Annotated in this window: 214 protein-coding genes, 4 tRNA genes and 1 riboswitch (2 of these 219 cut by a window edge); of the genes, 55 read left to right on the top strand and 163 right to left on the bottom strand. The window is 70.4% G+C overall.

What is annotated here, in order from left to right; translation table 11 throughout:
- Positions 1–493, bottom strand: partial view of a PLP-dependent aminotransferase family protein gene (locus ACI2L3_RS16240; protein ID WP_404753024.1) — the 5' portion only. It extends 914 nt beyond the left edge of the window; the window shows 493 of its 1,407 coding nt (coding positions 1–493); the start codon lies at positions 491–493; the stop codon falls past the left edge of the window.
- A 47-nt stretch (positions 494–540) separates the two neighbouring features.
- Between ACI2L3_RS16240 and ACI2L3_RS16245 the strand changes: the two genes are divergently transcribed.
- Genes ACI2L3_RS16245 through ACI2L3_RS16255 form a run of 3 tightly spaced genes read left to right on the top strand, consistent with a single transcriptional unit; the run spans position 541 to position 2,224 of the window.
- Positions 541–1,053, top strand: a complete 513-nt coding sequence (locus tag ACI2L3_RS16245) for a carboxymuconolactone decarboxylase family protein (protein ID WP_404753025.1) — start codon at positions 541–543, stop codon at positions 1,051–1,053.
- Positions 1,050–1,496 (top strand): carboxymuconolactone decarboxylase family protein, encoded by a 447-nt coding sequence (locus ACI2L3_RS16250; RefSeq protein ID WP_404753026.1) that lies wholly within the window; start codon positions 1,050–1,052, stop codon positions 1,494–1,496. The genes ACI2L3_RS16245 and ACI2L3_RS16250 overlap by 4 nt, the downstream gene beginning before the upstream one ends.
- Positions 1,490–2,224, top strand: a complete 735-nt coding sequence (locus ACI2L3_RS16255) for an isocitrate lyase/phosphoenolpyruvate mutase family protein (protein WP_404753027.1) — start codon at positions 1,490–1,492, stop codon at positions 2,222–2,224. Before ACI2L3_RS16250 ends, ACI2L3_RS16255 begins: the two co-directional genes overlap by 7 nt.
- A 68-nt stretch (positions 2,225–2,292) precedes the next feature.
- On the opposite strand, the gene ACI2L3_RS16260 is transcribed toward ACI2L3_RS16255, so the two are convergent.
- The 7 genes from ACI2L3_RS16260 to ACI2L3_RS16290 all read right to left on the bottom strand — a co-directional run bounded on the left by ACI2L3_RS16260 (position 2,293) and on the right by ACI2L3_RS16290 (position 10,451).
- On the bottom strand, positions 2,293–3,258 hold the full coding sequence (locus ACI2L3_RS16260; protein ID WP_362993301.1) for a glycine betaine ABC transporter substrate-binding protein: 966 nt from the start codon (positions 3,256–3,258) through the stop codon (positions 2,293–2,295).
- 25 nt (positions 3,259–3,283) lie between these two features.
- Positions 3,284–5,260, bottom strand: coding sequence for an ABC transporter permease (locus ACI2L3_RS16265; RefSeq protein WP_404753028.1), 1,977 nt, complete (start codon positions 5,258–5,260; stop codon positions 3,284–3,286).
- Positions 5,260–6,390, bottom strand: a complete 1,131-nt coding sequence (locus ACI2L3_RS16270) for a glycine betaine/L-proline ABC transporter ATP-binding protein (protein WP_404753029.1) — start codon at positions 6,388–6,390, stop codon at positions 5,260–5,262. The genes ACI2L3_RS16265 and ACI2L3_RS16270 overlap by 1 nt, the downstream gene beginning before the upstream one ends.
- Positions 6,387–7,922: a GMC family oxidoreductase gene (locus ACI2L3_RS16275; RefSeq protein WP_404753030.1), complete on the bottom strand. Its 1,536-nt coding sequence runs from the start codon at positions 7,920–7,922 to the stop codon at positions 6,387–6,389. The genes ACI2L3_RS16270 and ACI2L3_RS16275 overlap by 4 nt, the downstream gene beginning before the upstream one ends.
- Before the next feature lie 124 nt (positions 7,923–8,046).
- Entirely contained in the window at positions 8,047–9,576 is a 1,530-nt protein-coding gene (locus tag ACI2L3_RS16280; RefSeq protein ID WP_404753031.1) for an aldehyde dehydrogenase family protein, read from the bottom strand.
- Positions 9,577–9,660: 84 nt separating this feature from the next.
- Positions 9,661–10,206, bottom strand: a complete 546-nt coding sequence (locus ACI2L3_RS16285) for a hypothetical protein (protein WP_404753032.1) — start codon at positions 10,204–10,206, stop codon at positions 9,661–9,663.
- Positions 10,206–10,451, bottom strand: coding sequence for a helix-turn-helix transcriptional regulator (locus ACI2L3_RS16290; protein ID WP_404753033.1), 246 nt, complete (start codon positions 10,449–10,451; stop codon positions 10,206–10,208). The genes ACI2L3_RS16285 and ACI2L3_RS16290 overlap by 1 nt, the downstream gene beginning before the upstream one ends.
- Before the next feature lie 72 nt (positions 10,452–10,523).
- Here ACI2L3_RS16290 and ACI2L3_RS16295 point away from each other — a divergent pair, with 72 nt between their 5' ends.
- Positions 10,524–10,865: a hypothetical protein gene (locus ACI2L3_RS16295; protein WP_404753034.1), complete on the top strand. Its 342-nt coding sequence runs from the start codon at positions 10,524–10,526 to the stop codon at positions 10,863–10,865.
- A 52-nt stretch (positions 10,866–10,917) separates the two neighbouring features.
- Here ACI2L3_RS16295 and ACI2L3_RS16300 read toward each other — a convergent pair whose 3' ends face one another.
- The 5 genes from ACI2L3_RS16300 to ACI2L3_RS16320 form a co-directional block, all read right to left on the bottom strand.
- Positions 10,918–11,763 (bottom strand): hypothetical protein, encoded by an 846-nt coding sequence (locus tag ACI2L3_RS16300; RefSeq protein WP_404753035.1) that lies wholly within the window; start codon positions 11,761–11,763, stop codon positions 10,918–10,920.
- A 23-nt stretch (positions 11,764–11,786) separates the two neighbouring features.
- Entirely contained in the window at positions 11,787–12,158 is a 372-nt protein-coding gene (locus ACI2L3_RS16305; protein ID WP_404753036.1) for a hypothetical protein, read from the bottom strand.
- Entirely contained in the window at positions 12,145–13,812 is a 1,668-nt protein-coding gene (locus ACI2L3_RS16310) for a hypothetical protein (RefSeq protein ID WP_404753037.1), read from the bottom strand. Before ACI2L3_RS16310 ends, ACI2L3_RS16305 begins: the two co-directional genes overlap by 14 nt.
- A gap of 187 nt (positions 13,813–13,999) precedes the next feature.
- Positions 14,000–14,989, bottom strand: a complete 990-nt coding sequence (locus tag ACI2L3_RS16315) for a malate dehydrogenase (protein ID WP_404753038.1) — start codon at positions 14,987–14,989, stop codon at positions 14,000–14,002.
- 385 nt (positions 14,990–15,374) lie between these two features.
- Positions 15,375–16,556: a DUF2690 domain-containing protein gene (locus ACI2L3_RS16320; protein ID WP_404753039.1), complete on the bottom strand. Its 1,182-nt coding sequence runs from the start codon at positions 16,554–16,556 to the stop codon at positions 15,375–15,377.
- Between the two features lie 582 nt (positions 16,557–17,138).
- Here ACI2L3_RS16320 and ACI2L3_RS16325 point away from each other — a divergent pair.
- Positions 17,139–17,468 (top strand): hypothetical protein, encoded by a 330-nt coding sequence (locus tag ACI2L3_RS16325; RefSeq protein WP_404753040.1) that lies wholly within the window; start codon positions 17,139–17,141, stop codon positions 17,466–17,468.
- A gap of 35 nt (positions 17,469–17,503) precedes the next feature.
- Here the strand turns inward: ACI2L3_RS16325 and ACI2L3_RS16330 are convergent, their stop codons facing one another.
- From ACI2L3_RS16330 to ACI2L3_RS16345, 4 genes are all read right to left on the bottom strand, one after another.
- On the bottom strand, positions 17,504–18,205 hold the full coding sequence (locus ACI2L3_RS16330) for a response regulator (RefSeq protein WP_404753041.1): 702 nt from the start codon (positions 18,203–18,205) through the stop codon (positions 17,504–17,506).
- 21 nt (positions 18,206–18,226) lie between these two features.
- A complete protein-coding gene (locus tag ACI2L3_RS16335) occupies positions 18,227–19,414 on the bottom strand; it encodes a sensor histidine kinase (RefSeq protein WP_404753042.1) in 1,188 nt (395 codons plus the stop codon).
- A gap of 268 nt (positions 19,415–19,682) precedes the next feature.
- Positions 19,683–20,201, bottom strand: a complete 519-nt coding sequence (locus ACI2L3_RS16340; RefSeq protein WP_404753043.1) for a DUF3017 domain-containing protein — start codon at positions 20,199–20,201, stop codon at positions 19,683–19,685.
- Positions 20,202–20,220: 19 nt separating this feature from the next.
- Positions 20,221–21,075: a bifunctional methylenetetrahydrofolate dehydrogenase/methenyltetrahydrofolate cyclohydrolase gene (locus tag ACI2L3_RS16345; RefSeq protein ID WP_404753044.1), complete on the bottom strand. Its 855-nt coding sequence runs from the start codon at positions 21,073–21,075 to the stop codon at positions 20,221–20,223.
- Between the two features lie 255 nt (positions 21,076–21,330).
- Between ACI2L3_RS16345 and ACI2L3_RS16350 the strand changes: the two genes are divergently transcribed.
- The gene (locus tag ACI2L3_RS16350) at positions 21,331–21,957 is read left to right on the top strand and encodes a hypothetical protein (RefSeq protein ID WP_404753045.1); all 627 of its coding nucleotides are present in this window, start codon (positions 21,331–21,333) and stop codon (positions 21,955–21,957) included.
- 108 nt (positions 21,958–22,065) lie between these two features.
- On the opposite strand, the gene purH is transcribed toward ACI2L3_RS16350, so the two are convergent.
- Together purH and purN are read right to left on the bottom strand one after the other, a co-directional pair.
- On the bottom strand, positions 22,066–23,601 hold the full coding sequence (purH, locus tag ACI2L3_RS16355) for a bifunctional phosphoribosylaminoimidazolecarboxamide formyltransferase/IMP cyclohydrolase (protein ID WP_404753309.1): 1,536 nt from the start codon (positions 23,599–23,601) through the stop codon (positions 22,066–22,068).
- A 62-nt stretch (positions 23,602–23,663) separates the two neighbouring features.
- Positions 23,664–24,302: a phosphoribosylglycinamide formyltransferase gene (gene purN, locus ACI2L3_RS16360; protein WP_404753046.1), complete on the bottom strand. Its 639-nt coding sequence runs from the start codon at positions 24,300–24,302 to the stop codon at positions 23,664–23,666.
- Positions 24,303–24,596: 294 nt separating this feature from the next.
- Between purN and ACI2L3_RS16365 the strand changes: the two genes are divergently transcribed.
- A complete protein-coding gene (locus ACI2L3_RS16365) occupies positions 24,597–25,409 on the top strand; it encodes a hypothetical protein (protein WP_404753047.1) in 813 nt (270 codons plus the stop codon).
- Positions 25,410–25,423: 14 nt separating this feature from the next.
- Here ACI2L3_RS16365 and ACI2L3_RS16370 read toward each other — a convergent pair whose 3' ends face one another.
- On the bottom strand, positions 25,424–27,250 hold the full coding sequence (locus ACI2L3_RS16370) for a DUF6350 family protein (protein ID WP_404753048.1): 1,827 nt from the start codon (positions 27,248–27,250) through the stop codon (positions 25,424–25,426).
- Positions 27,251–27,410: 160 nt separating this feature from the next.
- Here ACI2L3_RS16370 and ACI2L3_RS16375 point away from each other — a divergent pair, with 160 nt between their 5' ends.
- Positions 27,411–28,592, top strand: a complete 1,182-nt coding sequence (locus tag ACI2L3_RS16375; RefSeq protein ID WP_404753049.1) for a helix-turn-helix domain-containing protein — start codon at positions 27,411–27,413, stop codon at positions 28,590–28,592.
- A 191-nt stretch (positions 28,593–28,783) separates the two neighbouring features.
- Here the strand turns inward: ACI2L3_RS16375 and sucD are convergent, their stop codons facing one another.
- From sucD to ACI2L3_RS16400, 5 genes are all read right to left on the bottom strand, one after another.
- The gene (gene sucD, locus ACI2L3_RS16380) at positions 28,784–29,668 is read right to left on the bottom strand and encodes a succinate--CoA ligase subunit alpha (protein WP_404753050.1); all 885 of its coding nucleotides are present in this window, start codon (positions 29,666–29,668) and stop codon (positions 28,784–28,786) included.
- Positions 29,669–29,689: 21 nt separating this feature from the next.
- Positions 29,690–30,868: an ADP-forming succinate--CoA ligase subunit beta gene (sucC, locus tag ACI2L3_RS16385; RefSeq protein WP_404753051.1), complete on the bottom strand. Its 1,179-nt coding sequence runs from the start codon at positions 30,866–30,868 to the stop codon at positions 29,690–29,692.
- A 311-nt stretch (positions 30,869–31,179) separates the two neighbouring features.
- Positions 31,180–32,499 carry a VWA domain-containing protein gene (locus tag ACI2L3_RS16390; protein WP_404753052.1) on the bottom strand — a complete coding sequence of 440 codons (1,320 nt, stop codon included), beginning with the start codon at positions 32,497–32,499 and terminating at the stop codon, positions 31,180–31,182.
- Positions 32,496–35,108, bottom strand: coding sequence for a DUF5682 family protein (locus ACI2L3_RS16395; RefSeq protein WP_404753053.1), 2,613 nt, complete (start codon positions 35,106–35,108; stop codon positions 32,496–32,498). Before ACI2L3_RS16395 ends, ACI2L3_RS16390 begins: the two co-directional genes overlap by 4 nt.
- Positions 35,105–36,238 (bottom strand): AAA family ATPase, encoded by a 1,134-nt coding sequence (locus tag ACI2L3_RS16400; protein WP_404753054.1) that lies wholly within the window; start codon positions 36,236–36,238, stop codon positions 35,105–35,107. The genes ACI2L3_RS16395 and ACI2L3_RS16400 overlap by 4 nt, the downstream gene beginning before the upstream one ends.
- A gap of 153 nt (positions 36,239–36,391) precedes the next feature.
- Between ACI2L3_RS16400 and ACI2L3_RS16405 the strand changes: the two genes are divergently transcribed.
- Both ACI2L3_RS16405 and ACI2L3_RS16410 read left to right on the top strand, forming a co-directional pair.
- A complete protein-coding gene (locus ACI2L3_RS16405; protein ID WP_404753055.1) occupies positions 36,392–37,744 on the top strand; it encodes an SWIM zinc finger domain-containing protein in 1,353 nt (450 codons plus the stop codon).
- A 23-nt stretch (positions 37,745–37,767) separates the two neighbouring features.
- A complete protein-coding gene (locus ACI2L3_RS16410; protein WP_404753056.1) occupies positions 37,768–39,435 on the top strand; it encodes a DUF5691 domain-containing protein in 1,668 nt (555 codons plus the stop codon).
- 8 nt (positions 39,436–39,443) lie between these two features.
- Here the strand turns inward: ACI2L3_RS16410 and ACI2L3_RS16415 are convergent, their stop codons facing one another.
- Complete coding sequence (locus ACI2L3_RS16415; protein WP_362993355.1) at positions 39,444–39,854, bottom strand: cobalamin B12-binding domain-containing protein; 411 nt, start codon at positions 39,852–39,854, stop codon at positions 39,444–39,446.
- Positions 39,855–40,277: 423 nt separating this feature from the next.
- Here ACI2L3_RS16415 and ACI2L3_RS16420 point away from each other — a divergent pair, with 423 nt between their 5' ends.
- Both ACI2L3_RS16420 and ACI2L3_RS16425 read left to right on the top strand, forming a co-directional pair.
- A complete protein-coding gene (locus ACI2L3_RS16420) occupies positions 40,278–41,216 on the top strand; it encodes a lipase family alpha/beta hydrolase (RefSeq protein WP_404753057.1) in 939 nt (312 codons plus the stop codon).
- Positions 41,217–41,411: 195 nt separating this feature from the next.
- Complete coding sequence (locus ACI2L3_RS16425) at positions 41,412–42,890, top strand: M23 family metallopeptidase (protein ID WP_404753058.1); 1,479 nt, start codon at positions 41,412–41,414, stop codon at positions 42,888–42,890.
- Between the two features lie 35 nt (positions 42,891–42,925).
- Here the strand turns inward: ACI2L3_RS16425 and pcrA are convergent, their stop codons facing one another.
- Complete coding sequence (gene pcrA, locus ACI2L3_RS16430) at positions 42,926–45,403, bottom strand: DNA helicase PcrA (RefSeq protein WP_404753059.1); 2,478 nt, start codon at positions 45,401–45,403, stop codon at positions 42,926–42,928.
- A gap of 255 nt (positions 45,404–45,658) precedes the next feature.
- Positions 45,659–45,815, top strand: a riboswitch (cyclic di-AMP (ydaO/yuaA leader).
- A 7-nt stretch (positions 45,816–45,822) separates the two neighbouring features.
- On the opposite strand from pcrA, the gene ACI2L3_RS16435 reads away from it, so the two are divergent.
- The gene (locus ACI2L3_RS16435) at positions 45,823–47,049 is read left to right on the top strand and encodes an NlpC/P60 family protein (protein WP_404753060.1); all 1,227 of its coding nucleotides are present in this window, start codon (positions 45,823–45,825) and stop codon (positions 47,047–47,049) included.
- A 94-nt stretch (positions 47,050–47,143) separates the two neighbouring features.
- Here the strand turns inward: ACI2L3_RS16435 and ACI2L3_RS16440 are convergent, their stop codons facing one another.
- The gene (locus tag ACI2L3_RS16440) at positions 47,144–47,497 is read right to left on the bottom strand and encodes a hypothetical protein (RefSeq protein WP_404753061.1); all 354 of its coding nucleotides are present in this window, start codon (positions 47,495–47,497) and stop codon (positions 47,144–47,146) included.
- Between the two features lie 345 nt (positions 47,498–47,842).
- On the opposite strand from ACI2L3_RS16440, the gene ACI2L3_RS16445 reads away from it, so the two are divergent.
- Both ACI2L3_RS16445 and ACI2L3_RS16450 read left to right on the top strand, forming a co-directional pair.
- Positions 47,843–48,910, top strand: coding sequence for an NlpC/P60 family protein (locus ACI2L3_RS16445; protein ID WP_404753062.1), 1,068 nt, complete (start codon positions 47,843–47,845; stop codon positions 48,908–48,910).
- 79 nt (positions 48,911–48,989) lie between these two features.
- On the top strand, positions 48,990–49,646 hold the full coding sequence (locus ACI2L3_RS16450) for a hypothetical protein (RefSeq protein WP_404753063.1): 657 nt from the start codon (positions 48,990–48,992) through the stop codon (positions 49,644–49,646).
- A gap of 29 nt (positions 49,647–49,675) precedes the next feature.
- On the opposite strand, the gene ACI2L3_RS16455 is transcribed toward ACI2L3_RS16450, so the two are convergent.
- On the bottom strand, positions 49,676–50,407 hold the full coding sequence (locus tag ACI2L3_RS16455) for a LuxR C-terminal-related transcriptional regulator (protein ID WP_404753064.1): 732 nt from the start codon (positions 50,405–50,407) through the stop codon (positions 49,676–49,678).
- Positions 50,404–51,693, bottom strand: a complete 1,290-nt coding sequence (locus ACI2L3_RS16460; RefSeq protein ID WP_404753065.1) for a PspC domain-containing protein — start codon at positions 51,691–51,693, stop codon at positions 50,404–50,406. The genes ACI2L3_RS16455 and ACI2L3_RS16460 overlap by 4 nt, the downstream gene beginning before the upstream one ends.
- A 184-nt stretch (positions 51,694–51,877) precedes the next feature.
- Here ACI2L3_RS16460 and ACI2L3_RS16465 point away from each other — a divergent pair, with 184 nt between their 5' ends.
- Together ACI2L3_RS16465 and ACI2L3_RS16470 are read left to right on the top strand one after the other, a co-directional pair.
- Positions 51,878–53,245 carry a PspC domain-containing protein gene (locus ACI2L3_RS16465; RefSeq protein WP_404753066.1) on the top strand — a complete coding sequence of 456 codons (1,368 nt, stop codon included), beginning with the start codon at positions 51,878–51,880 and terminating at the stop codon, positions 53,243–53,245.
- A complete protein-coding gene (locus ACI2L3_RS16470) occupies positions 53,232–53,489 on the top strand; it encodes a hypothetical protein (protein ID WP_404753067.1) in 258 nt (85 codons plus the stop codon). The genes ACI2L3_RS16465 and ACI2L3_RS16470 overlap by 14 nt, the downstream gene beginning before the upstream one ends.
- Before the next feature lie 39 nt (positions 53,490–53,528).
- Here the strand turns inward: ACI2L3_RS16470 and ACI2L3_RS16475 are convergent, their stop codons facing one another.
- From ACI2L3_RS16475 to ACI2L3_RS16485, 3 genes are all read right to left on the bottom strand, one after another.
- A complete protein-coding gene (locus ACI2L3_RS16475) occupies positions 53,529–54,044 on the bottom strand; it encodes a DoxX family protein (protein ID WP_404753068.1) in 516 nt (171 codons plus the stop codon).
- 134 nt (positions 54,045–54,178) lie between these two features.
- Positions 54,179–55,444 (bottom strand): hypothetical protein, encoded by a 1,266-nt coding sequence (locus tag ACI2L3_RS16480; RefSeq protein WP_404753069.1) that lies wholly within the window; start codon positions 55,442–55,444, stop codon positions 54,179–54,181.
- 151 nt (positions 55,445–55,595) lie between these two features.
- Positions 55,596–56,381: a class II aldolase/adducin family protein gene (locus ACI2L3_RS16485; protein ID WP_404753070.1), complete on the bottom strand. Its 786-nt coding sequence runs from the start codon at positions 56,379–56,381 to the stop codon at positions 55,596–55,598.
- 151 nt (positions 56,382–56,532) lie between these two features.
- Between ACI2L3_RS16485 and ACI2L3_RS16490 the strand changes: the two genes are divergently transcribed.
- The gene (locus ACI2L3_RS16490; RefSeq protein WP_404753071.1) at positions 56,533–57,012 is read left to right on the top strand and encodes a pyridoxamine 5'-phosphate oxidase family protein; all 480 of its coding nucleotides are present in this window, start codon (positions 56,533–56,535) and stop codon (positions 57,010–57,012) included.
- Positions 57,013–57,086: 74 nt separating this feature from the next.
- On the opposite strand, the gene guaA is transcribed toward ACI2L3_RS16490, so the two are convergent.
- Complete coding sequence (gene guaA / locus ACI2L3_RS16495; RefSeq protein WP_404753072.1) at positions 57,087–58,673, bottom strand: glutamine-hydrolyzing GMP synthase; 1,587 nt, start codon at positions 58,671–58,673, stop codon at positions 57,087–57,089.
- Between the two features lie 415 nt (positions 58,674–59,088).
- Between guaA and ACI2L3_RS16500 the strand changes: the two genes are divergently transcribed.
- Complete coding sequence (locus ACI2L3_RS16500; protein WP_404753073.1) at positions 59,089–59,400, top strand: chorismate mutase; 312 nt, start codon at positions 59,089–59,091, stop codon at positions 59,398–59,400.
- A gap of 637 nt (positions 59,401–60,037) precedes the next feature.
- Here the strand turns inward: ACI2L3_RS16500 and ACI2L3_RS16505 are convergent.
- The 3 genes from ACI2L3_RS16505 to ACI2L3_RS16515 all read right to left on the bottom strand — a co-directional run bounded on the left by ACI2L3_RS16505 (position 60,038) and on the right by ACI2L3_RS16515 (position 62,147).
- Positions 60,038–60,769, bottom strand: coding sequence for a hypothetical protein (locus ACI2L3_RS16505; protein WP_404753074.1), 732 nt, complete (start codon positions 60,767–60,769; stop codon positions 60,038–60,040).
- Between the two features lie 141 nt (positions 60,770–60,910).
- Positions 60,911–61,687 (bottom strand): hypothetical protein, encoded by a 777-nt coding sequence (locus tag ACI2L3_RS16510; RefSeq protein WP_404753075.1) that lies wholly within the window; start codon positions 61,685–61,687, stop codon positions 60,911–60,913.
- A 94-nt stretch (positions 61,688–61,781) separates the two neighbouring features.
- Entirely contained in the window at positions 61,782–62,147 is a 366-nt protein-coding gene (locus tag ACI2L3_RS16515) for a hypothetical protein (protein ID WP_404753076.1), read from the bottom strand.
- Positions 62,148–62,408: 261 nt separating this feature from the next.
- Here ACI2L3_RS16515 and ACI2L3_RS16520 point away from each other — a divergent pair, with 261 nt between their 5' ends.
- Positions 62,409–63,491, top strand: coding sequence for an LAETG motif-containing sortase-dependent surface protein (locus ACI2L3_RS16520; RefSeq protein WP_404753077.1), 1,083 nt, complete (start codon positions 62,409–62,411; stop codon positions 63,489–63,491).
- A 66-nt stretch (positions 63,492–63,557) separates the two neighbouring features.
- On the opposite strand, the gene ACI2L3_RS16525 is transcribed toward ACI2L3_RS16520, so the two are convergent.
- The 7 genes from ACI2L3_RS16525 to ACI2L3_RS16555 all read right to left on the bottom strand — a co-directional run bounded on the left by ACI2L3_RS16525 (position 63,558) and on the right by ACI2L3_RS16555 (position 77,265).
- The gene (locus tag ACI2L3_RS16525; RefSeq protein WP_404753078.1) at positions 63,558–65,381 is read right to left on the bottom strand and encodes a GMC oxidoreductase; all 1,824 of its coding nucleotides are present in this window, start codon (positions 65,379–65,381) and stop codon (positions 63,558–63,560) included.
- 40 nt (positions 65,382–65,421) lie between these two features.
- Positions 65,422–67,038: a succinic semialdehyde dehydrogenase gene (locus ACI2L3_RS16530; protein ID WP_404753079.1), complete on the bottom strand. Its 1,617-nt coding sequence runs from the start codon at positions 67,036–67,038 to the stop codon at positions 65,422–65,424.
- Positions 67,039–67,185: 147 nt separating this feature from the next.
- Entirely contained in the window at positions 67,186–68,865 is a 1,680-nt protein-coding gene (locus ACI2L3_RS16535; RefSeq protein ID WP_404753080.1) for a serine/threonine-protein kinase, read from the bottom strand.
- A gap of 81 nt (positions 68,866–68,946) precedes the next feature.
- Complete coding sequence (locus ACI2L3_RS16540) at positions 68,947–70,722, bottom strand: protein kinase (protein WP_404753081.1); 1,776 nt, start codon at positions 70,720–70,722, stop codon at positions 68,947–68,949.
- Positions 70,723–70,855: 133 nt separating this feature from the next.
- Positions 70,856–72,439: a serine/threonine-protein kinase gene (locus ACI2L3_RS16545; protein WP_404753082.1), complete on the bottom strand. Its 1,584-nt coding sequence runs from the start codon at positions 72,437–72,439 to the stop codon at positions 70,856–70,858.
- Positions 72,440–72,619: 180 nt separating this feature from the next.
- Positions 72,620–75,046: a protein kinase gene (locus ACI2L3_RS16550; RefSeq protein ID WP_404753083.1), complete on the bottom strand. Its 2,427-nt coding sequence runs from the start codon at positions 75,044–75,046 to the stop codon at positions 72,620–72,622.
- A 152-nt stretch (positions 75,047–75,198) separates the two neighbouring features.
- Complete coding sequence (locus ACI2L3_RS16555; RefSeq protein WP_404753084.1) at positions 75,199–77,265, bottom strand: serine/threonine-protein kinase; 2,067 nt, start codon at positions 77,263–77,265, stop codon at positions 75,199–75,201.
- A 147-nt stretch (positions 77,266–77,412) separates the two neighbouring features.
- On the opposite strand from ACI2L3_RS16555, the gene ACI2L3_RS16560 reads away from it, so the two are divergent.
- A complete protein-coding gene (locus tag ACI2L3_RS16560; protein ID WP_404753085.1) occupies positions 77,413–78,549 on the top strand; it encodes a serine hydrolase domain-containing protein in 1,137 nt (378 codons plus the stop codon).
- Between the two features lie 27 nt (positions 78,550–78,576).
- Here ACI2L3_RS16560 and ACI2L3_RS16565 read toward each other — a convergent pair whose 3' ends face one another.
- Positions 78,577–80,286 carry a glycerol-3-phosphate dehydrogenase/oxidase gene (locus ACI2L3_RS16565; RefSeq protein ID WP_404753086.1) on the bottom strand — a complete coding sequence of 570 codons (1,710 nt, stop codon included), beginning with the start codon at positions 80,284–80,286 and terminating at the stop codon, positions 78,577–78,579.
- Between the two features lie 227 nt (positions 80,287–80,513).
- Between ACI2L3_RS16565 and ACI2L3_RS16570 the strand changes: the two genes are divergently transcribed.
- Positions 80,514–81,767: a nucleotide sugar dehydrogenase gene (locus ACI2L3_RS16570; protein WP_362993409.1), complete on the top strand. Its 1,254-nt coding sequence runs from the start codon at positions 80,514–80,516 to the stop codon at positions 81,765–81,767.
- Positions 81,768–81,829: 62 nt separating this feature from the next.
- Here ACI2L3_RS16570 and ACI2L3_RS16575 read toward each other — a convergent pair whose 3' ends face one another.
- The 4 genes from ACI2L3_RS16575 to ACI2L3_RS16590 form a co-directional block, all read right to left on the bottom strand.
- Positions 81,830–82,954, bottom strand: coding sequence for a GuaB3 family IMP dehydrogenase-related protein (locus ACI2L3_RS16575; protein WP_362993411.1), 1,125 nt, complete (start codon positions 82,952–82,954; stop codon positions 81,830–81,832).
- A 114-nt stretch (positions 82,955–83,068) separates the two neighbouring features.
- A complete protein-coding gene (guaB, locus tag ACI2L3_RS16580) occupies positions 83,069–84,586 on the bottom strand; it encodes an IMP dehydrogenase (protein ID WP_404753087.1) in 1,518 nt (505 codons plus the stop codon).
- A gap of 115 nt (positions 84,587–84,701) precedes the next feature.
- On the bottom strand, positions 84,702–85,277 hold the full coding sequence (locus tag ACI2L3_RS16585) for a sigma-70 family RNA polymerase sigma factor (RefSeq protein ID WP_055563244.1): 576 nt from the start codon (positions 85,275–85,277) through the stop codon (positions 84,702–84,704).
- 245 nt (positions 85,278–85,522) lie between these two features.
- Positions 85,523–86,134 (bottom strand): response regulator transcription factor, encoded by a 612-nt coding sequence (locus ACI2L3_RS16590; protein WP_003948568.1) that lies wholly within the window; start codon positions 86,132–86,134, stop codon positions 85,523–85,525.
- A 390-nt stretch (positions 86,135–86,524) separates the two neighbouring features.
- On the opposite strand from ACI2L3_RS16590, the gene ACI2L3_RS16595 reads away from it, so the two are divergent.
- Positions 86,525–86,854 (top strand): WhiB family transcriptional regulator, encoded by a 330-nt coding sequence (locus ACI2L3_RS16595; protein WP_404753088.1) that lies wholly within the window; start codon positions 86,525–86,527, stop codon positions 86,852–86,854.
- A gap of 65 nt (positions 86,855–86,919) precedes the next feature.
- Here ACI2L3_RS16595 and ACI2L3_RS16600 read toward each other — a convergent pair whose 3' ends face one another.
- Positions 86,920–87,816 (bottom strand): LysR family transcriptional regulator, encoded by an 897-nt coding sequence (locus tag ACI2L3_RS16600; protein WP_404753089.1) that lies wholly within the window; start codon positions 87,814–87,816, stop codon positions 86,920–86,922.
- 80 nt (positions 87,817–87,896) lie between these two features.
- Between ACI2L3_RS16600 and ACI2L3_RS16605 the strand changes: the two genes are divergently transcribed.
- Positions 87,897–88,568: an MOSC domain-containing protein gene (locus tag ACI2L3_RS16605; protein WP_404753090.1), complete on the top strand. Its 672-nt coding sequence runs from the start codon at positions 87,897–87,899 to the stop codon at positions 88,566–88,568.
- A gap of 9 nt (positions 88,569–88,577) precedes the next feature.
- The gene (locus tag ACI2L3_RS16610) at positions 88,578–89,351 is read left to right on the top strand and encodes an SDR family NAD(P)-dependent oxidoreductase (RefSeq protein ID WP_404753091.1); all 774 of its coding nucleotides are present in this window, start codon (positions 88,578–88,580) and stop codon (positions 89,349–89,351) included.
- A gap of 392 nt (positions 89,352–89,743) precedes the next feature.
- Here ACI2L3_RS16610 and groL read toward each other — a convergent pair whose 3' ends face one another.
- From groL to ACI2L3_RS16625, 3 genes are all read right to left on the bottom strand, one after another.
- Entirely contained in the window at positions 89,744–91,372 is a 1,629-nt protein-coding gene (groL, locus tag ACI2L3_RS16615) for a chaperonin GroEL (RefSeq protein WP_404753092.1), read from the bottom strand.
- A gap of 113 nt (positions 91,373–91,485) precedes the next feature.
- Positions 91,486–91,794, bottom strand: a complete 309-nt coding sequence (groES, locus tag ACI2L3_RS16620) for a co-chaperone GroES (protein ID WP_006347174.1) — start codon at positions 91,792–91,794, stop codon at positions 91,486–91,488.
- Between the two features lie 521 nt (positions 91,795–92,315).
- Positions 92,316–93,242 carry a polysaccharide deacetylase family protein gene (locus tag ACI2L3_RS16625; RefSeq protein ID WP_404753093.1) on the bottom strand — a complete coding sequence of 309 codons (927 nt, stop codon included), beginning with the start codon at positions 93,240–93,242 and terminating at the stop codon, positions 92,316–92,318.
- 82 nt (positions 93,243–93,324) lie between these two features.
- Between ACI2L3_RS16625 and ACI2L3_RS16630 the strand changes: the two genes are divergently transcribed.
- Complete coding sequence (locus tag ACI2L3_RS16630) at positions 93,325–94,569, top strand: methyltransferase domain-containing protein (RefSeq protein ID WP_404753094.1); 1,245 nt, start codon at positions 93,325–93,327, stop codon at positions 94,567–94,569.
- Between the two features lie 169 nt (positions 94,570–94,738).
- Here ACI2L3_RS16630 and ACI2L3_RS16635 read toward each other — a convergent pair whose 3' ends face one another.
- Both ACI2L3_RS16635 and ACI2L3_RS16640 read right to left on the bottom strand, forming a co-directional pair.
- The gene (locus ACI2L3_RS16635; protein WP_404753095.1) at positions 94,739–96,010 is read right to left on the bottom strand and encodes an RNA polymerase sigma factor; all 1,272 of its coding nucleotides are present in this window, start codon (positions 96,008–96,010) and stop codon (positions 94,739–94,741) included.
- Between the two features lie 80 nt (positions 96,011–96,090).
- Positions 96,091–96,444 carry a YciI family protein gene (locus tag ACI2L3_RS16640; protein WP_404753096.1) on the bottom strand — a complete coding sequence of 118 codons (354 nt, stop codon included), beginning with the start codon at positions 96,442–96,444 and terminating at the stop codon, positions 96,091–96,093.
- Between the two features lie 125 nt (positions 96,445–96,569).
- On the opposite strand from ACI2L3_RS16640, the gene ACI2L3_RS16645 reads away from it, so the two are divergent.
- A complete protein-coding gene (locus ACI2L3_RS16645; RefSeq protein WP_404753097.1) occupies positions 96,570–97,166 on the top strand; it encodes a class I SAM-dependent methyltransferase in 597 nt (198 codons plus the stop codon).
- 63 nt (positions 97,167–97,229) lie between these two features.
- The gene (locus ACI2L3_RS16650; RefSeq protein ID WP_404753098.1) at positions 97,230–98,246 is read left to right on the top strand and encodes a hypothetical protein; all 1,017 of its coding nucleotides are present in this window, start codon (positions 97,230–97,232) and stop codon (positions 98,244–98,246) included.
- Here ACI2L3_RS16650 and ACI2L3_RS16655 read toward each other — a convergent pair.
- Genes ACI2L3_RS16655 through tsaB form a run of 4 tightly spaced genes read right to left on the bottom strand, consistent with a single transcriptional unit; the run spans position 98,243 to position 100,782 of the window.
- A complete protein-coding gene (locus ACI2L3_RS16655) occupies positions 98,243–98,503 on the bottom strand; it encodes a hypothetical protein (protein ID WP_404753099.1) in 261 nt (86 codons plus the stop codon). The genes ACI2L3_RS16650 and ACI2L3_RS16655 overlap by 4 nt on opposite strands.
- Positions 98,500–99,606: a tRNA (adenosine(37)-N6)-threonylcarbamoyltransferase complex transferase subunit TsaD gene (tsaD, locus tag ACI2L3_RS16660; RefSeq protein WP_404753100.1), complete on the bottom strand. Its 1,107-nt coding sequence runs from the start codon at positions 99,604–99,606 to the stop codon at positions 98,500–98,502. The genes ACI2L3_RS16655 and tsaD overlap by 4 nt, the downstream gene beginning before the upstream one ends.
- Positions 99,599–100,081, bottom strand: coding sequence for a ribosomal protein S18-alanine N-acetyltransferase (gene rimI / locus ACI2L3_RS16665; RefSeq protein ID WP_404753310.1), 483 nt, complete (start codon positions 100,079–100,081; stop codon positions 99,599–99,601). Before rimI ends, tsaD begins: the two co-directional genes overlap by 8 nt.
- 44 nt (positions 100,082–100,125) lie before the next feature.
- On the bottom strand, positions 100,126–100,782 hold the full coding sequence (gene tsaB, locus ACI2L3_RS16670; RefSeq protein WP_404753101.1) for a tRNA (adenosine(37)-N6)-threonylcarbamoyltransferase complex dimerization subunit type 1 TsaB: 657 nt from the start codon (positions 100,780–100,782) through the stop codon (positions 100,126–100,128).
- A gap of 112 nt (positions 100,783–100,894) precedes the next feature.
- On the opposite strand from tsaB, the gene ACI2L3_RS16675 reads away from it, so the two are divergent.
- Entirely contained in the window at positions 100,895–101,446 is a 552-nt protein-coding gene (locus ACI2L3_RS16675; RefSeq protein ID WP_404753102.1) for a hypothetical protein, read from the top strand.
- Positions 101,447–101,864: 418 nt separating this feature from the next.
- Here ACI2L3_RS16675 and tsaE read toward each other — a convergent pair whose 3' ends face one another.
- The 4 genes from tsaE to ACI2L3_RS16695 form a co-directional block, all read right to left on the bottom strand.
- Positions 101,865–102,389, bottom strand: coding sequence for a tRNA (adenosine(37)-N6)-threonylcarbamoyltransferase complex ATPase subunit type 1 TsaE (gene tsaE, locus ACI2L3_RS16680; protein ID WP_404753103.1), 525 nt, complete (start codon positions 102,387–102,389; stop codon positions 101,865–101,867).
- Positions 102,390–102,419: 30 nt separating this feature from the next.
- Positions 102,420–103,637, bottom strand: coding sequence for an alpha/beta fold hydrolase (locus tag ACI2L3_RS16685; RefSeq protein ID WP_404753104.1), 1,218 nt, complete (start codon positions 103,635–103,637; stop codon positions 102,420–102,422).
- Positions 103,638–103,661: 24 nt separating this feature from the next.
- Positions 103,662–104,813, bottom strand: coding sequence for an alanine racemase (gene alr, locus ACI2L3_RS16690; protein ID WP_404753105.1), 1,152 nt, complete (start codon positions 104,811–104,813; stop codon positions 103,662–103,664).
- Positions 104,814–105,737: 924 nt separating this feature from the next.
- Positions 105,738–107,018, bottom strand: a complete 1,281-nt coding sequence (locus ACI2L3_RS16695; RefSeq protein ID WP_404753106.1) for a helix-turn-helix domain-containing protein — start codon at positions 107,016–107,018, stop codon at positions 105,738–105,740.
- A gap of 364 nt (positions 107,019–107,382) precedes the next feature.
- On the opposite strand from ACI2L3_RS16695, the gene ACI2L3_RS16700 reads away from it, so the two are divergent.
- Complete coding sequence (locus tag ACI2L3_RS16700; protein ID WP_404753107.1) at positions 107,383–107,595, top strand: hypothetical protein; 213 nt, start codon at positions 107,383–107,385, stop codon at positions 107,593–107,595.
- 312 nt (positions 107,596–107,907) lie between these two features.
- On the opposite strand, the gene ACI2L3_RS16705 is transcribed toward ACI2L3_RS16700, so the two are convergent.
- The 4 genes from ACI2L3_RS16705 to ACI2L3_RS16720 form a co-directional block, all read right to left on the bottom strand.
- Positions 107,908–108,723, bottom strand: coding sequence for a Crp/Fnr family transcriptional regulator (locus ACI2L3_RS16705; RefSeq protein ID WP_404753108.1), 816 nt, complete (start codon positions 108,721–108,723; stop codon positions 107,908–107,910).
- Positions 108,723–109,082, bottom strand: a complete 360-nt coding sequence (locus ACI2L3_RS16710) for a hypothetical protein (protein ID WP_404753109.1) — start codon at positions 109,080–109,082, stop codon at positions 108,723–108,725. The genes ACI2L3_RS16705 and ACI2L3_RS16710 overlap by 1 nt, the downstream gene beginning before the upstream one ends.
- An 861-nt stretch (positions 109,083–109,943) precedes the next feature.
- Positions 109,944–111,377: an NAD(P)H-hydrate dehydratase gene (locus tag ACI2L3_RS16715; RefSeq protein WP_404753110.1), complete on the bottom strand. Its 1,434-nt coding sequence runs from the start codon at positions 111,375–111,377 to the stop codon at positions 109,944–109,946.
- Between the two features lie 61 nt (positions 111,378–111,438).
- On the bottom strand, positions 111,439–111,807 hold the full coding sequence (locus tag ACI2L3_RS16720) for a holo-ACP synthase (RefSeq protein ID WP_398300225.1): 369 nt from the start codon (positions 111,805–111,807) through the stop codon (positions 111,439–111,441).
- Positions 111,808–111,922: 115 nt separating this feature from the next.
- Here ACI2L3_RS16720 and coaA point away from each other — a divergent pair, with 115 nt between their 5' ends.
- Together coaA and ACI2L3_RS16730 are read left to right on the top strand one after the other, a co-directional pair.
- A complete protein-coding gene (coaA, locus tag ACI2L3_RS16725) occupies positions 111,923–112,903 on the top strand; it encodes a type I pantothenate kinase (protein WP_404753311.1) in 981 nt (326 codons plus the stop codon).
- A gap of 28 nt (positions 112,904–112,931) precedes the next feature.
- Positions 112,932–113,879, top strand: coding sequence for a DUF389 domain-containing protein (locus ACI2L3_RS16730; RefSeq protein WP_404753111.1), 948 nt, complete (start codon positions 112,932–112,934; stop codon positions 113,877–113,879).
- 16 nt (positions 113,880–113,895) lie between these two features.
- On the opposite strand, the gene glmM is transcribed toward ACI2L3_RS16730, so the two are convergent.
- The 4 genes from glmM to ACI2L3_RS16750 form a co-directional block, all read right to left on the bottom strand.
- On the bottom strand, positions 113,896–115,263 hold the full coding sequence (glmM, locus tag ACI2L3_RS16735; RefSeq protein WP_404753112.1) for a phosphoglucosamine mutase: 1,368 nt from the start codon (positions 115,261–115,263) through the stop codon (positions 113,896–113,898).
- Between the two features lie 93 nt (positions 115,264–115,356).
- Positions 115,357–115,878, bottom strand: a complete 522-nt coding sequence (gene rpsI, locus ACI2L3_RS16740) for a 30S ribosomal protein S9 (protein ID WP_404753113.1) — start codon at positions 115,876–115,878, stop codon at positions 115,357–115,359.
- 42 nt (positions 115,879–115,920) lie between these two features.
- A complete protein-coding gene (gene rplM, locus ACI2L3_RS16745; protein ID WP_030782512.1) occupies positions 115,921–116,364 on the bottom strand; it encodes a 50S ribosomal protein L13 in 444 nt (147 codons plus the stop codon).
- Between the two features lie 315 nt (positions 116,365–116,679).
- The gene (locus ACI2L3_RS16750; protein WP_404753114.1) at positions 116,680–117,900 is read right to left on the bottom strand and encodes a glycosyltransferase family 87 protein; all 1,221 of its coding nucleotides are present in this window, start codon (positions 117,898–117,900) and stop codon (positions 116,680–116,682) included.
- A gap of 74 nt (positions 117,901–117,974) precedes the next feature.
- Between ACI2L3_RS16750 and ACI2L3_RS16755 the strand changes: the two genes are divergently transcribed.
- Positions 117,975–118,841, top strand: coding sequence for a hypothetical protein (locus tag ACI2L3_RS16755; RefSeq protein ID WP_404753115.1), 867 nt, complete (start codon positions 117,975–117,977; stop codon positions 118,839–118,841).
- Positions 118,842–118,882: 41 nt separating this feature from the next.
- Here ACI2L3_RS16755 and truA read toward each other — a convergent pair whose 3' ends face one another.
- The 31 genes from truA to rpsJ all read right to left on the bottom strand — a co-directional run bounded on the left by truA (position 118,883) and on the right by rpsJ (position 136,110).
- On the bottom strand, positions 118,883–119,737 hold the full coding sequence (truA, locus tag ACI2L3_RS16760; protein WP_404753116.1) for a tRNA pseudouridine(38-40) synthase TruA: 855 nt from the start codon (positions 119,735–119,737) through the stop codon (positions 118,883–118,885).
- 81 nt (positions 119,738–119,818) lie between these two features.
- Positions 119,819–120,316: a 50S ribosomal protein L17 gene (gene rplQ, locus ACI2L3_RS16765; protein WP_365362722.1), complete on the bottom strand. Its 498-nt coding sequence runs from the start codon at positions 120,314–120,316 to the stop codon at positions 119,819–119,821.
- Between the two features lie 119 nt (positions 120,317–120,435).
- Positions 120,436–121,458 carry a DNA-directed RNA polymerase subunit alpha gene (locus tag ACI2L3_RS16770; RefSeq protein ID WP_016645160.1) on the bottom strand — a complete coding sequence of 341 codons (1,023 nt, stop codon included), beginning with the start codon at positions 121,456–121,458 and terminating at the stop codon, positions 120,436–120,438.
- A gap of 120 nt (positions 121,459–121,578) precedes the next feature.
- On the bottom strand, positions 121,579–121,983 hold the full coding sequence (gene rpsK / locus ACI2L3_RS16775) for a 30S ribosomal protein S11 (protein WP_003948617.1): 405 nt from the start codon (positions 121,981–121,983) through the stop codon (positions 121,579–121,581).
- A 65-nt stretch (positions 121,984–122,048) separates the two neighbouring features.
- Positions 122,049–122,429, bottom strand: coding sequence for a 30S ribosomal protein S13 (gene rpsM, locus ACI2L3_RS16780; RefSeq protein ID WP_030782528.1), 381 nt, complete (start codon positions 122,427–122,429; stop codon positions 122,049–122,051).
- Between the two features lie 190 nt (positions 122,430–122,619).
- On the bottom strand, positions 122,620–122,733 hold the full coding sequence (gene rpmJ / locus ACI2L3_RS16785) for a 50S ribosomal protein L36 (RefSeq protein ID WP_003948619.1): 114 nt from the start codon (positions 122,731–122,733) through the stop codon (positions 122,620–122,622).
- Positions 122,734–122,791: 58 nt separating this feature from the next.
- Positions 122,792–123,013: a translation initiation factor IF-1 gene (gene infA / locus ACI2L3_RS16790; RefSeq protein WP_003948620.1), complete on the bottom strand. Its 222-nt coding sequence runs from the start codon at positions 123,011–123,013 to the stop codon at positions 122,792–122,794.
- A gap of 161 nt (positions 123,014–123,174) precedes the next feature.
- A complete protein-coding gene (map, locus tag ACI2L3_RS16795) occupies positions 123,175–124,011 on the bottom strand; it encodes a type I methionyl aminopeptidase (protein WP_404753117.1) in 837 nt (278 codons plus the stop codon).
- A gap of 134 nt (positions 124,012–124,145) precedes the next feature.
- Positions 124,146–124,799, bottom strand: coding sequence for an adenylate kinase (locus ACI2L3_RS16800; protein ID WP_404753118.1), 654 nt, complete (start codon positions 124,797–124,799; stop codon positions 124,146–124,148).
- Positions 124,799–126,112 (bottom strand): preprotein translocase subunit SecY, encoded by a 1,314-nt coding sequence (secY, locus tag ACI2L3_RS16805; protein ID WP_404753119.1) that lies wholly within the window; start codon positions 126,110–126,112, stop codon positions 124,799–124,801. The genes ACI2L3_RS16800 and secY overlap by 1 nt, the downstream gene beginning before the upstream one ends.
- Positions 126,113–126,338: 226 nt before the next feature.
- Entirely contained in the window at positions 126,339–126,794 is a 456-nt protein-coding gene (rplO, locus tag ACI2L3_RS16810; RefSeq protein ID WP_062775150.1) for a 50S ribosomal protein L15, read from the bottom strand.
- A 1-nt stretch (position 126,795) separates the two neighbouring features.
- Entirely contained in the window at positions 126,796–126,978 is a 183-nt protein-coding gene (gene rpmD / locus ACI2L3_RS16815) for a 50S ribosomal protein L30 (protein WP_005481207.1), read from the bottom strand.
- The gene (gene rpsE / locus ACI2L3_RS16820) at positions 126,978–127,583 is read right to left on the bottom strand and encodes a 30S ribosomal protein S5 (protein WP_055564834.1); all 606 of its coding nucleotides are present in this window, start codon (positions 127,581–127,583) and stop codon (positions 126,978–126,980) included. The genes rpmD and rpsE overlap by 1 nt, the downstream gene beginning before the upstream one ends.
- A 41-nt stretch (positions 127,584–127,624) precedes the next feature.
- Positions 127,625–128,008, bottom strand: coding sequence for a 50S ribosomal protein L18 (gene rplR / locus ACI2L3_RS16825; RefSeq protein WP_398300201.1), 384 nt, complete (start codon positions 128,006–128,008; stop codon positions 127,625–127,627).
- 3 nt (positions 128,009–128,011) lie between these two features.
- The gene (gene rplF / locus ACI2L3_RS16830; protein WP_055527119.1) at positions 128,012–128,551 is read right to left on the bottom strand and encodes a 50S ribosomal protein L6; all 540 of its coding nucleotides are present in this window, start codon (positions 128,549–128,551) and stop codon (positions 128,012–128,014) included.
- A gap of 21 nt (positions 128,552–128,572) precedes the next feature.
- Positions 128,573–128,971, bottom strand: coding sequence for a 30S ribosomal protein S8 (rpsH, locus tag ACI2L3_RS16835; protein WP_018528360.1), 399 nt, complete (start codon positions 128,969–128,971; stop codon positions 128,573–128,575).
- A 220-nt stretch (positions 128,972–129,191) separates the two neighbouring features.
- Positions 129,192–129,377: a type Z 30S ribosomal protein S14 gene (locus tag ACI2L3_RS16840; protein ID WP_003956452.1), complete on the bottom strand. Its 186-nt coding sequence runs from the start codon at positions 129,375–129,377 to the stop codon at positions 129,192–129,194.
- Between the two features lie 5 nt (positions 129,378–129,382).
- Complete coding sequence (rplE, locus tag ACI2L3_RS16845; protein ID WP_362994433.1) at positions 129,383–129,940, bottom strand: 50S ribosomal protein L5; 558 nt, start codon at positions 129,938–129,940, stop codon at positions 129,383–129,385.
- A complete protein-coding gene (gene rplX, locus ACI2L3_RS16850) occupies positions 129,940–130,263 on the bottom strand; it encodes a 50S ribosomal protein L24 (protein WP_030685463.1) in 324 nt (107 codons plus the stop codon). Before rplX ends, rplE begins: the two co-directional genes overlap by 1 nt.
- A 2-nt stretch (positions 130,264–130,265) precedes the next feature.
- Entirely contained in the window at positions 130,266–130,634 is a 369-nt protein-coding gene (rplN, locus tag ACI2L3_RS16855; RefSeq protein ID WP_003974257.1) for a 50S ribosomal protein L14, read from the bottom strand.
- A 99-nt stretch (positions 130,635–130,733) separates the two neighbouring features.
- Positions 130,734–131,021: a 30S ribosomal protein S17 gene (gene rpsQ, locus ACI2L3_RS16860; protein ID WP_164321735.1), complete on the bottom strand. Its 288-nt coding sequence runs from the start codon at positions 131,019–131,021 to the stop codon at positions 130,734–130,736.
- Positions 131,021–131,245, bottom strand: a complete 225-nt coding sequence (gene rpmC, locus ACI2L3_RS16865; protein WP_127912615.1) for a 50S ribosomal protein L29 — start codon at positions 131,243–131,245, stop codon at positions 131,021–131,023. The genes rpsQ and rpmC overlap by 1 nt, the downstream gene beginning before the upstream one ends.
- Positions 131,245–131,664 (bottom strand): 50S ribosomal protein L16, encoded by a 420-nt coding sequence (gene rplP / locus ACI2L3_RS16870; protein WP_055698227.1) that lies wholly within the window; start codon positions 131,662–131,664, stop codon positions 131,245–131,247. Before rplP ends, rpmC begins: the two co-directional genes overlap by 1 nt.
- Before the next feature lie 5 nt (positions 131,665–131,669).
- A complete protein-coding gene (gene rpsC / locus ACI2L3_RS16875; protein ID WP_055564829.1) occupies positions 131,670–132,503 on the bottom strand; it encodes a 30S ribosomal protein S3 in 834 nt (277 codons plus the stop codon).
- Positions 132,503–132,850 (bottom strand): 50S ribosomal protein L22, encoded by a 348-nt coding sequence (gene rplV, locus ACI2L3_RS16880; protein ID WP_004571827.1) that lies wholly within the window; start codon positions 132,848–132,850, stop codon positions 132,503–132,505. Before rplV ends, rpsC begins: the two co-directional genes overlap by 1 nt.
- A gap of 41 nt (positions 132,851–132,891) precedes the next feature.
- Positions 132,892–133,173 (bottom strand): 30S ribosomal protein S19, encoded by a 282-nt coding sequence (gene rpsS / locus ACI2L3_RS16885; protein WP_030782571.1) that lies wholly within the window; start codon positions 133,171–133,173, stop codon positions 132,892–132,894.
- Positions 133,174–133,185: 12 nt separating this feature from the next.
- Positions 133,186–134,022, bottom strand: coding sequence for a 50S ribosomal protein L2 (gene rplB, locus ACI2L3_RS16890; RefSeq protein WP_268772968.1), 837 nt, complete (start codon positions 134,020–134,022; stop codon positions 133,186–133,188).
- 39 nt (positions 134,023–134,061) lie between these two features.
- Positions 134,062–134,481, bottom strand: a complete 420-nt coding sequence (rplW, locus tag ACI2L3_RS16895; RefSeq protein ID WP_055564827.1) for a 50S ribosomal protein L23 — start codon at positions 134,479–134,481, stop codon at positions 134,062–134,064.
- The gene (gene rplD, locus ACI2L3_RS16900; protein ID WP_150171088.1) at positions 134,481–135,134 is read right to left on the bottom strand and encodes a 50S ribosomal protein L4; all 654 of its coding nucleotides are present in this window, start codon (positions 135,132–135,134) and stop codon (positions 134,481–134,483) included. Before rplD ends, rplW begins: the two co-directional genes overlap by 1 nt.
- Before the next feature lie 8 nt (positions 135,135–135,142).
- Positions 135,143–135,787, bottom strand: coding sequence for a 50S ribosomal protein L3 (rplC, locus tag ACI2L3_RS16905; RefSeq protein ID WP_030782583.1), 645 nt, complete (start codon positions 135,785–135,787; stop codon positions 135,143–135,145).
- A gap of 14 nt (positions 135,788–135,801) precedes the next feature.
- The gene (gene rpsJ, locus ACI2L3_RS16910; protein ID WP_003948644.1) at positions 135,802–136,110 is read right to left on the bottom strand and encodes a 30S ribosomal protein S10; all 309 of its coding nucleotides are present in this window, start codon (positions 136,108–136,110) and stop codon (positions 135,802–135,804) included.
- 478 nt (positions 136,111–136,588) lie between these two features.
- Here rpsJ and ACI2L3_RS16915 point away from each other — a divergent pair, with 478 nt between their 5' ends.
- Positions 136,589–138,100, top strand: a complete 1,512-nt coding sequence (locus ACI2L3_RS16915) for an ADP-ribosylglycohydrolase family protein (protein WP_404753120.1) — start codon at positions 136,589–136,591, stop codon at positions 138,098–138,100.
- 32 nt (positions 138,101–138,132) lie between these two features.
- Here ACI2L3_RS16915 and ACI2L3_RS16920 read toward each other — a convergent pair whose 3' ends face one another.
- The 16 genes from ACI2L3_RS16920 to ACI2L3_RS16995 form a co-directional block, all read right to left on the bottom strand.
- Positions 138,133–138,642: a hypothetical protein gene (locus ACI2L3_RS16920; RefSeq protein ID WP_404753121.1), complete on the bottom strand. Its 510-nt coding sequence runs from the start codon at positions 138,640–138,642 to the stop codon at positions 138,133–138,135.
- Positions 138,643–138,767: 125 nt separating this feature from the next.
- Positions 138,768–139,961, bottom strand: coding sequence for an elongation factor Tu (tuf, locus tag ACI2L3_RS16925; RefSeq protein ID WP_362994426.1), 1,194 nt, complete (start codon positions 139,959–139,961; stop codon positions 138,768–138,770).
- A 142-nt stretch (positions 139,962–140,103) separates the two neighbouring features.
- Complete coding sequence (fusA, locus tag ACI2L3_RS16930) at positions 140,104–142,230, bottom strand: elongation factor G (RefSeq protein ID WP_404753122.1); 2,127 nt, start codon at positions 142,228–142,230, stop codon at positions 140,104–140,106.
- 39 nt (positions 142,231–142,269) lie between these two features.
- Positions 142,270–142,740 (bottom strand): 30S ribosomal protein S7, encoded by a 471-nt coding sequence (gene rpsG, locus ACI2L3_RS16935; RefSeq protein WP_003974303.1) that lies wholly within the window; start codon positions 142,738–142,740, stop codon positions 142,270–142,272.
- 2 nt (positions 142,741–142,742) lie between these two features.
- Positions 142,743–143,114 carry a 30S ribosomal protein S12 gene (rpsL, locus tag ACI2L3_RS16940; protein WP_003948652.1) on the bottom strand — a complete coding sequence of 124 codons (372 nt, stop codon included), beginning with the start codon at positions 143,112–143,114 and terminating at the stop codon, positions 142,743–142,745.
- A 474-nt stretch (positions 143,115–143,588) separates the two neighbouring features.
- Positions 143,589–147,503 carry a DNA-directed RNA polymerase subunit beta' gene (locus ACI2L3_RS16945; RefSeq protein ID WP_362994410.1) on the bottom strand — a complete coding sequence of 1,305 codons (3,915 nt, stop codon included), beginning with the start codon at positions 147,501–147,503 and terminating at the stop codon, positions 143,589–143,591.
- 98 nt (positions 147,504–147,601) lie between these two features.
- Positions 147,602–151,087: a DNA-directed RNA polymerase subunit beta gene (gene rpoB / locus ACI2L3_RS16950; protein ID WP_404753123.1), complete on the bottom strand. Its 3,486-nt coding sequence runs from the start codon at positions 151,085–151,087 to the stop codon at positions 147,602–147,604.
- 593 nt (positions 151,088–151,680) lie between these two features.
- Positions 151,681–152,064, bottom strand: coding sequence for a 50S ribosomal protein L7/L12 (rplL, locus tag ACI2L3_RS16955; RefSeq protein ID WP_362994406.1), 384 nt, complete (start codon positions 152,062–152,064; stop codon positions 151,681–151,683).
- 108 nt (positions 152,065–152,172) lie between these two features.
- Positions 152,173–152,703 (bottom strand): 50S ribosomal protein L10, encoded by a 531-nt coding sequence (rplJ, locus tag ACI2L3_RS16960; RefSeq protein ID WP_150216777.1) that lies wholly within the window; start codon positions 152,701–152,703, stop codon positions 152,173–152,175.
- Between the two features lie 270 nt (positions 152,704–152,973).
- A complete protein-coding gene (locus tag ACI2L3_RS16965; RefSeq protein WP_404753124.1) occupies positions 152,974–153,828 on the bottom strand; it encodes an LppX_LprAFG lipoprotein in 855 nt (284 codons plus the stop codon).
- Positions 153,829–153,908: 80 nt separating this feature from the next.
- Entirely contained in the window at positions 153,909–154,823 is a 915-nt protein-coding gene (locus tag ACI2L3_RS16970) for a hypothetical protein (protein ID WP_404753125.1), read from the bottom strand.
- 131 nt (positions 154,824–154,954) lie between these two features.
- On the bottom strand, positions 154,955–155,677 hold the full coding sequence (rplA, locus tag ACI2L3_RS16975; RefSeq protein WP_404753126.1) for a 50S ribosomal protein L1: 723 nt from the start codon (positions 155,675–155,677) through the stop codon (positions 154,955–154,957).
- Between the two features lie 89 nt (positions 155,678–155,766).
- Positions 155,767–156,201: a 50S ribosomal protein L11 gene (gene rplK / locus ACI2L3_RS16980; protein WP_030782612.1), complete on the bottom strand. Its 435-nt coding sequence runs from the start codon at positions 156,199–156,201 to the stop codon at positions 155,767–155,769.
- A gap of 195 nt (positions 156,202–156,396) precedes the next feature.
- On the bottom strand, positions 156,397–157,293 hold the full coding sequence (gene nusG / locus ACI2L3_RS16985; RefSeq protein WP_404753127.1) for a transcription termination/antitermination protein NusG: 897 nt from the start codon (positions 157,291–157,293) through the stop codon (positions 156,397–156,399).
- 77 nt (positions 157,294–157,370) lie between these two features.
- Entirely contained in the window at positions 157,371–157,658 is a 288-nt protein-coding gene (gene secE / locus ACI2L3_RS16990; protein WP_055564537.1) for a preprotein translocase subunit SecE, read from the bottom strand.
- A gap of 107 nt (positions 157,659–157,765) precedes the next feature.
- Positions 157,766–157,838, bottom strand: a tRNA-Trp gene (locus tag ACI2L3_RS16995).
- Between the two features lie 181 nt (positions 157,839–158,019).
- On the opposite strand from ACI2L3_RS16995, the gene ACI2L3_RS17000 reads away from it, so the two are divergent.
- Both ACI2L3_RS17000 and ACI2L3_RS17005 read left to right on the top strand, forming a co-directional pair.
- Positions 158,020–159,246, top strand: coding sequence for a pyridoxal phosphate-dependent aminotransferase (locus tag ACI2L3_RS17000; protein ID WP_404753128.1), 1,227 nt, complete (start codon positions 158,020–158,022; stop codon positions 159,244–159,246).
- Positions 159,247–159,388: 142 nt separating this feature from the next.
- Positions 159,389–160,417, top strand: coding sequence for an adenosine deaminase (locus ACI2L3_RS17005; RefSeq protein WP_404753129.1), 1,029 nt, complete (start codon positions 159,389–159,391; stop codon positions 160,415–160,417).
- Here the strand turns inward: ACI2L3_RS17005 and ACI2L3_RS17010 are convergent.
- From ACI2L3_RS17010 to ACI2L3_RS17045, 8 genes are all read right to left on the bottom strand, one after another.
- A complete protein-coding gene (locus ACI2L3_RS17010; protein ID WP_404753130.1) occupies positions 160,407–161,462 on the bottom strand; it encodes a UDP-N-acetylmuramate dehydrogenase in 1,056 nt (351 codons plus the stop codon). The two genes, ACI2L3_RS17005 and ACI2L3_RS17010, sit on opposite strands and share 11 nt — an antisense overlap.
- A gap of 70 nt (positions 161,463–161,532) precedes the next feature.
- The gene (locus tag ACI2L3_RS17015) at positions 161,533–162,972 is read right to left on the bottom strand and encodes an MFS transporter (RefSeq protein ID WP_404753131.1); all 1,440 of its coding nucleotides are present in this window, start codon (positions 162,970–162,972) and stop codon (positions 161,533–161,535) included.
- A 77-nt stretch (positions 162,973–163,049) separates the two neighbouring features.
- Positions 163,050–163,607: a TetR/AcrR family transcriptional regulator gene (locus ACI2L3_RS17020; protein ID WP_404753132.1), complete on the bottom strand. Its 558-nt coding sequence runs from the start codon at positions 163,605–163,607 to the stop codon at positions 163,050–163,052.
- Positions 163,608–163,757: 150 nt separating this feature from the next.
- Positions 163,758–164,186 carry a MaoC family dehydratase gene (locus ACI2L3_RS17025; protein ID WP_362994382.1) on the bottom strand — a complete coding sequence of 143 codons (429 nt, stop codon included), beginning with the start codon at positions 164,184–164,186 and terminating at the stop codon, positions 163,758–163,760.
- Positions 164,187–164,190: 4 nt separating this feature from the next.
- Positions 164,191–164,655 (bottom strand): MaoC family dehydratase N-terminal domain-containing protein, encoded by a 465-nt coding sequence (locus ACI2L3_RS17030; RefSeq protein ID WP_404753133.1) that lies wholly within the window; start codon positions 164,653–164,655, stop codon positions 164,191–164,193.
- An 86-nt stretch (positions 164,656–164,741) separates the two neighbouring features.
- Positions 164,742–164,906 (bottom strand): 50S ribosomal protein L33, encoded by a 165-nt coding sequence (rpmG, locus tag ACI2L3_RS17035; RefSeq protein WP_004571794.1) that lies wholly within the window; start codon positions 164,904–164,906, stop codon positions 164,742–164,744.
- An 88-nt stretch (positions 164,907–164,994) separates the two neighbouring features.
- Positions 164,995–165,067, bottom strand: a tRNA-Met gene (locus ACI2L3_RS17040).
- A 48-nt stretch (positions 165,068–165,115) separates the two neighbouring features.
- Positions 165,116–165,188, bottom strand: a tRNA-Thr gene (locus tag ACI2L3_RS17045).
- A gap of 245 nt (positions 165,189–165,433) precedes the next feature.
- On the opposite strand from ACI2L3_RS17045, the gene ACI2L3_RS17050 reads away from it, so the two are divergent.
- Positions 165,434–166,714, top strand: a complete 1,281-nt coding sequence (locus ACI2L3_RS17050; RefSeq protein WP_404753134.1) for an amidohydrolase family protein — start codon at positions 165,434–165,436, stop codon at positions 166,712–166,714.
- Positions 166,715–166,832: 118 nt separating this feature from the next.
- On the top strand, positions 166,833–167,489 hold the full coding sequence (locus ACI2L3_RS17055) for an SDR family oxidoreductase (RefSeq protein WP_404753135.1): 657 nt from the start codon (positions 166,833–166,835) through the stop codon (positions 167,487–167,489).
- Positions 167,490–167,544: 55 nt separating this feature from the next.
- Here the strand turns inward: ACI2L3_RS17055 and ACI2L3_RS17060 are convergent, their stop codons facing one another.
- Positions 167,545–167,757: a hypothetical protein gene (locus tag ACI2L3_RS17060; RefSeq protein ID WP_404753136.1), complete on the bottom strand. Its 213-nt coding sequence runs from the start codon at positions 167,755–167,757 to the stop codon at positions 167,545–167,547.
- 128 nt (positions 167,758–167,885) lie between these two features.
- Positions 167,886–167,967, bottom strand: a tRNA-Tyr gene (locus ACI2L3_RS17065).
- 196 nt (positions 167,968–168,163) lie between these two features.
- Between ACI2L3_RS17065 and ACI2L3_RS17070 the strand changes: the two genes are divergently transcribed.
- On the top strand, positions 168,164–168,652 hold the full coding sequence (locus ACI2L3_RS17070; RefSeq protein ID WP_404753137.1) for a YajQ family cyclic di-GMP-binding protein: 489 nt from the start codon (positions 168,164–168,166) through the stop codon (positions 168,650–168,652).
- Between the two features lie 85 nt (positions 168,653–168,737).
- On the opposite strand, the gene ACI2L3_RS17075 is transcribed toward ACI2L3_RS17070, so the two are convergent.
- Positions 168,738–169,004, bottom strand: a complete 267-nt coding sequence (locus tag ACI2L3_RS17075) for a GlsB/YeaQ/YmgE family stress response membrane protein (RefSeq protein WP_404753138.1) — start codon at positions 169,002–169,004, stop codon at positions 168,738–168,740.
- Between the two features lie 103 nt (positions 169,005–169,107).
- Between ACI2L3_RS17075 and ACI2L3_RS17080 the strand changes: the two genes are divergently transcribed.
- Positions 169,108–170,361 (top strand): APC family permease, encoded by a 1,254-nt coding sequence (locus tag ACI2L3_RS17080; protein ID WP_404753139.1) that lies wholly within the window; start codon positions 169,108–169,110, stop codon positions 170,359–170,361.
- Between the two features lie 44 nt (positions 170,362–170,405).
- Here ACI2L3_RS17080 and ACI2L3_RS17085 read toward each other — a convergent pair whose 3' ends face one another.
- The 14 genes from ACI2L3_RS17085 to ACI2L3_RS17150 all read right to left on the bottom strand — a co-directional run bounded on the left by ACI2L3_RS17085 (position 170,406) and on the right by ACI2L3_RS17150 (position 182,950).
- A complete protein-coding gene (locus tag ACI2L3_RS17085; RefSeq protein WP_404753140.1) occupies positions 170,406–170,942 on the bottom strand; it encodes an SMI1/KNR4 family protein in 537 nt (178 codons plus the stop codon).
- A gap of 35 nt (positions 170,943–170,977) precedes the next feature.
- Positions 170,978–171,817 carry a hypothetical protein gene (locus ACI2L3_RS17090; protein WP_404753141.1) on the bottom strand — a complete coding sequence of 280 codons (840 nt, stop codon included), beginning with the start codon at positions 171,815–171,817 and terminating at the stop codon, positions 170,978–170,980.
- Between the two features lie 15 nt (positions 171,818–171,832).
- On the bottom strand, positions 171,833–172,228 hold the full coding sequence (locus tag ACI2L3_RS17095; protein ID WP_404753142.1) for a YccF domain-containing protein: 396 nt from the start codon (positions 172,226–172,228) through the stop codon (positions 171,833–171,835).
- Complete coding sequence (gene htpX, locus ACI2L3_RS17100) at positions 172,225–173,088, bottom strand: zinc metalloprotease HtpX (RefSeq protein WP_393473013.1); 864 nt, start codon at positions 173,086–173,088, stop codon at positions 172,225–172,227. The genes ACI2L3_RS17095 and htpX overlap by 4 nt, the downstream gene beginning before the upstream one ends.
- Before the next feature lie 162 nt (positions 173,089–173,250).
- Complete coding sequence (locus tag ACI2L3_RS17105; protein WP_404753143.1) at positions 173,251–174,783, bottom strand: NADH-quinone oxidoreductase subunit N; 1,533 nt, start codon at positions 174,781–174,783, stop codon at positions 173,251–173,253.
- Positions 174,780–176,375: an NADH-quinone oxidoreductase subunit M gene (locus ACI2L3_RS17110; protein ID WP_404753144.1), complete on the bottom strand. Its 1,596-nt coding sequence runs from the start codon at positions 176,373–176,375 to the stop codon at positions 174,780–174,782. The genes ACI2L3_RS17105 and ACI2L3_RS17110 overlap by 4 nt, the downstream gene beginning before the upstream one ends.
- Positions 176,376–176,381: 6 nt before the next feature.
- On the bottom strand, positions 176,382–178,391 hold the full coding sequence (locus tag ACI2L3_RS17115) for an NADH-quinone oxidoreductase subunit L (RefSeq protein WP_404753145.1): 2,010 nt from the start codon (positions 178,389–178,391) through the stop codon (positions 176,382–176,384).
- Positions 178,388–178,783: an NADH-quinone oxidoreductase subunit NuoK gene (gene nuoK / locus ACI2L3_RS17120; RefSeq protein ID WP_404753146.1), complete on the bottom strand. Its 396-nt coding sequence runs from the start codon at positions 178,781–178,783 to the stop codon at positions 178,388–178,390. Before nuoK (ACI2L3_RS17120) ends, ACI2L3_RS17115 begins: the two co-directional genes overlap by 4 nt.
- Positions 178,783–179,394 (bottom strand): NADH-quinone oxidoreductase subunit J, encoded by a 612-nt coding sequence (locus ACI2L3_RS17125; protein WP_404753147.1) that lies wholly within the window; start codon positions 179,392–179,394, stop codon positions 178,783–178,785. Before ACI2L3_RS17125 ends, nuoK (ACI2L3_RS17120) begins: the two co-directional genes overlap by 1 nt.
- A complete protein-coding gene (locus ACI2L3_RS17130; protein ID WP_404753148.1) occupies positions 179,391–179,960 on the bottom strand; it encodes a NuoI/complex I 23 kDa subunit family protein in 570 nt (189 codons plus the stop codon). Before ACI2L3_RS17130 ends, ACI2L3_RS17125 begins: the two co-directional genes overlap by 4 nt.
- Positions 179,960–180,928, bottom strand: a complete 969-nt coding sequence (locus ACI2L3_RS17135) for an NADH-quinone oxidoreductase subunit H (protein ID WP_404753149.1) — start codon at positions 180,926–180,928, stop codon at positions 179,960–179,962. The genes ACI2L3_RS17130 and ACI2L3_RS17135 overlap by 1 nt, the downstream gene beginning before the upstream one ends.
- Complete coding sequence (locus ACI2L3_RS17140; protein WP_404753150.1) at positions 180,925–181,956, bottom strand: NADH-quinone oxidoreductase subunit C; 1,032 nt, start codon at positions 181,954–181,956, stop codon at positions 180,925–180,927. Before ACI2L3_RS17140 ends, ACI2L3_RS17135 begins: the two co-directional genes overlap by 4 nt.
- Positions 181,953–182,570, bottom strand: coding sequence for an NADH-quinone oxidoreductase subunit B (locus ACI2L3_RS17145; RefSeq protein WP_404753151.1), 618 nt, complete (start codon positions 182,568–182,570; stop codon positions 181,953–181,955). Before ACI2L3_RS17145 ends, ACI2L3_RS17140 begins: the two co-directional genes overlap by 4 nt.
- Positions 182,561–182,950: an NADH-quinone oxidoreductase subunit A gene (locus tag ACI2L3_RS17150; protein ID WP_055547887.1), complete on the bottom strand. Its 390-nt coding sequence runs from the start codon at positions 182,948–182,950 to the stop codon at positions 182,561–182,563. The genes ACI2L3_RS17145 and ACI2L3_RS17150 overlap by 10 nt, the downstream gene beginning before the upstream one ends.
- Positions 182,951–183,186: 236 nt before the next feature.
- Here ACI2L3_RS17150 and ACI2L3_RS17155 point away from each other — a divergent pair, with 236 nt between their 5' ends.
- The 5 genes from ACI2L3_RS17155 to ACI2L3_RS17175 all read left to right on the top strand — a co-directional run bounded on the left by ACI2L3_RS17155 (position 183,187) and on the right by ACI2L3_RS17175 (position 190,200).
- Positions 183,187–184,356: a sensor histidine kinase gene (locus tag ACI2L3_RS17155; RefSeq protein WP_404753152.1), complete on the top strand. Its 1,170-nt coding sequence runs from the start codon at positions 183,187–183,189 to the stop codon at positions 184,354–184,356.
- 208 nt (positions 184,357–184,564) lie between these two features.
- Positions 184,565–185,926 carry a sensor histidine kinase gene (locus ACI2L3_RS17160; protein WP_404753153.1) on the top strand — a complete coding sequence of 454 codons (1,362 nt, stop codon included), beginning with the start codon at positions 184,565–184,567 and terminating at the stop codon, positions 185,924–185,926.
- Positions 185,927–186,189: 263 nt separating this feature from the next.
- A complete protein-coding gene (locus tag ACI2L3_RS17165; protein ID WP_404753154.1) occupies positions 186,190–186,861 on the top strand; it encodes a LuxR C-terminal-related transcriptional regulator in 672 nt (223 codons plus the stop codon).
- A gap of 323 nt (positions 186,862–187,184) precedes the next feature.
- Positions 187,185–189,116 carry a 2-oxoacid:acceptor oxidoreductase subunit alpha gene (locus ACI2L3_RS17170; RefSeq protein ID WP_404753155.1) on the top strand — a complete coding sequence of 644 codons (1,932 nt, stop codon included), beginning with the start codon at positions 187,185–187,187 and terminating at the stop codon, positions 189,114–189,116.
- Positions 189,109–190,200, top strand: coding sequence for a 2-oxoacid:ferredoxin oxidoreductase subunit beta (locus ACI2L3_RS17175; protein WP_404753156.1), 1,092 nt, complete (start codon positions 189,109–189,111; stop codon positions 190,198–190,200). The genes ACI2L3_RS17170 and ACI2L3_RS17175 overlap by 8 nt, the downstream gene beginning before the upstream one ends.
- 36 nt (positions 190,201–190,236) lie before the next feature.
- Here ACI2L3_RS17175 and ACI2L3_RS17180 read toward each other — a convergent pair whose 3' ends face one another.
- A complete protein-coding gene (locus ACI2L3_RS17180; RefSeq protein WP_404753157.1) occupies positions 190,237–190,608 on the bottom strand; it encodes a winged helix-turn-helix transcriptional regulator in 372 nt (123 codons plus the stop codon).
- Positions 190,609–190,709: 101 nt separating this feature from the next.
- On the opposite strand from ACI2L3_RS17180, the gene ACI2L3_RS17185 reads away from it, so the two are divergent.
- The 6 genes from ACI2L3_RS17185 to ACI2L3_RS17210 all read left to right on the top strand — a co-directional run bounded on the left by ACI2L3_RS17185 (position 190,710) and on the right by ACI2L3_RS17210 (position 196,769).
- Positions 190,710–191,570: an SDR family oxidoreductase gene (locus ACI2L3_RS17185; RefSeq protein WP_404753158.1), complete on the top strand. Its 861-nt coding sequence runs from the start codon at positions 190,710–190,712 to the stop codon at positions 191,568–191,570.
- A gap of 202 nt (positions 191,571–191,772) precedes the next feature.
- Positions 191,773–192,678, top strand: a complete 906-nt coding sequence (gene rarD, locus ACI2L3_RS17190; RefSeq protein WP_404753312.1) for an EamA family transporter RarD — start codon at positions 191,773–191,775, stop codon at positions 192,676–192,678.
- On the top strand, positions 192,675–193,127 hold the full coding sequence (locus ACI2L3_RS17195; protein ID WP_404753159.1) for a VOC family protein: 453 nt from the start codon (positions 192,675–192,677) through the stop codon (positions 193,125–193,127). Before rarD ends, ACI2L3_RS17195 begins: the two co-directional genes overlap by 4 nt.
- A 90-nt stretch (positions 193,128–193,217) precedes the next feature.
- A complete protein-coding gene (locus ACI2L3_RS17200; RefSeq protein ID WP_404753160.1) occupies positions 193,218–194,951 on the top strand; it encodes a hypothetical protein in 1,734 nt (577 codons plus the stop codon).
- Between the two features lie 180 nt (positions 194,952–195,131).
- A complete protein-coding gene (locus ACI2L3_RS17205) occupies positions 195,132–196,076 on the top strand; it encodes a M28 family metallopeptidase (RefSeq protein ID WP_404753161.1) in 945 nt (314 codons plus the stop codon).
- A gap of 96 nt (positions 196,077–196,172) precedes the next feature.
- Positions 196,173–196,769 carry a flavodoxin family protein gene (locus ACI2L3_RS17210; protein WP_404753162.1) on the top strand — a complete coding sequence of 199 codons (597 nt, stop codon included), beginning with the start codon at positions 196,173–196,175 and terminating at the stop codon, positions 196,767–196,769.
- A gap of 18 nt (positions 196,770–196,787) precedes the next feature.
- Here the strand turns inward: ACI2L3_RS17210 and ACI2L3_RS17215 are convergent, their stop codons facing one another.
- The 4 genes from ACI2L3_RS17215 to ACI2L3_RS17230 form a co-directional block, all read right to left on the bottom strand.
- On the bottom strand, positions 196,788–197,693 hold the full coding sequence (locus ACI2L3_RS17215) for an ABC transporter permease (RefSeq protein ID WP_404753163.1): 906 nt from the start codon (positions 197,691–197,693) through the stop codon (positions 196,788–196,790).
- The gene (locus tag ACI2L3_RS17220) at positions 197,680–198,681 is read right to left on the bottom strand and encodes an ABC transporter ATP-binding protein (protein ID WP_404753164.1); all 1,002 of its coding nucleotides are present in this window, start codon (positions 198,679–198,681) and stop codon (positions 197,680–197,682) included. Before ACI2L3_RS17220 ends, ACI2L3_RS17215 begins: the two co-directional genes overlap by 14 nt.
- Positions 198,682–198,763: 82 nt before the next feature.
- Positions 198,764–200,023, bottom strand: a complete 1,260-nt coding sequence (locus ACI2L3_RS17225; RefSeq protein ID WP_404753165.1) for an outer membrane lipoprotein carrier protein LolA — start codon at positions 200,021–200,023, stop codon at positions 198,764–198,766.
- A 255-nt stretch (positions 200,024–200,278) separates the two neighbouring features.
- Positions 200,279–201,289: a polyprenyl synthetase family protein gene (locus ACI2L3_RS17230; RefSeq protein WP_404753166.1), complete on the bottom strand. Its 1,011-nt coding sequence runs from the start codon at positions 201,287–201,289 to the stop codon at positions 200,279–200,281.
- Between the two features lie 315 nt (positions 201,290–201,604).
- Between ACI2L3_RS17230 and ACI2L3_RS17235 the strand changes: the two genes are divergently transcribed.
- Together ACI2L3_RS17235 and ACI2L3_RS17240 are read left to right on the top strand one after the other, a co-directional pair.
- Entirely contained in the window at positions 201,605–203,125 is a 1,521-nt protein-coding gene (locus ACI2L3_RS17235) for a peptide MFS transporter (protein ID WP_404753167.1), read from the top strand.
- Between the two features lie 10 nt (positions 203,126–203,135).
- Positions 203,136–205,127 carry a CocE/NonD family hydrolase gene (locus ACI2L3_RS17240; protein WP_404753168.1) on the top strand — a complete coding sequence of 664 codons (1,992 nt, stop codon included), beginning with the start codon at positions 203,136–203,138 and terminating at the stop codon, positions 205,125–205,127.
- Here ACI2L3_RS17240 and ACI2L3_RS17245 read toward each other — a convergent pair.
- Positions 205,124–205,939: an HAD family hydrolase gene (locus ACI2L3_RS17245; RefSeq protein WP_404753169.1), complete on the bottom strand. Its 816-nt coding sequence runs from the start codon at positions 205,937–205,939 to the stop codon at positions 205,124–205,126. The genes ACI2L3_RS17240 and ACI2L3_RS17245 overlap by 4 nt on opposite strands.
- A 237-nt stretch (positions 205,940–206,176) precedes the next feature.
- Here ACI2L3_RS17245 and fahA point away from each other — a divergent pair, with 237 nt between their 5' ends.
- Together fahA and ACI2L3_RS17255 are read left to right on the top strand one after the other, a co-directional pair.
- On the top strand, positions 206,177–207,508 hold the full coding sequence (gene fahA / locus ACI2L3_RS17250) for a fumarylacetoacetase (protein WP_404753170.1): 1,332 nt from the start codon (positions 206,177–206,179) through the stop codon (positions 207,506–207,508).
- Between the two features lie 223 nt (positions 207,509–207,731).
- Entirely contained in the window at positions 207,732–208,409 is a 678-nt protein-coding gene (locus ACI2L3_RS17255) for a DUF4232 domain-containing protein (protein ID WP_404753171.1), read from the top strand.
- 18 nt (positions 208,410–208,427) lie between these two features.
- Here ACI2L3_RS17255 and recQ read toward each other — a convergent pair whose 3' ends face one another.
- The 14 genes from recQ to ACI2L3_RS17325 all read right to left on the bottom strand — a co-directional run.
- On the bottom strand, positions 208,428–210,509 hold the full coding sequence (recQ, locus tag ACI2L3_RS17260) for a DNA helicase RecQ (RefSeq protein WP_404753172.1): 2,082 nt from the start codon (positions 210,507–210,509) through the stop codon (positions 208,428–208,430).
- A 176-nt stretch (positions 210,510–210,685) separates the two neighbouring features.
- Positions 210,686–212,335 carry an NADH-quinone oxidoreductase subunit NuoN gene (nuoN, locus tag ACI2L3_RS17265; protein WP_404753173.1) on the bottom strand — a complete coding sequence of 550 codons (1,650 nt, stop codon included), beginning with the start codon at positions 212,333–212,335 and terminating at the stop codon, positions 210,686–210,688.
- Positions 212,332–213,903, bottom strand: coding sequence for an NADH-quinone oxidoreductase subunit M (locus ACI2L3_RS17270; protein ID WP_404753174.1), 1,572 nt, complete (start codon positions 213,901–213,903; stop codon positions 212,332–212,334). The genes nuoN and ACI2L3_RS17270 overlap by 4 nt, the downstream gene beginning before the upstream one ends.
- 5 nt (positions 213,904–213,908) lie before the next feature.
- The gene (nuoL, locus tag ACI2L3_RS17275) at positions 213,909–215,855 is read right to left on the bottom strand and encodes an NADH-quinone oxidoreductase subunit L (protein WP_404753175.1); all 1,947 of its coding nucleotides are present in this window, start codon (positions 215,853–215,855) and stop codon (positions 213,909–213,911) included.
- 14 nt (positions 215,856–215,869) lie between these two features.
- Positions 215,870–216,169, bottom strand: coding sequence for an NADH-quinone oxidoreductase subunit NuoK (gene nuoK, locus ACI2L3_RS17280; protein ID WP_003974374.1), 300 nt, complete (start codon positions 216,167–216,169; stop codon positions 215,870–215,872).
- On the bottom strand, positions 216,166–217,005 hold the full coding sequence (locus ACI2L3_RS17285) for an NADH-quinone oxidoreductase subunit J (protein WP_404753176.1): 840 nt from the start codon (positions 217,003–217,005) through the stop codon (positions 216,166–216,168). Before ACI2L3_RS17285 ends, nuoK (ACI2L3_RS17280) begins: the two co-directional genes overlap by 4 nt.
- The gene (gene nuoI / locus ACI2L3_RS17290) at positions 217,002–217,661 is read right to left on the bottom strand and encodes an NADH-quinone oxidoreductase subunit NuoI (RefSeq protein WP_404753177.1); all 660 of its coding nucleotides are present in this window, start codon (positions 217,659–217,661) and stop codon (positions 217,002–217,004) included. Before nuoI ends, ACI2L3_RS17285 begins: the two co-directional genes overlap by 4 nt.
- Positions 217,654–218,994 (bottom strand): NADH-quinone oxidoreductase subunit NuoH, encoded by a 1,341-nt coding sequence (gene nuoH, locus ACI2L3_RS17295; protein ID WP_404753313.1) that lies wholly within the window; start codon positions 218,992–218,994, stop codon positions 217,654–217,656. Before nuoH ends, nuoI begins: the two co-directional genes overlap by 8 nt.
- Positions 218,995–219,032: 38 nt before the next feature.
- Positions 219,033–221,546 (bottom strand): NADH-quinone oxidoreductase subunit G, encoded by a 2,514-nt coding sequence (locus ACI2L3_RS17300; protein WP_404753178.1) that lies wholly within the window; start codon positions 221,544–221,546, stop codon positions 219,033–219,035.
- Positions 221,543–222,904, bottom strand: a complete 1,362-nt coding sequence (nuoF, locus tag ACI2L3_RS17305) for an NADH-quinone oxidoreductase subunit NuoF (RefSeq protein WP_404753179.1) — start codon at positions 222,902–222,904, stop codon at positions 221,543–221,545. Before nuoF ends, ACI2L3_RS17300 begins: the two co-directional genes overlap by 4 nt.
- Positions 222,904–223,755, bottom strand: coding sequence for an NADH-quinone oxidoreductase subunit NuoE (gene nuoE, locus ACI2L3_RS17310; protein ID WP_404753180.1), 852 nt, complete (start codon positions 223,753–223,755; stop codon positions 222,904–222,906). The genes nuoF and nuoE overlap by 1 nt, the downstream gene beginning before the upstream one ends.
- Positions 223,752–225,128, bottom strand: a complete 1,377-nt coding sequence (locus tag ACI2L3_RS17315) for an NADH-quinone oxidoreductase subunit D (RefSeq protein WP_404753181.1) — start codon at positions 225,126–225,128, stop codon at positions 223,752–223,754. Before ACI2L3_RS17315 ends, nuoE begins: the two co-directional genes overlap by 4 nt.
- Positions 225,128–225,877 carry an NADH-quinone oxidoreductase subunit C gene (locus ACI2L3_RS17320; protein ID WP_404753182.1) on the bottom strand — a complete coding sequence of 250 codons (750 nt, stop codon included), beginning with the start codon at positions 225,875–225,877 and terminating at the stop codon, positions 225,128–225,130. The genes ACI2L3_RS17315 and ACI2L3_RS17320 overlap by 1 nt, the downstream gene beginning before the upstream one ends.
- Positions 225,874–226,401, bottom strand: partial view of an NADH-quinone oxidoreductase subunit B family protein gene (locus ACI2L3_RS17325; protein ID WP_362994283.1) — the 3' portion only. Its footprint extends 27 nt past the window's final position; the window shows 528 of its 555 coding nt (coding positions 28–555); its start codon lies beyond the right edge, outside the window; its stop codon occupies positions 225,874–225,876. Before ACI2L3_RS17325 ends, ACI2L3_RS17320 begins: the two co-directional genes overlap by 4 nt.

The raw sequence follows: 226,401 nt of genomic DNA on the forward strand, positions 1-226,401 counted from the left end.
GCGCGAGGTAGCCGGCGAGGGCGCTGCGCAGTTCGACGCGGCCGCGCGGGTCCGCGTACCCGAACGCGTCGTTGGGCGCCGCGGCCATCGCGCGACGGGCCGCCTTGAGCCACTCCGCGCGCGGGAAGGACGCGAGGTCCGGCGAGCCGGGGGTGAGGTCGTAGGTGGGCGCCCCGCCCTTCCTGCGGGACGGCGCCGGCCGCACCGGCGGCGCGATCACGCGTTCGGCGACCCGCGTCCCGGAGCCCTGCCGTGCGGTGAGCCAGCCCTCGGCGACCAGATCGGCGTACGCGTCGGCGACCGTGTTCCGTGCGATGCCGAGGTCGACGGCGAGCGAGCGGGACGACGGCAGGCGGGTGCCGGGCGCCAGGCGGCCGCCGCGCACGGCCTCGCGGAGGGCGTCGGTGAGTCCCCTGCGGACGCCGTGGCGCGTGGCTTCCGCGCCCGTCTCCAGGTGCAGGTCCACGCCCAAAGTGGCCCACGTTTCTCCCATGGAAATGGACCATACCCGTGGGCTACTCCGACCGTACGGTCGACAGCATGACGACGAACGCGAGCACAAGCACAAGCGCCAAGGAATACGTCCACGAGCACACCCCCCGCCTCGCCTGGGCCCAGCACGCCCCCGAGGTCTTCAAGGCCATGATCAAGCTCGACGCCGCCGCCCGTAAGGGCGTCGATCCGGTGATCTACGAGCTGGTCAAGATCCGCGCCTCGCAGCTCAACCGCTGTGCGCTCTGCCTCGACATGCACACCAAGGACGCCCTCGCGGCGGGTGAGAGCGTCGAGCGGATCATCCAGCTCAGCGCGTGGGAGGAGTCGCGGCACTTCTACACGGCCAAGGAGGTCGCCGCGATCGAGCTGACCGAGGCGATCACTGTTCTCACCGACGGCTTCGTGCCGGACGACGTGTACGAGAGGGCCGCCGCGCACTTCGAGGAGGCGGAGCTCACCCAGCTCATCGCCGTGATCACCGTCATCAACGCGTGGAACCGCTTCGGCGTCAGCACCCGCCAGGTGCCGGGCCACTACAAGGCGGAAGGCGCCAAGTGACCGCGCGCACGACGCATTTGGACCCGGGCGTCGCGGGCGCCATGAGCGCGCTGAGCGCCGCCGCCAAGAAGGGGCTCGGCGACCCCGTGCTCGCCGAGCTGGTGATGATGCGGGCCTCGCAGCTCAACGCGTGCGCGTTCTGCCTCGACATGCACGTGGGGATCGCCCTCGACAACGGCGAGACGACGAAGCGCGTCGCGCTCCTCGACGCGTGGGAGGAGGCGGGTGACCTCTTCACCGAGCGCGAGCGCGCCGCCCTCGCGCTGACCGAGGCCGTCACCGTTCTCACCGACTCCTCCGTCCCCGACGAGACGTACGATGAAGCCGCCGGCCACTTCGACGAGCGTCAACTCGCCCATCTCATAAGCCTGATCACTGTCATCAACAGCTGGAACCGGCTGATGGTCAGCCGCCGTATCGCACCCGGAGGCCCCGCGTGGTAAACCCTGTCGACACTCTGCGCGCCCTGCACCACGACCGGGCGCCGGAGGACCCGCTGATCCTGCCCGGACCGTGGGACGCCGCGAGCGCCCGGGTGTTCGAGGAGGCGGGATACGAGGCGCTCGCCACGCCCAGCGCCGGGATCGCGCTCTCCCTCGGGTACGAGGACGGGCAGGTGCCGCCGGAGGAGATGTTCGCGGCGATCGGGCGGATCGTGCGGTCCGTCTCCGTGCCCGTGACCGCGGATGTCGAGGGCGGCTACGGCCTCGCCCCGAAGGAGCTGGTGGACCGGCTCCTGGAGACGGGAGCGGTCGGCTGCAACCTGGAGGACTCCTTCGCCGCCGAGGACGGGACGCACGCCCTCAGGGACCCCGCCGAGCAGGCCGCCTTCCTCGCGGCGGTGCGTGAGGCCGCGGGCGACCGGCTCTTCATCAACGCCCGCGTGGACACGTTCGTGAGGGGTGTCCCCGAACCGGTGGCGGCAGCGGTCGAGCGGGGCCGCCTGTACGTGGCCGCCGGAGCCGACTGCGTGTACCCGATCCTGGCGCCGGCCGAGTCGATCCCCGCGCTGCGGGAGGGAATCGAGGGTCCGCTCAACGCGGTGGCCGTGCCGGGTGGCCCCTCCCTGCGGGAGCTCGGCGCGCTGGGCGCCACGCGCATCACGTTCGGGCCGGGGCTGCTGCACCGCGCCATGTCGTCCCTGCGGGACATCGCCGAACAGCTGAGGTAGGCGCGGAGGTGCCGGGTGCCTCCTCAAAAGGCACCCGGCACCACACGCAGGCACGCACCGCGAAAGGGCTACTTCGGCAGCCAGCCCTTCCACTTCGACTCGTTCTTGTCGATCCACGCCTTCGCCGCGTCGTCCGGCGACATCTTCTTGTCGGCGATCATCAGGGAGACCTCGTTCTGGTCCTCCTCCGACCACTTGAAGTTCTTCAGGAACTCCGCGGCGTCGCCGCCGTTCTTCGCGAAGTCCGCGTTGAAGTACTTCTGCAGCGGCGTGTGCGGATAGGCGCACTTGATCTTCGCCGGGTCGGCATCGCAGCCCTCCTTGTACTCGGGCAGCTTCACCTCCGTCATCGGCACCTTCTCGAACAGCCACTGCGGCTTGTACCAGTAGGTGAGGAACGGCTTCTTCTGCTTGGCGAACTGTTCGATCTGGGTGATCTGCGCCGCCTCGGAACCCGCGAAGACGACCTGGTAGTCCAGGTCCAGGTTCTCCACGAGGGCCTTGTCGTTCGTCACGTACGACGGGGAGCCGTCCATGAGCTGGCCCTTGCTGCCGCTCTCGGACGTGCGGAACTGGTCGGCGTACTTGTTGAGGTTCTTCCAGTCGGTGACGTCCGGGTGCTTCTTGGCGAAGTACGTCGGGACGTACCAGCCGATGTGGCCCGTCACGCCGACGTCGCCGCCGGGGACGATCGTCTTCTTGTCCTTGACGTACCGCTGCTCCTGGTCCGGGTGGCCCCAGTCCTCCATGATCGCGTCGACGCGGCCCTGGCTGAGGGCGTCCCAGGCGGGCACCTCGTCGATCTGGACCTTGTCGACGCGGTAGCCGAGCTCGTTCTTGAGCAGGTACTCGGCGACGGCGACGTCCGCCTGCGCGCCGACCCAGGACTGGACCGAGAGGGTCACCGTCTTGGCTCCGGCGGCGTTCGCGTACGGCGACGCCTGCTTGCTCATGTCGGCGGCACCGCAGCCCGAGAGCGCGAGCAGCGCACCGGCGGCGGTGACGGCGCTCATGACACGCGTACGTACGCGCATGTCTCGCATGTTACGAACACGCATGTCAGGCTCCCTTCTTCGCGCGGCGGGGCCGGCGTTCCGTGGGCTGCGTGACCCGGTCGAGCATCAGGCCGAGGCAGACGATCGCGGCACCGGCCACCAGGCCCGTCGCCAGGTCGCCCTGCGCGATGCCGAACACCACGTCGTAGCCGAGCGCGCCACCGCCGACCAGACCGCCGATGACGACGACGGCGAGGACGAGGACGACGCCCTGGTTGAGGGCGAGCATGAGGGCCGGGCGGGCCAGCGGCAGCTGGACCTTGCGCAGCAGCTGCCAGCTCGTGGCGCCGAGCGAGCGCGAGGACTCCATCGCGGCGGCGTCGACCTGGCTGATGCCCTGGGTGGTGATGCGGACGACGGCGGGCAGCGCGTAGACGACGGCGGCGGCGACGGCGGGAGCGCGGCCGATGCCGAAGAGGGCGACGACCGGGATGAGGTAGACGAACTGCGGCATCGTCTGGAACACGTCGAGCACAGGGCGGAGCAGGCGTTCGAACCGCTTGCTGCGGGACGCCGCGATGCCGATCGCGAAGCCGAGGACCAGCGTCACGGCGACACCGGCGAGGACCTGTGCGAGCGTGTCGAGGGACTTGTCCCACACGCCGAGGACGCCGATCGCGGCCATCGCGGCGACGGCGGTGAGCGCCGTCTGCCAGGTGCCGATCAGCCAGGCGAGCGCGGCGACGACGAGCAGCACCGACCACCAGGGCAGACCCTGGAGGCCGTCCCTGACGGGGTTGAGGATCCAGGTGGTGAAGTGCGACGCCCAGTCGGCGGTGCCGCCGACGACGGGCACGCCGGTGTAGATGTGGTCGACCATCCACTCCTTGGCGGTGTTGACCGACGGGGCGATGTTGACGACCCAGTCGGTCGGCCAGTCCACCCGGTCCGCGAAGCGGGCGGCGAGCGCGGCGACGACCGTCAGGGCGCCCGCGACGGACCAGCCGCGCCAGCCGCGCAGCGGGGACGTGGACTCGGCGTGCGCGCCGGTGCGCTCCCCTGCCGCCCCTGTCACGCGGTCGAGGACCACGGCGAGCAGCACGATCGGGATGCCGGCGGCGAGCGCCTGGCCGACGTCGACGGTGGAGAGCGCCTGGTAGACGCGGTCGCCGAGGCCGCCCGCGCCGATCACCGAGGCGATGACGGCCATGGAGAGCGCCATCATGATCGTCTGGTTGAGGCCGAGCAGGAGTTCCTTGAGGGCGAGCGGCAGGCGCGCGGAGAACAGCCGCTGCCGGCCGGTCGCGCCGAGCGAGGTCACCGCCTCCATCACGCCGCCGTCGGCGCCGCGCAGGCCGAGCGCGGTGAGGCGGGCCATGGGCGGGGCGGCGTAGACGACGGTCGCGATGATGGCCGCGGGGACGCCCATGCCGAAGACGAGGGCGAACGGCAGCAGGTAGGCGTAGGCGGGCAGCACCTGCATGGTGTCGAGGACGGGCCGCAGGATGCGGAAGATCCGGTCGTTCAGGCCGCCCGCGAGGCCGAGCAGCAGGCCGATGACGACCGAGGCGAGGACCGCCACGACCATCAGGGCGAGGGTCTGCATGGTCGGCACCCACATGCCGAGCAGCCCGCACACGGCGAACGCGGACGACGCCAGGACGGCCAGCTTCACGCCCGCCACGCGCCAGGCGACGAGCCCGGCGCCGATGGTCACGCCGGCCCATCCCGCGGCGAGCAGCACGAGGTAGACGCCGCGCACGGAGAGCACGATGGCGTTGGAGACGTGCCCCAGGAAGTAGGTGAACAGCGGGTGGCTGTCGCGGTTGTCGATGATCCAGTCGGTCGTCTTCCCGAGCGGCTCGGTCAGGTCGACGGTGAGCGCGTCAGGCCAGGCGCCGGAGGCCCACTTGGCATTGACGATCGGCACGAGGACGGCCGCGGTGACGGCGAGCAGCAGGAGCTTGCCGACGGCACGGTGGCGCAGGAGCGCGCCGATCCCGGTGTCGCGGACGGGGCCCGAGGCGGTGGCGGTGGCCATCAGGCGATCGCCTCGCCCCGGCCGGGGACGGGGGACGGTGTCGCGGTGCCCGCGACCACGGCGAGCAGCCCGGCGTGGTCCACCACGCCGAGGCAGCGCTTGCCGTCCATGACGCGCACCGGGGAACCGGTGCGGGCGACGGCTTCGATGGCCTCGGTGACCTTGGCGTCGGGGGCGAGCGCCGCGCCGCCGGTCTCCTCGTCGCCCTCGGCGGGGCGCATGGCGCTGCGCACGCTCAGCACGTCGGCGCGGACCACGTCGCGCACGAAGTCGCGTACGTAGTCGTCGGCCGGGGAGCCGACGATCTCCTCGGGCGTGCCGAGCTGCACGACGCGGCCGTCGCGCATCAGGGCGATGCGGTCGCCCAGCTTCAGGGCCTCGCTGAGGTCGTGGGTGATGAAGACCATCGTGCGGCCCTCTTCGCGGTGCAGGCGGACGACTTCTTCCTGCATGTCGCGGCGGATCAGCGGGTCGAGAGCGCTGAACGGCTCGTCGAAGAGGAGGACTTCGGGGTCCACGGCGAGGGCGCGGGCCAGGCCCACGCGCTGCTGCTGGCCGCCGGAGAGCTGGCCGGGCTTGCGCTGTTCGAGCCCTTCGAGGCCGACCTTCTTGACGACTTCGAGGGCCTTGGCGCGGCGTTCGGCCTTGCCGACGCCCTGGATCTCCAGGCCGTACGCGACGTTGTCGAGGACCGTGCGGTGCGGAAGCAGGCCGAAGTGCTGGAAGACCATGGCGGCGCGGTGGCGGCGCAGTTCGCGCAGGCGGGCCTTGTCCATGGCGAGGACGTCCTCGCCGTCGATGGCGAGGGCGCCGGAGGTGGGCTCGATGAGCCGGGTCAGGCAGCGTACGAGGGTGGACTTGCCGGAGCCCGACAGGCCCATGACGACGAAGACCTCACCCTTCTTGACCTCGAAGGACACATCGCGCACGGCGGCCGTGCAGCCGGTCCGCTCGCGCAGTTCGGCGGGGCTCAGGCCGTGCAGCTCCGTGTCGCCGGGTATGCGCTCGGCGCGGGGGCCGAAGACCTTCCAGAGGTTCTTGACGGCGAAGACGGGCCCGTCACCGGGCGTCGCGTCCGTGCCGGCCGTCTCGGCCGTCTTGTCCGTGGTCGTCGCGCTGGCCTCGCTCATCGGCCGTCACCACCCAGCATCTCGGCACATTTCTCCCCGACCATGAGCACTCCGATCATCGGGTTCACGGCGGGCATCGTCGGGAAGACGGATGCGTCCGCGATACGGATTCCTGCCAGGCCCCGGATCTTCAACTCCGGGTCGACCACGGCGAGTTCATCAGTGGAAGCACCCATTCGGCAGGTGCCTGCCGGGTGGTAGACGGTGTGTGCGGCCTTGCGGACGAGTTCACCGATCTCGGCGTCGTCGGTGACGTCGGGTCCGGGGAAGACCTCGCGCTTGAGCCACTTCTTGAACGGTTCGGCCTGCGCGACCTTGCGGGCCAGCTTGATGCCGTCGACGAGGGTCTGCCCGTCGTAGTCACCCTCGTCCTCGAAGTACTTGAAGTCGAGGGCGGGCTTGACCTCCGGGTCCGCCGACGTCAGGTAGAGACGGCCGCGGGCACGGGACTTGGGGATGTTCGGGGTCATCGACACACCGTGCTCGGGGCGTTCGTAGCCGAGGCGCTCCGGGTTGTCGGTGAACGGGATCTGGTAGAAGTGGAACATCAGGTCCGGGCCCTTGTGGTCCGGGTCCCGCTTCACGAACAGACCGGCGTCCGAATCCATCGCGGAGTTGCCGGGGATCGGCCCGTTGGTCTCCCAGACGATGACCGACTCGGGGTGGTCGATGAGGTTCTCGCCGACGCCCGGCAGGTCGTGGACGACCGGGATGCCGAGGGCTTCGAGGTCCTTCTTCGGGCCGATGCCGGAGTGCATGAGCAGCCGCGGCGTGTCGATGGCGCCGGCGCAGACCAGCACCTCGCGGCGGGCGGTGAGCAGCGACTCCTGGCCGTCCTTCATCCGCACGTGGACGCCGCGGGCGGTCTTGCCGGCCAGCTCCAGCTTGGTGGCCCAGGTCTCCAGGAAGAGGTGGAGGTTCGGGCGGTCACCGGCCTCCATGTGCGGGTGCAGGTAGGCGACCGACGCGGAGGAGCGCTTGTTGTTCTCCGGGTGGTACGAGAGGTCGAAGAAGCCGACGCCCTCGTCGAACGGCTTGTCGTTGAAGCCGACGATCTCCGGGACGCCGAGCGCGGTCTTCGTCGCCTCGACCCAGTCGGTGGCGATCTGGTTCTGGTCCTTCTTGGCGACGCGCACGATGTTGTTGCGCAGCTTGCCGAAGTAGGGGTCCATGGCCTTGGCGTTCCAGCCGGCCGCGCCCGCCTCCTCCCACTCGTCCCAGTCGGACGGCAGCGGCTTGAAGGAGATCAGGGTGTTGTGCGACGAGCAGCCGCCGAGCACCTTGGCGCGGCTGTGCAGGATGTGCGAGTTGCCGCGCGGCTGCTCGGTGGTCGTGTACTCGTAGTCCAGCTCGCCGCCGAGCAGACCGAGCCACTTGCGCAGCGTGAGGACGTCCTCCCGGTCGATGTCGCTGGGGCCGCCCTCGATGACGGCGACGGTGACGTCCGGGTCCTCGGTGAGGCGGGAGGCGATCACCGATCCCGCGGTGCCGCCACCGACGATGACGTAGTCGAACTCGGTCTGGTCAGACATGCGTACGTGCTCCTCTTCCTGCGAGGTCGTGCCAAGGTGCTAACGCGTATTGAGCGGGGGGCGCTTGAACGTGTTGCGCGCGGGGCGGACCTCCCGCCCCGCGCGTACCTCTGCGTGCCGGGTGTCAGCCGGCGAACCAGCGGACCGGCTGCGGTGCCAGGTTCTGGTAGATGTGCTTGGACTCGCGGTACTCGGCGAGGCCCGCGGGCCCGAGCTCGCGCCCGACACCGCTCTTGCCGAAGCCGCCCCACTCCGCCTGCGGAAGGTAGGGGTGGAAGTCGTTGATCCAGATGGTGCCGTGGCGCATCCGGCGCGCCATGCGGGCGGCGCGGCCCTGGTCGCTGGTCCACACGGCGCCCGCGAGACCGTACTCGGTGTCGTTGGCGAGCGCGACGGCCTCGTCCTCGGTACGGAACGTCTCGACGGTCAGGACGGGTCCGAAGACCTCTTCCCGGACGACCTTCATCCCGCGGTGGCACTGGTCGAGCACGGTCGGCTCGTAGAAGTAGCCCTCGGTGGGCCGCACTTCGCTCGGCTCGGGCCGCTTGCCGCCGGACCGCAGCACCGCGCCCTCCTCCAGCGCGGAGGCCACGTACATCTCGGTCTTCTCGCGCTGCTGCTGCGAGACGAGCGGACCGCACTCGACGCCGTCCTCGGTGCCGCGGCCGAGCTTGATCTTCTCGGCGCGGCGGGCGAGTTCGGCGACGAAACGTTCCCGCACCGACTCCTCGATGATGAGGCGGCCGCCGGCGGAGCAGACCTGCCCGCTGTGGATGAAGGCGGCGTTCAGCGCCTGGTCGACGGCGGTGTCGAACCCTTCCTCCGTGGCACAGGCATCGGCGAACACCACGTTCGGGTTCTTGCCGCCGAGCTCCAGGGCGACCTTCTTCACGCCGAGCGCGGCGGCCTGGGCGACCTTGGTGCCGGAGACGAGGCCGCCGGTGAAGGAGACCAGGTCGACGTCGGGGTGGTCGGCGAGGCGGGCGCCGACCGTGTGGCCGGGACCGGTCACGATGTTGGCGACACCCGCGGGCAGCCCTGCCTCGACGAGCAGCTCGATGAGCGCGACGGTCGTCAGCGGCGTGATCTCGCTGGGCTTGATGACGAAGGTGTTGCCGGCCGCGAGGGCGGGCGCGATCTTCCAACTGGCCTGGAGCAGCGGGTAGTTCCAGGGCGTGATCATCGAGCAGACACCGACGGGCTCGTGCACGACGACGCTGTGGATGTCGTCGGACCCGGCGTCCACGACCCGCCCGGCACCCTCGCCGATCACCAGGTCGGCGAAGTAACGGAAGGCGTCGGCGACGCAGTCCACGTCGACGCGGCCCTCTTCGAGGGTCTTGCCCGCGTCGCGGCTCTCCAGGAGGCCGATCTCCTCGCGGTCGCGTACGAGGAGGTCGGCGACGCGGCGCAGCAGCGCGGCGCGCTCGGCGACCGGCGTGCTCGGCCAGGGGCCCTCGTCGAAGGCCTTGCGGGCGGCGGCGATGGCGGCGTCCGCGTCGTCCGCTCCGCCCTCGGCGATCACAGCGAACGGCTTGGCATCCGCCGGGTCGAGGATCTCGCGGGTGGCGCCGGAGGCGGCAGTCTGCCACTCTCCGCCCACATGGATGGTCTGTTGTGCGGACACGTCCCGTTTGCCTTCCGTTCCTGTCATGTGCACCGCCTGTCACTCGCGGCAGCCGGGTGCACCTTCCCTGACCGGAACAATGCATGCGCGTCTCTTACGTGCGCTGCGTCACTAGGGCCGGAGGGCGACGACGTCGTCGAGTTCGTCGTCATCCACCGGGTCGTCACCGACCGTGAGCCCCGCCAGCCACAAGGGCATGAGCCAGTGCACGACGAACACGCTGAACAGCACGGGGAAGACCAGCCCCTCGATCTCCACCCCCGCGAGCCCGGCGGCACCCACCCCGACGGTCGCGCCGAACAGAAGCCACGTCGTCACGTAGTGCGCGCGGGTCACCACACGGTTCTTCTCGGCGCGCTGCCGTTCGTCGAGGGCGCGCAGCCGCAGTTCCAGGAGGCCACGGGTCGCGCCGTTGATGACACCGGTCGCCACACACCACGGCAGCAGGACACCGAGCATCGCGAACGTCGCCCAGCGCTCGTCGCCGAGCACGGAGTAGAGCCAGCAGGCGATGCCCGCGGCGGTCAGCACGATGTGCGCGACGACCGCGGCGCGACGGCGGGCCGCGGTGGCGTAGAGCGGGGCGGCCTCGCGCCTGTTCATGATCGCGTACATCCGCCGGTCGTAGCCGGTCATGGGTCGCTCGTCGGTCCTCATCACTGCTTCCTCCCGTAGACCTGGTCCGTGAGCGGGCGAAACGGTTCGAGGGAGAACAGCGCCTCGACCGGCAGCCCGAAGAACTTCGCGATCTTCAGCGCGAGGTCGAGGCTCGGGTTGTACTGCCCGCGCTCGATGTAACCGATGGTCTGGTAGTGGGCCCCCACCGCCTCGGCCAAGCCCTGCCGCGACACCTTCCGCTCGGCGCGCACCATCGCCAACCTGTTGTGCACGTGCTCACTCATGTATAAGAAGTACTACATTCATGAGGACGACAGCAAGAGCCATGAGGGCGACGAGGACAGGGAGCGGAAGACATGTTCGGCACCAAGCGGGAACTGATGGTGATCGCCCTGCGCGACACGGACGCGGTCGCTGAGGAGCTGCGCGAGGCGCTCGCGACGGCCGACGAGAGGGACCGCCCCGGCCTCGAACGCGCGGCGGCGCTCCTCGCCCGCGCGGCCGCCGTCCCCGACTCCGAGATACGCGGCCGCTGGGCCCTGCGCCGGATCACCGCCGCCGGGCACACGGGCCCCGCCGACTCGGTCCACGCGGTCAAGGCCCTGCGCCAGGCCGAACCGGGCCTGAGCCTGGCGTCAGCGGTGCGGCTGTCCAAGGAGGCGGCGGCGCTGCAGGCGGCGGGCGCCTCTCACGCCTGAGCCGGGAGGCGCCTCACTCGCCTGACTCCCCCACCAGCAGGTCCCGCGGCGGTCAGCGGCCGGGCCTGGGCTGGAAGAAGTCCAGGGCGATCTTCGCCCTGCTTCGCTGCAGCGGCCACTCGTCGGCGGGTCCGTCGACGAGGAGGGCGTACTGAGGGCCCGCGTTCTCGGTCATGAACGCCCAGTCCACGGCTCTCCGACGCTCGAAGCCGTCCGGACCGTTGTACGTGAAGATCAGCAGGGACGTGATGTCGTTGAATTTGCGCAGCTGGTCCTGCCGGTAGCCGGGAAGGGCGTCGCTGCCCTCCCTGAGCGCCACGGACGTGCGACGCAGCGCCTCGTACGGAGTCATCTCCAGGCCCGAGGGAGTGGAGACCTGCAGCCACGAGCGCCCGTCCGGCGAGTCGTAGTAGACCTGCACTCCCTTGGTGCGGCGCTCCCAGCCGCGCGGCACGGCGGTCGCGAAGCCCTTCGGGTCCTTCCGCATCTCGTAGCCCTCCGGCACCGGACTCACCCGGTCTCCGGGCTCGGGCGTCGGGGCGGAGGCGCTCGGCCGCTCTTCCGGCTCAGGCGTCGGGGCCGATGTGCTCGGCCGCTCTTCGGGGCCGGGCGTCGACGCGGAGGCACTCACCGCGGGACGGCCGTCCGCCCGGCCGTTCCCGCCGTCGTCCCGGCCCCACGCCAGCCAGCCGCCGCCGAGGCCACCGGCCACCAGGGCGCCCACCACGACGACGGCCAGGTGCTTGCGGCGCGGCCGGCCGCTCGGCGGGCCGTAGCCGGGGAAGCGGTCCCCCTGGGGCGCCGGGAGCCCCGGCTCGCCAGGGCTCCGCGGCAGCACCGGCTCCGCGGAGGGGGCCAGGCCCGGCTCCCAGCGCTGGGTCGCGGCGTTCCAGTGCACGGGGTCACCGCGCCTGCCCACGGTCAGCCGCCCAGCAGCGCGCGTACCGACTCGGCGACCGCCGCACCCGACGCCAGGAGACCGATCCCGGCACCCGCGTCCGCCAGAGCGGTCCGCAGCCGGGCGAGCCTGCCGGGGCCGGCGCCGCCCGTCGACGCGATCTCGGTCTCGGCGGCGGCCAGTTCGGCGTCGAGGGCGGTGGTCCGGGCGTCGACGGCCGCACGCCTCAGGTCCTCGCGCAGCCTCCGTACGGCGGACAGCAGTTCCTCCTGGGCCCGGTCACGTCCCGCCCCTCCGGCCGCGTAGTACGTCACCTCGTTGCCGTCACCGATCGCGACGGGGCCCTCCACACTGCCGATATGGACGCCCGCGCGGCGTTCCTCAGGTGTTCCCACGGTCTCCCCCACTCCGGTGCGCCGCCGTCGTGGCGGTCGCTCCACCGGTGTTGCTGGTGACGATGTTGTGATCACCGATGGCCAAGGCGCCCAGGTGTTCCACGCTCAGGAAGACCTGCTGCTCGAACTCCTCGGTCTGCCAGCCCGCTTCGTGCAGCGCCCGCCGCACCCCGCCCGTCACCCGGTCCTGGATGGACTTGAGGTACCGGCTGACGTCCATCTCCTGGAAGAGCGAGGCCTCGTCGTCCGAGCCGAGCTCCCGCACGGACACCCACGGACCGTCGGCGAGGGCCTTCGCGTGGCCGCCGGAGGCGATCCGCCACAGCACCCCGGCCGCCCGCCGCATCGTCACCGCGGCGCGCCCGGCCGAGTCCGGCACATGGCCGAGCGCCCAGACGGCCTTGCCGAAGCGGTGGTTGTGCCGGTACTGGTAGGCGACCCGGTCGGCGTACTGGTACAGCTGCCGCACCGGGCGCAGCACATGAGGAGCGATCTCCAGCATCAGCATCCCGCCCTGGGTGTGGGCCCGGACGAACACCGTCGTGACGATCTCCTCGTCCCAGCCGCCGACCCTGACCCGCAAGAAGTGCCGCCGGGTCTCGCCGCCCTCCTCGACCGAACGGAACCGGTGCTCCTCGAACGCCTCCGGCCCGTACGGCGCCTGGGACCTGCGCGGCAGCCCTTCCACCGGCAGGAAGACCACCTCGTCGATCTCCAGCTCACGCAGCCGGTCGCGCACGGCGAGGGCGCGATAGGGCGCACCGTGCGGGGACGGCACGCGCAACGCCTCCAGGAGCGGCACGATGTGGCCGAGGATCTCCGTGTTGTCCAGGGGCTCGGGCTCGACGCCCTCACGCGGCCGCAACTCCACCGACAGGGACCACGGCGCGTACGGCGTGCCGGCCCCGCAGAAGGGGTCCGCCGCGCGGTACATGACCAGGCGCGCCCGCTGCTCGACGTGGATACGGCGGCGCAGCCGGTGGAAGCGCTCACCCTCCGCCTGCTCGGCCGGATCGGCGGCGAGATCGGGGAACCGGGCCCTGGACAGCTCACCGGTCAGCGCCCTGGCGAACTGGCCGCCCTGTGCGGCCACCACCCAGGCCATCAGGAGGGGCAGGGCGAGGGCGAACCACACCGGGACCGGGTTCACTGTGCCGATGCCGAGGCCGATGCCGAATAGATCGCCGCCGCCCCCGCCGGCGAGGACGAGGAACAGCAGGAGCACGAAGACGAGGAACCCCCTTCCGCCCCAGCGCAGCTGCCACGCCACGACGCGCCGGAACAGGGAGGGGCGCCTTGCGGTCCCCCGGATCCATCCCGCGAGGGCGAGCATCGCGAAGGACGGCAGATAGAAGAAGGCAAGGCCTCCGGTGAGGGGCAGGGCCGCAATCCACAGCAGCAGGATGACGAGCGCCCAGCCGAACTCGACGCGCCGGGCGCGCAGCGCGTGGGCGAGCACGCGGGTGGCGTCGATGCCGAGCGAGGGGGCGGCGATGCGCTCCTCATGCACGTACAGCTCGTCGATCACCGCCTCCCGGAAGCGGACGTCGACGTAGGAGGCGGCGCACAGGAGCCGGGTCGCCTCGCTCGTGCTCGGGTCACCAGCGGGGCCGGTGGGACTACCGGTCCGCCGAGGTGCTTGGGTATGGGTCACACGTACCCCCGAGGCGCCGGCCGCCCCGGCTCGCAGGTGAGCCGGGGACAGCAGTGGTTTCAGCGTACGGGCAAGTGCTCCTCCGTGTCGTACGCCAATAAGACCGCCCCCCGGCGGCCTTGACGGCTGCCGGGGGGCGGTCTTTCAGTCGCGCGCGTACGCGCGGACTTCAGTGCACTGAATGCACTCAGATGAGGCCGAGACCGCGGACGGCCTCGCGCTCCTCGGTGAGCTCCTGCACCGACGCGTCGATGCGCGCACGCGAGAACTCGTTGATGTCCAGGCCCTGGACGATCTCGTACTTGCCGTCCTTGGTGGTGACGGGGAAGGAGGAGATGAGGCCCTCGGGAACGCCGTACGAACCGTCCGACGGGACACCCATGGAGGTCCAGTCGCCCGCGGCGGTGCCGTTCACCCACGTGTGGACGTGGTCGATGGCGGCGTTGGCGGCGGAGGCGGCCGAGGACGCGCCACGGGCCTCGATGATCGCGGCGCCGCGCTTGGCGACGGTCGGAATGAAGTCGTCGGCGAGCCAGGCCTGGTCGTTCACGACCTCGGCGGCGTTCTTGCCGGCGATCTCCGCGTGGAAGATGTCGGGGTACTGGGTGGCCGAGTGGTTGCCCCAGATGGTCAGCCGCTTGATGTCGGCGACGGACGAGCCGGTCTTCTTCGCGAGCTGCGACAGCGCGCGGTTGTGGTCCAGGCGGGTCATCGCGGTGAAGCGCTCGGCCGGTACGTCCGGGGCGGCGGCCTGCGCGATGAGCGCGTTGGTGTTGGCCGGGTTGCCGACGACGAGGACCTTGATGTCGTCCGCGGCGTGGTCGTTGATGGCCTTGCCCTGCGGCTTGAAGATGCCGCCGTTGGCCTCCAGGAGGTCACCGCGCTCCATGCCCTTGGTGCGGGGGCGGGCGCCGACGAGGAGGGCGACGTTGGCGCCGTCGAAGGCGACGTTCGGGTCGTCGCTGATCTCGATGGAGTTCAGCAGCGGGAAGGCACAGTCGTCGAGCTCCATGGCGGTGCCCTCGGCGGCCTTCAGCGCCGGCGTGATCTCGAGAAGGCGCAGGTTGACCGGCACGTCCGCGCCGAGCAGGTGGCCGGAGGCGATGCGGAAGAGCAGCGCGTAGCCGATCTGGCCGGCCGCGCCGGTGACGGTGACATTCACGGGAGTGCGGGTCATGGCGATCTCCGTAAGACAGCTGGCGGTGGGGTCCCGTGTCCCTCTACTGGATCCCCTGATTCCTGGATCCCCGCCGACGCCTCTTCGAGCCTCGATCGCCTCTCGATGATCGATCTCTTGGCATCAAGAGAGATCCGCCGTCAGGCTATCGCGCCCCGTGCGCCCCTCGCGGCCGGGTCGGTGTGGCCCGGCCCACAGCGGGGGCGTTCGGCGTGTACGGAGCCGCCCGGGGGGGCGGCCGCCACGTGAGGGGGGAGCGTGGCGGCCGCCATGGGGGTGTGACCACTCCCGTGGGGGTACGGTTCGCCTGCCCTGCGCGATCCATGTCATGCCCCCTCCGGCCCGACTTTCTCGAGAGGCCGATGCGGGAGCGGTCCGTGCGGGGCTAGTCCGTGCAGCCGGTCCGGCCGGAGGTCAGGGTCGCGCACGCCTTCGCCGCGGTCCCCGACTTCGCCTCCACCATCGGCGTGTACGCGTCGAAGTCCTCGTTCACCGTGCCGTTCTGCTTCGCCGACGCGCCGCCCCCGGACCCCGTGATCGTGAGCTCGTCCCCCGGCGTGGCCTGCGTGATCCGCGCCCACGCGGCCCCGCACGTCTTGCTGTACCGCACCTCGACCAGCGTCCTGCCGATCGTCGCGCGCGACGTCGTCTTCGCCAGCTCGCCGCCGCAGCCCATGGTCTCGGGGTCCTTGCCCGCGCAGTCCTTGCCGCTGCACTTGACCCCGGCGGGCAGGTCCGTGTCCCTGGCGGACGGCGTCGCGGACGGCTTCGCCTTGTCGTCGCCCTTGTCGTCGTCGCCGAACCCGGTCAGGAAGACCGCGGCCGCTATGACGACGAGGGCGCCCACTATGCCCGCGAGGAACATCGTCAGCTTCCTGCGCCGCCGCTGCCCGTCGGGCGAGTCCGCGCGGCGCGGCGGCGCGCCCGGCCCGCCGCCTTCACCGAAGGCCGACGCGGAGACATCCCCGTACGAACTGGACGAAGCAGCCCCGTAAGAACCCGCCGAAGCGGAATGCCCGGGAACCCCGGCACCGGCGGCCTGCTGCGGCGGCACCGTCGGCGACACGCCGGCCGGCCCGGCCACGCCCGTGACGGGCCCGCCCCGGCGGGACTTCGCGGGCTTCGCGGGGGTGGGGGGCGGCGAGGCCGGCGCGGGCGAAGCCGTCTGCGCGGGTCCGCTCGGGTGCGCCGGGGCGGTGGGGTGCGCCGGTCCGGTCGGGTGCGCCCCCGTCTCGCCCAGCGCCGCCCGCGCCTGCGAGATGCGGATCGCCTGCATGGTCATGTCGTGCCGCATCTCGGACCGGCTCCACGCCCGCTCCGCCAGCTCCCACATGGTGATGAGGTGCACGGGCTGCGTGCCCGTCACCTCCGCCAGCGCGACGATCGCGCCCTTGGGCGCGAGCAGCCGCCCGTTCAGATAGCGCTCCCACGACGTCTTGCTGTAGCCGGTCCTGTCGGACACCGCCGCGATGCTCAGCCCGCTGCGGTCGACGAGCCTGCGCAGCTGTCCGGCGAACTCCCTGACCTCCGGGTCGAGCTCGTCCGGTAGCGCCTTCCAACGAGGCATTGCTCCCCCTGTTCCCCCCGTACGTTCCTGTTCTGCCCCCGCACCAACCCCCCGGGGCACCCCGTCCCGCACTACCCAGAGGGATGCCCGGAGCCAGGATCTCAGTTCCCGGAGCGGGGGCGTACGAGAGCTTTCGGGCCACCGGCGGGCGCTGTCACGCTCCCCGCACTTCCCGTACTCCCCGCACTCCCTGCGGTCCAGGGCCCAGTGTCCCACCGCGCGACCGGCCCCGTTGCACACCTCGAACACCGTTGCGGAATGGTCACCTCCGTGCCACAGGGGCCGGTCATCCCTTGTCCGCGGTCGGCGGGTCCATAACTCTGGATCACGAGCGGAACGCGCCGCTTATATCGGGAGGTTCCAGAAGGAACCACACTCTCCCGACCGACGGCGCCCGTCCTCCCACGGGGGTGGGGACGGGCGCCGTCTCCCTTTTCCGGAGCGTGCGGTGTCGCGTGCGGTGTCACGTGCGGTGTCCCCGAAAGGGCGACTTCGGCCATGTCTTGCGGCCCCGGGCCCGCGGACCTCGGCAGAGTCGGAGCGGCAACGCCACCCAGCACGACCCCCCGAAGGGACCCGCACATGAAGTACGGCAAGCGGCTCGCCGGCACCGCCATCACCGCGTCCGCCCTGCTCGGCACGGCCCTGGCGACGATCCCCGCGGCCACGGCCGCTCCGGCCGCCCCCGCCACCGCCGAGGCCTCGTTCCGCGGCACCGCCCCCTCCTGCGTCAAGCGGGACGTCATCAAGCACCGGAAGTACGTGAAGGTCACCAACCGCTGCGGCCGGGCCATGCACCTGAAGGTCGTCATCGACTGGGGCAACGACTCGCCGTGCCTGACGTACCAGCCCAACGAGCAGTGGGAGTGGAACTGGGGCCGCGGCTCCTACGGCAAGGTGGTCACCTGCTGAGCCCGCCCGGACTCAGCGACTGAGCCGGCCCCGGCTCATCCCGCCCCCGGCGTGACAAGACCCGTCTCGTACGCGACCACCACCGCCTGCGCCCTGCTGTCCAGGTCCAGCTTGCTCATCGTGCGGTTGAGGTGGGTCTTCACGGTGGCCTCGCTGATGTAGAGCCGCTCCGCGATGTCCGCGTTGGTCAGGCCGCGGGCGATCAGCTTGAGAACCTCGACCTCGCGCAGGGTCAGCGCCGCGAGATCGGGCGGCGGCCGGCCCTGCGCCCCTTCCGGCCCCGCCCCCTCGCCACCGGCCCCCTGCCGGGCGAACGCCTCGACGAGACGGCGCGTCACGCTGGGCGCGAAGAGCGCGTCGCCACCGCCGACCGCCGCCACCGCGGCGAGCAGCCGCTCCGGCCCCGAGTCCTTGAGCAGGAACCCGGAGGCGCCCGCGCGCAACGCCCCGTACACGTACTCGTCGAGGTCGAACGTCGTCAGGACCAGGATGCGCGGCGCCGGTTCGCTGGCCTGCTCCAGGATCTTCGCGGTGGCCGTGATGCCGTTCATGCCCGGCATCCGGATGTCCATGAGGACGACGTCGGGAGAGGTACGGGCGGCGAGCTCCACCGCCTCGTCGCCGTCGCCCGCCTCGCCGACGACCTCGATGCCCGGCGCGGCGCGCAGCAGACCCACCAACCCCGCACGGATGAGGAATTGGTCGTCGACGACGAGCACTCTGATGCATGCAGTCATCCGGTCACCCGGTCACCCGGCTCATTCCGTTGCGTCGTCCCCCCGCGCCGCGGCGCGCGCCGAGGTCGGCAGGGTGAGCCGCACGGCGAATCCCCCCTCGCTCAGCGGGCCGATACTGATCGCCCCGCCGTAGAGCTTGGCCCGCTCCCGCATCCCAATCAAGCCGTGCCCGCTCCCCGTCCGCACTCTGGCCTGATTCGCCCCCTCGTTCACCCCCTCTCCCGCACTCGCCGGGCCATTGATGACCGATACCTCGATGTGCTTGCGCTCGTAGGCGAGTTCGACGGTCGCCGCAGCTCCGTGGGCGTGCTTCAGTACGTTGGTGAGCGCCTCCTGCACCACGCGGTACGCGCAGAGTTCGACGCCGGGCGCCACCGGCCGCGGGGTTCCCGTGACGCGCAGTTCGACGGGGGCTCCCCCGGCGCGGACCCGTTCGACCATCTCGTCCAGGCGGGCGAGGCCCGGCATGGGCGCGGCGGGGACGTCACCGGTCTGTTCGCCGTCCTCGTCCCGGAGCACCCGCAGCATGCGGCGCAGCTCTTCGAGCGCCTCGCCGCTCGTCCCGGAGATGGTGCCGAGCGCGGCGCGCGCGGTGCCGGGGTCGGAGCCGAAGACGAACGTCGCGAGGCCGGCCTGCACGGATATCACCGACATGTGGTGGGCGACCACGTCGTGCAGTTCGCGCGCGATCCGGCCCCGCTCCTCGGCGACCTCGCGCCGGGCCCGTTCGTCCTGCTCCCGCTTCAACTGACGTGCCAGCTCGGCCGTCCGGCGCGCGACGTACCCGAAGCGCCAGAGGACGAGGGAGAAGCCGACGGCCTGGCCGATGACGGACGCCATCGAGGCGTCCTCGGTGATCGCGCCGGCGTAGATCCAGAGGGCGGCCATCAGCGCGGCGCAGGCGAGGGAGGTGCGCGGGGGACGCAGGGAGGCGACGGTGTAGACGGTGAGCATGGGGCCGAAGGTGCCGACCACGGGCCAGTAGCCCGCGGTGACGTACACGAACCACGCCAGGTGTACGACGAGAAGTACGGTGAGCGGCGCCCTGCTCCGGGCCGCGACCGGCACGCAGACCAGCGCCACCAGCGCGTATCCCAGGGGGTCGAGCGGGATCCAGCCCTGCTTCACGGACTCCTGCCCGAGCAGCACGGCCACCGTGGTCAGGGCGACCGCGATGAGTGCGTCCACGGCGAGGGGGCGAATCCGCATCGTCGCAGCGTAACGCGCGTATGGGCGCCGGAACGTCAACCAGCCGCGGTACCGCGGAAGTTGTAGGAACCGGCGGTGTACCGCGTCTGGAGGAGGGCGGGTTCAACCCAGCACGGGACGACGCGGCAGGCGTCCCGCCCGTAGCTTGTTGAACCAGGGATCGCGGCCGTCGGGGGGAACGTACGGGGGAAGGCCCGGTCCACATGGCGGTGGCCCGTCCCCTCGGGGGAGGACGGGCCACCGTCACGCGTACATGCGTGCCGTACGGCTAGATCGTGTAGTGCAGCGTGTCGTCCAGGAACGGGATCTCCAGCCACGGGTGGGGCTGCGCCATCATCGCGAGCAGCACGATGGCGAGGCCGAGCGCCCCGTACGTGACCATGTCGGTGAACCGGGAGCGCACCGCCAGCATCCCCACGTCGGGCAGCGCCCAGCGCAGCGCGGCGCCGCCGATGAGGGCGACGCCGATCAGCAGTGTGCCGACGCGGAACACGTCGAGCGCGGTGAGCAGCAGTCCGAGCCCGACCAGGGAGACGACGCTGAGCAGCGGCCACTGCCGGGCCGGCGCGGGCGCGTCACCGGCCGCGGCCCGGCCGCCGCCCTCGGGCCGCGCGGTGTCCCGGGTGAACAGCGGGAAGCGGCGCGACACCTTCCGCGGCCGTCCGTCCGGGCCCGGCGCGCTGACCGCGCCCTTGGCCTGCGGCACGTCCGCGCTGGCGCCCCCGTCGGCCTCGGAGGCGGCCGGGCCGCTGCCCGGGCCGGCCTCCGGCCTGCTGGCCTCGCTCATGTCCTCGCCTCTTTCCCGTTCAGCGCGCTGCGCGTTCCGCGGCCTCGACGACGTTGACCAGGAGCTGGGCGCGGGTCATCGGGCCGACGCCGCCCGGGTTCGGGGAGATCCATCCGGCGACCTCGGCGACGCCCGGGTGCACGTCGCCGACGATCTTGCCGTTCTCGTCGCGGGAGACGCCCACGTCCAGGACGGCGGCGCCCGGCTTCACGTCCTCGGGCTTGATCAGGTGCGGCACGCCCGCCGCGGCCACGATGATGTCGGCGCGCTTCAGGTGCGCGGCGAGGTCGCGGGTGCCGGTGTGGCACTGGGTGACCGTGGCGTTCTCGGACTTGCGGGTGAGAAGGAGCGGCATGGGCCGGCCGATGGTCACGCCGCGGCCGACGACGACGACCTCGGCGCCCTTGATCTCCACGTCGTGCTGCCGGAGCAGCCGGATGATTCCGTACGGCGTGCAGGGCAGCGGCGCCGGCTCGTTCAGGACGAGGCGGCCGAGGTTCGTCGGGTGCAGTCCGTCGGCGTCCTTGGACGGGTCCATCAGCTCCAGGATGCGGTTCTCGTCGATGCCCTTGGGGAGGGGGAGCTGGACGATGTAGCCGGTGCAGGCGGGGTCCTCGTTGAGCTCGCGGACGACCGCCTCGATCTCCTCCTGGGAGGCGGTGGCGGGCAGTTCGCGCTGGATGGAGGCGATGCCGACCTGCGCGCAGTCGCGGTGCTTGCCCGCGACGTACTTCTGGCTGCCCGGGTCGTCGCCGACCAGGACGGTACCGAGTCCGGGCGTGACGCCCTTCTCCTTCAGGGCCGCCACGCGGGCGGTCAGTTCGGACTTGATCGCGGCTGCGGTGGCCTTGCCATCGAGAATCTGGGCGGTCATGGCTCCATCTTCCCGGATGAGACCCGCCCGGTACCAATCAGGTCCTCCCCCTGGCCTGCCGGGGGTTCACCCGCTGATCAGCGAGGTTGCACTTGCACAACACATACCGAATGCGGCTGGACAAATAAGCCGAGCCTAAAGAACGATATGCGGCACAGTGCCGCGGGCAGTGTCGGGGGGACGGACCGCATCTGTAACACCTTCCTCCGTGATGTGCCGCGTCGTCCCCGCACCACCCGACGGAGGAAGACCGCCATGAGTTACGGCGACCCGAACAACCCATACGGGCAGCCGCCCCAACAGCCCCCGGCCGCGCCCGGGTACGGCTACCCCCAGCAGGGCCCGCCCGGCGTCCCGCCGCAGCAGCCCTACGGCTACCCGCAGCAGCCGGCCTACCCCGGCTACCCCGGCGGCAACATGATGCCGCAGACGATGCCGGGTCTCCTGGTCACCGCGCGCGTCTTCCTGTTCCTGATCTCGGCGGTGCAGATCCTCTTCGCGATCCTCTACCTGTACGTCGCCGCCGTCGCCAACGACGTCTCCGACAACGCCGACGACTTCGGCCTCGGCGGGGTGAGCGACGGCGGGGACGCCGTGGCGGGCATCGCGGTGATCGCCGCCCTGGTGGCGGCCGCTTTCGCGACGCTCTCGATCACGCTCGGCGTGAAGTTCGGGCGCGGCGGCCAGGGCGTCAGGATCACCACCGTCGTCTACGGCGCGCTCGGCGGCGTCGTCGGTCTGATCGCCCTCTTCGTCGGCCTCGACTCCGGCCTCGCCAGCGCGGTCATCGGCCCGCTGATCTGGGTCGTCTTCGCCATCATCATCACCATCGCGCCCGTCGTCCCCAGCGGCACCGCGTGGTTCAACCGCCCGCGGTACTGAGCGAGTTCTCCGCGCGCGCGTAAGCACACGTAAGCACACGTAAGGGCCGCACCACTCCTGGCAAGGAGGGTGCGGCCCTTGTGCGTACGGCTCACCTGTGCGTACGGCTCAGTGGAAGAAGTGCCGCGTCCCCGTGAAGTACATCGTCACGCCCGCCTTCTTCGCGGCCTCCACGACCAGCTCGTCGCGGACCGAACCGCCCGGCTGCACCACGGCCTTGACGCCCGCGGCGGTCAGGATCTCCAGGCCGTCGGGGAAGGGGAAGAACGCGTCGGAGGCGGCGTACGAGCCACGGGCCCGCTCCTCGCCCGCGCGCTCGACCGCTAGCTTCGCGGAGTCGACCCGGTTGACCTGGCCCATGCCGACGCCGACGGAGGCACCGTCCTTGGCGAGCAGGATCGCGTTGGACTTGACCGCGCGGCACGCCTTCCAGGCGAACGCCAGCTCGGCGAGCTCGCCCTCGTTGAGCGCGTCACCCGTGGCGAGCGTCCAGTTGGCGGGGTTGTCGCCGTCGGCCTGGAGGCGGTCGGTGACCTGGAGCAGCGCGCCGCCGTCGATCTGCTTGACCTCGACCGGGTTCGCCGGCGCCCGGTGGGCGCGCAGCACGCGGATGTTCTTCTTCTTGGTGAGGACTTCGAAAGCGCCGTCCTCGTACTCCGGCGCGACGATGACCTCGGTGAAGATGTCGGCGACCTGCTCGGCCATCTCCTTGGAGACCGGGCGGTTGACGGCGATCACGCCGCCGAACGCGGAGAGCGGGTCGCAGGCGTGCGCCTTGCGGTGCGCCTCGGCGACGTTCACGCCGATCGCGATGCCGCACGGGTTGGCGTGCTTGATGATCGCGACGCAGGGCTCGTCGTGGTCGTACGCGGCACGGCGCGCGGCGTCCGTGTCCGTGTAGTTGTTGTACGACATCTCCTTGCCGTGCAGCTGCTCGGCCTCGGCGAGGCCGCCCGTGCCGTCGACGTAGAGGGCCGCGCCCTGGTGCGGGTTCTCGCCGTAGCGGAGCACGTTCTTGCGCTCGTAGGTGGCGCCGAGGAAACCGGGGTGGCCGGAGTCGTCGGTCGCGGCGTAGTCATCCGCGAACCAGCCGGCCACCGCCACGTCGTACGCGGCCGTGTGCTGGAACGCTTCTCCCGCGAGCCGCTTGCGCGCGGCCAGGTCGAAACCGCCCGCCTTGACCGCCGCGAGCACGTCGGCGTACCGCTTCGGGTCGGTGACGACCGCGACCGACGGGTGGTTCTTGGCGGCGGCGCGGACCATCGAGGGGCCGCCGATGTCGATCTGCTCGACGCATTCGTCGGGCGTCGCGCCCGAGGCGACGGTCTCCTTGAAGGGGTACAGGTTCACGACGACGAGCTGGAAGGGCTCGACGCCCAGCTCGGCGAGCTGGTTGCGGTGGTCCTCCAGACGCAGGTCGGCGAGGATGCCCGCGTGCACCTTCGGGTGCAGGGTCTTGACCCGGCCGTCCAGGCACTCGGGGAAGCCGGTGAGCTCCTCGACCTTGGTGACGGGCACCCCGGCGGCGGCGATCCGCCCGGCGGTGGAGCCGGTGGAGACGAGCTCGACGCCCGCCTCGTGCAGCCCGCGCGCGAGCTCCTCGAGGCCGGTCTTGTCGTAGACGCTGACGAGCGCGCGCTTGATGGGGCGCTGCGCGGCGGTCGCGGCGGTCGCGTTCGCGTTCGCAGCGTTCGTAGCTTCGGCGGTCACGGGATAAGAACCTTTCGTCCCTCAATGCGGTAGCCGTGCCGGGCCAGACGCCCCACGACATCGACGAGCAGCGTGCGCTCGACTTCCTTGATGCGCTCGTGCAGAGCGCTCTCGTCGTCCTCGTCCCGGACCTCGACCACGCCCTGGGCGATGATCGGGCCGGTGTCGACGCCGTCGTCGACGAAGTGGACGGTGCAGCCGGTGACCTTCACGCCGTACGCGAGCGCGTCGCGCGCGCCGTGGGCCCCCGGAAAACTGGGCAGCAGCGCGGGGTGCGTGTTCACGAACCGCCCGCCGAAGCGCGCGAGGAACTCCTTCCCCACGATCTTCATGAACCCGGCGGAGACCACCAGGTCCGGCTCGTGCGCGGCCGTCGCCGCGGCGAGCGCCGCGTCCCACTCGTCGCGGGTCGCGTACTCCTTCACCCGGCAGACAAAGGTCGGGATCCCGGCGCGCCCGGCGCGCTCCAGGCCCGCGATGCCGTCGCGGTCGGCGCCGACGGCGACGATCTCGGCGCCGTAGTGCTCGGCCCCCTCGGCGGTGATGGTGTCGATCAGGGCCTGAAGGTTCGTGCCCGACCCGGACACCAGCACGACGAGGCGCTTCGGGCGCGCGACCACAGCGCTCTTGGCCACAGCGGGGCCTTTCTCGGAGGATGCGTCTCGGAAGGCGCGTCTTTGCGTCTCGTAAGGCGCGTCTTTGCGTCTTTGTACGGTCGTACGAAGGCTTCGGGCCCCTCGATACGGGGAACCCTACGAAGCGGCCGACCGCGAGCAACGATACCGGCACCCGGAACCGCCCCTCACGGGACGGGGGCGCGGGCGGAAGGTAGCGTCTGACAAGAAGGCGCCTGAATACCGAAGAACGCCGAGTTGCCGAGCCGCACAGCGGCTCCTCCACGGCCCTACCAAGGGGAAGACGCACACCTGATGCCGGACCGTAGCCGCCCTTCGTCTCCGCCGCAGGACCCGGACTCCCAGGGACCCGAGTCCCGGGGCCAGGGTGCCCAGGGAACGGGCAAGGACGACGACAACCCCTTCGCGCCACCGCCGGAGGGGACCCCGGACCGGCCCTGGCAGCCGCGCCGCCCCTCCGGTGACTCCGGGCCGGACGACCAGAACTCGGGCGGCGGCCACGGCTCCCCCTGGGGCAGCCAGTGGAGCGACCGGCAGCCCGGCCGCTCCCCGGGCGGCTTCGGCGAGCGCCCCGGACAGGGCCAGGGCCAGCAGGACGGCCCCGGCAAGGACGGCCCCTCGGGCTCCGGCGGTGGCGGCGGCATGCGCTGGGACCCGACGGACCCGGCCCAGCGCCGCGCGCGGTACGCCCTGCTCTCCGGCATGTGGGGCTTCTTCTTCGCCCTGTTCGGCTGGCGGTACGTCGCGCTGCTGCTCGGCGCGCTCTCGGTGATGTGGGCGGTCCAGTCGCTGCGCGCGAAGCCGAGGACGCCGGACCCGACGGCTCCGGCGCCCGCCTCGCCCGCCGCGACCGGCGAGACCGCCCCGGGCGGCCGGACCAAGACCGACCCGGCGACGTCCACGAGGCCGCAGACGACGGCCGCGATCAGCGGCCTGGTGACGGGCGGGCTCGCGCTGATCATGGTGGCGGCCACGTTCACCGCGCAGCTGGTGTACCGCGACTACTACACGTGCGTGGACGACGCGCTCACCAACACGTCGAAGCAGTCCTGCGAGGACCTGCTGCCGAAGCAGCTGCGGCCGCTTCTGGGGGAGCAGGACGACTAGGACTAGGACTACGACTAGGACCCCTTCGGGGGGCGCCGTTCCCAGTCCCAGAGGCGTTCCCCCTCCTCCTTCAGCGCTTGCCAGCGGGCTTCGCGGGCGGCGGCGTCGTCGTCGGGCCGGGAGGGGTGGGGCTTGAGGGGGAGCGATTGCGGCGTTGCCGGTCCTGGTTCGGGGGTTCCGGCGGGGTTCGGGGGCTCGGCTGGTTCTGAGAGATCTGAGGTCTGTAGGGGCTCTTGGAGTTGTCGGGGCTCTCGGGGCTCTTGAGGTGCGGCCGGGGTCGGGGGCAAGGGCGGGATCGGGGGCATGGCGACCATGGGCGCGGCGCCCGGAGGCTCGTCGTCCGTAGCCGTTCGGCGGGCCCACGGGAGCCGCAGCGAAGGGACCGCCGGCCGCGGCAGCCACGGCACCCGCTCCCTGCCCTGCTTCTGCTCCTGCTCCCGCGTCCGCCCCCGTTTCAGCTTCCCCTCGTACTCCCGCTCCCGCTCCCGCTCCCGCTCCCGCCGGACCTTCACGGTCGGCACCCGCAGCCGCCACGCCCGCAGGATCAGCGCCGCCGGCACGCCGACCCCCATCGTCCAGCCGAGCGCCGCCGCCCCCACCTGCCACCACACCGGTCCGAACTCGGCGAGCACCGCCACGCCCATCGGGCCGCCCGCGAGCGCCGCGAGCACCGCCATCACCGCCCCGCACAGCACCGCCGCCATCGCGGCACCCACGGCCGTCCGCCCCGGCGGCCACGCATCGTCACGTTCTCCGAAGGCGGGCGCCGCCGCCTGGACCGTGCACCACGCGACGGCGAAGCCGGCCGCCACGGGCACCACCGCGGCCAACCAGGTCAGGGGTGTTCCGGGCCCCGCCGACGGCACCGCCGCGAGCAGCGGGAAGGGGGGCAGCAGCGGCGCCGCGCCCGCGGCGAGAGGGCTGATGACGGTCCCCGCGCCGAGAGTGAAGCCGGGCCCGAGGCCGTAGGCCGCGCCCCACACCGAGGCGTTCGGCACGAGGACGAGGGCCAGCAGGAGCACCGCGAGCCGCCCCGACCACACGTCCGTGACCTGCGTGAACGACGTCTGCACCAGTCCGGGGCGCAGCGCGAGCGACACCGCGACGAGCAGCGCGCCGCCGCCGACGAGCGCCAGGGCTCCCGCCACCCCGGCCCGGGTGACGGCCACCGCGCGGCCGCGTACGAGGAACCCCCGTACGAGAGCGGCGCGGAGCGTGGCGCGCGTCTCGTCGGACAGCCCGGACAGCGGGCGGCGCAGGAACTCAGGCAGTGGCCCGAGCGGGCGGCCGCGCGCCGTCCACACCCCGAGCCCGGCCGCGCCCACCGCGAGCACCGGCACGTGCGCGGCCGCGCTGATCCAGTCGGGTCGCAGCGCACCGCCCGCCGCGTACAGCGCCGCGGCCACGCCGATCAGCAGATAGCCGCACACCACGCCGCACCACGCCGTCTGCGCGGGGTGCCCGCCCTCGTCGGGGGACGACACGTCGCGCGCCGACCGGTGCAGCAGCCAGACCGGCAGGACGACGATGAGCAGCGGCGTCACACCGATCGGCGCGGGCGTCCCCGAGAGCGTGTCCGCCCTGACCAGGTCGGTGCCGTGGGCCAGCAGCCAGAGCCCCGCCGCGACATGCAGGGCGCCGTCGGGTCCGCTGTCCGGGTACGGGGAGGTGGTCCACAGCACCATCACCAGCACGGCGAACGCGGCGAGCCCCAGTCCCGCGGCGACGGCCCCGCTCAGGACGCAGGCGGCCAGACCGGGCGAATGGAGGCGGACGCGGACCCGCGCGTATGGCGGCTCGGCAGGCGGCGACGAGGCGTGGGGATCGGTCGTCTGGGTCACGCGGCCATGCTGCCAACGACACGCGCTTTCTTCCCGTAACAGGCGAATATCGGATGTGTCGCCCAATATACGTTTATGTACTTTTTCGTACGGCGGGTCGGCTGCGCCCGGCCTCCCGCCGCACGTCGGCCCACTGTGCGGAGAGTCCGGAGAGTCCGACATGCCCCAGAGCCCTGCCACGCCTCTGCCGTCCCCCGAGGAACGCCGCAGGCTGCGCGAGGCGAAGTCGCTGAGCCAGGCCGACATCGCGGCGAAGATCGGCGTCAGCCGCGAAACGGTCCGTTCCTGGGAGGCGGGCCGCACCGCGCCACGGGGCCGCAAACGTGAGGCGTACGCGAGGCTTCTGAACGCGGGGACGACGCCGCCGAACACCAAGCGGGCGGCGAAGACCCGGACACCGGCGCGGACCGCGGCGCGAACCCCGGCACCGGCGACGGCCACCGCCCCCACGGCCAACAGCCCCGCCCGGCCGGGCCCTCACCCCTCATCACCATCCCCGCAACCGGTTCGGGTGATGACGACCGCCGCGCCCCCGCAACCGCGGGACGCCAGCCCCACCCAGGCCTTCGACGCCCTCTGCGCCTACTGCGCCCCCGGCCTCGTACGCCAGACGTACCTGCTCACCGGGCGGCGGGGCCTCGCCCAGGAGTCGGTGGAGCGGGCCTTCCAACTGGCGTGGCAGCGCTGGCCCGAGGTGGCGGTCGACCGCGACCCCGCGGGGTGGGTGCGCGCGGCGGCGTACGAGTACGCGATGGCTCCCTGGCACCGCTTCCGGCCCGGCCACCGGCACCCGGACATGCTGCCCTCGTCGGCGGCCGACCGCGCCTTCCTCGACGTACTCCTGAGCCTGCCGCCCGCGCAGCGCCGCACCCTGATGCTCTACGACGGCCTCGGCCTCGACCTGCCGGAGACCGCCGCCGAAACGGAGGCGAGCACGCCCGCCACCGCGAACCGCCTGCTGCACGCGCGCGAGACGATCGCCGAACAGATGCCCGAACTGGCGGACCCCGAAGTGCTGCACCGGCGCCTCAGGGAGGTCGGCGGCGCCGAGATGCTGCGGCTGCCCAAGGCGGAACGGGTCCGGACCGGCAGCGAGTACCGCGCCCGCTTCTGGACGCGCGCGGCCATCGCGTTCACCGCGATGATCGTCGGCGCGACGGCACTGACCCTGAAGAACGCGCCCACCGAGTACGAACCCCCACAGGCCCCCGGCACCGCCATCAACGGCGTCCCCCCACGCATGGGCCCGGGCCCCCTCTCCTACGAGGACACCACCCTCCGCGAAAAACTCCGCGCAGAACTGACAAACACCCACCACCGCCTGACCCCCGAAAGCGGCTGAGCGAGCGGGGAGGGTGCTCTTCAGGATCTTCAGGGGCGCGGGGAACTGCGCAACAAGCCCCACCGGCCGCGCTTTTCAGGGGCGCGGGGAACTGCGCGACAAGCCCCCACCGGACTCGCAGCCGAAAAGAGAAAGTGGGCCCGCACCAACCAGGTGCGGGCCCACTTTCAATCACTGCTCAACCGACGGAGTCAGCCCGCCAAGATCTCGCGCGCCAGCTTAGCCGTCTCGGTCGGCGTCTTGCCGACCTTGACGCCGGCGGCCTCGAGGGCCTCCTTCTTCGCGGCAGCCGTGCCGGAGGAGCCGGAGACGATGGCGCCCGCGTGGCCCATCGTCTTGCCCTCGGGCGCCGTGAAGCCCGCGACGTAACCGACGACCGGCTTCGTCACGTTCGCCTTGATGAACTCCGCCGCGCGCTCCTCCGCGTCGCCGCCGATCTCACCGATCATGACGATCAGGTCGGTGTCGGGGTCGGCCTCGAACGCCTCAAGGGCGTCGATGTGCGTCGTGCCGATGACCGGGTCGCCACCGATGCCGACGGCCGAGGAGAAGCCGATGTCACGGAGCTCGTACATCATCTGGTACGTCAGCGTGCCGGACTTCGAGACCAGGCCGATGCGGCCCGGCTTCGTGATGTCGCCCGGGATGATGCCGGCGTTCGACTGGCCCGGGGTGATGAGACCGGGGCAGTTCGGGCCGATGATGCGGGTCTTGTTGCCCTTCGACTTCGCGTACGCCCAGAAGGCGGCGGAGTCGTGGACGGCGATGCCCTCGGTGATGACGACGGCGAGGGGGATCTCGGCGTCGATCGCCTCGACGACGGCGGCCTTGGAGAAGGCCGGCGGCACGAAGAGGACGGAGACGTTGGCGCCCGTCTTCTCCATGGCCTCCTTGACGGAGCCGAAGACCGGGACCTCGGTGCCGTCGAAGTCGACGGACGTGCCGGCCTTGCGCGGGTTCACGCCGCCGACGATGTTCGTGCCGTCACCCAGCATGAGCTTGGTGTGCTTCATGCCCGTGGCACCGGTCATGCCCTGGACGATGACCTTGCTGTCCTTGTTGAGGAAGATAGCCATGGCTGTTCTTTCCCTCGTCCCTTACTTCGCGGCCGCGAGCTCGGCGGCCTTGTCGGCCGCGCCGTCCATGGTGTCCACACGCTGCACGAGCGGGTGGTTGGCGTCGCTCAGGATCTTGCGACCCAGCTCCGCGTTGTTGCCGTCGAGGCGCACGACCAGCGGCTTCTCGACCTTCTCGCCCTTGGAGGCGAGCAGCTCCAGGGCCTGCACGATGCCGTTGGCGACCTCGTCGCACGCGGTGATGCCACCGAACACGTTGACGAAGACGGACTTGACGTCCGAGTCGCCGAGGATGATCTCCAGGCCGTTCGCCATGACCTCGGCGGAGGCGCCGCCACCGATGTCGAGGAAGTTGGCAGGCTTCACGCCGCCGTGCTTCTCACCGGCGTACGCGACGACGTCCAGGGTCGACATGACCAGGCCGGCGCCGTTGCCGATGATGCCGACCTCGCCGTCGAGCTTGACGTAGTTGAGGCCCTTGGCCTTGGCGGCAGCCTCGAGCGGGTTGGCTGCGTCCTTGTCCTCGAGCGCCTCGTGGTCGGCCTGGCGGAAGTCGGCGTTCTCGTCGAGCGAGACCTTGCCGTCCAGGGCCAGGATGCGGCCGTCCTTGGTCTTCACCAGCGGGTTGACCTCGACGAGGAGCGCGTCCTCGGCGACGAAGGTCTTCCACAGGGTCACCATCGCCTCGGCGACACCCTCGGCCACGTCGGCCGGGAACTTCGCCTGGGCCACGATCTCGCGGGCCTTCTCGATGTCCACGCCCTCGACGGCGTTGACCGGAACCTTCGCGAGGGCCTCGGGGGTGTTCTCCGCGACCTCCTCGATGTCCATGCCGCCCTGCACCGAGGCCATGGCCAGGAAGGTGCGGTTGGTGCGGTCGAGGAGGTACGAGACGTAGTACTCGGCCTCGATCTCCGGAGACAGCTCGGCGATCATCACCTTGTGGACCGTGTGGCCCTTGATGTCCATGCCGAGGATGTCCGTCGCGCGAGCGACGGCCTCGTCCGGGTTCGCCGCCAGCTTCACGCCGCCGGCCTTGCCGCGGCCACCGACCTTCACCTGCGCCTTGACGACCGACTTGCCGCCCAGTCGCTCGGTGGCCTCGCGCGCCGCCTCAGGCGTGTCGATGACTTCACCGGCCAGCACCGGTACACCGTGCTTGGCGAAGAGGTCCCTCGCCTGGTACTCGAACAGGTCCACGCGCGTCCGTCCCTTATCCGTGATCTCGCTGCGATCTCGCTGCATTGGTGTCAGCTGTCTGCATGGGCGTGCCGCGGAGGGCAACGTGACTGCGCTGTCACAAGGGAGGCGTAGGACGGAGTCCAGTACGCGGCATGTCCGTCTCGCAGGTTATCGCCGCAGGACGTGGGTCCCTAAATCACAGATCACATTTGGGCGGTGATGACGGTCACAGATCGCGTGGTCACCGCGGCAAAACCCCCGGCCGCCGTGCCGCCCTGGCCACCTCTGCGGCCTCGGACACCCCTTGTTTGCTCTGGTTGCTCCCGCGATCAGCTCACCATGTCCGGTATGGGAAGAGGGCGCTTCTCGATCGCCGCGGCCATCACCTCCGGGAAAAGGTCCGGGGTGCAGGCGAAGGCCGGTGCGTCCAGCGCGGCGAGCGCCGCCGCGTGCTCGCGGTCGTACGCGGGCGCCCCTTCGTCGGAGAGCGCGAGCAGCGTCACGAACTGCACTCCGGACGCCTTCATCGCCGCGACCCGCTTCAGCATCTCGTTGCGTATGCCGCCTTCGTAGAGGTCGCTGATGAGGACGACGACCGTGTCGGCGGGCCGGGTGATCTGCGACTGGCAGTACGCGAGCGCCCGGTTGATGTCGGTCCCGCCCCCCAGCTGCGTACCGAACAGGACGTCCACCGGGTCGTCGAGCTGATCGGTCAGGTCGACGACGTTCGTGTCGAAGACGACGAGCCGCGTGTTCAGCGACCGCATGGATCCGAGCACGGCTCCGAACACGGAGGCGTAGACGACGGACGCGGCCATCGACCCCGACTGGTCGATGCAGAGGACGACCTCCTTCTTCACGGACCGGGACGCCCTCCCGTACCCGATGAGCCGCTCGGGGACGATCGTCCGGTACTCCGGCAGGTAGTTCTTGAGGTTGACCGCGATCGTGCGGTTCCAGTCGATGTCGTGGTGGCGCGGCCTGCTGACGCGGGCGCTGCGGTCGAGGGCGCCGGTGAGCGTGGAGCGGGTGCGCGTCGCGAGCCGCTTCTCCAGGTCCTGGACGACCTTGCGGACGACGGCACGCGCGGTCTCCTTGGTCGTCTCCGGCATGGCCTTGTTGAGGGAGAGCAGGGTGCCCACCAGGTGCACGTCGGCCTCGACCGCCTCCAGCATCTCCGGTTCGAGGAGGAGCGTGGAGAGCCCGAGCCGGTCGATGGCGTCACGCTGCATCACCTGGACGACCGACGAGGGGAAGTACGTCCGGATGTCCCCGAGCCAGCGCGCCACGGACGGCGCCGACGCCCCGAGCCCCGCCGACCGCTCCCTCCCCCGGCCGTCCTTCTCACTCCCACCCCCATACAACGCCGACAACGCACCATCCATCGCCGCATCCCGCCCCCCGAGCCCACACCCCGTCCCGTCACCCTCACCCCCACCCAACACAAGCCGCCACCGCCGCAACCGCTCATCGCCGGCCGTGTCAACCCCGGCCGTCCTGTCGACCCCGGCCGTCCTGTCGACCCCGGCCGTCCTGTCGACCCCGGCCGTCCTGTCGGCCCCGGTGGCCTTGTGGGTCCCGGCTGCCCTGGCCGCGCCAGCTGCCCTGATTCCCCCAGCCGCCCCAGCAGCCCCAATCCCCCGAGTCATCCCGCCACCCCCGCACGCTCACCGTCACCGTCGATCCCCACCGCGGCCCCCATTTCCGCCCGTACCCCTACGTCCCCCTGCGCCCCTGCGTCCCCCTGCACCCTCATGTCCCCCTGCGCCTCCACTTCCCCTTGTACCTCTACCTCCCCGTACACCTCATGCATCTCCACTCCCCCTTGCGCCCCCATCCGCACCCCCAGCAACAGCTCCACAACCGGCACCACGGCGTCCGCGCGCTCGGCATCGATCTCTTCGGCGAATCCGGGCAGGCCTCCCCCGCCCCCGGGCCCTGCCCCGCCCCCGCTCCCCACGGCCCCCGCCCCGGCACCCACCGGCCCGCGCCGCACCAGCTCGCCCAACGTCCGCCGGACCCCCGGTTCGTACGCCGAGAAGGTGCGCCGCAGCAGCGGCAGTACGTCGGTGAAGGCGGTGTCCGATACCCCGCACAACCAGTCGTCGACCAGGGCGAGCAGCCGTTCGTCGTGCACCAGCAGCATGCCGCCGCCGGACCCGCCCCCGACGAACCCCTCGATCCAGGCCGCCGCCTCGGCAGGACCGCTCCCCCGGGAGAGCGCGAGCCCCATGAGCCGGGCGACCTCCTCGTCCCCCAACTCCCCGCCGTCCAGGAGCAGCCGCACACTCCGCCCCCGTACGACCCCGGCGACGGTGTCCCGCCGCCCCAGCACCCGGAGCACGGAGTGCCAGCGCTGCCGCACGCCCCGTCCCGCCGCATCCGCCGCGGGCGGGCCGGCGGTGCCCTCCACGCCGGGTGTTGACGACCGGGACGGCGCCGACCCGTCGGCCGGGCCCACGCGGACGTCACCGAGCAGCCCCACCGCCTGGTGAACGGCATCGACGTGCCCCCGCATCTCCAGAGCCGCGTCCGCGTCCAGCCCCGCGCACGCGGGCGGCAACCCGACGAAGACGCGCTCGGCGAGCCCGAGGGCCACGCCGGTCAGCGCCTCGGTGCCGGTCCCCCGGACATCCCCGTACCGGAGGGACCGCACCAGCGCGGGCAACGCCTGCGCGAGGTGGCCGACATCCGCGTCCAGCGCCGCCCGGTCCGCCAGCACCCGCATCACCACGGGCAGGGCGTCCGGCAGCTCGGCCAGCAGGCACTGCTCGGCGAGCGCGGTGACATCGGCGAGGGCCCGCGCCTCGACCGCGTCGGACGAGGCCTTGCCCGTGGCCGCGGCGAGGACCGTCGTCCCCCACACCCCCGCCTCCGCGAGCCGCACGGAGAGCTCCGGCTCCCACCGCAGCCGCCACGTCTCCCGGAACGTCCCCGTGCTCCCCCGGGACGCCACCGGCTCCCCCCAGCGGACGCCGAGCAGCCGCAGCCGGTGGAGCAGTCTGCTGCGCGCGGCGTCCGTCTCCTTGCGAAGGTCCAGCTCCAGCTCCCGCTCCAGCGCCTCCGGTTTGAGCCGCAGCCTGCGCTGCAGCCGCGTGAGGTCCCGCTGCAGCGGCACCGCGGGCGCCGAATCGGGCACTTCACCCAGCACGTCGCCCACGACGAGCTTGTCGTGCACGAGCGCGAGCGGGACGTCGGAGCCCTCGCACAGCACCGCCCGCACGGCGTCGGTCGTCTCGGTGAGCCCGGCCAGCGGCCGCCCCCGCATCGCGGCCAGCGTGTCGGCGAGCCGCACCGCCTCGATGACGTGCGCGGACGAGACGAGCATGTCCTCGTCGCGCAACAGCCCCGCGACCTTCGTCATCCACCGCTCGACGGGCCGGTCGGGCGCGCTGAACAGATGCCCGTACCAGCCGGGGGAGGTGATCCCCGCGCCGTAACCGCTGGCGCGGGAGAGCCGACGGTGGGTCCAGGGAACCCACGTCATCTCCGCCTTCACCTTGGGCAGCCCCTTGAGCAGCGCCCGGTCGGCGGCCACGGTGACCTTCCGCAGCAGCGCGGGGACGTGCCACGCCCCGCACACCACGGCGACCCGGCCCGACCCGAACTCCTTCTGCGCGGCACGCACTTGGAGCCGCATGTACGCCTCGCGCACCAGGTCACGGTCGTGCCCGCCGTCCCCGTACGCCTCGCGCAGCGCCCCCATCGCGTCGCTCAGCGCCTCGAACGGCGCGAACGCGTCACCGCCCGCCCCCCGGTGCTCGACGACGTCCTCCCACCAGCGCTCCGGGTCGTCGTACCCCGCGGTCTCGGCGAGGACGCCGATGGGGTCGATCCGCACGTCCCCCTCGACCGCACCCTCACTCCCGTCGCCCTCCTTTCCGTCCTCTCCCTTTCCGTCCTCCCCCTCACCGTCGTCCCCGGCGCGCAGGGCGAGCGAGTGCGCCGCGGGCAGGTCGATGAAGCGGACCGTCGCCCCGTGCCGCAAGGCCCACTGAATGGCGACCCACTCCGGGGAGAACTCCGCGAGCGGCCAGAACACCGAGCGGCCCGGCTCGTCCACCACGTGCGCGAGCAGCGCCACCGGCGGCCGCATCCCCTCCTCGGCGGCGATCGGCACCAAGGCGTCGGCCTCGGGCGGGCCCTCCACCAGTACGACATCGGGCCGCCCCTCGTCGAGCGCCGCCCGCACCGCGCGCGCGGAGCCAGGCCCGTGGTGCCGCACCCCCAGCAGCAGCGGTTCCCGCACGCCCGTCATGCGCTCACCTCGCGGCACGCGCGGTAGAAGTCCTTCCAGCCGTCACGCTCCCGCACGACCGCCTCCAGATACTCCTGCCAGATCACTCGGTCCGCCGCCGGATCGCGCACGACGGCGCCGAGGATGCCGGCCGCGACATCACCGGGGCGCAGGACGCCGTCCCCGAAGTGGGCGGCGAGCGCGAGGCCGTTGGTGACGACGGAGATCGCCTCGGCCGTGGACAGCGTGCCGCTGGGCGACTTCAGTTTCGTACGCCCGTCAGCCGTCACACCGTCGCGCAGTTCACGGAAGACGGTGACGACACGGCGTATCTCGTCGATGCCTTCCGGGCCCGTGGGCAGGTCGAGGGAGCGGCCGATCTGGTCGACGCGGCGCGAGACGATGTCGACCTCGGCGTCGGCGCTCTCGGGGAGCGGCAGGACGACGGTGTTGAAGCGGCGGCGCAGGGCGCTCGACAGGTCGTTGACCCCGCGGTCGCGGTCGTTGGCCGTGGCGATGAGGTTGAAGCCGCGCACGGCCTGCTGCTCCTGCCCCAGCTCCGGGATGGGCAGCGTCTTTTCCGACAGGATCGTGATCAGCGTGTCCTGCACGTCGGCCGGGATGCGGGTCAGCTCCTCGACGCGTGCCGTCATGCCCTCCGCCATCGCCCGCATGACGGGGCTGGGCACGAGCGCGTCGCGGCTGGGGCCGTGCGCGAGCAGCTGGGCGTAGTTCCAGCCGTACCGGATGGCTTCCTCGGGGGTGCCCGCCGTGCCCTGGACGAGCAGTGTCGAGTCGCCGCTGACCGCGGCCGCGAGATGCTCGGACACCCAGGTCTTCGCGGTGCCGGGGACGCCGAGCAGAAGCAGGGCACGGTCGGTGGCGAGGGTCGTGACGGCGACCTCGACGATGCGTCGCGGCCCCACGTACTTCGGTGTGATCACCGTGCCGTCGGGCAGGGTGCCGCCGAGCAGATACGTGGCGACCGCCCACGGCGAGAGCTTCCACCGCTGCGGCCTCGGCCGGTCGTCCTGCGCGGCGAGCGCGGCCAGTTCGGCGGCGAAGGCGTGCTCGGCGTGCGGCCGCAGGACGCCCGACGGATTCGCGGTCGCGGACGTCGCGGACGTCGTCGGGTCGACGGAAACGGTCATGGAGCGATCCCCCTCCAGCTCGTCCGGACGCATCTGGCCCGGATATGTCTCCACGGTGCACCACGCCACTGACAATCGCCCTCCACACCCCTCTGACCTGCAACGACCCACACGCCAGGGCCGATTGTCAGTGGCTGCGCCTACCTTCGAGACATGACTCAGCAGGGGGTGCGCTGGACGGCGGATCAGGTGCTGGCACTGGCTCCTGACGCTCCGTCGCGCAAGGCGGGTAGCAAACTCGGCGTCGCCGGCCCATGGTCGGAGGCGGGCAGTTCTGGCGAGGGGACGGTGTGGGGGCTGTGCAAGGGCAGTGGCAGCAAGCCGTATCAGACGGTCGTCGACATCGCGGACACCGCGGGACCGGCGTACAAGTGCAGTTGTCCGAGCCGCAAGTTCCCGTGCAAGCACGCGTTGGGGCTGCTGCTGGTCTGGGCGGGCGCGGACGGCACCGTGCCGGAAGGCGGCGACCCGCCGGACTGGGCCGCGGAATGGCTCGCGTCACGTCGTAAAAGACCCAGTGAGGGCGGAAGTTCGGCTGCGGCGCCGACGGGTCCGGCCGATCCGGAGGCGGCGCGCAGAAGAGCGGAGAAGCGGGCCGACCGGATCACCGCGGGGGCGACGGAGCTGGAGCAGCGCCTGTCCGACCTGCTCCGCGGCGGCACCGCCTCGGCCGAGCAGGCGGGGTACGGCGCGTGGGATGAGACGGCGGCCCGCATGGTCGACGCCCAGGCGCCGGGACTGGCGTCGCGGGTGCGGGAGTTGGGGGCGATCCCATCCTCCGGACCCGGCTGGCCGGCGCGCCTCCTGGAGGAGTGCGCGCTGCTCCACCTCCTCGACCAGGGCTGGCTCCACCGCGACCGGCTGCCGGACAGCCTCGCGGCGGCGGTCCGCTCCCACGTCGGCCTGCCCGCGCACCCGGAGGGCCCGCCCCTGCGGGACCGCTGGCTGGTCCTGGCCCAGTACGACACGGCGGACAGCAGACTCACCACACGCCGCATATGGCTGTACGGCACGGAGTCCGGCCGTAACGCGCTCCTCCTCTCCTACGGCGCGGCGGGCCGCGCTCCCACGCTCGCTCTCCCTGTGGGTCTCGCGCTCGATGCCGAGGTGACCGCTTACCCGGGCGCGTCCCAACTCCGCGCGGACCTGGGCGAACAGTTCTCTGCGCCGACGCCCACCGCACACCGCCCTCCAGGCGTACGCACGGAAGAGGCCACCGCCCGCTACGGCGAGGCGCTGCGCGGCGACCCCTGGCTGGAGTCCTGGCCGGTGACGCTCTCCGAGGTGATACCGGCCCGCCACGAAGACTCCTGGCAGCTGGCCGACGCCGAGGGCACCACAGCCCTTCCGCTGACCCCGTCCGCCACGTCCAGGCCAGGCCTGTGGCGCCTGGTCTCCCTGTCCGGAGGCGCACCGCTGACGGTGTTCGGCGAGTGCGGCCATCAAGGCTTCACACCCCTCACGGCCTGGCAGCAGGACTCGCGAGAGCCGGTGTCGCTGTGCTGACAACCGCACACCAGGAGACACACATGACCACCCCGCACTCCGCCCCGCACCCCACCGGGCACCCCGTCCCCACCTGGGACGACCTGGTCACGGCGGCCTTGCTGGGCACCGACCGCCGCGCGCTGCCGCCCGCCCTCCACACCCCCGGCAAAGAGGCGCCGCTCGCCCTCCTGGACGCGGCGGCGGTGCAGACGGTGCGCCGCAGAGCAGGCCTCCGCCCTGCCCCGGCCGCCGCACCACCCGAGCCCGCGGCGGACGACCCCAGACCGCAGGTGCCGCCCGCCGCCAGGCGCAGGCTCGCCACGCTGCTCACCGACCAGCCCGGCTCCGGCAGCGGCGGCCGGCGCGGCGCCGCACCCGACCTGACGGAGCTCCTGCCCCAGTGGCTGGCCCTGGCCAACGCGCGGGGGTACGGCCCACCGCCCGAGCTCCTGCCCGCCCTCCTGAACGCGGCCCGCGGCCGCACGGACCTGCGCCCTCAGGCCCTCATCTTCGCCGGTCCGAGAGCCCTGTGGCTGGCCCGCCTGAACCCCGACTGGAAGTTCGCACTCCGCGCCACTCCGGGCGGTGGCGTGGCGCTCCCGTCCACCGACGACGTGCCCGGGGTCAGGCAGCTCTGGGAGGAAGGCCTCTTCGCCGAGCGCGTGGCCCTCCTGACCGCACTCCGCGCAGACACAGGTACAGGCACGGGGACGGGCACGGGCAACGCCCGCATGGCCCTGGACCTGCTCACCTCGACCTGGCCGACGGAGCGTGCGGAGGACCGCCTGATGTTCCTCGACTCGCTGCGCACCGGCCTGTCCCCCGAGGACGAACCGTTCCTGGAGCAGGCCCTCACCGACCGCAGTCGCAACGTCCGCTCCACGGCGGCGGAACTGCTCTCCGCGCTCCCCGAATCGGCCCTGGCGGGGCGGATGGCGGCGCGCGCGGCGTCCTGCGTGGCCGTCGACCACACATCGAACACCCCGACCCTCACCGTCGAGGCACCGCACGAGTGCGACGCGGGCATGGAGCGGGACGGCGTGGTCCCGAAGCCCCCCGCCGGCCGCGGCGAACGCTCCTGGTGGCTCGGCCAGCTCGTGGAATCGGCCCCGCTCGCCACCTGGCCGCCCCGGCTCGGCCACCGCACACCGACCGAGATCGTGGCCCTCCCCGTCGCCGACGACTGGCGGGGCGAACTGCACGCGGCATGGTGCCGCGCGGCAGTACGCCAACGGGACGTCGACTGGTCCAGAGCCCTCCTGGGCGCCCCCGCCTCGCCCGACGCGGCGGGCCCGGGCGCCGTGTCCCTCGCCGAGCGGGCCAAACTGCTCACCTCCCTGCCCTCCGCCGAACGCGCGGACTGGGTGGCGGGCTTCATAGCGGCGCACGGCCTGTCGGAGGCGTTCCAGCTGCTCGGCGTCTGCACAATCCCCTGGTCCGGGCCGCTGGGCCGGGCCGTGGTGGACTCCCTGAACATCGCGCGGGACGCGGGCAGTTACCCGTGGAGCTTCAGCGGGGTGATGGGTCTTGCGGAACGCTGCCTGGACCCGGCGGAGGCGGTCCGCCTGGAAGCGCTCACCGCTGTCCCCGACGAACCGGAGGACGCGTCACCCGGCGCGGGCAGCTACTGGTCGGAAGCCTTCCAACGCCTGGTCACCACCCTGCGGCTGCGCGCGGCGATACGCGACGAACTGCCTCCGCCGACATGACGGCGCCGTCAGGCAGCCTGCCGTACGTTGCCCCGCACCCACTCCACGATCGACGTGGTGGTGGCTCCCGGCGTGAAGATCTCCGCGACACCCTTCTCCTTGAGCGGTGCGATGTCCGCCTCCGGGATGATGCCGCCGCCGAACACCTTGATGTCCTCCGCGTCGCGCTCCTTCAAGAGCTCCAGCACGCGCGCGAACAGCGTGTTGTGCGCCCCGGAGAGGATGGAGAGGCCGATCGCGTCGGCGTCCTCCTGGATCGCGGTGTCCACCACCTGCTCGGGCGTCTGGTGCAGCCCGGTGTAGATGACCTCCATACCTGCGTCACGCAACGCCCGAGCAATCACCTTGGCCCCGCGATCGTGCCCGTCGAGCCCCGGCTTGGCGACCACCACGCGGATCGGCCCGGCTGCCACACCCATCACTGCCTCCATGTACCGATATCCGTACCGACAACAGTCTGTCCCGGCACAGATACCCCGCACCGCACCGGCCGGGGAAGTGAACGAACGTTATCCCCAGCATCGCGCAAGCGGCAGTTTCACGGTGGAGAGCGAGGGGGAAATCACACGTGGGACACGTTCGCTGCGCGCCCGTCCGTAACCCAGGGGTTCACGCTCCGCATCCGGACCAGGCGCGAGGGGAGCCGCAACGAGACGCCGGGCCACCGCGCCGGCAGCCGCACGGCGTGGTGATACCGCGCATCGGCGATGCAACGGGGGCACGGAGTCACCGCGGAGCGGTGGCCGGGATCGCCATCGCACAGCCGACTCCTCGAACACGACTCCCCCTAGGGCACACGGGGGACAGAGCCTCCCTTCCGTGCGCCAATCGGGAGGTCGACGATGCCGGTCACAGAGGCCCACGCGGGGGCCCGCCCCTTTCGTCCACTCGGCTCGCTGCTGCCGAAGATCCTCGGCCTGACCCCACTCCCGGCCCTTCCATCCCTCCCGTCCCTCCCATCCCTCCCCGCCCTGCCGGTCAAAGTGGCAGGCCTCTCCGTCGCCCTGCTGAAGGCGACCGCGCTGGAGCTGACGATCCTCGCGGGCCACCTGCTCCTCTATCCCTCGGGCATCACCCAGGAGCGCAGGCCGGCCCCGGTCCAGCCACCTCCGGGAGCTCCCCGTCTCCCGCCGGACGGCAGGCCGCCGGTTCTGCTCCTGCACGGCTTCATCGACAACCGCTCGGTCTTCGTACTGCTGCGCCGCGCGCTCTCCCAGCACGGCGGCCGCCGCGTGGAGACCCTCAACTACTCGCCGCTGACCTGCGACATCCGCGTCGCCGCCGAGCTGCTCGGCCGCCACATCGAGGAGATCTGCGAGCGCACGGGACACGCCCGGGTCGACATCGTCGGGCACAGCCTCGGCGGCCTGATCGCCCGCTACTACGCACAGCGGCTCGGCGGTGACGCACGCGTACGCACCCTGGTCACGCTCGGCACTCCGCACGCCGGCACCCGCGTCGTGCCGCTCGCGGACGCCCACCCGATCGTCCGGCAGATGCGGCCGGGCTCCGACGTGATCGAGGAGTTGAAGGAACCGGCGCCGGACTGCCGCACGCAGTTCGTGAGCTTCTGGAGCGATCTGGACCAGATCATGGACCCGCTGGAGACGGCCTGCGTCGACCACCCCGACCTGCTCGCGCAGAACATCCGCGTGACCGGAATCGGTCATCTCGCGCTGCCGGTGCACCCCGCGGTCGCGAACGGCATACGCCAGGCGCTCGACCTGGCGAATCCGGGAGCCGACGCCAAGAGCGCCCCGGGCGGACTCACCGTCGCCTGAAACAGGCCGACCGCACCGGCCCCTATCGAACGAACCTCGAACGCAGAGCCAAGGCTGTGCCCACAGTCCCCCGAAAGACGGCCGAATGCCCGTTTCCTGAAACCGTGAAACCTGCCGAAGATTGTCGCGCCCGTATACCGCCGGGTACAGTCGCCGCACTGCTCCGCCCCTGCTGCCGAGGCGAAAGAGAAGTTGGTGAACGACCGTCACCCGTCGGGGAGCTCGACTCCCCCGTCCTCGGCACCCGGCGCCGACCAACCGCACTACCCGACGTACGACCAACAGGGCGCCCAGCACGGCGGCTACGGCTACGACACCTACTCCACCGGCACCTTCGCCACGACCGGTCCCGACACCGGAAGCTTCGATACCGGCAGCTTCGCGACCGGCGGTTTCGACACCGGTACCTTCGCCACCGACCCGCTCTTCGGTGACATGCCGGGCGCCGCGCACGACACCGGCCAGTGGGCGACCACCACAGCCACCACGGCCCCGCCGCAGCAGACGACGCTCGTCCAGGATCCGTACGCCGCGCAGTACTACGCCGAGACGTACGACACCGGCAGCTACGACACCGGCTCGATGTGGTCGACCGGTGGCTACCAGCAGCTCGTCGACATCCCCTCGCAGCCGGGCCCCGACTCCACGGGCCAGTGGGACACCGCCGCCTGGAACCAGGCGCCGCAGACCGGCGAGTGGGACACGCAGACCTTCGACACGAGCGCGTACGAGCCGCACGACGCGGGCCCGCCGGACGACGCGCCCCAGTCGTACGAGGCGGAGCAGCCCGAACTCGACCAGTACGAGATCAGCGCCGACGCCGCGTACGGGGCCACGGACTCCGAGCCGGCCACCACGGATTCCCGGAGCGCCGCCCCCCGGCCGTCCCGCTCCTCCCGCGGAAAGAGCGGCGGCGCCGACGGCGGCGGCCGCTCCAGGACCCGCCGCAGGAGCCCGGCCAAACGATCCGCCCTGTTCACCGTCGCGGTGCCCTCGGCCTGCGTGATGGGGGTCGCCGGAGTGGCCGCCGCCTCCGTGGGCAACTTCGGCGGGGACGACGACAAGAAAGAGACGACGGCTTCGGCTCCGGACGTCACGTCCGTGCAGCCCTCCGCCGCCAACAGCAAGCTGGACACCCAGCTGGCGAACCTCTCCGCCGACGCAGGCGACTTCGCGGACCGCGCGAGCCGCACGCAGGAACGCATCGACCTCAAGGCCGAGAAGGCGGCCGCCGAGAAGAAGGCGGCGGCCGAGGCGGCGCGCAAGGAGCGGCTGCGCCCCAAGTTCGCCCTGCCGGTGAAGCAGCACGGCCTGAGCGCGCAGTACGGGCAGGCGGGCGTCAACTGGATGTCCGCGCACTCCGGCATCGACTTCCCGGTGTCGTACGGCTCGGAAGTCTTCGCCGCGACCGACGGCACCGTGTCGACGAAGTGGAACAGCGCCTACGGCAACATGGCGATCGTCACCGCCAAGGACGGCACGGAGACGTGGTACTGCCACCTCTCCACGCACAAGATCTCCAGCGGTCCCGTGAAGGCGGGCGAGACCATCGCCTTCTCCGGGAACTCCGGCAACTCCACGGGCCCGCACCTGCACTTCGAGGTGCGGCCGGCCGGCGGCTCGGCGATCGACCCGCTGCCGTGGCTGCGCAGCCACGGCCTCGACCCGACGTAACCCCGGCCGCCGCACCCGGCCTTACGGCCTCACCTCTACAGCTTCTCCACCGGCGCGTACCTCAGCAGCAGACGCTTCGGCTTGGGCTCTCCGAAGTCCACCGTCGCCTCGGCGTTCGCACCCGTGCCCTTCACTCCGACCACGGTCCCGAGGCCGAACTGGTCGTGCGTGACCCGGTCGCCGACGGCGAGCGACACCACCGGCTTCTCCGTCGCGCGGCGCGTGGCGAAGCCCTGCGCGCCACCGGAACGGGAGCGCGAGGAGGACAGCGACGAGGCGATTCCCGCGGCGGGGCCGGACGACGCGGGGGCGCCGACCGAGCCGGTCCGCTTCCAGTCCAGGTGGGTGTCCGGGATCTCTTCGAGGAAGCGCGACGGCGGGTTGTACGACGGCTGGCCCCAGGCGCTGCGCATGGAGGACCGGGTCAGATAGAGCCGTTCACGCGCGCGCGTGATGCCCACGTACGCGAGGCGGCGCTCCTCCTCCAGCTCCTTGACCTGCCCGAGGGAGCGCATGTGCGGGAAGACGCCGTCCTCCATGCCGGTCAGGAACACCACGGGGAATTCGAGGCCCTTGGCGGTGTGCAGGGTCATGAGCGTGATGACTCCGGAGCCGTCGTCCTCCTCGTCGGGGATCTGGTCGGAGTCTGCGACCAGGGCGACGCGCTCCAGGAAGTCGGAGAGCGTACCGGCCGGGGCGGCGCCCTCCTCGCCCTCGGCAGCCGCACTGTTGTCCTGCTCGAACTCCAGGGCCACGGCGGCGAGCTCCTGGAGGTTCTCGATGCGCGTCTCGTCCTGCGGGTCGGTGGAGGCCTGCAGCTCGGCGAGGTAACCGGTCCGCTCGAGCACGGCCTCCAGGACGACGGCCGGGCCCGCGCCGGACTCGACGACGGTCCGCAGCTCCTCCATGAGCGTGTTGAAACGCTTGACGGCGTTGGTGGAGCGGGCCGCCATTCCGTAGGCCTCGTCGACGCGGCGCAGGGCCTGCGGGAAGGAGATCTTCTCGCGCTGCGAGAGCGCGTCGATCATGGCTTCGGCGCGGTCGCCGATGCCCCTCTTCGGTACGTTCAGGATGCGGCGGAGCGGGACCGCGTCCTCGGGGTTGGCGAGAACGCGCAGGTAGGCCAGCACATCGCGGACCTCCTTGCGCTCGTAGAAGCGGACGCCGCCGACGACCTTGTAGGGCAGGCCGACGCGGATGAAGATCTCTTCGAAGACACGGGACTGGGCGTTCGTCCGGTAGAAGATCGCGACGTCGCCGGCCTTGGCCTCGCCCGCGTCGGTGAGGCGGTCGATCTCGTCGGCGACGAACTGGGCCTCGTCGTGCTCGGTGTCGGCGACGTATCCGGTGATGCGGGCGCCCGCGCCCTGGTTGGTCCACAGGTTCTTGGGGCGGCGGCTCTCGTTCCGCTCGATGACCGCGTTCGCGGCGGTCAGGATCGTCTGCGTGGAGCGGTAGTTCTGCTCCAGGAGGATCGTCGTCGCGTCGGTGTAGTCCTCCTCGAACTGGAGGATGTTGCGGATGGTGGCGCCGCGGAAGGCGTAGATGGACTGGTCCGCGTCACCCACCACGCACAGCTCGGCCGGGTCGTCCTCGTCGCCTCCGGAGGGGCCGACGAGCTCGCGCACCAGGGCGTACTGGGCGTGGTTGGTGTCCTGGTACTCGTCGACCATGACGTGCCGGAAACGGCGCCTGTAGTGCTCGGCGACGTCCGGGAAGGCGCGCAGCAGGTGGACCGTCGTCATGATCAGGTCGTCGAAGTCCAGCGCGTTCGCCTCGCGGAGGCGGGACTGGTACATCGCGTAGGCCTGGGCGAGGGTCTTCTCGAAACCGTCGGCCGCCTGACCGGCGAAGTCCTCCTCGTCGATCAGCTCGTTCTTCAGGTTCGAGATCTTGGCGCTGAAGGACTTCGGCGGGAACTTCTTCGGGTCGAGGTCCAGGTCGCGGCAGACCAGGGCCATGAGGCGCTTGGAGTCCGCGGCGTCGTAGATCGAGAAGGAGGAGGTGAAGCCCAGCTTCTTGTACTCGCGGCGCAGGATGCGGACGCAGGCGCTGTGGAAGGTCGAGACCCACATCGCGTTCGCCCGGGGGCCCACGAGCTGCTCGACGCGTTCCTTCATCTCGCCCGCGGCCTTGTTCGTGAAGGTGATCGCGAGAATCTGGCCGGGGTGCACGCCGCGCTCGGCGAGGAGGTACGCGATGCGGTGGGTCAGCACGCGGGTCTTGCCGGAACCGGCGCCGGCCACGATGAGCAGCGGGGAGCCGGCGTGCACGACGGCCGCGCGCTGGTTCTCGTTCAGCCCGTCGAGGAGCGACGCCGGGTCGATGACCGGGCGCGGGGCGCCGTCGCGGTAGTGCGACTCCCGGGTCATGGGCGCGTCGAACTTCCCGTCGAACAGGTCGTCCGGAATGGGCTCCGGAGCGCTGTCCTCGGGCGGCGGCGGGGGCGCTTCGTCCGCGGCCCGGGAAGGCTGCAGGTCCGCCAGGAAGCTGTCATCAAAGAGGCTGCTCATCGCCTCCCGAGTCTAGGCGGCCCCACTGACAACCCGCTGCGGGTTCCGGTCAGCCCGGGTCTTCCTACGCCCCGCCCACGGACGATCACGCTCCGCTACGCCTTTGACCGCCCGCGCCACGCCCGCGTCAGGGAACTCGTAAAGTCACGAAAATGTATCGGGCATATCGAACATCAACCTTCACAGGGACCACACGCGTTGGCTAGCGTGCCCGGCGGGCCACTCGTCCCCCCACCGGCGAACCCCGCCGGGAACGGGCGGCCTCCGCCGAGTCCGACCTGTTCGGAGCCGGGGACCCACCAGAACATTGGGGTGAATCGGTCCCGTACGAAGTACGGGACCGTAGGGCAGCCTTCCGGAACACCCGCCCGAACCCGACAGCTAACCCGGTAGGCGGTCCACGGAAGGAGTCGCCTCCCTTGGCGTCGCACCGCAAGCCGCGGACCCGTACAGCCGGCCTACGCACGGCCCCCGCCATCGGCATCACGACGGCGGCCCTCACCTCCGTCGCCCTCCTGGCACAGAGCGCGCAGGCGGCGCCCTCCGCGCCGGCCAGGCCCAGCCTCGAAGAGGTCCAGAAGAAGGTCGACGAGCTCTACCGGCAGGCCGGCGTGGCCACCCAGAAGTACAACTCGGCCAAGGAGCGCACCGACAAGCAGCGCAAGAAGGTCGACCGCCTCCTCGACGACGTGGCGAAACGCACGGACGAGCTGAACGACGCGCGCAAGGAGCTGGGCTCGTTCGCCGCCGCCCAGTACCGCACCGGCGCCGTCTCCGAGACCGCCACGATGATGCTCGCCAACGATCCGCAGGGCTACTTCGACCAGAACCACCTGGCGGACCGGCTGACCACGCGCCAGAAGAAGGCGGTCGACGACTACCAGGCGCAGCAGGCGTCGGCGACCAAGCAGCGCACGAAGGCCGCGAAGAGCCTCGAGACGCTGAGCGACTCGCGGGACGACCTCAGGACGAGCAAGCGGACCGTCCAGAAGAAGCTGGGTGACGCGCGTGAGCTGCTTTCGAAGCTGACAGCCGAGGAGAAGGCGCGGCTGGCGGAGATCGAGCGGAAGAAGAAGCTGGAGGCCAAGCGCAAGGCCGAGAAGCTGGCCCGTGAGCAGGCCGCCGAGGCGGAGCGGGAGCGCAGGGCCGAGGAGGCGGCGCAGCGGGAGAAGGAGCGGGAAGCCGGCCAGGGCTCCGGATCCGGCTCTGATTCCGGTTCCGGTTCCGACGCGGGCTCGGGTTCCGGTTCGGGCTCCGGCTCCGGATCCGGCTCGGGAAGTACTGACGGCAGCTACGCCACCAAGGCCGCGAAGGTCATCGACTTCGCGGAGGCCCAGATCGGCAAGCCGTACGTCTGGGGCGCCACCGGCCCCGACTCCTACGACTGCTCCGGACTCACCCAGGACGCCTGGAAGGCCGCGGGGATCTCCCTGCCGCGCACCACATGGGACCAGGTGAAGGTCGGCACCACCGTGAAGACCGCCGACGCCAAGCCGGGTGACCTGGTGTTCTTCTACGACGACATCAGCCACGTGGGGATCTACATCGGCAACGGCAAGATGATCCACGCCCCGAAGCCGGGCGCGAACGTCCGCGTCGAGTCGATCTACTACATGCCCATCCACAGCGTGGTGCGCCCCGCGTAAGGGCGAAGCACGCTCTTGAGGCCGACGCACCTCTACGCGCGCGTGGCCCGCATCCCCCCCGGATGCGGGCCACACGCGCGTAGAGGCGGAAAACTCAGGTCCACAGCACCGCGATGAAGATGTTCGCCGTGGTCAGCAGGCCGACCGCGCCGAACATGCCCTTGTCGACCTTCTCCTCGTCCCGCTTCACATAGACCAGCGCGAGGATCACGATCAGCACGGCCATCTTGATGCCGATCTTGAGGTTGTTGACCGCGTTGTCGTCCGCCTGGTTGAGGCCCACCAGGACAACACCGGTGACGAGCATGATCAACGCCCCGTGCAGCATCCCGGGGCTGAACCGTGCGGTGCCCTGGCCCATCTGCTTCATCTGGGTCAGGAAGCCACCCAGGAGCGAGGCGATGCCGATGATGTGCAGGCCGACGAAGAGATGGATGAGTAGGTCCATGAGGCCGGAGCCTAGCCGGGTCCCCGGGCGGCCGTGGCAGGTGCCCCCATATCACCACCCCCTGACCCGGCAAGTCGGAAACGAGCCATCGGTCACAGCCGCGCGCGAAGCAGCCGTCGGCCCGCGAGCCGCACGGTCGTAGTCGGTCACTGTCCGCCCTCTTCCGCCAGTTGCGCACAATCCCTCACCAACCCGTGACGGCCAGGTTTAGCGTCCTCCACCAGGTGGCCGGCTCCCCACCGCCGTCCGACCCGGGACGGCCGTCGGTCACCACCGCCGAGAAACCCGGCGGCGGCCCGTTCCCCCTGTGCGGGCCGCCGCCGGACACGTAAGGAGCCCCACTTCGTGGCAGCGCACCGCAAGCCCAAACAGCGCTCGCTCAGCGGCAGCACGGCCCGTACCGCCGCGACCCTCGCCCTCGTGGGAGCCGCGTCGGCGACCGTCTTCGACGGCACGGGACACGCGGACCCCCGGCTCAGCCCCGCCGAGGTGAAGTCCAAGGTCGACTCGCTCTACCGCGAGGCGGAGACAGCCACCGAGAAGTACAACGGCGCGAAGGAGAAGGCCGAGAAGGCGGAGAAGACCCTCCGCGAGCTGCGCGACACGGCGGCCCGCAAGGCGGAGAAGCTCAACTCCGCCCGCAACAGCCTCGGTTCGTACGCCGCGGCGCAGTACCGCGCGGGCGGCATCGACCCCTCAGTGCAGCTCGCCCTCTCCTCCGACCCCGAACAGTTCCTGGACCGCGCGGCCCGCGCCGACCGGGCCGGCAGCCGCCAGGCCCTGGCCGTCGGCGACGTGCGGAAGCAGGTCCAGGAGATGGACCGGCTGCGCGGCGCGGCCGACGAACGCCTGGCCGCCCTCCGCGCACGCCAGGCGGAGCTGAAGAAGCACAAGAAGACGATCACCGGGAAGCTCGGCGAGGCGAAGCGGCTGCTGTCCCGGCTCACCGCCGACCAGCGCGCGGAACTCGCCGGCGCGGAAGGCCGGGAAGGCCCGGGAGGCGACAGCCGCGCCTCCCGCTCGGACGCCCGCGCCGCCTCTCCGGGCGCCGCCAAGGCCCCCAACGCCCGCGCCGCGGCCGCCGTCTCCTACGCGTACAAGGCCATCGGCAGCCCTTACGTCTGGGGCGCCACCGGCCCGAACGCCTTCGACTGCTCAGGCCTCACCCAGGCCGCCTACCGCTCGGCCGGCGTCGCGCTGCCCCGCACCACCTACGCCCAGATCGCCGCGGGGGAACGCGTCTCCCGCTCCCAACTCCGCCCCGGCGACCTGGTGTTCTTCTACTCGGGCATCAGTCACGTCGGCCTCTACGTCGGCAATGGCCAGATGATCCACGCCCCGAACCCGAGCGCCCCCGTGCGGCTCGCGCCGATCGACCAAATGCCGTTCGCGGGCGCCACACGCGTGGCGTGAGCGGACACACCGGTGACCGAAGTGAAGGCTGCGGGGCGCGGCGAGCAGGCAGAGCGCGCCCACCAGTAATGTCACGTGCATGCCTAGCCGTACGCTGCCTCCGCCCCCGCCACCTGTGTATCTGCGCACCTGGCCGGACCGGCAGACGCTGCTCACCGATCGCGGCATGGCCCTGGAGGAGCTGCGCAGGCGACACCTCGGGGTGAGCCGGCTCCTGCTGCTGTGGCTGTGCGGCCTCGGCGGCGTCGTCGGCTGGGCGCTGCTGATCCAGCCGATCCGGTACATCGACGACGAGGACGCCAGCGCCTTCCTGCTGGGCCCGGTCCTGGTGGTCCTCGGCCTGGCCGCGCTGGTCCCCGCGGTGATCGGCGTCGTCCTCGGCATCCGCCACGACCGACGCGTCCGGCAACTCATGGACGCCTGGCTCGCTTTGGACAGCCACCCGCCGTCCGACGCCCGGCTGCGCTCCCCCGGCCTCAGCCTCCTCTGGCTCCTGTCCTCCCTCGCCGTGTGCACATTGGGCCTGTGGGCGTCCTTCACCTCGGCCGCCTACGCCGAACCGGGCCACGACACCTACACCGACGTCGCCCTCGGCATGGGCGTCGGCCTGATCCTGTGGCTGACCGGCCTCCTCGGCGCCGCGAAGGCCCTCGGCCACTACCGGTGGGCGCTACGGAAACTGGGCCCGGCGGCGAGGCCGACCACCACCGCCCCCGCCGACGCCACGCTCTCCTGACTGCACGACACCGCCCTGCCGTCGGTCGGTCAGACCAGCCGCCGTGCCGTCGCCCACCGCGTCAGCTCATGGCGGTTGGAGAGCTGGAGCTTCCGCAGGACCGCCGAGACGTGCGACTCGACCGTCTTCACGGAGATGAAGAGCTGCTTGGCGATCTCCTTGTACGCGTACCCGCGCGCGATGAGCCGCAGGACCTCCCGCTCGCGCTGCGTGAGCCGGTCCAGGTCCTCGTCGACCGGAGGCGCGTCGGTCGAGGCGAAGGCGTCCAGGACGAACCCGGCGAGGCGCGGTGAGAACACCGCGTCGCCGTCCTGCACGCGGAAGATCGAGTCCACCAGGTCGGTGCCGGTGATGGTCTTGGTGACGTAGCCGCGGGCGCCGCCCCGGATGACGCCGATGACATCTTCGGCGGCGTCCGAGACCGACAGCGCGAGGAAACGCACCGGACTCTCCGCGTCGGACATCAACGGCGAGCAGCGGCGCAGGACTTCCACACCACCCCCGCCCGGCAGGTGTACGTCCAGGAGGACGACCTCAGGCCGGGTGGCCGTGATGACCGTGACCGCCTGGTCGACGTCGGCGGCCTCACCGACGACCTCGACACCGGTGACGTCCGTCCGGCCGATCTCCGCCTGCACTCCGGTACGGAACATCCGGTGGTCGTCGACCAGGACGACCCGCACGCGACGCCCGCCCGCACCGCCGCCCTCGTCCGTCCCGGTCGGCTCCGTGGGCCCACTGGCCCCGGTCGCGTCGCTCATGTCGTCGCCGTCCTCTCCATCTCCAGCTCGACTTCCGTGCCGCCGCCGGGCACCGCGCGCAGCCGCGCCGTGCCGCCGTTGCGCTGCATGCGGCCGATGATCGATTCTCGTACGCCCATGCGGTCGTCCGGCACGGAATCCAGATCGAAGCCCGGACCGCGGTCCCGGACGGACACGAACACCGTCTCCCCCTCGACTTCGGCGAAGACCTGCACCGCGCCGCCCTCGCCACCGTACTTGGCGGCGTTCACCATCGCTTCCCTCGCGGCCTGCATCTGTGCGGTCAGCGGCTCGTCGAGCGGGCAGTCGCCGACCACGACGACCTCAATGGGGACGCCGTGCTTGTCCTCGACCTCAGCGGCGCTGCGGCGGACCGCCTCAGCGAGGGTGTCGGGCTCCTCGTCCTCGTCCTTGCCGCTGCCCTCGGGGTTGTAGAGCCAGGCCCGCAGGTCCCGCTCCTGGGCACGGGCGAGCCTGCGCACCTCTCCGGGGCTCTCCGCGTTGCGCTGGATCAGGGTCAGGGTGTGCAGCACGGAGTCGTGGACATGGGCGGCGACCTCGGCTCTCTCCTGGGCGCGGATGCGCATCAGCCGCTCCTCCGAGAGGTCCTGCATCATGCGCACGAGGTAGGGGCCGGCGAGCAGCGCGACACCGACGAGCACGGCGAGCGAGGCCTGCAGCACGGCGCCCAGGTGGGCGGCGGAGCCCTGCAGCACGAAGATGCCCGAGACCCCGGCACCGACCAGGAGCACTCCGGCCGCCGACCGGGCGATGGTCAGGGTGCGCCTGCGACGGCCGACGGCCATCCAGCGCGCCCGGCGGGCGTTGTCGGCCTGCCGCCAGACGAGGGCGACACCGGCGGCGACGAGCAGGGTCGGGACGACATAGGCCTTGGTCGAACCGTCCAGGTCCACATTGCCGACGAAGACCATGGCGACGACGACCATCGCGAGGAGCGCGACGAGCTGCCCCTTGTCGGGCTTGCGGGCCACGAGTCTTCGGCGGCCGTCCGGCGCCGTCTCGGCGGTGACGGCCGCGGGCGGCCGCTCGGAGTCGACCCCGCCCACGCCGAGCGGGACGAAGAACCAGAACGCCGCGTAGAGCAGCGCGCCGAGGCCGTCCGCCGTGAACAGGCCGACGAAGATCAGCCGGACCCAGATCACGGGCAGTCCGAGGTGGCCGGCCAGACCGCGGGCAACGCCGCCGAGCCAACGGCCGTCGCCGCTGCGGTACAGCTTGCGCAGCGGTCGGACGTCGTCGGTGGGCGGTGCAGCGGCTTCCGGCATGTCATCGATATTCACACGCGGGCGCGGGTGCGAGCATCAGGGTCGACCCCCGAGACTTCCCTGATCTCGGCCCCTGCCCCGGCCCTGTCAGGGTTGCGACCCGAGCCGTCTCAGGGGCGATATCAGGGTTCGGCCAGGGTCGTCCCGACTGCCGCGGCGGCCCCCTGGCAGTCACCATGGACGCATGAGAGATCAGCAGCCCGCCGAGACGGAGACCGAGGCCGCCATCCGCGACGCCCTGCGTGCCGCGCACGGCGAGCCGGACGGTTCCGCGGGCGGTCACGCGCCGGGCCTGCCCGCGGAGGAGCGGAAGTTCCGCCGCGACCGTCGGCAGAAGAAGCTCGGCGGCGTGTGCGCCGGGCTCGGCCGGCACTGCGACATGGATCCGGTGATCTTCCGCATCGGTCTCGCCGTGATCGCCATCACCAGCGGCCTCGGCCTGGTCTTCTACGGCTTCGCCTGGCTCTTCGTGCCCTTCGAGGACGAGGAGGAGAACGAGGCGCGCAGACTTCTCTCCGGCCGGGTCGACGGCCAGGCGCTGACCGCGGTGCTCTTCGCGCTGGTCGGCTGCGGCGTCTTCCTCACCCTTCTGAACAACGGCGGGGCGCTCACCTTCGCCGCCGTCCTCGCCCTGCTCCTCGCGGGCGCGGGGTACTGGTCGCAGCAGCGCGACACCCTCGACACCGATCCGGTGGCGGCGCAGGCCGCGGCGGACGCCCCGCCCGAGGCGAAGGCTCCGCCCGTCACCGTGTTCCCTTCGTGGTGGCGCGACCCGATAGTGAAGGACGGTACGTACGACGGCATCTCGGGCTACTTCTGGGGCCCCGAAGGCCTCGACGTCGGCTATCAGCCGACGGGCCACCGCGGTGTCCACCGCAAGGAGGCGACGGCGCCCGCCCCCGTGTCACCACAGCCCAGCGGGCCGCGCTGGATCGGTGGCTGGGTGTTCCTGTTCGCCCTGCTCGCGGGCGGCCTCGGCACCGGCCTGACGTGGGAGGAGCAGCCGCTCGGCACGACGTTGCAGACCGGTCTCGCGTGTGCGCTCGCGGTGTTCGGCCTCGGCATCGCGGTCAGCGCATTCCTCGGGCGCACCGGCGCGGGTTCGATCGTGCTGGCAGTGCTCACCGCCGGTCTCCTCGCGGCCTCGGCGGCCCTGCCGAAGAACATCACGACGCACTACGCCCGCACGGACTGGATACCCGCGGCCGTGGCGGACGTCCGGCCCCAGTACGAGGTGGGGCTCGGCCAGGGCACGCTCGACCTGAGCAAGGTCGAGGTCGGCAAGGGCAAGACACTCGAGACCGGCGCCGAGGTCGGCGCGGGCGACCTCCGGGTGATCGTGCCGAAGGACGCCACCGTGCGGCTCGACGTGGAAGTGGGCGTCGGCGACATCGTGTTGCCGGACGACAGCGGCAAGGACGTGGACATCGCTCCGGGCCGGGAGAAGAAGGTGACGCTGGAGCCGCCCGCGGGCAGTGTGGCCGGCGGCACGATAGATCTGCGCCTCGAAGTCGGCGTCGGACGAGCGAAGGTGACCCGTGCTACGTCATGAATTCCACCCCGGAAAGCTGGTGGCAGGCCTCTTCCTGCTGACGGTCGCCGTCGTGTACGCGGGCGACGCGGGCGGCATGTGGGACGCGCCCTGGTTCGTCGCGCTGCCGCTCGTGATGGCCGGCCTGTTCCTTGCGGGCGTGACGGCGGCGATCCACGGGATACGGCCGCACGGGATACGCGCGAGGGGCGCGGCCCGGCCGGGAGGCTGCGTCCAGAAGGCCACGGAGCGGGAGCAGGACTAGGGCCTGTCCGGCCGATCATGGCGATGGGCCCGGATGTTCCTACGGCGGTGGGCGGCGGCGGGTGGTGCGCAGGGCGTCGACGGAGAAGACGGAGGCTCCGGCGAGCACGAGCGGCAGCCACGCCATCAGGTACGCCAGGTCGTTGCCGTAGTAGTAAGGCGTCTCCTGCCAGCTGACGGTCAGCCAGAGGCTGAGCGAGATGAGCGCGCCGCCGAGCGCGGCGAGCCGGGCGAAGAGGCCGATCAGCGTGCCGATTCCGACGGCCAGTTCACCCACGGCGATGGCGTAGCCGAAGCCGACGGGGCTCTTGAGGGACAGGTCGACGAGAGGGGGGATCGCGGAGATGTCCCGGACGCCTTCCATCTGGGCGCCGATGGAGCCGGCGCCGCTCGCCTGCATGAAGGTGCTGTCGGTGAGCTTGTCCAGGCCGGCGTAGATGAAGGTGACGCCCAGGAAGATCCGCAGGGGGAGCAGGGCGTAGCGGGTGGCGGTCTCGCGCCAGTCGTCACGCCGGATGTGGTGGGTGTGGCTGTCCGTACGCATGCCGTGCGCCATGGCACTCCGCCGCCTCTCGCGTGGTCCCCGTCATCCGACGATACGTACGAAGAGGGGCCGCTGCTCACTGGCGTGCAGCGAATTCCATGACAACAAGAGGGGAGGTGGGTCCGGGTGGAGCAGGTGGGAGTGGGTCAGTCGGTGACGTCGATCGTGACGCGGTTCGTCTCGACGCCCGCGGCGGTGACGACCTGGACGTCGACGCGGCCGGGTTCGACGTCGACGGGGACGGGCACGGTCAGCGTCGCGTCGCTCGGATTGGTGAAGCCGCCCGGCACGGGCACGAGCGGCACGTGGACGTGCACGGCGCCGATGCGGACGACCGTGCGGGCGAGCCGGTCCGCGTCCCCGGCGCCGGGCGGGACGAAGCCCGCGCCGCGGATCTCGATGTCGTCGCCCGTGCGGATGGGGGCGTCGAGGTCACCGGCCTCGCGGGCGCGGACGACGGAGAGGATCACGGGACGGCCGCCTTCGGAGTACTTCCCCGCGAGATATGTCGCGGCCGACACCAGCACCAGCAGGGCGAGACCCCACGGCAGATCGGGAAGCTGCTCGGGCCGCCGCGCGAGGCGTACGGCGGCGAAGACCACGGCGACGGCGTTGACCATGACGTACTGCGCGTCGCTGAAGCTGCCGCGGCCCGCGTCGTCGGTGAGCGGGTCGGCGGCCCGCGGCCGGTCGGCGCGCACCTTCTGCAGGCGCTGGCCGAGCACGCGCAGGCCGACGACCCTGCGTACCAGGACGGCGACGGCGCACACCACGGCGAGGACGGTCACGGTTCCGGCGGCGCGGGCCAGTTCGAGACCGGCGATGAGTTCGTCGCGCTGTCTGTGGTCGGAGGCAGCGGCCAGTTCGCCCGCGAGGACGAGTACGGCGAAGACGACGAGGAGCACCCAGGAGGCGGCCACGGCGCGCGAGGTGGAGAGCCGGTTGTCCTCGCCGATCACCGGCGCGAGGACCCCGCCGCGCGCCCGGTGTGCGTACGCCGCCCCGGTCAGCAGCCCGCCCACGGCGAGGGCCGCGAGGAGCCCGGCCGTGCGCGCGTCCGACCAGCCGGCGCCGATCGCGGTGAGCGCCTGGACGAGGAGCAGCACGCCGAAGGAGACCCAGACGACGCCGAGCGTGCGCGTCCAGAGCCGTCGCAGCCAGGCCTCGCCCTCGGCCCTGCCGCGCTCGGCGACGGTGTGCGCGGACTGCGTCAGCTCGTCCGACACCCACTGCCGGGAGGCGCCCGCCGAGTGCGCGACGGCCGCCGGCAGCCCCTGCCCGGTCGCGAGTTCGTCCCGCTTGGCGAGGAATGCGGCCACGGCTTGCCGGTGCCCCTCGCGCGCCCCGTGCGGGCAGCCGCCGCATGTGCAGCCACCCCCGTGCGCGCCCTGCCCCGCCTCCTGCACTGCCACCGCGTATGCCGCCTTCCCCACCCTCGGGGCCCCTGGAGACCCGTGCGAACTTCGTTGCAGAGAAAGGGAATTGTGCCGTACTGAAGGGCGAACGAATCCCCGGGGTCAGGTCAGCGGGGGTGAACGGCCCGGCCCGGCGTTGACGTGCCGGTCAGGCCAGCAGGTCCGGTTCGCTGCGGCTGATGTCCTGCCACAGGGACTGGTAGTTGATCCACGCGACCAGATCGCTGCCGAGCTGCTCCCGGGTCTGCACCGCCTGCTTGTGGCCGATCAGTACCGGTCGGCCCGCGGCCCGCGCGCTCAGCTGTACCTGGCAGGAGCGTTCCATGGAGATGAACCACCAGGCGGCGGCGTCGACGGAGTCCCCGACGGTGAGCAGGCCGTGGTTGCGCAGGATGACCGCCTTGTGGTCGCCGAGCGCGGACGCGATCCTGCGGCCCTCCTCGGCGTCGACGACGACACCGGTGTAGCCGTCGTAGAGCGCGTGGTTCTCGTAGAAGGCACAGGCCTCCTGGGTGATCGGGTCCAGGAGTTCGCCGAGTGTGGAGAGCGCGCGGCCGTGCAGCGAGTGGCAGTGCGCGACGGCGACCACGTCGGGCCGCGCCAGATGGGCCTGGGCGTGGACGGTGAACGCGGCCTGGTTGACGTGGTGGCGCCCCTCGACCACCTGCCCCTCGGCGTTGACGAGGACGAGGTCGCCGACGGTGACGTGCTTGAAGGGCATGCCGAAGGGGTTCACCCAGAAGCAGTCGGTGTGTTCCGGGTCGCGTGCGGTGATGTGGCCGGAGACCCCGTCCTCGTACCCGAGCCGACCGAAGATCCGCAGCGCGCCGGCGAGCCTCTCCTTGCGGTGCCGTCGTTCGTCCGTCACGGACTCGTGGACGGGCGGCATCGCGAACTGCAACCGTTCGACGGGTATCGGTGTGGGCGCCTGCATGTGTCCTCCATCCCTGGCTGTACGGGGCGGAAGTTACCGGTGGGAAGCACAGGAGGACAGAGGCACGGCACGATGCGCGATCAGCGCCGCACGAGCAACGGCGCGCGAAATGGGGACAGGAGGTGTCGGGTATCGGCGGCAGACTCGGCGTATGCCGTTCAACTGGGAAGCCTTCGCCACAGCGGAACCGGATCTGGCCGCGATCGTCGAGAAGCGCTTCGGCGCGTTCACCCACCACACCCTCGCGACGCTCCGCAAGGACGGGTCGCCGCGCACCACCGGGCTCGAAGTCCGTTTCCTGAACGGGGAGTTGTGGCTCGGCATGATGCCGCACTCCCTGAAGGCGCTCGACCTGCGCCGCGATCCGCGCTTCGCGCTGCAGGCGAACCCGGGGCCGGGCACAGAGATGGCGGGCGGCGACGTCCGCATCGCGGGCCGCGCCGTCGAGGTGCGCGACCCGAAGGTCGTCGCGCGCTACGCGGACTCGGTGAATCCGCCGGACCCGGACACCTTCCACCTCTTCCGCACCGAGCTGACGGAGGTGGTCCGCACCTCCATCGAGGACGGGAAGTACCTGGCGGTGCAGTTGTGGAAGCCGGGCGTCCCGGTCCACACGACGCGGCGGACGTGAGAGCGCCGGTGCCGCCAACCCGTTCGGGAATGGCGGCACCGGCGCTCAGCGAACCTGGGGAAGGACCCTGGGGGTCACTCCCACTCGATGGTCCCCGGCGGCTTCGACGTCACGTCGAGGACGACGCGGTTCACGTCGGCGACCTCGTTCGTGATGCGCGTCGAGATCTTCGCGAGGACGTCGTACGGCATGCGGGTCCAGTCGGCCGTCATGGCGTCCTCGGACGAGACGGGGCGCAGGACGATCGGGTGGCCGTAGGTGCGGCCGTCGCCCTGGACGCCGACGCTGCGGACGTCCGCGAGCAGCACGACGGGGCACTGCCAGATCTCCCGGTCGAGGCCGGCCGCGGTCAGTTCCTCACGGGCGATGGCGTCGGCCTCGCGCAGCAGGTCGAGGCGGTCCTTGGTGACCTCGCCGACGATGCGGATGCCCAGGCCGGGGCCGGGGAACGGCTGGCGCTGGACGATCTCGTCCGGCAGTCCGAGCTCGGCGCCGACCATCCGGACCTCGTCCTTGAACAGCTTGCGCAGCGGCTCGATGAGCTGGAACTCGAGGTCTTCGGGGAGCCCGCCCACGTTGTGGTGGGACTTGATGTTGGCGGTGCCGCTGCCGCCGCCGGACTCGACCACGTCGGGGTAGAGGGTGCCCTGGACCAGGAATTCCACCGGCTGGTCGCCGGGGGCCTCGGCGACGATCTCCGCCTGGGCCTGCTCGAAGACGCGGATGAACTCGCGCCCGATGATCTTCCGCTTCTCCTCGGGGTCGCTGACCCCGGCGAGGGCGTTCAGGAACCGCTCCTGGGCGTCGACGACCTTCAGCTTGACGCCGGTCGCGGCGACGAAGTCCTTCTCGACCTGCTCGGTCTCACCCTTGCGCATCAGGCCGTGGTCGACGTACACGCAGGTCAGCTGCGAGCCGATGGCCTTCTGCACGAGCGCCGCGGCGACCGCGGAGTCCACGCCGCCGGAGAGGCCGCAGATGGCGCGCTTGGTGCCGACCTGCTCGCGGATGGCGGCGACCTGCTCGTCGATGACGTTGCCGGTCGTCCAGTTCGGCTTGAGGCCGGCGCCGCGGTAGAGGAAGTGCTCGAGGACCTGCTGGCCGTGCGTGGAGTGCATCACCTCGGGGTGGTACTGCACGCCGTACAGCTTCTTCTCGTCGTCCTCGAAGGCGGCGACCGGCACGACGTCCGTGGACGCAGTGACCGTGAAGCCCTCGGGCGCGGCGCTGCACGCGTCGCCGTGCGACATCCACACGGACTGCTCGGTGGGGGTGCCCTCGAAGAGGGTGGAGCCGGCCTTGGAGACGGCCAGCGGGGTGCGGCCGTACTCACGGGCGCCGGTGTTGTCGACCGTGCCGCCGAGGGTGGTGGCCATCAGCTGGAAGCCGTAGCACATGCCGAAGACGGGGACGCCGGCCTCGAAGAGCTGGCGGTCGACGGCCGGCGCGTTCTCCGCGTACACCGAAGAGGGGCCGCCGGACAGGATTATGGCGGCGGGCTTCTTGGCGAGCATCTCGGAGACGGGCATCGTGCTCGGCACGATCTCGCTGTAGACGCGGGCCTCACGGACGCGACGGGCGATGAGCTGGGCGTACTGCGCTCCGAAGTCGACGACCAGAACGGTGTCGGGAGCGGCGGCAGCGGGGGGCGCTGATGGCACGGCGGCGGCCTTCCGGCGTTGAGCTTGAGCGGTGCGTGAGCAGAGGCTCGTGCGTGAGCAGGGGGTCTGTGTTTGTCAATTCTAACGGGCCCGGCGCGGCCCCTTCGTCGTATCCGACGGGCCCCGCGCCGCGGGCACCCGGCCGTACGAACCTGGACCGGCGTCTCAGTATCCGAGCCGTGCGCCGGTCCCGATTGACCAGGCAGGCGCGCGTGGGGGCATACTGATCCCGTGACCAAGCACCTCAGCTTCCTCTTTACCTATGGCAACCGGCCTGCCGGCTGCCATGGTCGAGCTGCTTGATCCCACCGACAAGCGACTTACCGGGCGCCCCGGGCCGACAAGGCCCGGGGCGCTCTGTCGTACGCGGGTCCTGCCGCTCCGGGGCACCTCCTCTTCCGACAAGGAGCCCCACATGACCGCCACCGCAGCCACCGCCTCCACCCCCGCTGCCGCCGACAAGACCGGTGCCCGTACCCCCGAGGCCGTCGGCGTGATCGAGAACGCCCGGGAGCGGATCGACGCGCTCGACGACCGGATCATCGGTCTCGTACAGGAACGGATGGCCGTCTCGGCCGTCATTCAGGAAGCGCGCATCACCTCCGGCGGCCGCCGCGTGAACCTCTCCCGCGAGATGGAGATCCTCGGCCACTACAGGGACGCGCTCGGCAAGCCCGGCACGGCGCTCGCGATGACGCTCCTCGAGCTGTGCCGGGGCCGCGTCTGACCCCGCGCACGAGTTCGGGTCCGTTCTCACCCGTACGGCGCGTGACCGGTTCCGGGCGGGCTTCGTTGGTCCCGGTGTCCGTGTCAGCCAGGTGCGGGCCCGTAAGAACCACGCGTGGCTCCGCTGGAGCGATGAGGCGTGAGGATTGCGTCCTCGCGCCGTGGGACCTCACTCCAGTGATGTGACCGGACGGCAGGGGACAGCAGCCCGGTCACCCAAGAGAACGGTCGGTTCCGGGGACGCCCGGAGCCGGCCGGCCTCCGTCCCGGACTGCCGTTCCGCAGTCGTCCCGACCACCGTCCCGATTGCCGTCCCGGACCCGGACAGATCTTCGGCCCTTTCCCCTATAGAAGCGGTCGAAACGGTTGCGCAGCCGACAGCACATCCAGCACGATGCGTAGAAGGGCGGGCAGCGAGCCGCCCGTCCACAGTTTCATTGCCAATGGTCGATACCACGTGAGCGCCCTCTGTGCGCCGGGTCGGCCACCGGCACCTCGACCAAAACGGCGCACTCCCCCGGCGCCGCCCCAGGCACCGTCGCAGCCCTGACGTCGGTGCCGACGGCCAAGGGCCCCGCGGATCCGTCCCGCGGGGCCCTTCGCTCTGCGCCTGTCCGGGCCTACCTGCCCTGCTTGGCCTACTTGGGGGCCTTCTCCAACTTCTTCACCTGCGCCTCGACGATCTCCGTCGGCACGCCGAACTTCTTCGGCTTGAGCAGGTTGATCGAGTAGAAGGCCGCGACGGTCGAACCGCTGCGGACGACGGTGAAGCTCATCGGCGTCTTCTGGCCCTCGATCAGACCCACGACCTTGTACGAGACGGCGTCGTCGCCGGCCTTCGGCGCGGGCAGCGCCGCGACGTCGCGGTACTTGGAGTCCGCGTGCTCGTACGCGGTGCACTTCTTCGTGGCCGTGCGCAGGCCGGCCATGACCTTCTCCGCGCCGGCCTGCTCGTGTGCGAGCAGCGCGAAGGAGATGACGGTGGCGTCCAGCTCGTCGGGGCCGGTCATGGTCCGGCCGATGCGGGCCTCGGCCGCCGGCCGGCTGGCGAACATGAACATGTCGGCGAGCGGCTGGCACGCGGCCGGGTCCGCGGGCACGGTCTGCGAGGGCATGTCCGCCGCGGACATCTTCTCGACCTTGTAGCCCTTGAGGTCGCCCTCGGTGAGGGCCGCCTTCTCCAGGTCGGCGGTGGTCAGCACGGCCGGCTTCTTCGCGCCCGCGTTCTCCGCGGCGGGCTTCTGCGACGCCTTCGCGCCGCCGGCCCCGCTGTCGCCGCCGTCGCCCTTGTCGCTGCCACAGGCTGCGGTCAGGCCCAGCGCGACCGTGACGGACGCGGCCATGACGGCCCGAGACACAGATGACTTCACGTTTCCTACCTTCACTCTGACGGCGCGGGCGACGGCCCGCGCCGAGGCGACATGAAAGCGGTAAACGCACGCCTGTCACCAGCGTTTTCCGTAACGATCAGAAACCGCTGGAAAGGTTGTACGCGGCGCGTGTGAGTTAGCTCAGAGCTTGCCGAGCTGGGCGTCGACGATCGCGGGGGCCACCTTCGGGTCCTCGTCCGCGGTGGGCGTGCCGACGCCGCCCATGCCGTCCATGCCGTCCTTCGCGGCCTCCTTGTCGCGCTGGACGCCCTCGGGGTCGTACAGGTTCGACGCGTCGAACACCGCGATCGTGGAGCCACTGCGCACGACCGTGACGCTCTCCCGCGTCACGAACTCGCCCTTGCGATGAGCGATTTTGTACGAGACGGCCTCATCGCCCTTGCCCTCCGGGGCCGGCAGCGTCCGCACGCCGAGGTATCGCTGTTCGCCGACGTGGAAGCGGGAGCACTTCTTCGATTTCGACGCCGTGCGCAGGTCCGTCATCGTCTGCTTGGCGTCGGCCTCGGCGTAGCGGGACAGGCCTACGCCGGTGGTCGTGGAGCCCTTGCCGTCGGCGGGGGTGAGGATCCGGTCGACGTGCGCCTTCGCCTTCGCCGGGCCACCAGAGCCGGAACCGGAAGCGGAATCGAGCATCGCGGCCAGCGGGGCGCACTCCGCGGGCGACGGTGTCCCGGCGCCGGACCCCTTGGACTCCGCGGACGGCTTCGGCATCTCGACCTCGTAGCCCTTGACGTCCCCGGCGGTGAGAGCCGTCTTCTCCAGCGCGGCGGCGCCCGCGTCGGCGCGCGGCTTCGTCGGCTTCCCGGCGTCGTCACCACTGCCGCTGCAGGCGGCGCTCGCTCCAAGGGCCGCCACGACCGAGACGGCCACCACGACACGCGACACAGCTGACTTCACGTTCTGTTTCCCCCGAAGGCTTCCTGCTCATTGCTGCTTGCACTGGTACGACGGGGGAAGATCGATTCTGGTTCCCTGCGGTGACGCGCCGCCGTCACCAGCCCCAGATCCAGAAGCGGAACGGGCTGAGCAGAGCGATCGCGAGGGCCATGCCGCCGATGACGATCACCACGGACCACGCCCTGCGGCTGCGCTCGGACCGCCTGCCGCGGCGCGGCCCCGTCGGCGCCGCCCGCCACTCGTCCGGCCGCCATCGCTCGCTCGCGGCCTCGCGCTTCGCGCGCCTGCGACGGAACCGTCCCGCCTCCTCGATGCGTTGGCGCGCGGCCTCCTCGTCGAGGCGGCGCAGCCTTTCGGCCACCATGCGGGCCCGCGCGGACGGCTCCTTCGGCGCCGACGAGCGGATGTCCCGCTCGCTGTCTTTCTCGAACCTCTCCCACACCTCGTCGGGTATGGCCACGCTGTCCCCTCCCCTGGCTTTCCGCAGCTCCACGGGCATCCATGCGCCCCTGGAGCGGGGGAAGTTCTACGGCACCCGCTCGCGACAGCACAAGCGGTGTGAGCCACGCCACATAAGAATTCCGTCAGGTTGAGGACAACCATTCACAGGGATCGCAGGTCATGCATGCAGTAACAACGGCCACACCCGCGTCCCCAGCGCGGAGGCCTTCCCACCTCCGTGCTGCCGACCAGGCAGCGCACCGGACTTCCCGAGGTCTGCATGAAGCTTCGTCGTGCCATGGCTGCCGCGGCCGCTACGGCTGCCATAGCCCCGCTCGCGCTGCTCTCGGCGCCCGTCGCCTTCGCGACCGATGAGGCCGGATCCGCCACCTCGGCCACGCCGGCCGCGACGCCCACGGACACGGCCGCGCCCACTCCGTCCGCGACGCCCACGGACACGGAGGAACCGGAGAAGGAGCCGGGGGACGAGCCGGAGGACGAGACGACCGACACGCCGCCCGCGAAGCCGTCCAAGCCCACGAAGCCGTCCAAGTCCTCGAAGCCTCCGAAGAGCCACGAGGTGATCGACGACATCAAGGACGAGGCCCTCGACGACGCGGACGAGGAGACCGAGGAGCCGCTCGACTGCCCGGTCGACGACGACGGCGTGGACGTCGACTCCGTGCTGGAGGTCGACCTCGCCGGTCTGCCCAAGAAGATCGTCAAGGGCAGCGGCTGGCACCGGTTCGAGCTGTCCCTCACCAACCCCACCGACGAGGAGCTCGGTGAGGTCAAGTGGATCGCGGCCGTGAACGACAAGTCGTACGACAAGGACGACGAGGACCGGCTCGGCAACTACACCGACCTGGAGTACTTCGACACGAAGTCCGGTGACTGGGAGGCGATCGACGCCGACCTGAACGGCGGTCTCGCCTTCGACGTCACCGACCTCGGCGCCGAGGAGCAGGTCGACATCAAGCTGCGGGTGGCCATCGACTCCGAGGCCCCGACCGGCGACAGCTACGCGGTCGGCCTCGGCGGCTACCTCGACACCGAGCAGAACTGCACGCACACCACGGACGCGTACGAGCCGCTCACGGTCGTGAAGCCGGGCAGCAGCGGCGAGACCCCGGGCACGGCCGCGCCGACGCCGGACAAGACGCCGTCGGCCGAGGCCAAGAAGCCGCAGGGCTCGCCCGAGGCGCTCCCGTCGGCCGACAGCACCGGTGACACGGGCAGCCTCGCCGAGACCGGCTCCAGCTCGATGCTGCCGACCGTCGCCCTCGTGGGCGGGATCGCCGTGGTCGCCGGTGCGGGCGTGGTGTTCGCCGTACGTCGCCGCAAGGCCGACACCGCCGCGTAACAGCGGCACCTGATCACGCGGAAGGACCTGCGCTCGGAGGGGGGCGCAGGTCCTTACGTGTATCCGTTACTTCCCGGACCTGGGCGGCACCGCCGGCATCCCCAGGAACGGCAGCTTCAGCGCGCCGAAGGCGTCCGCCGGGACGGCCGGTGTCTTCGGTTCGACGGCCGCGAGCCGCACGTACCGCTCGCCCTGCGCCGGACGCGTCTCCTCGCCGCCCTTGTTGGGCCAGAACGACATCGCGCGCTCGGCCTGCGCGGTGATCGTCAGGGACGGGTTCACCCCCAGGTTCGCGGAGACCGCGGCGCCGTCGACGACGGAGATGCCGGGGTGGCCGTAGAGCCGGTGGTAGGGGTCGATGACGCCCGTGTCCGGCGAGTCGCCGATCGGGCAGCCGCCGAGGAAGTGCGCGGTCAGCGGGGTGCCCATGAGCTCGCCGATGTTGGAGCCCGCGAAGCCGTTGATCTCCTTGGCGAGGATGGTCGCCGCGCGGGTGGCCTCGGGGATCTGGTCGGGGTTGGGCGCGCCGTGGCCCTGGCGAGCGGTGAGCAGGCCCTTCCCGATGCCCTTCTCCTTGCGGTACGTGGTCAGGGAGTTGTCGAGCGACTGCATGACCAGGCCGATGATGGTCCGCTCCGACCAGCGGTGGTTGGAGAGCGAGCGGGCCAGGAGCGAGGGGTGGCGGACGACGTTGCCGAGCCATCCCGCGACCCGCGCCTTGCCGCCCTTCAGGCTGTACGGGACCTGGAGCACGGTCAGGCTGCCCATGGCGTTGGACTTCTTGCCGTAGCGGACGGGCTCGATGTGGGTGTTGGCGTCCGGGTGGATCGACGAGGTGATCGCGACGCCCTTGGTGAAGTCGGCCTTCTCGGCGCCGTGGCGCTTGCGGTAGCGGCGGTCGGTGGTCTGGGCGCCGACCAGCGCCTCGGAGTTGGTGCGGGTGAGGGTGCCGAGCCGCTTCGATATGTGCGGCAGCAGGCCGGTGTCCTTCATCCGGTGCAGGAGCGTCTGCGTACCGTACGTACCGGCGGCGATGACCACCTTGCGGGCGCGGAACGTCCGGCCGCGGCCCTTGCGCTTGTCGTCGGTGGGCAGGGTGGCGACGGCGAAACCGCCCTGCGAGTCCTCGGTGACGGCGACGACCGACGTCATCGGGTGGACGACCGCGCCAGCCTTCTCCGCCAGGTAGAGGTAGTTCTCGTTGAGGGTGTTCTTCGCGCCGTGCCGGCAGCCGGTCATGCACTCACCGCACTCGGTGCAGGCCTTGCGGGAGGGTCCCGCGCCACCGAAGTAGGGGTCGGGAACCTCCGCGCCGGGGCTGGTCGTTGTACGACCGTCCGCGTCGTTCCCGTCACCGAAGAACACGCCGACGGGCGCCATGTGGAAGGTGTCGCCGACCCCCATCTCCTGGGCGGCCGCCTTCAGATGGACGTCCGAGGGCGTCGTCGTCGGGTTGAGCCGCACCCCGAGCATGCGCTTGGCCTGCTCGTAGTAGGGGCGCAGCTCGTCCTGCCAGTCCGTGATGTCCTTCCACTGCGGGTCCTTGAAGAACGGCTCGGGCGGTACGTAGAGGGTGTTGGCGTAGTTCAGCGAGCCGCCGCCGACCCCGGCGCCCGCGAGGACCATCACGTTGCCGAGCAGGTGGATGCGCTGGATGCCGAAGAGGCCGAGCGCGGGGGCCCACAGGTAGTTCTTCAGGTCCCAGGAGTTCTTGGGCAGCGTCGCGCGCGTGAAGCGGCGGCCCGCTTCCAGGACGCCGACGCGGTAGCCCTTCTCCGTCAGCCGCAGCGCGGACACGGCGCCGCCGAAACCGCTGCCCACGATGACTACGTCGTAGTCGTACGCAGCGTCGTCGCCCCCCTGGTTCTGGGCAGAGCTCTCCTGTGACATCGACTCTCCTCGTCAAATTGCCCGCGGGCGTCTGTGGTTGCTAACGCAGTCGGAGCGCCTTCATGACCTTCAGGCTCGTGGTCATGAACGCCGCGTACTTCTCGTCGTCCAGGCCGAAGGAGGGCGCCAGCGGCATGAGCCGCTGGGTGGCGACGGTCTGCGCCTCGGTGAACTTGAGGATGCCCTCGGAGCCGTGCCTGCGGCCGAGGCCGGATTCCTTCATGCCGCCCATCGGGGACTGCGCGCTGCCGTAGGCGGGTGCGTAGCCCTCGTTGACGTTGACCGTGCCGGTGCGCAGGCGGGCGGCGAGCTTGCGGCCGCGGCCGCCGTCCTTCGTCCAGACCGAGGAGTTCAGGCCGTACGGCGTGGCGTTGGCGAGCTCGACCGCCTCGTTCTCGTCCGTGAAGCGGTAGATGGAGACGACCGGGCCGAAGGTCTCCTCGGTGCAGACCGCCATCGGGGCCTCGACGCCGTCCAGGATCGTCGGCTCGAAGAAGTACGGGCCGATGTCGGGGCGCGCGACGCCGCCCGCGACGAGCGTGGCGCCCTTGGCGACGGCCTCCTCGACGTGCCGGGTCACGGTCTCCAGCTGCCGCTCGCCGACGAGGGAGCCCATGTCGGCGCCGTACGTCAGGGACTTGCCGAGCCGCATCGCCTTCGTGCGCTCGGCGAAGCGCGCCACGAACTCGTCCGCGACGGACTCGTGGACGTACAGCCGCTCGATGGAGATGCACAGCTGGCCCGCGGAGGAGAAGCAGGCGCGCACCGCGCCGGACGCGGCCTTGTCGATGTCGGCGTCGTGCAGCACCAGCATGGCGTTCTTGCCGCCGAGTTCGAGCGAGACGCCGATCAGGCGGGCGGCGGCGCCCTGCGCGACCTCGCGGCCGGTGCGGGTGGAGCCGGTGAAGGAGACGTAGTCGGCGTGCTTGACGACCTCGGGGCCGATGACCGGGCCCTCGCCGAGGACGACCTGGAAGGCCTCGGAGGGCAGGCCCGCCTCGATGATGAGGTCGCGGGCCCACAGGGCGGTCAGGCAGGTCTCCGTGTCGGGCTTCATCACGAGGGCGTTGCCCGCGACGAGGGCGGGCAGCGCGTCGCCGATGGAGAGTTCGAGCGGGTAGTTCCAGGGGGCGATCTGGCCGACGACGCCGCGCGGCTGGCGGTTCTCGGTGACCTTGGTGAGGGTCGGGACGACGCCGGTGTGCCGCTTCGGGCTGAGGTAGGAGGGGGCCTTGCGGCCGTAGTGCCGGGCGGCGACCGCGACGGACTGGATCTCCTCGTGCGCGTGCAGCCGGGACTTGCCGGTCTCCAGCTGTATCAGGTCCAGGACCTCGGCCTGGCGCTGGAGCACCAGGTCGTGGAACCGCAGCAGGACGGCGGCGCGCTGCTTCACCGGGGTCCTGGACCAGGCGATCTGGGCGGTGCGGGCCCGCTCGAAGGCGGTGGCCACGTCCGCGGGGGTGGACTCGGGCAGGTCGGCCAGCTTCTCGCCGGTGAGCGGCGTGTGGTTAGCCGTCCGGCCCGACCCGATGACGTCGCGGGTGAGCTGGGCGATCAGCTCGGGCGTGACCACGTCGGCGGCGGTGCGCGCGCCTTCGGGGGCCGGGGCGGTCGGGTTCGTGCCGAGGGGCGCTGCGATGGCCTGCGAGTCCGTCATGCTCGTGAGAGTAGGCCCACGTCAGGGTTTTGGGTACCCATCGGTAACGGGCTTCACGGCTCACTCACACGACGCCAGTGATTGCTGGCGACAAAGCCGCTGATCAGCGCGTTGTCATCAGCGCGATGTCGCCAACAGGACGAATTCTCAGAGCTTTTCGAGCTCCAGGTTCGCGATCGCCGTCTCGGCCACCTCGCGGCCGCGGGCGGTGAAGTCGCCCTTGCCGGGATAGTCGATCCACAGCCGGTACATGTCACCGGACTTGGTCCGGTAGTAGAAGATCCTGGCTTCGTGCGGCAGCTCGGTCTGCGAGTCGGTGTACGTGACCGTGTTCTCGGCGGAGGGCCGCCCCTCGAACGTGGTCTCCTTCGTCCTGCCGTCCGGCGCGGGGTCGCTGTCCATGTGGCTGAACGACGACTCTCCGCTCTCCTTGAACGTCTCCATGTCGGCGTAGGCCTGGGCCGCCGAGGTCCCGGCGACGTCCTGGGAGGTGTCCTTCTTCTCGGCGAGGTCGAGCGTGATGAAGACGGCGCCGCTGGGATCGGTGTATCTGATCCACGTCTTGTTCGTGTCGGACGGCTCCGGCTTGCTCTCCACGTAGTGCTCCGGCGCGGAGACGGTCGCGGCGACCACCGCCGCCCTGTGCTTCTTCCAGCCCTCCGCGTCCGACGAACCCCCGAAGGGGTCCACCGCCACCAGCACGCCCGCCGCCACCGCGGCGACGACCACACCGGCGACGACGGCCAGCGCCTTGCGGCTCAGGAAGACGCCCTTGCCGCCGCGTCCGTCACCGCCGCCGCCGCCCGCGACCGTGACGACCTGCGTCGGCGCCGGCTGCGGCGGCCTGGCCGCCTCCTCCAGGAGGGCGCGGACCTGGGCGGCGTTCGGGCGCTGGGCCGGGTCCTTGGCCAGCAGCCGGTTGATCGCCTCGGCGAGCGGTCCGGAGGCCGAGGCGGGCGCGGCGGGCGTCGCGTTCAGGACGGACTGGAGCGTCGCAGGGGTGTTGTTGCGGCGGAAGGGCGAGACGCCCTCGGTCGCGGCGTACAGGACGACGCCGAGCGACCACAGGTCGGAGGCCGGCCCCGGCCGCTGGCCGAGGACCCGCTCCGGGGCGATGAACTCGGGCGAGCCGACGAAGCCGCCGGTGTCCGTCAGGTTGGTCTCGCCCTCGATCTGGGCGATGCCGAAGTCGGTGAGGACGACGCGGTCGTGCCGGCCGAGCATCACGTTGTCCGGCTTCACGTCGCGGTGCAGGATGCCCGCCTGGTGCGCGGCGTCCAGCGCGTTCAGTACTTCGAGGCCGATGCGCGCGGCGTCGCGGGCGCCGAGGGTGCCCTCCTGGAGCGCGGCGCCCAGGGAACGGCCCTGGACGAGCTCCATCACGATCCACGGCTGGCCGTCCTCGACCGCCACGTCGTGCACGTTGACGACGGCGGGGTGGTCGAGGCGGGCCGCGGCGCGTGCCTCGCGGCGCATCCGCTCGAAGGCGTTGGCGCGCTCGCGCTCCGGCAGGTGGTCGGGGAGGCGCGGCTCCTTCACGGCGACCTCGCGGTCCACCGTCTCGTCCTTGGCGCGCCACACGGTGCCCATGCCGCCGTGGCCGAGCTTGGCGAGCAGCCGGTAGCGGTTCACGATCAGCCGGCCGACGCCGGGCGGCTGCGCGTACGGGTTGTCGGGGTGAACGCCACCGGGTTGGCCGGATTGCCCCGGTACTCCAGGTACTTGCGGGACTCCGGGTTCTCCCGGTACTCCCGGTCGTTGTGGTGGCTGAAGGCCGAAGCTGGTGGGTTCGTACGGCCCGTAAGAGGCTCCCCCGTTGTTACTCATGCACACATCACTATCGTGTCGGGCCCCCTCGATTCCAGCCAGGCCGCCCATTGTGACCGGGGTGATGCACGCCGGGTGAGGTCACCGGCGTACGAACGTGTCCACCGCCGCGTCGAAGTACCGCCGTGCCTGCCCCGCGTCCGCGGCCGGCGCCGAGACCCACACGTCGAACCTCCGGCGGCCCTCCTCCCAGCACAGGTCGAGCGTGCGCCGGCCGCCCTTCTCCTCGCTGTAGCCGTCCCAGGTGTACTCCCAGAGGGCGGCGGGCCTGCCGTTGCGCGTGGTCTCCGTGACCCTGCTGTCGCGGTAGCCGGGGCTGTTGCGCGGGCCCTCGGCGTCGGCGCGGCGCTGCGCTGCGAGCGGGCCGCCGGGCTCGGAGGACGCCTCTTTTATGCCGATGCGGTAGGTCCCGTCGGGCGAGACGTAGAAGACGCGGGGGCCGTCCGCCTGGCGGCGGAAGCCTTCGGGGACGGCGAGCGCGAAGCCCCTGGGGTCCTTCGCGATGCGGTAGCCCTGGGGGGCCTCGGGCGACGACGGCCTGGGCGTGCGCGTCGTCACGGTGACCGTGGGGGTCGGCGAGGCGTGTGTGGCGGAGGAGGACGGCGTGGCCGGTGTGCCACCGCCGTCGCCGCCCCGGCCCAGCAGGAGCGCGGCGGAGACGCCCGCGCCCGTGAGGGCGGCCACCAGCGCGGCGGCGACCATGAACGCCCGGCCGTGCCGCTCCGGCTTCACGAGCCCCGCCGCGGCCTGGCTCGCGAGGAGCTCCCGCTCGGCGGGGGTCTGGACGCCGCGCCCCGGCCGCCGCCCCAACCTCCCCACCCCTGCCGGCCTCCCCGATAAGCCCGACCGCCCGGATCGCCCCTGAAGACTCGACAGCCCGGAACGCCCCGTCCGCCCCGCCCGCCCCGGAAGACCCGCCAGCCCTGACAGCCCCGCCCGCCCCGGAAGCCCCGGCAGCCCGGACCCGGGTCTCTCCCGCACCGCCGCCGGCATCCGCCCCGTCTCGACGTACGCCCGCAGCAGCCCCTCGACCTCGGCCGCGTCGAGCCGCCGGGCCGGATCGCGGTCGAGGAGGCCGAGCACCACCGGCAGCAGCGGCGCGGCGGCCGCGGGCGGGCGGATGTCGTCGTAGACGACCGCGTGCAGGACGCCGCCGATGGAGTCGCGGCGGAACGGCGACTCGCCGCTCACCGCGGTGACCAGCAGCGCGCCGAGCGACCACAGGTCCGACTCGGGCCCCGTCCGCTCCCCCGCCATCCGCTCCGGCGCGGTGTACTCGGGCGAACCCACGAACGACCCGACCTCCGTCAGCGTCGTCGCCCCGGTGAGCTGCGCGATCCCGAAGTCGGTGAGCACGACGCGGCCCGTCGCCCGCTCCAGGAGTACGTTGGCGGGCTTGAGGTCACGGTGCAGGATGCCCGCCTCGTGCGCGGTGCGCAGCGCCCCGACCAGGTCGATGCCCATGCGGGCGACGGCGTGCGCGTCCAGCGGCCCACCCCGCGCGATCCGCCCGGCCAGCGAACCGCCCTCGATCAACTCCATCACTATGTACGGCTGCTCGTCCTGCACGACGACGTCGTGGACGACGATGACGTGCGGGTGCCGCAGCTGCGCCACCGCCCGCGCCTCGCGCAGCGTCCGCTCGCGCTGCTGCTCCGCCTCGGCGTCGGACAGCGTCTCGTCGCGCGCCAGTTCCTTGACCGCGACCTGGCGTCCCAGGAGCAGATCGGTGGCACGCCACACGACCCCCATGCCGCCCCGGCCGAGCCGCGCCTCGAGGCGGTAACGGCCCGCGATCACACGGGCGTTGCCCTCACCGGTACCTGCCCCACCGGCGTGGTCTCCCAGGCTCCCCATGCGGCCATCATGCCCCACACGTGTGCGAACGGAATGGGGCGGAGCGAGCGCGGGGCCGGTTCCGGCCGCCGCCACGGCTCGACACGGCCTCACCAGGGCCCACCACGGGCTCACCAGTGGTGAGCGCGGGCGCTCAGCGCTCCCGCCACCCCCGGAGCATCGCGTCGAACTGCTCCCGCGTGGTGTCCCAGCCCGCTGCCGGGGCGGACATGTACAGCACGTACTCGACACCGTCACGGCTGAGATACGTCTGCGAGATGGCCCGGCGCGGCCCCGCGGTCGTGTCGTTCGCGCCGGCCTTCCAGCTGAACTCCCAGAGCGAGCCCGACTGATCCCTAAACGTGTTCGAGTTGAGCTCAAGGCGCCGGTACTGGGGAAGTTTGACCCGCAGGTTCTTCTCCAGGGACAACTGATGCGCGTACGAGCTCTCGTACTGCGGATTCTTCTCGACGGCGACGCGCAGGAACCGGCGGCCGCCGTCGGGCGTGTAGTCGATCTGGTTGCCGTTCACCTCGCGCTTCCACTCCTTGGGCAGCATGAGGCTGAAGCCCTCGGGGTCGTTCACCCGCCGCCAGTCGTCGGGGATGCCGCCCACCGCCGTGCCCTGGTCGCCGTTCGACTGCTTCTGCGTGCCGTCGGCGAAGTGCACGTACCCCAGGACGCCACCGCCGCCGAGCAGCGCGGCCACCACGACGAGGGCGACGATCGCGGGCCAGCGGCGGCGCTCGCGCGAGGGCTGCCCCTGCCCGCCGACGACGGTGAGGACGTCGTGGCCGGTGGGAGTGGGAGTGGGGGTGGGAGTAGGGGTGGGAGTGGAGGGAGGGGCGTAGGTAAGGGTGCCGGGGGTCTGGGAGTGCGTCTGCGTCGGCACGTACGCCTGCGCGTGCTGCGGGCGCCGCCCCTCCGCGGCCTCCGCCAGCATCTGTTCGGCCTCTTCGGCGGAGGGCCGGGTCTCCGGGTCCTTGCGCAGCAGCGCACTGATCACGGGTGCGAGGACTCCCGCGTGCCGGGGCGGCGCGGGCTCCTCCGTGACCACGGCCTGCATGGTGCCGAGCGGTGACGTGCGCCGGAAGGGCGAGAAGCCCTCGACCGCCGTGTACAGCGTGGCGCCGAGCGCCCACAGGTCGGAGGCCGGGCCGGGGTTGCCGCCGCTGACGCGCTCGGGCGCCAAGTAGTCGACCGAGCCGACGACTTCACCGGTCCGCGTGATCGTGGAGTCGCCCTCGATCGCGGCGATGCCGAAGTCGGTGAGCAGGATGCGCCGGTCGTCGGCGAGCAGGACGTTGCCGGGTTTGACGTCGCGGTGCAGGACGCCGGCGGCGTGCGCGGCGCGCAGGGCCTTCAGGGTCCACAGGCCGATTCGGGCGGCCTCGACGGGCTCGACGCGGTCGTCGTCCTTGACGGCGTCCGCCAGCGAACGGCCCTCGACCAGCTCCATCACGATCCAGGGCCGGTCGTCGTACTGGATGACGTCGTGCACGGTGACCACGGCGGGGTGGTTGATGCGGGCGGCGGCCCGCGCCTCGGTCTGCGTCCGCGCGAAGAGGACGGCGCGGTCGGCCTCCTGCACGAACTGCGCGGCCGTCAGTTCCTTGACGGCGACGGCACGGTGCAGCACCTCGTCCTGCGCGCGCCACACCCGTCCCATGCCACCGCGGCCGATGGACTCGGCGAGTCGGTAGCGGCCCGCGAGGAGCAGGCCCTGCGTCTGGTTCACGTTCCCCCGCAATGGTCTTGTCAGGGCCAGGTTAGGGAGCGGGAAGCGCGCAGGGAACCACAGGGGGCCTTGAGAGACCGCACTGTGACGCATGCCGTTCATGTCCGGAGTGCCGGAATCGGCCTCGATGGCTGCGCGCCGGCGTCCTCGGCCGGTCGCCTCGCGCCTCAGCCGGTGGCCTCAGCCCGTGACCCGGTAGGTGGCCGAAGCCTGCTCGTACAGCCGCGTCACCTCGTCCCGCTCCGCCTCCGGCCCGCGCACCTGCACCACGTGGTACTTCCCGCCGACGACCATCGCGAGATTGCGTACGAAGACCTCGCGGCCCGCCGAGTCCTGCCAGGTGAACTGCCCCTCCGCCATGGCCCGCCCGCCGACGTCGATGCGGCGCATGCCGCTGGAGGTCGCCCAGGAGGAGTCACGGAACGGCTGCAGCTCGCGCTCGTCCTCGCGCTGGTACTTCATGGGGTCGCTGCCGTAGCCGTCCGTGGTGTCGCGGCCCGGCACGACCAGCAGCTCGAAGCCCGCGTGGGTGTAACGGACCTGGCCGCGGCCGTTCTTCGGCTGCCGGTCCCAGCCGTTGGCGACGGCGACGTGGAAGCCCTCGGGGTCCTTGCGGAGGGTGAACCCCTGCGGCAGGTCGGGGTTGGTGGTCTGCGGCTCCTGCGAACCGGGGCTCTCGCCGTTCTCCTCTTTGTCCCTCTCCTCTTTGTCTCTCTCCTCTTTGTCCTTCTCCTCTTTGTCCTTCTCGTCTTGGTCCTTGCCGTCGCCGGGTCCGCCGGTCGCCTCCGGGGCCGAGCTGACCTCGCCCGCCGTCCCCGCCCGGTCGCCCGACGCCCCGTCATCCGCCTTGGGCATGAACACCATGGCGTACACGACGGCCGCGGCGAGCCCGACCAGGATGGCGATCAGCAGCAGCCGCCCGAGCGAACGGGGCCGCGCCGGACCACGGTCCTGCCGCGGCACGCGGGCGGCGGGCCCCTTGCCGCGCTTGTGCCGCCCGTGCCCCTGGCTGTCCCGCGTTTCGGTGGTGGCCGCGACGCCCCGCCGCTTGCGTACGACCTCGCCGCGGCGGCGTACGACGGGCAGCCGGCCCGCGTCGTACGGCGGCACCGGCACGACGTGCGCCCCGGCCTCCGGCTCCGGCGCGGACCGCACCAGCGAACGCAGCCAGCCGCTCAGCTCCTCGAAGTCGAGGCGTTCGGTGGGGTCCTGACGCAGCAGCGACTCGACCACGGGACGCAGCGGGCCGCACTCCTCGGCGAAGGCGGGCGGCTCGGCGCAGACGAGCTGGACGAGTTCGGCCGCGCTGTCCTCCGGGTACGGCGCGTGTCCCTGCACGGCGCGGAAGAGCAGCGCTCCCAGGGCCCACAGGTCGGTGGAGGGGCCTATCGGCGCGGCCAGCCGCCAGTTCTCGTGCACGGGCCCGGCCTGTTCGGGCGCCCACCGCTCGGTGACGGCCCCGACGACGACCATGCGGGCGTGCCGGGCGCGCTCGGCGGCCAGGGCGGTGGAAGGACCGCGCGACGGCGCTCCGTCAGCCGCGCCGTCGTCCCAGCCTCCGCGCACGCCGCCGCGCTCGTTCTCGTAGGTGTCCCGCCGCGGGCCCGCGCTCGGCTCCCCGCTCAGGTCCGCGTTCGGGTCCGCCTCGTCGCGTGCCGCCGGGATGCCCTTCCGCGGTACCGCGCCGTGCCAGGGGGGTTGCCTGCCCGCCACGCCGTACGGGTCCGGTATCTGCCCGGTCGGCCGGGGCCCGCGGCCCCCGGCGTCGTCTTCGGTCACCCGCGCCGCGGCCCTCGCTCCCGCGCGGTACGCCGCGACCGCGCCCGAGTGTCCGGTCCCCGCGCGCCCGGCGGACTCGGGCGCCGGGGCCAGTTCCGCGTCCCCGGTTCCGTACGCCCCCGCGCCCGGCGCGCCCCCGTGCTCCGCCACATTGCCGACCGATCCGGCCGACCCTGCCGCCTCGCCCGCCTCGACGGGCCGCGGGTCGTACCCGCAGAGCGCGTCCTCCGCCGCGCCCGCCGCCAGGCCCGTCAGCATCACCCGGCCGTCGTCGCAGATCAGCACGGTCCGCGCGGTGATGTTCCGGTGCACCCAGCCGTGCGCGTGCAGGACGCGCAGCGCCGCGAGGACGTCCGCCGCGACCTCGGCGGCCCGGTACGGGCTCAGCGGCCGGTCCGCGAGGAGCGCCGCCAGTGGCCGGGCCGCCACCAACTCGCTGACTATCCACAGCGAGCCGCCCTCCGCGAACACGTCGAAGACCTGGTCGAGCCGTGGGTGGTCCGGTATCTGCGCGGCGGTCTGCGCCGCCTCGATGGCGCGCCGCACCGCGGGCTCGGGCGGCCTGCGCGTCGTCCGCGCCCCGGCCCGCCGCACCCCGGCCCCGCCGACCGCACCGGCCCGGGCATGCGGCGTGAAGCCGTCGGGCAGGTCCGGCCGCTCGTCGAGCATCTCCGCGTCGACGATCTCGGGCAGCGGCACCTGCCGGACGAGGACTTCCTGCCCGCTGTACGTGTCGAAGGCGCGTGACTCGGCGAGTTCGTACTCGTCGGAGGGCGGCAGCGGCAGGCGGTAGCGGTCGGCGAGCACCCGACCCGCGTAGTCGTCCACGATGCCTTCCCCGTCCGCCCGGTGGTCAAATCCGTTCGTCTTGCGGCCCGTTGCGGCTGCGTACGGTCCGCAAGCACTCACGATACGTGCCGTGGGCGAACCGCAATGAGGGGATACGAGATATCAGCTCACGACTTCGGTCAGGACTTCGGTCAGGACTTCGGCTCGAACGTCCTTGTGAACGTCCGCCACGCGCCGCGCCGCTCCTCGCTGCCCCAGTCGTCGGCCTTGGCGGTGTACATGATCCCGTAGCCCAGCCCGCCGTTGACGACGAAGCCGCGGTCGATGGACCGGTACTTGGTCCCGCCCTCCACGTAGGTGAACTCCCAGTCGGCCGTGTTCCAGCCGCGGAAGCCGACCTTCTCGATCCGGATCCGGTCGTACTGCGGCCGGACCATGTAGTTCTCCTGGTTCTTCCAGTCGCTGACCGGGTTGTCCTTGGGAGTGGTGGTCCAGCCGATCAGGAGCTTCTGCCCGTTGGGCCCACCGAAGCGCGCGCCCGCCCGGCCCGTGGACTGGTACTTCCACCCCTTCGGAAGGCCGATCTCGAAGCCCTGGGCGTGCTTGTACGTCGACTCGGCGCCGTCCTCCGGCTTCTTGCCCTCGTCCGGGTCCTTGTCGGCCTTGTCGGACTCGTCCTTGCCGGGGTCGTTCCCCTTGCCCTCGTCCGGCTCCGGGCTCTTTTCCTTGCTCTGGTCGTCGCCGGTACCGGTGCCCTTGTCCGCTTCCTTGCCCGCGTCCTTGTCGGCCTCGCCCTGTCCGCCGCCACCGGCGGTCGCCCCGCTGGACGCGGCCTTGTCGCCGCCCTTGTTGTCCTTGCCGGAGCTGTCGTCGCCCGAGAACGCGAAGGCGAGCACCGTGCCGAGCACGGCGAGCACGGCCACCACGGACACGATGACCAGCGTCCGCCGCGGCACCACGTCGGTGATCGACGCCTTGGGCGGGACCCGCGGCGGCGCGCCCCGGCCGTTGGCCGGCGAGCCGACGGACGTGGGCGCCGAGTGGGAAGAGGCCGGCCCTTGGCCGCGCTCGGGGGCGGCCGGAGCCGTCGTGGTCGCCTTCCGCACCGACTGAAGGGCACCCTTCAGCCGGTCGGCGACCTCCTCGGCCTTACGCGCGGCTGCCCCGGTGGAACCACCGGCCCCGGCGGTCCCGTCGGCCCCGACAGGAGCGGCCGAACCGGCGGCACCACCCGAAACACCGGCCGCGCCCGCCGCACCGGCACCTGCGGCCGCACCGGTGGCCTTCGTGGCCCTCCCGGGCTTCGTGAGCCGCGTGGACCTGGGCGTCTTCGGTGCCTTCGGCGGCGCGGGCGGCAGCGGCACGACCTTGGTCGCCTCCACCGGCTCCGGCGCCACCTTGGCCTGCGGCGCGTGGATGACGTCCATGAGGAGCGCCCGCGCTCCCGCGTCGTCGAGCCGCTGCTCCGGGTCCTTGGCGAGCAGGCCGTAGATGACCTTCTCCAACGGACCGGCGTTCACCGGCTGTTCGACGTCCTCGGTCATCACCGCGGTGAGGGTCGCGATGGCCGACCCCTTGTCGTACGGGGGCACGCCCTCCACTGCCGCGTACAGCAGGCCGCCCAGCGACCACAGGTCGGCGGCGGGGCCCGGCTTGTGCCCGCGGGCGCGCTCCGGCGAGATGTACGACGGAGCGCCGACGAGCATGCCGGTGGAGGTGATCGACGGGTCGCCCTCGACCTGCGCGATGCCGAAGTCCGTCAGCACGACGCGGCCGTCCTCGGCGATCAGCACGTTCGACGGCTTCACGTCGCGGTGCAGGATGCCCTCGCGGTGCGCGGACCGCAGCACGTCGAGAACGGCGAGGCCGACCTCGGCCGCCCGTCGCGGCGTGAGCGTCCCGTCCTCGCGGATCGCCTCGGCGAGCGACTTGCCCTCGACCAGCTCCATCACGATCCACGGGCGGTCGTCCTCGTCGACCACGTCGTAGACGGTCACTGCGCTGGTGTTGCGGATCCGCGCGATCGCCTTCGCCTCACGCAACGTACGCGTGATGAGGCGGCGCTTCTCCTCCTCGTCGATGCTCGAGGGGAACCGCAGCTCCTTCACCGCGACCGTACGGCCAAGGGTCTCGTCCTTGGCGCGCCAGACGGTGCCCATGCCGCCGCGGCCGAGCACCTCTCCCAGCCGGTACCGGCCGGCGAGGAGACGTTGGCTCTTGTCCCGACGGGCGTCACCCGTCTGCTCCGCGTCCGACATGCGTCCCCTCTGCTGCTACCGCTGCTACCCGAGCAACCCGCCCTGACAGAGCCTTCATTGTCCCTTACCCGGGGACCGGCCGGCGCCCAGGGTCCACCGACCCCCGTCCCGTCCCCCATGATGGACCGCGCACGAGGAGGGACCGCCATGCCGACACAGCGTTCAATACCGGCCATCCTCCTGGCCGCAACGCTCATCAGCCTGGCGGCAGGCCGGCCGCAACCCGCGGCACCGGCCACGGACCTCACTCTTCCGCTGCTCACCACCCGGGGCAAGGCCCCGGCCGCCGCGCTCCTGAGCCGCGCACAACCCGAACCACCCCCAGGCGCACGCACCCTACGCCACCAGGCAACCTCCGCGTCAGTGCGTCAGTCCACGGCAAGGCGGGCAGAGCGCCCCGTACTGCCCCACATTCACTTCGCCCGCACCGGCCCCTCCCTCTCCCGCTCCGACCACTTCCGGGTGGGCAGCATCACGAAGACATTCATCGCGACCGTCGTCCTCCAACTCGCCGCGGAACACCGTCTGTCCCTGTCCGACCCGGTTGAGCTCCATCTGCCCGGACTCGTACGCGGACCGGGCGTCGACGGCCGTTCTCTCACCCTGCGCGCCCTGCTCACCCACACCAGCGGCCTCTACGACTTCACCGCCGACACCAAAGGCACCGCCCCCGTCACTCCGGCCCGAGCGGTCCGCACCGCCCTGGCCCACCCGGCGGCCCCCAACGGCCGCTGGGCGTACTCGAACACGAACTACGTCGTCCTCGGCATGGTCATCGAACGCGTCACCGGCAACTCGTACGCCACCGAAGCCGAACGCCGCATCCTCGCCCCCCTCCGCCTCACCGGCACCCTGTTCCCCGGCGCCCGCACCTCGCTTCCCCCGCCCCACGGCCGCGCGTACACGAGCGACGGCCGGGACGTCACCTCGCTCGATCCCCGGGTCGCCGGTGCGGCGGGTGAACTGATCTCCACCCTCGCCGACCTGAACCGCTTCTACGCCGCCCTGCTCTCCGGCCGGCTCCTGCCCCCTCCTCTCCTGCGCCACATGCTCAACACCCGCACCGCGCACGGCCACTACGGCATGGGCCTCTACCCGCAACGGCTCCCCTGCGGCACCACGGTCTGGGGTCACAGCGGCCGCATCACCGGCAGCTACGTCCGCACCGCGGCCACCCGCGACGGCCGACGGGTCGTCACTTTCCGCATCAACACGGACAAGCTGGCCGACCCGGGCCTGGAACGCGCTCTTCTGACCGCCGAGTTCTGCCCCCGCGCGCCCTGACCCTCAGATCCCCCCCAGCTCTCCGCCCTAGCCGAGCGGAACGATGTCCGGCGCGCCGAGCCGTGCCGCGTCCGCCGTCAGGTCGTCCGGCTGCCGCTGCGATTCACGCTCGGCCTCCACCCGCTTCTCGTAGTGCTGCACCTCCCGCTCGATCTGGTCCTTGTCCCAGCCGAGAACGGGTGCCATCAACTCGGCGCACTCCCTGGCACTGCGCGTGCCGCGGTCGAACGTCTCGATCGAGATACGGGTCCGGCGCGTCAGGACGTCGTCGAGGTGGCGTGCGCCTTCGTGCGAGGCGGCGTAGACCACCTCGGCGCGGAGGTAGTCGTCGGCCCCCGGCAGCGGCTTGCCCAGCTCCGGGTCCGCGGTGATGAGGTCGAGCACTTCCTCGGCCATCGAGCCGTACCGGTTCAACAGGTGCTCCACGCGCACCACATGAAGGCCCGTCCGGGCGGCGATCCTCGCGCGGGCGTTCCACAGCGCCTTGTACCCCTCGGCGCCGACGAGGGGGATGTCCTCCGTGACGCAGTCGGCGACGCGCTGGTCCAGGCCGTGCACCGCCTCGTCGACGGCGTCCTTGGCCATCACGCGGTACGTCGTGTACTTGCCGCCCGCGACGACCACCAGGCCCGGCGCCGGATGCGCGACCGTGTGCTCGCGGGACAGCTTGCTCGTGGCGTCCGACTCGCCGGCGAGCAGGGGCCGCAGCCCGGCGTACACCCCCTGGACGTCGTCGCGGGAGAGCGGCACCGCGAGCACCGAGTTCACATGCTCCAGGAGGTAGTCGATGTCGGCGCTGGAAGCGGCCGGGTGGGCCTTGTCGAGGTCCCAGTCCGTGTCGGTCGTGCCGACGATCCAGTGCCGTCCCCACGGGATGACGAAGAGGACGCTCTTCTCGGTGCGCAGGATCAGCCCGGTGGTCGCGTTGATCCGGTCCTTGGGCACGACCAGGTGGATGCCCTTGGACGCGCGGACGTGGAACTGGCCGCGCTCGCCCACCATCGCCTGGGTGTCGTCCGTCCACACACCGGTCGCGTTGACCACCTGCTTGGCGCGGATCTCGTACTCCCCGCCGCCCTCCACGTCCTGCACCTTGGCGCCGACGACACGCTCGCCCTCGCGCAGGAAGCCGGTGACCTTCGCGCGGTTGGCGACCTTCGCGCCGTACGCCGACGCGGTGCGGACCAGGGTGGCCACGTAGCGCGCGTCGTCCATCTGGGCGTCGTAGTACTGCATCGCGCCGACCAGCGCGTCCTTCTTCAGGCACGGGGCGACGCGCAGGGCGTGGCGGCGCGTCAGGTGACGGTGCATGGGGAGGCCGCGGCCGTGGCCGCGCGACATCGACATGGCGTCGTAGAGCGCGACGCCCGATCCCGCGTACAGCCTCTCCCAGCCCTTGTGCTGCAAGGGGTAGAGGAACGGCACGGGCTTCACGAGGTGCGGGGCGAGGCGCTCGAGGAGCAGGCCGCGCTCCTTCAAAGCCTCCCGCACGAGCGCGAAGTCGAGCATCTCCAGATAGCGGAGCCCGCCGTGGATCAGCTTGCTCGACCGGCTCGACGTGCCGGAGGCCCAGTCCCGCGCCTCGACGAGGCCGGTGGACAGTCCGCGGGTCACCGCGTCGAGTGCCGTCCCCGCGCCGACCACGCCCGCGCCGACGACCAGGACGTCCAGCTCCCGGTCGGCCATTCCCGCAAGTGACTCGGCACGCTGCGCCGGCCCAAGTGTCGCTGTCCTCACCGCTGCCTCCCGTTGAGATCGGGTGTGGTCGGACTCACATCATGCCCAGATTTCTCCGTCGCCCGCTGAACGCGACCCCAGCCTGTGGACAACACTCCGGAGCTCCACGCGGTGCAATACCGCAAATCGGTCATATTTACTCCTAGTCTGACATTGCGCTGGTCCGCCTTGTCCACAGGGCTTGCGCACTCGTCCCGGTCCGGCTATTGGGAGGACGGCCCACCGCCATGCCCGCAGATCTCGCTGTCATCGGCCTCGGCCACCTCGGCCTGCCCCTCGCCCAGGCCGCCGTTTCCGGCGGCATCGCCACCATCGGCTACGACCCCGTCCGCGCCGCCGACCTGGCCGGCGGCCGGCTGCCCTGCGACGGCGCCGAAGGCACCCTCACCGCCGCCGACGTCCGCCGGATGCTCTCGGGGGGCTTCCGGCCGACCGTCAACCCGGCCGAGCTCGGCCGGGTCCGCACCGCCGTCATCTGCGCCCCCACTCCACCCGCCGCGGACCGCTCGCTCGACCTCGGTCAGGTGGCCGAGGCGGCCCGTGCCCTCGCCGCACGGCTGCGCCCGCACACCACGGTGATCCTGGAGTCACCCGCGTACCCGGGGACCACGGAGGAATTCCTCCGTCCGATCCTCGAGTCGGGCTCCGGTCTGCGGGCGGGCCGCGACTTCCACCTCGCGTACTCCCCCGGCCGCCTCGACCCCGGCAACCGCACCCACGGCTACGCCGGCACCCCCAAGGTCATCGGCGGCCTCACCCCGGCCTGCACCGAATCGGCCGCCGCCTTCTACGGCCGCCTCACCGACAAGGTCGTCCGCGCCCGGGGCCCCCGCGAGGCCGAGACCGTGCACCTCCTGGAGACCAACTACCGGCACGTGAACATGGCCCTCGTCAACGAGATGGCGGTCCTCTGCCACGACCTCGGCATCGACCTGTGGGACGTCATCCGCTGCGCCGAGACCAAGCCCTTCGGCTTCCAGGCCTTCCGCCCCGGGCCCGGCGTCGGCGGCCACGGCGTCCCCCTGGACATCCCGAACCCGTCCCGCGGCGTCCGCCCCCTGCGCATGGTCGAACTGGCCCAGCAGGTCAACGACCGCATGCCGCAGTACGTCATCCAGCGCTCCGCGACCCTGCTCAACGAACACGGCAAGTCCGCGCGCGGCGCCCGCGTCCTGCTCCTCGGCGTCACCTACAAGCCCGACCTCGCCGACCAGCAGGGCGCGCCCGCACAGGAGGTGGCGACCCGCCTCATGGAGCTCGGCGCCGCCGTCAGCTACCACGACCCCTACGTGCCCAGCTGGAGCGTGCTCGGCCGCCCCGTCCCGCGCGCGGACTCCCTCTACGAGGCGGCGGCCGACGCCGACCTCACGATCCTGCTCCAGCACCACCGCACGTACGACCTCCAGGGACTCGCGGTGAAGGCACAGCTCCTGCTCGACACGAGGGGCGCCACTCCGGCGGGCGCGGCACACCGGCTGTGACGCTCCGGAACGACGGAAAGGGCCCCGGTACGTAGTACCGGGGCCCTTCCGTGTGCGTTGCGTCAGCGCTTGTGCTGCGAGTCCGCGACCGTCACCTCGACGCGCTGGAACTCCTTGAGCTCGCTGTAGCCCGTGGTGGCCATGGCGCGGCGCAGCGCTCCGAAGAAGTTCATCGAGCCGTCCGGGATGTGCGACGGTCCTGTGAGGATCTCCTCGGTGGTGCCGACCGTGCCCAGGTCGACCTTCTTGCCGCGCGGCACGTCCTCGTGGACGGCCTCCATGCCCCAGTGGTGGCCCTTGCCGGGCGCGTCCGTGGCGCGGGCCAGCGGGGAGCCCACCATCACGGAGTCGGCGCCGCACGCGATGGCCTTGGGCAGGTCGCCGGACCAGCCCACGCCGCCGTCGGCGATGACGTGCACGTACCGGCCGCCGGACTCGTCCATGTAGTCCCGGCGGGCGGCCGCGACGTCGGCGACGGCGGTGGCCATCGGGACCTGGATGCCCAGGACGTTGCGCGTGGTGTGCGCGGCGCCGCCGCCGAAGCCGACCAGGACGCCCGCGGCGCCGGTGCGCATCAGGTGCAGGGCGGCGGTGTACGTGGCGCAGCCGCCGACGATGACCGGGACGTCCAGCTCGTAGATGAACTGCTTCAGGTTCAGCGGCTCCGCGGCGCCGGAGACGTGCTCGGCGGAGACGGTGGTGCCGCGGATCACGAAGATGTCGACGCCGGCGTCCACGACGGCCTTGGAGAACTCCGCGGTGCGCTGCGGCGAGAGCGCGGCGGCGGTGACGACGCCCGCGTCGCGCACCTCCTTGATGCGCTGCCCGATGAGGTCGGCCTTGATCGGGGCCGCGTAGATCTCCTGGAGGCGCCGGGTGGCGGTCTCCGAGTCCAGCTCGGCGATCTCGTCGAGCAGCGGCTGCGGGTCCTCGTACCGCGTCCAGAGGCCCTCGAGGTTGAGGACGCCGAGGCCGCCCAGCTCACCGATGCGGATGGCGGTCTGCGGGGAGACCACGGAGTCCATCGGGGCCGCCAGGAAGGGCAGCTCGAAGCGGTAGGCGTCGATCTGCCACGCGATCGAGACCTCCTTCGGGTCGCGGGTGCGCCGGCTCGGTACGACGGCGATGTCGTCGAAGGCGTACGCGCGGCGGCCGCGCTTGCCGCGCCCGATCTCGATCTCAGTCACGTTGTGGGGCCTTTCCCTCTTGGTCTGCCTGTCCAGTATCCCCGACGCACACGGAAGGGGCGGCCCCGGTTGATTCCGGGACCGCCCCTCCACGCGCGCGTGGAGCGCAGGAGACTACTTCGTACGGCTGTAGTTCGGCGCCTCGACCGTCATCTGGATGTCGTGCGGGTGGCTCTCCTTGAGCCCCGCGGACGTGATGCGGACGAAGCGGCCGTTGGCCTGGAGCTCGGGGACGGTGCGTCCGCCCACGTAGAACATCGACTGGCGCAGTCCGCCCACCAGCTGGTGGACGACCGCCGAGAGCGGGCCGCGGTAGGGCACCTGGCCCTCGATGCCCTCGGGCACCAGCTTCTCGTCGGAGGCGACGCCCTCCTGGAAGTAGCGGTCCTTGGAGAAGGACTTGCGCTCGCCGCGGGTCTGCATCGCGCCCAGCGAACCCATGCCGCGGTACGACTTGAACTGCTTGCCGTTGATGAACATCAGCTCACCCGGGGACTCCTCGCAGCCGGCGAGGAGCGAGCCCAGCATGACCGTGTCCGCGCCGGCGACGAGCGCCTTGGCGATGTCTCCGGAGTACTGCAGGCCACCGTCGCCGATGACCGGGACACCGGCCTCCTTGGCGGCGAGCGACGCTTCGTAGATGGCCGTTACCTGCGGTACGCCGATACCGGCGACGACGCGCGTGGTGCAGATGGAGCCGGGGCCGACGCCGACCTTGATGCCGTCCACACCGGCGTCGATGAGCGCCTTGGCGCCCTCGCGGGTGGCGATGTTGCCGCCGATGACGTCCACGCGCGGGGCGTCCGACTTGATCTTGGCGACCATGTCGCCGACCAGCCGGGAGTGGCCGTGCGCGGTGTCGACGACGATGAAGTCGACGCCCGCGGCGACGAGGGCCTGGGCGCGCTCGAAGGCGTCGCCCGCGACACCCACGGCGGCGCCGACGAGGAGGCGGCCCTCGCCGTCCTTGGCGGCGTTCGGGTACTTCTCGGCCTTCACGAAGTCCTTGACCGTGATGAGGCCCTTGAGGATGCCCGCGTCGTCGACCAGCGGCAGCTTCTCGATCTTGTGGCGGCGCAGCAGCTCCATGGCGTCCACGCCGGAGATGCCGACCTTGCCGGTGACCAGCGGCATCGGCGTCATGACCTCGCGGACCTGCCGGCTGCGGTCGTTCTCGAAGGCCATGTCACGGTTGGTGACGATGCCGAGCAGCTTGCCGGCCGCGTCGGTGACCGGGACACCGCTGATGCGGAACTTCGCGCAGATCGCGTCGGCCTCGCCGAGCGTCGCGTCCGGGTGCACCGTGATCGGGTCGGTGACCATGCCGGACTCGGAGCGCTTCACCAGGTCGACCTGGTTGGCCTGGTCGGCGATGGAGAGGTTGCGGTGCAGCACGCCGACGCCGCCCTGGCGGGCCATGGCGATCGCCATGCGGGCCTCGGTGACCTTGTCCATGGCCGCGGAGAGCAGCGGGACGTTCACCCTGACGTTCTTGGAGACGAGCGAGGAAGTGTCGATCTGGTCGGGCGCCATGTCCGACGCGCCCGGCAGCAGCAGCACGTCGTCGTAGGTCAGCCCGAGTGTCGCGAATTTATCGGGCACCCCAGTCGAAGAACCGCCGTTTGCAGTCATGACACCTTCCCCAAATGGCCTTGATCGGTGCGGATGTCCATGCTAACGGGCTTCGCGGGTGTCTCATTCCACGATCAAGATCATCGAGCTTCTTTGTACGTTCGTACGTCAGTGCTCATTGCTCGGCGAGCGCCCGCAGACGGCTCAGCGCCCGGTGCTGCGCGACCCGCACCGCCCCGGGGGACATCCCCAGCATCTGACCGGTCTCCTCGGCCGTGAGGCCGACGGCGATGCGCAGGAGCAGCAGCTCGCGCTGGTTGTCCGGGAGGTTGGCGAGGAGCTTCTTGGCCCACTCCGCGTCGCTGCTGAGCAGCGCGCGCTCCTCGGGGCCGAGCGAGTCGTCGGGCCGCTCGGGCATCTCGTCGGAGGGCACGGCGGTGGAGCCGGGATGCCGCATCGCCGCGCGCTGCAGATCGGCCACCTTGTGGGCCGCGATCGCGAAGACGAAGGCTTCGAAGGGGCGCCCCGTGTCCTTGTAGCGCGGCAGCGCGAGGAGCACGGCGACACAGACTTCCTGCGCCAGGTCCTCCACGAAGTGCCGGGCGTCACCCGGCAGCCGGGACAGGCGGGTGCGGCAGTAGCGCAGCGCCAGGGGGTGCACGTGTGCCAGCAGGTCGTGCGTGGCCTGCTCGTCGCCCTCCACAGCGCGAAGAACGAGGGCACCGATCACCGTCGTCTTGTCATCGCGCATCGGTCCATGGTGCCTTGACGCCGACTGATCCGCGGCACCGCGTCCGTAGTTGTGCACTGAAGCGTTATGAGCAGGTGCGCCGGAACTCATCTCCTGCGCCCTCCCCTCCCGCTCGATCGACTCGTCCCCGAGGAACTCCACACCTCAAGGATGCGGCATCGGCGGCGAAACAAGCAGCCACGGGCGTCCGTCGCCCCGCCCACCAGGTGGCGGGCGGGGATCGCCGTCCCCCCGCGGCGGTGCACTCAGCGCACCAGACCCCAGCGGAAACCGAGCGCCACGGCGTGCGCGCGGTCCGAGGCGCCGAGCTTTTTGAAGAGGCGCCTGGCGTGCGTCTTCACCGTGTCTTCGGAGAGGAAGAGCTCACGCCCGATCTCCGCGTTCGACCGGCCGTGGCTCATGCCTTCGAGGACCTGGATCTCACGCGCGGTGAGGGTGGGCGCGGCGCCCATCTCGGCCGAGCGCAGTCTGCGCGGGGCGAGCCGCCACGTCGGGTCGGCGAGCGCCTGGGTGACGGTCGCGCGCAGCTCGGCGCGCGAGGCGTCCTTGTGCAGATAGCCGCGGGCACCGGCCGCGACCGCGAGTGCGACCCCGTCCAGGTCCTCGGCGACGGTGAGCATGATGATGCGCGCACCCGGGTCGGCGGACAGCAGCCGCCGGACGGTCTCCACACCCCCGAGACCGGGCATGCGTACGTCCATCAGAATCAGGTCCGAGCGGTCGGCGCCCCAGCGGCGGAGGACTTCCTCGCCGTTGGCCGCAGTCGTCACACGCTCCACGCCGGGCACGGTCGCGACCGCGCGGCGGAGCGCCTCTCGGGCAAGCGGGGAGTCGTCGCAGACGAGGACGGATGTCATGACTGTCCTCCGCGGCTCTCACAGCTGCTGCGCGTCACCTTGAGCCTCCAGGCTGGTACTTATTCGTCACCTGTGCGGTTGACGCTCTCGGACACCTGCCCGAGCGCTTGTTCTTTCAACCGCCTCCGCACTCTCAACGACGGTCACCCGAAAGAGTTACGGGGCAGTCAGCCACCTTCGGCACTCTACGTGAGGGCGCGGACACAGCGCAGAGCGCGCGGGAGACCCTCAACCTTTCATCACAAGCTATGCCCCATTTAGCGCCTTTTCTTCCCTTTTCCTGGTGTCTATGGCTAGATTCGCAATGAGTCATATTTTCATCTCCTTAGATAGTAGATGTACGGTCATCGGCACCGTATCCGCGTCAGAACGGCACCAAGGGGACCAGCAATGGCAGATTTCTCCCGCCTTCCCGGACCGAACGCAGATCTGTGGGACTGGCAGCTCCTCGCGGCCTGCCGCGGGGTCGACAGCTCGCTCTTCTTCCACCCGGAGGGCGAGCGGGGCGCGGCTCGCAGCGCACGCGAGAACTCCGCCAAGGAGGTCTGCATGCGGTGCCCGGTGCGGGCGGAGTGCGCCGCGCACGCGCTAGCGGTGCGCGAGCCGTACGGCGTGTGGGGCGGGCTGACCGAGGACGAGCGCGAAGAGCTCATGGGGCGGGCCCGCAACCGCCTGGTCACGGCGTCCGCGCCGACGGGCGGCACCGTGTCGCACGGCTGACGGAACAGCCGGCGGACCTACTGAAGGAACGTTTCTTCACAGAGGCGCCCCCGCAGGGGCGCCGATCAGCGGGACGCGGCCCGCGCGAGGTGGTCCAGCGTGGCGGCGACGGCCGGCACCTGCGCCAGATCCGGCAGCGTCAGCGCGACGATCTCCCGCTGCACGGCGGGCTCCACCGTCACTGTGCGTGCACCCTTGGGGCGCACCGACTCGATCGCGAGCTCGGGCAGCACCGCCACTCCCAGACCGGCGCCGACCAGACCGATCACCGCCGGATAGTCATCGGTCGCGAAGTCGATCCGGGGCACGAAGCCCGCGCTCTCGCAGACCTCCACCAGTTGCCTGCGGCAGCGGGGGCAGCCCGCGATCCACGACTCGTCCGCGAACTCCCCGATGGTGACCGATTCCGCGTCGGCGAGCCGGTGCCCCTCCGGCACGAGGCCGACGAGCCGGTCCGCGAGCAGCGGGCGCACGACGAGGTCGGCCCACTCCTCCGCCGCCGTCGCCCCTTCGTACCGGAACGCCAGCGCGACGTCGCAGTCGCCCTCGCGCAGCATCTCCACCGAGCGCGGCGGCTCGGCCTCCACGAGCGATACGCGCGTGCCGGGATGCGCGGCCCGCAGCGCCGCGAGGGCGCACGGGACGAGGGTGGAGCTGCCGCTGGGGAAGGAGACGAGCCGGACCCGGCCCGCGCGCAGCCCCGCGATCGCGGCGACCTCCTCCTCGGCGGCGGTGAGCCCGGCGAGGATGCCCGCCGCGTGCCGGACCAGGGCCTCGCCCGCCTGCGTCAGCCGCATCTCGCGGCCCGTACGGATCAGCAGTGGTGTGCCCGCCGAGGATTCGAGCGCCTTCATCTGCTGGCTGACGGCGGGCTGGGTGCAGCCGAGCTCGCGGGCCGCGGCCGAGAAGGAGCCGGTGGCGGCCACGGCGCGCAGGACACGGAGATGACGGGCCTCGATCATGCTTCGAGCATAAGCGACGCTTGGACATGTCGCGAAATATTCTGTCGCGCCTTTGAGGGCCGCTCACCTAGCCTGCTGTCATGGAGCTTCTCTCTGTCAACGTGGGCCGCCGCACGGCCGCCGAGTACACCAACGCGCCCTCCGGCCGCACCGGTATCGACAAGCGTCCGGTGCACGGCCCCGTGCGCGTGAGCGCGCCGGGCGCCAAGGGGGTCGGCGGGAGCGGCGTCGCCGGTGACGAGATCAGCGATCTGCGGCACCACGGCGGCAACGACCAGGCGGTGTACGCCTACGCCCGGGAGGACCTCGACCGGTGGGAGCGGACGCTGGGGCGGGTCCTGCCCGACGGCTCCTTCGGCGAGAACCTCACGACCTCCGGGGTCGACGTGAACGGCGCGAAGATCGGCGAGCGGTGGCGGATCGGCGCCGACCTGCTCCTCGAGGTGACGAGCGGACGCATTCCCTGCCGTACGTTCCAGGGCCACCTCGACGAGAAGGGCTGGGTCAAGCGGTTCACCGAGGGGGACGCTCCGGGCGCGTACCTGCGGGTGATCGAGCCGGGTGAGATCCGGGCCGGGGACCGCATCGAGATCGTGCACCGGCCGGAGCACGAGGTCACCGTCGGCCTCCAGTTCCGGGCCGTCACGACGGAGAAGGCGCTGCTGCCGCGGCTGCTCGCGGCGGGTGACGCGCTGCATCCCGAGACGGCCGAGCGCGCGCGCAGGTACCTGGCCGTTACGCGATCTCACTAGCCTTGGTCCATGACTACGGCTCTGATTACGGGATCTACCGCCGGCATCGGCGCCGCCTTCGCGCGGCGTCTCGCGGGTGACGGGCACAACCTCGTGCTGGTGGCTCGCGACACCAAGCGGCTGCGCGAACAGGCGACCGAGCTGCACGACCGGCACGGCATCGAGGCGGAGGTGCTCACGGCTGACCTGGCGACGGACGACGGCATCGAGGCCGTCGAGAAGCGGCTCTCCGACCGGCGGAACCCGGTCGACCTGCTGATCAACAACGCGGGGTTCGGCAACAAGGGCCGCTACCTGGAGGTGTCGCTCGAGGACGAGCTGACGATGCTCAAGGTGCACTGCGAGGCGGTGCTGCGGCTGACGTCGGCGGCGACGGCGTCGATGCGGGAGCGTGGCCGCGGCGGTGTCGTGAACGTCGCGTCCGTGGCGGCGTTCGTGCCGCGCGGGACGTACGGCGCGTCCAAGGCGTGGGTCGTGCAATTCACGCAGGGCGCGGCGAAGGATCTCGCCGGGTCCGGGGTGCGGCTCATGGCGCTGTGCCCCGGCTTCGTACGTACGGAGTTCCACCAGCGCGCCGGGATGGGCACGTCCAACATTCCCAACTGGATGTGGCTCGACGCGGACAAGCTGGTGGCTGTCGCCCTGGCCGACCTCGCCCGCGGCAAGACGCTGTCCGTGCCCGATCCGCGGTACAAGGCGCTGATGGGGGTGGTGAAGGTGACGCCGCGGAACCTGCTGGGTGGCGTCACGTCGCGGACGGGCCGCAAGTACGGGCCGCAGTAACTTCCCGTCGCCGGGTGCGGGTTGTCTCTGGCTGGTCGCGGGGGGGGGGGGGGGGGCGCGCGGGGGGGGGGGGGGGGGGGGGGGGGGGGGGGCCGCGCCCCCCCCCCCCCCCGGGGCCCCCCCCCCCCCCCCCCCCCCCCCCCCCGTACGNNNNGCGCCCGGCCCCAAAGTCCGGCCCGCAGAAACTACCCGCCGCGGGGGGGGGTTGGGCGCGGGGGGGGCCCCCCCCCCCCCCCCCCCACCGCGGGGCGCGGGGAACTGCGCGAGGACGGACCACGACCCGCAGTCGGCAACGGAGACCAGCCCGGCAGACGCGACCCCGAACAGGGCTGAGGCCCGGCTCTCCGTAAGGGAAGCCGGGCCTCAGTCACCGTTCAAGCCGAGCGCAGCGGTCAGTGGGAGTGACCGTGACCGTGGCCGTGGCCCGCGTCGGCCTCTTCCTCGGCCGGCTTCTCGACGACCAGGGTCTCGGTCGTGAGGAGCAGGGAGGCGATGGACGCGGCGTTCTCCAGGGCGGAGCGGGTGACCTTGACCGGGTCGATGACGCCGGCCTTGACCAGGTCGCCGTACTCACCGGTCGCGGCGTTGAAGCCGAAGCCCTTCTCGAGCTCGGCGACCTTCGAGGTGATGACGTAGCCCTCGAGGCCGGCGTTCTCGGCGATCCAGCGCAGCGGCTCGACGGCGGCGCGGCGGACGACGGCGACACCGGTGGCCTCGTCGCCCTCCTTGCCGAGGTTGCCCTCGAGGACCTTGACGGCGTGCACCAGAGCGGAGCCACCACCGGAGACGATGCCCTCCTCGACCGCGGCGCGGGTCGCGGAGATGGCGTCCTCCAGACGGTGCTTCTTCTCCTTCAGCTCCACCTCGGTGGCGGCGCCGACCTTGATGACGCACACGCCGCCGGCGAGCTTCGCGAGGCGCTCCTGGAGCTTCTCGCGGTCCCAGTCGGAGTCCGTGGCCTCGATCTCGGCCTTGATCTGGGCGACGCGGGCGTCGGCGTCGGCCTTGTTGCCGCCACCGTCGACGATCGTGGTGTCGTCCTTGGTGATGGTGACGCGGCGGGCGGTGCCGAGCACGTCAAGGCCGACCTGGTCGAGCTTGAGGCCGACCTCTTCGGCGATGACGGTGGCACCGGTGAGGGTGGCCATGTCGCCGAGCATCGCCTTGCGGCGGTCGCCGAAGCCGGGGGCCTTCACCGCGACGGCGTTGAAGGTGCCGCGGATCTTGTTCACGACCAGGGTCGACAGGGCCTCGCCCTCGACGTCCTCGGCGATGATCAGCAGCGGCTTCGAGGAGTTGGCCTGGATGACCTTCTCGAGCAGCGGCAGCAGGTCCTGGATCGACGAGATCTTGCCCTGGTGGATCAGGATGTACGGGTCGTCGAGGACGGCCTCCATACGCTCCTGGTCGGACACCATGTACGGCGACAGGTAGCCCTTGTCGAAGGCCATACCCTCGGTGAAGTCGAGCTCCAGGCCGAAGGTGTTGGACTCCTCGACGGTGATGACACCGTCCTTGCCGACCTTGTCCATCGCCTCGGCGATGAGCTCGCCGACCTGCGGGTCCTGGGCCGACAGACCGGCGACGGCCGCGATGTCGGCCTTGTCGTCGATCGGGCGGGCGGTGGCGAGGAGCTCCTCGGAGACGGCCGCGACGGCGGCGTCGATGCCCTTCTTCAGGGCGGCCGGGGAGGCGCCGGCGGCGACGTTGCGCAGGCCTTCCTTGACCAGGGCCTGGGCGAGCACGGTGGCGGTGGTGGTGCCGTCACCCGCGATGTCGTTGGTCTTGGTCGCCACCTCCTTCACCAGCTGGGCGCCGAGGTTCTCGTACGGGTCGTCGACCTCTACCTCGCGGGCGATGGTGACGCCGTCGTTGGTGATGGTCGGGGCGCCGAACTTCTTGTCGATGACGACGTTGCGGCCGCGGGGGCCGATCGTCACCTTGACCGTGTCGGCAAGCTTGTTGACGCCGCGCTCAAGGGCGCGACGGGCGTCCTCGTCGAACTTCAGGATCTTCGCCATGGGAGCGATTCAGCCCTCTCGAAAACTCGGTTGTAACGAACTACGCCCCTCGCCGCCCGGCAATCAGCGGGGTGACCAGGGGCGCAGCTCGGTAAGCAAATCTGCTGGGTGAATTACTTCTCGACGATCGCGAGCACGTCGCGGGCCGAGAGGACGAGGTACTCGTCGCCGTTGTACTTCACCTCGGTGCCGCCGTACTTGCTGTACAGCACGACATCGCCGACCTTCACGTCGAGCGGCAGGCGCTCGCCGTTCTCGAAGCGGCCCGGGCCCACGGCGAGGACAGCACCCTCCTGGGGCTTCTCCTTCGCGGTGTCCGGAATGACCAGGCCGGAGGCCGTGGTCTGCTCGGCGTCGAGCGGCTGGACCACAATGCGGTCCTCAAGCGGCTTGATGGCAACCTTGGAGCTGGCGGTCGTCACGATCCGGTCTCCCCCTTCGGAGATCTCACGGGGTTAAGAGTCTGAGGTGTGGCGACCAGGTGGATCCGTCGTCGCGGGTGCCGGACCTGCCCGTCGCTGTTGGCACTCTCCAGTGGGGAGTGCCAGAAGCGAGACTAGGACGCGGGTTAGCACTCGGTCAAGCGGAGTGCCAATCGGCTGCGCCGGGCTTTAGCGGATCGGGGGTTCGGGCACCCCTTCGGGGCAACGGGTTGCGGTCGTACGGGGTTCCCTGTCGGCGACAGGGGGACGCCTCGTTTGCTGTGGACCGGCACCGGGGGCTGTGCCCACCCGTTCCGCCCAGCGGAACGCCTGCCCACAGCGGTGGGCGTCCGGCCCTCCCGTGGCCGTGGGCTTGCGCGAGGGGAGCTTTTCCGCTGCCTTTCTGCCCAGTCTCTCGATCGGGTCCACCGATTCCGCGCAGCCCGTGAGGAGTGCGGGTGCGAGCGCTCCGTACAGGAGGGCCCCGGCGAGGAGGCGGTGGCGTGCTCGCGCCCGCGGGGTCACAGGTAGTCCTCCAGCCTGGCGACCGCGTACCCCTTGTTGGTGACGGTCTTCATGACGCGGCGGACCATGTCGGGCATGGTGCCCTTCCAGTCCTCGCGGCCCCGGAAATGCGTGAGGATGATGTCGCCGGGGTGCAGGTCCTTGTCCCACTCGCGCCACTCCATGTGGTCGGCGAAGGCCTCCGACGCCCAGAGGGGCACCGCCTTGATGCCGCAGGATTTGGCGGCGCGCAGGGTGTCCACGTTGTAGTTGCCGTACGGCGGGCGGAAGAGTTCGGGGCGTTTGCCGTAGCGCTTCTGGATGACGTCCTGCATGCCGCAGATCTCGCGGCGCTGCCCCTCGTACGAGAGTCCGGGCATGTAGTGGTGGTTGAGGGTGTGGTTGTTCAGGACGACGCCGCGGGACTGCATCTTCTTGAAGTAGGCGTAGTCCTCCTTGACGAGGTAGTCGCTGAGGAACGCGGTGTACGGGAGCCGCAGGTCGCTCATCATCCGCAGCAGCGCCGGGTCCTTCTCGGCGCCGTCGTCGATGGTCAGGAAGACGACCTTCTTCCGGGTGGGGATGGTCGTGAAGACCGGTGGCAGGCCCTCCTGGCCCTCGACCTCGAAGCCCTTGCGGGTGGTGATGCGGGGCTTGGTCCGGGGCGGCGGGGGCGCCGCCAGCGGGGTCTTGGCCAGACCCCAGCGCTTGGCGGCCGCGGCGCGCGCCAGCTGGGTGGTGGCGAGGTTGCGGGCGTAGGAGTCGAGGGCGCGGGCGGGCGGGGCCTTGAGCGGCTGCTGGCCGTGGGCCGGGTCCGCGCCGCCGAAGTCGCCTCCGGAGACGCATCCCGAGGCGATCGCCGTGACGGACAGGGCAGCCAGCAGGGCGCGCGCCTGATTCTTCCGTCTTCTGGCGGATTCTTCCTTTTGTCTTACTAGTTGCATGGCGCCGGATCCTCGCAGCTCACGGCCGTAGTGAGGGCCCGACACCGCCACCGGCCGCGCACCATCCACCGACTGGCCCACAATGGGGCGGGTGAACGACCCGAACACGCCGAGCGGCCACGAGACCGACCTCGGCGACCCCCTCGCCGCCTTCGCCGCCCTCCGCACCGGAGAGGGCCAGGACCTGCTCGACGAGGTGCGGGACGTCGAGCCGGCGCAGGAGCTCGCCGCCGCCACCCGGCTGCGCCGCACGCACCCGGCGCCCCTGGTCTCCGCCGCCCTCGCACAGGCACGGCTGCGCCGCCGGGCAGCGGCGAAGTTCGGTGACGAGGACGCGGCCCGGATGTTCTTCACGCCGAACGGCGTCGAGCAGTCCACGCGCGCCTCCGTCGCCGCCCACCGCGCCGCGAGCTTCCGGGCCCTCGGTGTACGTTCGCTCGCCGACCTCTGCTGCGGCATCGGCGGTGACGCCATCGCCCTCGCGCGTGCCGGGATCTCCGTGCTCGCCGTCGACCGCGACCCCCTGACCTGCGCGGTCGCCCGCGCCAACGCCGAGGCGCTCGGCCTCGCCGACCTCATCGAGGTCCGGGAGGCCGACGTCACCGAGGTGGACACCTCCGCGTACGACGCCGTCTTCGTGGACCCGGCACGGCGTGGCGGGCGCGGCCGCATCTTCGACCCCGAGGCCTACTCCCCGCCCCTCTCCTGGGCGATCGGCGCCGCGCTCAAGGCCCCGCTCGCCGCGCTGAAGATCGCGCCCGGCATCCCGCACGAGGCGATCCCCGCCGAGGCCGGCGCCGAGTGGATCTCGGACGGCGGCGACGTGAAGGAGGCCGTGCTGTGGTTCGGCACGGACACCCCCGCCTCGCACCGCGCGACGCTCCTGCCGGGCGGCGCCTCCCTGTGGACCTCGCTCGCCGAGATGCTCCCTGACCCCGACGTGCGTCCCGTCGGGCGCTACCTGTACGAGCCGGACGGCGCCGTCATCCGCGCCCATCTGGTCGCCGAGGTCGCCGCGCGGGTCGGGGGCGGGCTCATCGACGAGACCATCGCGTACGTCACCTCCGACGCCCGGCACGACACCCCGTACGCCGCCGCGTACGAGATCACCGACCGGCTGCCCTTCAACGTGAAGAAGCTGAAGGCGCTGCTGCGGGAGCGCGGGGTCGGCATCCTCACCGTCAAGAAGCGGGGCTCCGCCGTCGAGCCGGAGGAGCTGCGGCGCAAGGTGAAGCCGCAGGGGAAGAACGCGGCGACCGTCTTCCTGACGCGGGTCGCGGGCGCCCCGACCATGCTGATCGGGCACCCGGTCAGCAGGGAAAAGTAGCGCCGTCTAGGGCGTGTCTTTTGGATCGGTCCGGTCAGCCCGCGGCGTCTGGTGCGGTGGATCGCAAGGCGGAGCATCGCCCGCGGACCGGGGGTCCGTGGGCGATGCGACAGCGCCGCGAGGCGCCGTGCCAGGCGTCGCGGGCCCGGGCCGATCCGAAAGACACGCCCTAGCAGCCGGCCGCCCGCTCAAGGAGCAGCTCGCGCTCCCGCATGTTCCGGGCCAGGGACGCCGCCCGCTCGAACTCCGCGCGGGCCTCCTCCTTGCGGCCGAGCCGGGCGAGCAGGTCACCGCGCACGCTGGGCAGCAAGTGGTAGTCGCGCAGCGCGGATTCCGCGGCGAGCGCGTCGACCAGGACCAGGCCGGCCTCCGAGCCCTGCGCCATCGCGACCGCGACGGCCCGGTTCAGCTCGACCACCGGGGACGGGGCGCGGGCGGCCAGCAGGCCGTAGAGGACGGCGATCTGCTGCCAGTCGGTGTCCTCGTACGTGTGCGCGTGCGCGTGGCAGGCGGCGATCGCGGCCTGGAGGGCGTACGGGCCGAGGCCCCCGGCGGGCGAGGCCGCCATGCTCTGCGCCCGCGCGAGCGCGGCGAAACCGCGCCGGATCAGCATCTGGTCCCAGCGGGCCCGGTTCTGGTCCTTGAGCAGCACGGGCTCGCCGGCCGGGCCCGTGCGCGCCGCCGCGCGCGACGCCTGCAGCTCCAACAGCGCGGCGAGGCCGTGCACTTCGGACTCGTCGGGCATCAGGGCGGTGAGCACCCGGGCGAGGCGCAGCGCGTCCTCGCACAGGGCGGGGCGCAGCAGGTCGTCCCCGGCCGTGGCGGCGTACCCCTCGTTGAAGATCAGGTAGATGACTTCGAGGACCGAGCCGAGCCGGGCGTCGCGGTCCGGGCCGCAGGGGACCTCGAAGTCGATGCCGCCGGCGGCGAGGGCACGCTTGGCGCGCACGATCCGCTGCGCCACGGTCGACTCGGAGGCGAGCACGGCGCGGGCGATCTCCCCGGTGGTCAGGCCGCCGAGCAGGCGCAGCGTGAGCGCCACGCGGGACTCGGCGGAGAGCACCGGGTGGCAGGCCGTGAAGACGAGGCGCAGCAGGTCGTCGTCGATGTCGTCCGGGTCGGCGGGCTCGTCGACGTGCGGCGGCATGGTCTCCAGGTCGCGGCCGACCTCCGCCAGCTTGCGGGCGTACCGCTCGCGGCGGCGCACCAGGTCGACGGCGCGGCGTCTGGCGGTGGTCATGAGCCAGGCGCCCGGGTTGTCCGGGACGCCCTGCTCGGGCCACTGTTCGAGGGCCGCCACCAGGGCGTCCTGTGCCAGTTCCTCGGCGATGCCGACGTCCCGTACGATCCGCGCGACGCCGGCGATGAGGCGCGGCGACTCCATGCGGAAGACGGTCTCGATGACCTGGCGGGGGTGCTCCGGCGGATGGCTCACGGCCATCCATCAGAGCATCCCCGCACGGGACCCGCAAAGGCGCGCGCCGCTCCCGGCCGACGGCCGGGAGCCCCCGGACCCGGCTCTCAGCCCTCGATCTCGCGGACTTCCGCCGTGATCGTCCAGTAGTCCTCGTGGGTCTTGAGGAACCGCTTGGTCCATTCGACCGCCTCGGCCATGTCCTTGGCCTGGCAGACCAGGTAGCCGCCGATGACCTCCTTGGTCTCGGTGAAGGGGCCGTCGGTGGTGGACAGTTCGCCCTTGTCCCAGGTCACCCGGGTGCCTTCCGAGGTCGGCCGGAGGCCCGCGGTGTCGAGCATGACCCCGGCCTTGGTGATCTCTTCGAGCAGCGCGCCCATCCGCTCGTGCAGCTCGGGGCTCGGGCCGCCCTCGGGCACGTTGTTCTCGTCGATGCGGATCATCGTCAGGTAGCGCGGCATGGTGGTCTCCCATCGGGGTGGCGGCGGGGCTTCTCCCCGCCTCTCACCCCTGCGTCGAACGGGAGACGCCCGTTTCGACATCGTCGCCGGGATTCGTCGAAATTTCTTGTGCGAGGCTCCCCCGCATGCCCTTCGACCACAACGACCACTACCACCGTCTGCTCCTGCGGAACCTGCCGTCCCACGGCCGCACCGCCCTCGACGTCGGCTGCGGCACCGGCCGCTTCGCCCGCGCGCTCGCGGCCCGTGGCTACGAGGTCGACGCGCTCGATCCGTCGGCGGAGGTCATCGCCGAGGCCCGGACTCTCGGCGGCGGTCCCCGGTTCCGGCAGGCAGACGTGGTGCGGGAGGACCTTCCCGAGGGCCATTACGAGGCCGTCACCTGCCTGGCGAGCCTGCACCACATGCCGTTCGGCACGGTCACGCGCCTGCGCGACGCCCTCGCCCCGGGCGGCACCCTCCTCGTGCTCGGCTGCTACGCCGGGATGACGTGGTGGGACCCCGTGGCGTCGCCAGCCAACGCGGTGGCCCGGGTGACGGTGTACGCGGCCGAGCGGCTGCGCGGCACGTACGAGCCCCCGCTCAAGGCCCCCGTGCGCCCGCCGGACATGCGGCTCCCGGAGGTCCGCGCCGAGGCGGCCCGCCTCCTGCCCGGCAGCCACGTGCGCCAACTGCTGTTCTGGCGCTACCTCCTGACGTACCGGAAGCCCGCCGGGAACTGACCGGACCCACAGCGTGTCCCTGACACCAGAGGCTTCGGAAGCCTCAGGGGGCAGAGGACGCGCATGGCCAGGCTGGACCACGGCACACACGGGGACCTGAACCGCGCGGGGCCGGAGAGCTTCCCGGCGTACCGGCGGACCGGCCTGGCCGTCGGCCTGTACGCGGTCGCCGGGGCGGGCTGGATCGGCTACGAGGTGGAGGAGCGGGGCGCGGACGGCGGGGACTTCCTCACCGCCCTGTACGACCCGCGTGCGCCGTTCACGCCCTGGGCCCTGACCCCGCACGACTGGGCGCTGCTGACGGCCGCGCTCGTCTTCGGCGGGATCGCGTTCGCCGGCCGCCGGGTGGCGCGGGGCGCGCTGATGCTGCTGGCGGCGGTGCTGATCGGCCTCGCCCTGCGGGAGCTGGTGGGCCTCGCGGTGTCGTCGGACTACCGAGCCGTGCTGGAGCGCTCGCACTACGGGCAGCTGCTCATCGGCTTCCGGGTGACCGGGCTGCTGGTGGGTGTCGCGACGCTCATCGGGATGACGCGCGCGGGACGCCGGTCCGTCATCCCCAGGTCGTACGTCCCTTACGACGCCCCGCCTCCTCCGTACGGCCCGCCGACCGCCCCACGACCGGCGGCAGCGCGCCCGCGGCTCACCGCCGCCGGGGTGTGCCTGCTCCTGTCGGGGGCGGTCGCGGTCGCCTGGCTGGTGTACCGGCTGACGCGGGCGCAGGTCTACGTAGTGGGCGGTTCGCCCGACGCAGGGGTCGGCGGCTTCTTCCGGGACGCGGTCGACGCCTCGTACTCGACGTCGATCCCGTACACCTTCCACACCGTGGCCTTCGCGCTGGCGCCGCTGGCCGTCGGGGCGCTGCTGGTGGCGGGGCGGCCGGCGGGCCGGGGCGCGGGCCTGGCGCTGGCCTTCGTCCTGCTCTACCTGGACGGGCGCGGCCTGTACGCGTTCGTCGCCGACGACGCCCTCGACCTGTACTTCGACAGCACGCTCGGCACCCTGGCGGTGCTTTCCACGGCCTGCACGACGGTCCTGTCGCTGGTGACGGCCGCGGTGCTGCTGGGCACCGAGGAGGCCTAGGCCTCCGTGGAGACCGACTCGAAGCGCCACCGGTGCACCGCCCGCGTCGCCAGTCCCCCCTCGGGCTCCGGCAGTTCAGGCAGCTCGGCGTCGTACGCGGCGTCCCACCAGGTGATGACGAGCACCCGGTCCTGCGGCGCCCGGAAGGTCTCGCGGCGGAGCGGGACGCCGTCGAGCTCCTGGGCCCGCGCCCAGGCGAGCAGCTCGTCGCCGCGCCCCTCGGCGGCCCTGGCCTCCCACATCAGCGCGACGCTCACGAGTACAGGTTCTCCTTGCTGACCTCGTGCACGTGGTCGTGCGTGTGCGTGTGGCCCGGCACGTGCGGCTCGGTCACCGGGAGCGACGAGTCCGCCGAGAGGTCCCAGGCGGAGGCCGCCCGGTTGCGGGCCACCATCTCGGCGCCGAGGGCCGCGACCATCGCGCCGTTGTCCGTGCACAGCTTCGGGCGCGGCACGCGCAGCCGGATCCCGGCCTTCTCGCACCGCTCCTGCGCCAGCGCCCGCAGCCGCGAGTTGGCGGCCACGCCGCCGCCGATCATGAGGTGGTCGACGCCCTCGTCCTTGCAGGCCCGCACGGCCTTGCGGGTCAGCACGTCGACGACCGCCTCCTGGAAGGACGCCGACACGTCCCGCACCGGCACCTCCTCGCCCGCGGCCCGCTTCGCCTCGATCCAGCGCGCGACGGACGTCTTCAGGCCGGAGAAGGAGAAGTCGTAGGCCGGGTCACGGGGGCCGGTCAGGCCGCGCGGGAAGGCGATGGCGTCCGGGTCGCCCTCGCGCGCGTACCGGTCGATGACGGGGCCGCCGGGGAAGCCGAGGTTCAGCACCCGCGCGATCTTGTCGAAGGCCTCGCCCGCCGCGTCGTCGATGGTCGAGCCGAGCGGCCGCACGTCCGAGGTGATGTCCGCGGACAGCAGCAGCGACGAGTGGCCGCCGGACACCAGGAGCGCCATCGTCGGCTCGGGCAGCGGCCCGTGCTCCAGCTGGTCGACGCAGATGTGCGAGGCGAGGTGGTTCACCCCGTAGAGCGGCTTGCCCAGCGCGTACGCGTACGCCTTGGCGGCGGAGACGCCGACGAGCAGCGCGCCCGCGAGGCCGGGGCCCGCGGTCACCGCGATGCCGTCGAGGTCCTTCGCGGTCACCCCCGCTTCCTTCAGGGCGCGCTCGATGGTGGGCACCATCGCCTCGAGGTGGGCGCGGGATGCGACCTCGGGCACGACGCCGCCGAAGCGGGCGTGCTCGTCGACGCTGGAGGCGACGGCGTCCGCGAGCAGCGTGGTGCCGCGGACGATGCCGACGCCGGTCTCGTCGCAGGAGGTCTCGATGCCGAGGACGAGGGGTTCGTCGCGCGAGTCAGCCATGAATCTCGGTTCCTTGTACGCCTGATACGGGGGTGGAGGGATCGGTGCGGCGCATGACCAGGGCGTCCACGTTGCCCGGCTGGTAGTAGCCGCGCCGGAAGCCGATGGGCTCGAAGCCGAAGCGCTCGTACAGCTTCTGCGCCCGGGTGTTGTCGACACGCACTTCCAGCATCACTTCGGGGCACTCGAAGGCGGTCGCGGCCTGGAGCAGGTCGGTGAGGAGCCGGGCGCCGAGCCCGGTGCCCCAGTGGTCGCGGGCGACGGCGATGGTCTGGACGTCGGCGAGGTCGCCGGAGGCGGCGAGCCCCGCGTACCCGACGAGGCGGTCGCCGTCCATGGCGACCACGTAGCGACGGGTGGCGAGCGGCCCGCGCGAGTGGGCGAGCTCGGACCAGAACATGCCGCGCGACCAGGCGTCGTCCGGGAAGAGCTCCTTCTCCAGGACGAACACCGGGTCGATGTCCCACCAGCGCATCTCGCGCAGCACGGCGCCGCCGGCCGCCTGGGTCGCCTCGGTGGTCACTTGGGGGTGACCACCTTGTAGTTCTTGGGCACCTGCGCGTCCGGCCTGCGCAGGTACAGCGGCCGGGGCTCCATGAGCTCCTCGCCCGCCGCGAGCTTCTCGGCGGCCAGCGCCGCGAGGGCGCCCGCCGACACGTGCTCGGGGGCGCGGGCATCGGGGAACGTGTCGGGGTAGAGCAGCGCGCCGGCGCCGACGGCGGGCAGCCCCTCGACCTCGGCGGCGATGTCCGCGGGCCGGTCGACGGCGGCGTCACTCGCACGAGTGCGCACGTCGTCGTAGCGGGCCCAGTAGACCTCCTTGCGCCGGGCGTCGGTGGCCACCACGAAGGGGCCGGACTCGATGCCCGAGGCGTACGCGAGGCCGTCCAGCGTGCACACGCCGTGCACCGGGACGCCGAGCGCGAGGCCGAAGGTGTCGGCGGTCATCAGGCCGACGCGCAGGCCGGTGTAGGGGCCGGGGCCCACGCCGACGACGATGCCGGTGACGGCGTCGAGTCTCAGGCCGGCCTCGGCCAGTACCCGGTCGACGGCGGGAAGGAGCAGTTCTCCGTGGCGTCGGGCGTCGACCTGGCTCGACTCCGCGATGACGGAGGAGCCGTCGTGGAGGGCGACGGTGACGGCGGGCGTTGCGGTATCCAGAGCGAGCAAGAGCACGCGAACAGCCTACGGCTCCGGCGCCCGCCGCACGGCCGACCCGGGATGCGGGGCGCCTGCTGCTACCGTCACTCCGTAGCCGTACGCAGTACGAAGAGGTGGGTGGCGCAAGGTGTCAAGGAGCAGCTCGGGATTCGTGGCCGGGCTCACCGCCGCTGCGCTCGCCGCGGTCGGCTTCCTCGCCTACCAGGCCTCGGCCAACGCCCCGGACAGTCTGAGCAAGTCAGACAAGTCCTCCCCCTCCGCGTCGGCCTCGCGCTCCCCCAAGGACAAGAAGAACCCCACGGCGCTGCCCGCGCAGTCCGGCGCCGGCGAGCGGGTCATCTACTCCCTGGAGGACGACCGCGTCTGGCTCGTCGAGGCGTCCGGCAAGGTGAAGCTCACGTTCCAGGTGGCGCCGGGCACGGTCGACCCGGACCCGGGCACGTACAAGGTCAGCTCCCGGACGGGCCGCGTCATCGGTACGGACGGCGTGCCGATCGAGCACGTCGTGATCTTCACGAGCCGCGACGGGGCGGCGATCGGCTTCAGCGCGGCCGTCGACGGCACGATGCCGAAGCCGGACCCGTCGAAGAAGACCGGCGGCATCCGCGCGTCGCGCGCGCACGGCGACGCGATGTGGCAGTTCGCGCTGCACGGCAAGAAGGTCGTCGTCGTTCCCTGACCAGCGGGAGCAGCGAAACCAGCGGCATCAGCGGGACGGGCGGCGTCGTTCCGTAGGAGTACCGGGCACGCTCCCGGCGGGCGCCGGGTCGCGTGGAGGCGTGGAGACGGCGGTCGCGGCGGCGCACGACGCGAGCAGGTCGCGCATCGAGAAGTTCGAGGGATCCGCGGCGGCCGACGGACCCGGCAGCCTGTTCCCGCGCGGCTGAGCGCAAGCGTCACGTTCTGAAGCCGACATGGATGCCTCCTGGGGGCTCCGGGGGCAGACGAAGTTAGGTAGACCTAACCAGCACCGGTATCCATGTGACCACGCCCGGAGCACGCAACGCAACATTTTGCCGACGTCCTGTCGGAACCTTCGGTCGAACGTACGAGAAAAGCCCCGGGCGACGGGCCCGGGGCTGAGGGTTCAGGCGGTTTCAGGCGGCCAGCGACGCCAGGTCCGCGTCCGCCCACCGCTCGCCGAGGCCGGTGACCGTCACCTCGCGCACCTCGTCCGCCGTGTCGCCCGTCGCGCGGTCGATGACCACGTGCAGCCGGTCCTCCGACAGCTCCTCGACCTTGCCGTCGCCCCACTCCACGACGATCACCGATTCGGGCAGCGAGACGTCGAGGTCCAGGTCCTCCATCTCGTCGAGCCCGCCGCCCAGGCGGTACGCGTCGACGTGCACCAGCGCGGGACCCTCGCCGAGCGGGGGGTGCACACGGGCGATGACGAAGGTCGGCGAGGTGACGGCGCCGCGCACGCCGAGGCCCTCGCCGAGACCGCGGGTCAGGGTGGTCTTGCCGGCCCCGAGCTCACCGGTGAGCATGACGAGGTCGCCGGGGCGCAGGAGTTTGGCCAGCCGACGACCCAACTCGCCCATCTGTTCGGGCGAGTTGACGGTGATCCCGAGGGTGGCCTGGAGAGTGGCGGCGGGGGCCTGGTGGTGCGGTGCTTCCATACCGCCCACGGTAGCGGCTGGCGGCTGTGCTCAGCCGCCGTCGGCCCGTCCCGCCCGGCCGGTCCCCGGCACCGCACCCGCCCGCACCAGCAGATCCGCGAGGCGGTCCATGACCACCTCCGGGTGCTCCAGCATGACCAGGTGTCCGGCGTCCGGGACGAGGACCAGCTCGGCGTCCGGCAGCCGCTGGGCGATCGCCTCGCTGTGCTCGCTCGGCGTGACCAGGTCCTTGTCACCGGCCAGCACGAGCACCGGCAGCTCGGCGAAGTGCTTGAGCGCGTCCGCCTTGTCGTGCTCGCCGAACGCCGGGTAGAACTCCGCGACCACGTCGATCGGCGTCGACTCGATCATCCGCTCCGCGAACCGCGCGATGGCCGGGTCCACGTCCTTGCGCGAGAACGAGTAGCGCTTGATGACGCCGGCGAACAGGTCCGCGGTGGCCCGCCGCCCCCGCTCCACCAGCTCGGCCTGCGAACCCATCGCCCGCAGCAGACCGGGCAGCACCCGCCGCACCGCGTTCATCCCGGCCACCGGAAGCCCGAAGTTCACCTGACCGAGCTGCCCCGACGACGTACCGACCAGGGCGACGCCCACCACGCGCTCGCGGATCAGCTCCGGGAACTGGTCGGCGAGGGCCATGGTCGTCATGCCGCCCATGGAGTGCCCGACGAGGACGAGCGGCCCCTCGGGCGCGGCGGCGTCGATGACCGCCTTCAGGTCGCGCCCGAGCTGGTCGATGGAGACCGGCACGTCGTGCTCCAGCTGGTCGACACCGCGCCCCGACCTGGCGTGGCTGCGCTGGTCCCAGTAGACGGCGCGGACGACGCCGCGCAGGGCCGCCCGCTGGAAATGCCAGGAGTCCTGGTTCAGGCAGTAGCCGTGGCTGAAGACGACGGTGACGGGCGCGGGGGCCCGGCGGCCGAAGAGCCTGCGCCGCCGCGTGTCCTGGTCGCCGTCGTCCTCGACCTCCTCGACCTCGTACGAGAGCTCCGTGCCGTCGTCCGCGTACGCCGTGCCCGGCATGCCGCGCAGCGAGCCGTACGGCCCCGACGCGTCGAGGGCGAGGCGTGCCTTCTTGCGCATGCCCCGGCCGACGGTCAGCCGCTCTATGGCGACACCGGCGGCCGCGCCCGCGGCGATCACACCTATCGCGGCGCCCGCCACCCCGGCCCGGCGCCAGTTACCGGCAGCGGCGGCGGCCTCCGTCACCGCTTCCGCCGCGGCCGCCCCCGTGCTGCTCTCGCTCACGTGCCGCTCCTCGTCCGTTCCCGGTCAGTCGTCAGGCCGCTCGTTGACGTAGACGCGCGGGACGCGCGATCCGATGCGGGTGACGATCTCGTACGCGATGGTGCCCGCGGCCTGCGCCCAGTCCTCGGCGGTCGGCTCGCCCCGGTCGCCGGGTCCGAACAGCACCGCCTCCGTGCCCACTTCGGGCTCGTCCCCGCCGAGGTCCACCACGAACTGGTCCATCGCGATCCGGCCCGCGACCGTCCGCAGCTTGCCGCCGACGAGCACCGGGCCCGTGCCGGAGGCGTGCCGCGGGACCCCGTCGCCGTAACCCGCGGGGACGAGGCCGAGGGTCGTCTCGCCGGGGGTGACGTACTGGTGGCCGTAGCTCACGCCGTGGCCCGCCGGGGCGTGCTTCACATGGGCGAGCGAGGCGGTGAGCGTCATGACGGGCCGCAGCCCGAAGTCCTCGGGGGCGCCCACCTCGGGGCTCGGCGAGACGCCGTACATCGCGATGCCGGGCCGTACGAGGTCGAAGTGCGTCTCCGGAAGCGTCAGCGTGCCGGGCGAGTTGGCGATGTGCCGCACCTCGGGCCGTATCCCCATCTCCTCGGCCCGCGCCACCATCTCGCGGAAGACCGTGAGCTGGGCGGCGATCGACGGGTGGCCCGGTTCGTCGGCGCACGCGAAGTGCGACCAGAGGCCGGTGACCTTGACCAGCCCTTCGGCCTCGGCGCGCAGGGACCGGTCGACGAGCTCGGGCCAGTCGGCCGGCATGCAGCCGTTCCGCCCGAGGCCCGTGTCGGCCTTGAGCTGGATACGCGCGGTCCGCCCCGCCGCACGGGCGGCCGCCGTCACCTCGTCCAGCGCCCACAGGGCGCTCACCGACATGTCCAGATCGGCCTCGACGCCCTCGCGCCAGGGCCCGCCCGGCGTCCAGAGCCAGCACATGATCCGGCCGGGCACACCCGCGGCGCGCACGGCCAGCGCCTCCTCCGGGGTGGCGGTGCCGATCCAGGTTGCGCCGGCCTGCCGGGCCGCCCTGGCGCAGGCCACCATTCCGTGGCCGTACGCGTCGGCCTTCACCACGGCCATGAACGCGGCGTCCGGCGCGTGGGCGCGCAGCGAGCGCACGTTGGCGCGGAGGGCGCCGAGGTCGATCTCGGCGCGGACACGGAAAGGGGCTGTCTCGTTCATCGCGGACAAGTGTCTCAGAGCCCGCCGCCAGCCCCGCTCCCATTGGTTCGGAGCGCCTCCAGGGGCGGCCTTGCACCCCTCCCAGGTTCGTCGCGCCCTTGGGCACCAGGACAGCGGTCACGACCGAGGAGCCCGCGCGCCACTACGGGCCCCGTTCTCCCGACCACGGTGGGGTGTGCGTGACAGGTCCCGACATGGCGCGGCCCCCGGTCCGCACCCGGACGCTCCCCGTGCGCGGCTTCCCGCCGACCTCGGTGTGCGCGCGACAGCTGGGAGCGTGGCCGGGCCCTCCGCCCGTCGCTGTGCGCAGTGCCGGGCGGCGCTGTCCCGCGGGATGCGGGGCCCGACCGGGCTACTGCCGGTTGTGCAGGCCGATCTGCACACCGCCGATGGCAGTGACCGCAGTACCGATGCTGGCGAGGGTGGCTGCTCGCGCTGACCGACAACTCCGTGTCCATCATGATCTCCCTCCGAGGGAGCGTCATGCCGCTTCTTGCGTGCCTCGTTTGTCACATCTGGTTCCCGGCACCCGGCACAAACATCGACCACCGCGGCACACCCTTCACCACTGAACTGCTGAACCAGCAACTCACCGCCCTACACGACCCCGCCACCGGTAACCCCCGCGTCGGCCTCGCCCGGTTCAACGGGATGCGGTTCGAAGTGATGTCGCGCTTTGGGCCACTGGTCTGCGGCAGCCCTCCGCGCCGGCCGAACCCCTTCTCCTTGGCCTGGCCGTCCTCGCCGTCCGCAGCCGCGTCAAACGCTGAACACCACTCACACGGCAGGAAAGACAGGAACCACAGCCAGTCACCGGAAGTGATCAGCGTGTCCGCGCTGCCCCACGGCACCGCAAGCACCAATGATTTCAGTGGCCAGCTCAGCCCGACAGGCTCGACGAGCGGGGCACCGCCGGGCCGGTCTTCAGGCCTTCGGGTAGAGCAACTTGCCCACAGGACCGGGTACGGGCAGGCCGGCCTCCCGCAGTAGTCGCCTCTCGGCACGCTGCCGGTTGGCCGCGATGCGGAGGAGCCGCCCCCGCGGCTGATGCTCGCCCCGCTCCGCAAGGGCGTGCATCAGGCGGATGAACTGAGGTGCGGGTGTGCGCCACCCGATACTTCGTGTGAGGGCGTCGCCGCATGAGTTGTCCTCGTATGTGGAGTCCGGCACCGTGAAAGTGCTCTCGCCGGACCCGACGGTGACGCCGGGTGCCTCACGGAGCGTCTGCGTGCCGACGACAAGCTGCCGCAGCCGCAGACCATCGCAGTACTCGGCCGCCCTCCCAAGCAGGCGGTTGGCGTCCAACCGGCGCCCGTGGTCGATGAGCAAGCGGTAGAAGCGGCCGAAAGTCTCGGGAGGCGCCTCGTTGGCGATCTTGTGCAGAGCTTGATCAGCTGATTCGTCGTCCACATCCCGCAGCTCGGCGAGCGCCTCAACGGCGCTCTGGCACGTTATACCGGCCAGCTCGCTGGGCCACGGAACAAGCCCGTCCTGAAGCGGCGGCAACGAACCGACGCCGTCTTCCCACGCCTGCAGCTCGCCCTCGGTCGCCTGGGCCATCTCCTGCACGTGTCGGGCGTCATCTTGCTGGAGCCGCACCAGGGCGCCGGTCTGAGCGACCAGATCCTCCAGTTCGGCGACCCGGCGCAGCGCGTGGTCTCGCTCCGCCTCCACCCGCCGTAACTGCTCTTCGGAGCCGACGGTTCTGGTCTGTTGCAGTCGCTCGATTTCCCGCTCGGCGCGGTGCCGACGTTCGCGTTCGTCCTGCAGGTCGTTCTGCAGCGCCTCCAGGGAGCGGGCCGTCTCGTTCTGCTGCTCGTGCAGCTTCTCCCGCAGTTCCGCGATCTCGTAAGCACGGGTGGACAGCGGCCCTCTGGTCCGGGCGGCGGCATACAGCAGGGCTCGGCTCTTCCGCACCGCCTCCTCCGTCGAGGCATCCGGCTCCCCGTCGGTCAGCAGCCGGTGGAAGCGGGTGAGGAGCTGCGGTTCCGGCAGGCTCTGCCCGGACAGGAAACGTGAGAACCGGGTGGGGTCCACACAGAGTGCGGCGGCCAGATCCGTGGAGGTCTTACCGGCCCGCTCACGCAGGCCACGAAGGTGATCGGCGAAGGCTCTTTCCTTCGCCCCCAGGTCGGCGCCGAGCGGGGCCAGGGCCCTCGGCCGCACTGGGGGCTCGGCCCCGTGCGCGGGTGACTGCTCTGCCACGTGCCCCTCCCGCTTGCGGCTCCGCAAGATGCTCAAGACCTCGCAAGATGGCGTTGCTCTCTGCCGCAACAGAGGTGCGGCACCGTTGAGTTGACCTTAGCCGGAGCACGGGGTTGCGCCGCTAGCCCCCGCCTCCGTCACAGTGCCATCGAACCCACGGTCAAGCCCTCGCGAACAAAGCTCCACCCCTGGATCGGGACCCGCCGGAGAGCGCTTCGGCGAATTCTCGCCAGAACTCGACCGTGCCGACTCCGCCGCCGAATGGTGGCCCCCGTTCCTCCGCCCGGCCCAGGCGCCGGGCGCTCCGCAGCGCCGCCCATCGCCTAACCCGGCGTGGGCCCGAGACCAAAGGACCGATACGGACATGACCACCGACGCCGACACCCCGCGTACCGACGACCACCAAGACCTGCGGCTGTGCGTCCTGCTGCTGGCCCTCGCCGTGGGCTTGGTGATCGTGGCGCTTGCGGTGTACCTCAGCTACCAGCACCCGATGCTGGCCGCCGCGATGAATACGGGTGGGACCGTTGCGGCCGTCTTGGTCGCCGGCGCAGGCATCGTCTATAAGCGGGGGTGAACGCTGCGCCCCGGGCGGGACACCGCGGCCCCCTTGGGCCCGGTCGCCCGCCCGGCAGGGCGCGGCACCGGCCGCCCGCGCATCCCTTATCTGACTCACATACACGGCATTGCACTTTTCTTGCCGCACATGGGCATATACATCCCATAAACCCGTAAGGCGTGAGTTCGAGTTTCACTTCTAAATGTTTCAGAATCAAGGATCAATGCCTAATTCTGAAGCCGTCGAGAGAGTAATACGTCTAGACCACACATGAAAAGGCGCCGGTCAGGAGAGTTTTCTCCCGACCGACGCCTGGGGCCGTTCGGATATCTAGGGGTGCGAGGCTTCCCCGGTAACCCGCTGAACAGGAATACGCACCTTACCGAATTCTGCGAGCGCGGCCTCTGAAGGGAACGAGAACGTGCGGTATCCCGTGACCACCAGGTTCTCCTTGCGGAGCAGCCGCAGGGCGGACTCGACGGTGGCCCGGCTGAGGTTCAGGGCATCGGCCAGGTCGACCTGGGAGGGCCCCTCCAGCATCCGGCCGAAGCGCGGGCAGGGCACCGCGCATCTACCGAGCAGATGCGTGAAGAGGCCGGCCAGACGCTCCTCGGGGCGCAGGCCGACGCGGCCGTACACGCGCTCGGCGGTCACCAGGCGGTCGGCGATGCCGGCGCCGAGCGTCGCACTGAGGATGCTGTTGTGCTCGACCACCACGCGCATCCTGTCCATGGGCAGGGCCAGCGTCATCGTCGTGTTCAGGCAGCGGGTGGTGGGCGTGGTCAGCGTCTCATCGAAAATTTCCAGGTCCCCGAGGACGGCTCCGGTGCCCAGGATCCGCACCGTCGTGGTCTCCCCGTAGGAGGACTCCTCGGCCACGCAACCGCTGAGCACGACGTGCACCATCGCGCTGCCGGAGCCCCGCAGATGGGCCTTGCGCTCGTAGAAGCGGCGCTGAAAGCCCGCGGCGAAGTCGGCCCGGTGCGCGTACGGCAGACGCTGGAAGAACGGGTTGTGCTCCAGCACCGCGTCCATGCTGCGGGTGGCCGCGTACTGGACGCGGCCGGTCGTTTCGTCGACCTGGTACAGCGAGCTGCCGATGAGCAGGTCACGGCGGCGGTCATCGCGTCGGCGGTTACGAGCCATCACGACCACAGGACCCCGCCCCCGGCCCGGCCGGGGCCCTCTGCGTGGGCGCCGGGCACCACCTGCGGCGTGCCCGGGACGGACCCCTGCGTCCGTGACGGGGCCGGCGGGGTCGCGGGCGGGACGGTCGCCGTCGGCGCGGGCGGCATCGTGGCGGGCACCTGCACGCCCGGCTCAGCAACCGGGTCAGCGGGGCGCAAGGACTCGAAGAGCGCCGGGAGGGTCACGACCAGCGCCGTGATGGCGGTGATCACCGCGACGATCCGCAGCGGGGTAGAGGAGAGGTTCTTGATCGCATAGGCGACAAGAAAGGCCACGATCGCAACGATTGCCACCGAGGCCAAGAGGAACCCGGTCACGGGTACTCCTTGACGTTGATTTTTGTTTGTTTTGGAGGGCCTAGCGGAAGATCCACGGGAAGATCCACGGATTGGTGGTCCGTTAAAAGCAGGAGCTTCTCGATCGCAGCAGGATATAGCACGAGAGCGGGGGTGCAGAAACAGTCACTCCGGAGCCAGGATTCCACACCGCCGTGACACTCCCCTCCCACTTCGACAGGGAGCACGCACGCCCGGATGCGCCTCTTGACCGATCCTGCCGGAGGCAATTCCCATTACCACTGCGCAGAGGTTGACCGTGCTACGGAATACCCTGAGCACAAGGTAAGTTTCCCAATTCCCTAAAACCAGGGAATGCCTAGCGCGGGTGCACCGTTACATTCATCAGGCTGACGTTGAGCCTTGGAGGGCCTAGCGCAGCTGTCGTGTGGGGCCCCTTGGGGGTGGTGCCCCTGGGGCCCCCCGACTCTCTGAGCAGGGAGGACGACACCCGAATGACCGCACTCGCATCCTGAGGGGCGGCGCCGCCGGCGCCGTCCCTCAGTTCGTGCAGGACAGCGGCAGGCACCTACCGGATAGTCACTTCCGGGCTCCGGCAGGTCGGTTCAGCGCCATGGTGTGACGCACTTCACCTGCAGCCCTTCACGCTTTCAGTACGGCTGGACCGGCACCCCAGGGGTCCCCTCGGACACCGCTCACACGCTCCGCACCGACACGCTACGGCACAGCGCTGACAGTCGGTGCCCACTGCGCCCAGTCGGCCAACTGGACTGGTTGTGCTGTGCTGTCCTGTTGGCGGCCCAGCTCGTTCACGAGCGCCAGGACGGCGTCCAGATGCTCGGGAGGTCCGAGGAGCCCCCTCTCACCCGGCACCCACCGCGGCTACGCCTTCCGGACCTCCCGCCACACCGCGGGAATCGCCTCGGCGACGTCCTGGGCGCCCACGGGCGCGCCGTCCGCCGCGTGCCGCCCGGCGAGACCGTGCAGATACGCGCCGACGGACCCCGCGTCCCGCGCGTCGAGCCCCGCCGCCAGCAGGGACCCGGCGAGCCCGGACAGCACATCGCCGCTGCCCGCGGTGGCGAGCCAGGGCGTCCCGGTCGGATTGACGCGCACGGCCCCCGTGTCCGAGGCGATCAGGGTCGTGGACCCCTTCAACAGCACCGTCGCCCCGTACCGCCGCGCCAGCTCCCGTACGGCGGAGAGCCGCCCCGCCTCGACCTCCTCGCGGGCGACGCCGAGCAGGGCGGCGGCCTCCCCGGCATGCGGGGTCAGCAGCGTGGGAGCGCCGCGCTCCCGCACCGCGCGCTCCCCGGCGAGCCGCAGCCCGTCGGCGTCGATCAGCACCGGCACATCGGCGGCGAGGACCTCCCGCAGCCGCTCCTCGTCGTCCCCGAGCCCGGGCCCCACGGCCCACGCCTGCACGCGCCCCGCCTTCGACGGCGGTCCGGCGGACACGAGCACCTCGGGGAACCGGGCGATGACGGCGTCGGCGGCGGGCCCCACGTACCGCACGGCGCCCGCGCCGCCGCGCAACGCCCCCGCCACGGCGAGCACCGCGGCCCCCGGATACCGGGCGGACCCGGCGACGATCCCCACGACCCCGCGCCGGTACTTGTCGCTCTCCCCGCTCGGCTCGGGCAGCAGCCGCGCGACATCCGCGAACTGCAGGGCCTCCAACTCGACGTCGTCCGCAGCCAGTTCGAGTCCGATGTCGACGAGCCGCACGGCACCGGCGTACTCCCGGCCCGGGTCGACCAGCAGCCCCGGCTTGTACGCCCCGAACGTCACGGTCACATCGGCACGCACCGCTTCCCCGCGCACCTCACCGGTGTCGGCGTCGACCCCGCTGGGCACGTCGACGGCCACGACCCGCGCGTCCCGCACCGCGGCGACGAGGGCGGCGGCCCGCTCCCGCAGCCCGCCCCGCCCCCCGATGCCCACGATCCCGTCGACGACGAGCCGCGCCCCGCGCACCAGACCCTCGGCCCGGCCGTCCTCGGCGCCCACCACCGTGCCGCCGGCGCCCCGCAGAGCGGCCAGTCCACCGGCGTGGGCCCGCCCCGGGTCCAGAAGCACCGCACTGACCCCGGCACCGCGCCGCGCGAGCCGGGCCCCGGCGTACAGGGCGTCGCCCCCGTTGTCCCCGCTGCCCACCAGCAGCGTGACTCTCGCCCCGTACACCTTGCCGAGCAGCTGCGCGCACTCGGCGGCGAGACCCGCCGCCGCGCGCTGCATCAGCACACCTTCGGGTCCTCGCGCCATGATCTCGCGCTCGCCCGCCCGTACGCTCTCCACGCCATACGCAGTACGCATTCCCCCAGTCTCCCCGAGGGACCGCCCGAGCACCCACCCGTGCCGAGGGAGCCCGGCGCGCCTACCCCTCCGCCACCACCACCGCGGAAGCGACCCCCGCGTCATGGCTGAGCGACACGTGCCAGGACCGGACCCCCAGCGCGGAAGCCCGCTCGGCCACCGTCCCCCGCACCCGGACCCGCGGCTGCCCGCTCTCCTCCACGTACACCTCCGCGTCCGTCCACCGGAGCCCCGCCGGCGCCCCCAGCGCCTTCGCCAGGGCCTCCTTCGCCGCGAACCGTGCCGCCAGCGAGGCGATGCCGCGCCGCTCCCCGCCCGGCAGCAGCAACTCGCTCTCCACGAACAGCCGGTCCGCCATCCCGGGCGTGCGCTCCAGCGCCGCCCCGAACCGTTCGATCTCGGCCACGTCGATCCCAACCCCAATAATCACGAGAGCACCCTACGGAAGCCGCCCGAGCCCCGCAGGGTGACGCACCCCACCCCTCGCCCGACCCCCCATCCCGTTCAAGCAGCCGTAACAATGGACCGTGATCTCTTCGGTCTCTGTGCCCCCGACGGCACCGCGGAGCGCCCACCGGCCCAAGCCGGAGGCGACTCCCTACCTCGACCTCACCCGTGCCGAGTGGAGCGCGCTTCGCGAGAAGACGCCGCTCCCCCTGACCGCGGAGGAGGTGGAACGGCTGCGCGGTCTCGGCGACGTCATCGACCTGGACGAGGTCCGCGACATCTACCTGCCGCTCTCCCGCCTCCTGAACCTCTACGTGGGCGCGACGGACGGCCTGCGCGGAGCCCTCAACACGTTCCTGGGCGAGAAGGGGTCCCAGTCGGGCACGCCCTTCGTCATAGGAGTCGCCGGTTCCGTGGCGGTCGGCAAGTCCACCGTCGCCCGCCTCCTCCAGGCCCTGCTCTCCCGCTGGCCGGAGCACCCGCGCGTGGAGCGCGTCACGACCGACGGCTTCCTGCTGCCCACCAAGGAGCTGGAGGCCCGCGGCCTGATGTCCCGCAAGGGCTTCCCCGAGTCGTACGACCGCCGCGCCCTCACCCGTTTCGTCGCGGACATCAAGGCCGGCAAGGACGAGGTGACGGCCCCCGTCTACTCGCACCTGATCTACGACATCGTGCCGGACCGGCGCCTCACGGTCCGCCGCCCCGACATCCTCATCGTCGAGGGCCTGAACGTCCTGCAGCCCGCGCTCCCCGGCAAGGACGGCCGCACCCGTGTGGGCCTGGCGGACTACTTCGACTTCAGCGTGTACGTCGACGCCCGCGCCGACGACATCGAGCGCTGGTACCTGAACCGCTTCAAGAAGCTGCGCCAGACGGCGTTCCAGGACCCGTCCTCGTACTTCCGGAAGTACACCCAGGTGTCGGAGGAGGAGGCGCTCGAATACGCCCGCACGACCTGGCGCACCGTCAACAAGCTCAACCTCGTCGAGAACGTGGCCCCCACCCGCAGCCGCGCCACCCTCGTCGTCCGCAAGGGCCCTGACCACAAGGTGCAGCGCCTGAGCCTGCGCAAGCTCTGAAACCGCCGCGCCCCGCTACCCTGCGGACATGCTCCACCTGCGACTGATCACTCCCCCGGACAGAACCGACGACGTGGTCCACCTGATCGAGGGAACGGTCGGCACCACCCACCTCGCGGTGCTCCCCGGCGCCGCCCGCAACCCGGCGGGCGACGTCGTCATGTGCGACGTGGCCCGCGAGGCCGGCGACGAGCTGATCGGCGGTCTGCGCAAGCTCGGCATCGACGAGTCCGGGTCGATCGCGGTGGAGACCATCGACCTGTCACTCTCGCACCGCGCGGACCGGGCGGAGGACGCCGCCCCGGGCGAGGGCGCGGACGCGGTCCTCTGGGAGCAGCTGGCCGACGCGACCCACGAGGAGTCCACGCTCTCGGCCACGTACGTCACGTTCATCACGCTCGCCACGATGATCGCGGCCTGCGGCGTGGTCCTCGACAACGCGATCCTGATCGTGGGCGCGATGGCGGTGGGCCCGGAGTTCGGCCCGCTCGCGGGCTTCTGCACGGCCCTGGTGCGGCGCGCCCCGCGCCTCGCCCTGCGCTCGCTGACCGCCCTGCTGGTGGGCTTCGCGGTGGCGATGGTGGTGACGGCCGGATTCAGCTACTTCATGGACGCGGTGGATCTGTTCACCCACGACGCCCTCAAGTCGGAGCGCCCGAACACGAACTTCATCTACCGCCCGGACTGGTTCTCGTTCGTGGTGGCGGTCCTCGCGGGCGCCGCGGGCACGCTCTCGCTCACCTCGGCGAAGTCGGGCGCCCTGGTCGGCGTGGCGATCTCCGTGACGACGGTCCCCGCGGCGGCGAACGCGGCGGTCGCCTTCAGCTACAGCGAGTACAAGCAGGCGTGGGGCTCCACCGAACAGCTCTTCCTGAACCTGCTCGGCATCGTCCTCGCCGGCACGCTCACGCTGCTGACCCAGAAGGTCCTCTGGGCCAGGCAGCGCGAGCGCACCGCGAAGTCACAGCGCGCCTGAGCCGGCGTCAGCAGGACTAGCCCAGCGCCGACTTCACCACATCGGCGAGCCGACTCGCCACGGACCGCGCCTGCTCGATGTCGGCGGCCTCGACCATGACCCGCACCAGCGGCTCCGTCCCTGAGGGGCGAAGCAGCACGCGCCCGGTGGAGCCCAGCTCGCGCTCGGCCTCGGTGACGGCGGCGGACAGCTCCGCGGAGGTCTTCACCCGCGACTTGTCGACGTCGGGCACGTTGATCAGGACCTGCGGCAGCCGCTCCATGACGCTCGCCAGGTCCGCGAGCGTACGTCCCGTCTCGGCGACGCGGGCCGCGAGCAGGAGCCCGGTCAGCGTGCCGTCGCCGGTGGTGGCGTGGTCCAGGACGATGACGTGCCCGGACTGCTCGCCGCCGAGGGCGAAACCGTGCTCCTTCATCGACTCGAGCACGTACCGGTCGCCGACGGCGGTCTGGACGAGGGAGAGCCCCTGGCCCTCCATGGCGAGCTTGAAGCCGAGGTTGGACATGACCGTCGCGACAACGGTGTCGTGGCGCAGTGTGCCGTGCTCCCGCATGGCGAGGGCGAGCACGGCGAGGATCTGGTCGCCGTCGACCTCGGCGCCCGTGTGGTCCACGGCGAGGCAGCGGTCGGCGTCCCCGTCGTGCGCGACGCCGAAGTCGGCCTTGTGCTCGACGACGGCGGCCTTGAGCAGCTCCAGGTGCGTGGATCCGCACCCGTCGTTGATGTTCAGGCCGTCGGGCTGGGCACCGATCGTGATGACCTCGGCACCGGCGCGCGCGAAGGCCTCGGGCGAGACGCGGGCGGCGGCGCCGTGCGCCTCGTCGAGGACGATCTTCAGCCCGTCGAGGCGGTTCGGCAGCACCCCGATGAGGTGCGCGACGTACTGGTCGAGCCCCTGGTCGTACGACTTCACCCGGCCGACGGCCGCGCCGGTGGGCCGCTGCCAGGGGGTGCCGGTGCGGCTCACGAACTGCTCGTCGTACACGGCCTCGATGCGGTCCTCCAGCTCGTCGGCGAGCTTGTGGCCGCCGCGGGCGAAGAACTTGATGCCGTTGTCGGGCATGGCGTTGTGGCTGGCGGAGAGCATCACACCGAGGTCGGCGCCCAGCGCACCGGTGAGATGCGCCACCGCGGGGGTGGGCAGCACACCGACGCGCAGGACGTCCACACCCGCGCTCGCGAGGCCCGCGACCACCGCGGCCTCCAGGAACTCCCCGGACGCGCGCGGGTCACGCCCGACCACCGCCACCGGGCGATGGCCTTCAAAGGTGCCCGCCTCGGCCAGTACGTGCGCCGCCGCCACGGAGAGTCCGAGCGCGAGCTCGGCCGTCAGATCCGCGTTGGCGACACCGCGCACGCCGTCCGTGCCGAAGAGTCGTCCCACTGCTGTCCTCCGAACGTTCGTTCCTGATAGACGAACGCCCCGGCAGCACGGTGAGTGCCGCCGGGGCGAACGAGAAGTACGAGCAGGCAGCGATTAGCGCTTGCTGTACTGCGGAGCCTTGCGGGCCTTCTTGAGACCGGCCTTCTTGCGCTCGACCGCACGGTCGTCACGCGTCAGGTAACCGGCCTTCTTGAGGGCGCCACGGTTGTTGTCGACGTCGGCCTCGTTCAGCGCGCGGGCGACACCGAGACGGAGCGCACCGGCCTGACCGGAGACACCGCCACCCGCGATGCGGGCGATGACGTCGTAGCGGCCGTCGAGCTCGAGCACCTTGAAGGGCTCGTTGACTTCCTGCTGGTGGACCTTGTTCGGGAAGTAGTCCTCGAGCGTGCGCCCGTTGACCTTCCACTTGCCGGTGCCCGGGACGATCCGGACGCGGGCGATGGCGTTCTTGCGACGGCCCAGGCCGGCGGCCGGCTGGGGGTCGCCGAAGCGCGCGGCGTTCGACTCCGAGGTGTACTCGCCCTCGACGGGCGCCTCGGACTCGGTGGTGTACTGCTCTACGTCGACACCCTCGGTCTCTTCGACCGGCTGCTCAACGGTGGTCTCGGCCACGATTCTCCTCAGATTTCTTTACGTCTTTGGGGGTGGCCGGAACTACTGCGCGACCTGGGTGATCTCGAACGGGACCGGCTGCTGAGCGCCGTGCGGGTGCTGGTCGCCCGCGTAGACCTTCAGCTTCGAGAGCATCTGACGGCCCAGGGTGTTCTTGGGGAGCATGCCCTTGACGGCCTTCTCGACAGCCTTCTCGGGGCTCTTCTCAAGCAGCTCGTCGTAACGGACGGAACGCAGACCACCCGGGTAGCCGGAGTGGCGGTACGCCATCTTCTGGGTCTTCTTGTTGCCGGAGAGGTGCACCTTCTCCGCGTTGATGATGATGACGAAGTCACCGGTGTCAACGTGGGGGGCGTAGATCGGCTTGTGCTTGCCACGCAGGAGGGTGGCAGCGGTGGTCGCCAGACGACCGAGGACGATGTCCCGGGCGTCGATGACGTGCCACTGGCGGGTCACATCGCCGGGCTTGGGGCTGTACGTACGCACTTAGTAGCCTTCGCTTCTTCAGTGGATGGGGTCCAGACACACGGCACCCAGGAAGCGATCATGCAGCTGGGGCCCACAATGCCGGGGACGCTGCCCGTATGCGAGCCACTGGTAACTGCTCCAGGGAACCTACGTAAGGGCCCTTTCGCGTGAGATCGAGGACACCAATACGTATCAATCCCCGAGGGTACCCGCGCTGCCCCGTACGGGTCAAAACGCGGCTCCGGAGGCCTGCACCAGCGACTCCCCCACCACAGACGGGCTGCGCTTACCAGCGTAACGGCCCCCGCGGCACCACCCTGACCACACACCGCCTCACCTGCTCCGCGCCGCCTCCCCCACCACGGCCCGCGGCCCGCCCTGCCGCGCGGGCTCCCGGTGTTCTACCGGCTCACCGGCGCCCGCACCCCGCACGCACGCCCACCCGACCGACCCCGCGAGCAGGCACAACGTCACCGCGTCCTTGAAGGCCCGCCGCGTCCCCGGCTCCAGCCACGGCCAGGAGAAACCCGGCACCTGCGGCACCAGCGCCACCCAGAACCACGGACTGCGCGCCGCCGCCCCCGGCGTCAGGGCCCCCGCGAGCAGCAGCGGCAGCACGACGAGCAGATAGTGGTCGTACGAGGGACGGGAGACGAGAAAGGCCGAAAGCATCAGCATCACGGCGCATTCCACCGCCCTCGCAGGCCCCTCGTCCCCCCGCTGCCACCGCCGCCACGCACACCACAGCCCGGCCGCCGCCGCACACACGGCCAGCAGCGTGGCGCCGCCCTGCGGCACCCCGAGCCGCGCGAGCACCGCGGAGGGCGACGCCTCATAGAGCCGTACGAAACTGTCCTCACCCTTCAGCAGGAAGGGCAGCGTCCGCGTGAAGAACCCGCCGGGATCCGGCATGACGAGCGCCGCCCCCACCGAAACCGCCGCGGGCACGCCCACCGCCGCCCCCAGGGCGCCCCACCGGCGCGCCAGGACGAAGAGCAGCACCACGGGCGCGAGCAGCGGCTTCACGGCGACGGCGGCGCCGACGACGAGCCCGGCCGCGACCCACCGGCCCCGGCAGACGAGCAGCAGGGCCAGGGGCAGCGCGGCCGCGGAGCCCACCGTCCAGTTGCCGAGCTCGACGAGGTGCCCGAAGGGCGCGAACCCGAGCGCGAGCCCGAGCAGTCCGTACGCCGCGAACCGGCTGCGCCACGGCACCCCGTACATACGCAGGGCACACGCCCACCCGATGACGAGCCCGGCGGTCACCCCCGCGGGCACCAGGAACCGCACCACGTCCACGGGCAGCAGCGCCTGCGGCACCGCCGCGAGCACGGCGCCGGGCAGATAGAGGAAATGCCGGTCGGCGTAGGGCGACCGGCCGTCCAGCCACGCCTCGGCGGCCCGCACCACGATGTCGTTGTCCATCCCCCCGTCCGGCACCCGCAGCCCCACCCGGACGACGGCGGCCACCAGCACGACCCCGAGCACGCCCCGGACATACCACCCGGCCGACCGCAACAGCCATCCGCTAACCGCCGTTTTGCCCGTATTCATAGGGCACAGGCTAGGTGGCACACCCCACACAACCGCCGCTCAACATCCCCGACGGCCCGTCTAAGATGCGCCCCATGAGCTTTGGGCAAGGGGGACCTCAGTGGGGTCCGGGGGGAACGGGCGGAGCCGGTGGCGGACCCGCGCCCGACTGGGCGGCGCTCGCCGAGGCCGCCGAGGCACGCACCCGCCGCCGCAAGTGGCTGATGATCGGGGGCGGCGTGCTCGCCACGGTCGGCATCGCGGCCGCCGTGGCCATCACGGTCGTCTCCGCGAACAGCGACGACGCCTCCGCGTCGAACAAACCGGCGAGCGAGCTGCCGTCGGCCGCCGACATTCCCGGCGCGAGCAAGGACCCCGAGCCGTCGTTCGAGGCGACGACACCGCCGCCCCCGCCGGACCCCAAGGACTTCATCTCCAGCGCCAAGAAGGACAAGGCGCCGCTCACCCCGGAGGGCCTCTTCCCCGGCAAGACCCTGCGAGCGGGCGAGCGCGTCTACAAGAAGGGCCCGACCGACAGCACCAACACGTGCGCGTCCGTCACCCAGCCCGCCCTCGGCTCCCTCCTCACCAAGCACGACTGCACGCGCCTGATCCGCGCCAGCTACATCAGGAACGGCATCGCGGTCACGGTCGGCGTCGCCGTCTTCGACACCGCCTCCGACGCCAAGAAGGTCAAGGACCAGGTGAAGAGCGGCCTCGTCGACTCCCTGTCCGGCAAGAACGTGCCCGCCTTCTGCCGCACGGGCGTGTGCCGCGGCACCTACAACGCCTTCGGCCGCTACGCCTACTTCACCACCACGGGCTACACCAGCGGCAAGAACGTGACGACGTCCGACCGCAAGGCCTACGGCGTCGGCGACGACCTGGCCCGCTTCGCCTTCCACCGGATCAACCAGCGGGGCCAGGCCCAGGCCTCGGCCGCGGCCCAGGCCCCGCAGTAGAGCGACGCTCCATACCCCGCCCGGGGTTCAAGGACAGGCTCTCAGCAGCAGCCGGCCCCGGGCAGCGTCCGCTTGTTGCGCGCCTCCTTGTTGCGCGCGGCGAGCAGCTCGTCGGCGGGATAGCCGACCTCCTCCAGGGTGAGCCCGTGCGGCCGCACCACATGCACGGCGGAGTCCCGCACGCCGGCCGCGAGCACCTTCCCGGGCCACTCCACGGGCCGGTGCCCGTCGCCCACGAACAGCATGGCGCCCACCAGCGACCGCACCATGTTGTGGCAGAAGGCATCGGCCCGCACGGTCGCCTCGAGGATCCCGTCGGCCCGCCGCTCCCACCGCAGCTCCTGCAGCGTACGAATGGTCGTGGCGCCCTCGCGCCGCTTGCAGTAAGCGGCGAAGTCGTGCTCCCCGAGCAGCCGCTCGGCCGCGGCGTTCATGGCGTCGAGGTCCAGCTCCCAGTCGTGCCACAGCACATGGCCGCGCAGCAGCGGGTCGACGCCCCCGGGGTGGTCGGTCACGCGGTAGGCGTACCGCCGCCACACCGCGGAGAACCGCGCGTTGAACCCGGCGGGCGCCTCGGCGACCTTCCACACCCGCACGTCGTGCGGCAGCCGCCCGGCGAGCCTGCGCAGCAGCTTGTCACTGTGCTCGGCCCAGACGTCCTCCGGCAGGTCGACGTGGGCGACCTGCCCCCGCGCGTGCACCCCACTGTCGGTCCGGCCCGCGACCGTCAGCTCGTACGTCTCCTGCGACCGCGTCACGGTCCGCAGCGCGGTCTCGATCTCCCCCTGGACGGTGCGCTGCCCCTGCCGCTGCTTGGCCCAGCCGGAGAAGTCCTTCCCGTCGTACGAAAGGTCCAGCCGCACCCGCACGAAACCGGGCTCTACTTCATCACTCACAGAACAGATCCTCTCAGGAGGCCGACCACGCGAAAGCGGGCCCGCCCCGAAGGGCGGACCCGCTCACAGCAAGGCAGAGCCTCAGGCGTCCTTGGACTCCTCGGCAGCGTCCTCAGCCGGCTTCGCGTCCTCGACGGGCGCGTCGTCCTTCTTGAGGGCGTCTTCCTTGACGGCACGCTTGGTGGCCGCCTCGGCCTCACCGGTGGCCTCCTGGGCCACGGTCAGGGCCTCCACCAGCTCGATGATCGCCATGGGCGCGTTGTCGCCACGACGGTTACCGATCTTGGTGATACGGGTGTAGCCACCCGGGCGGTTCTCGTAGCGCGGGCCGATCTCCGTGAAGAGCGTGTGCACGATGCTCTTGTCGGTGATGACGGACAGCACCTGGCGGCGGTTGTGAAGGTCACCCTTCTTCGCCTTGGTGACCAGACGCTCCGCGTACGGACGCAGACGACGGGCCTTGGCCTCGGTCGTCGTGATCCGGCCGTGCTCGAAGAGCTGCTTGGCGAGGTTCGCCAGCAGAAGCTTCTCGTGCGCGGCGCTGCCGCCCAGACGGGCACCCTTGGTGGGCTTCGGCATGGTGTTTCTCCTTGATGTCTGCCCCGGCCGTATCAGGTACCGGGGTCAGTGGCCGCGCCCCGATAGGGGCGCGGGGAACTGCGCGACCAGCCACAACGGTCCCGCAGCCAAAATCAGACCTAGTACTGCTCGGTCTCGACGAACCCGGCATCGGCGTCGTCGTCGGCGCCGAACGCGTCAGCCGCAGCGGTCGGGTCGAAGCCGGGAGGCGAGTCCTTGAGCGCAAGACCCATGCCGTTCAGCTTCATCTTGACCTCGTCGATCGACTTCGCACCGAAGTTGCGGATGTCGAGCAGGTCCGCCTCGGAGCGGGCCACGAGCTCACCCACGGAGTGGATGCCCTCGCGCTTGAGGCAGTTGTACGACCGAACGGTGAGCTCAAGCTCCTCGATCGGCAGCGCCAGGTCGGCGGCAAGGGCGGCGTCCGTCGGGGACGGGCCCATGTCGATGCCCTCGGCGTCGATGTTGAGCTCGCGGGCGAGACCGAACAGCTCGACCAGCGTCTTGCCGGCGGACGCCATGGCGTCGCGCGGCCGCATCGCCTGCTTGGTCTCGACGTCGACGATCAGCTTGTCGAAGTCGGTGCGCTGCTCGACACGGGTCGCCTCGACCTTGTACGTGACCTTGAGCACCGGCGAGTAGATGGAGTCGACCGGGATACGGCCGATCTCCTGGCCGACCTGCTTGTTCTGGACGGCGGAGACGTAGCCGCGGCCGCGCTCGACGGTCAGCTCCATCTCCAGCTTGCCCTTGCCGTTGAGCGTGGCGAGGACGAGGTCGGGGTTGTGCACCTCGACACCGGCCGGGGGCGCGATGTCGGCGGCGGTGACCAGACCCGGACCCTGCTTGCGCAGGTACATCACGACGGGCTCGTCGTGCTCCGAGGAGACGACCAGCTGCTTGATGTTGAGGATGAGGTCGGTGACGTCTTCCTTGACACCCGGCACGGTGGTGAACTCGTGCAGGACACCGTCGATACGGATCGACGTGACCGCCGCACCCGGGATCGAGGAGAGAAGGGTCCGGCGAAGCGAGTTGCCGAGGGTGTAACCGAAGCCCGGCTCCAGCGGCTCGATGACGAACCGCGAGCGGAACTCGTCGACGACCTCTTCGGTCAGCGACGGGCGCTGTGCAATAAGCATGAAGGAATCCTTCAGTCAGGGGCACCCACTATTTGATGCCCTGATTCGTTACAAGGGTACGGGCGATACAGCTCCGAAGAGCCGTACCGCCCGAACCCTCAGATCAAGCAGCAGCCTGCGTCAGACGCGGCGGCGCTTGGGCGGACGGCAGCCGTTGTGCGGCGTGGGCGTCACGTCCTGGATCGAGCCGACCTCGAGGCCGGTCGCCTGGAGCGAACGGATGGCGGTCTCACGACCGGAACCCGGGCCCTTGACGAAGACGTCGACCTTGCGCATGCCGTGCTCCTGCGCGCGACGGGCAGCCGACTCGGCAGCCATCTGCGCGGCGAACGGCGTGGACTTGCGCGAGCCCTTGAAGCCGACGTGGCCGGCGGAGGCCCACGAGATCACGTTGCCGGTCGGGTCCGTGATGGACACGATCGTGTTGTTGAACGTGCTCTTGATGTGAGCGTGCCCGTGGGCAACGTTCTTCTTTTCCTTGCGGCGCACCTTCTTGGCAGCGCCCTGACGACCCTTGGGGGGCATCTATAACTCCTACGGGAGGTGGTCGGTCCTGCAGCGTCAGCTGTCGATAGACCGCTGAGCGAGGACTACTTCTTGCCCGGCTTCTTCTTACCGGCGATGGCGCGACGCGGGCCCTTGCGGGTGCGGGCGTTCGTGCTGGTGCGCTGACCGCGGACGGGCAGGCCACGGCGGTGGCGCAGACCCTGGTAGCAGCCGATCTCGACCTTGCGACGGATGTCGGCCTGGATCTCGCGACGCAGGTCACCCTCGGTCTTGATGTTGGCGTCCACGTACTCGCGGATCTTGACGAGGTCTTCCTCGGTCAGGTCGCGAACGCGGGTGTTGCGGTCCACCTCGGTGGCGTCCAGCGTCTGCTGGGCCAGCGTGCGGCCGATGCCGAACACGTAGGTGAGGGCGACCTCGATGCGCTTTTCGCGCGGGAGGTCAACGCCTTCAACGCGTGCCATTCATGGCTCCTGTTGATTCTTCGGAGGTCTTCAGCAGAACCACTCCCAGCGGCCGTATGAGGTACCTACTGGGTCCCCGGCCTCCGACCGGGGGTGTCGCCCTCCATTACCTGAATGGAACTGAAGAGGGACGGGTCCTGCGTATCTACTTACTTGCGTCGCGCGAAAATCTGCGAACTGCAGTCGTGCGTCAGCCCTGGCGCTGCTTGTGGCGCGGGTTGTCGCAGATGATCATGACCCGGCCGTGACGGCGGATCACCCTGCACTTGTCGCAGATCTTCTTGACGCTCGGCTTGACCTTCATTGGGTGAGGTTCTCCGGGTCAGTGCCACCACCCCGCGTGAGCGGGATGCGGGCAAGATCTACTTGTACCGGTAGACGATCCGGCCACGCGTCAGGTCGTACGGAGACAGCTCCACCACGACCCGGTCGTCAGGGAGGATGCGGATGTAGTGCATGCGCATCTTGCCACTGATGTGTGCCAGGACCTGGTGGCCGTTCTGGAGCTCCACCTTGAACATGGCGTTCGGAAGAGACTCGACGACAGTGCCTTCGATCTCGATGGCACCTTGCTTCTTGGCCACGCTTCGCCCTTCGAATCGACTACCTTGATCGACTTCATGCTCCGTATGCAGGCACACGGATGCACGAGAGCCGACGCGTCAGTCTACGTCAGTGCACTCGGAAAGACGAATCGAGAAAGTCTGCCCCATGACGTAGATCCTTAAGCAAGAGGGTGCAGCCCTCAGCCCAGCGGATCCGGCGCGACAGTGACCCCGTACTCCGCCAGCTTCGCCTTGCCGCAGTCCGGGGCCGTCAGGACCAGAGGACCCGCCTCCGTGAGAGCCACCGAGTGCTCCCAGTGGGACGACCAGGTGCCGTCGGTCGTGATGACGGTCCAGTCGTCCTCCAGGACCTCCGTGCGGGGGGTGCCGAGGGAGACCATGGGCTCGATGGCGAGACAGAAGCCGGGGACCAGCTTGGGACCCTTGCCGCGGCGGCGCTCGACGTAGTTCAGGAGGTGGGGGTCCATGTGCATCTCGGTGCCGATGCCGTGCCCGCCGTAGTCCTCGACGATCCCGTACTTGCCGCCGCCCGGCTTCGGCTGCCGGCGGATGTACGTCTCGATGGCGCGCGAGATGTCGACGAGCCGGTTGCCCTGCTTCATCGCCGCGATACCGGCCCACATCGATTCCTCGGTCACCCGGGAGAGCTCGACGAGCTCCGGGGCGTGACCGGTCCCGACGAAGGCGGTGTACGCCGCGTCACCGTGCCAGCCGTCGATGATCGCGCCGGCGTCGATGGAGATGATGTCGCCGTCCTTCAGGACGGTCTTGTCGTCCGGGATGCCGTGCACGACGACCTCGTTGACCGAGGTGCAGATCGTCGCGGGGAAGCCGCCGTACCCCAGGAAGTTGGACTTCGCGCCGTGCTCGTCGATCACCTTGCGCGCGACGTCGTCGAGATCCTTCGTGGTGGCGCCGGGCACCGCGGCCTCACGGGTCGCGGCGTGGATCGCGGCGACGACAAGGCCCGCCTCACGCATCTTCGCGATCTGCTCGGGGGTCTTGATCTGCACCATGGGGCTTCCGCTCTCCGTCATCCGTCCAACAACCGGCTACGTACACGAACCGACTACGTACACAACAGTACGGCCGCGGTCCCCCGAGGGGCACCGCGGCCGAAACAGCGTACTGGTTACTACTGGTCCACTGGCTACTTGTCGCCCTTGAGCGCGTCCATCGCCCGCTCGGTGACCTCGTCCACCTTGCCCAGCGCCGAGATCGTCACGACCAGACCCTGCCTTCGGTAGTAGTCGATGATCGGCTCGGTCTGCGTGTGGTAGACCTCGAGGCGCTTGCGGACGGTGTCCTCGCTGTCGTCCTCACGCTGGTAGAGCTCGCCGCCGCAGACGTCGCAGACGCCCTCCTGCTTCGGCTTGCTGTACGTCACGTGGAAGACGTGGCTGGAGTCCTTGCGGCAGATGCGCCGGCCCGCGATCCGCTTGACGACCTCGTCCTCCGGGACCTCCAGGTCCAGGACGGCGTCGAGCTTCACGTCATCGGCCTTGAGCGCCACGTCCAGCGCCTCCGCCTGCGACACGTTGCGCGGGAACCCGTCGAGCAGGAAGCCGTTCTCGGCGTCCGGCTTCGCCATGCGGTCCTTCGCCATGCCGATGGTCACCTCGTCGGGCACCAGGTTCCCGGCGTCCATGTACGCCTTCGCCTGCTTGCCAAGATCCGTGCCCTGGCTGATGTTGGCACGGAAGAGGTCGCCCGTGGAGATGTGCGGGATCGACAGGTTCTTGGCGAGGAACGCGGCCTGCGTTCCCTTGCCCGCACCGGGCGGCCCGACGAGGACGATACGCATCAGCGGAGGAACCCTTCGTAATTGCGCTGCTGGAGCTGGCTCTCGATCTGCTTCACGGTTTCCAGACCCACACCCACGATGATGAGGATGCTCGTCCCGCCGAACGGGAAGTTCTGGTTAGCCCCGAAGCCCACCAACGCCATCGTCGGCACAAGAGCGATCAGACCCAGATACAGCGAACCCGGCCAGGTGATCCGGTTGAGTACGTAGCTCAGATACTCAGCGGTCGGACGGCCAGCCCGGATGCCCGGGATGAAGCCACCATACTTCTTCATGTTGTCGGCGACTTCCTCGGGGTTGAAGGAGATCGCGACGTAGAAGAAGGCGAAGAAGACGATCAGGATGAAGTACGTGGCGATGTAAATCGGATGGTCACCCGTGGTCAGGTTTGCCTCGATCCACTGCTTCCATCCGGAATTGCCGCCCGCGAACTGGGCGACGAGAGCCGGGATGTACAGCAGCGAGGAGGCGAAGATCACAGGGATGATGCCCGCCTGGTTCACCTTCAGCGGGATGTACGTCGACGTCCCTCCGTAGGACCGGCGGCCGATCATGCGCTTCGCGTACTGGACCGGAATGCGCCGCTGCGCCTGCTCGACGAAGACCACCAGGCCGACCATGAAGAGACCGACGGCGATGACGGTGCCGAACTCGATCCAGCCGTCGGCCAGGTCGCCCTGCTCCTTGATGGCCCACAGGGCGCTCGGGAACGTGGCGGCGATCGAGATGAACATCAGGATCGACATGCCGTTGCCGATGCCGCGGTCGGTGATGAGCTCACCGAGCCACATGACACAGGCCGTACCCGCGGTCATCGTGATGACCATGGTCATGGTGACGAAGATCGACTGGTCGGGCACGATCTCGCTGGCGACCGGGCAGCCCTGGAAGAGGGTGCCGGTGCGGGCGGTGGCCACCAGGCCGGTGCCCTGGAGGATCGCGAGCGCGATGGTCAGATAGCGCGTGTACTGCGTGATCTTCGCTGTGCCGGCCTGGCCCTCCTTCTTGAGGGCCTCGAGTCGCGGGATCACCACGGTCAACAGCTGCAGAATGATGCTCGCCGTGATGTACGGCATGATGCCGAGCGCGAAGATCGTGATCTGCAGCAGCGCGCCGCCGCTGAACATGTTGACGAGACCGAACAGGCCCTGGTTCGCATTGGCGTTGTCAATGCAGGCCTGGACGTTCTTGTAGTTGACACCGGGGATCGGCACATGCGTACCCACCCGGTAGATCACGATGATGCCGAGCGTGAAGAGCAGCTTCTTGCGCAGGTCGGGCGTCTTGAACGCCCGGGCGAACGCGGTGAGCACGGTGCCTCCTGCGACCCCCGCGCGCGTGCGCCAGAGGTGGTGGTCTGAGGATCGACGAATACATATCAGTCAAGAAAACCGTGCGGGCAGACCGCACGGAGCTTAGACAGTGCACGCCACCTTACCGGCGACCGTGCCCCCCTTGGAACGACCAACCGGGGATGCCCCTTTTGTGGGGCATCCCCGGCTGGGAATCGCTCATGTCATCGACACGTCTGAGGGAAAATCAGACGAGCTCGGTGACGGTACCGCCCGCGGCGGTGATCTTCTCCTTGGCGGAGCCGGAGACGGCGTCGACCGTCACCTGCAGCGCCACGGTGAGCTCACCCTGGCCGAGCACCTTGACGAGGCTGTTCTTGCGAACGGCACCCTTGGCGACGAGACCCTCGACGGTGACCTCGCCACCCTCCGGGTACAGCGCGCTCAGCTTGTCGAGGTTCACGACCTGGAACTCGGTCTTGAACGGGTTCTTGAAGCCCTTGAGCTTCGGGAGACGCATGTGGAGGGGCATCTGGCCACCCTCGAAGCGCTCCGGAACCTGGTAACGGGCCTTGGTGCCCTTGGTACCACGACCAGCGGTCTTACCCTTGGACGCCTCACCACGACCCACACGGGTCTTGGCAGTCTTGGCGCCCGGGGCGGGCCGGAGGTTGTGGACCTTCAGCGGGTTCTGCTCCGCCATGTCAGTCGACCTCCTCAACCGTCACGAGGTGGCGGACGGTGTGCACCATGCCGCGGAACTCGGGACGGTCCTCCTTGACGACCTGCGTGTTGATGCCCTTGAGACCAAGGGAGCGCAGGGTGTCGCGGTGGTTCTGCTTGCTGCCGATGTACGACTTCGTCTGCGTGATCTTGAGCTGTGCCATTACGCACCCGCTCCCGCACGCGCACGAAGGAGAGCCGCGGGGGCGACGTCCTCGAGGGGCAGACCACGGCGAGCCGCGATCTCCTCGGGACGCTGCAGGCCCTTGAGGGCCGCCACGGTCGCGTGCACGATGTTGATCGCGTTGTCGGAGCCCAGGGACTTCGACAGGATGTCGTGAACGCCCGCGCACTCGAGCACGGCACGCACCGGGCCACCGGCGATAACACCGGTACCGGGGGAAGCAGGCTTGAGCAGGACGACGCCTGCGGCCTTCTCACCCTGGATGGGGTGCGGGATGGTGCCCTGGATACGGGGGACCTTGAAGAAGTGCTTCTTGGCCTCCTCAACACCCTTGGCGATGGCGGCCGGCACCTCCTTGGCCTTGCCGTAACCGACACCCACGGTGCCGTCACCGTCGCCCACTACGACGAGCGCAGTGAAGCTGAAGCGACGACCACCCTTCACAACCTTGGCGACGCGGTTGATCGCGACAACGCGCTCAACGTACGCGGTCTTCTCGGCGGCGGCGTTGCCACCGTCGCGACCCTTCCGGTCCCGCCGCTCGCCGCCACCGGCACCGCCACCGCGGCGCTGGGGTCCAGCCATTGGAATTACCTCTCTCTGTTTCCGCTAGCTACGGAACCGACTCAGAACTTGAGTCCGGCTTCGCGGGCGGCGTCCGCCAGGGCAGCAATGCGCCCGGCGTACTGGTTACCACCACGGTCGAACACGACAGTCTCGACACCGGCGGCCTTGGCGCGCTCGGCGACCAGGGCGCCGACCGACTTGGCCTGCGCGGACTTGTCGCCCTCGGCGCCGCGGATCGTGGTGTCCAGGGTCGAGGCCGACGCCAGGGTGTGACCCTTGATGTCGTCGATGACCTGGGCCACGATGTGGCGGTTGGAGCGCGTCACGACCAGGCGCGGACGCTCAGCCGTACCCGAGATGTGCTTACGGATGCGGATGTGACGACGCTTGATGGCAGCACGCTTGTAAGCGTCGCCCTTAGCAATCTTGACACCGTATGCCATGGCTTACTTACCCGCCTTTCCGACCTTGCGGCGGATGACTTCGCCTTCGTACTTGACGCCCTTGGCCTTGTACGGGTCGGGCTTGCGCAGCTTGCGGATGTTGGCCGCAACCTCGCCGACCTTCTGCTTGTCGATGCCCTCGACCGAGAACTTGGTCGCCGATTCGACCTTGAAGGAGATGCCCTCGGGCGCCTCGATCAGGATCGGGTGGCTGTAGCCGAGCGAGAACTCCAGGTTGGAGCCCTTCGCCAGGACGCGGTAACCGACACCGCTGATTTCGAGCTTCTTCACGTAACCCTGGGTCACGCCGGTGATCATGTTCGCCACCAGCGTGCGGGACAGGCCGTGGAGGGCCTTGTTCTGACGCTCGTCGTTCGGGCGGGTGACGTTCAGGACGCCGTCCTCACCCTTAGCGATCTCGATCGGCGCGACGATGGTGTGGCTCAGGGTGCCCTTGGGACCCTTGACCGCGACCGTCTGGCCGTCGATGGTGACGTCCACGCCGGCGGGAACCGTGATGGGGAGCTTGCCAATACGCGACATTAGCTATTCCTCCGTTCCCGACTACCAGACGTAGGCGAGGACTTCCCCACCTACGCCCTTCTTGCCTGCCTGCTGGCCGGTCAGGAGACCGTGCGACGTGGAGATGATCGCCACGCCGAGGCCGCCGAGGACCTTCGGCAGGTTGGTGGACTTCGCGTAAACCCGGAGACCGGGCTTGGAGATCCGCTTGATGCCCGCGATGGAGCGCTCACGGTTCGGGCCGAACTTCAGCTCGAGAACGAGGTTCTTGCCAACCTCGGCGTCCTCGACCTTCCAGCCCGTGATGAAGCCCTCCTGCTGGAGGATCTCCGCGATGTGAGACTTGATCTTGCTGTGCGGCATCGCCACGGTGTCGTGGTACGCCGAGTTCGCGTTACGCAGACGAGTCAGCATGTCCGCGATCGGATCAGTCATGGTCATGAATTGGCCTTCGGCCTCTCTCGCCGGGGTTTCCTATCTGCGCCATCCCTCTCCCCACTCAGAGGCAGGACGGGTGCGGCGCGGGGACCTACGGCGTAGTAAGTCGGTCAGGGCGGCAGACGCCCAACCCTCCTAGCCTAAGCCATCTGGAGGAGGGCGGCTGCCAGCCCTTTACTTACCGAGAGATCCAGGAGTCCTTTAACCCTTGAAAAAGGGGGGACTACCAGGAGCTCTTGGTCACGCCCGGGAGCTCGCCACGGTGAGCCATCTCACGAAGGCACACGCGGCAGAGGCCGAACTTGCGGTAGACGGAGTGCGGACGGCCGCAGCGCTGGCAGCGGGTGTACGCACGCACACCGAACTTGGGCTTACGAGCAGCCTTGGCAATCAGAGCCTTCTTCGCCATCTCGCTTACGCCTCCTTGAACGGGAAGCCGAGGTGACGAAGGAGCGCACGGCCCTCAGCGTCGTTGGTCGCCGTGGTCACCACGGTGATGTCCATACCCCGGACGCGGTCGATCTTGTCCTGGTCGATCTCGTGGAACATGACCTGCTCCGTGAGACCGAAGGTGTAGTTGCCACGGCCGTCGAACTGCTTGGGGGACAGACCACGGAAGTCGCGGATGCGCGGCAGCGCGAGCGACAGGGTGCGGTCCAGGAACTCCCACATGCGGTCGCCACGGAGCGTGACGTGGCAGCCGATCGGCTGGCCCTCGCGCAGCTTGAACTGCGCGATGGACTTCCGGGCCTTCGTCACGGCCGGCTTCTGGCCGGTGATCGTGGTGAGGTCGCGGATGGCGCCGTCGATCAGCTTCGAGTCACGGGCGGCGTCGCCGACACCCATGTTGACCACGATCTTGACCAGGCCGGGGATCTGCATGACGTTCTCGTAAGAGAACTCCTCACGCAGCTTGTCCTTGATCTCGTCGCGGTACTTCGTCTTGAGACGCGGAGTGGTGGTGGTCGTCATCAGATGTCCTCACCCGTCCGCTTGGCAACGCGGATCTTGTTGCCCTCGTCGTCGAAGCGGTAACCGACGCGCGTGACAACCTTGTTGCCGTCCTTCTCCACGACCAGCTGGACGTTGGAGACGTGGACGGGGGCCTCGGTCGTCACGATGCCACCGGCCTGCGAGCCGCTGGCGGTCGGGCCGGCCTTCGTGTGCTTCTTGACCCGGTTGACACCCTCGACCAGGACGCGCTCCTCGCGCGGGTAAGCGGCAATGACCTTGCCCTGCTTGCCCTTGTCCTTACCGGTGATGACCTGGACCAGGTCGCCCTTCTTGATCTTCATGCTTACAGCACCTCCGGCGCGAGCGAGATGATCTTCATGAACTTCTTCTCGCGCAGCTCACGGCCGACAGGGCCGAAGATACGGGTGCCGCGAGGGTCGCCGTCGTTCTTCAGAATGACGGCGGCGTTCTCGTCGAAGCGGATGTACGAGCCGTCCGGACGGCGGCGCTCCTTGACGGTGCGAACGATGACCGCCTTGACGACGTCACCCTTCTTCACGTTGCCACCGGGGATCGCGTCCTTGACGGTGGCGACGATGACGTCACCGATGCCCGCGTAGCGGCGACCCGAGCCACCGAGAACACGGATGGTGAGAATTTCCTTCGCACCCGTGTTGTCGGCGACGCGCAGTCGCGACTCCTGCTGGATCACGTCTATCTCCTGTTTGTCTGCCGGTTCCCCCGGGGCAGTTCAGCGAACTGCCCCGGGAGCCTGGCGGAACGAACTCCGAGGGGGGTGCCCCTCGGAGAATTACTTGGCCTTCTCGAGGATCTCGACGATGCGCCAGCGCTTGGTCGCCGACAGCGGACGCGTCTCCATCAGGAGGACGCGGTCGCCGACGCCGGCAGCGTTCTGCTCGTCGTGCGCCTTGAGCTTGTTGGTACGGCGGATGACCTTGCCGTACAGCGCGTGCTTGACGCGGTCCTCGACGGCGACGACGACGGTCTTGTCCATCTTGTCGCTGACGACAAGGCCCTCACGGGTCTTGCGGAAGCCGCGCGCGGCCTTCGTCTCTTCAGTCACGTTGCTCTCGCTCATCAGGCGCTCTCCACCGTCTCGATGCCCAGCTCGCGCTCACGCATCAGGGTGTAGATCCGCGCGATGTCCTTACGGACGGCCTTGAGCCGACCGTGGTTCTCGAGCTGGCCCGTCGCCGCCTGGAAGCGGAGGTTGAACAGCTCTTCCTTGGCTTCGCGAAGCTTGTTGACAAGCTCCTCGTCGCCCAGCTCGCGCAGCTCGGACGCCTTGGTACCGGCCGACATCACGACTCACCTGCCTCGCGCCGGACGATGCGGCACTTCATCGGAAGCTTGTGAGCAGCGCGGGTAAGCGCCTCACGAGCAATCTTCTCGTTGGGGTACGACAGCTCGAACATGACGCGTCCGGGCTTGACGTTGGCGACCCACCACTCCGGCGAACCCTTACCGGAACCCATGCGGGTCTCGGCAGGCTTCTTGGTGAGGGGGCGGTCCGGGTAGATGTTGATCCAGACCTTGCCGCCACGCTTGATGTGACGCGTCATCGCGATACGAGCTGCCTCGATCTGACGGTTCGTCACGTACGCCGGGGTCAGCGCCTGGATGCCGTACTCGCCGAACGCAACCTGCGTGCCACCCTTGGACATACCGCTGCGCTTCGGGTGGTGCTGCTTGCGGTGCTTGACCCTACGGGGGATCAGCATTTCGGTCAGGCCTCCGTTCCGGTGCTCTCAGCAGCCGGAGCAGCGGCGGGCGCCTCGGCCTTGGGGGCCTCGGCGGCCGGAGCCGACTGCTGCGGCTTGCGACCGCGGCCGCCACGCTCGCCACCACGGCCACCACGGGCCGGGCGGTCGTTGCCACCACGGGCCGGGCGGTTGCCGGCGCGGGCAGCGGCGTTCTCGGCGCGGACCTCGGCGATGTTCTTGACGTCGCCCTTGTAGATCCAGACCTTCACGCCGATACGGCCGAAGGTCGTCTTGGCCTCGAAGAAGCCGTAGTCGACGTTCGCACGGAGCGTGTGCAGGGGCACGCGGCCCTCGCGGTAGAACTCCGAGCGGGACATCTCGGCGCCGCCGAGACGGCCACCACACTGGATCTTGATGCCCTTGGCGCCCGCCTTCATCGCCGACTGCATGCTCTTGCGCATGGCACGACGGAAGGAGACGCGGGAGGACAGCTGCTCCGCCACGGCCTGGGCCACGAGCTGAGCGTCGACCTCGGGGTTCTTGACCTCGAGGATGTTCAGCTGGACCTGCTTGCCCGTGAGCTTCTCGAGGTCACCGCGGATGCGGTCGGCCTCGGCGCCACGGCGGCCGATGACGATGCCGGGACGGGCGGTGTGGATGTCCACACGCACGCGGTCACGGGTGCGCTCGATCTCAACCTTCGAGATGCCGGCGCGCTCCATGCCGGACGTCATCATCCGACGGATGGCGACGTCTTCCTTGACGTAGTCCTTGTACAGCTTGTCGGCGTACCAACGCGACTTGAAGTCGGTGGTGACACCGAGCCGGAACCCGTGCGGGTTTACCTTCTGGCCCATTACCGGGTTCCTTCCTTGCTGCTGACGACCACGGTGATGTGGCTGGTCCGCTTACGGATCCGGTAGGCACGGCCCTGAGCACGCGGACGGAACCGCTTCAGGGTCGGGCCCTCATCCACGTACGCCTCGCTGATGACCAGCGAAGAGGCGTCGGTGTGGTCGTAGTTGTGCGCGGCGTTGGCAATGGCGCTGTCCAGCACCTTGCCGACCGGCACGCTCGCGGCCTGCGGGGCGAAACGCAGGACCGCCTGAGCCTCCGTGGCATCCATGCCACGGATGAGGTCCACCACGCGGCGGGCCTTCATGGGCGTGACGCGGATGTACCGCGCCTGGGCCCTGGCTTCCATGGTTGTCCCTTCGGTGTTAGTCATAGTCGTTCCACCCCGCGTTAGCGGCGCTTCGACTTCCGGTCGTCCTTGACGTGGCCGCGGAAGGTGCGAGTCGGCGAGAACTCGCCGAGCTTGTGGCCGACCATCGACTCGGTGACGAACACCGGGATGTGGGTCTTGCCGTTGTGCACCGCGATCGTGTGACCCAGCATGCTGGGAATGATCATCGAGCGACGGGACCAGGTCTTGATGACGTTCTTGGTGCCGGCTTCGTTCTGGGCGTCCACCTTCTTTACGAGGTGGTCGTCGACGAAGGGCCCCTTCTTGAGACTGCGCGGCATCTAAACCCGCTCCTAGCGCTTCTTGTTCGACTTGCGGCGGCGGACGATGTACTTGTTGCTCGCCTTGTTGCGATCACGAGTACGACCCTCCTTCTTGCCCCACGGCGAGACCGGGTGACGACCACCGGAGGTCTTGCCTTCACCACCACCGTGCGGGTGGTCGACCGGGTTCATCACGACACCACGCACGGTCGGGCGGACGCCCTTCCAGCGCATGCGGCCGGCCTTGCCCCAGTTGATGTTCGACTGCTCGGCGTTGCCGACCTCGCCGATGGTGGCGCGGCAGCGGACGTCGACCAGACGGATCTCACCGGACGGCATGCGAAGGTGCGCCATGGCGCCTTCCTTCGCGAGCAGCTGCACGGAGGCACCCGCGGAGCGGGCGAACTTCGCGCCGCCGCCGGGCCGCAGCTCGATGGCGTGGATGGTCGTACCGACCGGGATGTTGCGCAGCGCCATGTTGTTGCCGGGCTTGATGTCGGCGCCGGCGCCACTCTCGATCCGGTCACCCTGCTGCGTGCCGCGCGGGGCGAGGATGTAGCGCTTCTCGCCGTCCGCGTAGTGCAGCAGCGCGATGCGCGCGGTGCGGTTGGGGTCGTACTCGATGTGCGCGACCTTGGCCGGCACGCCGTCCTTGTCGTGGCGACGGAAGTCGATCACGCGGTAGGCGCGCTTGTGGCCACCACCCTGGTGGCGAACGGTCACACGACCGGAATTGTTACGGCCGCCCTTGCTGTGCAGCGGGCGAACCAGCGACTTCTCCGGCGTGGACCGCGTTACCTCGACGAAGTCGGCTACGGAGGAGCCACGGCGGCCCGGCGTAGTCGGCTTGTACTTGCGGATTCCCATTTCTCAGTCCTCGTCCGATATTCGGACCAGGGCGCTCCGTTAGGAGGCCTGGCCGAAGATGTCGATACGGTCGCCCTCAGCAAGGGTCACGATGGCGCGCTTGGTGTCGGCACGCTTGCCGAAACCGGTGCGCGTACGCTTCCGCTTGCCCTGACGGTTGATCGTGTTGACGCCGGTGACCTTGACCGAGAAGACCGCCTCGACGGCCTGCTTGATCTGGGTCTTGTTGGCGCCCGGGGCCACGATGAACGTGTACTTGCCCTCGTCGAGCAGCGCGTACGACTTCTCGGAGACGACCGGCTTGACGAGGACGTCGCGCGGGTCCGAGAAGGACTTGCTCAGCGGGGTGGGCTCAACGGCGATCTTGCCCTCGGTCGCGATGCGCTTCGCCTTGGCGACGCGCGCGGCCTTGGCGGCCTTCGCGGCCTTGGACGCGATGCTCTGGTGACGGATGGCCATCAGGCTTCGCTCCCTTCGGTGTCAGTGGCCTTCGGGCCGGACACGAAGGACTCGAACGCGGCCTTGGTGAAGACCACGTCGTCCGAGACGAGCACGTCGTACGTGTTCAGCTGGCCCGGCTCCAGGATGTGGACCTGGGGCAGGTTGCGGGCGGAGAGCAGCGACAGCTCGTCCGAGCGCTCGATGACCAGGAGCACGTTCTTGCGCTCGCTGACCTTGCCGAGCAGGCTCTTCGCGGCCTTCGTCGAGATCTCGCCCTCGACCACGCCGGAGACGACGTGGATGCGGGAGTTGCGCGCCCGGTCGGTGAGGGCGTGACGCAGGGCGGCAGCCTTCATCTTCTTGGGGGTGCGCTGCGAGTAGTCACGCGGCACGGGGCCGTGGACGACGCCACCGCCGGCGAACTGCGGCGCACGGGTCGAACCCTGGCGCGCGCGGCCGGTGCCCTTCTGGCGGTAAGGCTTCTTGCCACCACCACGGACTTCGCCGCGGGTCTTGGTCTTGTGCGTGCCCTGACGGGCCGCGGCCAGCTGCGCGACGACGACCTGGTGGATCAGCGGGATGCTGATCTTCTCGACGTCGAAGATCTCCGCGGGGAGCTCGACCGTCCCGGTCTTGTCGCCTGCCGGCGAAAGGATGTCAATGGTGCTCATGGGTTACCTCAGGCCCCCTTGGCCGCGGTACGGACCAGGACGAGGCCGCCGTTCGGACCGGGGACCGCGCCCTTGATGAGCAGCAGACCCTTCTCCGCGTCAACGGCGTGGACGGTCAGGTTCTGGGTGGTGACCCGCTCGTTGCCCATGCGACCCGCCATGCGCATGCCCTTGAAGACACGGCCGGGGGTGGCACAGCCACCGATGGAACCGGGCTTGCGGTGCACGCGGTGGGCACCGTGGGAGGCCTTGCCGCCGTGGAAGTTGTGACGCTTCATCACACCGGCGAAGCCCTTGCCCTTGCTCTTGCCGGTGACGTCGACCTTGATACCGGCCTCGAACGTCTCGGCAGTCAGCTCCTGGCCGAGGGTGTACTCGCTGGCACCAGCGGTACGGATCTCGACGAGGTGGCGACGGGGGGTCACGTCGGCCTTGGCGAAGTGGCCCTTGAGGGGCTTGTTCACCTTGCGCGGGTCGATCTCGCCGAAGGCGATCTGGACCGACTCGTAGCCGTCGCTGTCATTCGTACGGACCTGGGTAACGACGCAGGGCCCGGCCTTGACCACGGTCACCGGGACGACACGGTTGTTCTCGTCCCAGACCTGGGTCATGCCGAGCTTCTCGCCCAGGATGCCCTTGATCTGCTTGGTCATCTTCTTCGCGCCCTTCAGAGCTTGATCTCGATGTCAACGCCGGCCGGAAGGTCCAGGCGCATCAGCGAGTCAACGGTCTTGGGGGTCGGGTCGAGGATGTCGATCAGGCGCTTGTGCGTGCGCATCTCGAAGTGCTCGCGCGAGTCCTTGTACTTGTGCGGCGACTTGATGACGCAGTACACGTTCTTCTCAGTGGGCAGCGGCACCGGGCCCGCGACCGACGCACCAGTGCGAGTCACCGTCTCGACGATCTTCTTCGCCGAAGAGTCGATGACCTCGTGGTCGTAGGCCTTGAGCCGGATGCGGATCTTCTGTCCCGCCATGGCTACTTAGTAGTCCTTTGTCTCGAACGCTCTGGCTCCCGCTAGGCCCTTTTTTCTACTTCCTCCGACCCACGCGGTCGGGCGTGTCGCAGTCCCGCTCACACAGTTCTCCCGAAGGAGAATCCCTGCTAGGGGCTGCGGCCCTGATGACCGCGGGTCCGGGGGAAGAAACCCACCGGGCGCCTGGCCGAACCACCGCGCTGCACTTCCCGAAAGATTCCCGTACGTCCGCCCCAGCGCTGCCTACAGGCCCTTTCGGGCCCCTCGACAGATGAGGGCGACGAGTACTGTGGGACTCGCTTCCGGTCCTCCCGGCGGGAGGCGCGCAGCATCGGCACTCAACCGAGCAACCAGGACAGTCTGCCATACGGGGCACGCCCGGTGCCAATCGAGCCGAAGAGCGTACCCGGTGAGTGACGGAGGTCAAACCCGGGGTGCGGTCGGCGCGCCGGAGCGGGGTTCGGGCAGGCTGGGCGGGATGAGTGCCGCAACCTCTCCCGGCCCGGGCTTCGTCCCGCGCTTCGTCCCGCGGAAGCACATCAACCCGCGCTTCGCGGACGACGTGGCGTTCTCGCAGGTGAGCGGCCCCGCGGAGTATGCGCGGGAGACCGCCCGGCCCGTCCGGTACGTCGCCGTGTCCGACGACCGCGGCACCGTCACCACGTACGTGTGGGCGTGCGACGAGGACGACGCGGCGGGATGGATCGTACGCGGGGACGCGGACCTCCGAGCGGTCAACGACAGCCGCTGGATGCGTCGGCTGCGCGAGGGCAAGGCCCGGGGCGTACCCCCCACGGCGGTTCTGGACGAGCTCCTGGAGTCGCCCTCCGTGGTCCCCGGCTCCCTCACCACCGCCCCGAGCCTCGCATCGCTGTACGACCTGGCGGACCTGCCCCCACGAGCTCCCAGGTGGCGGTCGGCCCGCGGAGCCCTCTTCGGCCTGGCGATCGGCGACGCGATGGGCCGCCCCCTCTCGACTCTCTCCATGGACCGCATCACGGCGACGTACGGCACCTGGGACTCCATGGAGCTCCCCCTGTCGGACGACGGCACGGTCCGCGTCTCCGACCAGACACAGCTGACGCTCGCGGTCGGCGAGGCGCTGGCTGAGGTCGCGGTGAAGGCGCCCCTCCCGGAGGCGGAGGCACGCCATGCCCTCACGACGCGGGGCGCCCTGCCGGCCCCGCCCTGGCTCACGCCCGCGGCCGTCACGACGGCCCTGCGCACCCACCTGGTCCGCTGGCGGCACTCCCCCGACAACGACCGCTCCCCCGGCCGTACGACCCTCGACGCCTGCACGGCGCTGGCGGCGCCCGCTCCCTGGCAAGAGGCGACCGCCACCGGATCAAAGGGCTGCGCCACGGTGGTCCGCGCGGCCGCCGTCGGCCTGACCCCGCACCTGTCCCCCGACCAGCGCTCGGCCATCGCCCAGCTCCAGGCGGCCCTCACCCACGGCCACCCCACGGCCTTGGCGGCGAGCGACCTGGCGGCCCACGCGGTCGACCTCCTCAGACACCGCGGCTGCGCCCCGGCCGACCTGCTCCCCCTCCTCCGCACCCACGCGGAGACGTCCCGGCACACCTACCGGGCCGACTGGCTCGGCGACCTGGCGCCCCGGGCCGGGGCCGGAAACCCCGCGACGTACATCGCGGCCGGCTGGGACGACTGCCTGCACGCCCTGAACAACGTCCAGGCCGCCCTGCGAGAGCCCGACCCGAACCGGGAGCCGGGCCACGCGACCGGCACGTCCTGGACGGCCGACGAGGTCCTGGCCGCCGCCCTGTACGCCTTCCTCATCACCGATGCCCACCCCCGCTACGCCCTCCGCCGGGCCGCACACACCTCGGGCGCCCCGTCGGCGACGGCAGCCTTGACCGGCGCCTTCGCCGGAGCCCACCACGGCCCGTCGAGGTGGCCACCGGAGTGGCTGGAAGCGGTGGAGTACGGAACCCGACTGGACGCCCTCAGCAAGGCGTGGGACCTGAAGTAACCCTCAACGCCACCGGAACCAGCGGCCCGGCCTCAGAACGCCTCCAGATAGACCCTCGCCCGGCCGCCCCCGAGCGACTGGACGTACACCTCGATCCACTGCACCCGCCCCCGGCGATCGTCGCCCACGCACGGCGGACATACGCCTGCCCACCGCGTCCCCGACAGGGTCTGCGGCTCCGCCAGCCCCAAGTACCCGAAGAGCTCGGCCTCCGGCGCGGCATCGTTCTTCCGCGCCTCAAGAGGCCCCTCGGAGCGCAGGGACTCCGCGATGCCCTCGGCGTCCCGCTCGCCGGTGACGAAGGACAGGACGTAGACGTCCTCCCGCGGATTGACCTGCACGGCACCCACCACCCCGGTCGCTCCCTCCGGGACGGTGACCTTCATGAAGGCGGCCGTGTCCGCCGCCCCCGCCTTCGCGTCCCAGTACCGGTCCCGCCCCTCGGTCACTTGCCTGTCGCCCGCGTCCGGGACGGCACACCCGGCGAGCAGGAGCCCGACGGACAGGGCCGCGACGGCGCCCGCGCCACGCTTGGTACGCACCGGTTCCTTTCGCCTCCCCCACGCAAAAGGGCCCGTACGACCGAAGTCGTACGGGCCCTTCCGCTACTGCGATGCGCTCAGTTCAGAGCAACCGGGTCTCCCCGATCAACGCGCAAGCGAAACGCTTACTTGTTGATCTTGGTGACCTGGCCGGCGCCGACGGTCCGGCCACCCTCACGGATGGCGAACTTCAGGCCCTCTTCCATGGCGACGGGCTGGATGAGCTCCACCGACATCTCGGTGTTGTCACCCGGCATGACCATCTCGGTGCCCTCGGGGAGGGTCACAACGCCGGTCACGTCCGTCGTGCGGAAGTAGAACTGCGGGCGGTAGTTGTTGAAGAACGGGGTGTGACGGCCACCCTCGTCCTTCGACAGGATGTAGGCCTGGGCCTCGAACTCGGTGTGCGGCGTGACCGAACCGGGCTTGATGATGACCTGGCCGCGCTCGACGTCCTCGCGCTTGATGCCACGGAGGAGCAGACCGACGTTCTCACCGGCCTGGCCCTCGTCGAGCAGCTTGCGGAACATCTCGATGCCGGTGACCGTGGTGGTGGTCTTCTCGGTCTTGATGCCGATGATGTCGACGGTCTCGTTGACCTTGAGGACACCACGCTCGATACGACCGGTGACGACGGTGCCACGACCGGTGATCGTGAAGACGTCCTCGATCGGCATCAGGAACGGCTTGTCGACGTCGCGCTCGGGCTCCGGGATCGACTCGTCGACGGCCTTCATCAGGTCGAGGACGGTCTGGCCCCACTCCTTGTCGCCCTCGAGGGCCTTCAGAGCGGAGACCTTGACGACCGGCAGGTCGTCGCCCGGGAACTCGTACTCGGAGAGGAGCTCACGGACCTCGAGCTCGACGAGCTCCAGGATCTCCTCGTCGTCCACCATGTCGGCCTTGTTCAGGGCGACGACGATGTACGGAACGCCGACCTGGCGGGCCAGGAGCACGTGCTCCTTGGTCTGCGGCATCGGGCCGTCGGTGGCGGCGACCACGAGGATGGCGCCGTCCATCTGCGCGGCACCCGTGATCATGTTCTTGATGTAGTCCGCGTGACCGGGGCAGTCGACGTGGGCGTAGTGACGCGCCTCGGTCTGGTACTCGACGTGCGCGATCGAGATCGTGATACCGCGCTGGCGCTCCTCGGGAGCCTTGTCGATCTGGTCGAAGGCCGAGGCCTCGTTCAGGTCGGGGTACGCGTCGTGCAGCACCTTGGTAATGGCGGCCGTGAGGGTCGTCTTACCGTGGTCAATGTGACCGATGGTGCCGATGTTGACGTGCGGCTTAGTCCGCTCGAACTTCGCCTTCGCCACTGGGTCCTCCTGGGAGTGGTTCTGTACGCCTTGCTTCATCGGCGCCAGGTGATCTTTGCTGGGAAGCCAGCCGCCGGGGTTCTTGCCTTTGGGGTCGAACCCCGGCGGATGGTGTCAAGCCTAAAGCGTGAACTCGGGTGAGTTACTCGCCCTTGGCCTTCGCGATGATCTCCTCGGCGACGTTCCGCGGAACCTCGGCGTAGGAGTCGAACTGCATTGAGTAGCTTGCGCGACCCGACGTCTTGCTGCGGAGGTCTCCGACGTAGCCGAACATCTCCGAGAGGGGCACGAGGCCCTTCACGACGCGAGCGCCGCTGCGCTCCTCCATGGCCTGGATCTGGCCACGGCGGGAGTTGATGTCACCGATGACATCGCCCATGTAGTCCTCGGGCGTGGTGACCTCGACGGCCATCATCGGCTCGAGCAGCACGGGGCTGGCCTTGCGCGCGGCCTCCTTGAAGGCCTGCGAACCGGCGATCTTGAAGGCGAGCTCGGAGGAGTCGACCTCGTGGTAGGCGCCGTCGATGAGCGTGACGCGGACGCCCGTCATCTCGTAGCCCGCCAGGATGCCGAACTGCATGGCCTCCTGAGCACCCGCGTCCACCGAGGGGATGTACTCCTTGGGGATGCGGCCACCCGTGACCTTGTTCACGAACTCGTACGACGCGTCGCCGCCCTCGATGGGCTCGATCGCGATCTGCACCTTCGCGAACTGACCGGTACCACCGGTCTGCTTCTTGTGGGTGAAGTCGACGCGCTCGACGGCCTTGCGGATCGTCTCGCGGTACGCCACCTGCGGCTTGCCGACGTTCGCCTCGACGCGGAATTCGCGCTTCATGCGGTCGACGAGCACCTCGAGGTGAAGCTCGCCCATACCACCGATGATGGTCTGGCCGGTCTCCTCGTCCGAGTGAACGCGGAAGGAGGGGTCCTCCTCCGAGAGACGCTGGATGGCGACACCCAGCTTCTCCTGGTCACCCTTGGACTTGGGCTCGATGGCGACCTCGATGACCGGCGCCGGGAAGTCCATGGACTCCAGGATGACCGGGTTCTTGTCGTCGCTCAGCGTCTCACCGGTGGTGGTCTGCTTCAGGCCCATGACGGCGACGATGTCACCGGCGCCCACCGACTCGATCTCCTCACGCTTGTTCGCGTGCATGCGGTAGATCTTGCCGATGCGCTCCTTCTTGCCCTTGACGGAGTTCAGCACCGCGGTGCCGGAGTCCAGGCGACCGGAGTAGATCCGGACGAAGGTGAGCTTGCCGAGGTGCGGGTCGCTCGCGATCTTGAACGCGAGGGCCGACAGCGGCTCGTCGTCGGACGGCTTGCGCTTGATGACCTTCTCCGGGTCCTTGACGTCGTGGCCCTCGATGGCCTCGACGTCCAGGGGGGACGGCAGGTAGCGCACGACCGCGTCGAGCAGGGGCTGGACGCCCTTGTTCTTGAACGCGGTACCGCAGAAGACGGGGGTGACGGTGGTGTCGCCGCCCTTGCCGGAGGCGATGGTGATGCGACGGATCGCCGCGTACAGCTGGTCCACCGAGGGCTCCTGGCCCTCGAGGTACAGCTCCATCATCTCTTCGTCGTTCTCCGCGACGGCCTCGAGCAGCTTGCCGCGGTACTCCTCGGCAGCCTCGGTGTGCGTGTCGGGGATGTCGACGATGTCGTAGGCCTCGCCCATCTTGGTCTCTGCGGACCAGACGAAGGCCTTCATGGTGACGAGGTCGACGACGCCCTTGAAGTCAGCCTCTGCGCCGATGGGCAGCTGCATGACGAGCGGGGTCGCACCGAGGCGGTCGACGATCATGTCGACGCAGCGGTGGAACTCGGCACCGGTGCGGTCGAGCTTGTTGACGAAGCAGATACGCGGGACGCCGTAGCGGTCCGCCTGACGCCACACGGTCTCGGACTGGGGCTCAACGCCGGCGACGCCGTCGAACACCGTCACGGCACCGTCGAGCACGCGGAGCGAACGCTCCACCTCGACGGTGAAGTCGACGTGGCCCGGGGTGTCGATGATGTTGATGGTGTGGTCGACGTCGTTCAGCGGCCAGTGACAGGTGGTGGCAGCAGAGGTGATCGTGATGCCACGCTCCTGCTCCTGCTCCATCCAGTCCATCGTGGCGGCGCCGTCGTGGACCTCACCGATCTTGTACGAGACACCGGTGTAGAACAGGATCCGCTCGGTGGTCGTCGTCTTGCCCGCGTCGATGTGAGCCATGATGCCGATGTTGCGCACCTTGGCCAGGTCAAGTGAAGTGGTAGCCATGTCGGCTCAGTCTTCTCTCGGTCTCGATGTGGGTAGCGACTACCAGCGGTAGTGCGCGAAGGCCTTGTTGGACTCGGCCATCTTGTGGGTGTCCTCGCGCTTCTTCACAGCGGCACCGAGGCCGTTGGAGGCGTCGAGGAGCTCGTTGAGCAGACGCTCGGTCATGGTCTTCTCGCGACGGGCGCGGGAGTAACCGACGAGCCAGCGCAGGGCGAGCGTGTTCGCACGGCCCGGCTTGACCTCGATCGGGACCTGGTAGGTCGCGCCACCGACACGGCGGGACTTGACCTCGAGGGTCGGCTTGATGTTCTCGAGCGCGCGCTTCAGCGTGATGACCGGGTCGTTACCGGTCTTCTCGCGCAGGCCCTCCATGGCGCCGTACACGATGCGCTCGGCGGTGGAGCGCTTGCCGTTCAGCAGCACCTTGTTGATGAGGGAGGTCACCAGAGGAGAACCGTAGACCGGGTCGATGATGACCGGGCGCTTCGGGGCGGGGCCCTTACGAGGCATTCTTACTTCTCCTTCTTGGCGCCGTAGCGGCTGCGGGCCTGCTTGCGGTTCTTGACACCCTGGGTGTCGAGGGAACCGCGGATGATCTTGTAGCGAACACCAGGCAGGTCCTTCACACGGCCACCACGCACGAGCACGATGGAGTGCTCCTGCAGGTTGTGTCCCTCACCCGGAATGTAGGCCGTAACCTCGATCCCGGAGGTCAGACGCACACGCGCGACCTTACGGAGGGCCGAGTTCGGCTTCTTCGGGGTGGTCGTGAACACACGCGTGCAGACGCCACGGCGCTGGGGCGAACCCTCGAGTGCGGGCGTCTTGTTCTTCTCGACCTTGTCCTGCCGGCCCTTACGGACCAGCTGCTGGATCGTAGGCACTACTTCTCCGGTTTCTGTGTGCCGAATAGTAAAGCTAACCCGGAACGTCGCCGACCCACGCGGTCGGGTGTGTCGAATGCTGCAGACTCCCGCCGCAAGGCGGAAAGGGGCGCAGATTACGGTGGCCGTTGACGGACTCGCGATGCGGTTGAAGACACGCGCACGAGCCCAGGCACACCCCAGGCACAAGGTCTGAGCGTACCTACCTCATCGAGTCTGGTCAAAACAAATGCGATGGGGCCCGACACGCCGGACATCCGGACGAATCAGGCGCACCGCGGAAGCAGGACGACGCACAGGGGCGGCAGGGCGCCGCGCAGAGCGCGAACCAGGGCTTGCCCTCACGCCGGCACGGGACGGCCGCGTACGCCCCGTAGACGGCCGTGAGCCGGGCCGTCCCGGCTCACGGCCGACACAACGCCGAAGGGCGCCCACCCCGCGTACGGGATGAGCGCCCTTCAACAGACTCAAGCCTTACTGGTTGTACGGCCCGTAGTCGTAGTCCTCCAGCGGCACGGCCTGACCCGAACCCGTCCCGAAGGGCGAGTAGTCGATGTCGTCGTAGCCGACGGCCGAGTACATCGCGGCCTTGGCCTCTTCGGTGGGCTCGACCCGGATGTTGCGGTAGCGGGAAAGACCCGTACCGGCCGGGATGAGCTTACCGATGATGACGTTCTCCTTGAGGCCGATGAGGCTGTCGGACTTGGCGTTGATCGCCGCGTCCGTCAGGACTCGGGTCGTCTCCTGGAAGGAGGCGGCCGACAGCCAGGATTCCGTCGCCAGCGAGGCCTTGGTGATACCCATCAGCTGCGGACGGCCGGAGGCGGGGTGACCGCCCTCGGTCACCACACGACGGTTCTCGGTCTCGAACTTCGAGCGCTCGACGAGCTCGCCCGGCAGCAGCTCCGCGTCGCCGGACTCGATGATCGTCACGCGGCGCAGCATCTGCCGGATGATGATCTCGATGTGCTTGTCGTGGATCGACACGCCCTGGCTGTTGTAGACCTTCTGGACTTCGCCGACCAGGTGGACCTGGACCGCGCGCTGACCGAGGATCCGCAGCACGTCGTGCGGGTTCGTCGCACCGAAGGTGAGCTTCTGGCCCACCTCGACGTGGTCGCCCTCGCGCACCAGGACCTTGGCACGCTTCGAGATCGGGAACGCCGTCTCGTCGCTGCCGTCGTCCGGGGTGACGACGATCTTCTTGGTCTTCTCGGTCTCCTCGATGCGGACGCGGCCCGCGGCCTCGGAGATCGGGGCGACACCCTTCGGCGTACGAGCCTCGAAGAGCTCGACGACACGGGGCAGACCCTGGGTGATGTCGTCACCGGCCACACCACCGGTGTGGAAGGTACGCATCGTCAGCTGCGTGCCGGGCTCACCGATGGACTGGGCGGCGATGATGCCGACCGCCTCACCGATGTCGACCAGCTTGCCGGTGGCGAGCGAACGGCCGTAGCAGAAGGCACAAGTGCCGACCGCCGACTCACAGGTCAGGACCGAGCGGGTCTTGACCTCCTCGACGCCGTTGGCGACCAGGGCGTCGATGAGGACGTCACCGAGGTCGACGTTGGCCGGCGCGATGACCTTGCCGTCGATGACGACGTCCTCGGCCAGCATGCGGGCGTACACCGAGGTCTCGACGTTCTCCGTCTTGCGGAGGACACCGTCCTCGCCCTTGACCGCGATCTTCAGCTTCAGACCGCGCTCGGTGCCACAGTCCTCCTCGCGAATGATGACGTCCTGGGAGACGTCGACCAGACGACGGGTGAGGTAACCGGAGTCGGCGGTACGGAGAGCCGTGTCCGCCAGACCCTTACGGGCACCGTGGGTGGAGATGAAGTACTCGAGAACGGTCAGGCCCTCACGGAACGAGGCCTTGATCGGACGCGGGATGGTCTCGTTCTTCGCGTTCGACACCAGACCACGCATACCGGCGATCTGACGCATCTGCATCATGTTTCCTCGGGCACCCGAGTCAACCATCATGAAGATGGGGTTCGTCTTCGGGAAGTTCGCGTTCATCGCCTCGGCAACCTCGTTGGTCGCCTTGGTCCAGATCGCGATGAGCTCCTGCGTGCGCTCGTCCTTGGTGATCAGACCGCGCTCGTACTGCTTCTGGACCTTCTCGTCCTGCGCCTCGTAGCCCGCGACGATCTCCTTCTTGGCCGCGGGGACCACGACGTCGGAGATGGCCACGGTGACGCCGGAACGAGTCGCCCAGTAGAAGCCCGCTGCCTTCAGGTTGTCGAGCGTCGCCGCCACGATGACCTTGGGGTAGCGCTCGGCGAGGTCGTTGACGATCTCGGAGAGCTGCTTCTTGCCGACCGAGTAGTCGACGAAGGGGTAGTCCTCGGGCAGCAGCTCGTTGAAGAGCGCGCGGCCCAGGGACGTACGCAGCCGGAAGCTGTCGCCCTGCTGGTAGGCACGCTCGCCCTCGAAGTCCTCGCCCTCGGCGCTGACCGGCGGGGTCCAGCCGCGCGGCGGGATGGTGCCCACCGGGAAGCGGATGTCGACGGTCGACTGCAGCGCGAGCTCACCGGCGTCGAACGCCATGATCGCCTCGGCCGTGGAGCCGAACGCGCGGCCCTCGCCCTTGGTGTCACGGAGCTCACCGTCGGTGGTCAGGAAGAACAGACCGAGGACCATGTCCTGGGTCGGCATCGTGACCGGACGACCGTCGGCCGGCTTCAGGATGTTGTTCGAGGACAGCATCAGGATGCGGGCCTCGGCCTGCGCCTCCGCGGAGAGCGGCAGGTGGACGGCCATCTGGTCACCGTCGAAGTCCGCGTTGAACGCGGTGCAGACGAGCGGGTGGATCTGGATGGCCTTGCCCTCGACCAGCTGCGGCTCGAAGGCCTGGATGCCGAGGCGGTGCAGCGTGGGCGCACGGTTCAGCAGAACCGGGTGCTCGGCGATGACCTCTTCGAGGACGTCGTACACGACCGTGCGGCCGCGCTCGACCATCCGCTTGGCGCTCTTGATGTTCTGCGCGTGGTTCAGGTCGACCAGGCGCTTCATCACGAACGGCTTGAAGAGCTCCAGCGCCATGGCCTTGGGCAGACCACACTGGTGCAGCTTCAGCTGCGGACCGACGACGATCACGGAACGCGCGGAGTAGTCCACACGCTTACCGAGCAGGTTCTGACGGAATCGACCCTGCTTGCCCTTCAGCATGTCGCTGAGGGACTTCAGCGGACGGTTGCCGGGGCCCGTCACCGGGCGACCACGACGGCCGTTGTCGAAGAGGGCGTCGACCGCCTCCTGGAGCATGCGCTTCTCGTTGTTCACGATGATCTCGGGCGCACCGAGGTCGAGAAGGCGCTTCAGGCGGTTGTTGCGGTTGATCACGCGGCGGTACAGGTCGTTCAGGTCGGAGGTCGCGAAGCGGCCACCGTCCAGCTGCACCATCGGACGCAGGTCCGGCGGGATGACCGGCACGCAGTCGAGCACCATGCCCTTGGGGCTGTTGCTGGTCTGCAGGAACGCGGAGACGACCTTGAGGCGCTTGAGCGCACGGGTCTTCTTCTGGCCCTTGCCGGTGCGGATGATCTCGCGGAGGCGCTCGGCCTCCTCGTCGAGGTCGAAGGACTCCAGGCGCTTCTGCAGGGCAGCGGCACCCATGGAGCCGTCGAAGTACGTGCCGAAGCGGTCACGCAGCTCGCGGTAGAGCAGCTCGTCGCCCTCGAGGTCCTGGACCTTGAGGTTCTTGAAGCGGTTCCACACCTCGTCGAGACGGTCGATCTCGCGCTGCGCACGGTCGCGCAGCTGCTTCATCTCACGCTCGGCGCCCTCGCGCACCTTGCGGCGCACGTCGGCCTTGGCACCCTCGGCCTCGAGCTCGGCCAGGTCGGTCTCGAGCTTCTTGGCGCGGGCCTCCAGGTCGGAGTCGCGACGGTTCTCGATCTGCTGACGCTCTACGGAGACGTGCGCCTCCAGGGACGGCAGGTCGCGCGTGCGGCGCTCCTCGTCCACGAACGTGATCATGTACGCCGCGAAGTAGATGACCTTCTCGAGGTCCTTCGGGGCGAGGTCGAGGAGGTAACCCAGGCGCGACGGGACGCCCTTGAAGTACCAGATGTGCGTGACGGGCGCGGCCAGCTCAATGTGGCCCATCCGCTCACGGCGCACCTTGGCGCGGGTCACCTCGACGCCACAGCGCTCACAGATGATGCCCTTGAAGCGGACACGCTTGTACTTACCGCAGTAGCACTCCCAGTCCCGGGTCGGACCGAAGATCTTCTCGCAGAAGAGTCCGTCCTTCTCGGGCTTGAGGGTGCGGTAGTTGATGGTCTCCGGCTTCTTGACCTCGCCGTGGGACCACTGTCGGATGTCGTCCGCGGTGGCAAGGCCGATCCGCAGCTCGTCGAAGAAGTTGACGTCGAGCACTTTGTCGTCAATCCCTCTTTCGGGGTCGAGTCTCAATCATGGTCTGTACGGGTCCGGGGCAGGGCCGGGGCCTCACGAGGAGGCCCCGACCAGACCCGTCAGACCTCTTCGACGCTGCTCGGCTCGCGCCGGGACAGGTCGATGCCGAGCTCCTCCGCCGCGCGGAAGACGTCCTCGTCGGTGTCGCGCATCTCGATGGACATGCCGTCCGAGGACAGCACCTCCACGTTGAGGCAGAGCGACTGCATTTCCTTGATGAGCACCTTGAAGGACTCGGGAATGCCGGGCTCGGGGATGTTCTCGCCCTTGACGATGGCCTCGTAGACCTTCACGCGGCCGGTCACGTCGTCGGACTTGATCGTCAGCAGCTCCTGGAGGGCGTACGCGGCGCCGTATGCCTCCAGCGCCCACACCTCCATCTCACCGAAGCGCTGGCCACCGAACTGAGCCTTACCACCCAGCGGCTGCTGGGTGATCATCGAGTACGGGCCGGTCGAACGCGCGTGCAGCTTGTCGTCGACCAGGTGGTGCAGCTTGAGGATGTACATGTACCCGACCGAGATCGGGTCCGGGAACGGCTCACCGGAGCGGCCGTCGAACAGCTGCGCCTTGCCGGACGGAAGCACCATGCGCTCGCCGTCGCGGTTCGGGATGGTGTGCTGCAGCAGGCCGGCGAGCTCGTCCTCACGCGCACCGTCGAAGACGGGGGTGGCGACGTTCGTACCGGGCTCGACCTTGTCGGCGCCGATGGCCTGGAGGCGCTGCGCCCACTCGTCCGCGAGACCGGAGACGTCCCAGCCGCGGCTGGCGAGCCAGCCGAGGTGGATCTCCAGGACCTGTCCCGGGTTCATTCGGGACGGCACACCCAGCGGGTTCAGGATGATGTCGACCGGAGTTCCGTCCTCGAGGAACGGCATGTCCTCGATCGGAAGGATCTTCGAGATAACACCCTTGTTGCCGTGGCGGCCGGCGAGCTTGTCACCGTCCGTGATCTTGCGCTTCTGCGCCACGTAGACACGAACCAGCTGGTTCACGCCCGGCGGCAGCTCGTCGCCCTCTTCACGGTCGAAGACGCGGACGCCGATGACCTTGCCGATCTCGCCGTGCGGCACCTTCAGGGAGGTGTCACGGACCTCGCGCGCCTTCTCACCGAAGATCGCGCGGAGCAGGCGCTCCTCCGGCGTCAGCTCGGTCTCACCCTTGGGCGTGACCTTGCCGACGAGGATGTCGCCGGCGACGACCTCGGCACCGATACGGATGATGCCGCGCTCGTCGAGGTCGGCGAGGACCTCCTCGGAGACGTTCGGGATGTCCCGGGTGATCTCCTCCGGGCCGAGCTTGGTGTCACGGGCGTCGACCTCGTGCTCCTCGATGTGGATCGAGGAGAGGACGTCGTCCTGCACGAGGCGCTGCGACAGGATGATCGCGTCCTCGTAGTTGTGACCTTCCCAGGGCATGAACGCGACGAGCAGGTTCTTGCCGAGGGCCATCTCGCCCTCTTCGGTCGCGGGACCGTCGGCCAGGACCTGGCCCTCGATCACGCGGGCGCCCTCGTCGACGACAACCTTCTGGTTGACGGAGGTGCCCTGGTTCGACCGGGAGAACTTGGCGATGCGGTACGTGGTGTACGTGCCGTCGTCGTTGGTGACGGTGACGTAGTCCGCGGAGACCTCCTGGACCACACCCGCCTTCTCGGCCTTGATCACGTCACCGGCGTCGACCGCGCAGCGGTACTCCATGCCGGTGCCGACGAGGGGAGCCTCGGCGGTGATCAGCGGCACGGCCTGACGCATCATGTTCGCGCCCATGAGGGCACGGTTGGCGTCGTCGTGCTCGAGGAACGGGATCATGGCGGTCGCGACCGACACCATCTGGCGCGGCGAGACGTCCATGTAGTCGACGTCCGTGCCGGGCACGTAGTCGATCTCTCCGCCACGGCGGCGGATCAGGACGCGGGCCTCGGCGAAGTGGAGGTCCTCCGTCAGCGGCGCGTTGGCCTGCGCGATGACGAAGCGGTCCTCCTCGTCGGCCGTCAGGTAGTCGACGTCGTCGGTGACCTGGCCCTCGACGACCTTGCGGTACGGCGTCTCGACGAAGCCGAACGCGTTCACACGGCCGTAGGAGGCCAGCGAACCGATCAGACCAATGTTGGGACCCTCAGGCGTCTCAATGGGGCACATGCGGCCGTAGTGAGACGGGTGCACGTCACGGACCTCGAAGCCGGCCCGCTCACGGGAGAGACCACCCGGGCCAAGCGCCGAGAGACGGCGCTTGTGGGTGAGACCCGACAGCGGGTTGTTCTGGTCCATGAACTGCGACAGCTGCGAGGTGCCGAAGAATTCCTTGATCGACGCCACGACCGGGCGGATGTTGATCAGGGTCTGCGGCGTGATCGCCTCGACGTCCTGGGTCGTCATGCGCTCGCGGACGACGCGCTCCATACGAGCCAGACCCGTGCGGACCTGGTTCTGGATGAGCTCGCCGACGTTGCGCAGACGACGGTTGCCGAAGTGGTCGATGTCGTCGGTCTCGACGACGATCGACGTACCGCTGTCGCCAACGGTCTCGGTCTCACCGGCGTGCAGCTTCACCAGGTACTTGATCGAGGCGATGATGTCCTCGACCGTGAGGATGCCCGCGTCGAGCGGAGCGTCCGCACCCAGCTTCTTGTTGACCTTGTAGCGGCCAACCTTCGCGAGGTCGTAGCGCTTGGGGTTGAAGTAGAGGTTCTCGAGCAGGGTCTGAGCGGCCTCACGGGTCGGCGGCTCGCCCGGACGGAGCTTGCGGTAGATGTCGAGCAGCGCGTCGTCCTGGCCCTGGGTGTGGTCCTTCTCCAGGGTGGCGCGCATGGACTCGTACTCGCCGAACTCCTCGAGGATCTGCTCGGTCGTCCAACCGAGAGCCTTGAGCAGAACGGTGACCGACTGCTTGCGCTTGCGGTCGATGCGGACACCGACCATGTCGCGCTTGTCGATCTCCATCTCCAGCCAGGCACCCCGGGATGGGATGATCTTGGCGGAGAAGATGTCCTTGTCGGACGTCTTGTCGATCGAGGAATCGAAGTAGACGCCCGGCGAACGGACCAGCTGCGACACGACGACACGCTCGGTGCCGTTGATGACGAAGGTGCCCTTGTTGGTCATGAGCGGGAAATCGCCCATGAAGACCGTCTGGGACTTGATCTCGCCGGTCTCGTTGTTGGTGAACTCGGCGGTGACGAAGAGCGGGGCGGCGAACGTGAAGTCGCGCTCCTTGCACTCGTCGATCGAGTTCTTCGGGGGCTCGAAACGGTGGTCGCGGAACGTCAGGGACATCGACCCGGAGAAGTCCTCGATCGGGGAGATCTCCTCGAAGATCTCCTCCAGACCGGACTTGGTGGGGACGTCCTGTCCGCTTTCCAGAGCCGCCTCGACACGAGCCTTCCACGCGTCATTGCCGAGCAGCCAGTCAAAGCTCTCGGTCTGCAGCGCAAGAAGGTTCGGAACCTCGAGGGGCTCCTTGATCTTTGCAAAGGAGATGCGCAGCGGGGCGGTGCTGGCGCCGTTGTTCGTATTCGCGGTCGAGGCAGTGCGCGAGGCGGCCAAGAGGGGGTCCTTCCGAGGGCTCGGACTCACTACGCGCGTACCGGTCCCAGGCTGGACACAGAGACAGACCCTCCTGATCCGGCTGTTTGGCCAGGTCAGGGAAGATTCAGTCCACGGTGCTCAAGCATGGGCATGCCCCTGGTGACGGGCAGGAGGCAGCTAACAGGCAGCGCAAAGGGTCAGTGTAGCCAGTTGGCCCACTGATGTCCAGTGCGGGTTCTGGGAGACTCTCGTTGTTCTCAACCCCTGCTGCAAGCCACGCCCTCGATGCACATCGATACTGCCCTCTTTGCCGCCGATCCATGCCTCGGATCCGGATCGTTGTGACGACGCGTCCTGAGAATTGCGCGCTGCGTGCGGTTCGTCAAGGCCCCCCTGCCCAGACGTCGCCCTGGGACACTCACCGTCACGGGCTGTCCCGAGGCACAACGAAGATCACCATACTCGCCGGGACCGACATCGCAAGGCGCCCTCACGCGCGTGCCCGGGAACGCCGAAAGGCGACCACCCACATGGGTGATCGCCTTAGGCGTCCCGCGCGTTACAGCGTTTGTGCCGTACGTGCGGTGAAGAGAGTCAGACGACTCGTGAGGTCACTTGACCTCGACGGAGGCGCCGGCGCCCTTGAGGGCCTCGGCGGCCTTCTCAGCGGCGTCCTTGGCGACCTTCTCGAGGACCGGCTTCGGGGTGCCGTCGACGAGGTCCTTGGCCTCCTTGAGACCCAGCGAGGTCAGCTCACGCACGACCTTGATGACCTGGATCTTCTTCTCGCCGGCGCCGGTGAGGATGACGTCGAACTCGTCCTGCTCGGCCTCGGCCTCGGCCGGAGCGGCAGCGCCGCCCTGGACGGCAACGGCGGCCGGAGCGGCGGCGGTGACGTCGAACTTCTCCTCGAAGGCCTTCACGAACTCGGAGAGCTCGATGAGGGTCATGCCCTCGAACTGCTCGAGCAGGTCGTCCTGGGACAGCTTCGCCATGGTGGCGTCCTTCCACTAATTCGGCTGGTGCCGTGTGTACATGGAGGCGGGCGTACGTTGGGCCCGCTGTGACCGTCGCCTCAGGCGGCGGTCAGTGTGCGAGCCGAATTACTCGGCACCGCCCTGCTCGGCCTTCTTGGCACGAAGAGCTTCCGCGGTGCGGACGAACTTCGAGGGAAGCGCCTGGAAGAGCGCGGCAGCCTGCGACTGCTTGCCCTTCATGGCGCCCGCCAGCTTGGCGAGCAGAACCTCGCGGGACTCGAGGTCCGCGAGCTTCTTGAACTCGTCGGCGGACAGCGCCTTGCCATCAAGGACACCGCCCTTGATGACGAGGTTCGGGTTGTCCTTGGCGAAGTCACGAAGACCCTTCGCCGACTCCACCGGGTCACCGGTGACGAAGGCAACCGCCGTCGGACCCGTGAACAGGTCGTCGAGCGTGTTGATCCCGGCCTCGTTGGCCGCGATCTTGGTCAGCGTGTTCTTCACCACGGCGTACTCGGAGTTTTCACCGAGGGAACGGCGCAGCTGCTTGAGCTGGGCCACGGTGAGACCCCGGTACTCGGTCAGCACGGCGGCGTTCGAGCTGCGGAACTTGTCCGTGAGCTCGGCTACCGCGGCAGCCTTGTCGGGCGTCGGCATAGAGCGTCGGCCTCCTTCCGGGTGATGAGGACCGCTCAGAAGGGGCCGACAAAACGAAACGCCCCGGCGCAGGCGCACGGGGCGTGAGCTCGACCGGATCACATACGATCCAGGAGCACATCCACAGTCACCTGCGCGGGTCGTCCGCCGTTTCAGCGGATCCTTCGGCCGCCGCACCCTCTTGCGAGAACACGGCAACGACCAGCGGTCTTTGGCTTCTGTGGAAGAGTACGCGAACGGGTCCGCGTCAGGCAAATCCGACGCCAAGCGTCAGCCCTGCATGTCCTTCATCTCCTTGGCGAGGTCCATGACCTGCGCCTTCGGCGGGGCATCGACCTTCACGGGCTTGTTGTAGTCGAGGAACGTGATGGTCATGTCGAGCCGTCCCTTGTCGCCCTTGCCGCGGGCCCGGAACTGCTTGGTGTGGTCCTCGCCGTCGACCCACATGTCCATCGTGAGCTTGTCGACGCCCATGTCCTCGTACTGCTTGATGCTCTTCTTGTGGCGCTTCTTGGTGGCCGCGTCCCCTTCGTCGGCCAGCTTGCGCATCTGGTCCATCGTGACCGTGCCCGTGTAGTGGGTGGTCTCGACGCCGCCGACGGTCTCGCTGCCGACCTTCTTCAGGTCCTTGGAGCCGGTCAGGAGCGTGGACTGGTCGGCCGGGTTGTTGTCCGCCTGCGACGAGACCGAGGTGGGGGCGGACTGGCCGCCCTTGCCCAGGGTCTTGGCGTCGAACTTGATCCAGCTCTTGCCGTCGAGCTCCTTCGCGGCGTCCTTGCCACCGCCGAGGTAGACCGCGCCGTCGACGTACCGCAGTTCCATCTTCTCCGGGCCCTGGTCGGGCGCGGACATCTTCATGCTCATGGCGAGCGGCTTGGTGCTCATCGCCGCGTCGGCCTGGACCCGTCCGTCCCCCGGGACGGTGCCCTTCATCCGGAACGTGAACGAGGTGAGGTCCTCGGTCTTGTCCGCGGCCTTCTTCACGGCCGCCGCGGGCGCCATGTCCTCACCCGCCGCCTTGTCGGCCTTCTCCGACCCACAGCTGACCGCGCCGCCGGCGAGCAGCACGGCCGCCAGCGCGGCCCCCGCGGTTCTCTTGCGACCCATACGTACGGAAATACTCATGACCCCACCCCTAGGAACACATGATCGACTCATTTTCTGATTGCAGAGAGTACCCGAGGGGCGGGGCCGGAGCTCACGGGTTATGCCGCGGGCTGCTTGTTCAGCAGGTCCTTGAAGCTCATGGTGTCCGAGGCGGGGGGCTTCTCGACGGAGAGCGGGGTGCCGTAGTCGCTGTAGTAGGCCGTCTGCTCGAAGGGGCCGTTCTTCGTGTCGGCCTTTTCGATCTTCTTGACCAGCAGATCGTCCTCGTTGACCCAGATGTCGATGGTCTCGGTGCTGATGCCGGCCTGCTCGAACTGCTTCTCCAGCTCGGACAGCTGGTCCTTGTCCAGGTCCGCGCTCCTGGCGGTGAAGTCCGCCATGTCGACCTTGCCGGAGTAGTGGGTCGTCTGCGTCCCGCGGACCTTCTCCTCGCCGACGCGCTTCACGTCACCGGAGGCCAGCAGCATCTTCACCGACTGGTTCGGCGTGCTGTTCTGCATCTGGTCCTGGAAGGCCTGGCCGGCGGCGCCGCTCATCTCGGCGAGCGTGTCGTAGTCGTACTCCAGCCAGTGCTTGCCGCCGCCCGCCTGGGCCGCGAACTTGTCGCCCATGTTCGCGTAGAAGCCGTTCTTCAGATAGCGGTAGTCGAGCTGCGTCTGGCCCAGCTGCCGCATCTGCTGGGCCTGCGAGCCGCCCGTGAAGGTGACCGTCACATTGCCCGTGATCCCGTCGGACCAGCCCATGACGCCCTTCATGTCCATGGACGTGAGCGTGCCCATGGTGGTCGAGCCGTCGATCCGGGCGGTGTCCGCCTTGTCGGTCGACTTCTCGACCGTGCGCAGGGCGGCTATCGGGCTGAGGTTGATGCCGCCCTTGTCGCCGCCGTCGGCCTTGTCCGAGGAGTCCCCGGAGCCGCAGGCCGAGAGGCCCGTCAGCGCGGCGACCACCGCGATCGAGAGACCGGTCCGGCGCATGATCGTGCTGTTCATGTTGTCCCACCCCTTGGCGTTCATGGTGTGCACGCTAACGCAGGCCTCTGACAGACGTATCCGAAAGGCCCGTACACAAACAGGACGGGCCCCGCACCTCGAAAGGTTGCGGGGCCCGTCCACAGAACGCGTACGCGACGCGGCTGCCGTCAGTTTCAGACGGCGGCCGGGTCCTCCTCGACGAGGAGGTTGCGGGTGCGGTTCGAGTCGAGCGGAATGCCGGGGCCCATCGTGGTGGCGATGGCGGCCTTCTTGATGTAGCGACCCTTGGCGGCCGACGGCTTCAGACGGAGGATCTCCTCCAGGGCCGCGGCGTAGTTCTCCACCAGCTTGGTCTCGTCGAAGGAGACCTTGCCGATGATGAAGTGCAGGTTCGAGTGCTTGTCGACGCGGAACTCGATCTTGCCGCCCTTGATGTCGTTGACAGCCTTCACGACGTCGGGGGTGACGGTGCCGGTCTTCGGGTTCGGCATCAGACCACGCGGACCGAGCACGCGGCCGAGGCGGCCGACCTTGCCCATGAGGTCCGGGGTGGCGACGACGGCGTCGAAGTCCAGGCGGCCCTTCGCGACCTCGTCGATGAGCTCGTCGGAGCCGACGATGTCGGCGCCAGCGGCTTCCGCGGCCGCAGCACGGTCACCGGTCGCGAAGACCAGGACCCGGGCGGTCTTGCCGGTGCCGTGCGGGAGGTTCACGGTGCCACGGACCATCTGGTCGGCCTTGCGCGGGTCGACGCCCAGACGCATGGCGACCTCGACGGTGCCGTCGAACTTGGTCGCGGAGGTCTCCTTGGCGAGACGGACGGCCTCGAGCGGGGCGTACAGCTTCTCCCGGTCGATCTTGGCGTCCGCAGCGCGGAGAGTCTTGCTGCGCTTCACTTCTGCTCCTGGTGTGTTCAGGTATGGAGTCGTGGTGCGGGCCAGCGCTTGGCCCTGCCACTGGAGAAAGGTCAGACGGGGGAGGAGTCTCAGCCCTCGACCGTGATGCCCATGGAACGGGCGGTGCCGGCGATGATCTTCGACGCGGCGTCCAGGTCGTTGGCGTTGAGGTCTTCCATCTTGGTCTGCGCGATCTCACGGATCTGCGCCTCGGTGACCTTGGCGACCTTGGTCTTGTGGGGCTCGCCGGAGCCCTTCTCGACACCAGCGGCCTTGAGGATCATCTTGGCGGCCGGCGGCGTCTTGGTGATGAAGGTGAAGGAGCGGTCTTCGTAGACCGTGATCTCCACCGGGATCACCCAGCCACGCTGCGACTCGGTCGCGGCGTTGTAGGCCTTGCAGAACTCCATGATGTTGACGCCGTGCTGGCCCAGCGCGGGGCCGACCGGCGGGGCCGGGTTGGCGGCACCAGCCTGGATCTGGAGCTTGATAAGCCCCGTGACCTTCTTCTTCTTGGGAGGCATAGCTCTCTCCGGGTCCTAGTGAGAGTTTTCAGCCGGCCATCCGGTCATCCGGATGGAGGCATACCGCACAACGATAACGGGTATAGTCGCGCGGCTAAAAACCGAGCAGGTCAGACCGGCTTTGGCAGCCCGTCTGACCTGGTCGGAGGCGTGTGTTCCAGAGGAAGCTCAGGAAGCCGCGAAGGCTGGTCCTGGCTAGTTCTTCTGGATCTGGTCGAAGCTGAGCTCGACCGGGGTCTCGCGGCCGAAGATCTCGACGAGGCCCTTGACCTTCTTCGAGTCGGCGTTGATCTCGTTGATCGTCGCCTGCAGCGTCGCGAACGGGCCGTCGGTGACGGTGACCGAGTCGCCCACCTCGAAGTCCAGGACCTGGACCTCGACCTTGCGGGCCGGAGCCGGCTTACCCTCGGCCTCGGCGGCCTCGCGGGCGGCCTTCTCCTCGGCCTCCGGGGCGAGCATCTTGACGATCTCGTCCAGGGTCAGCGGGTACGGGTCGTAGGCGTTGCCCACGAAGCCGGTGACACCGGGGGTGTTGCGGACGACGCCCCAGGACTCGTTCGTCAGGTCCATGCGCACCAGCACGTAGCCGGGGAGCTTGTTCTGACGGATGGTCTTGCGCTCGCCGTTCTTGATCTGGGCGACCTCTTCCTGCGGCACCTCGGCCTGGAAGATGAAGTCCTCGACGTTGAGCGAGACGGCGCGCTGCTCGAGGTTGGTCTTCACGCGGTTCTCGTAACCGGCGTACGTGTGGATGACGTACCACTCGCCGGGGAGGGTGCGGAGCTCCTCGCGGAGGGCGACGATCGGGTCGACCGGCTCGGCCTCCTCCTCGGAAGCCTCCTCCTCGGGCGCCTCGTCCTCGGCGACCTCGGCGTCGGCGGCTTCGTCCTCGTCGGACTCGGCGACAGCCTCGGCGTCATCCTCGAGGTGGACGGCGGCCTCTTCGGCGGGCTCGCCCGCTACGGCGTCGGCAGCGTCGGCCTGGTCCGGGTCCTCGGCGTCCGCCGCCTCGACGATGTCGAGCTGGTCCTCCACGGACTCCGCGTTCTCTCCGCGAGGCTCAACGGCATCGTTCAGGTTCGGGTCAGACACGGTGGCTGCTTCTTCCTGGATACAGAGGGGTGGAACGCGCGAAATGGGCGCCACGAACAGCGCCCTTCGCTCTCGGCTCAGCCGAAGATGTACTTGACAGCGTGGCTGAAGCCATAGTCAATCACGGTCACAAGGCCGATCATGATGACGACGAAGACAATCACCACTGTGGTGTAGGTCGTGAGCTGGCTGCGAGTCGGCCAGACAACCTTGCGGAGCTCCGCGACGATCTGGCGGTAGAAGAGCGCGAGACGGCCGAAGGGGCCCTTCTTGCCGCGCTTGCCGCCCTTGCGGGCCTTCTTCTTGGACTCCGGCGCCTCGTCCTGGGCATCAGGCATGTCGATGGAGCCCACGGCGTCCGTCACTCGTCCTCACCTGATTCCGGGTCGTGGCCGTGCCGCGCCCGGTTGAGCCGCACGGCGGTGCAATGCAGTACGTACATGCGCACACATCCTGGCGAAGGAGTGTGTAGCAGGGCCGGAGGGACTTGAACCCCCAACCGCTGGTTTTGGAGACCAGTGCTCTACCAATTGAGCTACGACCCTTTGATTTCCCCCAACCTACCGCATCCGCCGACATGCACGGAGTGCGTCGGGAGGCAGCGGCCGGTGAGGGCCAACGAGCAGTGAGTGTACGTGCTCAGCGGCTCCCCGTCGAACAGAAAGGGATCCGGTGCTCCTGGAAACCCGCGCGCCGGGCCCGTTCGGGGTCTGGAACGATGGGGTGATGAGCGCTGCAACTTCTCCGACCGAGCGCCGGGTTTCCGCGCGCATCGGCGCGATCTCCGAGTCCGCGACCCTCGCTGTCGACGCCAAGGCCAAGGCCCTCAAGGCCGCGGGCCGTCCAGTGATCGGCTTCGGCGCCGGCGAGCCCGACTTCCCGACGCCGGACTACATCGTCGAGGCGGCCGTCGAGGCCTGCAAGAACCCGAAGTTCCACCGCTACACGCCCGCCGGGGGCCTCCCCGAGCTCAAGGCCGCGATCGCCGCGAAGACCCTGCGCGACTCGGGGTACGAGGTCGACGCGTCCCAGATCCTGGTGACCAACGGCGGCAAGCAGGCCATCTACGAGGCGTTCGCCGCGATCCTCGACCCGGGCGACGAGGTCATCGTCCCCGCGCCGTACTGGACGACGTACCCGGAGTCGATCCGGCTGGCCGGCGGTGTCCCCGTCCCGGTCGTCGCCGACGAGACCACCGGCTACCGCGTCTCCGTGGAGCAGCTCGAGGCCGCCCGCACTGAGCGCACGAAGATGGTGCTCTTCGTCTCGCCGTCGAACCCCACGGGTGCCGTCTACAGCGAGGCCGACGCCGAGGCGATCGGCCGCTGGGCCGTCGAGCACGGCCTGTGGGTCATGACCGACGAGATCTACGAACACCTCGTCTACGGAGACGCGAAGTTCACCTCGCTCCCCGCGATCCTCCCCGAGCTGCGCGACAAGTGCGTCGTGGTCAACGGCGTCGCGAAGACGTACGCGATGACCGGCTGGCGCGTGGGCTGGATCATCGGCCCGAAGGACGTCGTGAAGGCCGCGACGAACCTGCAGTCGCACGCCACGTCCAACGTCTCCAACGTCGCGCAGGCCGCCGCGCTCGCGGCCGTCTCCGGTGACCTGGTCGCCGTCGACAAGATGCGCGAGGCCTTCGACCGGCGCCGCAAGACCATCGTGCGGATGCTCAACGACATCCAGGGCGTCGTCTGCCCCGAGCCCGAGGGCGCCTTCTACGTGTACCCCTCGGTGAAGGGCCTGATCGGCAAGGAGATCCGCGGCAAGCGCCCGCAGGACTCCGTGGAGCTGGCCGCGCTCATCCTGGAGGAGGCCGAGGTCGCGGTCGTTCCGGGCGAGGCCTTCGGTACGCCGGGTTATCTGCGCCTTTCGTACGCGCTCGGCGACGAGGACCTCGTCGAGGGCGTCTCGCGGATCCAGAAGCTGCTCGCCGAGGCCCGCGACTGACGTCTCGGTGAGTCATCGCGCTCCACGCGCGCGTGCGGGCCGTCTCCCCTCTTCGGGGAGGCGGCCCGTTTCTTCGTTCGGGGAGACCACGAAGGTGGAAAGCGGCTACCGGGACGCCAGGTGCGTACGGCAAGATCCTGGAATGGAGCGTGTACGAGACGTAAGAGAGCTGCCCAAGGCCCATCTGCACCTGCACTTCACCGGGTCGATGCGGCCCGCGACGCTGCTGGAGCTCGCCGACAAGTACGGCGTGCGGCTCCCGGAGGCGCTGACCGGCGCCGAGCCTCCGAAGCTGCGCGCCACGGATGAGCGCGGATGGTTCCGCTTCCAGCGGCTCTACGACGCCGCGCGCTCCTGTCTGCGTGAGCCCGAGGACATCCAGCGCCTGGTGCGGGAGGCCGCGGAGGAGGATCTGCGGGACGGGTCGGGGTGGCTGGAGATCCAGGTCGACCCGACGTCGTACGCGCCGCGGCTCGGCGGTCTCATCCCGGCCCTGGAGATCATCCTGGACGCCGTCGAGAGCGCCTCGCGGGACACCGGCCTCGGCATGCGCGTCCTCGTCGCCGCGAACCGCATGAAGCACCCGCTGGACGCCCGCACGCTGGCGCGGCTGGCCGTGCGGTACGCGAACCGGGGCATCGTCGGCTTCGGGCTCTCCAACGACGAGCGGCGCGGCATGGCGCGGGACTTCGACCGGGCCTTCGCCATCGCGCGCGACGGCGGTCTCCTGGCGGCGCCGCACGGCGGCGAGCTGACCGGGCCCGCGTCGGTGCGGGACTGCCTCGACGACCTGGACGCGACGCGGATCGGGCACGGTGTGCGGGCCGCCGAGGAGCCGCGGCTCCTGAAGCGGCTCGCGGACCGGGGCGTGACGTGCGAGGTGTGCCCGGCGTCGAACGTGGCCCTGGGGGTCTACGAGAAGCCGGAGGACGTCCCTCTGCGCACGCTGTTCGAGGCCGGGGTGCCGATAGCGCTCGGCGCCGACGACCCGCTGCTCTTCGGCTCGCGGCTGGCCGCGCAGTACGGGATCGCCCGGCAGTACCACGCCTTCACCGACGCCGAACTGGCCGAGCTGGCACGGCAGTCGGTCCGGGGCTCGGCCGCGCCCGTCGACGTACAGGACAAGCTGCTGGCCGGGATCGACGACTGGCTGGCCGCTCCTACAGGCTGACGCCCACCGTCACCGGTTCGTTGACCAGCGTGACTCCGAAGGCGTCCCGCACTCCGGCGACGACCTCGCGGGCCAGCGCGAGGAGGTCCTCGGTGGTGGCGCCGCCGCGGTTGGTGAGCGCGAGGGTGTGCTTGGTGGAGATCCGGGCGCGGCCCTCTCCGTAGCCCTTGGTGAAGCCGGCCTTGTCGATGAGCCAGGCGGCGGAGGTCTTCACGCGGCCGTCGCCCGTCGGGAAGGCGGGCGGGGTGACGTCCGGGCCGAGGCGGTCGGTCACGCGCGCGTGGAAGGCGGTGAACTCCTCCTCGGTGAGGATCGGGTTGGTGAAGAAGGACCCGGCCGACCAGCTGTCGTGGTCCTCGGGGTCGAGCACCATGCCCTTGCCCGCGCGGAGCTTCAGGACGGTCTCCCTGGCCACCGCGGCCGGGACCCGGTCACCCGCCTCGACACCGAGCGTGCGCGCCGTCTCCGGGTACTTGATGGGGGCGCTCATGCCCTGCGCGTCCTCGAGCTCGAAGCGGACCCGCAGCACCACGAAGCGGTCGGGGTCGGCCTTGAAGCGGCTGTGACGGTACGAGAAGTCGCACTCGGCGTTCGCCATCACGACCGTTTCCTGCGTCTTCCGGTCGTACGCGACCACCTCGGTGATGGTCGACGAGACCTCCTGGCCGTACGCCCCCACGTTCTGGATCGGCGTCGCGCCCGCGGAGCCGGGGATTCCGGCGAGGCACTCGATGCCCGCGAGACCGGCCTCGACGGTCCGTGCGACCGCGTCGGTCCAGGTCTCGCCGGCTGCCAGCTCCAGCTTCGTACCGTCGAGGTCGAAGCCCTGGGTGGCGATGCGCAGGGCGGTGCCGTCGAAGCCCTTGTCGCCGATGACCAGGTTCGAGCCGCCGCCGATGAGCAGCAGCGGGGTTCCGGAGTCGTCGGCCTCCCGGACGGCGGCGATCACCTCGGCATCGGTCATCGCGGTGATCAGACGGGTCGCGGGGCCGCCGAGCCGGAAGGTGGTCAGCGGGGCGAGCGGGGCATCGTGGAGTTCCTGCACGTGCTCAAGAGTACGAGAACGGCCCCACCGGTCAGGGCAGGGCCGTTCTCGCATGCCGTGGGGAGGGGCGTCAGGCGGTGACGAGCTCGCCGTCCGGCTCCTTCGACGTCCCCGGGGCGGGCGCGTCGGTGTTCCCGCGGGAGGGGACGCACAGCGCCGCCACCGCCGCGAGGGCGACCACCGCGGCGCCCACCCACAGCGCGGGTTCCAGGCCGTCCACGAAGCTCTGTCCGGAGCCGTAGCCGCCCTGCGCCGAGAAGATCGAGGACATCACGGCGATGCCGAGGGCGCCGCCGAGCTCGCGAAGGGCGTTGTTGGCGCCGGAGGCGATGCCCTGCTCCTGCGGGCGGACGCTGGACATGACCAGGTTGGAGGCCGGGGCGAAGTACAGGGACATCCCGATGCCGCTGATGATCAGCGCCGGCAGCTGGGCTCCGTACGTGGCGTCGGTCGCGACCACGGTGGCGTACCAGGCCAGCCCCGTGGCCTGCAGGAAGAGCCCGGCGGCGACGACCGGGCGGCCGCCGATCCGGTCGGAGAGGTAGCCGGCGATCGGTGAGACGAGCATCGGCATGCCGGTCCAGGGCAGCATGCGCAGCCCGGCCTCGGTGGGCGAGTAGCCGAGGACGTTCTGCATGTACTGGCTGAGCAGGAAGATCGACCCGAACATGCCGAGGAACATCAGCAGGCTCGCGGCGTTGATCCCGGAGAACGCACGACTACGGAAGAGGCGCATCGGCAGCATCGGCGCCTTGTTGGTCATCCCGTGGTGGATGAAGCCGCCGAGCAGCGCGCCGCCCGCGCCGAGGCTGACGAGCACGGTGGCACTGGACCAGCCGTCGATGGGGCCGCGCACCAGGGCGTACACGATTCCGAAGAGTCCACCGCTGGCGAGCAGCGTGCCCACGAAGTCGAGACGTGCGCCGCGTGCGTACGACTCGGCGAGGCGAAGGCGGGCCAGGGGCAGCAGGACCAGGCCGAGCGGGACGTTGAGCCAGAAGATCCACTGCCAGGAGACGTGCTCGGTGAGGCTGCCGCCGATCAGCGGGCCGCCGGCGACCGCGAGGCCGTTGACGGCGCCCCATATGCCGTACGCCATGCCGCGCTTGGCCGGTGGCACCGCCGCCGTCAGCAGGGTCAGCGTGAGCGGCATCATGATCGCGGCGCCGACACCCTGCACCGCGCGGGCGGCGATCAGCGCGTCGAGATTCGGCGCGAGGGCCGCGGCGGCGGAGGCGGCGGTGAAGATCGAGAGCCCGACGATGAAGAGCCGGCGGCGGCCGAACCGGTCGCCCAGGGCCGCGCCGAACATCAGCAGTACGGCGAACGTGAGGGTGTAGGCGCTCACGGTCCATTCGAGGTCGTGCAGCGCTCCCCCGAGGTCCTCGCGGATGGAGGGCAGGGCGGTGGTGACGACGAGGTTGTCGAGTGCCGCCATGAACCCGGCGACGCTGGTGATGACGAGGGCCCAGACCGCTCCCCCGCGCTGTGCTGTTGTCTGCTGTGACATTGCCTTCCCCCTGAGGTTAGTTATTGATGACTAACTTCCGTGCTCACAGAAAAGCGCACCCCTTCGGCCCGCCCGACTCACGTCTTGGGCTGCGCCGAATCGTAGAAGCCGGCCCACACCCGGTGCTCGGGCTTGAACCCCATCGACACCAGGACGTTGATCAGCATTCCGTAGGCCAGGAACTGCGTCGTCTCGTCGACGTCGGCCCCCAGCGCGAGGCGGACCGTGTCGTACATCTCCATCCAGGCGGCCCGCAGCGCGTCGCCGAACTCCCGGTCGCCGGACGCCTCCGCGGAGGCCACGGCGACGTACATCTGCATCTGCATGAGGAGCTTGTCCGGGTCGTCGGCGATGAGCGCCTGATAGGCCTCACCCATGGCGTGCAGGGCCTCCTCCCCCTCGAGTCCCTCGGACGCCTTGCGGAAGACCTCGGTGACCTCCTGGCAGCAGCGCCCGGACGCGGCGAGAAAGATGGCCTGCTTCCCCGGAAAGAGGCGGAAGAGATACGGCTGCGAGACGCCCACCCGCTTGGCGATCACCTCGGTGGACGTGCCGTTGTAGCCCCCGCGGGCGAACTCGACCATCGCCGCACGGACGACGCTTTCGCGCCGCTCTTCTGCGCTCATCCTGACCATGCGAGTAAGTTAGTGGCCAATCACTAAGTGGTCAAGCGCTGTGCGGCACCTCGGCGGACACGCGTAAGGGGCACCCCGCATGGCGGAGCGCCCCTTACATACGTCTACGTAGACCCGCAACAGCCGTCAGGCCAATTGTCAGGCCGGCCGTCAGGCCAGTTGCACGACCGCTCGCGACATGCCGAGCACCTTCTGGTCGCCGCTCTTCGCGAGGAGGTCGACCCGTACGCGGTTGTCGTCCAGCTTGGCCGCGACCTTGGCGCTCACGTCGATGGTGGCGCCCTTGTCGTCGTTCGGGACGACGACGGGCTTGGTGAAGCGGACGCCGTACTCGACGACCGCCCCCGGGTCGCCCAGCCAGTCGGTCACGACGCGGATCGCCTCGGCCATGGTGAACATGCCGTGCGCGATGACGTCGGGGAGGCCGACCTCGACCGCGAACTTCTCGTTCCAGTGAATCGGGTTGAAGTCACCGGAGGCGCCCGCGTACCGCACGAGCGTGGCGCGCGTCACCGGGAAGGACTGGGCCGGCAGCTCGGTGCCGACCTCGACATCGTCGTAGGAAATCTTCGCCGTCATCGCGTCACGCCTCCTCTGCCGCGGACTCCGCCGCACGTGCGACGAGCTTGATCCACGTCGTGACGACATGCTCGCCGGCCTCGTCGTGGACCTCGCCGCGGATATCCAGGATGTCGTTGCCCGCGAGCGACTTGATCGACTCGATGGTCGAGCTGACCGTGAGCCGGTCGCCCGCACGCACCGGGCGGGTGTAGGCGAACTTCTGGTCGCCGTGCACCACGCGGCTGTAGTCGAGGCCCAGCTGCGGATCCTCGATGACCAGACCCGCCGCTTTGAATGTGATCGCAAACACGAAAGTGGGCGGAGCGATCACATCGGCGTAACCGAGCGCTTTGGCGGTCTCCGTGTCCGTGTAAGCGGGATTGGCGTCTCCCACCGCCTCGGCGAACTCACGGATCTTCTCCCGGCCGACCTCATAAGGATCAGTGGGGGGATAGGACCGCCCCACGAAGGACTGGTCGAGCGCCATCGGCTCGGCACCTCCTGCGGTTGGTTTCGTAAACGACGCGAGGCCGCCCCCGAACAACGGGGACGGCCTCGTGTACGAGCCTGTGTTTAGCGCGTTTCGCGGTGCGCAGTGTGCGCGTTGCAGCGCGGGCAGTGCTTCTTCATCTCCAGTCGGTCCGGGTCGTTACGCCGGTTCTTCTTGGTGATGTAGTTCCGCTCCTTGCACTCCACGCAGGCCAGCGTGATCTTCGGGCGGACGTCGGTGGCAGCCACGTGAGTGCTCCTTGACGGACGGATGGACGGATGAACGCATACAAGAGTAGCCGATCGAAGGACCGACCCCACAATCGGCTACCGTTAGTAGCGGTGACCGGACTTGAACCGGTGACACAGCGATTATGAGCCGCTTGCTCTACCGACTGAGCTACACCGCTGCGATGCCGGGATCTCCCCGCCCGAAGGCGAGGATCACTCAACATCAGAGCCCCAATGCGGAATCGAACCGCAGACCTTCTCCTTACCATGGAGACGCTCTACCGACTGAGCTATTGGGGCGAGCGATGAAGACATTACACGGTTGGTCGCCGATCGCCCAAATCCGTTCCGACGGGGCTGCCCCGGGGCGCCGACAAGCCCGTCCCAGGCGTCTGTGAACGCACCGTCCGGCTACTCGAACCACACCGGTACGACTATTCCGCTCCTCCTCGAAGCGGGCCTTTCGCCGTCCTAGGCTCGTCGCGCGCTGCGTGATCTTGACGCCCCGGAACGACAGCAGCCGCCCCTCGACCCCCAGGAGTGCGATGCCCGACAGCCAGCCGCAGCAGCCCCACTCCTCGGGCGCCCCCGGACCCTCCGGTTCCGGCCCCGCGGACGATCCCGGGGCCCTGCTGCTCTGCGGCGCCCGGCTCACCGACGGCCGCACCGTGGACGTCCGGCTCGGCGGCGGGCGCATCGAGGCGGTCGGCACAGCCGGCAGCCTGACCACGCACGCCGCGCGCGTGGACCTCGACGGCTACCTCCTGCTGCCGGCGGCCGCCGAGCCGCACGCGCACGGCGACACGGCGCTGTCGGCGGACGCGGTGGGCCCGGTCTCCTACGACGTCCCCGAGGTGCAGCGCAGGGCCACCGAGGCGGCCCTGCTGCAGCTCGGGCACGGCGCCACGGCGGTGCGTTCCCACGTGCGGATCGGTGACGTGCAGGGGCTCGGCCCGATGGAGGCGGTGCTCCAGGCGCGGCGCTCGCTCCGGGGCCTGGTCGACATGACGGCCGTCGCGGTACCGCGGCTGCTGACAGGTGTCGCCGGCGCCGACGGGCTCGCGATGCTGCGGGACGCGGTGAAAATGGGCGCCTCCGTAGTGGGCGGTTGTCCTGATCTCGACCCCGATCCGACGGGCTACACGGAGGCGGTCCTGGAGCTCGCCGCGGAGCACGGGTGCCCCGTCGACCTGCACACGGACGGTGACGACCCGGCGCGGCTCGGGCGGCTCGCGGCGATGGCGGGCGGTCTGCGGGCCGGGGTGACGATCGGGCCCTGCGGCGGTCTCGGACGGCTGCCCGCGGACGTGGCGTCGCGCACGGCCGAGCAGCTCGCGGCGGCCGGGGTGACGGTGGTCTGCCTTCCGCAGGGCGGGTGCGGGAGCGTGGAGCGGCGCAGGGCGGCGCCCATCCGGCTGCTGCGGGCGGCCGGGGTGCGGGTCGCCGCCGGCAGCGGGGCGATGCGGGACGTGTCGAACCCGGTGGGGCGCGGGGATCCCCTGGAGGCCGCGTACCTGCTGGCCACGGGGTTCAGGCTGCGGCCCGAGGACGCCTACGGAGCGGTGAGCGGGGCGGCGCGGGCGGCCATGGGGCTGCCCGAGGTGCGGGTGGAGGCCGGTTTTCCCGCCGAACTGCTCGCCGTGCGCGGCGACCGGCTCGCGGGGGCGCTGTCGCTCGCGTACAGCCGGATCGTGGTGCACGGCGGGCGCGTCGTGGCGCGGACGAGTGCGGTGCGCGAGTACTGCGACTCCGCCGTGGCGGTGGCGCTGGACCTGCCGCGGCAGGGGCGGTCCGCCGGGGGCGGCGCCCGGGCGTCCGAAGGGTGACGAGCCGTCCTCTTGAAGACCCCGGACGGCTTCCACGCGTGCGTGCGTCACCGGCGCAGTACCGGTCCCCCGCGCGCGTGTTGAGCGTTCGCGTCCGCGCTGCCGTACGGTCGGGAGTATGCGCATTGTCATCGCTGGAGGTCATGGTCAGATCGCGCTGCGGCTGGAGCGTCTGCTCGCCGCGCGTGGTGACGAAGTCGCCGGACTGATCCGCAACGTCGAGCAGGAAGCCGATCTCCGCGAAGCGGGTGCCGAACCGGTGCTGTGCGACCTGGAGTCGGCGTCGGTCGACACGGTCGCCGAGCATCTGCGGGGCGCCGACGCGGCGGTCTTCGCGGCGGGCGCGGGTCCGGGCAGCGGCGCCGACCGCAAGAACACCGTGGACCGCGGCGCGGCCGTGCTCTTCGCGGACGCGGCGGAGCGGGCCGGGGTGCGGCGCTACATCGTCGTGTCGTCCATGGGCGCCGATCCCACGCACCGGGGCGACGAGATCTTCGACGCCTATCTGCGGGCGAAGGGCGAGGCGGACGCGAACGTACGCGCGCGTGCCGCCCTCGACTGGACGATCCTGCGTCCCGGGATGCTGACGGACGACGCGGGCACGGGCCTCGTGCGCCTGGAGGCGTCGACCGGACGCGGTGCGGTCCCGCGGGACGACGTCGCCGCGGTACTCGCGGAGCTCCTGGAGACTCCGGCGACGGCCGGGCTGACGCTGGAGCTGGTCGGCGGGTCCGTGCCGGTGTCGGTGGCGGTCAAGTCGGTCGCGGGCAACTGAGCCCCGCCAGCGGGGCCGCCCGCCCGCTCGCCCCCAGAACGCTTCTGAGGCCCGCTCAGAACAGCGGGAGCTGTCCGGGGTGGTCCGGCACCACGTAGCCGTCCAGAGCCGGCTGTGCGGCGCCCAGCGGGGCCTGCCTGCGGGACCCCGGGCAGGAGATCAGGTCACCGCTGCCGCGCGGGCCTGGCGGGTCGTGGCGGGCGAACCGGCCGCCGACGACAGCGATCTCGCGGCGGCATTCCGGGCAGTTTCTGCGACGGGACGACATGTGCTCAGTGTGCCCGTGCGAGCGGCGGCCGAAAGTCCCCGCGGGCGGCGCTGAAAATCACGTAGCGCGACACGAAGAAACCCCCTCCGCTCTGCGTTTCCGCAGTTCGGAGGGGGTTTACCTTCATGTGGCGGCGCCAGGATTCGAACCTGGGAAGGCTGAGCCGGCAGATTTACAGTCTGCTCCCTTTGGCCGCTCGGGCACACCGCCGGGTTTGTCGCCAAGCTCCGCTTTCGCGTCGCTCCGTGGCAACGACGTAAACGATACCTGATGCACAGGGGTGCTTCGCCACCCGATTGAGCGGCACCCCGCGCGGGGGCGGTGGCTAGGCTTTGCGGATGCGGCCAGCGTCAGTCGGCCGTGTAACCGCTGAGTACGCATACCCCGATACAAGGAGCCACAGGACATGGCCGACTCCAGTTTCGACATCGTCTCGAAGGTCGAGCGGCAGGAGGTCGACAACGCCCTCAACCAGGCCGCCAAGGAGATCTCGCAGCGTTACGACTTCAAGGGCACGGGTGCCTCGATCTCGTGGTCCGGCGAGAAGATCCTGATGGAGGCGAGCGGCGAGGAGCGGGTCAAGGCGATCCTCGATGTCTTCCAGAGCAAGCTGGTCAAGCGCGGCATCTCGCTGAAGGCGCTGGACGTGGGCGAGCCGCAGCTGTCCGGCAAGGAGTACAAGATCTTCGCCTCGGTCGAGGAAGGCATCTCCCAGGAGAACGCGAAGAAGGTCGCCAAGATCATCCGCGACGAGGGTCCCAAGGGCGTCAAGGCGCAGGTTCAGGGTGACGAGCTGCGGGTCAGCTCGAAGAGCCGGGACGACCTGCAGGCCGTGCAGGCGCTGCTCAAGGGGCAGGACTTCGACTTCGCGCTGCAGTTCGTGAACTACCGGTAGTTCACTGGCGTACGGATGACGGAGGGCGGGCTCCCCGGATGGGGTGCCCGCCCTTGCTGCTGGCCGCAGTTCGGGGAACGGCGTCTCAGCGCCGTGAGTGGCCGAAGAGGATGCGGTACGCGACCAGCAGGACCAGCGAGCCGCCGATGGCCGCCGCCCAGGTGGCGCCGTCGTAGAAGTCGTCGGCGATCGGGTGGTCGAGGTAGCGGGCGGAGATCCAGCCGCCTGTGAAGGCGCCGGCGATGCCGATGACGGTCGTGCCGATGAAGCCACCCGGGTCGCGGCCGGGCAGCAGCAGTTTGGCGACGGCTCCGGCCAGCAGTCCCAGCACGACCCAGCTGATGATGCCCATGCGGTGACCCGGCCTTTCTCGCGCGGTGAGCTTTTGTGCGCTGTTGTCCTGAAGGACGTCTCTACGGAGAGTCGCGGTTGCGGTGATCCGTAGGGTGCGGCGTATGACACAGCAACCTGAGCTCCGGCGGACGCTCGGCGTCTTCGACGCCGTGGTGATCGGCCTCGGGGCGATGATGGGGGCAGGGATCTTCGCGGCGCTCGGCCCGGCGGCGGGGGCCGCGGGCTCGGGGCTGCTGCTCGGCCTCGGGATCGCCGCTGTGGTGGCGTACTGCAACGCGACGTCCTCGGCGCGGCTCGCCGCCCGCTATCCCGCGTCGGGCGGCACCTACGTCTACGGGCGGGAGCGGCTCGGGCCGTTCTGGGGCTACTTGGCGGGCTGGGCGTTCGTCGTCGGCAAGACGGCGTCCTGCGCGGCGATGGCGCTGACCGTGGGGGCGTACGTCTGGCCGGGGCAGGCGCATGCGGTGGCGGTCGGGGCCGTGGTGCTCCTGACCGCCGTCAACTATGTGGGCGTGCAGAAGTCGGCGTGGCTGACCCGGGGCATCGTGGCGGTGGTGGCCGCCGTGCTGGCGGCGGTCGTGGCGGCCTGCGCCGGGTCTGGGGCGGCCGACGCGGGACGTCTCGACGTGGGGCTCTCGGACGGGCTCGGCGGGGTGCTGCAGGCTGCCGGGCTGCTCTTCTTCGCCTTCGCCGGATACGCGCGGATCGCGACGCTCGGCGAGGAGGTGCGGGACCCCACGCGGACCATTCCCCGGGCGATTCCGCTGGCGTTGGGCACCACGCTGTGCGTGTACGCGGCCGTGGCGGTGGCCGCGCTGGCCGTACTGGGTTCCGACGGGCTCGCCGGTGCGTCGGCGCCGCTGGTGGAGGCGGTGCGCGCGGCGGGGGTGCCGGAACTCGTGCCTGTGGTGCGTGTGGGAGCGGCGGTGGCGGCGCTCGGCTCGCTGCTCGCGCTGGTCCTCGGTGTCTCGCGGACCACGCTGGCCATGGCGCGGGACAGGCATCTGCCGGGGACGCTCGCGGCCGTGCATCCGCGCTTCCGGGTGCCGCACCGCGCGGAGCTCGCCGTGGGTGCCGTGGTCGCGGTGGTGGCGGCGACTGCGGATGTGCGTGAGGCGATCGGCTTCTCCTCCTTCGGGGTGCTCGTGTACTACGGGGTCGCCAATGCGGCGGCTTGGACGCTGAGTTCGGCGCCGGCGGCGCGTCTCGTGCCTTTGGTGGGTGGCATCGGCTGCGTGACGCTGGCGTTCGCCCTGCCCGTGTCCTCCGTGGTGACCGGTGCGCTGGTGCTGGCGGTGGGGGCGGTGGCGTACGGAGTGCGGATGCGGGTCCGGAGTCGGGTGGGGCGGCGCTGACGGCTCCGGGAGGGCCATGGGTGCCCCCCCCAGGAAAGGAGGCCTCACGCGTGCGTGCGGGCGTCCTTCCAAGGCGGCAGGTCCAGGTCGTCGTTGTCCTCCTCGTACCACCCCGTGCCGTCGAGCCAGGTGGTGAGCCACGTGGTGAGGCTCAGGGAGTCGACGAACCAGGCGTGCCGCGGGTCGCCGCCGTTGGGCTCGAAGAGCAGGACCTGCGCCTCGTCGGTGTGGCAGTCCACGCACGCGTACATCGCGCAGCCCCAGTGGGATATCGGCAGGACGCCATCGGGCCAGCCCCACTCGGAGTCGCGCATCGTGAAGTACTCCTCGACGACGGACGGTTCGCCTCCGGAGGACTTGCCTTCGAGCAGGGGCAGCAGGCCGTACTCCGGGCCGAATCCGCCGTCCCCTATGCGGGTGTAGAGCGCGGCGAGCAGCGGGGGCAGGGTGAAGCCGAGGGAGGCCTCCGCCCGGGCCAGGGTGTCCGCGTCCATGGGGGCGGGAAGGGAGTCCCAGCCCCAGGGACGGGTGGCGCGCGCCTCGGTGGCGACACGGGCCAGCAACTGCTCGCTGTTGTTCATGAGTTCATGGTGGACCACGGCACTGACAATCGGCCTCAGGCCAGGACGACCCCGATGTTCGTCCGCGTGAGGAGCGCGAGGAGCTCCTCGAAGGACGGCGGGCCGCCGCCTGTGCGGGGTGTGACGCCCAGGCAGGTCCGGGCGGTGTGCGCGTCGTGCCAGACGAGGGTGAAGGGCAGTGGGGGCCCGAGGCCCCCGCGGAGGTGGTCGGAGAGCGTGTCCGCGGTCCGTCCGACGTATCCTCCGGGGCCGTTCACCGCCTCGCCGAGTGCACAGTAGAAGGCCGGTTCGTCGGTGATGTGGCGACCGTCGAGGTGGTACGTGGCGCCGGGCGCCGCGTCCGGCCCGCGCCGCCGGTCCCCGTGCTCGCGGGCGATGGCCAGCCAGTGGGAGCGGCCCTCGGTGTCCATGCCAGGAAGAGCCCATGAGTTGGGCTCCGTGGGGCGGCCGGCCCACCAGGTGTCCCACACTTTCCCGGCGGAACGCGGTGGCCGTACGGTCCACGGGTCCAGGGCCAGGTCGACCAGGCCGCGTCCGCGCGCGGAGGGGATCCAGGCGACTACCTCGCCCTCCACGGCGTGCTGGAGGGGTCGGCCCAGCCTGCCGAGGCGCAGGACCCTGCCGTGGCCGAGGTCGCCTTTGCCGGACTCCAGCGCGCCTCTCAGGGCGCCGCGCGGTGAGCAGCCGAGGAGTCGTACGGGCGGTTCCGCCAGCTCGTCCGGTGGGGCGTCGCGTCCTTCGGGGATGCCCGGCCGGTCCGGCAGTTGGTCGGCGAAGGCGAAGAGGTGCTTCGCGTCCTCGCAGAGGGCCCATATCTCGTCGTACGGAGAGGCCTCGGGGTCGTACGCGGCGAGGGCGTACCTCGGCTGCCGCACCGGAGTGCGCCCTCTTCAGTAGCGCGCGGCGAACGGCTGGTCGGTGCGGACGATGTCGCGGCCGAGCGGCAGCAAGGAGACCGGGATCAGCTTGAAGTTGGCGACGCCCAGGGGGATGCCGATGATCGTGACGCACAGCATGAGGCCGGTGACGATGTGGCCGATGGCGAGCCACCAGCCCGCGAGGAGCAGCCACAGCACGTTGCCGACGCAGGAGGGCGCGCCCGCGTCGCGGCGCTCGACCGTCGTGTAGCCGAAGGGCCACAGGGCATAGCGGCCGATGCGGAAGCTGGCCAGGCCAAATGGGATGCCGATGATCGTGACGCAGAGGATCGCGCCCGCGACCAAGTAGGCCAGGAACATCCAGAAGCCGCAGAGGACGAGCCATATGACGTTCAGGATTGTCTTCACTGGTGGCGACCTGCCATCTGCTCGAGTCGGGCGATGCGCTCCGCCATCGGCGGGTGGGTGGAGAACATCTTGGACATGCCCTGCCCCGGACGGAAGGGGTTCGCGATCATCATGTGACTCGCGGTCTCGAGGCGGGGCTCGGGAGGCAGCGGCAACTGCTTCGTCCCCGCGTCGAGTTTGCGCAGGGCGCTCGCGAGGGCGAGGGGGTCTCCGGTGAGCTGCGCGCCGGACGCGTCGGCCTCGTACTCCCTGGAGCGGCTGATCGCGAGCTGGATGACGGAGGCCGCCAGCGGGCCGAGCAGCATGATCAGGAGCATGCCGAAGATGCCGGGGCCTTCGTTGTCGTTCGACCGGCCGACCGGGATCAGCCAGGCGAAGTTGACCAGGAACATGATCACGGAGGCGAGGGCGCCGGCGACCGACGAGATCAGGATGTCGCGGTTGTAGACGTGACTGAGCTCGTGGCCGATCACGCCCCGCAGCTCGCGCTCGTCGAGGAGGCGGAGGATGCCGTCGGTGCAGCACACCGCCGCGTTGCGCGGATTGCGGCCCGTGGCGAACGCGTTCGGCGCCTCCGTGGGCGAGATGTACAGGCGGGGCATGGGCTGGCGGGCCTGGGTGGAGAGCTCGCGGACCATGCGGTACAGCTCTGGAGCCTCGAATTCGCTCACCGGACGGGCCCGCATCGCGCGCAGGGCCAGCTTGTCGCTGTTCCAGTACGCGTACGCGTTGGTGCCGAGCGCTACGAAGAGCGCGACGATCAGGCCCGTACGCCCGAAGAAACTGCCGATGACAAGGATGAGCGCGGACAGTCCCCCGAGGAGTACGGCGGTCTTCAACCCGTTGTGCCGGCGGTGCACGGTACGCCCTCCTGGTGGTGCGTGGGGGAACCCTCTGCTGACTGGTGCTTCCACTGTTCAGTGGACCCTCCCGTACTGGTCAACGCCAGGCGGGGAGCACTAGTTCCCTTGTGCACGCATGAGCGATGTAGGCCGCGCGGGTGACGGCCCACGGGGACCGCGTCAGAACAGGCCGGTGTCCGAGAACCTCAGGACCAGCTGCGGTGCTCCGGAGAGCGCGATGCCGAGGACGGCCGTCAGCGCGATGGCCGCGGTGAGCGGTGCGGGCACGCGGTGCTTGACCGGCTCTCCCTCCGGGGCGCGGAACAGGAGCGCCGTCCACTGGAGGTAGTAGAAGAGCGCGATCACCACGTTCACGGCCATGACCACGGCGAGCCAGCCGAGGCCCGCGTCGACGGCGGCCGAGAAGACCGTGACCTTCGCGAAGAGGCCGATGATGCCGGGCGGCAGGCCTGCCAGGCAGAGCAGGAAGAAGCCGAGGACGAGGGCGGCGAGGGGGCTGCGCGCGTACAGGCCGCGGTAGTCGCTGACGCGGTTCAGGCGCTGTGTACGGCCGACGAGGGCGGCCACGGCGAAGGCGCCGAGGTTCACGGCGGCGTACATCAGGGCGTACGCGACGGTCGAGCCGATGGCCTTCTCGGCGGCGGCCTCGTTGTCGGCGTACCCGGCGGCGGCGATGGGCACCAGGAGGTACCCGGCCTGGCCGACCGAGGACCAGGCGAGGAGGCGGACCGCGCTGTACGCGCGCGTGGACTGCTGGCGCAGGGCCGCCACGTTGCCGGCGGTCATGGTGAGCGCGGCGAGGACGGCGAGCGCGGGGCCCCAGACGTCCGCGTACGACGGGAAGGCGACGACGGTGACGAGGATGAGGCCGGTGAAGCCGACGGCCTTCCCGACGACGGAGAGGTAGGCGGCGACGGGCAGGGGCGCGCCTACGTAGGTGTCGGGCACCCAGAAGTGGAAGGGCACGGCGGCCACCTTGAAGGCGAAGCCGACGAGGGTGAGCGCTACGCCCGTCTGGGCGAGCGTGTGGAGCTGTCCGTCGACGTCCTGGAGCTTGGTGGCGATCTCCGTGAGGTGCAGGGTGCCGGTGGCGGCGTACACGAAGCTGACGCCCATGAGGCTCACGGCGGTCGCGGTGACCGAGGAGAGGAAGAACTTCAGGGCCGCTTCGGAGGAGCGCTTGTCGCCCCTCCGAAGGCCGACGAGGGCGAACGCCGGCAGGGACGCGACTTCCAGAGCCACGATAAGGGTCGCGAGGTCGCGCGAGGCGGGCAGCAGGGCGGCGCCCGCCGCGGAGGAGAGCAGCAGGAACCAGAACTCCCCTGCGGGGAGTTCGTCGCCGGAGTCCTTGAGGGTGCTCATGGAGAGCAGGGCGGCGAGCAGGGCGCCGCCGAGGACGAGGAGCTGGATGACGAGGGTGAAGCGGTCGGCGGTGTAGCTGCACGCGTGCGCGCCCCCGCCGGTCAGGCAGAAGGTGGAGCGGTCGTCGTCCAGGAGGGGCAGCAGGGCGAGCGCGGCCGCGGCCAGACCCGCCACGGAGATCCAGCCGAGGAGCGCCTTCTTGCCGTCCTTCACGAAGAGGTCGGCCACGAGCACGACGAGGCCGACGACCGCGGCGATGGTCGGCGGCGCGATCGCGAGCCAGTCGACGGACTGGACCAGGCTTGCGGCGCTTTCGGCGGCCACGGTCACGACTTGCCTCCAGTGAGGAGCTTCTGCACGGCCGGGTCGGTCAGGCCGAGGAGAGCCGCGGGCCAGAGTCCGGCGAGGACGGTGAGGGCGACGAGGGGGGTCCAGGCGGCGAACTCGTAGCCGTGGACGTCGGCGAGCGCCTTGGGGGCGGGCTCGTCGGCCGTGGCGGGCCGCGACATCGGGCCCATGCAGACCCGGCGTACGACGATGAGCATGTACGCGGCGGTGAGCAGGGTGCCGAAGGCGGCGATGGCCATGAAGGTGAGGAACGCGGGGCGGCTCAGGTCGTCCGCGGGCTCGAACGCTCCGAACAGGGCGAGCATTTCGCCCCAGAACCCGGCGAGTCCCGGCAGTCCGAGGGAGGCGACGGCGCCGAAGGCGAGGAGGCCGCCGAGGCGGGGCGCCTTGCCGTAGAGCGCGGCGCCGGACCCCTGTGCGAGGGAGTCGAGGTCGGTGGTGCCGGTGCGGTCCTTCAGCGCGCCGACGAGGAAGAAGAGCAGGCCGGTGATGAGGCCGTGGGCGATGTTGGCGAACAGCGCGCCGTTCACGCCGGTCGGGCTCATCGTCGAGATGCCGAGCAGGACGAAGCCCATGTGACCGACGGACGAGTACGCGATGAGGCGCTTGAGGTCGCCCTTCGCGCCCTGCCTGGCGAGCGCGAGGCAGGCCAGGGAGCCGTAGATGATGCCGACGACCGCGAAGGCGGCGAGGTACGGCGCGAACTCCCGCATGCCGTCGGGGGCGATGGGCAGGATGATCCGGACGAACCCGTACGTACCCATCTTCAGCAGCACGCCGGCCAGCAGGACCGAGCCGACGGTCGGCGCGGCGGTGTGGGCGTCGGGCAGCCAGCTGTGCAACGGCCACATCGGCGTCTTGACCGCGAGCCCGATCCCGATCGCCAGAACCGCGATGACCTGCACGGATGTGGTCAGGCCCCGGTCGTTGTCAGTGGCGAGTGCCACCATGTCGAATGTGCCGGACTTGAGCCCGATGAGGAGCAGGCCCAGCAGCATGACGACGGATCCGAGCAGGGTGTAGAGGATGAACTTCCAAGCGGCCCGGGTCCGTTGCTCACCGCCCCAGCGGGCGATGAGGAAGTACATCGGGATGAGCACCATCTCGAACGCCAGGAAGAACAGCAGCAGATCGAGGACGGCGAAGGTCGCGAGGGTGCCGGACTCGAGCATGAGGATCAGTGCGACGAACGCCTTGGGGGACGGGCCCTCGGGCAGCTTGAAGTAGGAGTAGAGCGCGCAGAGGAAGGTCAGCAGCGCGGTCAGGACCAGGAGGGGGAGCGAGATGCCGTCGATGCCGAGGTGGATGCGCACGTCGAGTGCGGGGATCCAGCTGATATCGGTCGTGGCCTGCATCTTCGACGGCTGGTCGTGGTCGAAGCCGAGCGCGAGGACGATCGCGGCGATGAGGATCACGCCGGTCACGGTCACGCCGTGGCGCAGCACGGCCTGGTCGGATGACTTCCCCTTCAGCCCGGGCGGGGCCGGCAGGAGGGCGGCCACGGCGCCGATGAGCGGGCCGACGACGATCAACGCCAGAAGAAACTGCATCACGGACTCACTGATACCGATCACGGCTGCTCACGCTCCGGCGGTGGCGACGAGGACGGCGGCGACGGCCAGGACGACCGTGCCTGCGAGCAGCGCGCTCAAATAGGTCTGCACGTTGCCGGTCTGCGCGCGACGGACGGCCGCGCCGAGCCAGCGGGGTGCGGCGCCCGCGCCACGCACGTACGTCTCGACGACCTCGCGGTCGAGGAAGCGGACGAGTCCCGCGGCGGCCCGGACCGGGCGCACGAACAGGACGGTGTAGACGGCGTCGAGGTGGAAGCCGGCGGCCGCGTGCCGGTGCAGCGGTCCGAGCAGCAGACGGCCGGGGTCGGCCGGGTCCGGTGCCGAGGCCACGTCTCCGTACGCCGGGGTGTGGGCGGCGATGGCCTCCGCCTCCACCTGGCCGCCGTCGCCGTCCGGGCTCGCGGCGACCGCGCCCATCGGGACGCGGGCGGTGAGGGCCGTGGTGTGCCGCCACGCGCCGTAGGTGACCAGGGCGCCGACGAGTGCGAGGCCCGTGCCCAGCACGGAGGTGGTGAGCGTCGGGGCGAGCGAGTGGCCGTCGAACCAGTCCGGCAGGACGCCGACGGTCAGACCGAAGACGAGGGAGGGGACGGCGAGCACCCAGAGGACGGCGGTCATGGCGACGGGCTGCTTCCCGTGGTCGGGAGCCTGCGCTCCCCTGCCGTTGAAGGCGAGCAGCCAGAGCCGCGTCGCGTACGCGGCGGTGAGGAGGGCGGTGAGCAGACCGGCGACGAGGACGATCCAGCCCGCCGCGGTGGGCGCGGAATCGGCGTGGCCCGTGGCCGTGTGCTCGGCGGCGCCGAGCACGGCTTCCTTAGAGAAGAAGCCGCTGAACGGCGGGATCGCGGCGAGCGCGAGGAGCGCCACGGTCATCGTCCAGTAGGCGTCGGGGACGCGGTCGCGCAGGCCCTTCATGCGGGACATGGCGGCCAGCGAGTTGGTGCCGGCGGCGTGGATGATCACGCCCGCCGTGAGGAACAGCAGCGCCTTGAAGGCGCCGTGCGACAGGAGGTGGAAGACGGCGGCACCGCGGTCGCCGACGGCGAGGGCGCCGGTCATGTAGCCGAGCTGGCCGATCGTCGAGTACGCGAGGACGCGCTTGATGTCGTCCTGGGCGAGCGCGGCGAGGGCCGAACCGGCCATCGTGACGGCGGCCATGACGGCGAGGACGACCAGGGCCGCGTCGGAGGTGGCGAAGACGGGGAGGAGCCGGGCCACGAAGTAGACACCGGCGGCGACCATCGTCGCGGCGTGGATCAGCGCGGAGACCGGCGTGGGGCCGGCCATCGCGTCGGGCAGCCAGGTGTGCAGCGGGAACTGGGCGGACTTGCCCGCGACGCCCGCGAGGAGCAGCAGGGCGATGAGCGTGGGGTGGTCCAGGCCGCCGTCCGCGACCGTCGCGAGGATCGTCGTGACGCGGAAGGAGCCCGTGTCGGCGGCGAGCGCGAACAGGCCGATCAGGAAGGGGACATCACCGAGCTTGGTGACGAGGAAGGCCTTCAGGGAGGCGGCGCGCGCCTCGGGGGTCTCCCAGTAGTGGCCCACCAGGAAGTACGAGCAGATGCCCATGATCTCCCAGCCGACCAGGAGCACCATCAGGTCGCCGGAGTAGACGACGAGCAGCATCGCGGAGGTGAAGAGGGAGACGAGAGCGGCGTACGAGGGGTAGCGGGGGTCCTCGCGGAGGTAGCCCGTCGAGTAGATCTGCACGCAGGAGGCGACGACGCCGACGAGGACGGCGACGAGGGCGGCGAAGCCGTCGATGTGCAGGGCGAGCTCGATGGGGACCGAGCCGGTCGGGGTGAGCTCGGTGGCGGCGTCGACCGGGGCTGTGCCGCTGCCGGTGCCGCCGCCCTGACGGGCCGCCACGAGTACGGCCAGGACGAGGGCCGTCAGTGTGGGCAGTACCGCGAGGGGCCGGACGAGGCCGGGGGCGCGGCGGCCGAGGAGCAGGCCCGCGGCCGCGCCCAGGAACGGAAGGAGGGGGACGAGGACGGCGAGGGTGGTCGTGGTCACGCGGTGGCCTCAGCCTTCTTCGACGTCTGCGCCGACGGCGGCTGATGTGCGGGGTCGGGCTCTTCGGCGGCGGACTCGGCGCTCTCGGCGGTGTCGCGGAGTTCGTCGACGGCGGAGCTGCCGCGGTTGCGGTAGACCGCCAGGACGATCGCGAGGCCGATGCCGATCTCGGCGGCGGCGATGGCGATGACGAAGAGGGTCAGGGCCTGGCCGGCGTGGAGGGAGTCGCGGAGCCAGACGTCGAAGGCGACCAGGTTGAGGTTGACGGCGTTGAGCATGAGCTCGACGGACATCAGGACCAGGATCGCGTTGCGCCGGGCGAGCACTCCGTACAGGCCGACGCTGAAGAGGAGGACGGCGAGGACGGCGGGATAGGCGAGGTGGAGGTGCATCAGCTGTTCTCCTCCCGGTCCGTGGCACGGGCATCCGGCGCGGCGGTCGACGTGCTGTTCGGCGCTGCGGTCGACGCGGTGTTCCTACGGGACAGGACGATCGCGCCGACGAGGGCGGCGAGGAGGAGGACCGAGAGCGCTTCGAAGGGGAGCACCCAGTGCCGGAAGAGGACCGAGCCGGTCACGTCGGTGGAGCCCTGGGCGGCGCCGTCCAGGTCGATCACCGTGGTGCGGAACGCGTCCACGACGACCCAGACCAGGGCGGCGGCCGCGGTGAGGGCCACCGCGAACGCGACCGGACGGTTGCCCGAATCGGCGTCCGGGGAGCGGCCGATGGGGGCCCTGGTGAGCATCAGACCGAAGAGGAGGAGGACGACCACTGAACCGACGTAGATGAGGACCTGCACCCAGGCGATGAACTCGGCGGTCAGCAGGAGGTACTCGACGGCCAGTCCGCCGAGCGCCACCACGAGCCACAGGGCGGCGTGCACCAGCTGCTTGGTCGTGACCGTGATGACGGCCGCGCCGAGCGTGACGAGGCCGACCAGGAGGAAGGCGATCTCGACGCCCGTGGGCGACAGGAAGCCCTGTGTTTCGGCGGCGATGTTCACGACTCCTCGCTCTTCACCTCGGCGGCGGCCTGCTTCTCCGCGGCCTTGCGGGCGGCGGCGAGTTCCTTCGGTTCCTCGGCGCCGGGGTCCAGGGCGGGCGGGGCCGGCACGGTCCACATCCAGTCGCGGAGCTTGTCGCGCTCGTGGGTGAGTTCGTGGATGTCGGTCTCGGCGTACTCGAACTCCGGCGACCAGAAGAGCGCGTCGAAGGGGCAGACCTCGATGCAGATGCCGCAGTACATGCAGAGGGCGAAGTCGATGGCGAAGCGGTCGAGGACGTTGCGGCTGCGCTCACGGCCGCCGGGGGCGGCGGGCGGGACCGTCTCCTTGTGGGAGTCGATGTAGATGCACCAGTCGGGGCACTCGCGGGCGCAGAGCATGCAGACCGTGCAGTTCTCCTCGAACAGGCCGATGACGCCGCGGGTGCGGGGCGGCAGTTCGGGCTGGTGTTCCGGGTACTGCTCGGTGACGGTCTTCTTCGTCATCGTGCGGAGGGTGACGGCGAGGCCCTTGGCCAGGCCGCTGCCGGGGATGCCGGGCCGGGTGGGCGGGAGAAAAGGTGCCATTAGTTGATCGCCACCTTCACGATGCCGGTGAGCGCGATCTGCGCGAGGGCGAGCGGGACGAGGAGGGTCCAGGCGAGTTTCTGGAGCTGGTCCTCGCGGAGACGGGGGTAGGACACGCGCAGCCAGATGACCACGAAGGCCAGGACGGCCGTCTTCAGCAGGGTCCAGACCCAGCCGAGGCCGTCGGCACCCCACGGACCGTGCCAGCCGCCCAGGAACAGGACGGTGGTCAGTCCGCACAGGACGACGATTCCGGCGTACTCGGCGAGGAGGAAGAGGGCGAAGCGCAGGCCGGTGTACTCGGTGTAGGCGCCGAAGATGATCTCGGAGTCGGCGACCGGCATGTCGAAGGGCGGACGCTGCAGTTCGGCGAGGCCCGCGACGAAGAAGACGAGGGCGCCGACGATCTGCCAGGGCAGCCACCACCACTCGAAGGCGTCGACGATGCCGGGCAGCGACACCGTGCCGGCGGCCATGGCGACCGAGGCGGCGGCGAGCAGCATCGGCAGTTCGTACGCGAGGAGCTGGGCGGCGGTGCGGAGGCCGCCGAGGAGGGAGAACTTGTTGGCGCTGGCCCAGCCCGCCATGAGCGAGCCGAGTACGCCGACGCCCATCACCGCGAGTACGAAGAAGATGCCCGCGTCGACGACCTCGCCGACCGCGCCCTCGCCGGGGCCGATCGGGATGGCGATCAGGACGAGGAGGTAGGGGAGGAGGGCGATCGCGGGGGCCAGTTGGAAGATGCGGCGGTCCGCCGCCGCCGGGACGATGTCTTCCTTCTGGGCGAACTTGACGCCGTCGGCGACGAGTTGGGCCCAGCCGTGGAAGCCGCCCGCGTGCATGGGGCCGAGGCGGCCCTGCATGTGGGCCATCACCTTGTGCTCGGTCTGGCCGACGACGAGGGGCAGGATCAGGAACGCCGCGAAGACGATGACGAGGCGCAGGGCGACGTCGAGGACGTCGTTCACTCGTTCCCTCCAGTGTCTCCGGTATCCCCGGTATCCCCGGTATCCCCGGTGTCCCCGGTGTCCCCGGTACGGGGGTTCTCTGGCTTTGGCGTGGGGTCGGGCTCGGGCTGCTCCGTGGTGTCGAACGCCGGGCGGGCGTGGTGCCAGGGAGCGTCGGACTTCGCCTCGGGTGTGGCCTCCGGCGTGGGGGCCGGAGCCGGGGTCGCCGCTCGTTGCGACGCCGATCCCTGGCTCGCGCTGCGCGCGCGCCTCGGGCGGCGGGCCGGGGCCTCCCCGTCGGCGGGCGCGGCCGGGGTGTTCTCCGCCGGGGGCGTCGCTGCGGCCTGGCTGGCGGAGCCCTCGCTCACGCTCCGGGTCCGCCGCGCGGGGCGTTCGCCGGCGGCGCGGCCCGCCGCCCCGGCAGCAGCCGCTCCAGCGGCTCCCGCGCGCCCCGCCCCGCGCGCCGGACGTGCCGGAGCCGGCGGGAGCTGGCCCTTCAGAGGGCCCCACTCGTTCGGGTCGGGTACGCCGGGCGGGAGCATCTGGCGGCGCTTGGGGCCGCCGTGCTCGGACTCGCCCGGCTCCTTGGCGCCCGGCCAGGCCTTGGCGACGCGGGCCGCGAGCACGAAGTCCTTGCGGAGGGGGTGGCCCTCGAAGCTGTCGGGCAGGAGGAGCGGGGTCAGCCCGGGGTGGCCCTCGAAGGTCACGCCGAACATCTCGTGCGTCTCGCGCTCGTGCCAGGCGGCGCCCGCATAGACGCCGACCGCGGAGGCGAGCACGGGGGCGTCGTGCGCGACGGTCGTACGGAGGAGGAGGCGGCGTACGGGAGAGAGGGCGACGACGTGGGCGGCCACGCGGAAGCCGGTGCCCGGTTCGTCGACCGCGCTCAGCCAGTCGAAGTAGGTGCAGGAGAGTGTGGTGCGGGCCGTCTCCAGAGCGGTGGTCCACGAAGCCGGGGGGACGTCGACGGTCAGGACGTCGTACGACTCCTCGGCCGTCGCCTCCGTGCCGAAGAGCTCCTCGACGGGGCTCGGCAGCCAGCCGGTCATGCCCGGTCCTCCCCCGGCGCGGGCGCCTTCACCAGGCCGCTCTGCAGCGCGGCCGCCGAGGGACGCCCGCCCGAGCCGTTCCCGTACCGCTCCCCCAGCGACTCCCGAGCGATCTTCTCCTGGAGTTTGAGGATGCCCTGGAGGAGCGCCTCCGGGCGGGGCGGGCAGCCGGGGACGTACACGTCGACCGGGATGATCTGGTCGACGCCCTTCGTCACGGAGTACGAGTCCCAGTACGGGCCGCCGCAGTTGGAGCAGGCGCCGAAGGAGATGACGTACTTCGGTTCGGGCATCTGCTCGTACAGGCGCTTCACCGCGGGCGCCATCTTGTCCGTGACCGTGCCGGAGACGACCATCAGGTCGGCCTGGCGCGGTCCCGGCGCGAAGGGGATGACGCCGAGCCGGATGAAGTCGTGGCGCGCCATGGACGCGGCGATGAACTCGATGGCGCAGCAGGCGAGGCCGAAGTTGAAGACCCAGAGGGAGTACCGGCGGCCCCAGTTGAGGACCACCTTCATCGGCTCGGGGGCGAGGCGGGAGAGCACACCGAGCCTCTTCGGCTCCGGCAGGTCCACGGGAGCGGAGGCGGCGGCGGGAGCGGGGGTCACGTCCACGTCAGGACGCCCTTCTTGTATGCGTACAGCAGGCCCACGGCGAGGAAGCCGAGGAAGATGAACATCTCCACGAGTGTCGTCGCGCCGTAGCCTGGCGCGGCGAAGACCGTCGCCCAGGGGAAGAGGAAGATCGAGTCGACGGCGAAGATCACGTAGAGGAACGCGTAGACGTAGTAGCGGACCTGGGTGTGGGCCCAGCCCTCGCCGACGGGGTCGACGCCGCACTCGTACGTCAGAAGTTTCTCCGGGGTCGGCACCACCGGGCGCAGCAGCCGTCCCGCGCCGAAGGCCACGGCGACGAACAGCACGCCCACGACCGCGAGCAGTCCGACGACGGAGTACGACTGGTAGTAGCTTGCCGCGACGTTCGTCACGTGCACGTCACTCCCTCACTCCCTGACCGTCCTTCACTGACCGTCCTTCACTCCCTGACCCTGACCCTTTTCGACGATCCGTACGCAGACGCTTTCGACGATCTGTACGCACGGGAGTCTAGGGCCTGCTAAAGGTTCGGTAAGCAGAGCGTCACGCAACGACCGGGGTGGGGTTATCCCCCCGGCCGCCCCGGCGGCCGCCCTCATGGCGTCGCGGCGCCGGGCCGGGCACCCTAGCGCGTATGACCGCACGCACCACGCTCCCGCACGACGACCGGCCGCCCCCCGCGCGCTTCGCGTACGACCGGCACACCTGGAAGGAGATCGCACACCTCCTGGTGAACCTGCCGGTGGGGATCGTCGGCTTCGTCTACGCCGTGAGCGTGCTGTCGATCGGCATCGGGCTGACGGTGACGGTGATCGGTCTGCCGCTGCTCGCGCTGGGACTGCTCGGCGCGCGCCAGCTGGGCAGGGCCGAGCGGGCGCGGGCCAGAAAGCTGCTCGGCGTCCGGATCGACGAGCCGAGCCCGATGCCGGGGCACCGCGGGCAGAGCTTCTTCGCGCGGCTGTGGGCGAACCTGCGGGACCCGGTGGGCTGGCGCACCATGCTGTACGCGTTCATCCGGCTGCCGTGGGGCGTGGCGACCTTCGCGGTCACCGCCGTCGGGCTCTTCGTGCTCTGGCCGGTGCTGCCCTTCGTCGCGCGCGGCCTCACCAACGCCGACCGGGCGATGGTGCGCGGAATGCTGTCGCCCTCCGACGAGTTGGAGCGGCGCATCGCCGAACTGGAGTCCGACCGGGGCGTCGTGGTGGACACCGCCGCCGCCGACCTGCGCCGCATCGAGCGCGATCTGCACGACGGCGCGCAGGCCCGCCTCGTCGCCCTCGCCATGGGTCTCGGCCTCGCCAAGGAGAAGCTCCTGGAGGACCCCGACGCCGCGGCCTCCATGGTCGACGAGGCGCACGGCGAGGTGAAGCTCGCCTTGCAGGAACTGCGCGATCTGGCCCGCGGCATCCACCCGGCCGTCCTCACCGACCGCGGTCTCAACGCCGCGCTCTCCTCGGTGGCGTCGCGCTGCACGGTGCCGGTGAAGGTGACCGCCGACCTGCCGGCGCGCCCGGCGGCGGCCATCGAGGGCATCGCGTACTTCACGGTCTCCGAGCTGCTGCAGAACATCAGCAAGCACAGCGGGGCGAAGTCCGCGAGCGTCGACGTCTGGCGTTCGGAGGACCGGCTGCTCATCCAGGTGTGGGACGACGGGCGCGGCGGGGCGCGGCTCGACGGCGGGACGGGCATGGCGGGGCTCGCGGACCGGCTCGGCGCCGTGGACGGGCTCTTCGTGATCGATTCCCCGCAGGGCGGGCCGACGACGATCACGGCGGAGCTGCCGTGGCGGGACCGCGTGGGGTAGGGAAAACCCCCGGTGGAAGACGCCGACCCGCTCCATGGTCGCGAGCCGCCGCGACGACGAGTCTGTAACCAGGGCAGGCGGAGGCCCGGAACAAGGGCAAGCAGAGGCCCGGAACAAGGGCAGGCAGAGGCCCGGAACCAGGGCAGGCAGAGGCTGGCCCGGGGCAAGCACAGACCCACATACACAGACGCAGAAACGGACGGCAGCGATGGCCACCGAGTACGGACAGGGGTACGCGCAGATGGACCGGCCGGATTACCGGGACCCCGACACCGGGAAGCGGCGGCACCGCCTGCCCGCCGGGCTGCGCGCCCCCATCGAGGCCCGCGCCTGGCGCGAGTTCGGCTACACCATGCTGAGCCTGCCGATCGGCATCACGTCCTTCGTCTTCGCCATCACGATGCTCTCCCTCGGCGTGGGCCTGCTGATCACCTTCATCGGCATCCCGGTCCTTGCGGCGGGGCTGGCCGGCTGCCGCGGCATCGGCGCCCTGGAGCGGACGCGGGCGCGCGGTCTGCTCGGTCTTGAGGTCGCGCCGCCGGAGCCGCTGCGCCCCAAGGGCGGTGGCCCGATGGCGCTCATGGGGGCCGTGCTCAAGAGCGGCGCGTCCTGGCGGCACCTGCTCTATTCGCTGCTGATGCTGCCGTGGTCGGTCTTCTCGTTCGTGGTGGCGGCGGCTTTCTGGTCGTACGGCTGGCTGATGCTCACGTATCCGCTCTGGTTCTGGCTCTTCCCGATGTACGGGGGGCAGGACGGCATCCAGCTCTACGGGGGCGACGACGGCCACCGCATCTACCTCGACAACCCCTTCGAGCTCGGCATCACCGCCGCGACGGGGCTGCTCATCACGCTGGCCAGTCCGTGGATCGTGCGGGCGCTGACGACCGTGGACCGCGTGCTGGTGTTCGGGCTGCTCGGCCCGTCGCGGCTCGCGACCCGCGTCGTCGAGCTGGAGTCGGACCGCGGTGTCGTCGTGGACACCGCCGCGGCCGATCTGCGCCGCATCGAGCGCGATCTGCACGACGGCGCGCAGGCCCGCCTCGTCGCCCTCGCCATGGACCTGGGCCTCGCCAAGGAGAAGCTGGCCGAGGATCCGGAGGCCGCGGCGCGCATGGTGGACGAGGCGCACGGCGAGGTGAAGGTCGCCCTTCAGGAGCTGCGCGACCTGGCCCGCGGCATCCACCCGGCGGTCCTCACCGACCGCGGCCTGGACGCGGCGCTCTCCTCGCTGGCCGCCCGCTGCACGGTGCCGGTGCAGGTGGAGGTGGACCTGACGAGCCGTCCGGCGGCGGCCATCGAGGGCATCGCGTACTTCACGGTCTCCGAGCTGCTGCAGAACATCAGCAAGCACAGCGGCGCCCGGGCCGCGGGTGTCGACGTCTGGCGGGCCGAGAACCGGCTGATGCTCCAGGTGACCGACAACGGGACGGGCGGCGCCGACGTGTCGGCGGGCTCCGGTCTCGCGGGCCTCGCGGAGCGGCTCGACGCGGTCGACGGGATCCTGGTCGTCGACTCGCCGGCGGGCGGCCCGACGACGGTCACGGCGGAGCTGCCGTGGCGTCAGGGTTGAGCTGAACCCTGAGCCCTGCCCCCTGCCCCGGGGGGAAGCGCACACCGCCCCGGCTCCTCACAGAGCCGGGGCCGCACGCCGTGCGATGGCCGTACGCAACAGTCTGGCGACCGGCCCGGTGGCCCGCCCCGGATCGCGCGATACTGAGGTGCCGAGTGTTCGGCCGACGCGACCGCTGTCGGACCGATGCGGGCCAGACAAGCGCGCCCGGGGCCGGAACTGCCCCGCGCCGGGGGGCCGGAAAAGTGCCGGGGGGCCAAAAGATGGAGGACAAGGTGCGGGTGGTCATCGCCGAGGATTCAGTGCTGCTTCGGGAGGGCCTGACCCGCCTGCTGACCGACCGCGGGCACGACGTGGTCGCCGGTGTGGGTGACGCCGAGGCGCTGATCAAGACGATCACCGACCTCGCCGCGCAGGACGCCCTGCCGGACGTGGTCGTCGCCGACGTGCGGATGCCTCCGACCCACACCGACGAGGGCGTGCGCGCCGCGGTGTATCTGCGCCACCAGCACCCCGACCTCGGGGTCCTGGTCCTTTCGCAGTACGTCGAGGAGCAGTACGCCACCGAGCTGCTCGCCGGGTCGAGCCGCGGCGTGGGCTATCTGCTCAAGGACCGGGTCGCCGACGTGCGGGAGTTCGTCGACGCGGTGGTGCGGGTGGCGGAAGGCGGCACGGCGCTCGATCCGGAGGTCGTGGCGCAGTTGCTGGGTCGCAGCCGCAAGCAGGACGTGCTCGCGGGGCTTACACCGCGGGAACGCGAGGTACTCGGACTGATGGCCGAAGGACGGACGAACTCGGCGGTCGCGCGGCAGCTCGTGGTGAGCGACGGCGCCGTCGAGAAGCACGTGAGCAACATCTTCCTGAAGCTCGGCCTGTCGCAGAGTGACGGGGATCACCGCCGCGTGCTCGCGGTCCTCACCTATCTCAACTCATGACCAACTGACACCCTGTCAGACAGCACGTGACAGCACTCGGTAGCGGGGGCGCAACAGCGGGAACAGGGACAACCACGGAGAGTGACGGGTAGCCGCAGGAAGCCGGAGCAAGTCCTAGAACCAAAGGATGAGCGGGGAGCGTCATCCATGGAGGACCGGGGGGCGAGGCAAACCATGGCAAACCAGTGCATCACGGCGTCTCAGAAACGCATCCAGAATGCGAGCTTCCCCAGGAAGGCGACCCTTACAGACGTAGGGTGGACCTTGGGAGCGCCGGCCGTCCCGGCGATTCCGCACAGTCGCCTCGAGGGAGGTCCAGTTCAGTGACCAGCCAGGTCAGTAGCGAAGCCGAGCAGGCCGACGGGGCAGTCGTCGGAGGACAACGCAAGCCCGCAGGTGACAAGGGTGTTCGCCGTCTGGACCGGGTGATCATCCGCTTCGCGGGTGACTCCGGTGACGGCATGCAGCTCACGGGTGACCGGTTCACTTCGGAGACCGCCTCCTTCGGCAACGACCTGTCGACGCTGCCGAACTTCCCCGCCGAGATCCGCGCGCCCGCCGGGACACTCCCGGGCGTTTCCTCCTTTCAGTTGCATTTCGCCGACCACGACATCCTGACCCCGGGCGACGCGCCGAACGTGCTTGTGGCGATGAACCCGGCGGCGCTGAAGGCGAACATCGGCGACGTGCCGCGCGGCGCGGAGGTCATCGTCAACACCGACGAATTCTCCAAGCGGGCGATGCAGAAGGTCGGTTACGCCACCTCCCCGCTGGAGGACGGCTCGCTGGACGGCTACAGCGTGCACCCGGTGCCGCTGACCACGCTGACGGTGGAGGCCCTGAAGGACTTCGACCTGTCCCGCAAGGACGCCGGGCGCTCGAAGAACATGTTCGCGCTCGGGCTGCTTTCGTGGATGTACCACCGGCCGACCGAGGGAACCGAGAAGTTCCTGCGGGCCAAGTTCGCCAAGAAGCCCGAGATCGCCGAGGCGAACATCGCGGCGTTCCACGCGGGGTGGAACTTCGGGGAGACCACCGAGGACTTCGCGGTCTCCTACGAAGTCGCCCCGGCCGCCCACGCGTTCACGGCCGGCACCTACCGCAACATCTCGGGGAACCTCGCCCTGTCGTACGGTCTGATCGCGGCGGCCCGGCAGGCGGATCTGCCGCTGTACCTCGGCTCGTACCCCATCACGCCGGCCTCCGACATCCTGCACGAGCTGTCCAGGCACAAGAACTTCGGTGTGCGCACCTTCCAGGCCGAGGACGAGATCGCGGGCATCGGCGCGGCGCTGGGCGCGGCGTTCGGCGGGTCGCTGGCGGTGACCACGACCTCGGGTCCCGGTGTGGCGCTGAAGTCGGAGACCATCGGGCTGGCCGTCTCGCTGGAACTGCCGCTGCTGGTGGTGGACATCCAGCGCGGCGGTCCGAGCACGGGGCTGCCGACCAAGACCGAGCAGGCCGACCTGTTGCAGGCGATGTTCGGGCGCAACGGCGAGGCGCCGGTGCCGATCGTGGCGCCGAGGACGTCGGCGGACTGTTTCGACGCGGCGCTGGAGGCGGCCCGGATCGCGGTGACCTACCGGACGCCGGTGTTCCTGCTGTCCGACGGCTATCTGGCCAACGGCAGCGAGCCGTGGCGCATCCCCGAGCTCGATGAACTGCCCGATCTGCGCGTGCAGTTCGCCTCCGGGCCCAATCACACCGAGGCCGACGGCACCGAGACGTTCTGGCCCTACAAGCGCGATCCGCAGACGCTGGCCCGCCCGTGGGCGATCCCGGGCACGCCGGGCCTGGAGCACCGCATCGGCGGCATCGAGAAGCAGGACGGCACGGGCAACATCTCCTACGACCCGGCCAACCACGACTTCATGGTCCGCACCCGGCAGGCCAAGGTCGACGGCATCGCCGTGCCCGACGTGGAGGTCGACGACGCGGGCGGGGACGCCGACACGCTGGTCCTCGGCTGGGGTTCGACGTACGGGCCGATCACCGCGGCCGTCCGCAGGCTGCGCGCCGCCGGCGAGTCCATCGCGCAGGCCCATCTGCGCCACCTCAATCCGCTGCCGCGGAATCTGGGCGAGGTCCTCGCACGGTACGACAAGGTGGTGGTCCCCGAGATGAACCTCGGCCAGCTCGCCACCCTGATCCGCGCCAAGTACCTGGTGGACGCGGTCTCGTACAACCAGGTCAATGGAATGCCCTTCAAGGCCGAGCAGCTCGCCACGGCTCTCAAGGAGACCATCGATGGCTGACACGAAGACGGCCGGGCCGGAGGGGACCGGGAGCACGATCGAAGCGCTTTCCCTGGTGCCCAAGGCCGACGCCCAGCAGTCCATGAAGGACTTCAAGTCCGACCAGGAGGTGCGCTGGTGCCCCGGCTGCGGTGACTACGCCGTGCTGGCGGCCGTGCAGGGCTTCATGCCCGAGCTCGGCCTGGCGAAGGAGAACATCGTCTTCGTCTCGGGCATCGGCTGCTCCTCCCGCTTCCCGTACTACATGAACACGTACGGGATGCACTCCATCCACGGCCGCGCCCCGGCCATCGCCACCGGCCTGGCCTCCTCGCGCAGGGACTTGAGCGTCTGGGTGGTCACCGGTGACGGCGACGCGCTGTCCATCGGCGGCAACCACCTCATCCACGCCCTGCGCCGCAACGTGAACCTGAAGATCCTGCTGTTCAACAACCGGATCTACGGCCTCACCAAGGGCCAGTACTCCCCGACCTCCGAGGTCGGCAAGATCACCAAGTCGACGCCGATGGGCTCCCTCGACGCGCCCTTCAACCCGGTCTCCCTCGCGATCGGCGCCGAGGCGTCCTTCGTGGCCCGCACCGTGGACTCCGACCGCAAGCACCTCACCTCGGTGCTGCGCGAGGCCGCCGCGCACCCCGGCACCGCGCTGGTGGAGATCTACCAGAACTGCAACATCTTCAACGACGGCGCCTTCGAGGTCCTCAAGGACAAGCAGCAGGCCGAGGAGGCGGTGATCCGCCTGGAGCACGGGCAGCCGATCCGCTTCGGCGCCGACGGTGCGAAGGGCGTCGTGCGCGACCCGGCCACGGGCGACCTCAAGGTCGTCGCCGTCACGCCGCACAACGAGGCCGACATCCTGGTCCACGACGCGCACGCCACCTCGCCGACCACGGCCTTCGCGCTCTCCCGGCTCGCCGACCCGGACACCCTGCACCACACCCCGATCGGCGTCCTGCGCAACGTCGAACGACCGGTCTACGACACCCTCATGGCCGACCAGCTCGACACCGCCATCGAGCGGGACGGCAAGGGCGACCTGGCCGCGCTCCTCGCCGGCGGCGACACCTGGACGGTCGTCGGCTAGTCCTGCCTCTGGAACGCGGAGCCCGGTCCTGATCTTTCAGGACCGGGCTTCGTCGTACTCCTGACGCGCCTTCTGTACGTCGTCCATGCGCCGCTCCGTCCAGGACGCGAGGGCCCTGACCTGCTCGGCGGCCTCGCGCCCCAGCTCCGTGAGGGAGTAGTCGACGCGCGGCGGGATGACCGGCTTGGCGTCGCGGTGCACCAGGCCGTCGCGCTCCAGGATCTGCAGCGTCTGGGCCAGCATCTTCTCGCTGACCCGGCCGATCTCGCGGCGCAGCTCGCTGAACCGGTACGAACGCTCCGCCAGGGCGATCAGGACGAGGACGCCCCAGCGGCTCGTCACGTGCTCCAGGACGAGGCGGTGGGGGCACATCTCCTCGCCCGCGACGTTCCAGCGGCTTACTCCCATGCCAGTACCTTACTTCAAGGTGGGTACTTACGGAAAGTTAGCGCCGCCCCTAGGGTAGGTGTCATACCGACTCCCACCGGACACAACAGGAGCATCCAGACATGAGCATCGTCGTCACCGGAGCCACCGGACACCTCGGCCGTCACGTCATCGAGGGGCTGCTCGCCGCACAGGTCCCCGCCGGGCAGATCGCGGCCGTCGTACGCGACAAGGAGAAGGCCGCCGACCTGGCCGGGCGCGGCGTCGAGCTGCGCGTCGCCGACTACAGCGCGCCCGAGACCCTGCGCGGCGTCTTCGCCGCGGGCGACCGCGTACTGCTGATCTCCGGCAGCGAGGTCGGGCGGCGCGTGGAGCAGCACCGCGCGGTCGTCGACGCCGCGCGCGAGGCGGGCGTCGCGCTCCTCGCCTACACGGGCATCCTCGGCGGCCCCGACGCCGACTTCGAGCTGGCGGCCGAGCACAAGGTGACCGAGCAGCTGATCCTCGACTCCGGCCTCCCGCACACCTTCCTGCGCAACGGCTGGTACCACGAGAACTACACCGAGCACCTCGCCCCGGTCCTGGAGCACGGCGCCGTGGTCGCCTCCGCGGGCGACGGCCGCGTCGCCTCCGCCGCGCGGGCCGACTACGCCGCGGCCGCCGTCGCCGTACTGACCGGCGAGGGCCACGAGGGCAAGGTCTACGAGCTGAGCGGCGACGTCGCGTGGAGCTTCGCCGAGTACGCCGCCGAGGTCGCGGCGCAGACCGGCAAGGACATCACGTACGCGAACGTGTCCGCCGAGCAGCACCTCGCGGTGCTGACCGGCGCGGGGGTGCCGGAGCCGATGGCGGCCGTCCTCGTCGACGTGGACGCGGCGATCGGGCGGGGGCGCCTGGCGGGGACGAGCGGGGATCTGGCGCGGCTGATCGGCCGGCCCACGGTTCCTCTGGCCGACGCCGTGTCGGTGGCGCTCAAGGGCTGAGCCCCCTGATCCCCTCCTGATCCCTACGCCTGTCATGAGCGTCTCCCCCTAACAGGCATGACAGCCGAGGGTTCCCGGCGCTACCTTCAGTGGGGCAGCATGGGCTGCCGTGCACGAAGGAGATGCCGTGGACAGCGGAGCAGCCGGGAAGCCGGGGAACGAGCAGCGCGTCGGACTGCTGAACGGCTTCGCCGCCTACGGGATGTGGGGGCTCGTCCCCCTCTTCTGGCCACTCCTCAAACCCGCCGGCGCCGTCGAGATCCTCGCCCACCGGATGGCCTGGTCCCTCGTGGTCGTCGGCGTCGCGCTGCTCTTCATACGCCGATGGGGCTGGGCCCGCGAGCTGCTGCGCCAGCCGCGCAGGCTCGGCCTGGTGGCGGTCGCCGCGGCGGTCATCACGGTCAACTGGGGCGTCTACATCTGGTCCGTGAACTCGGGCCACGTCGTCGAGGCGTCCCTCGGCTACTTCATCAACCCGCTGGTCACCATCGCCATGGGCGTCCTGCTGCTCGGTGAGCGGCTGCGCCCGGTGCAGTGGGCGGCGGTCGGCATCGGGTTCGCGGCGGTCCTCGTGCTGGCGTTCGGCTACGGGCAGCCGCCGTGGATCTCCCTCTGCCTCGCCTTCTCCTTCGCGACGTACGGCCTGGTCAAGAAGAAGGTCAACCTCGGCGGCCTGGAGTCGCTGGCCGCCGAGACCGCCGTGCAGTTCCTGCCCGCCGTCGCCTACCTGGCGTGGCTCACCACGCAGGGCGACATCGTGTTCGGCACGGAGGGCGCCGGGCACGCGGCGCTGCTCGCGGCCACCGGTGTGGTGACCGCCGCTCCCCTGGTCTGCTTCGGGGCCGCGGCGATCCGGGTGCCGCTCTCCACGCTGGGGCTGCTGCAGTACCTCGCGCCGGTCTTCCAGTTCCTGCTCGGCATCCTGTACTTCCATGAGGCGATGCCGGCCGAGCGGTGGGCGGGCTTCGGCCTCGTGTGGCTGGCGCTCTCCCTGCTGACCTGGGACGCGCTGCGAACGGCCCGGAGGAACGCGGCACGGGTGGCCGCCGCCAGGGAGGCGGCCGCGATCTCCGTCGAAACGGGTATCCGATATAACTCGTCAGCATGACGACTCTGCACTGGAAGCTGGTCATCGACGCGACCGACCCGCACGCCCAAGCGGCCTTCTGGGCCTCGACGTTGGGGTACGAGGTCGAGGACAACAATGCCCTCATCGAGCGTCTCCTCGGACTCGGTGCGGCACCCGAAGCCGCGACCGTCGAGTTCCGCGGCCGCCGCGCCTGGCGCGACCTCATCGCCGTCCGGCACCCCGACGACCCGTACGACAAGGACAGCGGAACCGGCCTGGGCCGCCGAATCCTCTTCCAGCGCGTGCCCGAGGCCAAGAACGGCAAGAACCGGCTGCACCTCGACGTGCACACCGAGCCGGGCCGCCGCGACGACGAGGTGCGCCGGCTCGAAACGCTGGGCGCGGCCGTGGCGCGGCACGTCAAGGAGCCCGGGGGCGAGTGGGTGATCATGACGGACCCTGAGGGGAACGAGTTCTGCGTCCACTAGTGGCGCGGGGCTCACTTACCTCTGGGTAAAGCATGGCCGGGCCGCGTGGCCGACCGGGGGCGGCGGACCCGTCTTTGGCAAGCTGGGGCGATGGCAGAGCAGCCGCGCGCCCACCGTCTCCTCCTCGCCGTCTGCGGCGCCTTCGCCCTGCTGTCCCTCGTTCTCGTCCCGCTCACCCTGCCCCTCGGGTGGGACGAGATCGTCTACGCCAGCCGCTACTCCCCGTACGCCCCCGCCACGCCGTTCAGCGCGCCCCGCACCCGCGGCGTGCCGTTCCTCATCGCGCCCGTGGCGTCCTGGAGCGACTCCGTCGTGCTGCTCAGGGTGTGGCTGACGCTGCTCGCGACCGTCGCGCTCTATCTGGGGTTCCGCCCCTGGCTGCGCGTCCTGCACCGGCCGTCGGCGGCCGCCGTCGCCGCCGCGCTCTACGGCGGGCTGTGGTTCGCGCTGTTCTACGCGAGCGCCGCGATGCCCAACCACTACACCGCCATGGGTGCCGTCGGGGCCGTCGGCCTCTTCCTGTGGCCGCGGCAGTCCGCCGCCACCTGCGCCGGGATCGCGGGCGGCCTCGCGCTGGCCACGCTGATGCGCCCCAACGACGGTGCCGCGCTGGGCGCGCCGCTTCTCGTCGCGGCGCTCGTGGTGCCCCGCCGGCGGGGGCGAGGACGCCTCCTCGCCGTCCTCGGCGGGGTCGCGGCGGGTGCGCTGCCGTGGATCGTCGAGGCGTACGTCCGGTTCGGCGGCGTCCGCGAACGGCTGACGGAGGCGAGTGAGGTGCAGGGGGACCTGCGGCCCCTGCTGTCCCTCGTCCACCACCTCACCGTCATGGACGGACCACTGCTCTGCCGCCCCTGCGACGGCGACGGCATCCGCCTCCTCACGGTGGAGTGGTGGCTGCTGCTGCCGGTGCTGGTGGGGGTGGGGTTGTGGAGTGTGGGGGGTGGGCGGGGTGTGGGGGGTGGGCGGGATGTGTGGGGTCCGGGGAGCGGGCGCGGTGCCGGTGCCGGGAGCGGTGCCGGTGCCGGGAGCGGTGCGGGGAGCGGGCGCGGTGCGGGGAGCGGACGAGGTGCCGAGAGCGGGCGCGGTGCCGGGCGCGGGCAGGGTCCGGGGAGCGGACGAGGTGCCGGGCGCGGGCAGGGTCCGGGGAGCGGACGAGGTGCCGGGCGCGGGCAGGGTCCGGGGAGCGGACGAGGTGCCGAGAGCGGGCACGGCGCCGAGAGCGGGCACGATGCCGAGAGCGGGCAGGGTCCGGGGAGCGTGCGGGGTGCGGGCGCTACGGACTCGGGTGGGGTGCTGCTCGCCGTGGTCGCCGCGCTCGCCGTCGCTCTCCCCTACCTCCTCCTCGTCCCCTACGCCGCCCCCCGCTTCCTCCTCCCCACCCACGCCCTGCTCGCCCCGGCCGCCGCCCTCGGGGTGCTCGCCCTCGCCGGGGCCGTCCGTGCGTCCCGTCGGCCGCGGGCCGGTGTCGCCGTGCTGGGGCTCGTCCTCGTGGCGCACCTCGCCGTTCAACTGCCCCTCGTCCACGGCAACGCCAGGATCCAGGCGGGCGCCCGCGGCGACTGGGCGCGGATCGCCGAAGTCCTGCACGAGCACGGTGTCGGAGGGGAAGGCGGCGGCGCTCCGTGCGTCCTGCGCGGCAACGCCTCCGTCATCCCCATCGCGTATGTCTCCGGATGCGCGCCCGGCGGACCCGACGACCCGGACCGCCGCCTCGACGCCCTGGTCCTGCGCGAGGCGGACCCGCCGCACTGGGCCCGCTCCTGGTCCCGCCACCCCGTCCCCGGCACCTACGCCCCGGGATGGGTCGTCCACGTACGCCCGTAAGCGCACGCCCGGACGTATACGGGAACATGTCCGCCCGCTATGCGGAACTGCCCGCCCGCTCTGCGGTCTTGACGCCACTACAGCCCCACCCGCACCATCGAGCAACTCCGAACTCGTGCGCGAACTCGCAAGCCCCGCGCAGGAATTCGTATGCCATCCACGGAAACCGGAGCCCCCCACATGAAACTCTCCGTTCCCGGACGTACCGCCGCGGCCGCAGCCATAGCCGTCGCCGGACTCCTCACCACCACCGCGATATCCACCGCGGCGCCCGCCCCGGAGGCGGCCGCCGCGCCCGACATCTCCGTGGCCAACGTCAAGGCGCACCTCGCCGACCTCCAGGGCGTCGCGGACGCCAACGGCGGCAACCGGGCCCACGGCAGCGCCGGATACAAGGCATCCATCGACCACCTGAAGGGCAAGCTCGACGCCGCCGGATTCACCACCTCCGTCCAGGAGTTCACCGCGGGCGGCGAGACCGGCTACAACCTGATCGCCGACTGGCCGGGCGGCGACGAGGGCCAGGTCGTCATGGCCGGCGCCCACCTCGACAGCGTCTCCGACGGGCCCGGCATCAACGACAACGGTTCCGGGTCCGCCGCCGTCCTGGAGACCGCGCTCACCGTGGCCCGCGAGCAGTACAAGCCCACCAAGCACCTGCGGTTCGCCTGGTGGGGCGCCGAGGAGATCGGCCTGGTCGGCTCCTCGCACTACGTCGACAGCCTGGCCGGCGCCGACCGTTCGAAGATCAGCGGCTATCTGAACTTCGACATGATCAGCTCACCGAACGCCGGTTACTTCGTCTACGACGACGACCCCGCCATCGAGAAGACCTTCAAGGACTACTACGCGGGCGTGAACGTCGCCACGGAGCCGGACGACGAGGGCGACGGACGCTCCGACCACGCGCCGTTCCAGCAGGCCGGCGTCCCGGTCGGCGGCCTGTTCAGCGGCGCCGAGACCACCAAGTCCGCGGCGCAGGCCCAGAAGTGGGGCGGCACGGCGGGCGAGCCGTTCGACAAGTGCTACCACTCGTCGTGCGACGGCCGGACGAACATCGACGAGAAGGCGCTCGACCGCAACAGCGACGCGGTCGCGTACGCGGTGTGGGGGCTGTCCGCGTAGACCGGCCGCCCCAGTAACCCCTGGACGGCGTTGCTTGCGCGTGCATATAGTGCACATGCAAGCAACGCCGTGTGCAAGCGACCCCAGGGGGATCCCATGACCCGCAAGTTCCTCTTCGTTCTCGGCAGCGCCCGCCCCGAGGGCAACACCGAGCTCCTGACCCGCAAGGCCGCCGAACAGCTGCCCCCGGACGTCGAGCAGCGCTGGGTGAGCCTCGCCGACGTACCCCTCCCCGACTTCGAGGACCAGCGGCACGACGACAGCCGCCCGCGCGCCCGGCCCCGCCCCGTCGGCGACAACGAGGCGCTGCTCCTGGACGCCACCCTGGAGGCCACGGACATCGTCATCGCGTCGCCGCTGTACTGGTACTCCGTGTCGGCCACCGTCAAGCGCTACCTCGACTACTGGGACGCCTGGCTGGAGACCCCGGAGATCGACTTCAAGAAGACCCTCGAGGGCCGCACCCTGTGGGGCGTGACGGCGCTCGCGCACCGCGAGGAAGAGGTCGCCGAGCCGCTGATCGGCACGTTGAACCACACCGCCGCCTTCTTCCCGATGCGCTTCGGCGGCGTCCTGCTCGGCAACGGCACCCGGCCCGGCCATGTCCTGGAGGACACCGAGGCGCTTGCGCGCGCCAAGACGTTCTTCGCGCAGGAGCCGCCGCTCGCCCGCTTCCCGTACGACAAGGGCTGAGAGCCTGTCTTCGAGCGACTACGCCATGACGTCCTTCGCCCCGAACCGCGCCCAGGCGGCCGAGCCGAACACGGCCGCGTACAGGCCCTGCATCTGCAGGTTCTTGACGATGTCGGTCCAGTAGACCGGCTCGCGCATCAGGTCGGCGAAGGACAGCCAGTAGTGCGAGAAGAAGTACGGGTGGAGGGCGTGCAGCTGCGGGATCTGGTCGAGGATCTGGACGGTGATCAGCAGGCCCACGGTCGTCGCCATCGCCGCGATGCCGCTGCTCGTGAGCGTCGACACGAACAGGCCGAGCGCCGCGACGCCGATCAGTGACACGGCGACGACGAGCGCGATCAGCAGGGCCCGCAGCAGCCCTTCGCCGAAGCCCATACGGGTGCCGGAGATCGTGGTGACCTCGCCGAGCGGGAAGAGCAGCGCGCCGGTCGCGAGCGCGGACACGGCGACGGTCAAGGTCGCGGCCAGGCAGAACGTCAGCGTGGTCGCGTACTTGACGAGGAGCAGCCGGGTCCGCCCGGCGGGCGCGACCAGCAGGTAGCGCAGCGTGCCCGCGCTCGCCTCGCCCGCGACGGCGTCACCCGCGACGACGCCGATCGCCATCGGCAGGAAGAACGGCAGGGTCGCGGCGAGCGCGGTGAAGACCAGGAACAGGCCGTTGTTGGTGATCTGCGCGATGAAGGCGGGTCCGCCTTCGCCGCCGCCCCCGCCGATCGTCGAGCCGTCGCTGGTCTCTATCTTGACGGCGACACCGACGAGGACCGGCACGGCGGCGAGGACTCCGAGCAGCGCGATGGTCCGCCAGCGGCGGAACGTGATCCCGAGCTCGCTGCGGAAGAGCCCGAGCGTCCAGCTCCACCGCTGCTCCCTCGGACCGTCCGCCCGGGACACGCCCGTGGCCTCGGCCACCTCAGCCCGCGACATCGAAACCCTCCCCCGTCAGCGCCACGAACGCGTCCTCCAGAGAGGCACGTTCAAGACCGAAGCCGCGTACCCGGACCCCCGCACCGACCAGCGCGGCGTTCAGCTCGGCCAGTTCCACGTCCGGCCCGGACCCGTCCTGAACAGGTAGTTCACCGGTAACGCGGTCCTCCGTAGAGACCAGGTCCGTCACACCCTGCTCCTTCAGGACGCGGGCCGCCTCGCCCGGGTCCGGTGTCGTCACGACGAGCCTGCCCCGCGCGCCCGCCGCGAGTTCGGCCACGGGTCCCTGGGTGATCAGCCGGCCCTGGGTCATCACGGCCGCGTGCGTGCAGACCTGCTCGATCTCGTCGAGCAGGTGCGAGGAGAGGAAGACGGTCGTGCCCTCCGCGGCCAACTCCCGCACCAAGGTGCGGATCTCGCGCATGCCCTGCGGGTCGAGGCCGTTCGTCGGCTCGTCGAGGACGAGGAGCTTGCGGGGCTGGAGCAGCGCGGCCGCAAGCCCGAGCCGCTGCTTCATACCGAGGGAGTACGCCTTCGCCTTCTTGCCTGCGGCGGCGGTGAGCCCGACGCGGTCAAGGGCTGCCTCGGCCCGCGCCTTGCGGGTCCGCGGATCGGCGGTCGGGTCCGCGGAGTCGTACCGCAGGAGGTTGTCGCGGCCCGACAGGAAGCCGTAGAGGGCGGGGCCCTCGATGAGCGCGCCCACGTGCGGGAGGACGGTGCGCGTGGCGCGCGGCATGGGGCGGCCGAGTACCTGGGCGCGGCCGGAGGTCGGCTCGATGAGGCCCATCAGCATGCGGATCGTCGTCGTCTTGCCCGAGCCGTTCGGCCCGAGGAAGCCGAAGACGCTGCCTTCCGGGACGGTGAGGTCGAGCCGGTCGACGGCGAGGTGTTTTCCGTAGCGTTTGGTGAGCGCGTGCGTCTCGATGACGTACTCCACCGGGGCCTGGGGCCCTGCCGAGCCCTCCGAACCGCCGTTGCTGCCCGGCACGCTGCCCTCCCGTCGTCCGAAGAGACGGATGGAAGGTGCCCGGCCGGCACCTTCCATCCGCCGTTTCCCTATGCCGTACGCACTAGTGCGCCTCGTCGGCCGCCTTCACCAGCGCGTCCTTCGTGACCGCGCCCACGTAGACCGTGCCGTCGTCGGTGACGAGGGCGTTGATCAGGCGGGTCGAGAAGACCGTGCCGGAGCCGAACTTGCCGTCGACCTGGTCGCCCAGGGAGTCGAGCAGCTTCTGCGCGTCCTGCGGGACGTCGCCGGAACCGGCCGTCGGCAGGCCCTGGCCGCCGGGCAGCTTCAGCTCGGCGATGGAGCTCCAGCCCTCCCCGATGACCTTCGGTTCGTTGAGGTCGCCCTCCTCGAACTTCTTGCCGCCCTTGTCCTTGAAGCCGCGGCCCTGCTCGCCGTGCTCGTCGGCCTCGGTGACCTTCGTGCCCTTGGGCGGTGTGAAGTCGAAGGTGGACGCGGACGGCTTGCCGAAGTCGACCTTCGTGAAGCCCGCGTCGACGACGGCCGCGCCGCCGGACGCCGGGGTCAGCGTGAACTTGAGCGGGGTGCCCGTCTTCTCGTCCACCGCGACGGTGATGCGGCCGACCGTCGAACCGGCCTGCTTCGGCTCGATCACCAGGCGGTACGCGTCGCGCCCCGCGACCTGCGCGGTGCCGTCGACCTTGACGGACGTGGTGTCGTCGACGGCCTTCAGGGCCTGCTCGGCGAACTCCTTGGGGGTGGCGGGCAGCTTCCCCTCCAGGCCCTTCGGCACGTCCTTGCCGTGCTTTTCGCCCTTCTCCGGAGAGGCGCCCTCGTCCTTCGCGTGGTAGGCCTCGTTCGACGCGCTGTCGTACGCCCACACGTCGTCGCCGTTGTGGATCAGGCTGTACTCGGAGGCGTCGCCGAGGACGGACACCTTCTGCTTGTCGGGGCCGTCGGCCGCGACACGCAGCGTATGCGTGCCGGACGCCAGCTCCATCAGCTTGTTCTTGGGGTCGGCGGCCGAGCCCTCACTCCCGCCGTCCTCATCCCGGTCCGCGCCGCCACCGCCGCCGAAGCCGCCCGCCATGCCGCCGAACGACGGCAGGCCCAGGTCGGTGCTGATCTTGACGTTGCCGGAAAGCTGCTGTGTGTCCGACGCGGCTATCTTCTCGATGAGTTCCTGTGCGGTGACCTTCGGGAGGTCCGGGTCGCCCGACGTGGCGAGCGCCGGGACGAGCCCGATGGTCACGGCCGCCACCCCCGCCACCGCGATCGGGACCGCGTAGCGGGCCGCCTTGCGGCGGCCGGCGCGCAGGTCCGCGGACTCGCTGGTGTCCTTCTCCGGTTCGTACGGTGCCATTGTCTGCCTTACCTCCGTGGTCGGCGGCGGCCTTCCCTGTACGTGCCTTCGTCCACCCTGTGCCGCCATTCTCACCCGAACAGGTCAGGAGTGGTTGTTCTTGCCGGACTCCATCCGACCAAATCGGCCAACAAGAAGCGTCAGACCCCGGAAGCAACTCCATGTACTGCTCTGGGATGACATGAAGCGGCGGTGCCTCCCCCGTCCCGTAGGGGGTGGCACCGCCGTTCGACAGTCCGGGGTCATGCCACGGGCTCAGCCCGCCCGGTGCACCACGAGGTCGCAGAGCTCCACCAGGGACGCCTTCGCGTCGCCCTCGGGCAGCGGGCCCAGCGCGGCCCGCGCGCTCTCCGCGTAGGAGACGGTGTCCCTGCGCGCGTGCTCGAGGGCGGGGTGGGCGCGCAGCCTGGTGAGGGCCTCCGCGTGCCGCGCGTCGTCCGTGAGGTCCGAGTCGAGCAGCTCGCACAGGGCGATGTCGTCGGCGAGGCCGAGCCGCGCGGCCCGCTCGCGCAGCCGCAGCACCGGCAGCGTGGGGATGCCCTCGCGCAGGTCCGTGCCCGGCGTCTTGCCGGACTCGTGCGAGTCGGAGGCGATGTCGAGCACGTCGTCGGCGAGCTGGAAGGCGACGCCGAGCCGCTCGCCGTACTGCGTGAGGACGTCCACGACGGTCTCGTCCGCGCCGGACATCATCGCGCCGAACCGGCACGCCACGGCGACCAGCGAGCCGGTCTTGCCCCTGAGCACGTCGAGGTAGTGGTCGATCGGGTCGCGGCCCTCGGCCGGTCCCGCGGTCTCCAGGATCTGGCCGGTGACGAGGCGTTCGAAGGCCTCCGCCTGGATGCGGACGGCCTCCGGGCCGAGGTCGGCCAGGATGTACGAGGCGCGGGCGAAGAGGAAGTCACCGGTCAGTACGGCGACGGAGTTGCCCCAGCGCTGGTTGGCGCTGTCGACACCGCGCCGCACATCGGCCTCGTCCATCACGTCGTCGTGGTAGAGCGTCGCGAGGTGGGTCAGCTCGACGACGACGGCGGAGGGCACGACGCCCGGCGCGTAGGGGTCGCCGAACTGGGCAGCGAGCATCACGAGCAGCGGACGGAAACGCTTGCCCCCGGCTCGGACGAGGTGCTGGGCGGCCTCGGTGATGAAGGGCACCTCGCTCTTGGTGGCCTCGAGCAGTCCCTCCTCGACAGCCGCCAGTCCGACCTGGACATCGGCTTCGAGAGCCTGGTCCCGCACGCTCAGCCCAAAAGGCCCGACGACGGTCACGAGAGGTTCTCCTGTCTGCTGACGATCACATGGCCAACTCGGTCGATCATTGGATCTCGGTCGATGACACGGGTTTGTCGATGTGTCGCTGCCATCACTCAAGTCAGCGTATCCGGTCGACTTTCGATCACGGCGAGCACCTGCCCGCCCGTCGCACGCCGCCGCGCTGGTGGGAGCGGTTCCCGGGCCCCCGACCCCGCTTCGCACACCAGGCCGAGCGGTGTGCGAGGCTCGCCGGTATGTTCGTGATCAGCCCATAGGACCGAGAAGACCGTCCTGCACCACTGCACCCGTAAAGACCGGGAGAAGACACCTTTGTCCCGCACTACCGCCGAGTACGAGGAACCGGCCGGGGAGCCGCCGGCCGGCGAGCCTCCGCCGGGCGACGACCGCGCCTTCTTCGGGCAGCCGCGCGGTCTGCTCACCCTCTCGGGCCTGGAGGTCTGGGAGCGCTTCTCGTTCCTCGGTATGCAGGCCATCCTGGTCCTCTACTTCGCCGACTCCGTCGCGAACGACGGCATGGGTATGGACGCCGGCACGGCCGCTTCGGTCTCAGCGGCGTACGGCACGCTGGTCTATCTGGTCTCGGTGGCCGGCGGCTGGCTCGCCGACCGCATCCTCGGCTCGTACCGCGCGGTCCTGTGGGGCGGCGTCCTCATCGCCTGCGGTCACTACTCGATGGCCGTGCCGACTGCGACGATGACCTGGGTGGGCCTCGGTCTGATCAGCGCGGGCACCGGCCTCCTCAAGCCCAACGTCGCCTCGATGGTCGGCAAGCTCTACCGCACCGAGGACGAGCGCCGCGACGCCGGCTTCGCGCTGTACTACATGGGGATCAACGTGGGCGCCTTCGCGGGCCCGCTGATCACCGGCTGGCTCGGCGACCACAAGGGCTGGCACTGGGGCTTCTCGGCGGCCGCGATCGGCATGACCTTCGGCCTGGTCCAGTACGTCCTGGGACGGCGCCACCTCGCGGGCCGCAAGGCGTCCGCCGAGTACGCGCTGCCGAGGGACGCGATGCGCCGGGCCGTCCTGCTGATCGTCGGCGGGCTGGTCCTGGCCGCCGCGGCCGCCGGGCTCCTCGCCGCCGCCGGATGGCTCACCATGGACCGCTTCGTCGACCTGCTCACCCTCATCTCGGTGATCGCGCCGGTCGTCTACTTCGCGGTGATGTTCCGCAGCCCGCGGGTGAGCGCCGAGGAGCGCGGCCGTCTCAAGCCGTACGTGGTCCTCTTCCTGGCGTCGGTCGTCTTCAACTTCATCCTCTTCCAGGCGTACTCGACGATGATCCTGCTGGCGTCGACGAACGCCGAGACGTCGGTCTTTGGCTTCACCTTCCCCGCGAGCTGGTACGCCTCCGCGCTCGGCGCCTTCGAGGTCGGGCTCGCGCCCGTCGTCGCCGCCGTCTGGGCGCGGATGGGGAGGCGCCAACCGCACGCCTCCAACAAGATCGCGTTCGGCGTGATCCTGGGCGGCCTGTCGTTCCTCCTGATGACGCTCCCCACTTCGGGGCACGGCGACGGCACGTACCGGATGGCCGTCTGGTGGATCGTCGGCTCGTACCTGCTGCTCGGCCTCGGCGACATCCTCGTGGAGACCTCGGGCATGTCGGCGACGACCAAGCTCGCCCCGAAGGCCTTCGCCGGCCAGACCATGGCGCTGTGGTTCCTCTCCCTGGCGCTCGCCAACGGCATCCAGGCGCAGGTCGTGAAGGTCTACGGAAAGGTCTCCGACCCGGCGTACTTCGGCGTCAACGGCGCGATCGCCGTGGCCGCCGGCGTCGCCGTGATCGCGCTCGCGCCCTGGCTGCGCCGCACCATGCACCCCGTCCACTGAGGTTTCACTCATGCAGATCCGCGACTCCTTCCCGTACGAGACCACCCGCGAGGACTTCCAGGTACCCCTGTCCGACGGGACCAGGCTCTACGCGCGCGTGTGGCGACCGGTCACCGACGAGCCCGTCCCCGTGCTCCTCGAATACCTCCCCTACCGCCTCAGCGACTGGACGGCGCCGCGCGACTGGCAGCGCCACCCCTGGTACGCGGGCCACGGCTACGCCTCCGTGCGCGTCGACGTCCGCGGCCACGGCAACAGCGAGGGCCTGCCCACCGACGAGTACTCGGCGCAGGAGCTTGCCGACGGCGTCGAGGTCGTCCACTGGCTGGCCGCGCAGCCCTGGTCGACCGGCAAGGTCGGCATGTTCGGCATCTCCTGGGGCGGCTTCAACTCCCTCCAGATCGCGGCGCTCGCCCCCGAACCGCTCAAGGCGATCGTCACGGTCTGCTCGGCGGACGACCGCTACGACAACGACGTGCACTACATGGGCGGCTCCGTCCTCGCGGTCGACATGCACGCGTGGGCGGCGACCATGCTCGCCTTCGTGTCGCGCCCGCCGGACCCCTACTACGTGGGCGATGCCTGGGGCGACATGTGGCTGAGACGCCTCGAAGCCGTCGAACCACTCATCCACACCTGGCTGGACCACCAGACCCGCGACGACTACTGGCGGCACGGCAGCGTCAGCGAGGACTACTCCGCGATCGGCGCCGCGGTGCTCGCGGTCGGCGGCTGGCACGACCCGTACCGCGACACGGTGCTGCGCCTCGTCGAGCACCTCCCCGACGACCAGGTGCGCGGCCTGATCGGCCCGTGGTCGCACCAGTACCCGGACCGCGGTCTGCCGCCCGGGCCCGCTATCGGCTTCCTCCAGGAGACCCTGCGCTGGTGGGACCACCACCTCAAGGGCGTCGACACAGGGATCATGGCCGAGCCGAAGCTCCGCTCCTGGATCAGCGACTCGCACCCGCCTGCGACGGTCTATCCGGAGCTGCCCGGCGGCTGGGTCGGCGACCCGTCCTGGCCGTCGCCGAACGTCACCCCCGTCTCGTACGCCCTCCAGGGCACCCCGGTCCTCGTCGACTCCCCCCAGCACACGGGTCTGGACGCGGGCCGCTTCTTCCCGTTCGGGAACGACGCGGACCTGCCGCCGGACCAGCGGGACGAGGACGCGAAGTCGGCGTGCTTCGAGTTCGAGGTCCCTTCGGAGGTACGGATCCTCGGGCGCCCCAGGGTGACGCTGCGACTGCGGATGGACGTGCCGTACGGCCAGGCCGTCGCCCGGCTCTGCGACATCGCGCCGGACGGCTCGTCCACCCTGGTCACCCGGGGCGTGCTCAACCTCTCCGCGCGGCACGGCAGGGACCGCGCTGACGCCTGGCCGCTCGGCGCCACCGAGGACGTCACGTTCGAGCTCAACGGCATCGGCCACACCTTCCCGCCCGGCCACCGCATCCGCCTCGCCGTCTCCTCCGCGTACTGGCCCTGGATCTGGCCGCAGGCCGACTCGGTGGGCTTCACCCTCGACCCGGTGGGCAGCTCCCTCGAACTGCCCGTCCGCGAGGGCGATTTCGACCCTTCGATCACGTTCGCACCCCCGGAGCAGTCGGAGCCGCTCGGCGTGGCGTACCCGGCGACCCTGGACGAGCAGCGGCCCGAGCGCCTGGTCGTGCGCGACGTGGCCAAGGGCGAGTGGCGGCTCGAGGTCGACCCGCGCTACGGCGGCACGCGCGTGTACCCCGACGGTCTCGAGTTCACCGAGGACGCCCTGGAGACGTACACGATCCAGGAGGGCGACCCGCTGAGCGCCCGCACCCGCTCCGACTGGGCGATCCGCCTGCACCGCCCCGAACTCGGCTGGGACACCCGCGTGGAGACCCGCTCGGAGATCACGTGCGACGCGGCGGACTTCATCACCTCGAACGAGGTGGTGTGCAAGGCCGGCGACGAGGTGGTCTTCCACCGGACGTGGGAGAAGCGGATCCGGCGGACGGCGGGTTAGGACGTGTGCCTGAGGAGTCGTTCGAGGACGACGGCGATGCCGTCGTCCTCGTTCGTGAGGGCCAACTCGTCGGCCACCGCTTTGAGTTCCCCATGGGCGTTGGCCATGGCCACGCCGTGCGCGGCCCACAGGAACATGGGGATGTCATTGGGCATGTCCCCGAAGGCGACCGTGTCCGCGGCCGTCAGACCGAGCCGCTCGGCGGCCAGCGCGAGGCCGGTCGCCTTGGTCACCCCGCACGGCTGGAGCTCCACCGTGCCGGGGCCCGACATGGTGACCGACGCGAGCGAGCCCACCGCGTCGCGCGCCACCGCCGCCAACTCGTCGTCGGGCAGCAGCGGATGGCGCAGGAGCACCTTGCTGATGGGCTCCTCCCAGAGCACGTCCCGCTTGGGCACCCGCACCGCGGGGAGCGTGGGATGCGGCATCTCGTACCCCGGCTCGATGAGCGTGAGGCCGTGCACGCCGTCCTGGTCCACCGCCGCGTAGACCTGTCCGACCTCCGCCTCGATCTTGCCGAGCGCGGCCTCCGCGAGTTCGCGGTCGAGCTTCACCGACCACTCCATCCGGTTCGCCCCCGCGTCGTACAGCTGGGCTCCCTGACCGCACACGGCCAGGCCCTCGTAGCCGAGTTCGTCCAGGAGGGGCCGCACCCGTGGGGCCGGGCGGCCTGTCACCACGAGGTGCCGGGCGCCCGCCTCGCCCGCGGCGGCCAGTGCCCGCCGCGACCGGTCCGAGACCGTGTCGTCGCCGCGCAGCAGCGTCCCGTCCAGGTCAGTGGCGATGAGTGCATATGCGAGGGGAGCGGCCATGATCCAGAGAATACGGATCCTGCGCTCCACCGGAAGCTGCTTGGCACAGGTGCGCATTCGGGCGGGTGAGGCCGGGCGGTTCCTGCCTCACCAGAAAGCGGAAGGTGATATTCCGGGTGGTGTGGCGCGAGTTGAGCGGAAGTTATGCGGACATTGCGCACTCTTTAGACACTGCCGCAACAGGGCACTCCACACGTAACGTGTGGCACACCCCTATGGAAAGCGAGGCAGGTACGCATGTCCGAGCAGACCCCGCTCGACCCGGCCGCCGGTGACTCCACCGACCGCTCCGGAGGCCCCACCGGTCACCCCGTGGGCGGCCCCACCGGCCGTCCCGAGGGCGACCCCTTCGGCCTGCCCGAGGGCGACCCCTTCGGACCGCACAACCTCCCCTACGGCGTCTTCTCCCTGCCGGGGGAGGCGACCGGCCGGCGCAGGGTCGGGGTGCGGCTCGGCTCGTACGTCCTGGACGCGGGCGCCGCGGCCGCCGCACTCGGCTCGCCCTACGTCTCGCTCCTCGCGCGCCCCACACTGAACCCGCTGCTCGCCGCGGGCCGCACCGCCTGGTCCGACGTGCGGCGCGCCCTGACGGCGTGGGTGACGGTGCCCGCCCACCGCGAGACCGTACGCCCCTTGCTGCACCCCCTCTCCGAAGTGACCCTGCACCTGCCGTTCGAGGTCGCGGACTACGTCGACTTCTACGCCTCGGAGAACCACGCGACGAACCTGGGCAAGATGTTCCGCCCCGACTCGCCGACCCCGCTGACGCCCAACTGGAAGCACCTGCCCATCGGTTACCACGGCAGGTCCGGCACGGTCGTGGTCTCCGGGACGGACGTGGTCCGCCCGACGGGCCAGCGCAAGGCGCCCGCCGAAACGGCTCCCGTCTTCGGCCCCTCGGTCCGGCTCGACATCGAGGCGGAGGTCGGCTTCGTGGTCGGCGCCCCCTCGGAGCACGGCACGCCCGTCCCCCTGGCGGACTTCCGGGAGCACGTCTTCGGACTCACCCTCCTCAACGATTGGTCCGCGCGCGACATCCAGGCCTGGGAGTACGTCCCGCTGGGCCCGTTCCTCGGCAAGTCCTTCGCCACCTCGGTCTCCGCGTGGATCACACCGCTGGAGGCCCTGGACTCGGCGCGGGTGGCACCCCCGGAGCGCACGCACCAGCTGCTGCCCTACCTGGACGACTCCGCCGAGTCGGCGGACGAGCCCGGCGGCTACGACCTGCGCATGACGGTCACCCTCAACGGCCAGGTCATCTCCGAGCCGCCGTTCTCCGGCGTGTACTGGACGGCCGCGCAGCAGCTGGCGCACATGACGGTCAACGGCGCCTCACTCCGCACCGGCGACCTGTACGGCTCGGGCACGGTCAGCGGCCCCGAGCCCGGCCAGTACGGCTCCCTGATCGAGATCACCTGGAACGGACGCGATCCCCTCGAACTCCCCGACGGCAAGCGGACGTTCCTGGAGGACGGCGACGAGGTCACCCTCTCGGCCTGGGCCCCCGGCCCGGACGGCACGAAGGTGGGACTCGGCGAGGTGACGGGCCGGATCGTGGCGGCGCGCTGAGGGTCCGGCCGGGGGGGGCGGCGGGGTGTGGTGGAGGCGGTGAGGTGGCCGTGACGGTGGCGGCGGCCTCAGCGGCAGCAAGGGCAACGCGAGGGCAATCAGGGCAACGCCTGTGACAGAACGAAGACGTCGCGGAGGAACGCCTGTAACTCGGTGCGGGATACAAATAGTTACGACCGCACGCACGGCACCGCCCACCGCCGCACTCCTTCTGGGGGAAACCATGAAGCACACCCGCGTCACCGCCCTCGCCGCTGTCAGCCTCGCCACCGCCCTCTCGCTCACCGCCTGCGGAGGCGACGACTCCGGGACGGGCAAGTCGTCCAAGGGCTCCTCGACCTCGCACTCCTCGACGTCGAACTCCTCGTCCTCGAACGGTGAGGGGAAGTCGGAGGCCGGCTCGGGCTCGGGCAGCTCCGAGGCGGGCAAGCAGTCGGGGTCCGGCGAGGACACCAAGTCCGAGGCGGCCGCGGGCGGCTCGAAGACCGGCGCCAAGGTCACGTCCTGCAAGACGGCCGACCTGGCCATCACCGCGCAGGACGCCGCCCCCGACGAGAACACCGGCCGCATCGACATCACCATGGTCAACCAGGGTTCGACCACCTGCTCGGCGACGGGCTTCGCGGGCGTCGACATCAAGGACGCCGACCACACCAGCAGCCCGATCGAGCGCGGCCAGGCCCAGCCGCGGGTCACCACCCTCAAGCCGGGCGACGCCGCCGTCTTCAACCTCGCCTACGAGATCGACAACAGCGGCAAGAGCCTCACGTCGCCCACCCACATCCTGGTGACGCCCCCGAACGAGACCCACTCCGTGACCCTGAAGTGGCCCGCGGACGCCGGCGACATCAAGGGCGCCTACACCGACGTGCAGGTCTACCCCACGCACACGACCAAGTAGGCCCGCTCCGCCCCCTGCTCAGGACGTCCAGTCCGGCTCCTCGTCCTCCCAGCCCGGCTCCCCCTCACCGCTCAGCGGCGGCTCGGCCCCGGCAGAGGCCCCGGCCGAGGCACGGGGAGCGACACGGGGAGCGGCCCCACCAGAGGACCCCGCCGAGGCACCGGGAGCGGCAGCGGCAGAGGACCCGGCCGAGGCGCCCGCAGCCGCCCCGCCCCCGAACTCCGCCACGACCCCGACCACGCCCTCGCCGTACGTCGCCCGCTTCTTCTCGCCGACTCCGCTGATGCCGGCGAGGTCCGCCACGGACGTGGGGCGCAGGGTCGCGATCTCTCGGAGCGTGGCGTCGTGGAAGATCACGTACGCCGGGACGCCCTGCTCCTTCGCCTGGGCGCCGCGCCAGGCCCGCAGCGCCTCGAAGAGCGGCACCGCCTCCGGGGGCAGCTCGGCGACCGCCGCCGCCGACTTCGCCTTGCGCTCGCCCTTGGACGCCCGCGCGGCCGGGGCCCGCTTCGGCTCCTTGCGCAGCCGCACCTCGCGCTCCCGGCCCAGGACGGAACCGCTCGTCTCGGTGAGCACCAGCGTGCCGTACTCCCCCTCGACCGCGAGGAGGCCCTGGGCCAGCAACTGCCGCACCACACCCCGCCATTCGGCCTCCGCCAGCTCCTCGCCGATGCCGAAGACCGACAGCTGGTCGTGGTCGAACTGGATGACCTTCGCGGTCTTCTTGCCGAGCAGGATGTCGATGATCTGGCCCGCACCGAACTTCTGCCCGCGCTCGCGCTGCAGCCGCACCACCGTGGACAGCACCTTCTGCGCGGCCACCGTGCCGTCCCAGGTCTCGGGCGGGGTGAGGCACGTGTCGCAGTTGCCGCAGGACTCCGCCGCCGCTTCCTGGCCGAAGTAGGTCAGGAGCTGGGTGCGGCGGCACTGCGCGGTCTCGCAGAGCGCCAGCATCGAGTCCAGGTGGGACGCGGCCCGGCGCCGGAACGCCTCGTCGCCCTCGCTGCCCTGGATCATCTTCCGCTGCTGGACGACGTCCTGGAGGCCGTACGCCATCCAGGCCGTCGAGGGGAGGCCGTCGCGGCCCGCGCGGCCCGTCTCCTGGTAGTACCCCTCGACCGACTTGGGCAGGTCGAGGTGGGCGACGAAGCGGACGTCCGGCTTGTCGATGCCCATGCCGAAGGCGATCGTGGCGCAGACGACGAGGCCTTCCTCCCGCAGGAAGCGGGACTGGTGGGCCGCGCGCGTGCCGCCGTCCAGGCCCGCGTGGTACGGGACGGCCTCGATGCCGTTCCTGCACAGGAACTCGGCGGTTTTCTCCACCGAATTGCGCGACAGGCAGTAGACGATTCCGGCGTCGCCCGGGTGCTCCTCCTTCAGGAAGGAGAGGAGCTGCTTCTTCGGCTCGGCCTTCGGCACGATGCGGTACTGGATGTTGGGCCGGTCGAAGCTCGCCACGAAGTGCTTGGCATCGGGCATGCCGAGCCGCTCGGTGATCTCCCGGTGCGTGGCGTGCGTGGCCGTCGCGGTCAGGGCGATCCGCGGCACGTCCGGCCAGCGCTGCCCGAGCACCGAGAGCGCGAGGTAGTCCGGCCGGAAGTCGTGCCCCCACTGGGCGACGCAGTGCGCCTCGTCGATCGCGAAGACGGAGATCTTGCCCCGCGAGAGGAGGTCCAGGGTCGCGTCGAGACGCAGCCGCTCCGGCGCGAGGTAGAGGACGTCGAGCTCGCCCGCGAGGAAGCTCGCCTCCATGACGCGCCGCTCGTCAAAGTCCTGCGTGGAGTTGATGAACCCGGCGCGCACGCCGAGCGCCCGCAGCGCGTCCACCTGGTCCTGCATGAGCGCGATGAGCGGCGAGACCACGACGCCCGTGCCGGGTCTGACCAGCGCCGGGATCTGGTAGCAGAGCGACTTGCCGCCGCCGGTCGGCATGAGGACGACCGCGTCGCCGCCGCCCACCACGTGGTCGATGATCGTGCCCTGCTCGCCGCGGAAGGCGTCGTACCCGAAGACGCGGTGGAGCGTCCGCAGGGCGTCGCTCTCCGTCACGGAGCCGGTCGCCGCGCCCGGCGCCGGTACCGCCGCCGTCACCTCACTCATGCCTCTGGTCCCATCCATCGCCCTGTCCCCCGCCGTACGTCCAGCCTCGACCGCTGCCTCGACCACTGACTCCACGATAGGGCTCCCCGCCGACACCCCGGACAGTTATCCACAGGCCGCCGCCCGGCACCCCTTCTCGGGATGCCGGGCGGCGGCAACACATGTGCGCAAAATCGCTACCGGACGAAGACCCCCGCCTGGTTCGCCAGATCCAGGAAGTACTGCGGGGCCACACCGAGGACCAGCGTCACCGCGACGCCCACGCCGATCGCCGTCATCGTCAGCGGCGAGGGCACGGCGACCGTGGGGCCGTCCGCCTTCGGCTCGCTGAAGAACATCAGGACGATCACGCGGATGTAGAAGAACGCGGCGATCGCCGACGACAGCACACCGACCACGACCAGCGCGCCCGCACCGCCCTCCGCGGCCGCCTTGAAGACCGCGAACTTCCCGGTGAACCCGGAGGTCAGCGGGATGCCGGCGAAGGCGAGCAGGAAGACCGCGAAGACCGCGGCGACCAGGGGCGACCGGCGGCCGAGCCCCGCCCACTTCGACAGGTGCGTCGCCTCGCCGCCCGCGTCCCGCACCAGCGTGACGACGGCGAAGGCGCCGATGGTCACGAAGGAGTAGGCGCCCAGGTAGAAGAGGACGGAGGAGATGCCGTCCGGGGTGGTGGCGATCACACCGGCGAGGATGAAGCCGGCGTGCGCGATCGACGAGTACGCGAGGAGCCGCTTGATGTCGGTCTGGGTGATCGCGATGATCGCGCCGCCCAGCATCGTGATGATCGCGACGCCCCACATGACCGGCCGCCAGTCCCAGCGCAGGCCCGGCAGCACCACGTAGAGGAGACGCAGGAGCGCGCCGAACGCGGCCACCTTCGTCGCCGCCGCCATGAAGCCGGTGACCGGCGTCGGGGCTCCCTGGTACACGTCCGGGGTCCACATGTGGAACGGCACCGCGCCCACCTTGAAGAGCAGCCCCATCACCACCATCGCGACGCCGATGAGGAGCAGCGCGTCATTGCCCATGGTGTCGGCGAGCGCCGGGTTCACGGTCTTGACGTTGCCCTCGACGACGTTCGCGATCGTCGCGTACGACACGGAGCCCGCGTACCCGTAGAGGAGCGCGATGCCGAAGAGCGTGAACGCCGAGGCGAACGCGCCGAGCAGGAAGTACTTGACGGCGGCTTCCTGCGACATGAGGCGCTTGCGCCGGGCGAGCGCGCAGAGCAGGTACAGCGGCAGGGAGAAGACTTCCAGCGCGATGAAGAGCGTCAGGAGGTCGTTGGCGGCGGGGAAGACGAGCATGCCGCCGATGGCGAAGAGCGCCAGCGGGAACACCTCGGTGGTGGTGAACCCGGCCTTGGTGGCGGCTTGTTCGCCCTCACTGCCCGGTACGGACCCGGCCTGGGCCACGAACGAGTCGACGCGGTTACCGTGTGCCACCGGGTCGAGGCGCCGCTCGGCGAAGGTGAAGATCGCGACGATTCCGGTGAGCAGGATGGTGCCCTGGAGGAAGAGCGCCGGACCGTCGACCGCGATCGCGCCCATCGCCGCGATCTGGGCCTTGGTGGTGCCGAAACCGCGGGCCGCGAGCCCGACGACCGCGGCGAAGGCGGCGGCCAGGGCGACCACTGCCACGAAGAGCTGTACGTAGTAACGGGACTTGCGCGGAACGAAGGCTTCGATGAGCACTCCGAGGACGGCCGCGCCGATGACGATCAACGTCGGCGACAGCTGTCCGTACTCGATGTCCGGCGCGTCGATCTTGCCGATCGGCTCCGCTGCCGTTGTCCACAGGCTGTGGACGGCTGTTGCGCTCACTTGGCCGCCTCCACCTCGGGCTTGGGGTCTTTCTTCTGTACGTCGGACATCGTGTGCTCGACGGCCGGGTTGATCACCTCGGTGAGCGGCTTCGGGTAGACACCCAAGCCGATCAGGAGGGCGATCAGCGGTGCCACGACGACCAGTTCACGCACCCGCAGGTCGGGCATGGCCGAGACCTCCGCCTTCACGGGGCCCGTCATCGTCCGCTGGTAGAGCACCAGCGTGTACAGCGCGGCGAGGACGATGCCCACGGTGGCGATGATGCCGACCACCGGGTAGCGCGCGAACGCGCCGACCAGGACCAGGAACTCGCTCACGAAGGGCGCGAGCCCGGGGAGTGAGAGCGTCGCCAGGCCGCCGATCAGGAAGGTGCCGGCAAGCACCGGGGCGACCTTCTGCACCCCTCCGTAGTCGGCGATCAGGCGCGAGCCACGCCGCGAGATCAGGAAGCCGGCCACCAGCATCAGCGCGGCGGTCGAGATTCCGTGGTTGACCATGTAGAGCGTCGCGCCGGACTGGCCCTGCGACGTCATCGCGAAGATGCCGAGCACGATGAAGCCGAAGTGCGAGATCGAGGCGTAGGCCACCAGGCGCTTGATGTCGCGCTGGCCGACCGCGAGCAGCGCTCCGTAGATGATGCTGATCAGGGCGAGGACGAGGATGACGGGCGTCGCCCACTCGCTCGCCTCGGGGAAGAGCCCGAGGCAGAACCGCAGCATCGCGAACGTGCCGACCTTGTCGACGACGGCCGTGATCAGCACGGCGACCGGGGCGGTGGACTCCCCCATCGCGTTCGGCAGCCAGGTGTGGAGCGGCCACAGCGGCGCCTTCACCGCGAAGGCGAAGAAGAAGCCGAGGAAGAGCCACCGCTCGGTGTTGGTCGCCATGTCGAGCGAACCGTCCGCGCGCGCGGCGGCGATTTCCTGGAGCGAGAAGTTCCCCGCGACTACGTAGAGCCCGATCACGGCGGCCAGCATGATGAGGCCGCCGACGAGGTTGTAGAGGAGGAACTTCACCGCGGCGTACGAGCGTTGCGCCGAGGCGTTCTCGTCGCTGCCCGCGTGGGCGCGGTCTCCGAAGCCGCCGATGAGGAAGTACATCGGGATGAGCATGGCTTCGAAGAAGATGTAGAAGAGAAAGACGTCCGTGGCCTCGAAGGAGATGATCACCATCGCCTCGACGGCCAGGATCAGGGCGAAGAAGCCCTGCGTCGGCCGCCAGCGCGACGACTTTGTCTCCAGGGGGTCGGCGTCGTGCCAGCCCGCCAGGATGATGAAGGGGATCAGGAGGGCGGTGAGCGCGACGAGTGCGACGGCGATGCCGTCGACTCCGAGCTCGTACCGCACCCCGAAGTCCTTGATCCAGGCGTGCGATTCGGTCAGTTGGTAGCGGTCGCCGTCCGGGTCGAACCGTACGAGCACGGTCACGGCGAGGCCGAGCGTGGCGAGCGAGACGAGCAGCGCCAGCCACTTGGCGGCGGTCCGCCGGGCGGCCGGGACGGCTGCCGTGGCGATCGCGCCGACCGCGGGCAGGACCGCCGTCGCTGTCAGGAGGGGAAAGGACATCGGTATCAGACCGCCCTCATCAGCAGGGTCGCGGCGATGAGCACCGCAGCGCCGCCGAACATCGAGACCGCGTAGGAGCGGGCGTAGCCGTTCTGCAGTTTGCGGAGCCGTCCGGAGAGGCCGCCCATCGAGGCCGCGGTGCCGTTGACGACTCCGTCGACCAGGGTGTGGTCGACGTAGACCAGGGACCGCGTGAGGTGCTCGCCGCCGCGCACCAGGACGACGTGGTTGAAGTCGTCCTGGAGGAGGTCGCGGCGGGCGGCGCGGGTGAGCACCGAGCCGCGCGGGGCGGTGACCGGGACGGGCCGGCGGCCGTACTGGACGTAGGCGAGGGCGACGCCGATGACGAGGACCACCATGGTGGCGCCCGTGACGGTGGCCGCGCTCAGCGGCGAGTCGCCGTGGTCGTGGTGCGTGACCGGCTCCAGCCAGTGCGTGAAGCGGTCGCCGATGCTGAAGAAGCCACCCGCGAACACCGAACCGAAGGCGAGCACGATCATCGGGATCGTCATGGACTTCGGCGACTCGTGCGGGTGCGGCTCGTCGTGCGCTCCCTGCGTCTGCGCGGCGGGCTCGACGTCCGGCCGGTCCGGGGAGGCCGTCGGCCGGTTGCGCCAGCGCTCCTCTCCGAAGAAGGTCATGATCATCACGCGCGTCATGTAGTACGCGGTGATGGCCGCGCCCAGGAGCGCCACCGAGCCGAGGATCCAGCCCTCCGTGCCGCCCTTGGCGAAGGCGGCCTCGATGATCTTGTCCTTGGAGAAGAAGCCGGAGAGCCCCGGGAAGCCGATGATCGCCAGGTAGCCGAGGCCGAAGGTCACGAAGGTGACCGGCATGTACTTCCTGAGGCCGCCGTACTTCCTCATGTCGACCTCGTCGTTCATGCCGTGCATGACCGAGCCGGCGCCGAGGAAGAGCCCGGCCTTGAAGAAGCCGTGCGTCACCAGGTGCATGATCGCGAAGACGTAACCGATCGGGCCGAGGCCCGCGGCCAGGATCATGTAGCCGATCTGGGACATCGTCGACCCGGCGAGGGCCTTCTTGATGTCGTCCTTCGCGCAACCGACGATCGCACCGAACAGCAGCGTGACCGCTCCGACGACGGTGACGACGAGCTGCGCGTCCGGCGCGCCGTTGAAGATCGCGCCGGAGCGGACGATGAGGTACACGCCCGCGGTCACCATCGTGGCGGCGTGGATCAGGGCCGAGACCGGGGTCGGGCCCTCCATCGCGTCGCCCAGCCAGGACTGCAGCGGCACCTGCGCGGACTTGCCGCACGCGGCGAGCAGCAGCATCAGGCCGATGGCGGTGAGCTTGCCCTCGCTCGTCTCGCCGGTCGCCTCCAGGACGGGCCCGAAGGCGAAGGTCCCGAAGGTGGTGAACATCAGCATGATGGCGATCGACAGGCCCACGTCGCCGACCCGGTTGACCAGGAAGGCCTTCTTCGCGGCGGTGGCCGCGCTGGGCTTGTGCTGCCAGAAGCCGATCAGGAGGTACGAGGCGAGGCCGACGCCCTCCCATCCGACGTACAGGAGCAGGTAGTTGTCGGCGAGGACCAGGAGGAGCATCGCCGCGAGGAACAGGTTCAGGTAGCCGAAGAAGCGGCGGCGCCGCTCGTCGTGCTCCATGTACCCGATCGAGTAGATGTGGATGAGCGTGCCCACACCGGAGATCAGCAGGACGAACGTCATCGACAGCTGGTCGAGCTGGAAGGCGACATCCGCCTGGAAGCCCTCCACGGGGATCCAGCTGAACAGGTGCTGCGACAGCGAGCGCTCCTCGGCGCCCTTGCCCAGCATGTCGGCGAACAGCACCACGGCGATGACGAAGGAGGCGGCCGCGAGCAGCGTGCCGAGCCAGTGGCCCGCGCGGTCCAGTGCCCGGCCGCCGCACAGCAGTACGGCCGCTCCGAGCAACGGCGCCGCGACGAGCAGCGCAATCAAGTTCTCCACGATTCAGCGACCCCTCAGAGCTTCATCAGGCTGGCGTCGTCGACCGAGGCCGAGTGGCGGGAACGGAACAGCGACACGATGATCGCGAGCCCGACCACGACCTCCGCGGCGGCGACGACCATCGTGAAGAACGCGATGATCTGGCCGTCGAGGTTGCCGTGCATCCGGGAGAAGGCCACGAACGCGAGGTTGCAGGCGTTGAGCATGAGCTCGATGCACATGAACACCACGATCGCGTTCCGCCTGATGAGCACGCCGGTCGCGCCGATCGTGAACAGCAGGGCGGCGAGGTACAGGTAGTTGACGGGGTTCACTTCGATGCCTCCTCGGTCCGCCCGATGTCGTCGCTGCGCAGGTCGGGCCGCTCCAGGCGATCGGTGGAGCGCTGCTCGAGCGCCCGCAGGCCGTCAAGGGCCTCGGTCGACACGTCGCGGATCTGGCCGCGCTCACGCAGCGTCTTGTTGACCGTGAGCTCCGAGGGGGTGCCGTCGGGGAGCAGGCCCGCGATGTCCACGGCGTTGTGCCGGGCGTAGACACCCGGGGCCGGCAGCGGCGGCAGGTGCTTGCCCTCGCGCACGCGCTCCTCGGACAGCTCGCGCTGGGTCTTGGCGCGCTCCGTGCGCTCGCGGTGGGTGAGCACCATCGCGCCGACCGTCGCCGTGATGAGCAGCGCGCCGGTGATCTCGAAGGCGAAGACGTACTTGGTGAAGATGAGCTGGGCGAGGCCCTCCACGTTGCCCCCGGCGTTCGCCTTGCCGAGGCCGTTGAACTCCTTCACCGAGGCGTTCCCGATGCCCGCGAAGAGCAGCACCGCGAAGCCGAGGCCGCAGAGCAGGGCCAGCCAGCGCTGTCCCTTGATGGTCTCCGTCAGGGAGTCCGCCGCGGTGACGCCGACGAGCATGACCACGAAGAGGAAGAGCATCATGATCGCGCCGGTGTAGACGACGATCTGGACGATGCCCAGGAAGTACGCGCCGTTGGCCAGGTAGAACACCGCGAGGATGATCATGGTCCCGGCCAGGCAGAGCGCGCTGTGCACGGCCTTCTTCATGAGGATGGTGCACAGGGCGCCGATCACCGCGACCGTGCCGAGCACCCAGAACTGGAAGGCCTCGCCGGTGGAGGTCGTATAGGCGGCGAGCTGCGTCATCGGCCGACCACCTTCTCCGACGCCGGCTCACCGTCGCCGAAGTCCGCGGCCGCCTCCTGGGGCGTCTCCCCCTTGGAGAGGGCGACTTGCGGCACCGTGCCCGGTGCGGCCTCGGTCACCAGACCCCGGTAGTAGTCCTGCTCGTCCATGCCGGGGAAGATCGAGTGCGGGCTGTCGACCATGCCCTCTTCCAGACCGGCGAGCAGCTGCTCCTTGGTGTAGATGAGGTTCGCGCGGCTGCTGTCGGCCAGCTCGAACTCGTTCGTCATCGTCAACGCGCGCGTGGGGCACGCCTCGATGCACAGGCCGCACAGGATGCAGCGGGCGTAGTTGATCTGGTAGACGCGGCCGTACCGCTCACCGGGCGAGTACCTCTCCTCGTCCGTGTTGTCCGCGCCCTCCACATAGATGGCGTCCGCGGGACAGGCCCAGGCGCAGAGCTCACAGCCGATGCACTTCTCCAGGCCGTCCGGATGGCGGTTCAGCTGGTGCCTGCCGTGGAAGCGGGGAGCGGTGGTCTTCTGCTGCTCCGGATACTGCTCGGTCAGCCGCTTCTTGAACATGGCCTTGAAGGTCACGCCGAAGCCCGCGACAGGGTTCTGGAACCCCTGCTTCGATTGGTTCGTGTCGTGCGACTCCTGGTTCGACTCAGCCATCGGACGCCTCCTTTCCATCACTTCGGGTTCCGTCACTTTGAGTATCCGGGCCACCACTGACAATCAGCTCCCGCTCGTGGCGCGGGCGTCGGCGCGGAACGGGTGGCAGGCTCTGGCCGGGCAGCGGCGGCACGGGGAATCCGCCCGCCATGGGGTCGAAGGCGACCGGCTTCTCCTCCTCGGCGGCAGCCGCTTCCTTCTCGCGTTTGTCGCGGAAGATGTCGACGACGACGGAGAGCAGCAGCAGGGCGATGACCCCGCCGCCCACATAGAGCGCGATCGAGGTGAACTCGTAGTCCTCGTTCCGCATCGCCCTGACGGTGGCGACGAGCATCAGCCAGACGACCGAGACCGGGATCAGGACCTTCCAGCCGAGCTTCATCAGCTGGTCGTAGCGGACGCGGGGCAGCGAGCCGCGCAGCCAGATGAAGAAGAACAGCAGCAGCTGGACCTTGATCACGAACCAGAGCATCGGCCACCAGCCGTGGTTCGCGCCCTCCCAGAACGTGCTGATCGGATACGGCGCCCGCCAGCCGCCCAGGAAGAGCGTGACCGACACCGCCGAGACGGTGACCATGTTGATGTACTCGGCGAGCATGAACATCGCGAACTTGATGGACGAGTACTCGGTGTTGAAGCCACCGACGAGGTCGCCCTCGGACTCCGGCATGTCGAACGGCGCGCGGTTCGTCTCGCCGATCATCGTCACGATGTAGATGATGAAAGAGACGGGAAGCAGCAGTACGTACCAGCGGTCCGCCTGTGCCTCGACGATCGTCGAGGTCGACATCGACCCGGAGTACAGGAAGACGGAGGCGAAGGCCGCGCCCATCGCGATCTCGTACGAGATCATCTGCGCGCAGGACCGCAGGCCGCCGAGGAGCGGATACGTCGATCCGGAGCTCCAGCCCGCGAGCACGATGCCGTAGATGCCGACGGAGGCGACCGCGAGGATGTAGAGCATCGCGATCGGCAGGTCGGTGAGCTGCATCGTGGTGCGCTGGCCGAAGATCGACACCTCGTTGCCCGCCGGCCCGAAGGGGATCACCGCGATCGCCATGAAGGCCGGGATCGCCGCGATGACCGGGGCAAGGATGTAGACCGCCTTGTCCGCGCGCTTGACGATCACGTCTTCCTTGAGCATCAGCTTGACGCCGTCCGCGAGGGACTGCAGCAGACCCCAGGGTCCGTTCCGGTTCGGGCCGATGCGCAGCTGCATCCAGGCGACGACCTTGCGCTCCCACACGATGGCGAGGAGGACCGTCACCATCAGGAACGCGAAGCAGAAGACCGCCTTGAAGGCGACCAGCCACCAGGGGTCGCGGCCGAACATGGACAGGTCTTCCGCCGCAAGCGGCACCAGGGTGTGCGTCACGACGTCACCTCCGGGGCCTCAGTGGGCTCCGGCAGGACCGCCGGGCCGATGCGGACGAGGTCGCCGGGGCGGGCTCCGGTGTCCGAGAGGACGCCTCCCCCGGTCGAGTTCAGCGGCAGCCAGACCACGCGGTCGGGCATCTCCGTGATCTGCAGCGGGAGTTCCGTCGTCCCCGCGGGACCGGAGACGGCCAGCGCGTCGCCGTCCTTCACGCCCACCTCCGCGGCGGTGGCCGCGGACACGCGCGCGTGGGCGGCGTGCCGCGTGCCGGCAAGCGCCTCGTCGCCGTCCTGGAGGCGGCCCTGGTCGAGCAGCAGCCGGTGCCCCGCGAGAACGGCCTCTCCGGAGGCGGGCCTCGGCGGCTGTGCGCCGGTCTCCAGGGGCTCCGTGGCGTGCGGCCCGTCCCAGCCGCCGAGCCGGTCCAGCTCGCGGCGCAGGGTGACGAGGTCGGGCAGGCCGAGGTGGATGTCCCCGGCGTCGGCGAGCATGTGCAGCACGCGCGCGTCGGTGGGCGCCAGCCTGCGGACCATCTGGTCCGGCTTGAGCGCGGCGTCGAACATCCGCACCCGGCCCTCCCAGTTGAGGAAGGTGCCCGGCTTCTCCGCGACGGCGGCGACCGGCAGCACCACGTCGGCCCGCTCCGTCACCTCGCTGGGCCGCAGCTCCAGGGAGACCAGGAAGCCGACCTCGTCGAGCGCCGCACGCGCGCGTGCCGGGTCGGGCAGGTCGGCGACCTCGACGCCCGCCACAAGGAGCGCGCCGAGCTCACCGGTCGCGGCGGCCTCGACGATCTGGCCGGTGTCGCGACCGTAGCGGTGCGGGAGTTCGGCGACGCCCCAGGCGGCCGCGACCTCGTCCCGCGCGCGCGGGTCGGTGGCGGGTCGGCCGCCGGGCAGCAGCGAAGGCAGCGCGCCCGCCTCGATGGCGGCGCGCTCCCCGGCCCGGCGCGGAATCCACACCAGCCGGGCGCCGGTCGCGGCGGCGGCCCGCACGGCGGCGGTGAGCCCGCCGGGCACGGCCGCGAGCCGCTCACCGACGACGATGACGGCACCCTCGGTGCGCAGCGCCTCGGAGGCCTCAGTACCGGGAGCCTCCAGGCCGACGCCCGCGGCCAGTGCGTCCAGCCACTCGGTCTCGGTGCCGGGTGCGGCGGGCAGCAGCGTGCCGCCCGCCTTCGCCAGGCCGGGGGTCGCGAACGTCGCGAGGGAGAAGGCGCGCTGGCCGTGCTTGCGCCAGGCCTTGCGCAGCCGCAGGAAGACGCCGGGCGCCTCCTCCTCGGACTCGAACCCGGCGAGCAGGACGGTGGGCGCCTTCTCCAGGAGGGCGTACGTGACGCCGGTCCCGTCGAGGTCCACGCCCCGCCCGGCCACCCGGGCCGCCAGGAAGTCGGCCTCCTCGCTGCTGTGCACGCGCGCGCGGAAGTCGATGTCGTTCGTGTCGAGCGCCACGCGCGCGTACTTGCTGTACGCGTAGGCGTCCTCCACGGTGAGGCGGCCGCCGACGAGGACTCCGGCGCGGCCGCGCGCGGCCGCGAGACCACGGGCCGCGGTCTCCAGGGCCTCGGGCCAGCTGGCGGGCTCCAGCTCACCCGTCGATGCGTTGCGCACCAGGGGGGTGGTCAGCCGGTCAGGACGCTGCGCGTACCGGAAGCCGAAGCGTCCCTTGTCGCACATCCACTCTTCGTTGACCTGGGGGTCGTCCGCCGCGAGCCGCCGCATGACCTTGCCGCGCCGGTGGTCGGTGCGCGTCGCGCAGCCGCCCGAGCAGTGCTCGCACACCGAGGGCGACGACACGAGGTCGAAGGGGCGGGAGCGGAAGCGGTACGCCGCCGAGGTCAGCGCACCGACCGGGCAGATCTGGATGGTGTTCCCGGAGAAGTACGACTCGAAGGGGTCGCCCTCGCCGGTGCCGACCTGCTGGAGGGCGCCCCGCTCGATGAGCTCGATCATCGGGTCGCCGGCGATCTGGTTGCTGAACCGGGTGCAGCGCGCGCAGAGCACGCACCGTTCACGGTCGAGCAGCACCTGGGTGGAGATCGGCACCGGCTTCTCGTACGTCCGCTTCTTGCCCTCGAAGCGGGTGTCCGTGTCGCCGACCTGCATCGCCTGGTTCTGCAGCGGGCACTCGCCGCCCTTGTCGCAGACGGGACAGTCCAGCGGGTGGTTGATGAGCAGCAGCTCCATCACGCCGCGCTGGGACTTCTCCGCGACGGGCGAGGTCAGCTGCGACTTCACGACCATGCCGTCGGTACAGGTGATGGTGCAGGACGCCATCGGCTTGCGCTGGCCCTCCACCTCGACGATGCACTGGCGGCAGGCGCCCGCCGGGTCGAGCAGCGGATGGTCGCAGAACCGGGGGATCTCGATGCCGAGCAGCTCGGCCGCCCGGATCACCAGCGTCCCCTTGGGGACGCTGATCTCGATGCCGTCGATGGTCAGCGAGACGAGATCCTCGGGCGGGACCGCCGCCTCCCCGCCCCCGGAGGGAGCGTTGTTGGTGGTCACTGTCATGCGTTCACCTGCGCGCTTTCAGCGGGCCTGTCGGCCCAGAGAGTCGACTTGGCCGGGTCGAAGGGGCAGCCCCTGCCGGTGATGTGCTGTTCGTACTCCTCGCGGAAGTACTTCAGCGAGGAGAAGATCGGCGAGGCCGCGCCGTCGCCCAGGGCGCAGAAGGACTTGCCGTTGATGTTGTCGGCGATGTCGTTCAGCTTGTCGAGGTCGGCCATGGCGCCCTTGCCGGCCTCGATGTCGCGGAGCAACTGCACCAGCCAGTACGTCCCTTCGCGGCAGGGCGTGCACTTGCCGCAGGACTCGTGGGCGTAGAACTCGGTCCAGCGGGTCACGGCCCGCACGACGCACGTCGTCTCGTCGAAGCACTGGAGCGCCTTCGTGCCGAGCATCGAGCCGGCGGCGCCGACGCCCTCGTAGTCGAGGGGGACGTCGAGGTGCTCGTCGGTGAACATCGGGGTCGAGGAGCCGCCCGGCGTCCAGAACTTGAGCCGGTGCCCGGCCCGCATGCCGCCGCTCATGTCGAGCAGCTGGCGCAGCGTGATGCCGAGCGGTGCCTCGTACTGGCCGGGGTTGGTGACGTGCCCGCTCAGCGAGTAGAGCGTGAAGCCCGGGGACTTCTCACTGCCCATCGACTTGAACCAGTCTTTCCCGCGATGGAGGATCGCGGGAACGGATGCGATGGACTCGACGTTGTTCACCACAGTGGGGCATGCGTAGAGGCCCGCGACCGCAGGGAAGGGGGGACGCAGTCGCGGCTGACCACGGCGGCCTTCGAGCGAGTCGAGCAGCGCGGTCTCCTCACCGCAGATGTACGCGCCCGCGCCCGCGTGCACGGTGAGTTCCAGATCGAGCCCGCTGCCCAGCACGTTCTTCCCGAGGTAGCCCGCCGCGTAGGCCTCGCGGACGGCCTCGTGCAACCGCCGCAGCACGGGGACGACTTCACCGCGCAGATAGATGAAGGCGTGCGACGACCTGATCGCGTAGCACGCGATCACGATGCCCTCGATGAGGGAGTGCGGGTTGGCGAAGAGGAGCGGGATGTCCTTGCAGGTCCCGGGCTCCGATTCGTCGGCGTTGACAACCAGATAGTGCGGCTTGCCGTCTCCCTGCGGAATGAACTGCCACTTCATTCCGGTGGGGAACCCGGCACCGCCCCTGCCGCGCAGGCCGGAGTCCTTCACGTACGCGATGAGGTCGTCCGGGTCCATGGCGAGCGCCTTGCGCAGGCCTTCGTACCCGTCGTGCCTGCGGTACGTGTCCAGCGTCCAGGACTTCTCCTCGTCCCAGAACGCCGAGAGGACCGGGGCGAGCAGCTTCTCAGGGCTGGTCTCGTGGTTGATCTCGGCTGCCAAGGTCATCACTCCCCCTCCTCGGCCGTCGGTCCTGCCGGGTGCGCCGGATCGGATGCCGAGGTCTCCTGTGGTGCGTCGTGCGAGCTGAGGTGCTCGGCGGGCGCTTCGTCCTGGGGGCCGCCCGCGCGCGGGTGGACCACGCGCGGCTGCGGCACCTCACCCTTGGCGAGGCGCAGGCCGATCAGTGAGGCGGGGCCCGCACCGCCGGTCGCCTCGACGGCGCCGGGCCGCTCGTCCGGGAAGCCCGCCAGGATCCGGGCGGTCTCCTTGTACGTGCACAGGGGCGCCCCGCGGGTGGGCTCGACGGGTACGCCCGCGCGCAGGTCGTCGACGAGCCGCTTGGCGGACTCGGGCGTCTGGTTGTCGAAGAACTCCCAGTTGACCATCACCACGGGGGCGAAGTCGCAGGCGGCGTTGCACTCGATGTGCTCGAGGGTGATCTTGCCGTCCTCGGTCGTCTCGTCGTTGCCGACGCCGAGGTGCTGCTTGAGCTCGTCGAAGATCGCGTCGCCGCCCATGACCGCGCACAGCGTGTTGGTGCAGACGCCGACCTGGTAGTCGCCGGAGGGCTTGCGGCGGTACATGGTGTAGAAGGTCGCGACGGCCGTGACCTCGGCCGTGGTCAGGCCCAGCATCTCGGCGCAGAACCGCATGCCCGTCCGGGTGACGTGCCCTTCCTCGGACTGCACCAGGTGGAGCAGCGGGAGGAGCGCCGACCGGGAGTCCGGGTAGCGGGCGATGACGTCCTTGGCGTCCGTCTCGAGGCGGGCCCGCACGTCGGCCGGGTAGTCGGGGGCGGGGAGTTGGGGCATGCCCAGGCTGACGCCCGCGGCCTTCTCCGAAGGAGTGGTGGTCACCGGTCGACGCCTCCCATCACGGGGTCGATGGACGCGACGGCGACGATGACGTCGGCGACCTGGCCGCCCTCGCACATCGCCGCCATGGCCTGGAGGTTGGTGAAGGACGGGTCGCGGAAGTGGACCCGGTAGGGGCGGGTGCCCCCGTCGGAGACGACGTGCACGCCGAGCTCGCCCTTGGGCGACTCGACCGCGGTGTACGTCTGTCCCGGCGGCACCCGGAACCCCTCGGTCACCAGCTTGAAGTGGTGGATGAGGGACTCCATGGAGGTGCCCATGATCTTCTTGATGTGGTCGAGCGAGTTGCCGAGACCGTCGGGGCCGAGGGCCAGTTGGGCGGGCCAGGCGATCTTCTTGTCCTCGACCATGACGGGGCCGGGGGCGAGCCGGTCGATGCACTGCTCGATGATGCGCAGCGACTGCCGCATCTCTTCGAGGCGGATCAGAAACCGCCCGTAGGAGTCGCAGGTGTCGGCGGTCGGGATGTCGAACTCGTAGTTCTCGTAGCCGCAGTAGGGCTGGGTCTTGCGCAGGTCGTGCGGGAGGCCCGCCGAGCGCAGGACCGGTCCTGTGGCGCCGAGCGCCATGCAGCCCGCGAGGTCGAGGTAGCCGACGTCCTGCATGCGGGCCTTGAAGATGGGGTTCCCGGTGGCGAGCTTGTCGTACTCCGGGATGTTCTTCTTCATCGTCTTCACGAACTCGCGCAGCTGGTCCACCGTGCCGGGCGGCAGGTCCTGGGCGAGTCCGCCGGGCCGGACGTACGCGTGGTTCATGCGCAGGCCGGTGATGAGTTCGAAGAGGTCGAGAACGAGTTCACGATCGCGGAATCCGTAGATCATGATCGTCGTCGCGCCGAGCTCCATGCCGCCGGTGGCGATGCACACCAGGTGCGAGGAGAGGCGGTTGAGCTCCATGAGGAGGACGCGGATGACCGAGGCGCGGTCCGGGATCCGGTCCTCGATGCCGAGGAGCTTCTCGACGCCGAGGCAGTACGCCGTCTCGTTGAAGAACGGCGTCAGGTAGTCCATGCGCGTGACGAACGTCGTGCCCTGCGTCCACGTGCGGTACTCGAGGTTCTTCTCGATGCCGGTGTGCAGATAGCCGATGCCGCAGCGGGCCTCGGTGACCGTCTCGCCCTCGATCTCCAGGATGAGACGGAGCACGCCGTGCGTGGAGGGGTGCTGCGGCCCCATGTTGACGATGATGCGCTCGTCGTCGGCCTTGGCCGCGGACTGGACGACCTCGTCCCAGTCGCCGCCGGTGACCGTATATACGGTCCCCTCGGTCGTTTCGCGGGCATCGGAGAGGTGCGTCCCGGAGGGACTCGGTGAGGGGCGGTGGCCGGGAGACGGGTGGGCGTGTGAAGTGCTCATCAGCTGTACGACCTCCGCTGGTCCGGAGCCGGGATCTGGGCGCCCTTGTACTCGACGGGGATGCCGCCGAGGGGGTAGTCCTTGCGCTGCGGGAAGCCCTGCCAGTCGTCCGGCATCATGATCCGCGTGAGCGCCGGGTGGCCGTCGAAGACGAGGCCGAAGAAGTCGTACGCCTCGCGCTCGTGCCAGTCGTTGGTCGGATAGACCGGGACCAGTGAGGGCAGGTGCGGGTCGGCGTCGGGGACGGCGACTTCGAGCCGGATCAGCCGGTTGTGGGTGATCGAGCGCAGGTGGCAGACGGCGTGCAGCTCGCGGCCCTTGTCGCCGGGGAAGTGCACTCCGCTCACGCCGGTGCAGAGCTCGAAGCGCAGGGCCGGGTCGTCGCGCAGGGTCCGGGCGACGCGGACGAGGTGCTCGCGCGCGATGTGGAAGGTGAGTTCGCCGCGGTCGACGACGGTCTTCTCGATCGCGTTCTCCGGGACGAGGCCCTGTTCCTCCAGGGCGCCCTCCAGTTCGTCCGCCACCTCGTCGAACCAGCCGCCGTAGGGGCGCGGGGACGCGCCGGGCAGCGTGACGGTCCGGACAAGGCCGCCGTAGCCGGACGTGTCTCCGCCGTCGGCGGCGCCGAACATGCCCCTGCGTACGCCGATGACCTCGCCGGCCTCGTCGCGCGGCGCGGGGACGCCGTTGCCGTTCAGGTGCTCGTCGCGCGGGTTGGGCGCGTCGGGCGAGTTGGGCGCGTCGCTCACCGCAGCAGCCCCTTCATCTCAATGGTGGGGAGCGCCTTGAGGGCCGCCTCCTCCGCCTCACGGGCCGCGTCTTCCGCGTTCACGCCGAGCTTGGTGTTCTGGATCTTCTCGTGGAGCTTGAGAATCGCGTCCAGGAGCATCTCGGGGCGCGGCGGACAGCCCGGCAAATAGATGTCAACCGGGACAACGTGGTCCACGCCCTGCACAATCGCGTAATTGTTGAACATTCCACCCGACGACGCGCAAACCCCCATGGAAATGACCCACTTGGGATTGGGCATCTGGTCATAGACCTGCCGCAGCACCGGCGCCATCTTCTGGCTCACCCGGCCCGCCACGATCATCAGGTCGGCCTGGCGCGGCGAGCCGCGGAAGACCTCCATGCCGAAGCGCGCCATGTCGTACCGCCCGGCGCCGGTCGTCATCATCTCGATGGCGCAGCAGGCGAGGCCGAACGTGGCGGGGAAGACGGACGACTTCCGCATCCAGCCCGCGGCCTGCTCGACGGTGGTCAGCAGAAATCC

Source organism: Streptomyces sp. NPDC029674 (assembly GCF_044903205.1).
Lineage (GTDB): Bacteria > Actinomycetota > Actinomycetes > Streptomycetales > Streptomycetaceae > Streptomyces.

Coding starts and splice junctions, on each gene's coding strand:
- rplF (WP_055527119.1), bottom strand. CDS start 128,551: ATGTCGCGTATTGGCAAGCTCCCCATCACGGTTCCCGCCGGCGTGGAC.
- ACI2L3_RS16630 (WP_404753094.1), top strand. CDS start 93,325: ATGGGGCGGGTGAACGACCCGAACACGCCGAGCGGCCACGAGACCGAC.
- ACI2L3_RS16270 (WP_404753029.1), bottom strand. CDS start 6,390: ATGAGCGAGGCCAGCGCGACGACCACGGACAAGACGGCCGAGACGGCC.
- tsaE (WP_404753103.1), bottom strand. CDS start 102,389: ATGGAAGCACCGCACCACCAGGCCCCCGCCGCCACTCTCCAGGCCACC.
- ACI2L3_RS16530 (WP_404753079.1), bottom strand. CDS start 67,038: ATGACGGACTCGCAGGCCATCGCAGCGCCCCTCGGCACGAACCCGACC.
- ACI2L3_RS17200 (WP_404753160.1), top strand. CDS start 193,218: ATGGCAGAGCAGCCGCGCGCCCACCGTCTCCTCCTCGCCGTCTGCGGC.
- rplV (WP_004571827.1), bottom strand. CDS start 132,850: ATGGAAGCCAGGGCCCAGGCGCGGTACATCCGCGTCACGCCCATGAAG.
- ACI2L3_RS17245 (WP_404753169.1), bottom strand. CDS start 205,939: ATGGCCGCTCCCCTCGCATATGCACTCATCGCCACTGACCTGGACGGG.
- fusA (WP_404753122.1), bottom strand. CDS start 142,230: ATGGCTACCACTTCACTTGACCTGGCCAAGGTGCGCAACATCGGCATC.
- rplE (WP_362994433.1), bottom strand. CDS start 129,940: ATGACGACCACCACCACTCCGCGTCTCAAGACGAAGTACCGCGACGAG.
- ACI2L3_RS16315 (WP_404753038.1), bottom strand. CDS start 14,989: ATGACCCGCACTCCCGTGAATGTCACCGTCACCGGCGCGGCCGGCCAG.
- ACI2L3_RS16460 (WP_404753065.1), bottom strand. CDS start 51,693: ATGCCGGAAGCCGCTGCACCGCCCACCGACGACGTCCGACCGCTGCGC.
- ACI2L3_RS16520 (WP_404753077.1), top strand. CDS start 62,409: ATGAAGCTTCGTCGTGCCATGGCTGCCGCGGCCGCTACGGCTGCCATA.
- ACI2L3_RS16700 (WP_404753107.1), top strand. CDS start 107,383: ATGACCACCGACGCCGACACCCCGCGTACCGACGACCACCAAGACCTG.
- nuoK (WP_404753146.1), bottom strand. CDS start 178,783: ATGCACCTCCACCTCGCCTATCCCGCCGTCCTCGCCGTCCTCCTCTTC.
- ACI2L3_RS16705 (WP_404753108.1), bottom strand. CDS start 108,723: ATGGCTCGTAACCGCCGACGCGATGACCGCCGCCGTGACCTGCTCATC.
- rpsH (WP_018528360.1), bottom strand. CDS start 128,971: ATGACCATGACTGATCCGATCGCGGACATGCTGACTCGTCTGCGTAAC.
- ACI2L3_RS16590 (WP_003948568.1), bottom strand. CDS start 86,134: ATGACATCCGTCCTCGTCTGCGACGACTCCCCGCTTGCCCGAGAGGCG.
- ACI2L3_RS17060 (WP_404753136.1), bottom strand. CDS start 167,757: ATGTCGTCCCGTCGCAGAAACTGCCCGGAATGCCGCCGCGAGATCGCT.
- map (WP_404753117.1), bottom strand. CDS start 124,011: ATGGTGCAGATCAAGACCCCCGAGCAGATCGCGAAGATGCGTGAGGCG.
- ACI2L3_RS16560 (WP_404753085.1), top strand. CDS start 77,413: ATGCCGACACAGCGTTCAATACCGGCCATCCTCCTGGCCGCAACGCTC.
- rplO (WP_062775150.1), bottom strand. CDS start 126,794: ATGGCGGAGCAGAACCCGCTGAAGGTCCACAACCTCCGGCCCGCCCCG.
- rpsM (WP_030782528.1), bottom strand. CDS start 122,429: ATGGCACGCGTTGAAGGCGTTGACCTCCCGCGCGAAAAGCGCATCGAG.
- ACI2L3_RS16420 (WP_404753057.1), top strand. CDS start 40,278: ATGCCGGTCACAGAGGCCCACGCGGGGGCCCGCCCCTTTCGTCCACTC.
- ACI2L3_RS16570 (WP_362993409.1), top strand. CDS start 80,514: ATGCCCGCAGATCTCGCTGTCATCGGCCTCGGCCACCTCGGCCTGCCC.
- rpmC (WP_127912615.1), bottom strand. CDS start 131,245: ATGTCGGCCGGTACCAAGGCGTCCGAGCTGCGCGAGCTGGGCGACGAG.
- ACI2L3_RS16770 (WP_016645160.1), bottom strand. CDS start 121,458: ATGCTTATTGCACAGCGCCCGTCGCTGACCGAAGAGGTCGTCGACGAG.
- ACI2L3_RS17270 (WP_404753174.1), bottom strand. CDS start 213,903: ATGTCCTTTCCCCTCCTGACAGCGACGGCGGTCCTGCCCGCGGTCGGC.
- rplL (WP_362994406.1), bottom strand. CDS start 152,064: ATGGCGAAGCTGTCCCAGGACGACCTGCTCGAGCAGTTCGAGGGCATG.
- rplX (WP_030685463.1), bottom strand. CDS start 130,263: ATGAAGATCAAGAAGGGCGACCTGGTCCAGGTCATCACCGGTAAGGAC.
- ACI2L3_RS17155 (WP_404753152.1), top strand. CDS start 183,187: ATGACCGCACGCACCACGCTCCCGCACGACGACCGGCCGCCCCCCGCG.
- ACI2L3_RS16335 (WP_404753042.1), bottom strand. CDS start 19,414: ATGCGGATTCGCCCCCTCGCCGTGGACGCACTCATCGCGGTCGCCCTG.
- rpmD (WP_005481207.1), bottom strand. CDS start 126,978: ATGGCACAGCTCAAGATCACGCAGACGAAGTCGTACATCGGCAGCAAG.
- fahA (WP_404753170.1), top strand. CDS start 206,177: ATGTCCGAGCAGACCCCGCTCGACCCGGCCGCCGGTGACTCCACCGAC.
- ACI2L3_RS16535 (WP_404753080.1), bottom strand. CDS start 68,865: ATGAGTAACAACGGGGGAGCCTCTTACGGGCCGTACGAACCCACCAGC.
- ACI2L3_RS17215 (WP_404753163.1), bottom strand. CDS start 197,693: ATGTCGCGGGCTGAGGTGGCCGAGGCCACGGGCGTGTCCCGGGCGGAC.
- rplR (WP_398300201.1), bottom strand. CDS start 128,008: ATGGCATACGGTGTCAAGATTGCTAAGGGCGACGCTTACAAGCGTGCT.
- ACI2L3_RS16640 (WP_404753096.1), bottom strand. CDS start 96,444: ATGCCGCGCTACCTGACGATGATCCGCATCGACGAGAACAACGTGCCC.
- ACI2L3_RS16440 (WP_404753061.1), bottom strand. CDS start 47,497: ATGGACCTACTCATCCATCTCTTCGTCGGCCTGCACATCATCGGCATC.
- ACI2L3_RS16555 (WP_404753084.1), bottom strand. CDS start 77,265: ATGTCGGACGCGGAGCAGACGGGTGACGCCCGTCGGGACAAGAGCCAA.
- ACI2L3_RS17165 (WP_404753154.1), top strand. CDS start 186,190: ATGGAGGACAAGGTGCGGGTGGTCATCGCCGAGGATTCAGTGCTGCTT.
- ACI2L3_RS17130 (WP_404753148.1), bottom strand. CDS start 179,960: ATGGCACCTTTTCTCCCGCCCACCCGGCCCGGCATCCCCGGCAGCGGC.
- ACI2L3_RS17025 (WP_362994382.1), bottom strand. CDS start 164,186: ATGACGGCGAAGATTTCCTACGACGATGTCGAGGTCGGCACCGAGCTG.
- ACI2L3_RS17075 (WP_404753138.1), bottom strand. CDS start 169,004: ATGGGCATCATCAGCTGGGTCGTGCTGGGACTGCTGGCCGGAGCCGTC.
- ACI2L3_RS16965 (WP_404753124.1), bottom strand. CDS start 153,828: ATGAGTATTTCCGTACGTATGGGTCGCAAGAGAACCGCGGGGGCCGCG.
- rpmJ (WP_003948619.1), bottom strand. CDS start 122,733: ATGAAGGTCAAGCCGAGCGTCAAGAAGATCTGCGACAAGTGCAGGGTG.
- rpsK (WP_003948617.1), bottom strand. CDS start 121,983: ATGCCCCCCAAGGGTCGTCAGGGCGCTGCCAAGAAGGTGCGCCGCAAG.
- ACI2L3_RS16290 (WP_404753033.1), bottom strand. CDS start 10,451: ATGAGTGAGCACGTGCACAACAGGTTGGCGATGGTGCGCGCCGAGCGG.
- ACI2L3_RS16525 (WP_404753078.1), bottom strand. CDS start 65,381: ATGTCACAGGAGAGCTCTGCCCAGAACCAGGGGGGCGACGACGCTGCG.
- rplC (WP_030782583.1), bottom strand. CDS start 135,787: ATGACCAAGCAGATCAAGGGCATCCTGGGCGAGAAGCTCGGCATGACC.
- ACI2L3_RS16730 (WP_404753111.1), top strand. CDS start 112,932: ATGCTCCACCTGCGACTGATCACTCCCCCGGACAGAACCGACGACGTG.
- ACI2L3_RS16450 (WP_404753063.1), top strand. CDS start 48,990: ATGCCTAGCCGTACGCTGCCTCCGCCCCCGCCACCTGTGTATCTGCGC.
- nuoI (WP_404753177.1), bottom strand. CDS start 217,661: ATGGCTGAGTCGAACCAGGAGTCGCACGACACGAACCAATCGAAGCAG.
- ACI2L3_RS16405 (WP_404753055.1), top strand. CDS start 36,392: ATGACTCAGCAGGGGGTGCGCTGGACGGCGGATCAGGTGCTGGCACTG.
- ACI2L3_RS16635 (WP_404753095.1), bottom strand. CDS start 96,010: ATGGCCGTGAGCCATCCGCCGGAGCACCCCCGCCAGGTCATCGAGACC.
- ACI2L3_RS17050 (WP_404753134.1), top strand. CDS start 165,434: ATGCCCGACAGCCAGCCGCAGCAGCCCCACTCCTCGGGCGCCCCCGGA.
- ACI2L3_RS16260 (WP_362993301.1), bottom strand. CDS start 3,258: ATGCGCGTACGTACGCGTGTCATGAGCGCCGTCACCGCCGCCGGTGCG.
- ACI2L3_RS17175 (WP_404753156.1), top strand. CDS start 189,109: ATGGCTGACACGAAGACGGCCGGGCCGGAGGGGACCGGGAGCACGATC.
- ACI2L3_RS16375 (WP_404753049.1), top strand. CDS start 27,411: ATGCCCCAGAGCCCTGCCACGCCTCTGCCGTCCCCCGAGGAACGCCGC.
- pcrA (WP_404753059.1), bottom strand. CDS start 45,403: ATGAGCAGCCTCTTTGATGACAGCTTCCTGGCGGACCTGCAGCCTTCC.
- rimI (WP_404753310.1), bottom strand. CDS start 100,081: ATGCGCTGGTGGGACATCGACCCGGTGTTCGTCCTGGAGAAGGAGCTC.
- ACI2L3_RS17160 (WP_404753153.1), top strand. CDS start 184,565: ATGGCCACCGAGTACGGACAGGGGTACGCGCAGATGGACCGGCCGGAT.
- ACI2L3_RS17210 (WP_404753162.1), top strand. CDS start 196,173: ATGACCCGCAAGTTCCTCTTCGTTCTCGGCAGCGCCCGCCCCGAGGGC.
- ACI2L3_RS16490 (WP_404753071.1), top strand. CDS start 56,533: ATGCCGTTCAACTGGGAAGCCTTCGCCACAGCGGAACCGGATCTGGCC.
- alr (WP_404753105.1), bottom strand. CDS start 104,813: ATGAACGAGACAGCCCCTTTCCGTGTCCGCGCCGAGATCGACCTCGGC.
- ACI2L3_RS16650 (WP_404753098.1), top strand. CDS start 97,230: ATGGCCAGGCTGGACCACGGCACACACGGGGACCTGAACCGCGCGGGG.
- ACI2L3_RS16540 (WP_404753081.1), bottom strand. CDS start 70,722: ATGGGGAGCCTGGGAGACCACGCCGGTGGGGCAGGTACCGGTGAGGGC.
- ACI2L3_RS16595 (WP_404753088.1), top strand. CDS start 86,525: ATGGCAGATTTCTCCCGCCTTCCCGGACCGAACGCAGATCTGTGGGAC.
- ACI2L3_RS16485 (WP_404753070.1), bottom strand. CDS start 56,381: ATGCAGGCGCCCACACCGATACCCGTCGAACGGTTGCAGTTCGCGATG.
- ACI2L3_RS16365 (WP_404753047.1), top strand. CDS start 24,597: ATGCCGGACCGTAGCCGCCCTTCGTCTCCGCCGCAGGACCCGGACTCC.
- ACI2L3_RS16465 (WP_404753066.1), top strand. CDS start 51,878: ATGAGAGATCAGCAGCCCGCCGAGACGGAGACCGAGGCCGCCATCCGC.
- rpsS (WP_030782571.1), bottom strand. CDS start 133,173: ATGCCGCGCAGTCTCAAGAAGGGGCCCTTCGTCGACGACCACCTCGTA.
- ACI2L3_RS16350 (WP_404753045.1), top strand. CDS start 21,331: ATGAGTTACGGCGACCCGAACAACCCATACGGGCAGCCGCCCCAACAG.
- sucD (WP_404753050.1), bottom strand. CDS start 29,668: ATGGCTATCTTCCTCAACAAGGACAGCAAGGTCATCGTCCAGGGCATG.
- ACI2L3_RS16970 (WP_404753125.1), bottom strand. CDS start 154,823: ATGAACGCCAAGGGGTGGGACAACATGAACAGCACGATCATGCGCCGG.
- ACI2L3_RS16390 (WP_404753052.1), bottom strand. CDS start 32,499: ATGACTCGGGGGATTGGGGCTGCTGGGGCGGCTGGGGGAATCAGGGCA.
- ACI2L3_RS17000 (WP_404753128.1), top strand. CDS start 158,020: ATGAGCGCTGCAACTTCTCCGACCGAGCGCCGGGTTTCCGCGCGCATC.
- rpsC (WP_055564829.1), bottom strand. CDS start 132,503: ATGGGCCAGAAGGTAAACCCGCACGGGTTCCGGCTCGGTGTCACCACC.
- rplW (WP_055564827.1), bottom strand. CDS start 134,481: ATGGCCATCCGTCACCAGAGCATCGCGTCCAAGGCCGCGAAGGCCGCC.
- ACI2L3_RS17225 (WP_404753165.1), bottom strand. CDS start 200,023: ATGGCACCGTACGAACCGGAGAAGGACACCAGCGAGTCCGCGGACCTG.
- ACI2L3_RS17070 (WP_404753137.1), top strand. CDS start 168,164: ATGGCCGACTCCAGTTTCGACATCGTCTCGAAGGTCGAGCGGCAGGAG.
- ACI2L3_RS16625 (WP_404753093.1), bottom strand. CDS start 93,242: ATGCAACTAGTAAGACAAAAGGAAGAATCCGCCAGAAGACGGAAGAAT.
- ACI2L3_RS17005 (WP_404753129.1), top strand. CDS start 159,389: ATGGAGCGTGTACGAGACGTAAGAGAGCTGCCCAAGGCCCATCTGCAC.
- ACI2L3_RS17255 (WP_404753171.1), top strand. CDS start 207,732: ATGAAGCACACCCGCGTCACCGCCCTCGCCGCTGTCAGCCTCGCCACC.
- ACI2L3_RS16610 (WP_404753091.1), top strand. CDS start 88,578: ATGACTACGGCTCTGATTACGGGATCTACCGCCGGCATCGGCGCCGCC.
- ACI2L3_RS17020 (WP_404753132.1), bottom strand. CDS start 163,607: ATGGTCAGGATGAGCGCAGAAGAGCGGCGCGAAAGCGTCGTCCGTGCG.
- ACI2L3_RS16340 (WP_404753043.1), bottom strand. CDS start 20,201: ATGAGCGAGGCCAGCAGGCCGGAGGCCGGCCCGGGCAGCGGCCCGGCC.
- rplK (WP_030782612.1), bottom strand. CDS start 156,201: ATGCCTCCCAAGAAGAAGAAGGTCACGGGGCTTATCAAGCTCCAGATC.
- ACI2L3_RS16245 (WP_404753025.1), top strand. CDS start 541: ATGACGACGAACGCGAGCACAAGCACAAGCGCCAAGGAATACGTCCAC.
- ACI2L3_RS16645 (WP_404753097.1), top strand. CDS start 96,570: ATGCCCTTCGACCACAACGACCACTACCACCGTCTGCTCCTGCGGAAC.
- ACI2L3_RS17080 (WP_404753139.1), top strand. CDS start 169,108: ATGACACAGCAACCTGAGCTCCGGCGGACGCTCGGCGTCTTCGACGCC.
- rplQ (WP_365362722.1), bottom strand. CDS start 120,316: ATGCCGAAGCCCACCAAGGGTGCCCGTCTGGGCGGCAGCGCCGCGCAC.
- ACI2L3_RS16320 (WP_404753039.1), bottom strand. CDS start 16,556: ATGCCTCGTTGGAAGGCGCTACCGGACGAGCTCGACCCGGAGGTCAGG.
- rpsJ (WP_003948644.1), bottom strand. CDS start 136,110: ATGGCGGGACAGAAGATCCGCATCCGGCTCAAGGCCTACGACCACGAG.
- ACI2L3_RS16500 (WP_404753073.1), top strand. CDS start 59,089: ATGACCGCCACCGCAGCCACCGCCTCCACCCCCGCTGCCGCCGACAAG.
- ACI2L3_RS17185 (WP_404753158.1), top strand. CDS start 190,710: ATGAGCATCGTCGTCACCGGAGCCACCGGACACCTCGGCCGTCACGTC.
- rpsE (WP_055564834.1), bottom strand. CDS start 127,583: ATGGCTGGACCCCAGCGCCGCGGTGGCGGTGCCGGTGGCGGCGAGCGG.
- ACI2L3_RS16265 (WP_404753028.1), bottom strand. CDS start 5,260: ATGGCCACCGCCACCGCCTCGGGCCCCGTCCGCGACACCGGGATCGGC.
- ACI2L3_RS17085 (WP_404753140.1), bottom strand. CDS start 170,942: ATGAACAACAGCGAGCAGTTGCTGGCCCGTGTCGCCACCGAGGCGCGC.
- ACI2L3_RS17030 (WP_404753133.1), bottom strand. CDS start 164,655: ATGGCGCTCGACCAGTCCTTCGTGGGGCGGTCCTATCCCCCCACTGAT.
- groL (WP_404753092.1), bottom strand. CDS start 91,372: ATGGCGAAGATCCTGAAGTTCGACGAGGACGCCCGTCGCGCCCTTGAG.
- ACI2L3_RS16750 (WP_404753114.1), bottom strand. CDS start 117,900: ATGAATACGGGCAAAACGGCGGTTAGCGGATGGCTGTTGCGGTCGGCC.
- ACI2L3_RS16585 (WP_055563244.1), bottom strand. CDS start 85,277: ATGCGCGATGACAAGACGACGGTGATCGGTGCCCTCGTTCTTCGCGCT.
- ACI2L3_RS16395 (WP_404753053.1), bottom strand. CDS start 35,108: ATGACGGGCGTGCGGGAACCGCTGCTGCTGGGGGTGCGGCACCACGGG.
- rpsQ (WP_164321735.1), bottom strand. CDS start 131,021: ATGAGCGAGAGCAACGTGACTGAAGAGACGAAGGCCGCGCGCGGCTTC.
- rplP (WP_055698227.1), bottom strand. CDS start 131,664: ATGCTGATCCCCCGTAGGGTCAAGCACCGCAAGCAGCACCACCCGAAG.
- ACI2L3_RS16715 (WP_404753110.1), bottom strand. CDS start 111,377: ATGCGTACTGCGTATGGCGTGGAGAGCGTACGGGCGGGCGAGCGCGAG.
- ACI2L3_RS16330 (WP_404753041.1), bottom strand. CDS start 18,205: ATGACTGCATGCATCAGAGTGCTCGTCGTCGACGACCAATTCCTCATC.
- ACI2L3_RS16755 (WP_404753115.1), top strand. CDS start 117,975: ATGAGCTTTGGGCAAGGGGGACCTCAGTGGGGTCCGGGGGGAACGGGC.
- ACI2L3_RS16455 (WP_404753064.1), bottom strand. CDS start 50,407: ATGAGCGACGCGACCGGGGCCAGTGGGCCCACGGAGCCGACCGGGACG.
- ACI2L3_RS16800 (WP_404753118.1), bottom strand. CDS start 124,799: ATGCGTATCGTCCTCGTCGGGCCGCCCGGTGCGGGCAAGGGAACGCAG.
- ACI2L3_RS16840 (WP_003956452.1), bottom strand. CDS start 129,377: ATGGCGAAGAAGGCTCTGATTGCCAAGGCTGCTCGTAAGCCCAAGTTC.
- nuoF (WP_404753179.1), bottom strand. CDS start 222,904: ATGACCTTGGCAGCCGAGATCAACCACGAGACCAGCCCTGAGAAGCTG.
- ACI2L3_RS17180 (WP_404753157.1), bottom strand. CDS start 190,608: ATGGGAGTAAGCCGCTGGAACGTCGCGGGCGAGGAGATGTGCCCCCAC.
- ACI2L3_RS16915 (WP_404753120.1), top strand. CDS start 136,589: ATGAGTGCCGCAACCTCTCCCGGCCCGGGCTTCGTCCCGCGCTTCGTC.
- ACI2L3_RS16415 (WP_362993355.1), bottom strand. CDS start 39,854: ATGGGTGTGGCAGCCGGGCCGATCCGCGTGGTGGTCGCCAAGCCGGGG.
- ACI2L3_RS16295 (WP_404753034.1), top strand. CDS start 10,524: ATGTTCGGCACCAAGCGGGAACTGATGGTGATCGCCCTGCGCGACACG.
- ACI2L3_RS16275 (WP_404753030.1), bottom strand. CDS start 7,922: ATGTCTGACCAGACCGAGTTCGACTACGTCATCGTCGGTGGCGGCACC.
- rplJ (WP_150216777.1), bottom strand. CDS start 152,703: ATGCCGACGCCCGACAAGGCTGCCGCGGTAGCCGAGCTCACGGACAAG.
- ACI2L3_RS16280 (WP_404753031.1), bottom strand. CDS start 9,576: ATGACAGGAACGGAAGGCAAACGGGACGTGTCCGCACAACAGACCATC.
- ACI2L3_RS16345 (WP_404753044.1), bottom strand. CDS start 21,075: ATGACCGCCCAGATTCTCGATGGCAAGGCCACCGCAGCCGCGATCAAG.
- ACI2L3_RS17015 (WP_404753131.1), bottom strand. CDS start 162,972: ATGTCACAGCAGACAACAGCACAGCGCGGGGGAGCGGTCTGGGCCCTC.
- ACI2L3_RS16600 (WP_404753089.1), bottom strand. CDS start 87,816: ATGATCGAGGCCCGTCATCTCCGTGTCCTGCGCGCCGTGGCCGCCACC.
- ACI2L3_RS17205 (WP_404753161.1), top strand. CDS start 195,132: ATGAAACTCTCCGTTCCCGGACGTACCGCCGCGGCCGCAGCCATAGCC.
- ACI2L3_RS17315 (WP_404753181.1), bottom strand. CDS start 225,128: ATGAGCACTTCACACGCCCACCCGTCTCCCGGCCACCGCCCCTCACCG.
- ACI2L3_RS16475 (WP_404753068.1), bottom strand. CDS start 54,044: ATGGCGCACGGCATGCGTACGGACAGCCACACCCACCACATCCGGCGT.
- rplB (WP_268772968.1), bottom strand. CDS start 134,022: ATGGGAATCCGCAAGTACAAGCCGACTACGCCGGGCCGCCGTGGCTCC.
- ACI2L3_RS16410 (WP_404753056.1), top strand. CDS start 37,768: ATGACCACCCCGCACTCCGCCCCGCACCCCACCGGGCACCCCGTCCCC.
- ACI2L3_RS17300 (WP_404753178.1), bottom strand. CDS start 221,546: ATGACAGTGACCACCAACAACGCTCCCTCCGGGGGCGGGGAGGCGGCG.
- ACI2L3_RS16605 (WP_404753090.1), top strand. CDS start 87,897: ATGGAGCTTCTCTCTGTCAACGTGGGCCGCCGCACGGCCGCCGAGTAC.
- ACI2L3_RS17195 (WP_404753159.1), top strand. CDS start 192,675: ATGACGACTCTGCACTGGAAGCTGGTCATCGACGCGACCGACCCGCAC.
- tsaD (WP_404753100.1), bottom strand. CDS start 99,606: ATGGCTGACTCGCGCGACGAACCCCTCGTCCTCGGCATCGAGACCTCC.
- ACI2L3_RS17285 (WP_404753176.1), bottom strand. CDS start 217,005: ATGACGCAGCTCGCCGCCTATACGACCTCCACCGGCGAGGCCTTCCAG.
- guaB (WP_404753087.1), bottom strand. CDS start 84,586: ATGACTGCAAACGGCGGTTCTTCGACTGGGGTGCCCGATAAATTCGCG.
- rarD (WP_404753312.1), top strand. CDS start 191,773: ATGTGGGGGCTCGTCCCCCTCTTCTGGCCACTCCTCAAACCCGCCGGC.
- ACI2L3_RS17140 (WP_404753150.1), bottom strand. CDS start 181,956: ATGACCGGCTGGCTGCCGAGCCCCGTCGAGGAGCTCTTCGGCACGGAG.
- nuoH (WP_404753313.1), bottom strand. CDS start 218,994: ATGTTCGGCCGCGACCCCTGGTGGCTGGTCGCCTTCAAGGCGGTCTTC.
- recQ (WP_404753172.1), bottom strand. CDS start 210,509: ATGAGTGAGGTGACGGCGGCGGTACCGGCGCCGGGCGCGGCGACCGGC.
- ACI2L3_RS17055 (WP_404753135.1), top strand. CDS start 166,833: ATGCGCATTGTCATCGCTGGAGGTCATGGTCAGATCGCGCTGCGGCTG.
- ACI2L3_RS17240 (WP_404753168.1), top strand. CDS start 203,136: ATGCAGATCCGCGACTCCTTCCCGTACGAGACCACCCGCGAGGACTTC.
- ACI2L3_RS16400 (WP_404753054.1), bottom strand. CDS start 36,238: ATGACCGTTTCCGTCGACCCGACGACGTCCGCGACGTCCGCGACCGCG.
- ACI2L3_RS16285 (WP_404753032.1), bottom strand. CDS start 10,206: ATGAGGACCGACGAGCGACCCATGACCGGCTACGACCGGCGGATGTAC.
- ACI2L3_RS16325 (WP_404753040.1), top strand. CDS start 17,139: ATGAAGTACGGCAAGCGGCTCGCCGGCACCGCCATCACCGCGTCCGCC.
- rpsG (WP_003974303.1), bottom strand. CDS start 142,740: ATGCCTCGTAAGGGCCCCGCCCCGAAGCGCCCGGTCATCATCGACCCG.
- rplD (WP_150171088.1), bottom strand. CDS start 135,134: ATGAGCACCATTGACATCCTTTCGCCGGCAGGCGACAAGACCGGGACG.